The 211,665-nt window shown below is 69.6% G+C and carries 204 protein-coding genes, 4 tRNA genes, 1 other RNA gene and 2 pseudogenes; 102 read left to right on the plus strand and 109 right to left on the minus strand.

The window, feature by feature from the left end:
- Positions 1-114: 114 nt before the first annotated feature.
- Both ACYVF6_RS01245 and ACYVF6_RS01250 read right to left on the minus strand, forming a co-directional pair.
- Complete coding sequence (locus ACYVF6_RS01245) at positions 115-672, minus strand: LytR C-terminal domain-containing protein (RefSeq protein WP_460514791.1); 558 nt, start codon at positions 670-672, stop codon at positions 115-117.
- Positions 673-693: 21 nt separating this feature from the next.
- Positions 694-990, minus strand: coding sequence for a type II toxin-antitoxin system VapB family antitoxin (locus ACYVF6_RS01250; RefSeq protein WP_460514792.1), 297 nt, complete (start codon positions 988-990; stop codon positions 694-696).
- Positions 991-1,130: 140 nt separating this feature from the next.
- On the opposite strand from ACYVF6_RS01250, the gene dhaK reads away from it, so the two are divergent.
- From dhaK to dhaM, 3 genes are read left to right on the plus strand one after another with little or no spacing between them, the layout of a single operon-like run.
- Entirely contained in the window at positions 1,131-2,132 is a 1,002-nt protein-coding gene (gene dhaK, locus ACYVF6_RS01255) for a dihydroxyacetone kinase subunit DhaK (RefSeq protein ID WP_460514794.1), read from the plus strand.
- Between the two features lie 4 nt (positions 2,133-2,136).
- The gene (dhaL, locus tag ACYVF6_RS01260; RefSeq protein WP_460514796.1) at positions 2,137-2,763 is read left to right on the plus strand and encodes a dihydroxyacetone kinase subunit L; all 627 of its coding nucleotides are present in this window, start codon (positions 2,137-2,139) and stop codon (positions 2,761-2,763) included.
- On the plus strand, positions 2,760-5,168 hold the full coding sequence (gene dhaM / locus ACYVF6_RS01265; RefSeq protein ID WP_460514798.1) for a dihydroxyacetone kinase phosphoryl donor subunit DhaM: 2,409 nt from the start codon (positions 2,760-2,762) through the stop codon (positions 5,166-5,168). The genes dhaL and dhaM overlap by 4 nt, the downstream gene beginning before the upstream one ends.
- Before the next feature lie 6 nt (positions 5,169-5,174).
- Here dhaM and ACYVF6_RS01270 read toward each other — a convergent pair whose 3' ends face one another.
- The 3 genes from ACYVF6_RS01270 to ACYVF6_RS01280 are packed head-to-tail and all read right to left on the minus strand — an operon-like array spanning position 5,175 to position 6,837.
- Positions 5,175-5,633, minus strand: a complete 459-nt coding sequence (locus ACYVF6_RS01270) for a YbaB/EbfC family nucleoid-associated protein (RefSeq protein WP_460514800.1) — start codon at positions 5,631-5,633, stop codon at positions 5,175-5,177.
- A 29-nt stretch (positions 5,634-5,662) separates the two neighbouring features.
- The gene (locus ACYVF6_RS01275; protein ID WP_460514802.1) at positions 5,663-6,529 is read right to left on the minus strand and encodes a hypothetical protein; all 867 of its coding nucleotides are present in this window, start codon (positions 6,527-6,529) and stop codon (positions 5,663-5,665) included.
- Positions 6,526-6,837 (minus strand): hypothetical protein, encoded by a 312-nt coding sequence (locus ACYVF6_RS01280; protein WP_460514804.1) that lies wholly within the window; start codon positions 6,835-6,837, stop codon positions 6,526-6,528. The genes ACYVF6_RS01275 and ACYVF6_RS01280 overlap by 4 nt, the downstream gene beginning before the upstream one ends.
- Before the next feature lie 84 nt (positions 6,838-6,921).
- On the opposite strand from ACYVF6_RS01280, the gene ACYVF6_RS01285 reads away from it, so the two are divergent.
- Entirely contained in the window at positions 6,922-8,130 is a 1,209-nt protein-coding gene (locus tag ACYVF6_RS01285; protein ID WP_460514806.1) for a hypothetical protein, read from the plus strand.
- Positions 8,131-8,133: 3 nt separating this feature from the next.
- Here the strand turns inward: ACYVF6_RS01285 and ACYVF6_RS01290 are convergent, their stop codons facing one another.
- Positions 8,134-9,516: a PrsW family intramembrane metalloprotease gene (locus ACYVF6_RS01290; protein ID WP_460514808.1), complete on the minus strand. Its 1,383-nt coding sequence runs from the start codon at positions 9,514-9,516 to the stop codon at positions 8,134-8,136.
- A gap of 176 nt (positions 9,517-9,692) precedes the next feature.
- Between ACYVF6_RS01290 and ACYVF6_RS01295 the strand changes: the two genes are divergently transcribed.
- Positions 9,693-10,709, plus strand: coding sequence for a hypothetical protein (locus ACYVF6_RS01295; RefSeq protein ID WP_460514810.1), 1,017 nt, complete (start codon positions 9,693-9,695; stop codon positions 10,707-10,709).
- A 108-nt stretch (positions 10,710-10,817) separates the two neighbouring features.
- Here the strand turns inward: ACYVF6_RS01295 and ACYVF6_RS01300 are convergent.
- Positions 10,818-10,905: transfer RNA gene (locus ACYVF6_RS01300), tRNA-Ser, on the minus strand.
- A gap of 80 nt (positions 10,906-10,985) precedes the next feature.
- Here ACYVF6_RS01300 and ffs point away from each other — a divergent pair.
- The 7 genes from ffs to ACYVF6_RS01335 all read left to right on the plus strand — a co-directional run bounded on the left by ffs (position 10,986) and on the right by ACYVF6_RS01335 (position 16,924).
- Positions 10,986-11,082: signal recognition particle sRNA small type (gene ffs, locus ACYVF6_RS01305), an RNA gene on the plus strand.
- A gap of 18 nt (positions 11,083-11,100) precedes the next feature.
- Entirely contained in the window at positions 11,101-11,772 is a 672-nt protein-coding gene (locus tag ACYVF6_RS01310) for a TetR/AcrR family transcriptional regulator C-terminal domain-containing protein (RefSeq protein WP_460514812.1), read from the plus strand.
- Between the two features lie 10 nt (positions 11,773-11,782).
- Complete coding sequence (locus ACYVF6_RS01315) at positions 11,783-14,047, plus strand: DNA polymerase III subunit gamma and tau (protein WP_460514813.1); 2,265 nt, start codon at positions 11,783-11,785, stop codon at positions 14,045-14,047.
- 542 nt (positions 14,048-14,589) lie between these two features.
- Positions 14,590-15,192 (plus strand): polysaccharide deacetylase family protein, encoded by a 603-nt coding sequence (locus ACYVF6_RS01320; RefSeq protein ID WP_460514815.1) that lies wholly within the window; start codon positions 14,590-14,592, stop codon positions 15,190-15,192.
- Positions 15,193-15,351: 159 nt separating this feature from the next.
- On the plus strand, positions 15,352-15,708 hold the full coding sequence (locus ACYVF6_RS01325; protein WP_460514817.1) for a YbaB/EbfC family nucleoid-associated protein: 357 nt from the start codon (positions 15,352-15,354) through the stop codon (positions 15,706-15,708).
- Between the two features lie 18 nt (positions 15,709-15,726).
- Positions 15,727-16,326 carry a recombination mediator RecR gene (gene recR / locus ACYVF6_RS01330; protein ID WP_460514819.1) on the plus strand — a complete coding sequence of 200 codons (600 nt, stop codon included), beginning with the start codon at positions 15,727-15,729 and terminating at the stop codon, positions 16,324-16,326.
- Positions 16,319-16,924 (plus strand): DUF5063 domain-containing protein, encoded by a 606-nt coding sequence (locus ACYVF6_RS01335; protein WP_460514821.1) that lies wholly within the window; start codon positions 16,319-16,321, stop codon positions 16,922-16,924. Before recR ends, ACYVF6_RS01335 begins: the two co-directional genes overlap by 8 nt.
- 183 nt (positions 16,925-17,107) lie before the next feature.
- Here the strand turns inward: ACYVF6_RS01335 and ACYVF6_RS01340 are convergent, their stop codons facing one another.
- The 6 genes from ACYVF6_RS01340 to ACYVF6_RS01365 all read right to left on the minus strand — a co-directional run bounded on the left by ACYVF6_RS01340 (position 17,108) and on the right by ACYVF6_RS01365 (position 22,896).
- Entirely contained in the window at positions 17,108-17,668 is a 561-nt protein-coding gene (locus ACYVF6_RS01340) for a DUF5666 domain-containing protein (protein ID WP_460514823.1), read from the minus strand.
- Positions 17,669-17,725: 57 nt separating this feature from the next.
- A complete protein-coding gene (locus ACYVF6_RS01345) occupies positions 17,726-18,955 on the minus strand; it encodes an ABC transporter permease (protein ID WP_460514825.1) in 1,230 nt (409 codons plus the stop codon).
- The gene (locus ACYVF6_RS01350; RefSeq protein ID WP_460514827.1) at positions 18,952-19,692 is read right to left on the minus strand and encodes an ABC transporter ATP-binding protein; all 741 of its coding nucleotides are present in this window, start codon (positions 19,690-19,692) and stop codon (positions 18,952-18,954) included. Before ACYVF6_RS01350 ends, ACYVF6_RS01345 begins: the two co-directional genes overlap by 4 nt.
- The gene (locus tag ACYVF6_RS01355) at positions 19,689-21,140 is read right to left on the minus strand and encodes an efflux RND transporter periplasmic adaptor subunit (protein WP_460514829.1); all 1,452 of its coding nucleotides are present in this window, start codon (positions 21,138-21,140) and stop codon (positions 19,689-19,691) included. Before ACYVF6_RS01355 ends, ACYVF6_RS01350 begins: the two co-directional genes overlap by 4 nt.
- Before the next feature lie 72 nt (positions 21,141-21,212).
- Entirely contained in the window at positions 21,213-21,983 is a 771-nt protein-coding gene (locus tag ACYVF6_RS01360) for a class I SAM-dependent methyltransferase (RefSeq protein ID WP_460514831.1), read from the minus strand.
- Positions 21,940-22,896, minus strand: coding sequence for a LysR family transcriptional regulator (locus tag ACYVF6_RS01365; protein ID WP_460514833.1), 957 nt, complete (start codon positions 22,894-22,896; stop codon positions 21,940-21,942). Before ACYVF6_RS01365 ends, ACYVF6_RS01360 begins: the two co-directional genes overlap by 44 nt.
- Before the next feature lie 68 nt (positions 22,897-22,964).
- Between ACYVF6_RS01365 and ACYVF6_RS01370 the strand changes: the two genes are divergently transcribed.
- Genes ACYVF6_RS01370 through ACYVF6_RS01385 form a run of 4 tightly spaced genes read left to right on the plus strand, consistent with a single transcriptional unit; the run spans position 22,965 to position 25,786 of the window.
- Positions 22,965-23,777: an NAD(P)-dependent oxidoreductase gene (locus ACYVF6_RS01370; RefSeq protein ID WP_460514835.1), complete on the plus strand. Its 813-nt coding sequence runs from the start codon at positions 22,965-22,967 to the stop codon at positions 23,775-23,777.
- Positions 23,777-24,175 (plus strand): RidA family protein, encoded by a 399-nt coding sequence (locus ACYVF6_RS01375; RefSeq protein ID WP_460514837.1) that lies wholly within the window; start codon positions 23,777-23,779, stop codon positions 24,173-24,175. Before ACYVF6_RS01370 ends, ACYVF6_RS01375 begins: the two co-directional genes overlap by 1 nt.
- A gap of 34 nt (positions 24,176-24,209) precedes the next feature.
- Entirely contained in the window at positions 24,210-24,854 is a 645-nt protein-coding gene (locus ACYVF6_RS01380; protein ID WP_460514839.1) for an ArsR/SmtB family transcription factor, read from the plus strand.
- Complete coding sequence (locus tag ACYVF6_RS01385) at positions 24,854-25,786, plus strand: cation diffusion facilitator family transporter (RefSeq protein ID WP_460515176.1); 933 nt, start codon at positions 24,854-24,856, stop codon at positions 25,784-25,786. Before ACYVF6_RS01380 ends, ACYVF6_RS01385 begins: the two co-directional genes overlap by 1 nt.
- A 9-nt stretch (positions 25,787-25,795) precedes the next feature.
- Here the strand turns inward: ACYVF6_RS01385 and ACYVF6_RS01390 are convergent, their stop codons facing one another.
- The 4 genes from ACYVF6_RS01390 to ACYVF6_RS01405 form a co-directional block, all read right to left on the minus strand.
- Positions 25,796-26,341, minus strand: a complete 546-nt coding sequence (locus tag ACYVF6_RS01390) for a dihydrofolate reductase family protein (RefSeq protein ID WP_460514841.1) — start codon at positions 26,339-26,341, stop codon at positions 25,796-25,798.
- Positions 26,342-26,369: 28 nt separating this feature from the next.
- A complete protein-coding gene (locus ACYVF6_RS01395; RefSeq protein ID WP_460514843.1) occupies positions 26,370-27,377 on the minus strand; it encodes a sigma-70 family RNA polymerase sigma factor family protein in 1,008 nt (335 codons plus the stop codon).
- Positions 27,374-27,865: a GtrA family protein gene (locus ACYVF6_RS01400; RefSeq protein ID WP_460514846.1), complete on the minus strand. Its 492-nt coding sequence runs from the start codon at positions 27,863-27,865 to the stop codon at positions 27,374-27,376. The genes ACYVF6_RS01395 and ACYVF6_RS01400 overlap by 4 nt, the downstream gene beginning before the upstream one ends.
- A gap of 64 nt (positions 27,866-27,929) precedes the next feature.
- Positions 27,930-28,790, minus strand: coding sequence for an SDR family NAD(P)-dependent oxidoreductase (locus tag ACYVF6_RS01405; protein ID WP_460514848.1), 861 nt, complete (start codon positions 28,788-28,790; stop codon positions 27,930-27,932).
- A gap of 53 nt (positions 28,791-28,843) precedes the next feature.
- On the opposite strand from ACYVF6_RS01405, the gene ACYVF6_RS01410 reads away from it, so the two are divergent.
- Entirely contained in the window at positions 28,844-30,199 is a 1,356-nt protein-coding gene (locus tag ACYVF6_RS01410) for a carboxypeptidase-like regulatory domain-containing protein (protein WP_460514850.1), read from the plus strand.
- Between the two features lie 77 nt (positions 30,200-30,276).
- On the opposite strand, the gene ACYVF6_RS01415 is transcribed toward ACYVF6_RS01410, so the two are convergent.
- The 6 genes from ACYVF6_RS01415 to ACYVF6_RS01440 are packed head-to-tail and all read right to left on the minus strand — an operon-like array spanning position 30,277 to position 35,205.
- Positions 30,277-31,038: a Rossmann-fold NAD(P)-binding domain-containing protein gene (locus ACYVF6_RS01415; RefSeq protein ID WP_460514852.1), complete on the minus strand. Its 762-nt coding sequence runs from the start codon at positions 31,036-31,038 to the stop codon at positions 30,277-30,279.
- A gap of 9 nt (positions 31,039-31,047) precedes the next feature.
- Entirely contained in the window at positions 31,048-31,536 is a 489-nt protein-coding gene (locus ACYVF6_RS01420) for a pyridoxamine 5'-phosphate oxidase family protein (RefSeq protein WP_460514854.1), read from the minus strand.
- Between the two features lie 10 nt (positions 31,537-31,546).
- Positions 31,547-32,014 carry a 3'-5' exoribonuclease domain-containing protein gene (locus ACYVF6_RS01425; RefSeq protein ID WP_460514856.1) on the minus strand — a complete coding sequence of 156 codons (468 nt, stop codon included), beginning with the start codon at positions 32,012-32,014 and terminating at the stop codon, positions 31,547-31,549.
- Positions 32,015-32,019: 5 nt separating this feature from the next.
- Entirely contained in the window at positions 32,020-32,892 is an 873-nt protein-coding gene (locus ACYVF6_RS01430; RefSeq protein ID WP_460514858.1) for an SMP-30/gluconolactonase/LRE family protein, read from the minus strand.
- Positions 32,892-34,295, minus strand: coding sequence for an FAD-binding protein (locus ACYVF6_RS01435; protein WP_460514859.1), 1,404 nt, complete (start codon positions 34,293-34,295; stop codon positions 32,892-32,894). The genes ACYVF6_RS01430 and ACYVF6_RS01435 overlap by 1 nt, the downstream gene beginning before the upstream one ends.
- Complete coding sequence (locus ACYVF6_RS01440) at positions 34,285-35,205, minus strand: decaprenyl-phosphate phosphoribosyltransferase (protein WP_460514861.1); 921 nt, start codon at positions 35,203-35,205, stop codon at positions 34,285-34,287. The genes ACYVF6_RS01435 and ACYVF6_RS01440 overlap by 11 nt, the downstream gene beginning before the upstream one ends.
- A 221-nt stretch (positions 35,206-35,426) precedes the next feature.
- Here ACYVF6_RS01440 and ACYVF6_RS01445 point away from each other — a divergent pair, with 221 nt between their 5' ends.
- The 6 genes from ACYVF6_RS01445 to ACYVF6_RS01470 all read left to right on the plus strand — a co-directional run bounded on the left by ACYVF6_RS01445 (position 35,427) and on the right by ACYVF6_RS01470 (position 41,693).
- Positions 35,427-36,746 carry an aspartate kinase gene (locus ACYVF6_RS01445; RefSeq protein WP_460514863.1) on the plus strand — a complete coding sequence of 440 codons (1,320 nt, stop codon included), beginning with the start codon at positions 35,427-35,429 and terminating at the stop codon, positions 36,744-36,746.
- Positions 36,743-37,807 carry an aspartate-semialdehyde dehydrogenase gene (locus ACYVF6_RS01450; protein ID WP_460514865.1) on the plus strand — a complete coding sequence of 355 codons (1,065 nt, stop codon included), beginning with the start codon at positions 36,743-36,745 and terminating at the stop codon, positions 37,805-37,807. The genes ACYVF6_RS01445 and ACYVF6_RS01450 overlap by 4 nt, the downstream gene beginning before the upstream one ends.
- Before the next feature lie 177 nt (positions 37,808-37,984).
- Positions 37,985-38,485, plus strand: a complete 501-nt coding sequence (locus ACYVF6_RS01455; RefSeq protein WP_460514867.1) for a hypothetical protein — start codon at positions 37,985-37,987, stop codon at positions 38,483-38,485.
- Between the two features lie 129 nt (positions 38,486-38,614).
- Positions 38,615-39,943, plus strand: coding sequence for an ABC transporter substrate-binding protein (locus ACYVF6_RS01460; protein ID WP_460514868.1), 1,329 nt, complete (start codon positions 38,615-38,617; stop codon positions 39,941-39,943).
- Positions 39,943-40,833 carry a carbohydrate ABC transporter permease gene (locus ACYVF6_RS01465; protein ID WP_460514870.1) on the plus strand — a complete coding sequence of 297 codons (891 nt, stop codon included), beginning with the start codon at positions 39,943-39,945 and terminating at the stop codon, positions 40,831-40,833. Before ACYVF6_RS01460 ends, ACYVF6_RS01465 begins: the two co-directional genes overlap by 1 nt.
- Positions 40,830-41,693: a carbohydrate ABC transporter permease gene (locus ACYVF6_RS01470; RefSeq protein WP_460514872.1), complete on the plus strand. Its 864-nt coding sequence runs from the start codon at positions 40,830-40,832 to the stop codon at positions 41,691-41,693. The genes ACYVF6_RS01465 and ACYVF6_RS01470 overlap by 4 nt, the downstream gene beginning before the upstream one ends.
- A 4-nt stretch (positions 41,694-41,697) precedes the next feature.
- On the opposite strand, the gene ACYVF6_RS01475 is transcribed toward ACYVF6_RS01470, so the two are convergent.
- The 4 genes from ACYVF6_RS01475 to ACYVF6_RS01490 are packed head-to-tail and all read right to left on the minus strand — an operon-like array spanning position 41,698 to position 45,388.
- Positions 41,698-42,180: a hypothetical protein gene (locus tag ACYVF6_RS01475; RefSeq protein WP_460514873.1), complete on the minus strand. Its 483-nt coding sequence runs from the start codon at positions 42,178-42,180 to the stop codon at positions 41,698-41,700.
- Positions 42,177-43,121, minus strand: a complete 945-nt coding sequence (locus ACYVF6_RS01480; RefSeq protein ID WP_460514875.1) for a hypothetical protein — start codon at positions 43,119-43,121, stop codon at positions 42,177-42,179. Before ACYVF6_RS01480 ends, ACYVF6_RS01475 begins: the two co-directional genes overlap by 4 nt.
- Positions 43,122-43,158: 37 nt before the next feature.
- Positions 43,159-44,778 carry an efflux MFS transporter permease gene (locus tag ACYVF6_RS01485; protein WP_460514877.1) on the minus strand — a complete coding sequence of 540 codons (1,620 nt, stop codon included), beginning with the start codon at positions 44,776-44,778 and terminating at the stop codon, positions 43,159-43,161.
- A gap of 10 nt (positions 44,779-44,788) precedes the next feature.
- Entirely contained in the window at positions 44,789-45,388 is a 600-nt protein-coding gene (locus tag ACYVF6_RS01490) for a PadR family transcriptional regulator (protein ID WP_460514879.1), read from the minus strand.
- 123 nt (positions 45,389-45,511) lie between these two features.
- On the opposite strand from ACYVF6_RS01490, the gene ACYVF6_RS01495 reads away from it, so the two are divergent.
- Both ACYVF6_RS01495 and ACYVF6_RS01500 read left to right on the plus strand, forming a co-directional pair.
- The gene (locus ACYVF6_RS01495; RefSeq protein ID WP_460514881.1) at positions 45,512-46,495 is read left to right on the plus strand and encodes a GNAT family N-acetyltransferase; all 984 of its coding nucleotides are present in this window, start codon (positions 45,512-45,514) and stop codon (positions 46,493-46,495) included.
- On the plus strand, positions 46,483-47,466 hold the full coding sequence (locus ACYVF6_RS01500) for an LLM class flavin-dependent oxidoreductase (RefSeq protein WP_460514883.1): 984 nt from the start codon (positions 46,483-46,485) through the stop codon (positions 47,464-47,466). Before ACYVF6_RS01495 ends, ACYVF6_RS01500 begins: the two co-directional genes overlap by 13 nt.
- Before the next feature lie 4 nt (positions 47,467-47,470).
- On the opposite strand, the gene ACYVF6_RS01505 is transcribed toward ACYVF6_RS01500, so the two are convergent.
- Positions 47,471-48,649 (minus strand): threonine synthase, encoded by a 1,179-nt coding sequence (locus tag ACYVF6_RS01505; protein ID WP_460514885.1) that lies wholly within the window; start codon positions 48,647-48,649, stop codon positions 47,471-47,473.
- Positions 48,650-48,762: 113 nt separating this feature from the next.
- Between ACYVF6_RS01505 and ACYVF6_RS01510 the strand changes: the two genes are divergently transcribed.
- From ACYVF6_RS01510 to ACYVF6_RS01520, 3 genes are read left to right on the plus strand one after another with little or no spacing between them, the layout of a single operon-like run.
- Positions 48,763-48,927, plus strand: coding sequence for a hypothetical protein (locus ACYVF6_RS01510; protein WP_460514887.1), 165 nt, complete (start codon positions 48,763-48,765; stop codon positions 48,925-48,927).
- A gap of 52 nt (positions 48,928-48,979) precedes the next feature.
- Positions 48,980-51,961 carry a glycine--tRNA ligase gene (locus ACYVF6_RS01515; RefSeq protein ID WP_460515178.1) on the plus strand — a complete coding sequence of 994 codons (2,982 nt, stop codon included), beginning with the start codon at positions 48,980-48,982 and terminating at the stop codon, positions 51,959-51,961.
- Positions 51,962-52,018: 57 nt separating this feature from the next.
- Positions 52,019-52,462, plus strand: a complete 444-nt coding sequence (locus ACYVF6_RS01520; protein WP_460514889.1) for a DUF1707 SHOCT-like domain-containing protein — start codon at positions 52,019-52,021, stop codon at positions 52,460-52,462.
- Between the two features lie 87 nt (positions 52,463-52,549).
- On the opposite strand, the gene ACYVF6_RS01525 is transcribed toward ACYVF6_RS01520, so the two are convergent.
- A complete protein-coding gene (locus ACYVF6_RS01525) occupies positions 52,550-53,491 on the minus strand; it encodes a WD40/YVTN/BNR-like repeat-containing protein (protein WP_460514891.1) in 942 nt (313 codons plus the stop codon).
- Positions 53,492-53,552: 61 nt separating this feature from the next.
- Positions 53,553-54,092 carry a P-loop NTPase family protein gene (locus ACYVF6_RS01530; protein ID WP_460514893.1) on the minus strand — a complete coding sequence of 180 codons (540 nt, stop codon included), beginning with the start codon at positions 54,090-54,092 and terminating at the stop codon, positions 53,553-53,555.
- Between the two features lie 54 nt (positions 54,093-54,146).
- Here ACYVF6_RS01530 and ACYVF6_RS01535 point away from each other — a divergent pair, with 54 nt between their 5' ends.
- Positions 54,147-55,463, plus strand: coding sequence for a serpin family protein (locus tag ACYVF6_RS01535; protein WP_460514895.1), 1,317 nt, complete (start codon positions 54,147-54,149; stop codon positions 55,461-55,463).
- A gap of 222 nt (positions 55,464-55,685) precedes the next feature.
- Here ACYVF6_RS01535 and ACYVF6_RS01540 read toward each other — a convergent pair whose 3' ends face one another.
- From ACYVF6_RS01540 to ACYVF6_RS01550, 3 genes are read right to left on the minus strand one after another with little or no spacing between them, the layout of a single operon-like run.
- A complete protein-coding gene (locus tag ACYVF6_RS01540; RefSeq protein WP_460514896.1) occupies positions 55,686-56,180 on the minus strand; it encodes a P-loop nucleotide/nucleoside kinase family protein in 495 nt (164 codons plus the stop codon).
- Positions 56,181-56,188: 8 nt separating this feature from the next.
- Positions 56,189-56,812: a DUF1707 SHOCT-like domain-containing protein gene (locus tag ACYVF6_RS01545; protein WP_460514898.1), complete on the minus strand. Its 624-nt coding sequence runs from the start codon at positions 56,810-56,812 to the stop codon at positions 56,189-56,191.
- A gap of 41 nt (positions 56,813-56,853) precedes the next feature.
- A complete protein-coding gene (locus ACYVF6_RS01550; protein ID WP_460514900.1) occupies positions 56,854-57,258 on the minus strand; it encodes a GNAT family N-acetyltransferase in 405 nt (134 codons plus the stop codon).
- A gap of 42 nt (positions 57,259-57,300) precedes the next feature.
- On the opposite strand from ACYVF6_RS01550, the gene ACYVF6_RS01555 reads away from it, so the two are divergent.
- Complete coding sequence (locus ACYVF6_RS01555) at positions 57,301-58,239, plus strand: phosphotransferase family protein (protein WP_460514902.1); 939 nt, start codon at positions 57,301-57,303, stop codon at positions 58,237-58,239.
- 16 nt (positions 58,240-58,255) lie between these two features.
- Here the strand turns inward: ACYVF6_RS01555 and ACYVF6_RS01560 are convergent, their stop codons facing one another.
- The 4 genes from ACYVF6_RS01560 to ACYVF6_RS01575 are packed head-to-tail and all read right to left on the minus strand — an operon-like array spanning position 58,256 to position 60,760.
- Entirely contained in the window at positions 58,256-58,627 is a 372-nt protein-coding gene (locus tag ACYVF6_RS01560; protein ID WP_460514904.1) for a VOC family protein, read from the minus strand.
- A gap of 50 nt (positions 58,628-58,677) precedes the next feature.
- On the minus strand, positions 58,678-59,304 hold the full coding sequence (locus ACYVF6_RS01565) for a nucleoside/nucleotide kinase family protein (RefSeq protein WP_460514906.1): 627 nt from the start codon (positions 59,302-59,304) through the stop codon (positions 58,678-58,680).
- On the minus strand, positions 59,304-59,672 hold the full coding sequence (locus ACYVF6_RS01570; RefSeq protein WP_460514908.1) for a YciI family protein: 369 nt from the start codon (positions 59,670-59,672) through the stop codon (positions 59,304-59,306). The genes ACYVF6_RS01565 and ACYVF6_RS01570 overlap by 1 nt, the downstream gene beginning before the upstream one ends.
- Positions 59,669-60,760, minus strand: coding sequence for an epoxide hydrolase family protein (locus ACYVF6_RS01575; RefSeq protein ID WP_460514910.1), 1,092 nt, complete (start codon positions 60,758-60,760; stop codon positions 59,669-59,671). Before ACYVF6_RS01575 ends, ACYVF6_RS01570 begins: the two co-directional genes overlap by 4 nt.
- Positions 60,761-60,922: 162 nt before the next feature.
- On the opposite strand from ACYVF6_RS01575, the gene ACYVF6_RS01580 reads away from it, so the two are divergent.
- Positions 60,923-61,540 carry a thioredoxin domain-containing protein gene (locus ACYVF6_RS01580; protein ID WP_460514912.1) on the plus strand — a complete coding sequence of 206 codons (618 nt, stop codon included), beginning with the start codon at positions 60,923-60,925 and terminating at the stop codon, positions 61,538-61,540.
- Here the strand turns inward: ACYVF6_RS01580 and ACYVF6_RS01585 are convergent.
- Entirely contained in the window at positions 61,521-62,360 is an 840-nt protein-coding gene (locus ACYVF6_RS01585) for an SDR family oxidoreductase (protein WP_460514914.1), read from the minus strand. The two genes, ACYVF6_RS01580 and ACYVF6_RS01585, sit on opposite strands and share 20 nt — an antisense overlap.
- Positions 62,357-62,845: a cupin domain-containing protein gene (locus ACYVF6_RS01590; protein ID WP_460514916.1), complete on the minus strand. Its 489-nt coding sequence runs from the start codon at positions 62,843-62,845 to the stop codon at positions 62,357-62,359. Before ACYVF6_RS01590 ends, ACYVF6_RS01585 begins: the two co-directional genes overlap by 4 nt.
- Before the next feature lie 98 nt (positions 62,846-62,943).
- Here ACYVF6_RS01590 and ACYVF6_RS01595 point away from each other — a divergent pair, with 98 nt between their 5' ends.
- A complete protein-coding gene (locus ACYVF6_RS01595; RefSeq protein WP_460514918.1) occupies positions 62,944-63,516 on the plus strand; it encodes a TetR/AcrR family transcriptional regulator in 573 nt (190 codons plus the stop codon).
- A 513-nt stretch (positions 63,517-64,029) separates the two neighbouring features.
- On the opposite strand, the gene ACYVF6_RS01600 is transcribed toward ACYVF6_RS01595, so the two are convergent.
- Complete coding sequence (locus ACYVF6_RS01600) at positions 64,030-65,052, minus strand: aldo/keto reductase (RefSeq protein WP_460514920.1); 1,023 nt, start codon at positions 65,050-65,052, stop codon at positions 64,030-64,032.
- A gap of 36 nt (positions 65,053-65,088) precedes the next feature.
- Positions 65,089-66,063 carry an MDR/zinc-dependent alcohol dehydrogenase-like family protein gene (locus ACYVF6_RS01605; protein ID WP_460514921.1) on the minus strand — a complete coding sequence of 325 codons (975 nt, stop codon included), beginning with the start codon at positions 66,061-66,063 and terminating at the stop codon, positions 65,089-65,091.
- A gap of 38 nt (positions 66,064-66,101) precedes the next feature.
- Here ACYVF6_RS01605 and ACYVF6_RS01610 point away from each other — a divergent pair, with 38 nt between their 5' ends.
- Positions 66,102-66,662 carry a P-loop nucleotide/nucleoside kinase family protein gene (locus tag ACYVF6_RS01610; protein WP_460514924.1) on the plus strand — a complete coding sequence of 187 codons (561 nt, stop codon included), beginning with the start codon at positions 66,102-66,104 and terminating at the stop codon, positions 66,660-66,662.
- Complete coding sequence (locus ACYVF6_RS01615) at positions 66,659-67,381, plus strand: class I SAM-dependent methyltransferase (protein WP_460514926.1); 723 nt, start codon at positions 66,659-66,661, stop codon at positions 67,379-67,381. The genes ACYVF6_RS01610 and ACYVF6_RS01615 overlap by 4 nt, the downstream gene beginning before the upstream one ends.
- Before the next feature lie 428 nt (positions 67,382-67,809).
- Here the strand turns inward: ACYVF6_RS01615 and ACYVF6_RS01620 are convergent, their stop codons facing one another.
- The 5 genes from ACYVF6_RS01620 to ACYVF6_RS01640 form a co-directional block, all read right to left on the minus strand.
- Positions 67,810-70,203 carry an ATP-binding protein gene (locus ACYVF6_RS01620; RefSeq protein ID WP_460514928.1) on the minus strand — a complete coding sequence of 798 codons (2,394 nt, stop codon included), beginning with the start codon at positions 70,201-70,203 and terminating at the stop codon, positions 67,810-67,812.
- Positions 70,204-70,325: 122 nt separating this feature from the next.
- The gene (locus ACYVF6_RS01625) at positions 70,326-70,865 is read right to left on the minus strand and encodes a histidine phosphatase family protein (protein ID WP_460514930.1); all 540 of its coding nucleotides are present in this window, start codon (positions 70,863-70,865) and stop codon (positions 70,326-70,328) included.
- A gap of 99 nt (positions 70,866-70,964) precedes the next feature.
- Positions 70,965-71,038: transfer RNA gene (locus tag ACYVF6_RS01630), tRNA-Pro, on the minus strand.
- Between the two features lie 49 nt (positions 71,039-71,087).
- The gene (locus ACYVF6_RS01635) at positions 71,088-71,633 is read right to left on the minus strand and encodes a GNAT family N-acetyltransferase (protein ID WP_460514932.1); all 546 of its coding nucleotides are present in this window, start codon (positions 71,631-71,633) and stop codon (positions 71,088-71,090) included.
- The gene (locus tag ACYVF6_RS01640) at positions 71,630-72,532 is read right to left on the minus strand and encodes a metallophosphoesterase (protein ID WP_460514934.1); all 903 of its coding nucleotides are present in this window, start codon (positions 72,530-72,532) and stop codon (positions 71,630-71,632) included. The genes ACYVF6_RS01635 and ACYVF6_RS01640 overlap by 4 nt, the downstream gene beginning before the upstream one ends.
- 150 nt (positions 72,533-72,682) lie before the next feature.
- Between ACYVF6_RS01640 and ACYVF6_RS01645 the strand changes: the two genes are divergently transcribed.
- On the plus strand, positions 72,683-73,135 hold the full coding sequence (locus ACYVF6_RS01645; RefSeq protein WP_460514936.1) for a GatB/YqeY domain-containing protein: 453 nt from the start codon (positions 72,683-72,685) through the stop codon (positions 73,133-73,135).
- Positions 73,136-73,213: 78 nt separating this feature from the next.
- Here the strand turns inward: ACYVF6_RS01645 and ACYVF6_RS01650 are convergent, their stop codons facing one another.
- Positions 73,214-75,691 carry a penicillin-binding protein gene (locus tag ACYVF6_RS01650; RefSeq protein WP_460514938.1) on the minus strand — a complete coding sequence of 826 codons (2,478 nt, stop codon included), beginning with the start codon at positions 75,689-75,691 and terminating at the stop codon, positions 73,214-73,216.
- Between the two features lie 264 nt (positions 75,692-75,955).
- On the opposite strand from ACYVF6_RS01650, the gene ACYVF6_RS01655 reads away from it, so the two are divergent.
- On the plus strand, positions 75,956-76,285 hold the full coding sequence (locus ACYVF6_RS01655; RefSeq protein WP_460514940.1) for a WhiB family transcriptional regulator: 330 nt from the start codon (positions 75,956-75,958) through the stop codon (positions 76,283-76,285).
- A gap of 366 nt (positions 76,286-76,651) precedes the next feature.
- Here ACYVF6_RS01655 and ACYVF6_RS01660 read toward each other — a convergent pair whose 3' ends face one another.
- Genes ACYVF6_RS01660 through ACYVF6_RS01670 form a run of 3 tightly spaced genes read right to left on the minus strand, consistent with a single transcriptional unit; the run spans position 76,652 to position 80,144 of the window.
- The gene (locus tag ACYVF6_RS01660; RefSeq protein WP_460514941.1) at positions 76,652-77,803 is read right to left on the minus strand and encodes an ArsA family ATPase; all 1,152 of its coding nucleotides are present in this window, start codon (positions 77,801-77,803) and stop codon (positions 76,652-76,654) included.
- Positions 77,804-77,812: 9 nt separating this feature from the next.
- Positions 77,813-78,817, minus strand: a complete 1,005-nt coding sequence (locus tag ACYVF6_RS01665) for a P-loop NTPase family protein (RefSeq protein WP_460514943.1) — start codon at positions 78,815-78,817, stop codon at positions 77,813-77,815.
- Between the two features lie 10 nt (positions 78,818-78,827).
- Entirely contained in the window at positions 78,828-80,144 is a 1,317-nt protein-coding gene (locus ACYVF6_RS01670) for an alpha/beta hydrolase (protein ID WP_460514946.1), read from the minus strand.
- Between the two features lie 96 nt (positions 80,145-80,240).
- Between ACYVF6_RS01670 and ACYVF6_RS01675 the strand changes: the two genes are divergently transcribed.
- Genes ACYVF6_RS01675 through ACYVF6_RS01690 form a run of 4 tightly spaced genes read left to right on the plus strand, consistent with a single transcriptional unit; the run spans position 80,241 to position 82,375 of the window.
- The gene (locus ACYVF6_RS01675) at positions 80,241-80,396 is read left to right on the plus strand and encodes a DUF4177 domain-containing protein (protein ID WP_460514948.1); all 156 of its coding nucleotides are present in this window, start codon (positions 80,241-80,243) and stop codon (positions 80,394-80,396) included.
- Complete coding sequence (locus ACYVF6_RS01680) at positions 80,393-80,854, plus strand: RidA family protein (protein ID WP_460514950.1); 462 nt, start codon at positions 80,393-80,395, stop codon at positions 80,852-80,854. Before ACYVF6_RS01675 ends, ACYVF6_RS01680 begins: the two co-directional genes overlap by 4 nt.
- Entirely contained in the window at positions 80,851-81,624 is a 774-nt protein-coding gene (locus ACYVF6_RS01685; RefSeq protein ID WP_460514952.1) for an NUDIX hydrolase, read from the plus strand. The genes ACYVF6_RS01680 and ACYVF6_RS01685 overlap by 4 nt, the downstream gene beginning before the upstream one ends.
- Positions 81,625-81,640: 16 nt before the next feature.
- Positions 81,641-82,375, plus strand: a complete 735-nt coding sequence (locus ACYVF6_RS01690) for an MBL fold metallo-hydrolase (RefSeq protein WP_460514954.1) — start codon at positions 81,641-81,643, stop codon at positions 82,373-82,375.
- Here the strand turns inward: ACYVF6_RS01690 and ACYVF6_RS01695 are convergent.
- Positions 82,356-83,048, minus strand: coding sequence for a Crp/Fnr family transcriptional regulator (locus ACYVF6_RS01695; protein WP_460514955.1), 693 nt, complete (start codon positions 83,046-83,048; stop codon positions 82,356-82,358). The two genes, ACYVF6_RS01690 and ACYVF6_RS01695, sit on opposite strands and share 20 nt — an antisense overlap.
- Positions 83,049-83,242: 194 nt before the next feature.
- On the opposite strand from ACYVF6_RS01695, the gene nth reads away from it, so the two are divergent.
- From nth to ACYVF6_RS01710, 3 genes are read left to right on the plus strand one after another with little or no spacing between them, the layout of a single operon-like run.
- Entirely contained in the window at positions 83,243-83,959 is a 717-nt protein-coding gene (gene nth / locus ACYVF6_RS01700; RefSeq protein ID WP_460515180.1) for an endonuclease III, read from the plus strand.
- A 37-nt stretch (positions 83,960-83,996) separates the two neighbouring features.
- Positions 83,997-84,644, plus strand: coding sequence for an NUDIX hydrolase (locus ACYVF6_RS01705; RefSeq protein WP_460514957.1), 648 nt, complete (start codon positions 83,997-83,999; stop codon positions 84,642-84,644).
- Positions 84,641-85,819, plus strand: a complete 1,179-nt coding sequence (locus tag ACYVF6_RS01710; protein ID WP_460514959.1) for a MarP family serine protease — start codon at positions 84,641-84,643, stop codon at positions 85,817-85,819. The genes ACYVF6_RS01705 and ACYVF6_RS01710 overlap by 4 nt, the downstream gene beginning before the upstream one ends.
- 111 nt (positions 85,820-85,930) lie before the next feature.
- Here the strand turns inward: ACYVF6_RS01710 and ACYVF6_RS01715 are convergent, their stop codons facing one another.
- A complete protein-coding gene (locus ACYVF6_RS01715) occupies positions 85,931-86,881 on the minus strand; it encodes an alpha/beta fold hydrolase (protein ID WP_460514961.1) in 951 nt (316 codons plus the stop codon).
- 42 nt (positions 86,882-86,923) lie between these two features.
- Positions 86,924-87,451, minus strand: coding sequence for a phage holin family protein (locus ACYVF6_RS01720; protein ID WP_460514963.1), 528 nt, complete (start codon positions 87,449-87,451; stop codon positions 86,924-86,926).
- Positions 87,452-87,703: 252 nt separating this feature from the next.
- Between ACYVF6_RS01720 and ACYVF6_RS01725 the strand changes: the two genes are divergently transcribed.
- Positions 87,704-90,394, plus strand: coding sequence for a hypothetical protein (locus ACYVF6_RS01725; RefSeq protein ID WP_460514964.1), 2,691 nt, complete (start codon positions 87,704-87,706; stop codon positions 90,392-90,394).
- A 118-nt stretch (positions 90,395-90,512) separates the two neighbouring features.
- On the opposite strand, the gene ACYVF6_RS01730 is transcribed toward ACYVF6_RS01725, so the two are convergent.
- Entirely contained in the window at positions 90,513-91,361 is an 849-nt protein-coding gene (locus ACYVF6_RS01730) for a TrmH family RNA methyltransferase (RefSeq protein WP_460514966.1), read from the minus strand.
- Between the two features lie 503 nt (positions 91,362-91,864).
- On the opposite strand from ACYVF6_RS01730, the gene ACYVF6_RS01735 reads away from it, so the two are divergent.
- A complete protein-coding gene (locus ACYVF6_RS01735; protein ID WP_460514968.1) occupies positions 91,865-92,785 on the plus strand; it encodes a coiled-coil domain-containing protein in 921 nt (306 codons plus the stop codon).
- 6 nt (positions 92,786-92,791) lie between these two features.
- Here the strand turns inward: ACYVF6_RS01735 and ACYVF6_RS01740 are convergent, their stop codons facing one another.
- The gene (locus tag ACYVF6_RS01740) at positions 92,792-93,256 is read right to left on the minus strand and encodes a hypothetical protein (RefSeq protein WP_460514970.1); all 465 of its coding nucleotides are present in this window, start codon (positions 93,254-93,256) and stop codon (positions 92,792-92,794) included.
- Between the two features lie 88 nt (positions 93,257-93,344).
- Between ACYVF6_RS01740 and ACYVF6_RS01745 the strand changes: the two genes are divergently transcribed.
- Positions 93,345-94,013 carry an MOSC domain-containing protein gene (locus tag ACYVF6_RS01745; protein ID WP_460514972.1) on the plus strand — a complete coding sequence of 223 codons (669 nt, stop codon included), beginning with the start codon at positions 93,345-93,347 and terminating at the stop codon, positions 94,011-94,013.
- Between the two features lie 41 nt (positions 94,014-94,054).
- Here the strand turns inward: ACYVF6_RS01745 and ACYVF6_RS01750 are convergent, their stop codons facing one another.
- Both ACYVF6_RS01750 and ACYVF6_RS01755 read right to left on the minus strand, forming a co-directional pair.
- The gene (locus ACYVF6_RS01750; RefSeq protein ID WP_460514974.1) at positions 94,055-94,492 is read right to left on the minus strand and encodes a nitroreductase family deazaflavin-dependent oxidoreductase; all 438 of its coding nucleotides are present in this window, start codon (positions 94,490-94,492) and stop codon (positions 94,055-94,057) included.
- Between the two features lie 11 nt (positions 94,493-94,503).
- Entirely contained in the window at positions 94,504-95,463 is a 960-nt protein-coding gene (locus ACYVF6_RS01755; protein WP_460514976.1) for a penicillin-insensitive murein endopeptidase, read from the minus strand.
- Positions 95,464-95,842: 379 nt separating this feature from the next.
- On the opposite strand from ACYVF6_RS01755, the gene ACYVF6_RS01760 reads away from it, so the two are divergent.
- Positions 95,843-96,466, plus strand: a complete 624-nt coding sequence (locus tag ACYVF6_RS01760; protein WP_460514978.1) for an ArsR/SmtB family transcription factor — start codon at positions 95,843-95,845, stop codon at positions 96,464-96,466.
- Positions 96,463-97,215, plus strand: a complete 753-nt coding sequence (locus tag ACYVF6_RS01765; RefSeq protein WP_460514980.1) for an SRPBCC family protein — start codon at positions 96,463-96,465, stop codon at positions 97,213-97,215. Before ACYVF6_RS01760 ends, ACYVF6_RS01765 begins: the two co-directional genes overlap by 4 nt.
- A gap of 156 nt (positions 97,216-97,371) precedes the next feature.
- Here the strand turns inward: ACYVF6_RS01765 and ACYVF6_RS01770 are convergent, their stop codons facing one another.
- From ACYVF6_RS01770 to ACYVF6_RS01785, 4 genes are all read right to left on the minus strand, one after another.
- Positions 97,372-98,280, minus strand: coding sequence for a zinc-binding dehydrogenase (locus tag ACYVF6_RS01770; RefSeq protein WP_460514981.1), 909 nt, complete (start codon positions 98,278-98,280; stop codon positions 97,372-97,374).
- 265 nt (positions 98,281-98,545) lie between these two features.
- Positions 98,546-100,507, minus strand: a complete 1,962-nt coding sequence (gene acs, locus ACYVF6_RS01775) for an acetate--CoA ligase (RefSeq protein ID WP_460514983.1) — start codon at positions 100,505-100,507, stop codon at positions 98,546-98,548.
- 293 nt (positions 100,508-100,800) lie between these two features.
- Entirely contained in the window at positions 100,801-102,441 is a 1,641-nt protein-coding gene (locus ACYVF6_RS01780; protein WP_460514985.1) for a solute symporter family protein, read from the minus strand.
- Entirely contained in the window at positions 102,438-102,773 is a 336-nt protein-coding gene (locus ACYVF6_RS01785) for a DUF485 domain-containing protein (RefSeq protein ID WP_460514986.1), read from the minus strand. Before ACYVF6_RS01785 ends, ACYVF6_RS01780 begins: the two co-directional genes overlap by 4 nt.
- Before the next feature lie 305 nt (positions 102,774-103,078).
- Between ACYVF6_RS01785 and ACYVF6_RS01790 the strand changes: the two genes are divergently transcribed.
- From ACYVF6_RS01790 to ACYVF6_RS01805, 4 genes are read left to right on the plus strand one after another with little or no spacing between them, the layout of a single operon-like run.
- Positions 103,079-103,891: a LytR/AlgR family response regulator transcription factor gene (locus ACYVF6_RS01790; protein ID WP_460514988.1), complete on the plus strand. Its 813-nt coding sequence runs from the start codon at positions 103,079-103,081 to the stop codon at positions 103,889-103,891.
- Positions 103,888-104,277, plus strand: coding sequence for a DUF485 domain-containing protein (locus ACYVF6_RS01795; RefSeq protein WP_460514990.1), 390 nt, complete (start codon positions 103,888-103,890; stop codon positions 104,275-104,277). The genes ACYVF6_RS01790 and ACYVF6_RS01795 overlap by 4 nt, the downstream gene beginning before the upstream one ends.
- A gap of 13 nt (positions 104,278-104,290) precedes the next feature.
- A complete protein-coding gene (locus ACYVF6_RS01800; RefSeq protein WP_460514992.1) occupies positions 104,291-106,036 on the plus strand; it encodes a sodium/solute symporter in 1,746 nt (581 codons plus the stop codon).
- Between the two features lie 54 nt (positions 106,037-106,090).
- Positions 106,091-106,660 (plus strand): DinB family protein, encoded by a 570-nt coding sequence (locus ACYVF6_RS01805; protein WP_460514994.1) that lies wholly within the window; start codon positions 106,091-106,093, stop codon positions 106,658-106,660.
- Between the two features lie 26 nt (positions 106,661-106,686).
- Here ACYVF6_RS01805 and ACYVF6_RS01810 read toward each other — a convergent pair whose 3' ends face one another.
- Positions 106,687-107,439, minus strand: a complete 753-nt coding sequence (locus ACYVF6_RS01810; RefSeq protein WP_460514996.1) for an SDR family NAD(P)-dependent oxidoreductase — start codon at positions 107,437-107,439, stop codon at positions 106,687-106,689.
- Between the two features lie 63 nt (positions 107,440-107,502).
- On the opposite strand from ACYVF6_RS01810, the gene ACYVF6_RS01815 reads away from it, so the two are divergent.
- Genes ACYVF6_RS01815 through ACYVF6_RS01835 form a run of 5 tightly spaced genes read left to right on the plus strand, consistent with a single transcriptional unit; the run spans position 107,503 to position 111,322 of the window.
- Positions 107,503-108,441, plus strand: coding sequence for a cupin domain-containing protein (locus tag ACYVF6_RS01815; protein ID WP_460514998.1), 939 nt, complete (start codon positions 107,503-107,505; stop codon positions 108,439-108,441).
- Between the two features lie 48 nt (positions 108,442-108,489).
- Positions 108,490-108,906 carry a hypothetical protein gene (locus ACYVF6_RS01820; RefSeq protein ID WP_460515000.1) on the plus strand — a complete coding sequence of 139 codons (417 nt, stop codon included), beginning with the start codon at positions 108,490-108,492 and terminating at the stop codon, positions 108,904-108,906.
- A complete protein-coding gene (locus ACYVF6_RS01825) occupies positions 108,884-109,429 on the plus strand; it encodes a SigE family RNA polymerase sigma factor (RefSeq protein ID WP_460515002.1) in 546 nt (181 codons plus the stop codon). The genes ACYVF6_RS01820 and ACYVF6_RS01825 overlap by 23 nt, the downstream gene beginning before the upstream one ends.
- A complete protein-coding gene (locus ACYVF6_RS01830; RefSeq protein ID WP_460515004.1) occupies positions 109,426-110,109 on the plus strand; it encodes a hypothetical protein in 684 nt (227 codons plus the stop codon). The genes ACYVF6_RS01825 and ACYVF6_RS01830 overlap by 4 nt, the downstream gene beginning before the upstream one ends.
- Before the next feature lie 16 nt (positions 110,110-110,125).
- Positions 110,126-111,322 carry a histidine kinase gene (locus ACYVF6_RS01835; RefSeq protein ID WP_460515005.1) on the plus strand — a complete coding sequence of 399 codons (1,197 nt, stop codon included), beginning with the start codon at positions 110,126-110,128 and terminating at the stop codon, positions 111,320-111,322.
- 160 nt (positions 111,323-111,482) lie between these two features.
- Here the strand turns inward: ACYVF6_RS01835 and ACYVF6_RS01840 are convergent, their stop codons facing one another.
- From ACYVF6_RS01840 to ACYVF6_RS01865, 6 genes are all read right to left on the minus strand, one after another.
- On the minus strand, positions 111,483-112,355 hold the full coding sequence (locus ACYVF6_RS01840; protein ID WP_460515008.1) for a PhzF family phenazine biosynthesis protein: 873 nt from the start codon (positions 112,353-112,355) through the stop codon (positions 111,483-111,485).
- Between the two features lie 4 nt (positions 112,356-112,359).
- Positions 112,360-113,160, minus strand: a complete 801-nt coding sequence (locus ACYVF6_RS01845; protein ID WP_460515010.1) for a Rid family detoxifying hydrolase — start codon at positions 113,158-113,160, stop codon at positions 112,360-112,362.
- Between the two features lie 13 nt (positions 113,161-113,173).
- Positions 113,174-113,614 (minus strand): MarR family winged helix-turn-helix transcriptional regulator, encoded by a 441-nt coding sequence (locus ACYVF6_RS01850; RefSeq protein ID WP_460515012.1) that lies wholly within the window; start codon positions 113,612-113,614, stop codon positions 113,174-113,176.
- 80 nt (positions 113,615-113,694) lie between these two features.
- Complete coding sequence (locus ACYVF6_RS01855) at positions 113,695-114,339, minus strand: NUDIX hydrolase (RefSeq protein WP_460515014.1); 645 nt, start codon at positions 114,337-114,339, stop codon at positions 113,695-113,697.
- Positions 114,340-114,408: 69 nt separating this feature from the next.
- Positions 114,409-115,203 carry a class I SAM-dependent methyltransferase gene (locus ACYVF6_RS01860; protein WP_460515016.1) on the minus strand — a complete coding sequence of 265 codons (795 nt, stop codon included), beginning with the start codon at positions 115,201-115,203 and terminating at the stop codon, positions 114,409-114,411.
- Positions 115,204-115,656: 453 nt separating this feature from the next.
- On the minus strand, positions 115,657-116,481 hold the full coding sequence (locus ACYVF6_RS01865) for an HAD family hydrolase (protein WP_460515017.1): 825 nt from the start codon (positions 116,479-116,481) through the stop codon (positions 115,657-115,659).
- A 582-nt stretch (positions 116,482-117,063) separates the two neighbouring features.
- Between ACYVF6_RS01865 and ssd the strand changes: the two genes are divergently transcribed.
- The 7 genes from ssd to ACYVF6_RS01900 all read left to right on the plus strand — a co-directional run bounded on the left by ssd (position 117,064) and on the right by ACYVF6_RS01900 (position 123,344).
- On the plus strand, positions 117,064-118,167 hold the full coding sequence (gene ssd, locus ACYVF6_RS01870) for a CpaE-like family protein (RefSeq protein ID WP_460515019.1): 1,104 nt from the start codon (positions 117,064-117,066) through the stop codon (positions 118,165-118,167).
- A gap of 304 nt (positions 118,168-118,471) precedes the next feature.
- Entirely contained in the window at positions 118,472-119,671 is a 1,200-nt protein-coding gene (locus ACYVF6_RS01875; protein WP_460515021.1) for a TadA family conjugal transfer-associated ATPase, read from the plus strand.
- A complete protein-coding gene (locus ACYVF6_RS01880) occupies positions 119,668-120,462 on the plus strand; it encodes a type II secretion system F family protein (RefSeq protein ID WP_460515023.1) in 795 nt (264 codons plus the stop codon). The genes ACYVF6_RS01875 and ACYVF6_RS01880 overlap by 4 nt, the downstream gene beginning before the upstream one ends.
- The gene (locus ACYVF6_RS01885) at positions 120,459-121,193 is read left to right on the plus strand and encodes a type II secretion system F family protein (protein WP_460515025.1); all 735 of its coding nucleotides are present in this window, start codon (positions 120,459-120,461) and stop codon (positions 121,191-121,193) included. Before ACYVF6_RS01880 ends, ACYVF6_RS01885 begins: the two co-directional genes overlap by 4 nt.
- A gap of 1,101 nt (positions 121,194-122,294) precedes the next feature.
- A complete protein-coding gene (locus ACYVF6_RS01890; protein WP_460515027.1) occupies positions 122,295-122,522 on the plus strand; it encodes a DUF4244 domain-containing protein in 228 nt (75 codons plus the stop codon).
- A 76-nt stretch (positions 122,523-122,598) separates the two neighbouring features.
- A complete protein-coding gene (locus ACYVF6_RS01895) occupies positions 122,599-122,976 on the plus strand; it encodes a TadE family type IV pilus minor pilin (RefSeq protein ID WP_460515029.1) in 378 nt (125 codons plus the stop codon).
- Positions 122,973-123,344, plus strand: a complete 372-nt coding sequence (locus ACYVF6_RS01900) for a flp pilus-assembly TadE/G-like family protein (protein ID WP_460515031.1) — start codon at positions 122,973-122,975, stop codon at positions 123,342-123,344. The genes ACYVF6_RS01895 and ACYVF6_RS01900 overlap by 4 nt, the downstream gene beginning before the upstream one ends.
- Before the next feature lie 106 nt (positions 123,345-123,450).
- On the opposite strand, the gene ACYVF6_RS01905 is transcribed toward ACYVF6_RS01900, so the two are convergent.
- Positions 123,451-123,933: a hypothetical protein gene (locus ACYVF6_RS01905; RefSeq protein ID WP_460515033.1), complete on the minus strand. Its 483-nt coding sequence runs from the start codon at positions 123,931-123,933 to the stop codon at positions 123,451-123,453.
- Between the two features lie 475 nt (positions 123,934-124,408).
- The gene (locus ACYVF6_RS01910; RefSeq protein ID WP_460515182.1) at positions 124,409-126,751 is read right to left on the minus strand and encodes a DEAD/DEAH box helicase; all 2,343 of its coding nucleotides are present in this window, start codon (positions 126,749-126,751) and stop codon (positions 124,409-124,411) included.
- A 253-nt stretch (positions 126,752-127,004) separates the two neighbouring features.
- Between ACYVF6_RS01910 and ACYVF6_RS01915 the strand changes: the two genes are divergently transcribed.
- The 4 genes from ACYVF6_RS01915 (at position 127,005) to ACYVF6_RS01930 (ending at position 133,687) form a co-directional block, all read left to right on the plus strand.
- A complete protein-coding gene (locus ACYVF6_RS01915; protein WP_460515035.1) occupies positions 127,005-127,340 on the plus strand; it encodes an STAS domain-containing protein in 336 nt (111 codons plus the stop codon).
- A gap of 1,094 nt (positions 127,341-128,434) precedes the next feature.
- Complete coding sequence (locus ACYVF6_RS01920; RefSeq protein WP_460515036.1) at positions 128,435-130,810, plus strand: proton/sodium-translocating pyrophosphatase; 2,376 nt, start codon at positions 128,435-128,437, stop codon at positions 130,808-130,810.
- 294 nt (positions 130,811-131,104) lie between these two features.
- Complete coding sequence (locus ACYVF6_RS01925; protein ID WP_460515038.1) at positions 131,105-132,643, plus strand: class I SAM-dependent methyltransferase; 1,539 nt, start codon at positions 131,105-131,107, stop codon at positions 132,641-132,643.
- 231 nt (positions 132,644-132,874) lie between these two features.
- The gene (locus tag ACYVF6_RS01930) at positions 132,875-133,687 is read left to right on the plus strand and encodes a M28 family metallopeptidase (RefSeq protein WP_460515040.1); all 813 of its coding nucleotides are present in this window, start codon (positions 132,875-132,877) and stop codon (positions 133,685-133,687) included.
- Here the strand turns inward: ACYVF6_RS01930 and ACYVF6_RS01935 are convergent.
- The gene (locus tag ACYVF6_RS01935; protein WP_460515043.1) at positions 133,668-134,741 is read right to left on the minus strand and encodes a CapA family protein; all 1,074 of its coding nucleotides are present in this window, start codon (positions 134,739-134,741) and stop codon (positions 133,668-133,670) included. The genes ACYVF6_RS01930 and ACYVF6_RS01935 overlap by 20 nt on opposite strands.
- A gap of 122 nt (positions 134,742-134,863) precedes the next feature.
- Between ACYVF6_RS01935 and ACYVF6_RS01940 the strand changes: the two genes are divergently transcribed.
- Positions 134,864-135,367, plus strand: a complete 504-nt coding sequence (locus ACYVF6_RS01940; RefSeq protein WP_460515045.1) for a pentapeptide repeat-containing protein — start codon at positions 134,864-134,866, stop codon at positions 135,365-135,367.
- A 3-nt stretch (positions 135,368-135,370) separates the two neighbouring features.
- On the opposite strand, the gene ACYVF6_RS01945 is transcribed toward ACYVF6_RS01940, so the two are convergent.
- Positions 135,371-138,382 (minus strand): AfsR/SARP family transcriptional regulator, encoded by a 3,012-nt coding sequence (locus ACYVF6_RS01945; RefSeq protein ID WP_460515047.1) that lies wholly within the window; start codon positions 138,380-138,382, stop codon positions 135,371-135,373.
- 211 nt (positions 138,383-138,593) lie between these two features.
- Between ACYVF6_RS01945 and topA the strand changes: the two genes are divergently transcribed.
- The 7 genes from topA to ACYVF6_RS01980 all read left to right on the plus strand — a co-directional run bounded on the left by topA (position 138,594) and on the right by ACYVF6_RS01980 (position 149,002).
- Positions 138,594-141,359, plus strand: a complete 2,766-nt coding sequence (topA, locus tag ACYVF6_RS01950) for a type I DNA topoisomerase (protein ID WP_460515049.1) — start codon at positions 138,594-138,596, stop codon at positions 141,357-141,359.
- Between the two features lie 46 nt (positions 141,360-141,405).
- Positions 141,406-142,539, plus strand: coding sequence for a right-handed parallel beta-helix repeat-containing protein (locus ACYVF6_RS01955; protein WP_460515051.1), 1,134 nt, complete (start codon positions 141,406-141,408; stop codon positions 142,537-142,539).
- Positions 142,540-142,572: 33 nt separating this feature from the next.
- On the plus strand, positions 142,573-143,730 hold the full coding sequence (locus ACYVF6_RS01960; RefSeq protein WP_460515052.1) for a right-handed parallel beta-helix repeat-containing protein: 1,158 nt from the start codon (positions 142,573-142,575) through the stop codon (positions 143,728-143,730).
- Positions 143,731-143,845: 115 nt separating this feature from the next.
- Positions 143,846-145,930, plus strand: coding sequence for a bifunctional MFS transporter/dTMP kinase (tmk, locus tag ACYVF6_RS01965; protein ID WP_460515054.1), 2,085 nt, complete (start codon positions 143,846-143,848; stop codon positions 145,928-145,930).
- Positions 145,927-147,138 (plus strand): DNA polymerase III subunit delta', encoded by a 1,212-nt coding sequence (locus tag ACYVF6_RS01970; protein WP_460515056.1) that lies wholly within the window; start codon positions 145,927-145,929, stop codon positions 147,136-147,138. Before tmk ends, ACYVF6_RS01970 begins: the two co-directional genes overlap by 4 nt.
- Before the next feature lie 91 nt (positions 147,139-147,229).
- Positions 147,230-148,864: an alpha/beta hydrolase gene (locus ACYVF6_RS01975; RefSeq protein ID WP_460515058.1), complete on the plus strand. Its 1,635-nt coding sequence runs from the start codon at positions 147,230-147,232 to the stop codon at positions 148,862-148,864.
- Positions 148,865-148,926: 62 nt separating this feature from the next.
- Positions 148,927-149,002: transfer RNA gene (locus tag ACYVF6_RS01980), tRNA-Thr, on the plus strand.
- A 714-nt stretch (positions 149,003-149,716) separates the two neighbouring features.
- Here ACYVF6_RS01980 and ACYVF6_RS01985 read toward each other — a convergent pair.
- The 5 genes from ACYVF6_RS01985 to ACYVF6_RS02005 all read right to left on the minus strand — a co-directional run bounded on the left by ACYVF6_RS01985 (position 149,717) and on the right by ACYVF6_RS02005 (position 154,291).
- Entirely contained in the window at positions 149,717-151,957 is a 2,241-nt protein-coding gene (locus tag ACYVF6_RS01985; protein ID WP_460515060.1) for an AfsR/SARP family transcriptional regulator, read from the minus strand.
- Positions 151,958-152,145: 188 nt separating this feature from the next.
- Entirely contained in the window at positions 152,146-153,063 is a 918-nt protein-coding gene (locus ACYVF6_RS01990; protein ID WP_460515062.1) for a hypothetical protein, read from the minus strand.
- A gap of 246 nt (positions 153,064-153,309) precedes the next feature.
- The gene (locus tag ACYVF6_RS01995; RefSeq protein WP_460515184.1) at positions 153,310-153,591 is read right to left on the minus strand and encodes a CocE/NonD family hydrolase; all 282 of its coding nucleotides are present in this window, start codon (positions 153,589-153,591) and stop codon (positions 153,310-153,312) included.
- Positions 153,588-153,746 (minus strand): hypothetical protein, encoded by a 159-nt coding sequence (locus ACYVF6_RS02000; protein WP_460515064.1) that lies wholly within the window; start codon positions 153,744-153,746, stop codon positions 153,588-153,590. The genes ACYVF6_RS01995 and ACYVF6_RS02000 overlap by 4 nt, the downstream gene beginning before the upstream one ends.
- 131 nt (positions 153,747-153,877) lie before the next feature.
- Positions 153,878-154,291, minus strand: coding sequence for a MerR family transcriptional regulator (locus tag ACYVF6_RS02005; protein ID WP_460515066.1), 414 nt, complete (start codon positions 154,289-154,291; stop codon positions 153,878-153,880).
- Positions 154,292-154,319: 28 nt separating this feature from the next.
- Here ACYVF6_RS02005 and ACYVF6_RS02010 point away from each other — a divergent pair, with 28 nt between their 5' ends.
- From ACYVF6_RS02010 to ACYVF6_RS02020, 3 genes are all read left to right on the plus strand, one after another.
- Positions 154,320-155,015, plus strand: a complete 696-nt coding sequence (locus tag ACYVF6_RS02010) for a methyltransferase domain-containing protein (RefSeq protein WP_460515068.1) — start codon at positions 154,320-154,322, stop codon at positions 155,013-155,015.
- Positions 155,016-155,102: 87 nt separating this feature from the next.
- Positions 155,103-156,557, plus strand: coding sequence for an MFS transporter (locus ACYVF6_RS02015; RefSeq protein ID WP_460515070.1), 1,455 nt, complete (start codon positions 155,103-155,105; stop codon positions 156,555-156,557).
- A 125-nt stretch (positions 156,558-156,682) separates the two neighbouring features.
- A complete protein-coding gene (locus ACYVF6_RS02020) occupies positions 156,683-157,039 on the plus strand; it encodes an MmyB family transcriptional regulator (RefSeq protein WP_460515072.1) in 357 nt (118 codons plus the stop codon).
- On the opposite strand, the gene ACYVF6_RS02025 is transcribed toward ACYVF6_RS02020, so the two are convergent.
- Genes ACYVF6_RS02025 through ACYVF6_RS02055 form a run of 7 tightly spaced genes read right to left on the minus strand, consistent with a single transcriptional unit; the run spans position 157,008 to position 164,577 of the window.
- Entirely contained in the window at positions 157,008-158,528 is a 1,521-nt protein-coding gene (locus ACYVF6_RS02025; protein ID WP_460515074.1) for a hydrogenase large subunit, read from the minus strand. The genes ACYVF6_RS02020 and ACYVF6_RS02025 overlap by 32 nt on opposite strands.
- Entirely contained in the window at positions 158,525-160,060 is a 1,536-nt protein-coding gene (locus ACYVF6_RS02030; protein WP_460515076.1) for a proton-conducting transporter transmembrane domain-containing protein, read from the minus strand. Before ACYVF6_RS02030 ends, ACYVF6_RS02025 begins: the two co-directional genes overlap by 4 nt.
- Complete coding sequence (locus ACYVF6_RS02035) at positions 160,057-160,719, minus strand: hypothetical protein (RefSeq protein WP_460515078.1); 663 nt, start codon at positions 160,717-160,719, stop codon at positions 160,057-160,059. Before ACYVF6_RS02035 ends, ACYVF6_RS02030 begins: the two co-directional genes overlap by 4 nt.
- Entirely contained in the window at positions 160,716-161,678 is a 963-nt protein-coding gene (locus ACYVF6_RS02040; RefSeq protein WP_460515080.1) for a respiratory chain complex I subunit 1 family protein, read from the minus strand. Before ACYVF6_RS02040 ends, ACYVF6_RS02035 begins: the two co-directional genes overlap by 4 nt.
- On the minus strand, positions 161,675-163,696 hold the full coding sequence (locus tag ACYVF6_RS02045) for a proton-conducting transporter transmembrane domain-containing protein (RefSeq protein ID WP_460515082.1): 2,022 nt from the start codon (positions 163,694-163,696) through the stop codon (positions 161,675-161,677). Before ACYVF6_RS02045 ends, ACYVF6_RS02040 begins: the two co-directional genes overlap by 4 nt.
- Positions 163,693-164,181 carry an NADH-quinone oxidoreductase subunit B family protein gene (locus ACYVF6_RS02050; protein WP_460515084.1) on the minus strand — a complete coding sequence of 163 codons (489 nt, stop codon included), beginning with the start codon at positions 164,179-164,181 and terminating at the stop codon, positions 163,693-163,695. Before ACYVF6_RS02050 ends, ACYVF6_RS02045 begins: the two co-directional genes overlap by 4 nt.
- A gap of 12 nt (positions 164,182-164,193) precedes the next feature.
- Positions 164,194-164,577, minus strand: a complete 384-nt coding sequence (locus ACYVF6_RS02055) for an ArsR/SmtB family transcription factor (protein ID WP_460515086.1) — start codon at positions 164,575-164,577, stop codon at positions 164,194-164,196.
- 460 nt (positions 164,578-165,037) lie between these two features.
- Here ACYVF6_RS02055 and ACYVF6_RS02060 point away from each other — a divergent pair.
- Positions 165,038-165,136, plus strand: a pseudogene (locus ACYVF6_RS02060) (transposase); the annotation flags it as partial.
- Here ACYVF6_RS02060 and ACYVF6_RS02065 read toward each other — a convergent pair.
- Together ACYVF6_RS02065 and ACYVF6_RS02070 are read right to left on the minus strand one after the other, a co-directional pair.
- On the minus strand, positions 165,123-165,776 hold the full coding sequence (locus ACYVF6_RS02065; RefSeq protein WP_460515088.1) for a TetR/AcrR family transcriptional regulator: 654 nt from the start codon (positions 165,774-165,776) through the stop codon (positions 165,123-165,125). The pseudogene ACYVF6_RS02060 and the gene ACYVF6_RS02065 sit on opposite strands and share 14 nt — an antisense overlap.
- Before the next feature lie 406 nt (positions 165,777-166,182).
- The gene (locus tag ACYVF6_RS02070) at positions 166,183-167,532 is read right to left on the minus strand and encodes a hypothetical protein (RefSeq protein WP_460515090.1); all 1,350 of its coding nucleotides are present in this window, start codon (positions 167,530-167,532) and stop codon (positions 166,183-166,185) included.
- Between the two features lie 397 nt (positions 167,533-167,929).
- Here ACYVF6_RS02070 and ACYVF6_RS02075 point away from each other — a divergent pair.
- Positions 167,930-168,287 (plus strand): annotated as a pseudogene (locus ACYVF6_RS02075) (dihydrofolate reductase family protein).
- 198 nt (positions 168,288-168,485) lie between these two features.
- On the plus strand, positions 168,486-169,244 hold the full coding sequence (locus ACYVF6_RS02080; protein ID WP_460515092.1) for an LLM class flavin-dependent oxidoreductase: 759 nt from the start codon (positions 168,486-168,488) through the stop codon (positions 169,242-169,244).
- 301 nt (positions 169,245-169,545) lie between these two features.
- Here ACYVF6_RS02080 and ACYVF6_RS02085 read toward each other — a convergent pair whose 3' ends face one another.
- Entirely contained in the window at positions 169,546-169,974 is a 429-nt protein-coding gene (locus tag ACYVF6_RS02085) for an Hsp20/alpha crystallin family protein (RefSeq protein WP_460515094.1), read from the minus strand.
- A 177-nt stretch (positions 169,975-170,151) separates the two neighbouring features.
- On the opposite strand from ACYVF6_RS02085, the gene ACYVF6_RS02090 reads away from it, so the two are divergent.
- A complete protein-coding gene (locus tag ACYVF6_RS02090; protein WP_460515096.1) occupies positions 170,152-170,520 on the plus strand; it encodes a MerR family transcriptional regulator in 369 nt (122 codons plus the stop codon).
- Between the two features lie 62 nt (positions 170,521-170,582).
- Here the strand turns inward: ACYVF6_RS02090 and ACYVF6_RS02095 are convergent, their stop codons facing one another.
- The 9 genes from ACYVF6_RS02095 to ACYVF6_RS02135 all read right to left on the minus strand — a co-directional run bounded on the left by ACYVF6_RS02095 (position 170,583) and on the right by ACYVF6_RS02135 (position 180,289).
- Positions 170,583-171,587: a LacI family DNA-binding transcriptional regulator gene (locus ACYVF6_RS02095; protein WP_460515098.1), complete on the minus strand. Its 1,005-nt coding sequence runs from the start codon at positions 171,585-171,587 to the stop codon at positions 170,583-170,585.
- Between the two features lie 138 nt (positions 171,588-171,725).
- A complete protein-coding gene (locus ACYVF6_RS02100) occupies positions 171,726-173,984 on the minus strand; it encodes an alpha-L-rhamnosidase (protein ID WP_460515100.1) in 2,259 nt (752 codons plus the stop codon).
- Between the two features lie 9 nt (positions 173,985-173,993).
- Complete coding sequence (locus ACYVF6_RS02105; protein ID WP_460515102.1) at positions 173,994-174,836, minus strand: carbohydrate ABC transporter permease; 843 nt, start codon at positions 174,834-174,836, stop codon at positions 173,994-173,996.
- Complete coding sequence (locus ACYVF6_RS02110; RefSeq protein ID WP_460515104.1) at positions 174,833-175,753, minus strand: carbohydrate ABC transporter permease; 921 nt, start codon at positions 175,751-175,753, stop codon at positions 174,833-174,835. Before ACYVF6_RS02110 ends, ACYVF6_RS02105 begins: the two co-directional genes overlap by 4 nt.
- Before the next feature lie 8 nt (positions 175,754-175,761).
- On the minus strand, positions 175,762-177,087 hold the full coding sequence (locus ACYVF6_RS02115; RefSeq protein WP_460515106.1) for an ABC transporter substrate-binding protein: 1,326 nt from the start codon (positions 177,085-177,087) through the stop codon (positions 175,762-175,764).
- A 288-nt stretch (positions 177,088-177,375) separates the two neighbouring features.
- Entirely contained in the window at positions 177,376-177,753 is a 378-nt protein-coding gene (locus ACYVF6_RS02120) for a hypothetical protein (RefSeq protein ID WP_460515108.1), read from the minus strand.
- Between the two features lie 10 nt (positions 177,754-177,763).
- Entirely contained in the window at positions 177,764-178,156 is a 393-nt protein-coding gene (locus ACYVF6_RS02125) for a VOC family protein (protein ID WP_460515110.1), read from the minus strand.
- A 23-nt stretch (positions 178,157-178,179) separates the two neighbouring features.
- The gene (locus ACYVF6_RS02130; RefSeq protein ID WP_460515112.1) at positions 178,180-178,968 is read right to left on the minus strand and encodes a helix-turn-helix transcriptional regulator; all 789 of its coding nucleotides are present in this window, start codon (positions 178,966-178,968) and stop codon (positions 178,180-178,182) included.
- Positions 178,969-179,320: 352 nt separating this feature from the next.
- Positions 179,321-180,289, minus strand: a complete 969-nt coding sequence (locus tag ACYVF6_RS02135; RefSeq protein WP_460515113.1) for an ArsR/SmtB family transcription factor — start codon at positions 180,287-180,289, stop codon at positions 179,321-179,323.
- A gap of 120 nt (positions 180,290-180,409) precedes the next feature.
- Here ACYVF6_RS02135 and ACYVF6_RS02140 point away from each other — a divergent pair, with 120 nt between their 5' ends.
- Positions 180,410-180,910: a YybH family protein gene (locus tag ACYVF6_RS02140; protein ID WP_460515115.1), complete on the plus strand. Its 501-nt coding sequence runs from the start codon at positions 180,410-180,412 to the stop codon at positions 180,908-180,910.
- A 59-nt stretch (positions 180,911-180,969) separates the two neighbouring features.
- The gene (locus ACYVF6_RS02145) at positions 180,970-181,848 is read left to right on the plus strand and encodes an aminoglycoside phosphotransferase family protein (protein WP_460515116.1); all 879 of its coding nucleotides are present in this window, start codon (positions 180,970-180,972) and stop codon (positions 181,846-181,848) included.
- Positions 181,849-181,911: 63 nt separating this feature from the next.
- Here ACYVF6_RS02145 and ACYVF6_RS02150 read toward each other — a convergent pair whose 3' ends face one another.
- Positions 181,912-182,586, minus strand: a complete 675-nt coding sequence (locus tag ACYVF6_RS02150; RefSeq protein WP_460515117.1) for a TetR/AcrR family transcriptional regulator — start codon at positions 182,584-182,586, stop codon at positions 181,912-181,914.
- A gap of 84 nt (positions 182,587-182,670) precedes the next feature.
- Here ACYVF6_RS02150 and ACYVF6_RS02155 point away from each other — a divergent pair, with 84 nt between their 5' ends.
- Complete coding sequence (locus ACYVF6_RS02155; protein WP_460515119.1) at positions 182,671-183,090, plus strand: DoxX family protein; 420 nt, start codon at positions 182,671-182,673, stop codon at positions 183,088-183,090.
- Here ACYVF6_RS02155 and ACYVF6_RS02160 read toward each other — a convergent pair.
- Positions 183,025-183,594 carry a P-loop NTPase family protein gene (locus tag ACYVF6_RS02160; RefSeq protein ID WP_460515121.1) on the minus strand — a complete coding sequence of 190 codons (570 nt, stop codon included), beginning with the start codon at positions 183,592-183,594 and terminating at the stop codon, positions 183,025-183,027. The genes ACYVF6_RS02155 and ACYVF6_RS02160 overlap by 66 nt on opposite strands.
- A gap of 581 nt (positions 183,595-184,175) precedes the next feature.
- On the opposite strand from ACYVF6_RS02160, the gene ACYVF6_RS02165 reads away from it, so the two are divergent.
- Positions 184,176-186,236 (plus strand): DUF6807 family protein, encoded by a 2,061-nt coding sequence (locus ACYVF6_RS02165; protein WP_460515123.1) that lies wholly within the window; start codon positions 184,176-184,178, stop codon positions 186,234-186,236.
- Between the two features lie 1,215 nt (positions 186,237-187,451).
- Positions 187,452-189,440, plus strand: coding sequence for a pectinesterase family protein (locus ACYVF6_RS02170; RefSeq protein ID WP_460515125.1), 1,989 nt, complete (start codon positions 187,452-187,454; stop codon positions 189,438-189,440).
- Between the two features lie 394 nt (positions 189,441-189,834).
- Here ACYVF6_RS02170 and ACYVF6_RS02175 read toward each other — a convergent pair whose 3' ends face one another.
- Positions 189,835-190,674, minus strand: coding sequence for a hypothetical protein (locus tag ACYVF6_RS02175; RefSeq protein WP_460515127.1), 840 nt, complete (start codon positions 190,672-190,674; stop codon positions 189,835-189,837).
- A 26-nt stretch (positions 190,675-190,700) separates the two neighbouring features.
- A complete protein-coding gene (locus ACYVF6_RS02180; protein WP_460515128.1) occupies positions 190,701-192,416 on the minus strand; it encodes an alkaline phosphatase D family protein in 1,716 nt (571 codons plus the stop codon).
- 416 nt (positions 192,417-192,832) lie between these two features.
- On the opposite strand from ACYVF6_RS02180, the gene ACYVF6_RS02185 reads away from it, so the two are divergent.
- From ACYVF6_RS02185 to ACYVF6_RS02225, 9 genes are all read left to right on the plus strand, one after another.
- Complete coding sequence (locus tag ACYVF6_RS02185) at positions 192,833-193,555, plus strand: hypothetical protein (protein WP_460515130.1); 723 nt, start codon at positions 192,833-192,835, stop codon at positions 193,553-193,555.
- A 3-nt stretch (positions 193,556-193,558) separates the two neighbouring features.
- Positions 193,559-194,920, plus strand: coding sequence for a PQQ-binding-like beta-propeller repeat protein (locus ACYVF6_RS02190; RefSeq protein WP_460515132.1), 1,362 nt, complete (start codon positions 193,559-193,561; stop codon positions 194,918-194,920).
- 246 nt (positions 194,921-195,166) lie between these two features.
- Positions 195,167-195,532: a YciI family protein gene (locus ACYVF6_RS02195; protein ID WP_460515134.1), complete on the plus strand. Its 366-nt coding sequence runs from the start codon at positions 195,167-195,169 to the stop codon at positions 195,530-195,532.
- Complete coding sequence (locus ACYVF6_RS02200; RefSeq protein ID WP_460515136.1) at positions 195,529-196,791, plus strand: RNA polymerase sigma factor; 1,263 nt, start codon at positions 195,529-195,531, stop codon at positions 196,789-196,791. Before ACYVF6_RS02195 ends, ACYVF6_RS02200 begins: the two co-directional genes overlap by 4 nt.
- A gap of 27 nt (positions 196,792-196,818) precedes the next feature.
- Positions 196,819-197,853, plus strand: coding sequence for a CGNR zinc finger domain-containing protein (locus ACYVF6_RS02205; RefSeq protein WP_460515138.1), 1,035 nt, complete (start codon positions 196,819-196,821; stop codon positions 197,851-197,853).
- A 13-nt stretch (positions 197,854-197,866) separates the two neighbouring features.
- A complete protein-coding gene (locus ACYVF6_RS02210; RefSeq protein WP_460515140.1) occupies positions 197,867-199,081 on the plus strand; it encodes an MFS transporter in 1,215 nt (404 codons plus the stop codon).
- A gap of 37 nt (positions 199,082-199,118) precedes the next feature.
- Positions 199,119-199,613, plus strand: a complete 495-nt coding sequence (locus ACYVF6_RS02215; RefSeq protein WP_460515143.1) for a nucleoside-diphosphate kinase — start codon at positions 199,119-199,121, stop codon at positions 199,611-199,613.
- A gap of 68 nt (positions 199,614-199,681) precedes the next feature.
- Positions 199,682-200,284: a nucleotide-binding protein gene (locus ACYVF6_RS02220; protein WP_460515146.1), complete on the plus strand. Its 603-nt coding sequence runs from the start codon at positions 199,682-199,684 to the stop codon at positions 200,282-200,284.
- A 13-nt stretch (positions 200,285-200,297) separates the two neighbouring features.
- The gene (locus ACYVF6_RS02225; protein WP_460515148.1) at positions 200,298-200,801 is read left to right on the plus strand and encodes a metallophosphoesterase family protein; all 504 of its coding nucleotides are present in this window, start codon (positions 200,298-200,300) and stop codon (positions 200,799-200,801) included.
- 459 nt (positions 200,802-201,260) lie between these two features.
- On the opposite strand, the gene ACYVF6_RS02230 is transcribed toward ACYVF6_RS02225, so the two are convergent.
- The 5 genes from ACYVF6_RS02230 to ACYVF6_RS02250 all read right to left on the minus strand — a co-directional run bounded on the left by ACYVF6_RS02230 (position 201,261) and on the right by ACYVF6_RS02250 (position 204,101).
- Positions 201,261-201,680, minus strand: a complete 420-nt coding sequence (locus ACYVF6_RS02230; RefSeq protein ID WP_460515150.1) for an HNH endonuclease — start codon at positions 201,678-201,680, stop codon at positions 201,261-201,263.
- A gap of 106 nt (positions 201,681-201,786) precedes the next feature.
- A tRNA-Gly gene (locus tag ACYVF6_RS02235) sits at positions 201,787-201,857 on the minus strand.
- A gap of 412 nt (positions 201,858-202,269) precedes the next feature.
- Positions 202,270-202,488: a hypothetical protein gene (locus ACYVF6_RS02240; protein WP_460515152.1), complete on the minus strand. Its 219-nt coding sequence runs from the start codon at positions 202,486-202,488 to the stop codon at positions 202,270-202,272.
- Between the two features lie 35 nt (positions 202,489-202,523).
- Positions 202,524-203,459, minus strand: a complete 936-nt coding sequence (locus ACYVF6_RS02245; protein ID WP_460515153.1) for a nucleoside hydrolase — start codon at positions 203,457-203,459, stop codon at positions 202,524-202,526.
- Between the two features lie 126 nt (positions 203,460-203,585).
- Positions 203,586-204,101, minus strand: a complete 516-nt coding sequence (locus ACYVF6_RS02250) for a hypothetical protein (RefSeq protein WP_460515155.1) — start codon at positions 204,099-204,101, stop codon at positions 203,586-203,588.
- Positions 204,102-204,230: 129 nt separating this feature from the next.
- On the opposite strand from ACYVF6_RS02250, the gene ACYVF6_RS02255 reads away from it, so the two are divergent.
- Positions 204,231-205,367, plus strand: a complete 1,137-nt coding sequence (locus ACYVF6_RS02255) for an ROK family protein (RefSeq protein WP_460515157.1) — start codon at positions 204,231-204,233, stop codon at positions 205,365-205,367.
- Here ACYVF6_RS02255 and ACYVF6_RS02260 read toward each other — a convergent pair.
- Both ACYVF6_RS02260 and ACYVF6_RS02265 read right to left on the minus strand, forming a co-directional pair.
- Positions 205,364-205,645, minus strand: coding sequence for a hypothetical protein (locus ACYVF6_RS02260; RefSeq protein WP_460515159.1), 282 nt, complete (start codon positions 205,643-205,645; stop codon positions 205,364-205,366). The genes ACYVF6_RS02255 and ACYVF6_RS02260 overlap by 4 nt on opposite strands.
- 114 nt (positions 205,646-205,759) lie before the next feature.
- Positions 205,760-206,353: an O-methyltransferase gene (locus tag ACYVF6_RS02265; RefSeq protein ID WP_460515161.1), complete on the minus strand. Its 594-nt coding sequence runs from the start codon at positions 206,351-206,353 to the stop codon at positions 205,760-205,762.
- 35 nt (positions 206,354-206,388) lie between these two features.
- On the opposite strand from ACYVF6_RS02265, the gene ACYVF6_RS02270 reads away from it, so the two are divergent.
- The gene (locus tag ACYVF6_RS02270) at positions 206,389-207,165 is read left to right on the plus strand and encodes a GNAT family N-acetyltransferase (protein WP_460515163.1); all 777 of its coding nucleotides are present in this window, start codon (positions 206,389-206,391) and stop codon (positions 207,163-207,165) included.
- On the opposite strand, the gene ACYVF6_RS02275 is transcribed toward ACYVF6_RS02270, so the two are convergent.
- Together ACYVF6_RS02275 and ACYVF6_RS02280 are read right to left on the minus strand one after the other, a co-directional pair.
- Positions 207,146-208,531, minus strand: coding sequence for a tryptophanase (locus ACYVF6_RS02275; RefSeq protein WP_460515165.1), 1,386 nt, complete (start codon positions 208,529-208,531; stop codon positions 207,146-207,148). The two genes, ACYVF6_RS02270 and ACYVF6_RS02275, sit on opposite strands and share 20 nt — an antisense overlap.
- 242 nt (positions 208,532-208,773) lie before the next feature.
- A complete protein-coding gene (locus ACYVF6_RS02280; protein ID WP_460515167.1) occupies positions 208,774-209,313 on the minus strand; it encodes a hypothetical protein in 540 nt (179 codons plus the stop codon).
- A gap of 131 nt (positions 209,314-209,444) precedes the next feature.
- Between ACYVF6_RS02280 and ACYVF6_RS02285 the strand changes: the two genes are divergently transcribed.
- The 3 genes from ACYVF6_RS02285 to ACYVF6_RS02295 all read left to right on the plus strand — a co-directional run.
- Entirely contained in the window at positions 209,445-210,101 is a 657-nt protein-coding gene (locus ACYVF6_RS02285) for a response regulator transcription factor (RefSeq protein WP_460515169.1), read from the plus strand.
- Positions 210,098-211,288: a sensor histidine kinase gene (locus tag ACYVF6_RS02290; protein ID WP_460515171.1), complete on the plus strand. Its 1,191-nt coding sequence runs from the start codon at positions 210,098-210,100 to the stop codon at positions 211,286-211,288. Before ACYVF6_RS02285 ends, ACYVF6_RS02290 begins: the two co-directional genes overlap by 4 nt.
- 81 nt (positions 211,289-211,369) lie before the next feature.
- Positions 211,370-211,665, plus strand: a 296-nt coding sequence (locus ACYVF6_RS02295) for a sigma factor (protein ID WP_460515174.1), incomplete at its 3' end; no start/stop codon positions are given.

Here is a 211,665-nt window from a genome sequence, read left to right on the forward strand (position 1 = left end):
GATACGACAAACTCGCCGTCCGTTACCTGGCCACCGTCTACATCGCCGCCATCAACATCTGGCTCCGCGAACTCGAACGACACTTATGAGACACGGCCTAGCCGGTTGCGGCGGCTACGACGCGGTGGGGCTGGGTGTCGACGTCACGCAGACGGGGACGCGGCTGCGTACGGTCATGCTTGACGGTCCCTTGGCGTAGAGGCCCTTGAAGCCGTCACCCACCACGATGTCGACGCTGGAGTCCGTGCGGTTGTCGGCCACCGGGCGTTCGCCCTCGAGTTGCGCGAGCACGAGCTGGACCTCCGGCGCCTCGAGCGCCCGGCCACGCACCAGCACCTTGTCGACCCGGACTTCGCTCTCCTCGGTGGCGACCTTGCCGATCCGGAAGCCGCGCTTGCGGAGCTGATCGGCCGTCTGGCCGGCCAGGCCCTGGACCTTGCCGGCGTTGAAGACGTTCACGACGACCTGGTTGGACGCGATCCGCTGCCGTCCGTCGGCGGACGGCGTGTTGCAGACCTGCGTCGCCTCGTCCTGCCGGCCCTCGACGACGGCGTTCCAGCCGAAGTACGCCGCTCCGGAGAGGAGCCCGAGCAACAGGAGCAGGGTGATAGGACCGCGGATCCGGCGTCGTTTGCGGACCTGCGGCGCCCGGTACTCGGTGTCCCACGCCATCAGTTGAGCTTTCCAGTACGGCTACTTCTCGAGCCGTAGCACGCGGGCGTGCACGACCATGCGCTGATGGAGGGCCGCCCGGAGAGCGCGATGCAGCCCGTCCTCCAGATAGAGCTCGTTCTCCCATTCGACGACGTGGGCGAACAGGTCGCCGTAGTAGGTCGAGTCCTCAGCGAGCAGCGCTTCGAGGTCCAGGGTGCGCTTGGTGGTGACAAGTTGGTCGAGCCGGATCGGGCGTGGAGCCAGCTTGGCCCAGTCGCGTTGCGCCGCGCCATGCTCTGGGTAGGGCCGATGGTCTCCGACTCGTTTGAAGATCACAGGACCGCAGTGTAATGCCGCATTCCAGAACGTGTCCGGTCAGCTGCGGAACGGGCACTGTGTCAGTACCGATGACGGACCGGATGACGGACCGATCTCGGACCTGTGACGGCGGAGCCTGGCGTAGTAGGAAGGCAGTTATGAAGAAGCTGATCAACGATCCGGCCAACGTGGTTCCGGAGGCGCTGGCAGGCATGGCGGCCGCCCACGCCGACCTGATCGAGGTGCACACAGACCCCGACTACATCGTGCGCGCCGGCGGGCCGCGCCAGGGCAAGGTCGGCATCGTCTCGGGTGGAGGCAGCGGGCACGAGCCGATGCACGGCGGCTTCGTCGGGCTCGGCATGCTCGACGCCGCGTGCCCCGGTGCGGTGTTCACCTCGCCGACGCCCGACCCGATCGCCGACGCCACGAAGGCTGTGGACGGCGGTGCCGGCGTTCTCCACATCGTGAAGAACTACACGGGTGACGTGTTGAACTTCGAGACCGCGGCCGAGCTCGCCGCCGCCGAGGGGATCAGCGTGGAGGCCGTCGTGATCGACGACGACGTGGCCGTACGCGACAGTCTCTACACCGCCGGCCGGCGCGGGGTCGGAGCGACCGTGCTCGCCGAGAAGATCGTCGGTGCCGCCGCCGAACGCGGCGACGACCTGGCCGCGGTCAAGGCGCTCTGCGAGAAGGTCAACGCCCAGGCCCGTTCGATGGGCATGGCGCTGACGTCCTGCACCGTGCCGCACGCCGGCAAGCCGACGTTCGAGCTCGGCGAGCAGGAGATGGAGATCGGCATCGGCATCCACGGCGAGCCCGGGCGCGAGCGGCTGGCGCTGGAGCCCGCCAATCAGATCGTCGAACGTCTGCTGGCGCCGATCCTGGAGGACCTGCCGTTCGGCTCGGGTGACCGCACGCTGCTGTTCGTCAACGGCATGGGCGGGACGCCGCTGATCGAGCTCTACATCGCCTACGCCCACGCCGAGCAGGTGCTGGCCCGCCGCGGCATCACGGTCGAGCGCCGGCTGGTCGGCAACTACATCACCTCGCTCGAGATGCAGGGCATGTCGATCACGCTGCTGAAGGTCGACGACGAGCTGCTCGAGCTCTGGGACGCTCCCGTGCACACTCCCGCGCTGCGTTGGGGAGTATGACCACATGGGTGTGAGCAAGCAGGATTTCGTTGGCTGGATCCAGCGGTACGCCGAGGTGATCGCCGAAAACAAGGCCTATCTCGTCGAGCTCGACTCGGCGATCGGCGACGCCGACCACGGTGAAAACCTCGATCGCGGCATGCGGGCAGCGGTCGAGGCGCTCGCCGAGGTCGATCCTGGGACCCCCTCCGGCGTACTGAAGACCGTCGCGAGGCAGCTGATCTCCAAGGTCGGAGGTGCGGCCGGACCGTTGTACGGCACGGCGTTCCTGCGGGCCGGCGCGATCGCGGTCGACAAGCCGGAGCTCTCGCCCGCCGAGCTGTTCGAGGCGCTGCGCGCAGGCCTCGGCGGTGTGGTCGCCCGCGGCAAGGCCGAGCTCGGCGACAAGACGATGGTCGACGCCTGGACGCCGGCGGTGGAGGCGGGCGAGGCCGCGCTGGCCTCCGGCAAGGACCTTCCCGCGGCACTGTCGGCCGCGGCCGACGCGGCCGAGGAGGGCATGCGTGCGACGACTCCGCTGGTCGCGCGCAAGGGGCGGGCCAGCTACCTCGGCGAACGCAGCGCCGGGCACCAGGACCCCGGCGCGACGTCAACGGCACTGCTGTTCCGCGCGCTGGCCGACACGGTATGACCGTCGGGCTCGTCCTCGTCTCGCACGTGGCGCAGCTCGCTGAGGGAGTGCGGGAGCTGGCCGCGCAGATGGCGCCGGGGCTGGCGATCGAACCTGCCGGCGGCACCGACGAAGGCGGGATCGGCACGAGCTTCGAGAAGGTGCAGGCCGCGGTGTCGGCGGCCGACAGCGGCGATGGCGTCGTGCTGCTCTACGACCTGGGGTCGGCGCTGATGACCGCCGATCTGGTGCTCGAGCTGCTGGAGGAGGAGCAGCGGGAGCGGGTACGGATCGTCGACGCGCCGCTGGTCGAGGGCGCGCTCGCGGCGGCCGCGGTGGCGCAGCACGGAAGCCTGGACGAGGTGGTGGCGGCTGCTTCCGCTGCTGGCGGCCCTCCGGCGGGTGCGCCTGGCGCTGGTGGTGAGGAGCGGTTCACTCGGACTGCGGTGCTCCGGAACGCGGCGGGCTTGCACGCCCGCCCGGCGGCCGCTGTCGCGCGGCTGGCGGGTGAGCTGAACGCTTCGGTGACGATCGACGGCGTACCTGCCGTGAGCGTGCTCGGCGTTGTGGCGCTCGCCCTCCACGGCGGCGACGAGGTGGAGATCGGCGCGAGCTCCGAGGCAGCGCTGGAGCAGGTAACCGCGCTGGTCGAGAGCGGGTTCGGCGAACCCGCCGAGCCGCCGGCCGCCGCCGAGCGGCCCGCCGACGGCGGAGGTACGCCGGCGTCGCCCGGGCTCGCGGCCGGTCCCGCCGATGGTCCGGCTTCCGGCTCCGCCGCCGAACGTAAACGGCCGGCTGTAGATGCGTTGCCCGGGGTCGCGGGTGGTGCCGCCGGTCGTTCGGCGACCGGTCGTGGCGCCGGTGCGGGTACGCCGGCGTCGCCGGGGGTCGCGGTCGGTCCGGCCGTACAGCTGAGGCGGTCCGAGCCGGAGATACCGGAGCGTCCGGCGGCCGACCCTGCGGCCGAACGTGACCGGCTCGCCACCGCGCTCGGCCGCGCCGACGCGGACCTGGCTTCCCGCCCGGACGAGATCGCGGCCGCGCACCGGGCACTGCTGGCCGACCCCGCGCTGCGTGGGCAGGCCGAGGAGCGGATCGCCGCCGGCGCGAGCGCGGAGGCCGCCTGGTGGGCCGTCGTCCAGGCCGGGCGTGAGCTGCTGGCCGCCGCCGATCGCGCGGCCGACATCGAGGACGTCGGGCTGGCTGTGCTGGCCGCGCTGGGCGTTCCGACGTCCCGCGGCGTCGACCCCGGCCGCCTGCGCGGTGCGGTGGTCCTCGCCGGCGACCTGGTGCCGTCGGACGTACCCGCTCTGGCCGCGGCTGGCGTGGCGGGCATCGCGCTCGAGCGCGGCGGCCCGACAGCTCATGTGGCGATCCTGGCCAGAGGCCTGGACGTGCCGATGGTCGTACGCCTGGGCGAGCTCGACGTACCCGACGGCACCACCGTGATCGTCGACGGCACTACCGGCTCGCTGACCGCCGATCCGTCACCTGCCGAGCAGACAGCGGCCGAGAGCCGCGTCCGCGAACTGGCCGAGCAACGCGAGGAGGCGCTGGCCGCCGCCCGCGGCCCCGTGTCGGTCGGTGGCCGCCGGATCCTGGTCGCCGCGAACATCGCCGGCGTCGCCGAGGCCCGGGCGGCGGTCGATGCCGGCGCTGACGGCGTGGGCCTGCTGCGTACCGAGCTGCTCTACGTCGACCGCCCCGAACTGCCACGCGAGGACGAGCAGGCGGCCGAGCTCGCCGAGATCCTCACCGTCCTCGGGGACCGGCCCGTGACCATCCGCACCCTGGACGTCGGAGGCGACAAGCTGCTGCCGGCCCTGCACCTCGACCCGTGGCGGCACGGACCGCTGGGAGTGCGCGGGCTGCGGTACGGCCTGAGCCATCCGGAGCTGCTGCGCACCCAGCTCCGCGCGATCCTCCGCGCGTCGCACGGCCTGCCCGCGCAGGTTTCGGTGATGGCGCCGATGGTGACCGTGCCGGAGGAAGCCGTGGCCTTCAGACAGCTGGTGGCCGCAGCGGCCGCGAGCCTGGCCGCAGACGGAGTCGCCTACGCGGAACCGGCCGAGGTCGGCGTGATGGTGGAGGTGCCCGCGGCGGCGCTGCTGGCCGCCGAGCTCGGCGCGGTCGTCGATTTCGTGAGCGTGGGCAGCAACGACCTCACGCAGTACGTCCTGGCCGCCGACCGTACGAACGACGAGGTCGCCTTCACCGACGACCGTGCCGTCTGGCGGGCGATCGAGCTGGTCGCGCAGGGAGCGGCCAAGGCCGGTTGCCGGGTCGCGCTGTGTGGTGAGCTGGCCGCTATCCCCGCGGCGGCCGCCCGCCTGGTCGGCCTCGGCGTCGGTGAGCTGTCGATGGCGCCGGCGTCCATCCCCGCGGTGAAAGCCGCCCTCCGCGATCAGCCCGCTCGGCCCAGCTGACCGCCTCTACTGCGTGTCGATCTGGCGCTGCATGCGTTCGACGATGTCGGTGATGTCGATGCCCATCTGCTCGGTGTCGCGGAGAATTTCGGCCATCGACTCCTCGAACGCAGGCAGTTGCCCGAGGAGCTGCTCGGGATCCGGGGCACCGCCGCCGATCATCTCGGCCACGAGCTGCTGGGTCTGCGCCTGGGCGTCCTCACGGGCCACGTTGACCAGCCGGATGATCTCGGCGGACAGGTCGTCCGACGCGAGCCGCATCGCGCGGGGGTCGAGGTCGAGCTTCTGCAGGCCGTTCGCCTCGGAGAAGGCCACGGAGATCCGTTCGTCCTCACTGACGGCGGAACCGACGATCTCGGCCATCCGGCGCTGCATGTCCTCGACCTGGGCCATCCGCCCCTGCGCCGAACGCAGCATGTCGTCGGCGTCTCGAGTGAGATCGCCGAACACGTACTCTTCCGACACGACGTTCCTTCTCTCCTGCGAAGCAGCACTCACCAACCGGTCAGGAAGGCGAGCTTCTTGTCCTTGAGCTTGTCCCAGACGTCCCCGAGCGTCTGCTTCAGCGCGTTGCCCGCGTCGCCCATGGCGTCGTCGCCGAGGCGGTAGGCATCGCTCAGCACGGCCTGGGCCGACCGGGCGGCGACGAGCGACGCGCCCACGAGGCCGACCTTGACCATGATCTCGTCCATCAACTGCACGGTCTTACGCAGGATCTTCGCCAGCGTGGTTCCGATGTTGCGGATCGCGGTCGCCACGCCCTGACCGAACGGGATGGCCATAGCGACCCAGAACGCCGCCGCCATCACGGCCATCGCGGTGGCCAGCGCGGCGCAGATGGCGTGCTGGACGAACCGGAGCGTGCCGATCACCGAGGTGATCATGGCGATCTCCTCGCACAGGCAGCAGGTGTTGACCACGCTGTCGCGGTATTTGCGGAGCCGCTCGGAGAACGCCTTCTGGTCGTTGGCCTGCCACACATCGGGAGTGATGCTGTAGTAGGACTTGTTGAGCGCATCGAGGTAGTCGCGGGCGGTCTGGCCGGACTCGTGGATGCGCCCGCAGGCGTGCAGCATCGCGCCGGTGTCGGTGACGACCAGCTTGAGCCGCATCGGAACGCTGAGCAGCATGCCGCCGAGCGCCGTCGACTGCCCGGCGATCGAGACCGACTTCTGCAGGCGTTCCAGGTTGGCGATCCTGCCGAGCACCTGCTTCATGAAGATGCCGCTCTTGTCGGCGGGGATCGGCAGCAGCAGCTCGGGCCAGACCGAGCACGCCACGAGTGAGGAGACGAACGCGGTCGTGCCCAGCGTCTTGCCCGAGCTGAAGGCGCCCGCCATCGAGTCGTAGTTGTTGCTCATGGTGTGTATCCCCCCTGCTGACCGGAAGCGGTGTCCTCGATCTCCTGCCACTTCTGGGCGATCCGCTGCAGCGCGCTGTTGAGCTCGCCTGCTTCTTCCTGCTTGGTGTCCCACGCCTGCTCGGCGTATTCGGATCCGAAGAAGAACGCCATGACGACCGGGAAGCCACCGCCCTGTCCGGCCTGCTTCATCTGCTCCTGCGCTTCGACGGCCATGCTCTTGGCCTGCGGCAGGGTGCCGTCGGCTTCTTTCTGGATGTCCTTGCCGAGTTTCTCGATGAAGTCTCGGTCGATGACCCGTTCTCCCATGCCGGAAGCATAGGACGCGGTGCACCTGTGGATAGCTGTTCTGTCCACTGCTGTGGATAACCGTTCGCCACTATGGTGAGGCCCGTGGGCTACACGCTGCTCCAGGCCAATACACATCCGGACGACTTGGACGACGCCATCCGCCTGCTCGATCCGGGTTGGACCGGCGGCCAGGCGATCGACCACTCCGACTTCTGGGTCACGGCGCCGATGCCGGAGAGCGCAGCGACCGTGCTCGCGCCACAGCTCGCGCCAATGCTCGGAAAGCGGGTCGTCGTGGTGTCCGTCGCCGATGCCGGCGCCGAAACGGACGACAGCTGCCGCCTCTGGCTGGCCCAGCCGGGCAGCAGCCCGGACGATCCGCCGGTCGGCCCGATCGACGGCCGCGACCCTGCACTCGTCAGTACGTTGGCGTCGGCGTTCTTCAAGCGCGACGGCGACGAGCTGACCGCGGCGCTGACCGCGCGGAAGCCTCCGGCCGAAAGGCACCGCGACGTCGCCAAGCTGCTCGGCCTGCCCCGGCCGGACCTCGAGTCGCTGCATCGCCAGCCGGGCGTCGTCGTGGTCTGGGCGCCGCCGAACGACGTGCGGAGCCGGCTGGTCGTCGACGGTCATGGCGCCTGGCTGCTGCCGTGGGACCGGGACATCACGCTGGTCGTGCCGGACGGTACGGGCTGGGCGCCCAGGGCCGGCACGTTCGCCGGCGCTGTCGAACGCGCCGGAGATCGTACGGTGCCGTGGGTCGCGGTCGGCTGGGGAGAGCAGGCCAGGCTCTGGGGCCGCGGCAAGTCCGGAAAGGTCGAGCTGAAGCTCGACGAGCAGGAGCCGAAGCGCGGCGAGTCGGCCGCGGCCGCTCTTGCCAAGCTGCTGGGACGTCCCGAGCTGGAGGCCCCGGCCAGGCAGGCGCTCTCGCCGGGTCAGCCGGCCCGCCGCGGCAGCCAGGTGCTGCACAGCCTCGGAATCGAGGGCGTACCCGAGGGCGCGACCGTCGAGCAGCTCGCCGCCTGGGCGGCGGAGCAGGACGGCGCCGTACAGCTGCCGGCCAGACCGGGTACGTCGCTGGCTGCCCGCCGGCCCGACGTGGCCGAGGTCATCACGCGGTTCCGCCGCCGGAGGACGATCCGGCGGGTGCGGCTGGCCTGCGGTGTGGTCGAGTTCGCCGCGTGGTGGGGCTTGGTGTGGGTGGTGCTGGACGGCCCGTGGATCCTGGCCGTACCGGTAGGCGTGCTGATCGCGGGCATGATCCTGGCCCGGATGGGGCTCAAGCGGATGCTTCCGCAGCCCCGGAAGTGACATTCAGCGCGGGTACGGCCCCTGCGGCCCCTGCGGAGGACCGTACGGGTTCGGCGCTCCCTGGGGACCGGGGCCGGGTGGCTGCGCGTACGGGTTGGGCGGCCACGGCGACGACCAGACCTGGGCCAGCGCCTGCGGATGACCGTGTGCCCGGGCACGGGCGTCGGTGAGAGCCTGGACGAGCTCGTGCTGCCAGCGCTCGCTGTCGCGGCCGGCGACGCCGCGGGCGATGCGGTCGCGTAGGAACGCGAGCTCGGTGACGGCCGTTTGGTAGTCGCGGATGGCCTTCGCGGCCTCCTTGCCGGCCTGCCGCTCGACCGCGGCCCGCCAGCTGCGCCGGCCCGCGAGGCTGGTCAGCGGCTGCACCTCGTCCGGAGCGATCCAGCCGGCTGCCACCATGCCCGCCAGTTGCGTCGCGACGATGCGCTGCTCGCGCCGGCGCTGCCAGATCACGATCACGACCATCGCGACGAAGACCGGCACCATGATCAGGACGTAGACGTAGATGAAGCCGGCGCCCTCGAAGATCAGCGTCGAACCGTTCCAGAGCCCGTGCAGGATCATCGCGCCGATGTAGCCGAGCACCGGGGCGATGAACCGCACCGCCGGGTTGGCCGTCCGGGCGGCGATGCCGATCCCGATGCCGGTCATCGAGGTGAAGATCGGGTGGGCGAACGGGCCGAGCACGCAGCGCATGAAGAACAGGAACAGGCCGCCGCCCAGGCCGGACTCGCCGAACGCCGATCCGAGGTAGCCGATGTTCTCGACGAACGCGAATCCGAGCCCGACGAACCCGGCGTAGACGATGCCGTCGAGGATCCCGTCGAACTCCTTCCGGCGCCGCCAGAACACCAGCAGGATGAACAGGCCCTTGCAGAACTCCTCCACCACCGGCGCCGTGACTGCGAGGCCGAGGGCGTCGGCGTTCTCGGGTCCGAGCGTCGCCTCCCAGGCGTGATCGAGCAGCAGGCTCCCGATCAGCGCCGTGATCACCGAGATCGTCGCGCCCCACAGGAACGCGGCGAGCAGCAGCCGCCCCGGCTCCGGCTCCCAGCGGTCGATCCACAGGTAGACCCCGACCACCGGCAGGACCGGCACGAACGCGAACAAGGTCGCGATCACGCCGGGCACGATGCCGATGCCCAGGACGAGTACGCCGACGATGATGACGCCGAGCACGGCCATGATGACCAGCAGTGCGACGGGTACGAAGACCTGCTTGCGCTGCTGCCGCATCCAGGGCTGGTGGACGAAGCCGGGAGCAGGTTCGTAGCCAGGGCCAGGATTCTGGTACGGCCCAGGGCCGCTCGGGAAGGTCACGAGATCGCCCTTTCGGCCGGGTACGACGGTGGCGAAGCAGAGGAAGAATGAGACTACCGCGTGCATGCCCGCCCACCGGAGAAGACACGATGACCGCGAGTTCTGGGCTGCGTGTTCGCACCTTTCGTGACACAAACGTGCGCTCCGTGGGCGTCGTAGGCAAAGAGACCTGCTCATGAGATGAATGTGAGGAAACCTCCTTGCCTGCCCCGCTCCTGATATCCGCACTCACTGTCACGGCCTTGGGCCTGACCTCGATCACACCGGCGCCGGTGTGGACAGAATCGCCGACCGGACAGGCATCGGCGATTCTCTATCGCGTCGAAGCCACCGGCGGCTCGATGTGGACGGTCGGCATCGAGTTGAACGGCGGCTTCGCGCCGCTCGCACTCCGCCGAGACGGCACACGATGGACGAAGCCGGAACAGCCGTTCGCGAGCGGCCGGCTCGACGACCTCGCGGTGACGGCGCGGGACGACGTTTGGGCCGTGGGCTCGACGCCGGACGCCGTCGAGTCGAAGCCCGTGCTAGAGCACTGGGACGGCTCTGCCTGGACGATCGTGCAGGCACCCGAGCTGCCGCCCGGCGAGTACGGCGGCTTCAGCGCAGTCGCCACGGCCGGACCCGATCAGGACGTCTGGGTGTACGGCTCGAGCGCCCCGGTCGGCGAGGACTGGCGGCAGTTGCTCTACCGCTATCGGGATGGTCGCTGGACCCCGGTCGATCTCGCAGGCACCGAGCACATCCTGGCCGCGTGGGACCTGAACCCCATCACGCCCGACAACGTCTGGCTGTGGGGTGTCGGCGGCATCGCGCACTTCGACGGCACGTCCTGGAAGCAGGCCGAGCTGCCAGGTGATACGGGCGAGCGCCATATCAACATCCAGGATGTCGTGGTCCGCGCGGACGACGACATCTGGGCGGTCGGGCATCGTCCCGACGACGAACTGTGGAGGCGACCGCTCGTCCTGCACTTCGACGGCAGGAGCTGGACCGAGATCCCCTCACCCGCCATCACCGGCCAGCTGCACGGGATCGAGTTCCTGCGCGGCCGGCCGATCGCTGTCGGCGAGAATCCGCAGACGACCGAGACCCTGGTCCTCGGGCTGGACTGCGACAGGTTCGTGCGTACCTCGGAACCGCCGAACGCCGGCTCGCTCTACGGCTCGGTCATCGACGGAGGCCGGCTGTGGGCGGTCGGGACCGGCGCCCCGGAGCCCGGCACGGTGCCCCGCGCCTACGTGGCCAGCGCGAAGTAGAAGGAGAAATCAGCCGCTGAGGCCGATCGGCGACAGCGCGGAGCAACAACGGTGTGGATGAGATCTACCGGTTTCGTCCACACCGATCGCGTCCCGCCTTGAGAGAGATGGCGGAGGATAGGGGATTCGAACCCCTGAGAGGTCTCCCTCAACCCGCTTTCCAAGCGAGCGCCCTAGGCCACTAGGCGAATCCTCCGCGCGGAAGACTACCTGGTCGCACGCGTGCGTGCGAATCGCGGGCTGCGTCGCACGCGTGCGACCGATCGCATAGACTGGCGCAGCCTCCTGCGCGGCGGCATCTCGCCCAACTCCCCCAGGGCCGGAAGGCAGCAAGGGTAAGCGAGCTCTACCGGGTGCGCAGGGGGTTTTCTTGTATCCTCTCTCGTCTCCGATGGAAAACCCGACGCGTGACGAGATGATCACGGTGGCGCTCGGTCTGGTTCGAGACCGAGGCGTCGCCGGAGTTTCTGTCCGCCGGCTGGCGACCGCGCTGGACTGCCCGGCGTCTGCTCTGTACCAGTTCGTCGCCAACAAGGACGAGCTGCTCACGCTCCTCTGGGACGAGGTCATCGGCACCGTCGGGCTGCCGCAGCCCAGCCAGGAGCACTGGCGGCAGACGATCGTCGACGCCGCGCAGGCGATCAGACGATCTCTGCTGCCGTACGTCTCGCTCTACGACGTGATGCGCGAGCGGCCGATGGCCGGCACCCACACGGTCCGCTTCTACGAGCGCGGGCTCGGCATCTTCACCGAGGCCGGCTTCGACCTCGACGACATCCAGCCGCTGTGGGACATGCTGATCGACCTGGTGCTGGCGTTCGTGTCGTACGAGCGGGCCTGGATCGAGCACCGTTCCGACGTCCAGGTCGACGACCGGGAGATCGCGGAGTTCTACAAGGGCCTGTTCGAGGACCTGCCGCCCGAGGAGTACCCCTACTTCCGCGCGCTCGGCGGCCGGTTCAAGCTGAAGTCGCGCGACATGGACGGCTGGTTCGACCGTGCGATCGTGCTCCTGGTCGACGGGATCGCCGCCCAGCATCCGACTGTCCGTGCCTCCGGCTAGGGTCGGTCCCGTGAACGCGCCGCTTGCTCTTTACCGCAGATACCGGCCGGACAACTACGCCGACGTGATCGGCCAGGAACACGTCACCGAGCCGCTGCAGCGTGCGCTGCGCAACAACCGCGTCAACCACGCCTACCTCTTCTCCGGCCCGCGTGGTTGCGGCAAGACGACCAGCGCCCGCATCCTGGCCCGCTGCCTCAACTGCGAGCAGGGGCCCACCCCGACGCCGTGTGGTGAGTGCCGCAGCTGCACCGACCTGGCCCGTGGCGGGCCCGGCTCGATCGACGTGATCGAGATCGACGCCGCGAGCCACGGTGGTGTCGACGATGCCCGCGACCTGCGCGAGCGGGCGTTCTTCGCGCCCGTCTCCTCGCACTACAAGATCTACATCGTCGACGAGGCTCACATGGTCACCACGCAGGGCTTCAACGCCCTGCTGAAGCTCGTCGAGGAGCCGCCCGAGCACCTCAAGTTCATCTTCGCCACCACCGAGCCCGACAAGGTCATCGGCACGATCCGGTCGCGCACCCACCACTATCCGTTCCGGCTGGTGCCGCCGAGGGTGCTGTCCGACTACCTCGCCTACCTCTGCAAGCAGGAGGGCGTGTCGATCGATCCGGCCGTGTTGCCGCTGGTCGTACGCGCCGGCGGCGGTTCCGTGCGCGACACGCTGTCGGTCCTCGACCAGCTGATGGGCGGCGCCGGCGACGACGGCGTGACCTATGCGCACGCTGTCGGGCTGCTCGGCTACACCCACGATTCGCTGCTCGACGAGATCGTCGACGCGCTGGCGGCCCACGACGGCGCGGCCGTGTTCGCCAGCGTCGACAAGGTGATCGAGTCCGGGCAGGATCCGAAGCGGTTCGCCGAAGACCTGCTGCACCGGCTGCGCGACCTGGTGATCCTCTCCGCGGTGCCCGACGCCGCGACCAGCGGACTGCTCGAAGGGCCCGCCGACCAGGCCGAACGACTGGCCGGGCAGGCGGCCCGGTTCGGCACGGCCGCGCTCACCAGGGCGGCGTCGGAGATCAACGACGCCCTGATCGAGATGCGCGGTGCGACCGCGCCGCGGCTCCACCTCGAGCTGCTGTGCGCCAGGGTCCTGCTGCCGGCGGCCGACGACAGCGCGCTCGGGCTGGGCGCGCGGCTCGACCGGCTGGAACGCCGGCTGTCGATCGGCGGTGGGGCGCCTGACCCAGGTGGTGCGGCGCCCGCGCCCGTACCGGCGCCCGCTGCGCAAGCTCCGTCTGTCTCCGCGCCGGCGGCCGAGGCTCCGGCGGCGCGGGCGAGTCAGGCTCCGCCCCAGGCACCGGCCGAACGGCCGGCACAGCAGCGGCCAGCGGCCCAGCAGCCCTCGGCGCCCGCCGCCGACAGCGGTGGTGGTGGTGGCTGGGACAGCCAGCCCGCGGCATCCGCGCCGGCCGCCGCCGGATCCGGTGTAGCCGCTTGGGACGACGCACCGTCAGCCCCGGCGCAGCAGCAACCCCCGGCCCAGCAGCCCTCGGCACCTGCCGCCGACAGCGGTGGTGGTGGATGGGACAACCAGCCCGCGCCGGCCGCCCAGCCGCAGCCGGCGCAGCAAACCCCAGCCGGCGGCCCGCCGTCCGGTGAGGCGGGCTCGCTGTCGATCGCCGACGTACGCCGGGTCTGGCCCGAGATACTCGAGGACGTCAAGGGTCGTCGCCGCTTCACCTGGAGCCTGCTGAGCTCCAACGCCCAGGTCAACGGCCTCCACGGCGACACCCTCACCATCGCCCTGGTCAATGCCGGCGCCCGCGACTCGTTCGCCCGTAGCGGCAGCGAAGACATCCTGCGCGAGGCATTACGCAGCGTGCTCGGCGTCAACTGGCGAATCGACGCGATCGTGGACCCTAGCGCCGGCGCCGGCCGCACAGGCGGATCACCGGCGCCGGCCCCGGCACAGTCCCAGGCTCCAGCCCAACCACAAGGCCCGCCCGCGCAGCCGGCCGCAAACCCCCCGGGCTGGGACGACCAGCCGGCGGCGCCGGCACCCCAGCCCAGCCCGTCCGAGCCCCCGACCGCTCCACCCGGCGCACCCCAGGCAGCCGGCCGGCCGCAGGCGCAACCGCAGTCCGCGCAGCGCCCACCCGCCGAGGCAGCTCGCCCCGCGGCCGCGCCGCCGCCGGACGAACCCCCACCCCCACCCGACCCCGAGGAATACATCGACCGCGACACCGACCTGCCGATCTCCGAAGCACCCTCGACCCACACCGAGCTCCTCACCCGCGAACTCGGCGCCGAAATCATCGACTAGCCAGCGGTGCTTCAGGTGGCAGGCGCCTGAGACGGCACCCCCCGACTGGCCGGCTGCCGCTCCTCGCGCCGCGTGTCCTGGCTGATGCCGGCGGCACTGCGCTCACCTGTTGCCGCCGCGGTGCTCGCGTGTCACGCGGGCGCGATCGGCGAGGGCTGGTGCGCCCCCATGTTCTGGCGGCGCGGCCGCGGCCCTCGTGCGGGCTTCGTCTCCCGCCATCTTCGGCGGCTGTGTCGCGCCGTGTTCACCACCGCCTTGCCAAGCGAGCGGCCTGATGCACGCTCGGCTGCGTGCGGGCGTGACCGGGCTCCGAAAGCTCTCCCAGCAGGTCAGGCAGATCGGCGGGGCAGGAGGAGCACGACGCCTCTCGCCACGGGGGCGGGACGCGGCAAGACTGAGAAGTGTCCAACCCGTTGCCTGGTTGGCTGTCTCTGGAGGAACTGATGTTCCGGAGATCGCGTCCTCACAGCCGCCCCCGCCGGACCGGCGCTGCCCTGCTCGCGTCGATCGCGGTTGTGGTCGCGGCTGTTCTGCTCGCGACGATGAGTAACATCGTTGCCGCTCCGCAGGCCGCTGCGGCGACGAAGTACGTCTATCTGTCGTTCGACGACGGTCCGAACACGACCTATACCCCGCAGATCGTGCAGATCCTGCATGACTACGGTGTGCGGGCCACGTTCTTCGAGGTGGGGCAGAACGTCGCTGCCCATCCGACCGTTACGCTGCGGGTTCACACGAACGGTAACAGCGTTCAGAACCACACCTGGTCGCACGTCGACCTGACGAAGGTCACGTGGACGACGTTCAAGTCGCAGGTCGTCAACACCGATGCCGCGATCAAGAAGCAGACCGGCTACACACCTCGCTGCCTGCGACCGCCGTACGGCGCCGTCAACAGCACGGTCCGCTCGCGGGCGGCGGCGCTCGGAAAGACGATCCGGCTGTGGACCGTCGACCCGCGCGACTGGTCGCGGCCTGGGACCTCGGTGATCGTCAGCCGGGTTCTCGACAATGTACGCAGCGGATCCATCGTGCTGCTGCACGACGGCGGCGGGAACCGGAGCCAGACCGTCGCCGCGCTTCCGACCATCCTGAAGACGCTCAAAGCGCGCGGCTACGTCTTCTACCGGTTGTGGTGCAGCTGACCGGCGAGCTTCTGGTCGCCCGTCGAGCCGTCCACGAACACCGAGCCGGCGAGGGTCCAAGCCCTCGTCGGCCCTGTGTCGGTCGCACACCTTAAGCTCTTCGTACGGCTCGCTCCCGACGACCAGGAGGCCATCGTGTTCCCCGGCGGAACGCCAGACATGTCCGAGCTGCTCCAGCAGGCGCAGCAGATGCAGCAGCAGCTGATGTCCGCCCAGGCCGAGCTCGCCGAGTCCGAGGTCAAGGGCACCTCCGGCGGCGGCCTGGTCGTCGCGACCGTGAGCGGCACCGGTGAGCTGCGCTCCCTCGACATCAAGCCCGAGGCCGTCGACCCCGACGACGTCGAGACGCTGTCCGACCTGATCGTCGCCGCGGTGCACGATGCGACCGCCAACGCCCAGGCACTGCAGGCCAGCAAGCTGGGTCCGATGGCCAACATGTTCGGCGGCGGCGCGGGTGGCCCCGGCGGCCCTGGTGGTCTCCCCGGCATGCCAGGCACGCCCGGCCTGCCGGGCTGACGAAAGGGGCGGAGGGGGATGTACGAAGGCGTCGTTCAGGACCTCATCGACGAGCTCGCGCGGCTGCCCGGCATCGGGCCGAAAGGCGCGCAGCGGATCGCCTTCTACGTCCTCGCCGCTGACGGAGACGACGTACGCAAGCTCGCCGACGCGCTCGTCCAGGTCAAGGAGAAGGTCCGCTTCTGCGCCACCTGCGGCAACGTCGCGGAAGAGGAGCAGTGCCGGATCTGCCGCGACCCGCGTCGCGATCCGGCGTTCCTCTGTGTGGTCGAGGAGCCGAAGGACGTCGTGGCGATCGAGAAGACGCGCGAATACCGCGGCCGCTATCACGTGCTCGGCGGTGCGATCAGCCCGATCGACGGTATCGGGCCGGACCAGTTGCGTGTCAAAGAGCTGTTGGGACGGCTGGCTGACGGTACTGTCCGCGAGGTGATCCTGGCGACCGACCCCAACCTCGAGGGTGAGGCGACCGCCACCTATCTCGCCCGGATGCTGGCACCGATCGGTTTACGCGTGACCCGGCTGGCCAGCGGGCTGCCTGTGGGCGGTGACCTGGAATACGCCGACGAGGTGACGTTGGGACGCGCATTCGAAGGACGGAGGTTGCTCGATGTCTGACGTGCACGAGCACGAGCTGAAGAGCGAGGTCGAGGACTTCGCGCAGGAGATCGCCGACCAGGTGGAGAGCTTCCTGATCGCGCTGCGAGAGATCGCCCGCGCGGAGGACTACTCCACGGCTGTGCCGATGCTGCTGCTGGAGGTGAGCCAGCTGATCCTGGCCGGCGGCCGGCTGGGCGCGATCTCCGACGTCGTACCCGTCGAACGCTTCGAAGTCGACGCCGGGCCAGATCCCGATCTCGACGAGCTGCGCGAACGGCTCGGCTACCTCCTGTCGGAGATCGACAGCTACTCCGAGGTGTTCGACCCCTACGCCGAGCCGCCCGAGCTGCTCCACTCCAGCCTCTCCGACGACCTCGCCACGATCGCGTCGGCGCTGGTGCACGGCCTGAAGCACCACAAGGCAGGCCGGATCGACGAGGCGCTGTGGTGGTGGCAGTTCTCCTACCTCTCCAGCTGGGGCGCCGAAGCCGGCGCCGTCCTGCGCGCCCTGCACTCCGTCGTCGCCCACGCCCGCCTCGACGCCTCCCTCCACGACTCCGCCATTCGCGCCGAAGACCGCGCGGCCCAGGAAGTCATCGACGCCGTAGTCGAGTAGCCGGCTGCGAATGACCACGTTAACCACGCAATTGGCGGGTTAACCACGGCCCGGGGCGTGGCGAAGCACCTACTGGCGTGGCGAACAACCTAATGACCACGTTAACCAGCCAAATGCGTGGTTAACGTGGTCATTCGCGACCCCGCGGTCGGCGGTCGGTTGTTGGGCTGGCGCTGGCGGCGGTCAGTTGTTGGGCTGGCGCTGGCCGCTGCGGGCCAAGCCGGTTTCGCCCTCGGCGATCGACTGCGCCGTCACCGTTCCGTCGTCCGCAGCCTCGCCACGGACAGCAACCTGGTCGCCGGCCTTGAGGTCACCGAGCGCGCCCTTCTGACTCAGTGTCACGATCGTCGATCCCGAGGTCTTCACCTGCTTGGTCGAGCCGTCGGCCTGCTTGACGGCCACGGTGTTGCCGGACACGGCTGTGATCGTGCCCGTGACGAACCCGCCGTTCTGGCCGAAGCCACCCGGCGGAAGGGTCTGGCCGTTGGCGCCCGGCGTCTGGTTGCCGGTGCCCTGCCCCGGCCCGAACTGGCCTGGTCCGAACTGCCTCTGCTGCCCGCCGGCGCCGTTGTCGGTTCCGGCGGAGGCCGTCGCCTTGTTGAACACGACGCCACCGGCGAAGCCACCGACCACCAGCACCAGGCCCACGAGTACGAGCGTCAGCTTCCCGACGCTACGGCCGCCCGAGCGCGCGGCCAGCTCCTTCGCCAGGTCCTGCTCCGGCTCGCTCTCCGTACCTGCCATTACGTCCACACCTTTCTGTTTCGTCATGGTTCGTCCATGATTCGTGCCAGGTTCGTGTCACTCGTGCCGAAGCGCGTCGATCGGCCGCAACTTCGCCGCTTGGTTGGCCGGGAAACTCCCGAAGAACAGTCCGATCAGGGCCGACACCCCGAACGCGAGCAGGATCGAGCTCGGCGACACGACGGGATCGACTCCGGCGACCGTGAACTGGCTGCCCAGCACCCCAGCCGCCACGCCGAGCAATCCCCCCACCAGCGACAGCAGCGTCGCCTCGATCAGGAACTGCCCGAGGATCGCGCCTCGCGGTGCGCCGATCGCCTTGCGGATCCCGATCTCCCGGGTCCGTTCGGTCACCGTCACGAGCATGATGTTGGTGATCCCGATGCCGCCGACGAGCAGGCTGATCGCCGCAACCGCCGCAAGCAGCACAGTGAACGTCTGCGTCGCCTGGGTCCGCGTCTCCAGCAGCGACTCCTGGTTCAGCACGTTGAAGCTGCCCTGCGAGCTGTCGGTCACGTCGTGCCGCTGGTTCAGCACCGCCAGCACCTCGGCCTCCGCGGTGTCGATCGCGGACGCCGACGCCGCCTGGATGACGAGCTGGCTGAGATCTCCGTAGCCTGTAAGGCTTTGCTGCACGGCCGTGATCGGCGCGATCGCCACGTCGTCCTGGTTCTGTACGCCGGAGCTGCCCTTGCTCGAAAGGACGCCGACCACCTGGAACGGCACGCCCGACAGGTTGACGCTCTGCCCGACCGGATCCGCGCCGCCGAACAGCTCCTCCGACGTCGTGGCGCCGAGCAGCACCACCTTGCGCGCGTTCTCCACGTCCTGCGTGGTGAACGCCGACCCGTTGGCGACCGTCCGTCCGAGCGTCCCGAGGTACTCCGGCGTCGTGCCGACGGTCTGCTGGATGTCGTACGAGGTTCCCTGGTAGGTCGCCGTGACCGAGCCGTTGACCACCGGCGACACCGACTTCACGTCCGGCACCAGATCCTTGTCCCGCAAGGCGGTCACGTCGTCGGTCGTCAGCGACAGCTGCCGGGTCTGGGTGCTCGGCCCGCCGCCTCCGCCGAACCGCGCGCCCGGCCCGCCCGCCGACACCGTGAGCACGTTGGTGCCGAGCCCTTCGATCTGCGCCTCGATCGCCTTCTGCGAGCCGTTTCCGACCGCGACCAGCAGGATCACCGCACCCACGCCGATCAGTACGCCGAGGATCGTCAGTGCCGAGCGCAGCTTGTTCGCGGTCAGCCCGTGCGCCGCCAACCGCGCCACGTCCAGGACGTTCATCGCACCACCCGAGCGTCGTGCAGCGCGGCGTGCCGTCGCCGGCCGTTGCGTACGTCCTCGACGATCTGCCCGTCGACGAGCCGGATCACGCGGCTCGTGTGCTCGGCGACGTCGTACTCGTGGGTGATCAGGATGATCGTGCGCCCACTGGCGTTGAGTTGGTCGAACATCGCGAGGACCTCGCCGGTCGAGTGCGAGTCGAGGTTGCCGGTCGGCTCGTCGGCCAGGACGAGCGCGGGCCGGGTGACCAGCGCCCGCGCCACCGCGACCCGCTGTTGCTGACCGCCGGACAGCTGGTTCGGCGCGTGGTGCTGGCGGTCGGAAAGCCCCACCAGCGTGAGTGCTTCGACGGCTCGCTCCCGCCGGCGCCGCCGCGACTCACCGGCGTACGTCAACGGCAGCTCGACGTTCGCCAGCGCGGACGTCCGCGGGATCAGGTTGAACGACTGGAACACGAACCCGATCTTGCGGTTGCGTACGATCGCGAGCTGGTGCTCGTCGAGCCCGCCGACGTCGATGCCGTCGAGCCGGTAGCGCCCGCCGCTCGGAACGTCCAGGCAGCCGAGGATGTTCATCAGCGTGGACTTGCCCGAGCCCGACGCGCCCATGATGGCGACGTACTCACCGGCCTCGATGCTGACGCTGACCTCGCGCAGCGCGTGCACAGCGGCCTCGCCGCTGCCGTACTGCTTGGAGATCCGCTCCAGCTCGATGACGGGAGAAGGCGTGGCGGTCACCGGACGCCACCGCCGCTGGGGAACTGCGCGCCACCCTGCCGGCCGGTGCCCGGCAGCTGCCCACCGAACTGGCCACCCGGACCCGTTCCGCCTTGTTGGGAGGAGTTTCCGGTCACCGCCGCGAGGACGACCTGGTCGCCGGCCGACAGGCCCGACGTGATCTCGAGGTACTGGTCGCCGCGCAGCCCGACGCCGACAGTGACGGTCTGCTGGATGCCGGACTTCACGAGCGTGACGGTGCCGCGCTCGCCGGTGCCGCGGACCGCGCTGGCCGGGAGGCGCAGCACGTTGTCGGCCTGGTCGACCAGTACCTTGGCGCTCACCGTCTGGCCGTCGCGCAAGCCGGTGCCGGTGTCGTCGAGCGCGAGCGTGACGGGGTAGGTCACCACGTTGCTGGTCACGGTCGCGGTGGGGGAGATCGAGGTGACCTTGGCCGCGAACGTCCGGTCCGACTGGGCGTTCGGCGTCACGGTGGCGGTCTGGCCGACCTTCAGGTCCACGACGTCGGCCTCGGTGTAGTTCGCGGTGACGCCGAGCTTGTCGAGGTTGGCGATCACGACGAACGCCGTCCCCGTGCCGCTGTTGCTGCTGTCGCTACTGGTCGAGTCGCTGGTGCTTCCGGAGTCGGCGTTCGGCTGGGTCCCACCGGCCGAGGAGCTGTTCGAGCTGGAGCTGGACGAGCTCGACGAGCTGGATGAGCTGGACGAGCTGCTGGAGCTGCCCGTCATCGAGTCGCCCACAGCGCCGTTGACCTCGACCACCGTGCCGGCGACCGGTGCCTTCAACGTGGTCTCCGAGACGGCCTGCTTCGCGTCCGCGACGTCCTGCTTGGCGTCGGCGACGTCGCGTTCGGCGCTCTTCACCTGGACTTCGGCGCTGGTGACGTCGGCCTCGGCCTTGTCGATCGCCGCGTCGAGCGACTCCTCGCTCTGAGCCTGTGTCTGCGTCTGGCTCTGCGACTGGTCCCCGGTGTTCCCGGCGGTCTCCGTACTCGTCGAGCTGTCGTCGTCCTCCCAGTCCTCCTTGGCGGTTTCGGCGTCGGTGACCGACGCCTCCGCGACCGTCAAGCTGGCCTTGGCGGACTCCAGGTCCGCCTCCGCCTGCTCCTCGGCGTACTCCGCGTCCTCCAGCGCCTCCTTGGCGTCCTTGGGGTCGATCGTGCCGAGTACCTGCCCCTTCTTCAGCTTGGTACCGACCTGGACCGAGACCTTGGTGAGCGTTCCGGACGTCGTGAAGGAGGCGTCGGTCTGGCTGGCCGCCTCGAGGTTGCCCGCGGCCGAGACGGTCTTGTCGACCACGCCGGACCCGACGGCCGTGGTACGCGCGGATGCTTCCGCGTTGCTCTGCTGGCCGCCTCGCAGGACGAACCAGGTCACTCCGCCGGCGATCGCCAGCAGGAGTACGAGGCCGACGTTCAGCATCCAGCCCCGACGACGCAGTCTTGTCATGGCGCCGGATCCTGGCGGGCCTAGCTGGAGCCGTCCTGTGGCTTACCTGGGCGTGAGCTGTGAAACCTGTGCTCAGCGTTTGCGCAGTCGCCAGATGCACTCGCCCGGCCAGCGGCGCGCCCAGGCCCGCTCCGACTCACTCCGGTACGAGCTGGTCGCGTCGGCTGCCGGCCGGGGTTCGATCAGGTCGAGCACGTCGAGCTCGTTGGCGTTGAACAGCCGGATCCACCCGCCGTACGGCAGGTTGAACGACACCTCGTCGTCGTATTCGAGCTTGTACATGCTGAAGTAGTCGCGGCTCAGGGACTCGGTCGGCTCGTCGGCGTCGGCCGGCCAGCAGAGCTCAATCAGCGGCGAGGTGTGGGAGAACGCCAGCAGTCCGCCTGGCCGCAGCAGCCGGGTCGCTTCCGGAATGCTGCGGTAGGGATCGGTGAAGCTCAGGGCGCCGTGGTCGCAGAACACGACGTCGAACGACTCGTCCGGCAGCGGCACGTCCTCGGCACTGGCGTGGACGAGCGGGAAGTCCAGCCCGGCCGCGGTCATCGCGTTCCGGGCGTGCGCGAGCTGGCGTTCGGAGAGATCGAGCCCGGTGACTCGCGCGCCCTTGCCCGCAAGGCCGATCGACCACTGCGCGGCGCCGCAGCCGAACTCCAGTACGTCGAGCCCGCGGACGTCGCCGAGCACGTCGAGCTCCGTTTCGGGGATCTGCCACACGCCCCAGGCCAGCCCGTTGTGCACGGCCAGCTGAGGCCCGTGCGCGGCTTGGTAGCCGTCCGACCGGGCGTCCCAGTCGGCCTGGTTACGAGCCGCGTGCTCGCTGATGCCGTCGACCTGCTCGCTCATGGTCGGCAGCATATTCCAGGGCGTACTCGCGGGCTGCGTCGCGCAGCATCCGCAGGAACGTCTGGACGGTCGCGGATGGCGCGATCCCTTCCGGCGTTGCGATGTAGACCGTACGCAGGGGCGTGTCGTCCTTGTGCAGCGCGACCAGCGCGACGTCGGCGCGTACGGCTGCGGCGGCGAGCGACGACACCAGCGTGATGCCGACGCCGGCGGCGACCATGCCGAGCTTGGCCATCCACTCGGCGACGACGAAGTCGATCCGCGGCTGGAATCCGCTGCGGAGGCAGGCGGCGAGCAACGTGTCGGAGACCTCCCGGCTCCCGGCGACCCAGCTCTCGGCGGCCAGGTCCGCGAGCCGGACCCGCTTGCGGCCGGCCAGCCAGTGGTCGCGGGGAACCGCCACCAGCAGCGGATCGTCGAGCAGCGGGGCGAACTCGATGCCGTTGTCGTCCATCGGCCGGCCGGGGTAGTTCGTGGTCAGTGCGAGGTCGAGGTCGCCCGCGCGCAGCCGGTCCAGGTGGGTCGGAGTGAGGCCTTCGACCAGCGAGACGGTGACGTCGGGATGCGCCGCGGCGAACTGGGTGAGGGCGCTGGGCACGAGCGCGGCGTTCGCGGTCGGGAACGCGCCGATCCGCAGGCGCCCGGCATCGAGGTCGTGCAGCGCGCGGAGGTCGGACCGGACGGCCGCGAGGCGTTCGACGATCACGTCGACGTGCCGGAGCGTGGCGCGGCCTTCGTCTGTGAGGCGGACGCCGCGCGGCAGGCGATCGAACAGCTTCGCGCCGAGCTCGGCCTCGAGCGTGCCGATCTGGCGGGAGATCGCGGACTGCGTGTAGCCGAGTGTCTGAGCGGCAGCGGTAACCGATCCGAGGCCGGCGACGACGCGGAAGACTTCGAGCTGCGAGACATGCACAAATCGCATCGTACCTATGCCGAACATTCGTTGGTGGAATGTCGGATCGCTCCCTACGGTGGGACGCCGTGACGAGAATCGCCTTTCTGGGCTTGGGAAAGATGGGTAGGCCGATGGCGCGGCGGCTGCTCGAGACCGCCGGTGACGATCAGGTTGTGGTCTGGAACCGGAGCACTTCGCGGGCCGACGCGCTGGCCGCCGCGGGGGCTCTGGTGGCCGCGACGCCGGCTGAGGCGGTCTCGACGGCGGATGTGGTGATCACGATGCTCGCCGACGGGCCGGCGGTGGAGGCCGTGCTGTTCGGGCCGGACGGCGTGGCCGGCGCGATCCGGCCGGACGCGTGCCTGGTGGAGATGTCGACGGTCGGGCCGACGGCCCTGCTCGACGTGGCCAAGCGGCTGGGTGCCGGCGTCGTCGACGCACCCGTACTGGGGAGTGTCGACAAGGCCGCGGCGGGGGAGCTCACGATCCTCGCCGGCGGTGAGGTCTCCACCTCGGTGGAGGCCGTGCTCGCGCGACTTGGCACCGTCCGGCGCTGTGGGCCGCTGGGGTCCGGCGCCGCGCTGAAGCTGGTCGTGAACGCGGGCATGATCGCTTCGCTCGCCGTCCTCGACGAGACGTTGCGGCTGGCCGGGGCGCTGAACCTGCCGGCCGAGCTCGTCCGGGCCGCGCTCGCCGAGGGACCGCTGGCGCGGGCGTACCAGCGGGCGCAGAGCTCGACCGGCCAGTTCGCGGTCACCTCGGCCGCCAAGGACCTCGATCTCGCGCTCGCGGCGTACCCGACCGCGGCGCTGCTCGCCGCCGCCCGGCGGCGGCTCGGCCTGGCCGTCGAACACGGCTTGGCCCGGGTGGACGTAAGAGCGATTGTGGAGGAGAACTGATGCGTACAAGTCTCGAGAACCCGCCGGACGCCGCGCAGCCGGTCGGGCCGTACTCCCAGGTCGCGCGGATCGACCTGGGCGCCGGCGCCCTGCTGATCCTGTCCGGCCAGATCGGCGTCGGTGACGACGGGGAGCTGGTCGCCGGTGGCGTGCAGGAGCAGTCGGAGCGGATCTTCGAGATCCTGGAGGGCTTGCTGGCGCACTATGGCGCGAGCTTCGCCGATGTGGTCAACATCCGCACGTTCCTGGTGGACCTGGACCAGCTGGGGGAGTACGGCGCGGTCCGGCGGAAATACTTCGACGGTAATCCGCCGACCAGTACGACTGTCGAGGTCAGCCGCCTGTTCCGGCCGGGCGCGTTGCTGGAGGTCGAGGTGGTCGCGGCCGTGGGCGGTTGACACTGGATGTGGACGCCGCTCTACAATTCGACATGTGAAGAGGTCTTCAGATGAGCAGGTAGCGACCATCGACGGTTGCCTGTTCCGCGTCGTCGACGCCGAGCGGGTCGAGGCCGTCTGCGAGCGGATGCCGGCCGAGGAGGACCTGGTCGACACCGCCGACGTGTTCGGGCTGCTGTCCGACCCTCGCCGGCTGCGGCTGCTGCTCGCCCTGCTCGACGGGGAGCTCTGCGTGTGCGACCTGGCCGCCGTAACGGGGATGAGCGAGTCGGCCACGTCGCACGCGCTGCGGCTGCTGCGAGCCCACCGCGTTGTGACCACCCGCCGGGACGGTCGGATGGTCTACTACCGCCTCGACGACGCGCACGTCCGCATGCTGCTCGACCTCGCGGTGGCCCACACCGAACACACCGACGCCATCCATCCCGAACGCGGCCAAGCCGTGCGAGCGCCGTCGGCCCGCGCCGTCCAAGCCGCGGTCGACGGCTCGGCCGACAGCGTGCCCGATGCCCCAGCCGCCGATGCCGACGCCCAGGAGGACGCCGGCTCGACTCGTTCGGATCGTGTGGCTGGGCGTGGGCGCGTTGCTCAGGCCGCGACTGGCGGCGCAAGCGATGGCCATGCCACCGGGGCTGGGCGTGGCCGCGCTTCGGGTGAGTCCAGGCGGAGGGCACGCTGATCGGTCACGGTCACGCGCACAGCCACGTTCCGAGCGCCGGCAGCGGCGCCGGGCACGCGGGCGCCCGGCACCGCTGGCGGCTCGGTGTCGCGTTCGGGTTGATCGCGGCGTTCTTCGTCGTCGAGTTGGTCTACGGGCTGTTGTCCGGTTCGCTCGCTCTGCTGTCGGACGCCGGTCACATGGCGGCCGATGTCGTGACGCTGGCTGCCGCGTTGCTCGCCACCCGGATCGCCGCCCGGCCGGATACGACCGGGCGGCGCAGCTACGGCTCGTACCGTGCTGAGGTCTTCGCCTCCGGCTTCGCCGTGCTGGTCATGCTCGGCGTCGCCGTCTACATCGTGATCGAGGCGATCGGCCGGATCGACGGCCACGACGCCGAGGTCTCGACCACGCCGATGCTGGTCGTCGGCGGGCTCGGGCTGGTCGTCAACATCGCGGCGATGGTGCTGCTGCGAGCCGGCGCGACGGAGAGCCTGAACGTCAAGGGCGCCTACCTCGAGGTGGTCGCCGACACCGCCGGCTCGGTCGGCGTGATCGTCGCCGGCATCCTGGTCGCGGCCACCGGGCGCACGGCGTTCGACACGCTGGTCGCCGTCGCGATCGGGGTGTTCGTGGTGGTCCGGGCGATCTCGCTGGGCCGCCAGGTCTTCGCGGTGCTGGCCCAGCACGTCCCCGAGGGCATGGACGCCGAGGCCGTCGCCGGTGATCTGAACGCGATCGACGGCGTGCAGGATGTCCACGACCTGCACCTGTGGACGCTGACGTCCGGCATGCACGTCGCGACCGCCCACCTCGTGACGTGTGACGAGGGCAAGGCCCACGCCGTGCTCGACCAGGCTCGCGAGGTGCTGCGCGAACGCCACGGCGTCGCGCACGCGACGTTGCAGGTCGAGCCGCGCGAGCATCGGGGCTGCAACGAGGTCGGCTGGTGAGGCCTCCGCTCACCGCACCACCCTCCACCAGAGGTTCGTCGCGGTCGGCACGTCGCTGACGCTGAGCCGCTCCAGCCGTACGTTCGTGCCGCCCGGGTGGTCGAACAGCCGCGTGCCGTCACCGAGCAGCACCGGCGCGATCAGCGTCAGGACCTCGTCCAGCTCGCCGGCCTCCAGGCACTGCCGCGCGATCGAGGCGCCCATGACGTTGACGTACTTCCCACCGGCCGCGGCCTTCGCCGCCGAGATCGCCGAACCCAGGTCGGTCACGAACGTCACACCCGGCACCGCCCGTGACGGCGGCCGATGGGTCAGCACGAACTGCGGCCCTTCCCACCCGCCGCCGAACGCCTGACCGGCCCGCTCCGGATCGTCGCGGTAGGGATCGTCGCCGCCGTGCGTGCGGTTGCCGACCAGCAGCGACCCGATCTGCGGGATCAGCTCGTCGACCAGCGGGTTCGGCCCGAGGAGGCCGGTCATCCACGACATGTCGCCGGCTGGCCCGGCGATGAAGCCGTCCAGGGACATCGTGACGGAGTACAGGAGTTTGCTCATGCTCCTGTGACGGTTACCCGCCGGAAAACTAATCGACCAGTTCCGCCGGCACCCCGAACGCCGGGAACAACTGCACCTCGTGGAACGCCGTCAGCTCGGCGATCCGCCCGTCCGCCGCCAGCCACAGCACGGTGATCGCGAACGGCCGGTACACCGAGTCGCCCGGCGCCTGCCGGTACGTCGTCACCGCCGGCCGCCCGTTCGCCCGGGTCGGCAGCATCCGGAACCGCCCGATGTACGACGGCGAGCTCTCGTCCCAGCTCTCCCGCAGCGACTGGAGTACGTCCGTACGGCCCTCGAACCACATCGGCCACGGCGGCATCGCTGCCCGCACATCCTCGGCCAGCAACTCGGCGAGCGCGGCCAGGTCGGCGCGTTCCATCGCAAGCATGTAGCGGCGCAGGATCGCGCGTTCCTGCTCACTCGGCGCAGCCGCCCGCCCACCCGCGGCCGCCCAGTCGAGCCGCCGGGCCGGCAGGTGCAGGCGCATCGTCTCGCGGGCCCGCTGCAACGCGGAGTTGACCGACGCCACGCTGCCGTCCAGCAGCGAAGCGGTCTGCCGGGCCGGCCAGCCGAGTACGTCCCGCAGGATCAGCACGGCCCGCTGCCGCGCCGGCAGGTGCTGGATCGCCGCGAGGAACGCCAGCTCGATCGTCTCCTTCGCCACCACTTGTTCGCCCGGCTCCTCGTCGGCCGGTGCGACTAGCAGCGCGTCGGGGAACGGCTGCAGCCAGACCGGGTCGTACCGTGCCGGCAGGCTCACCTCGGGACCCGAAGGCGCGCTGATGTCCTGCGGCAGCGCGCGCCGGGCCTTGCCGTCGAGTACGTCCAGGCAGGCGTTGGTCGCGATCTTGTACAGCCACGCCCGCAGCGTCGAGCGGCCCTCGAAGCCGTCGAGGTTCTTCCAGGCGCGCAGGAACGTCTCCTGTACGAGGTCCTCGGCCTCGTCGAACGAGCCGAGCATGCGGTAGCAGTGCACGCGCAGCTCACCACGGTAGCGCTCGGCGAGCGTCGCGAAGTCTGCCTCGCCGGTCATGCCGCGCCGTCCTCACGTTGCGGCAGCCCGGTGTGCGGATCGACGGGCGGCACGTCCGAGGGCAGGAACACCCATCTCTTGTACGACCAGAACCGGAACAGGCTGCCGAGGCCGAGCCCGACCACGTTCGCGGAGAGGTTGTAGGCCAGCGGGCCGTCGAACCCCAGGATGTAGACGGTGAAGCCGACGACGAGCAGCGCGATCAGCAGGCCGACGGCGTTCAGCACGAAGTAGAGGAAGTACTCCTTGCCGAGGCCCTGGCTCGCGCGGTGCCGCCAGGTCCAGAACCGGTTGCCGGCGAACGCGATCGTGGCCGCGATGGCGACCGAGATCGTCTTCGACGTCAGCGGCCCCCAGTCGAGGCCGAACCGGAGCAGGTTGGACAGCCCGATGTCGACGACGGCGGCGATGCCACCGACCGTTCCGAACTTCACGAGCTCGAGGACGAGGTGCTCGAGCTGCTCCCACAACCGTCGCAGCAGCTTCACCTCAGTCAGCTTAACTGCGAGCGGGCTGCGGTCTCTACAGCATCGTCCGCTTGCTCTGGCCGGCTCAGAACAGCGTGAAGCCGCCGTCGATCACGACGACGGATCCGGTCATGAAGCTGGAGGCCTCGCTGGCGAGGAACACGATGGCCGGCCCGAGCTCGTCGGGGAGGCCGTAGCGCTGCATGGGAGCGGGATCGACGCACCACGGCTTGAACTCCGGCTGGTCGACGGGGGACTGTTCGGTGAGGAAGTAGCCGGGCGCGAGCGCGTTCACCCGTACCCCATGGGGAGCCCACTCGGCGGCCAGCGCCTTGGTCAGCTGGTGCACCGCCGCCTTCGACGCGAGGTAGGCCGGCTGCCAGCGCGGCCGGTTGACGATCATCCCGGACATCGAACCCACGTTGACGATCGAGCCGGTGCCGCGCTCGACCATCTGGGCGCCGACCTCGCGGCTGCACCGCCAAACGCCGTCCAGGTTGACATCCAGCACCCGCCGCCACGAGTCGTCGTCGACCTCGAGCGCGGGCGAGCCTTCGCTGATGCCGGCGTTGTTGACGAGTACGTCGATCGGGCCGAGCTCGCCGGTGACCTGCTCCACGAGCGCGCGCACCTGCTCGGTCGACGTCACGTCCGCATCGACCGCGAGCGCGCGAGCGCCGAGCGCCCGCAGCTCGTCGAGCTTGCGGGCGGCCAGCCCGGAATCCCTTGCGGTGAAAGCGACAGCGGCCCCGGCCTCCGCGAGCGCCCGCGTGTGCGCCGCGCCCAGCCCCCGCGCGCCACCCGTGACCAGCGCGACCTTGCCGTCCAACCGGAACGTGTCCAGAACTGTGATGATGACTCTCCTTGTGCGACCGCGGACGGAGCTCGTTCGTGCTCGTCCGGCTGTAAGGGCTTCGTAAGGCACTTCCCACTGTTGGTGTCGCATTCTCCTCCGTACGGTTCGGGCGTTGGTTACCGAGGAGTCCAAGGGAGGGATCGATGCGAGCAATCCGAATCCAGGCTTTGGCCACTGCCGGCCTGACTGTCGCTCTGGCAACGCTGCCCGCCAGCGCCCAGGCGGCCGAGATCACCACACTGCCCGCGTGGGGGACGGTGGCGAGCCCAACCGTCGGTGAGTTCACGAACGGCCTCACCGGCGTGTACGCCGCATCGCCGACGCAGGCCTGGGCAGTGGGTTCGGCGGTCGGCCGGGCCGATGGAGGCGGCCAGGAAACCCGAACGATGCTGCAGCGCTGGAACGGCACCACCTGGAGCCAGGTCACGGCGCCAACGCTGCCGGACGGCCGGGTCGCTGCGTTGAACGCCGTCGACGGCACCGGCCCGAACGACGTCTGGGCCGTCGGCGCGGCGTCGACCCGGGACGACTTCGGCGCCGACAAGACTGTGACGATGCACTGGGACGGCCAGTCCTGGACGGTAGTACCCAGCCCGGACCTCGGCTTCCTCGACGACGTCAACCGCCTGCACGGCGTCGTCGCGATCGCCCCCAACGACGTCTGGGCGGTCGGTGAGTACGCGCAGGCACCGTACTTCACCCAGCGCCAGTCGATCCTGCTGCACTGGAACGGAACCGCGTGGCGGGCGGTCGATCACCCGTGCGCAGCCGGCCTGCGGTCCCTGGACGCGGCCTCGGCCGGCGCCGTCTGGGCGATCGGCGGATCGGCTGCCTGTTACTTCAACGGCTCGGCCTGGACAGCCGCGCGGCCGGCTCCGCCACCGGTGCCCGACCGCACGCTGCTCCTCTCCGACGTCGCCGTCCTGAGCCCGACGGAGGCCTGGGCGGTCGGCCGGATCTCCATCCCGTGCGGCGAAAACGTTTGCTCCGCAGGGGAAATCCAGCGTTGGAACGGCGCGCAGTGGACTCGTTTCACCACGTTCGGACTCGACGTGTCGAGCGTGCACGCCATTGCCGCGAACGACATCTGGGCGAGTACGGACGACGGCATGCTGCACTTCGACGGCCAGACGTGGACCCGGGTCCCCGCACCCGCGGGGGTACGAGCAGCCGTCGCGGCCAGCGGGCCGGGCGACATCTGGGCGGTTGGTTCGACCAACGGTGGCAGCCCGTCGAAGGGTCTGATCCAGCACGCGCCGGCGTTCGGGACGGGGACGGTCGTCGGTGAGACCAACCACGCGGACGCGCTGATCTCGTGGACCGGTGAGACCAGCGGATCCGTTCGGATGCGCAACAGCTTCGGCGAGTACGAGATCGTCACCCTGCCCGCGGGGACGTACCAGCTGTTCGCGACCGCACCCGGGTGCTCACCGCTGGCTCGCCCGGTGGTGGTCGGTCCCGGGCAGATCCTGCGGGAGGACTTCACGTTGTCCTGTTAGCCAGCCATCCGGCATCCAACTTGTGGACGGCATCGCCCGGCCGGGACGCGCCACTCGGCCGGGTGGTGTCTTGTCCCTCAGCGCGGCATGCGCCGCCAGATCGGGCGGGGGAGGAGGCGCATCACCGCGACCATCGGGCCGAGTTTGGCCGGGGCGTAGACCGTCTCCTTGCCGAGCCGCAGGCCGTCGACCACTGCGGCGGCCACTTCGTCAGGGCCGATCGGGAACGGGCCGTCCGGCATGCCGGACGTCATCTGCGTACGGATGAAGCCCGGCCGCACCACCATCACGCGCGCGCCTGTGCCCGCGAGCGCGTCACCCAGTCCCTGGGCGAAGCCGTCGAGCCCGGCCTTGGTGGCGCCGTAGACGTAGTTGGCCTTGCGTACCCGCACGCCCGCGACCGACGACAGCACGATGAACGTGCCGTGGCCCTGCCGCTTCAGCAACTCCGCCACGACGAGGCCGGCGGTCAGGTGGCCGGAGAAGTTGGCCACGCCTGCCGCGGCCGCCGCCTCCGGATCGTTCTCGAACTCCGCCGACGAGCCCAGCACTCCTGCCGCGTCGATCACGACGTCGAGGTCGCCGAAGCGCTCGGCGACGGACTCGATTGCCGGACGGTGGGTTTCGGGCTTGGTCATGTCGAACTCGACCGCCTCCACCACGGCCGCGCCGAGCGCCTTCAGCCCGTCGACCGTCTTCGCATCGACCTCGCCTCCGCGCACGGCGAGCACGACGGTACGCGCTCCGCCCTGCACGAGGCGCTGGGCGATCGCCAGCCCGATCTCGCTGCGCCCGCCGAGCACGAGCACGGAACCTACGGTGCCAACGGCGTTCTTCATACGCATACGCTACTGCTGCCAGGTGAGGAGGTTCCCGGCACCGGTGCGGGCGTACTCCCCGTCCATCACGCGCAGCCGCCACGGCGAGAGCCGCAGCACCGACCAGGCTGGGGAGTCCGGCCCGTCCTTCCAGACCGGGATGATCGCCGGGTCGTAGCCGAGCGGCGGTGGCGTCGCCTTGATGCGTTCCCAGCCTTCGCGCCGGCCCTGCTCGTCGGTCAGCAGCTCGGCGACGCACTCGGCGTTGCAGGTGTCGTAGGCCTCCACGCCGTCCCAGTAGTTGAACGAGGCGTACGGGCTGCGGCTCAGATGTGCTTGTTTCATTGGCGTCAGCATGTTGCCGACCCAGCCGGTGAGCGCCTCGCCGTCCCACTCCCAGATCGTGTGCACGATCCGCGACCGCGGCCGTCCGAGCCGGTCGACGGTGCACATCGTGGCGTAGATGATGCGGTTCGCCATCGTGGCGAACGCCGGTGCGACGGTACGCAGGTCATCCATCGGGTTCCCCTCAGGTGTCGTGGTCGCGGCAGAGCTGCCAGGCGGCGCGGGTCCAGTGTGCGTCGGCCAGCGCGTTGTGCTGGCCGACGGGTTGCGCCAGCCGCGTCAGGTCCACGCCAAGGTGCTCGGCGTATTGCTGGACGTCGCGGCAGAACCACGGCCAGCCGGGCGGATGGTCCTCCAGCGGACCGTAGAGCTGGCAGAGCAGAACCCAGTCGTACGCGCCGAAGCTCGCCCACCATTCGGGTGCTGGACCGGCGAACTCCCTTACCTGCTTGGCGATCTCGGCCCGCGGCAGCACCGGACCCGTGAGCAACGGCAGCACGTGCGCCCGCACCCAGGGGTTCGAGGCCGACCGGTCGGCCTCGGCCGGCTCGGCGTAGTAGGCAGCGTCGTCGTCACGTACGACGCCGATCGACAGCAGCGAGACGGTCCGCCCGTCGTCGATGAACTCGGTGTCGAACCACAGCCGGCTCACGCGGCTCACCACTCCGGCAGGTCGAGCGCCACGATCTCGAACGGCAGCTCGGGAGCGGTGCCGAAATGCCGCGCCTTCAACTGCGAGCACACCACGAGCAGCTTCCCGTCCACGAGCGCGAGCGTCGTCGGCGAGTTCCAGGCAGGCTCGGCCAGCTCGCCGAGCAGCTCACCCGACCGCCAGTCAACCGCCAGCCGGAACGCCGGTACAGCGAACGTCACGTCCTCCCACGAGTCGCCGCGGTTGGTCACGCCGTAGAGCACGTCGCCGGAAAGCAGCATGCCGTCGGCGTTGAAGTCGTAGCCGTCGAGCTCTACCTGCTCGACCTTCGAACCGTCGGTCGGAATCCTCCAGAGCTGGCCCGTGCCCTGGGAGGCCACCAGCAGCAGCGAGCCGTCGGGCGAGGCCACGATCCCGTTCAGATAAAGGCCTTCGGGGTACGCCGGTCCGCTCAGGTCGGCCAGCATCTCGGGCGCTCCGACGCCGTCCGCGCCGGCCGGCACCCGCCATACCAGCGAAAGCCGGGTGTCGGTGACGTAGGCGGCATCGCCACTCACCACCACGTCGTTCGGCTGCGATCCCTCGGCGGGGAAGCGCTGCCGCGCCACCAGTGCGGTGCTCGACAGGTCGTAGGCGTACAGCTCGCCGGTGTCGATCGCGCACGCCAGCAGGCGGCCGTGCCCGTCGACGTCGAGCCCGGCGATCGCCGTTCGCTCGTCGTCGTTCGGGCCGAGCCACACCGGCACGTCGCCGGCCTCAGCCAGGTCGCCGCGGAAGATGGTGCCGTCGCCCAGGCTGCCGACGAAGAAGGAGGTGCCCGGCCCTTCGGTGATGCCCTCGGGGTACACCGAACCACCGGGCAGCGTGAACCTCTCCACTACAGCTCCAGCCTGCGCGCCAGATCGGAACGCAGCACGCCGTCAGGGTCGACCCGCGCGCGGACCTTCCGGAACTCCTCCAGCCGGGGGTACATGCGTTCCAGCGCGGCCGGATCGAGCGTCGCGTCCTTGGCGAGGTAGACCCTGCCACCGACCGACGCGACCGCCGCGTCGAACGAGCGCAGCATCGCCGCGAGCCGCCGGTCGCCGTTGGGCATGTCGAGCGCGAGGGTCCAGCCCGGCGCCGGGAACGACAGCAGCCCGCTGTTGCCCGGCCCGAACCGCTTGATCACCGCGAGGAACGACGCCACTCGCGCCGACGACAGCTCGGAAACGATGCCGCGCAAGGTGTCCTCCTCACCGAACGGCACCACGAACTGGTACTGCACGAACCCGCGCGCGCCGTAGAGCCGGTTCCACCCAGCCACCGCGTCGAGCGGATGGAAGAACGCCGACAGCGACTGCACCTCGGCGTACCGGGACACTGGTGCCTTGCGATAGACCAGCTCGTTGAACGCCCGAATGGAGAAGCGGTTCAGCAACCCCGACGGCGCCCACGGCGGAGCCGCCAGGAGCACCTTGGGATCGAAGGCCAGCGGGTCGTGCGCGGCCCGCCCGCGGAGCGTGCGCAGCGGTGCGTGGTCGCCGCGAGTCAGCACGCTGCGCCCCATCGAGGCGCCCTGTGCCACCAGGTCGATCCACGCCACGGTGTAGCGATAGCGCGAGTCGGTCTCGGTCATCACCGCGAACGTCTCGTCGAGGTTGGCCGTGCGCTGGGTGTCGACGAGCATCCGCGACGTCTCGACCGGTATGCACCGGAATGTCGCCTCGGTCACCACGCCGGTCAGCCCGATGCCGCCGACCGTCGCCCAGAACAGCTCCGGATCGTCTTCGGGCGACACCGTGACGATCGCCCCGCCCGGCAGCACCAGCGTCAGCGACAGCAGCGCGTTGCCGAACGATCCGTCGGCATGGTGGTTCTTGCCGTGGACGTCGGCCGCGATCGCGCCGCCCACCGTGATGTGGCGCGTCCCCGGCGTCACGGGTACGAACCAGCCCAGTGGCAGCAGGTCGCGCATCAGCCGGTCGAGGCTCATGCCCGCCGAGCAGGTGACCGTGCCGGCCTCCGGATCGATCCGCAGCGACGGCGCCAGCGCGGTGCAGTCGAGGACCAGCCCACCGGCATCCTGGGCGGCGTCGCCGTACGACCGGCCGAGCCCGCGCGCGATCAGGCCCCGAGGCGGCGCCGCCGCCAGTAAGGCGGCGACCTCACCCGGCGTCCGCGGTCGCGCCACCCGGGCGGCCGTCGGCGCGGTCCGACCCCAGCCGGTCAGCAGCCGGACGTCAGAGGGAGCAACAGCGGAGACGTCGGACGAGACATCAGAGGACACATCAGAAGACATAGACCCCCACCATCAGACAGGCCGCGACCACCAGGCCGGAGGCGAGCAGCATTCGGTCGGTGAGCACGAGCTCCTCGGGCGTCTCACCCTCACCGCGGTCGACCAGCATGGCGTACCGCAGGATGCCCACGGCTACCGGCAGGATCGACAGCCCGAAAGCGATCTGCGCGGGCCCGGTGTGTTTCTCCAGCGCCCACAGGCAGTACGACACCAGCAGTGCGCCCGAGGTCGTCGCGCGGATGTAGCGGAGGTATTCCGGCGTGTAGAGCGCCAGCGTCGCTCGCAGTGAGGTGCCGCCGCTGTTGCGCAGCTCGGCCTCGCGCTTGCCGGCCACGATCAGCAACGAGCCGAGCGTCGCCACGATCAGGAACCAACTCGACACCGCGACCTGCACCGCCGCCGCACCGGCGACCGCGCGCAGCACGAAGCCGGCCGCGACGCCGATCAGGTCGAGGATCACGATGTGCTTCAGCCAGAGGGAGTACGCCGTGGTCAGCGCGACGTACGCCAGCACGACGACCGGCAGCTGCCACCCGCCCGCGAGCAGCGTCAGCCCGATGGCGGCCAGCAGGCAGATCACGCCGACGACCAGCGCGAACCGGACGCCGATCACGCCCGCGGCGATCGGGCGGTTGCGCTTGCGCGGGTGGGCGCGGTCGGCCTCGACGTCGTGGGCGTCGTTGATCAGGTAGGTGCCGCTGGCCGCCAGGCAGAACGCCACGAAGGCCAGCGCCGTGGTCAGCAGCGCCCGCGGCTGGTCGAGCACGCCGGCGAACGCCGGAGCGGCCAGCACGAGGACGTTCTTCAGCCACTGCCGCGGCCGGGCCGCCCGGAGGAGACCACGCAGCGTGCGCAGCGGACCACGGCCGGGCGGCGCGGACCGGCTCTGTGAGGGCGCTACCGCTGTCACACCGTCACCTTTCGTCCGCGATCGAGGCGTCTCCAGGCTAACGCCGATGACCTCTGCCTTCCTGACCGCGCGGGCCAAAGGCAGGGTTACCCCCTCATCCGGAGATAACGAATCGATAGACTGTCGCGGGCAACGGCGCCTGCGGGGCGTCAGGGCCTCCATCACATCGCCAAGTCGCAGAAGTCGCAGAACCCCATGTCCGATCCAGGGAGCGTTCACCCGTGAGCCTTGTTGTGCAGAAGTACGGAGGCTCGTCGGTCGCGGATGCACACAGCATCAAACGCGTCGCGCAACGTATCGTCGCGACGAAGAAGGCCGGCAACGATGTGGTCGTCGTCGTCTCCGCGATGGGCGACACCACCGATGACCTGCGTGATCTGGCACAGCAGGTCAGCCCGCTCCCGCCGCCGCGTGAGCTCGACATGCTGCTGACCGCCGGCGAGCGCATCTCGATGGCGCTGCTGGCGATGGCGATCGCCAACCTCGGCCAGGTCGCCAAGTCCTACACCGGGAGCCAGGCGGGCGTGCTCACCACGTCCCACCACGGCAAGGCCAAGATCATCGACATCACGCCCGGCCGGATCAGGCAGGCGCTCGACGAGGGTGCGATCGCGATCGTCGCCGGCTTCCAGGGCATCTCGCAGGACACCAAGGAGATCACCACGCTCGGCCGCGGCGCGTCCGACACGACAGCCGTCGCGCTGGCCGCGGCCCTGGGTGCCGACGTCTGCGAGATCTACACCGACGTCGACGGCGTCTTCACCGCCGATCCCCGGATCGTGCCGACCGCACGGCGCCTGCCGTACATCTCCTACGAAGAGATGCTGGAGCTCGCCGCCTGCGGCACCAAGGTGCTTCACCTCAGATGCGTCGAGTACGCCCGCCGGTATGGCGTACCAATTCACGTTCGTTCGTCCTTCAGTACGAAACCGGGCACGTGGGTGGCCGATTCGGACGTTCTCAAGACAGTGAACGCGACGGAGGCGGCCGACGGGCCTGCCGCGTCGCAGGAGGGCACGATGGAACAACCCATCATTTCCGGTGTCGCGTCGGACCGCGGCGAGGCCAAGATCACGGTCGTCGGTGTGCCGGACAAGGTTGGTGAGGCCGCGCGGATCTTCACCACGCTCGCCGCCGCCGAGGTCAACATCGACATGATCGTGCAGAACGTCTCCGGCATCGCGACCGGTCGCACCGACATCTCGTTCAGCCTGCCGCGCTCCGACGGGCAGGCCGCCATGAACACTCTGGCCAAGATCAAGGAGCAGATCGGCTTCGACCAGCTGCTCTACGACGACAGGATCGGCAAGGTTTCGCTCGTCGGCGCCGGGATGCGGACCAACCCCGGCGTCGCCGCGAAGTTCTTCCAAGCCGTCGCCGACGCCGGGATCAACATCGAGATGATCTCGACGTCGGAGATCCGCGTCTCGCTCGTCGTCGACGAGGACGACGTGGATGGAGCCGTCACGGCGGCTCACCGCGCCTTCGACCTGGACGCCTCCGAAGCCGAGGCCGTCGTCTACGGAGGTACCGGCCGATGAGCTCCGGCAAGCCGACGCTGGCGGTCGTTGGAGCCACCGGTGCGGTCGGCGCTGTGATGCTGCAGCTGCTGTCGACCCGGCGCGACGTGTGGGGCGAGATCCGGCTGATCGCGTCCTCGCGGTCGGCGGGGCGGAAACTCAGCGTACGCGGCGAGCAGGTCGAGGTCGTGGCGCTGTCGGAGAAGGCGTTCAAGAACGTCGATGTGGCGGTCTTCGACGTACCCGACGAGGTGTCGGCGCAGTGGGCGCCGGTGGCGGCCGCGCGCGGGGTCGTTGTGGTCGACAACTCCGGTGCGTTCCGGATGGATCCCGAGGTGCCGCTGGTGGTGCCGGAGATCAACGCTTCGGCGGCCCGGCAGCGGCCGAAGGGGATCATCGCGAACCCCAACTGCACAACGCTGTCGATGATCGTCGCGGTCGGGGCGCTGCACCACACGTACTCCCTGGAGTCGCTGGTCGTGGCCTCGTACCAAGCCGCGTCCGGTGCCGGGCAGGTCGGCATCGACACGCTGTACGACCAGGTGGCCAAGGTCGGCGGACACCGCGAGATCGGCACCCGCGCGGGCGACGTCCGCCGCATCGTCGGCGACGACCTGGGGCCGTTCCCGGCGCCGCTGGCCTACAACGTCGTGCCGTGGGCAGGATCGCTGGCGGCTGACGGCTGGACGTCGGAGGAGATGAAGGTCCGCAACGAGTCGCGGAAGATCCTGGGCCTGCCCTCACTCGCCGTCTCGGCGACGTGTGTGCGCGTGCCTGTGGTGACGACGCACTCGTTGGCGGTGCACGCCCGCTTCGCCCGGCCGGTGGAGCTCGAGCGAGTACGCCAGATCCTGCGCGAAGCGCCAGGACTCCTGCTGTACGACGAGCCCGAGCGACTCGAGTTCCCGACCCCGGCAGACGTCGTCGGCACCGACCCGACGTGGGTGGGCCGGCTGCGGGTGGCACTGGACGATCCGCAGGCCCTGGACCTCTTCCTGTGCGGCGACAACCTCCGCAAGGGCGCGGCGTTGAACACCGCGCAAATCGCCGAGCTGGTCGCCGAGGAGCCGACCGCCAGCTGACCCGGCGGCCCGGGACGGTGCCGCGGAGCCGAGCAGCAGCGGCGGTACGGCGTGCCGGGCTGCTACCGATGGTGCGGTCGAGCGCGCCGGCCAGGCTTGTGCGCCGTCACAGCGACACGTCCACCGCATCGTGCGGTCTTGCCGCCTGGGCCGCTATCTGTCGAGCACAATGGGCGGGTGACTGAGTCCTCCGGAGCTACCGAGTCGGCGTCCGAGCAGCTGAACCGGCTCCAGAAGCGGGTCGGCGCCCTGGAGCGGCAGGTGAGTGCGACCCCCGCGCTCAGCGCGCTGGGCTCCGTGCTGGTCGGCGGGGCGACGCTCCTGCTGATCGGGCTGGCCCTGCCGTGGATGGGCGAGAAGGGAAGCAGCGCGTTCGGTTCGTCGGCGCAGACCGGATGGGAGGCCTACACCTCCGAGCCGCTCGCCGTCGTGCTGCTCCTGCTTCTGCTCACCCTGCTCGGCCTGGCGGTGGCCACCGCCGCCGGGCGGTCGCCGGTGCTGCACCTGATCACCCACGTCGTCGCCGATGTGACCGGGCTGTTCCCGCTCGCGCTGGTCGTGGCCTCGTTACGGGAAGGCTCGACCGTCGCACCGGGAACCGGTTGCTACACGATGCTCATCGGGGCGCTCGCGATCGCCGTCGCGGCCTTGGTGCGCCGCAGCCGCCTCGAAAGCTGAGGCCCGACGCACCTGCTCGTTTCTGCGCGATTCCGAAGGTTTCCGCGTAGTAAAGGACTGCTTCAAGCGGTTGACGGTCCTCCAAGCCTGTGCAAACCTGCCAAAAGACGGCAGGACGGGAGGTCCGGTATGGGTCTGGATCGTCGGCGGTTCCTCCAGTTGGGCGGCGCGCTGGCGCTCGGCACCCCGCTCGCCACCTCACTCGCCGGTTGTGGGCGTGGAGGTGCGGGCGGCGGCGACGCGGTTCGCTTCCAGGGTTGGGATTTCGAGTCAGCCCTCGTACAACAAAATGTCGACCGCTTTCAGAAGCTGCACAAAGACATCAAGGTGGAGTACACCCCCATCACCAGCGCGCAGTACGTGCAGAAGACCGTCGCGCAGTTCACCGGGGGCACAGAGCCTGACGCGCTCTACGTCTACGACGACTCGCTCGCGGCGTGGGTCGGCGCCGAATACCTGCAGCCGCTGGACGGCCTGCCCAACCTCGACAAGGTCTACGACGCCATCTATCCCGGCAACGCGCAGACGATGTCGTTCCAGGGCAAGAAGTACGGCCTGCCCTACTACACCGACTCCAACTGCCTGCTCTACAACGCCGAGATCCTCGAGAAGGCCGGCATCAAGGAGGCGCCGAAGAGCCTCGAAGAGCTCACCGATCAGGCCAGAACCATTCAGGACAAGGGAATCCTCGAATATCCCATCGGCCTGCCGGCGCAGCTGTCCGACACCTGGTGGTCCTGGTGGTGGGCGCTGATCTTCGCCAGCGGCGGCGAGATGTTCGACGACGCGCTGAAGCCGACGATGGCGACGTCCGATCCGGTGGTGCGCGACATCTTCGGCTGGCTGCAGGACGCCACGCGCAAGGACAAGGTGATCGACCCGGCATCCACACAGCTGTTGCCGATTCCGCTGGACAACGCTTTCATGGCCGGCACGTACGCCTACACGATCGGTGCGCGTTACGCCGCTCGGAAGTACAACGACGAAAAGGTTTCCAAGGTCGCGGGCAAGGTCAAGCTGGGGTTCGTCCCGAGCCTCGACGGGAAGGTCTTGGGAACGGTCAGCAACACCCGCATGTACTGCCTGTCGGCGACGACGGAGAAGAAGGAGCAGGCCTACGACCTGCTCTACTACCTCGGCGGCTACGACGAGAAGGGCGAGGCCTACACCGCGAAGTTCTGGTTCGAGAAGCAGGGCTTGGGTTTCGCGTTCAAGGAGCTCGCGAACGATCCCGACATCAAGAAGGCGCTCGGCACGTTCGCCGACCCGGCCGACGTCTACTCCAGGCTGGCCGAGATCGCGAAGCCGCGCCGGGTGATCGCCAAGCCGTGGTACACCGAGTTCGAGACCGAGAGCCAGAAAACCTTGCAGGGCTTGCTGTCCGGCTCGAAGTCGCCGTCGGACGCCGTGCAGGCGATGGACAGCAACGCCAAGACGCTCGAGAAGAAGTTCTCCTAGTGCCGTCGGAGCGACGCGTCACCCGGGTCGCGTACCTCATGAACGTGCCGGCGCTGGTGGTGATCGCCTGCCTGGTGGCGTATCCGATCGGGTACTCGTTCTGGCTGAGCCTGCACAAGTACAACCTCAAGCTGCCGGGCGCGCGGCGGTTCATCGGGTTCGACAACTACCTCTCGCTGGTCCACGACCCGGTGTTCCTGCGTTCGATCACGGTGTCGGCGGCGTTCGTCCTCGTCGTGGTGGTGTCGACCGTGGTGCTGTCGATGACGCTGGCGCTCGTGCTGAACGAGGCGTTCGTCGGCCGCGGCGTCCTGCGTAGCCTGGTGCTGTTGCCGTGGGCGATGCCGGGTGTCGTGAACGGGCTGATGTGGCGCTGGATCTTCGACGCCAAGGTCGGCGCGCTGAACGGGTTGCTCACCGACCTGGGGCTGATCTCGTCCTACCAGGCGTGGCTGACGTCCCCGGTCGCCGCCTTCTTCGTCGCGACGACGGCGGAGGTGTGGAACCTCCTGCCGCTGGCGGTCATCATCCTGCTGGCCGGCCTGTCGACGATCCCGACGGAGCTGTACGACGCGGCGCGTGTCGACCGGGCAGGGGTGGTGCAGCGGTTCCGGCACGTGACGCTGCCGTGGCTGCTGCATCCGCTGCTGATCGTGCTGATTCTCGAGACCATGAACGCCATCCGGGCCTTCGACGTCATCTACGTCCTGACGGGCGGCGGCCCGGGCGACGCGACCAACGTCATCGCGCTGGCGACGGTGCGTACGGCGTTCACGTTCACCGACTTCGGGCTCGGGAACACCTATGCGTACGTCATCACGCTGATCACGTTGGTGATTTCGGTGGTCTACCTCGGGCTGCTCTACCGTCGAGGGCGGGTGGAGGTATGAGGCGGCCGTTGCTGCAGCGGATCCTGGTGTACGTGCTCGCGATCGGTTTCGCGCTGTACATCCTGCTGCCGTTCTACTGGATCTTCGCCACCAGCTTCATGCACGAGGCGGACGCCTTGTCGGTGCCGCCGGAGTGGATCCCGTCCCGGCCGACGCTCGCCAACTACCTGGCGTTCGTGGATCCCTCGGGCTCGGGTGCGCTGGCGGGGTCGCGGGCGGCCTCGTCGATCGCGCCGGCGTTGCTGAACAGTGCGGTGGTGGCGTCGGCGACGGCGTTGCTGAACTTGGTACTGGGCGTGTCGGCGGCGTACTCGTTCGCCCGCCTCCGCTTCCGCGGCAGCCAGGTGCTGCTGGTCTTCTACCTCGCGACGCGCATGGTGCCGGGTGTGGCGATCATCATCCCGTTCTACCTGGTGATGCGGGAGCTGCGGCTGCTGGACACCTACGGCGCGCTGATCCTGTCGTACACCACGTTCGCGCTCCCGTTCACGATCTGGATCCTGAAGGACTACTTCCGTTCCATCCCGACCGACATCGAGGACGCCGCCCGGGTGGACGGGTGTGGGTGGTTCCGGATGATGCGCTCGGTCTTCCTGCCGATCGCGGCGCCTGGGCTGGTGGCGGCTGGGATCTTCTCGTTCATGACGGCGTGGAACGAGTTCCTGTTCGCGCTGTTCCTGACCTCGACGACGGCGTCGCAGACCATCCCCGTGATCGCGGCCAACTTCGCCACCGACCTCAACGTCCAGTTCACGTCGATGGCCGCGGCCGGCGTTGTGGCTGTCCTGCCGCCGCTGGTGATCGTGCTGATCTTCCAACGCCTGATCGTCACCGGCCTGACCTCGGGTTCGACCCGCTGAGCGCCTACGGAAGCGGCTCGTCCGGATAGAAGCGCTGCCAGATCCGCCTGCCCAGCTCCTGCAGTTCCTCGACCGTCGCCGGCTTACCCCAGCTGTCGTCATACTCGATCACGGTCGTTGGTAGCGGCCGGTGTTCGACCTCACCCGAGATCAGCTTGCGCAGGTCTTCGCGAAACTCGTCGTCACCGCCCGGCACCGGCTCGCCCGGATAGAGATCGCGCCACAACCGGCGGAGATACCTGACCTGGTTGCCGTCGTCGTAGCTCGCGGCCCAGTAGATCGCGCCATCGGGCAGTTGGCTGGGGTCGAGCAGGGCAGCACGATGCTGGTCCTTGAACTGTCTGGTCCATTCGCTACGTGACTGCAGGTCATCCACCAGCTGGTCAAAGTCATAGACCTCGGGTTCGAGGTAGGTCCGGAGGGTGCTGATCAACCAGTAGAACGGCGCCTCGGTGTTCTCGTTGCGGTAGTCGTCCTTGTAGCTCACGGCTGGGGCTCGTTCCTGTCTCGCGGCTTTGGATACATGGTTGTGATCTCCCAGTGGCTGCGGTCGGCCGTCACACCGAAAGCGAAGACGATCGTCCCACCGCGGAATTCCTCATTCGTGATAGCTTCCGTTGCCGGCCGCGTCATCCCGGCGCGCTGCTCTGGCTCCGCATTGACCCACCGGAGGCGGTACCGCTTGGCGGCCTCTATATCGCCGTCGATGGGGAGCAGCCGATGCCCCTCGCAGTGGTTGGCGCCATCCTCACCGAGCAACTCCTCGATGGGGATCTCGACGGCTCTCGGCGTCCGCACTTCCTCCGGCGAGCGTGGCCGCCCCAGCGTTGCCTGAATGTCTGGGTGGGCGGCTCCGCGAGCGAAAGCAGCTGCGAACGCCTCAGGGTTGTTGATAGCGGTGGCGGTGTCGCCACACCTGTGACGTCGTTCTGGGGACATGGCGTCCTTGCCTTCCGCACGGAGGTCGGGGTCGAGTTGGGCGGGATCTTCGAGTCCATCGACGCGACGCTCGTTGCGTTCGCCGGCAGTGAAGCCCTCATGTCGCTCGGCGGCGTGGCCACCGCCCTGGTCGACGGAGGCTACGACGTGCTGGATCTCCGGTGCTGCCCGCTCCGCCGTTCTGAGCCAGGGGCGGGTCTCACCGGTGTCACGGATGTAGGCGCCGGCTTCCTCGCGGGTCAGCTCGGGCAGGTTGGCTTGGCGGGGCTCGAAGCGCTCGATCGCAGCCTGGCTCTCGCGCGGTAGGTCGCCGACCTCAGACGTCAGGTCTTTCCAGTCGTAGCCCATCGCCTGGAGGAGCTTCTCGGTGCTCGCCGCTTCCAGATTGGGCCACGATGCCGACGGGCGGTCGGTGGACGGCTGGCTGGATTGCTCGATGCGTTCGCCGGGATCATCCGCCCCGCGGGTCTCACGCCAGTAACCGCCCATGCCGTAATCGTGACATGGGCGGCTTCTGGCGCGCGGATCAGGCGTCGACCGTGACCGAGGGCGCGGACTGGGTCGGTGCCGGTGCGGCCGGCCGCTTCCGGGTCATCACCATGCACGCGAGGACGCCCACGAACAGGACCGCCACCGGCAGCAGTAGCGAGAACTTGGTCGCCGAGGTGAAGCCGTGCGCGAAGACGGTCTGTCCGAGGGCCTCCAGCTGCCGCGCCACCTGGCCCGGCACGCCAGGCGGCGGCGACGCCTGGGCCGCACCGGTGAACTCGCCGGAGCTGTTGGCGGCCTCGGTCATCGCGTCGATGAAGGGTTGCCGGTACTGCGGCGGCAAAGCCGCGGCATCCGTGCGGGCCGCGGCCGGCAGCTCGACCGTCATCCGGGCCTGTAGGAGTACGCCGATCGCCGCGCTGCCGAAGACGGAGCCGACCTGGCGCGAGGTGTTGAAGATGCCGGCACCCGCGCCGATCAGGCGGGGTTCGAGACCGAACGTCGCCAGGTTGGCCAGCGGTGAGAACAGGCATCCCACACCGACGCCGCAGACGAGCAACGCCGGGATCAGTGAGGTCGGGCTGGTGGTGGCCGAGACCTGCCACGCGATGACGGCGATTCCCGTTGCGTACAAGGTGAATCCCGCCGCGGCCACCCACTTGCCGTTGATCCGGTCGGACAGCCGGCCGGCGAACGGCGCCACGATCCCGGACAGCAGCGACATCGGCGCCGTCAGCAGCCCGGCCCGGATCGGCGTCAGGCCCAGTACGTCCTGCAGGTAGATCGTCAGCGGCAGGAAGCTCCCGACCATCGCGAAGCCGACGCAGAGGCCTGCGATGTTCGACAGCGAGAAGTTCCAGTGCCGGAAGATCTGCAACGGCAGCAGCGGCTCCGCGCGGTTCACCCGCTGCCACAGTACGAACAGAACCAGCAGCACGGCCCCACCGCCGATCAGCATGGGGATCGTCACCGGCCCCCACACGGAACCCCAGTCGAAGCGCTGCCCTTCCTGCAGGCCGAACACCAGCGCGCACAAACCCACGCAGAACAAGAAGATTCCGAGTGGATCGAACTTGTGCGCGTGTGCCGGCCGCCAGTTGGGTACGAGCGCCAGCGTCATCACGACCGCGATCACGCCGACCGGCACGTTGACGAAGAAGATCCATTCCCAGCCGAGCCCGTCGACCAGCACACCGCCGAGCAGCGGTCCGGTGATCGTCGCCACGCCGGCGACCGCGCCCCACATGCCCATCGGCGCGCCCCGCTTGCTGGGTGGGAAGAGATGGGTGATGAACGCCATCGTCTGCGGCGTCATCGCCGCCGCGCCGAGCCCTTGGACGGCCCGCGCGGCGATCAGCGCCTCGACGGAGTTCGACAGGCCACACGCCAGCGACGAAAGCGTGAACAGCACCAGACCCAGCAGGAATATCCGCCGCGGGCCGAACCGGTCGCCCAGCCGTCCGGACACCAGCAGCGGCGTCGCGTACGTCAGGAGGTAGACGCTGTTCACCCAGATGATGTCGGAAAGGCTTGCCTGCAAGTCCTCGATCATGCGTGGAATCGCGACGTTGACGATCGTCGTGTCCAACAAGATCATGAAGAAGCCGAGGCACAGCGCCGACAGCGCCAGCCAGGATCTCCTCGAGTTGTCAGTCATCAATCGGTCCTTATTTGACAGAGGTTTTGTCGATCGGGTCGTTCGGCCACGTGAGCCGTTCGCTGCGCAGGTCGTCCAGCAGGGCCTCGGTCCAAGCGAGCTCGGCCTTGCGCATGGCCTGCTGGTAAACGACGTCGAGCCAGTACGCCCGGGGGAGGTCCATCCGTTCGAGCCGGCCGACGGACAGGTCGTCGAGCTCGTTGGCCCGGCGGAGCTCGCCGCACCGCCGTTCCAGTTCGATGATCACGGTCTCGACCGGAACGTCGTTGGCCAGCGTGAGTGCGAGTGGATACTCGGGGAACTCGTCTGCCGGGCTGCTCAGCATGGTGAGGGTCTGCTCGGTGAACAGGTCGCGTCCGACGTCGGTAATGGTGTAGACCGTGCGTTCGGGTCGCCGCCCGGTGCGGCTGGTCTCGGTCGGAGCGATCAGTCCTTGGCGCGCCAGCCGCTCGACGGTGTGGTAGAGCGTCCCGGCCTTCAACTTCACGACCCGGTCGGTGTGCCTGATGCGCAGGGTCTGGTGCATCTCGTACGGATGCATCGGCTCCTCGTGCAGGAGGGACAGGACGACCAGGGCGATGGGCGTCAGCCGGGTACCGGCGGCGGGCATGTTTTCACTCCAGGTGAACTAGACCATCCGAATTAGTCCACGTGGACTATACCGGCAGGGCTATCCGATTGACAACCGCCGAATTCGATGGCCTGGCGGTCGCCGTCGGCATACCGTCGGCGCATGGCACCAGAAGGGGACTGGCCGGACGGGATCGCTGCCCGTCCGATCGAGCGGGCCGACGTCGAGGCGTGGGTCCGCCTGCTGAACGACATCGAGGCGGTCGAGCGGGCTGACCTGCACCACGACGCCGAGGGTCTGGCGGAGGTGCTCGCCAACCCGAGACTGGATCCGGCGCGCGACACACTCGGCCTGTGGCACGGCGACCGGCTCGTGGGCTACGGCCACGTCCGCCCGCCGGTCGTCGCCGAGGCCGCGACGTTCCGGGCCGCCGGCGGAGTCCATCCGGACTGGCGGCGGCGTGGGCTCGGGCTCGGGCTGGTGGCGTGGATGCGCGCTCGTTCGACCGCGATCCGAGCCGAGCGCCATCCGGACAAGCTGGCCAACCTCGATATCGGCGGCCCGACGGAGAACGCCGCGCTCCAGGCCCTGGCCGAGCAAGCGGGCTTCGAGGCCGTCCGCTGGTTTCGCGCGATGGCCTTCGACCTCACCGATGATCCGATCCCGCCGGCGCGGACGCCGGTTGGTGGCCGGATCACCGTGTTCGAGCCGGCTCTGGACGAAGCCACGCTCGAGGCGCACAACGAGGCGTTCCTCGACCACTGGGGTTTCGTCCCGCGCGACCAGGAGTTCTGGCACCGGCACGCCACCAGGTCGCAGACGTTCCGAGCGGGGCTGAGCAGCCTGCTGCTGGACGAGCGCGAGCGCGTGGTCGCGTACGTACTCGGCTACGAGAATGAGGCGCGCGAACGGGCGACCGGGCAACGCGACTGCTACCTCGGGCAGATCGGCACGCGGCGAGAGTGGCGGGGCCGCGGCGCCGCCCAGGCGCTGATCGCGAACTCGCTGGCGAACGCCAAAGCGGCTGGGTACGACATCGCCTCGCTCGCCGTCGACGCCGACAACCTCACGGGCGCGCTCGGCCTGTACGAACGGATCGGCTTCCGTACGACCCGGTGCCGGACCGACTACCGGTGCGAGCTGTGATGCCGTCGTTCGGGGTGATGCACAGCTTCTGGCAGCCCTCGCCGTGGCGGGCGAGCGCCGCCGAGCACTACGCAGGGTGCCTCGAGCTGATCGAAGCGGCTGAGCAACTCGGCTACGAGACAGTGTGGCTGCCGGAGCACCACGGCTCGGCGGACGGTTTCGTGGCGTCACCGCTGGTGCTGGCAGCCGCGATCGCCGCGCGGACTCGGCGGATCACCATCGGGACGAACGTCCTGTTGCTGCCGCTGCACCACCCGCTTCGCGTCGCCGAGGACGGCGCGGCGGTGCACGCGATCTCCGGTGGGCGGCTGATCCTCGGAGTCGGCCAAGGATACGTACGGCACGAGTTCGCACTGTTCGGCGTGGAACGCTCGCACCGGCCTTCCCGGTTGGAGGAAGGGCTCTCGATCATCCGGCGAGCGTGGCAGGAGGGCCGGACGGGGTTTTCCGGCCGGCGGTTCACGGTGCCGGACGGCCCGTTCGCTCCGCGCCCGGACGGTGCCGCCCCGATCTACGTCGGCGCGACCGGCGGCCCGGCACTGGACCGCGCGGTCCGCCTCGCCGACGGCCTGCTGACCTACGTCGCCGAGCCGAGGCACGCGCTCGAGCGCTACACCGCCTACGCCGAGGCGCTCGAACGACACGGCCGCGCGCGAGAGACGTTCCCGTTCGTCCTGACAGGCGTCTGCCACGTCGCCGAGGACGCGGAGCAGGTCTGGCAGCAGGCAGCACCCGGCATCGCGTACCTCGAGTCCGCGCTGCGGCCAGAGCCGCTGCGCCCGGAGGACCTCGACCGCGAGGACTACCTCGTCGGCACACCCGGCGACGTCGCCGACCGGCTGGCCGCGCTCCACAACGACGTCCCGTTCGACCAGTTCGCGTTCTGGGCCAGGCTTCCCGGCCTCAGCCAGGAACAGGCGGCCACCTCCCAGCGGCTGTTCGCCGAAGCCGTCATCCCCCGCCTCACCTGAGTAACTAAGCAAGCGGCAACGTCTCCGGGTACTTCAGTCCGGTGCCGGTGTTGAGCACCACCACGTTGTCGTTCTCGCCGATCCAGTCCGACGCCCGTAGCCGGCGGACGGCGGCCAGTGTCGCGGCGCCTTCGGGGCAGATCACGTTGCCCTCGAGCCGGGCGCACGCGGCCTGCTCCGCCAGCGCCTCCTCGTCGGACACCGCGATCGCGCAGCCGCCGGTCTCGTAGATCGCCCGCAGGATGAGGAAGTCGCCGAGCGGCTTGGGCACGTTGATGCCGAACGCCACGGTGTACGGCGACTCCCACGCCGTACTCTCGGCGTCCCCTCGCTCGTACGCGGCGACGATCGGCGCGCAGCCTGTCGACTGCACCGCCACCAGCCGCGGCAGCTCGCCTTCGACCAGGCCGAGCTCGCGCAGCTCGAGGAGCGCCTTGTGGATCCCGATGATGCCGACGCCGCCGCCGGTGGGATAGAGGATGACGTCGGGCATCCGCCAGCCCAGCTGCTCGGCGATCTCGAGGCCCATCGTCTTCTTGCCCTCGATGCGGTACGGCTCCTTCAGCGTCGACGTGTCGAGGTAGCCGGTCCGCTTCGCCAGCTCGGACGCGATCAGCGCCCCCGCGTCCCCGATGTGCCCGTCGACGATGTGCAGCTCCGCCCCGGCGATCGTGCACTCGCGGCGCGTGATCTCCGGCGCGTTCGCCGGCATCGCGATCAGGCTGGCCATCCCGGCCCGCGCGGAGTAGAGCGCCCAGGCCGCGCCGGCGTTGCCGTTGGTCGGCATCGCGATCCCGGTGGCGCCGAGCTCCAGCGCCCGCGACACGCCGGCGGCCGCGCCGCGGGTCTTGAACGAGCCGCCGGGCAGCACGCCTTCGTCCTTCATCAGCAACCCGGGTACGCCGAGCTCCTTGCCGAGCCGCGGCGTGGCGACGAGCGGCGTCATCCCCTCCCCGAGGCTGACGACGTATCGCGGGTCACGGACCGGCAGCAGCTCGTGGTAGCGCCACATCGTCGGCCCTCGCGACGCGATCGCCTCCGCCGTGAACGCCGCCGCCGCGCCGCCGAGGTCGTACCGGACCAGTAACGGCGACCCGCAGGAGCACAGGTTCGTGAGCCGGTCGGCCTCGTGCGTCAGGCCGCAACGCGGACATTCCAGGTGACTGAGGAACGAATACGTCATCCCTCGATCATGCCCGCTGTCCGGTGTCCGGTTGCTGCCGCTGGGGACCGCTCCCGGACCAGTTGACCGACGCTGACCCCATAACGCAACCACCAGTCGGCATGCCACCACCGATGCCTCTCAGCCGGCCGGCCACCCCCAACGTGCTGCAGACCGCGACCACCCTGCTCCTGGTCAGCGGCGTGGCCTGGCTGCTCTTCCGGCCGGAGGCCAAGGACTACTTCCTCCGGTCGCGGGCGTACCCGACAGCGGCCACGTCCGCTCGCCGGCGCAGGTGACGCTGGCCAAACCCGCCGGCGGCGGTTCTCGTATCGTTGCGTCGTGCTGACGATGCAGGATGCGCTGCTGGCGCTGACGAAGTACTGGACCGACCGGGGCTGCATGATCGTGCAGCCGTTCAACACCGAGGTCGGCGCGGGTACCTACAACCCGGCGACGATCCTGCGCGTGCTCGGTCCGGAGCCGTGGCGCGTGTCGTACGTCGAGCCGTCCGTCCGGCCCGACGACGCCCGATACGGCGAGAACCCCAACCGCCTGCAGACCCACACGCAGTTCCAGGTGATCCTGAAGCCCGACCCCGGCGACCCACAGGAGGTCTACCTCGGCAGCCTGGAAGCGCTCGGCATCGACATCCACGCCCACGACATCCGCTTCGTCGAGGACAACTGGGCGTCGCCCGCGCTCGGCGCCTGGGGCCTCGGCTGGGAGGTCTGGCTGGACGGGATGGAGATCACCCAGTTCACCTACTTCCAGCAGGCCGGCGGCAAGAACCTCGACCCCGTGTCGGTCGAGATCACCTACGGCATCGAGCGCATCCTGATGGCGCTGCAGAACGTCAGCCACTTCAAGGACATCGCCTACGCCCCCGGCATCTCTTACGGCGAGGCATTCGGCCAGGCCGAGTACGAAATGAGCCGCTACTACCTGGACGACGCCGACGTGGAGGCCAACCGGCGGCTGTTCGACGAGTACGCCTCGGAGGCCCAGCGCTGCGTCGACGAGCGCCTGCCGGTGCCGGCGCACACCTACGTCCTGAAGTGCTCGCACGCGTTCAACGTGCTCGACTCGCGCGGTGCGATCAGCACCACCGAGCGTGCAGCGGCGTTCGCCACCATGCGTAAGCTCGCCAGGCAGGTTTCCGAGCTGTGGGACGAGCGCCGCAAGGAGCTCAACTACCCCCTCGGCGTCGTCGAGCCTCCGCCGGACGCCACGCTTCCAGCCGAGTTCCCCGACATCGAGAGCCCGTCCACGCTGCTGTTCGAGGTCGGCACCGAGGAGCTGCCGCACGCCGAGGTACGCCGTCAGTCCGAAGCCGTCAAGCAGGCCCTGACGGCCAAGCTGGCCGAGACCCGGCTGGTCCACGGCGACATCGACGTCTACTCCACGCCCCGCCGCCTGATCGCGATCGTCGAGGCCGTGCAGCCGCGTGAGCCCGACGCCGAGCGCACCGTACGCGGACCGCGCGTCCAAGCCGCCTTCGACGCCGACGGTCAGCCGACCAAGGCCGCGCAGGGCTTCGCGCGCGGGCAGGGGATCGACCCGGCTGACCTCACCCGGATCGAGCAGGGCGGGGTCGAGTACGTCGCCGCCGTACGCACCGACGAGGGGCGCAAGGCCACCGGGGTGCTCTCGCAGGTGCTCGGCTCGCTGGTCGCCGAGCTGCGTGCCGACAAGAACATGCGCTGGAACGACCCGAAGCTCGACTTCACCCGCCCGATCCGCTGGCTGGTCGCGCTGCTCGGCGAGACGCCGGTGCCGGTCGCGGTGTCGACGCTGCAGGCGAGCGCGACGACCCGGGTCCGCCGGACCGCCGCGCAGCCGAAGGTCACGGTCGCGAAGGCCGACGGCTACCTCGACTTCCTCAAGGGCCACGACATCCTCGCCGACGCCGACGAGCGGCGCGCGCTGATCGTCGAACGAGCGGTCGAGCTGGCAGCCGGCGTCGGCGGCCGGATCGACGTCGACGGCGAGGCCGCGTTGCTCGACGAGATCACCAACCTGGTCGAGCGACCCGAGCCGGTACTCGGAGGTTTCGAGCAGCGCTACCTCGAGTTGCCCGCCGACGTACTGATGACCGTGATGCGCAAACACCAGCGCTACCTACCCGTTCGCGCCCAGGACGGCACGCTGCTGCCGCACTTCGTCGCCGTCGCCGACGGCGAATGCGACCACGACGTCGTACGCAACGGATACGAAGCCGTGCTGCGCGCGCGGTACGAAGACGCCGCGTTCTTCTGGCGCGCCGACCTTTCCGTGCCGCCCGTCGAGCTCAAGCGCAACCTCGTCAACCTCGCGTTCGAGCGCACGCTGGGCTCGGTCGCCGACCGCGCGCACCGGATCGCGGGCGTCGCCGAACACCTTGCCGGCAAGGCGAATCTCGCTCCGGAGGAGCAGGCGACGCTGCACCGGGCCGGCGAGCTGGCGAAGTTCGACCTGGCCTCGCAGATGGTGGTCGAGCTGACCAGCCTGGCCGGCGTGATGGCCCGCGAGTACGCCTCGCACGCCGGCGAGACGCCGGCCGTCGCGCAGGCGCTCTACGACATGGAGCTGCCGCGCGGCGCGGGTGGCCGGCTGCCGGAGTCGACGCCCGGAGCCCTGCTGGCGCTGGCGGATCGCTTCGACCTGCTGGCCGGGCTGTTCGCGGTCGGCGCCAACCCGACCGGCAGCTCCGACCCGTTCGCGTTGCGCCGGGCGGCGCTCGGCGTGGTCAGCATCCTGCGTGGCCGGCCGGAACTGGAGCACATCACGGTGCGGACCGGCCTGGCCGCCGCGGCCGAACGGATCCGCGCGCAGGGTGTCGAGGTGCCGGACACCGCGCTGGAACAGGCCGCGGAGTTCGTGATCGGGCGTTACGAGCAGCAGCTGCTGGACGCGGGCTACGAGCACACGTTCGTCCGGGCGGTGCTGCCGCTGGCCGACGCCCCGGCCGTCGCCGACGGGACGCTGCTGGAGCTGGGCCGCCGGGCAGGGGATCAGAGCTTCGCTGATCTGACCGCTGCGCTGCAGCGCGTCCGCCGGATCGTTCCGGACGACCAGCCGGCGGAGTTCGAGCCGGAGGCGCTGAGCGACGCCGAGGAGATCGCGTTGATGCAGGTACTGGAGAAGGTACGCGCAGGGCTCGGCACGTCGTTCCGGCTCGCGGAGTTCGCAGACGGTGCCCAGGAGCTGGTCGCGCCGATCAACACGTTCTTCGACGCGGTGCTCGTGATGGCCGAGGATCCGGCGGTACGCGCGGCCCGGCTCGGCCTGCTCGCGTCGATCCGCGACCTGGCGGCACCGGTCCTCGACTGGCAGGAGCTTGGCACTTTCTGACGAAATCCTGATCTCGGATGTCAGCCCCTTATCCTTTACGTTGAGGAGGATCCGGGCATGAGCTGGGAGAGCTACACCAGGAAACTGGTGAGTCGGATCGGGGATGAGGAACGGCACAAGGTCGCCGAGCTCCTGGGCGACCACCTCGCGCACGGACGGCTGACGCAGGAAGAGTTCGAGGAACGCCTGGCCGCCGCGTTCGAGGCGCGTACCGCCGGCGAGCTCGGCAAGCTGCTCGCCGACCTGCCCGCGGTTCGCCGCGACCAGAACCAACGCCAACCGGTCCCGCGCAAGCGCGACGACGACCGGCCGTGGGTGCTGCAGGTCGACATCCGTAAACCGCTGGTCGTGGGCGGTGCGTTCGGCGCGCTCTTCATCATCGCCTACGTCGTGGGCGAGCTGCTGTTCGACGGCGGCGGGGTTGCCGCATGGATTACGGGACTGATCGGCCTCGGCCTCGGCTGGCTGGTGGCCTACCTGCTCCCGAAACTCGACGACTGAGGCAAGAGACGCGACTGCCCGCCCTTGGCCGAGCACGGCCGGGGCGGGCAGTCGCGGTGTTGCTGTGAAGTTGTGCGGCCTGGCTTCCTACTTCACGAGGATCGAACGCACCGGCGGCAGGCCGGTGGCCTCCTCGTGCCAGGAGTAGCCCTCGTCGTGGGAGGCGTAGACCGTGCCGTCGCTCGTACCGAACGCCGCGGTGTCGGCGGTCGCGGACAGGCAGTGGGTGTCGATGTTGGAGTCGAAGAACTCCGGAAGGCCGCGCGAGCACCGGGTGAGCTGGCTGCCGGTCAGCTTGCAGGAGTAGATGCCCGCTCGCTCACCGCCCGGGCCCTTGGAGCCCGACACCAGCACCGTCCCACCGGACAGCGCGATCGCCCGGCAGTAGTGGGTGTCGCCGAGGCCGCGGTCGCGGGTGGTCCAGGTCAGGCCGCGGTCCTCCGAGACCTCCAGACCGCGCGCCGAAGCCGCCAACACCTTGTCGGTGTCGGGTACGGCCAGCACCTGGTGGACATCGGCTTCGATCTCGATCGTCGGCGACCAGGTCTCACCGTCGTCGCTCGACTTGGCGATGCCGCCGACGTGCACGTTGACGTACAAGGTGCCCCGGCCGTCGCCGCTGATCGAGCGGACGTCAGGCGGCGCGCCCCACGGTGTGTGCCACTTCTCCCGGCCAGGCGTCTCGTCGAAGCCATAGACGCGTTCGATCAACGAGCCGGTGGCGATCCGGGCGAGGTGGGCTCCGACCGTGCCGGCCAGCATGCCGTCCTTGGTGAGGTGGAGCGCGGTGGCCTGGGTGATCTCTGGGCCGTTGCGGCGGGGTAGCCGGCTCGCCTTCGGGAGCCGGCTCGACATCCGCCAGATCTTGCTCGGGCCGTAGGTGAAGATCTGGTTGCCGCCGGCGAGCGCCCAAACCTTTTCACCCTCGGTCACAAGTGCCGTGACCCGATGGCCGGGTAGTTCCTTGCGCTCTTCGTCGCCGAGGATGTACAACCCGTCATCAGTACCCACGTAGATAGCCGAAGCCATCGCGAAGCTCCCTTCCTCCCGCGGGTGATTCTCCCGTGGATAGCCCCCTGTTGCGCAAGATCTAGCCCAAATGTTCTGGCCAACTTCGTGAGCGAAGCCGGTCGAGCACCTCAGCGGTTGTCTCCTGCACGGTCTGACCGTCTGTTACGACGACGAAGTCGGCCGGAACGCTCCGCCAATCCGTACTCATCAGATGCATTCGGGCCCATGTGTCCGGCACAGGACCGCCTCTGTCTCGCAGGCGTTGCTCGTGGGCGTGCGGTGTGCAGGTGAGCACCACGCGCATGACCGGTGTCCCCGCGAAGATCTCCACCAGGCATCGCTGCCGGTAGTCGTCGGCGAGGTCGATCTCAATGATCGCATCAAAGCCTGAGGAGACGTACGCGTGGGCGGCGGCCAGGATCGCCCGCGACATCCGGCGTTCGGCGTCCTCGATGTCGAAGCCTGACGGCTCTTTCGGTGACGTACGCGGCTGGCAGCGGTCGACCTCGTAGAAGATCCAGGGGTCGTCGAACGTCTCCTGCAGCCGGAGCGCGACCGCGGTCTTGCCCACTCCGGACGGGCCGGTCAGGAACAGGGCCCGGCCAGGTCTTGCGTACACGAGCGCCAAGGTTACTGCGGGCAACCCTGTGTGCTCGCAGGACGTCGAAAGGGCATGAGGCGTAGGGAACTACTGACGGCCGGCGGGCTGGCGGCGTTGCTCGCTGCTTGCGGCGGCGAGCCGGCACCGGGCCCGCACGACCAGCCGAGCGGAAAGGCGAAAGCAGAGATGTTGACCGCATCCGGCGTCACCCGTGAGCGGCCGCAGGCATCCGCCGCGGTCGAGCCAGTCGTCGACGGATTGTCCGCTTTTGGCCATGCCCTGATCGGTACGCTCGACTCCAGGACCAGGAACGTGGTCGTCTCACCGTTGAGCATCGCGTACGCGTTCGGCATGGTGCGGGCGGGCGCGCTCGGCCAGACCGCCGCGCAGATCGATCGGGTTTTCGGATTCCCCAAGCAGGGCTTGCATCCCGCGCTGAACGCGATCACCCAGGACGCCGTGACCGTCGACGGGCCGCCGCCGCGGACAGCTGCCGGCGCGAAGCGGTCGCCCGACAAGCCGCCTTCGCCTCCGATCGTGGCGGTCGCGAACGGGCTGTTCGTACGCGCGAGCTTCGAGGTGCGGCAGGAGTTCCTGCGGGTGCTGGCCGCGCAGTACGGCGCCGGCGTCCGGACGGTCGACTTCAGCACCGACCAGGCGGCCGAGGTGGTCAACGCCTGGGCGGCCAAGCAGACGGCGGACCGGATCAAGCAGGTCTTCGAGCAGCTCGACCCCGACACCGCGCTGGTGCTGGCGAACGCCGTTTACCTCAAGGCCGACTGGCAGGCGCCGTTCGAGTCCGGCCTGACCCGCGACGAGGCGTTCACCAAGGCCGACGGCTCGAAGGCCAACGTGCCGATGATGCACAACGCCACGCTGCGGGCCGCATTCGCCGAGGGCGAAGGCTGGCAGGCGGTCGAGCTGCCGTACGCCGGCGGCGAGCTCGCGATGCGGGTGATCGTGCCGGCGTCAGTGTCAGCGCTGCCGGACCTGCTCGCGCCCGCGTCGCTGGCGGCCGTCGGCAGCGCGCTGCGGCCGGGCCTGGTCGACTTCGCGATGCCGAAGTTCGACTTCGCGACGGACGTGCAGCTGGTGCCGTCGCTGCAGCGACTCGGCATGACCGTGCCGTTCGACGCGGATGCCGCGGACTTCAACGGGATCGGAGTGAGGGAGAACCTCTACATCACGCAGGCCGTGCACAAGGCCAACATCACCGTCGACGAGTGGGGCACCGAGGCCGCCGCGGTAACGGCGATCGGCATGCGCACGACGGCGATGCCCGTGGTCGACACCCGAATCCGAGCCGACCGGGCGTTCGCGTTCTCGATCGTCCACAAGCCGACGGGCGCGCAGCTGTTCGTCGGCCAGGTCGCCGACCCGTCGGTCTAGGGGGTGTCCTGCAAGTGTCGCCGGGCTGCGGCGGCCCTGGCCCCACGCTGGCTGCGTTGGACGAAGGTCGCCCGTATGACCTTGTGCGATCGACTCCGCCCGCCTTGCCAGCATGGCACCCTTCCGCATCACCACCGTGGTGCCAGCCCGGCGCCACTCTGCTCATTTGGCGGCTACGCCGCCGGGCGTCCTCGCTATCCGCCGACACTTGCAGGACACCCCCTAGTCGCCAGAGCCAGAGCCGTCGGTACGCAGGACCGTGTGCGGCTCGTCGATGCCGAGCGGCTCGAGCCGCGTCCTGAGCACCTCGAAGGTGTTGCGGCTCATCCGGATGCTGCCGCCCAGGTCGGCGTTGCGCGCCTCGACGCGGCTCCAGGCTAGCTCGTCGTCGCAGACGACATGGTGGAGCCGGCTCTCCGCGCCGCACGCGGCGACCAGCGCACGCACCCGATCCCGCTTGGAGCGAGCCCAGAATCCCTGGTCGAGCACCACGTCGATGCCGTGCCGCAGGCACTGCGTCCAGACCGGCTCCATGACCCGCTCCACGCGATCGACCAGCACGCCGAAGTCGGCGATCTCGGTCTCGTCGTCGCTGTAGAGGCGGCCGATCCACTCATCGGTGCTGAACCGGATCGCCGGCAGCTCCCGCTCCAGCCGGGCGGCGAACGTGGACTTGCCCGCGCCGATGTAGCCGTAGATCAGATGAGCTGTCGCCACGCGGTCGGTCAGCGGTCGACTTCCTTGGAACGGCGGCGTACGGTCTTGAAGCTGCCGCCGCCGAAGATGCCGACCCCGCGCACGGTGACGATCGGTGCGCCGGGAATGGGATCGTCGTCAGTGCGGACCTCGAAGCCGCCGAAGACTCCGCCGGTGTTGTCGCGCAGCTCCACGCCGTCGGGCACCTTGACGTCGCAGCCGCCGAAGAGCGCGAACACCTGGATCTCGACCTCACGCGCCTCGAACGTCGCCTCGGTCATGTCGATGTCGAAGCCGCCGAAGACACAGATCATGCGCGTCTTGCGCCGGACCCGCCAGCGGCCCTTCCGGGAGCCGCCGCCGAAGATGCCGATCAGCTGGTCGGTGTCGCCCGAGGCGTTACGGGTGTCGATCATCCCCGACATCGAGCCGGCCGGCGCGGGGTGCGCCCGTTCGTGGAGTGCGGGCAGGTCGTACGTGATCGGTTCCAGCTCGCCCATCGTCTTGGCCTGGTAGACCAGATCGAGCCGCTCGGAGTGTTCCGCCGCGTCGAGCCGGCCGTCGGCCAGCGCCTGGCCGAGCAGCTCCACCACGTGTTCCCGTTCGGCGTCGGACGCGCGGATGTCCCGGCTGCGCTCCGGAAGATTCTCCATGCGCAAACGATAGCCCTGGCATCTGTTGACAGCGCGTCAGATCAGCCAACGTTTGCCAGCTTGTGGTGCAGCATCACCTGGCGTGTCGCGCGGTAACCGCACGCTTCGTAGAACCCGGCGGCGTCGTGGTGGCAGAACAACGAGACCAGCGGCACGGGATCCAGCGCGGCCTCCAGCCTGGCCACCAACTGGCGGCCCGCGCCGGTGCCACGCTCGGACGGGGCGACGACCACGTCTTCCAGGTACGCGTGGAACTTCCCGTCGGTGATCGCCCTTGCGAAGCCGACCAGCCGGCCGTCCCGCCAGGCGCCGACCGCCGGGAAAGCCTCGACCACGGCGTCGACGTCCTCGGCCGTACGTTCCGGCCACCAGTTCTCCACCTTGTACAGCTCGACCACCGCGGCCCCGGGGATCGGCCGCTCGCCGGCTGTCAGTACTTCGATCAAACCCACAAGACAGCGACCCTACGCGCTCCATAGGGTGACCGAGTGGCAGACAACGGCACCGCGAACGATCCCGCCCCGAGCGTGCTCGCGGCCATCGCCGAGCAGCGCGGCCTGCGCCCGGACCAGGTGGTGCCGATCCCGGCGGGCGTGGCCAACCACGTCTATCTGCTGGGCGACGAGCTCGTGCTGCGGATCCCGCGCTCAGCCGAGTTCGCGCGGGATCTGCGCAAGGAGGCGCTGGTGATCCCGGCGGCCCGCCGCGCGGGAGTACGGACGCCCGCGGTCGTGTCCTACGACAACACGCACGCCCTGCTCGACGTGCCGTACATGATCTGCGAGCGCGCCCACGGCACCGATCTCGACCAGCTCGGCCTCTCGCCGGGCCGGACGCCGGGAGTGATGCGGCGGCTCGGGCGTGAGCTGGCGAAGCTGCATCGAGTACGCCGCGGAACGTTGCGAGCACCGGAGCTGCCGACCGACGTGGGCGGCTGGGACGCGCGGGTACGTGTCGCCGAGCTGGCCAAGCAGGGCTGGCTCGACGCGGAGGCGGGGCGCTGGCTGGACGGCTGGTTCGACCGGCTCGCGAAGTACCGGCCCGAGCCGGCGCCACTGGTCCTGCTGCACGGCGACGTCGCGCCGCAGAACCTGCTGGTCGACGCCGGCGGCCGCGAGCTGCGAGCGCTGCTCGACTGGGGTGACGCTGCCTGGGCGGACCCGGCGATGGAGTTCGCGAAGCTGCCGCTGTTCGACCTGACCGACCTGCTGGCCGGCTACCGCGACGAGCTCGACGACCCCGGCGAGGCGGGAGAGTGGGAGGCGCGGGCGCTTTGGTACCACCTCGACTGGGGCCTGGCCGGCCTCGCGGCCGCCGAGCCGAAGCCGGGCCAGCGCCACTGGACCGCCCCACCTCCGAGCCGCCTGCTCGGCGTGATGCGCTTCTTCACCGGCAACGTCCCCGAGCCGTGGCGGTCACTGCGCTAGACGCGCACCCACCGCTTCAGTCGACGATGCAGAACTCGTTGCCTTCAGGGTCGAGCAGCGTCGTGTGGCCTTCGTACGTCTTGAAGACGCTCGCACCCAGCGCGACCAGCCGTTCGACCTCGGTGGCCCGATCGGGCGCGGACAGGTCGAGGTGCAGGCGGTTCTTGCCCAGCTTGGGCTCGGGCACCTCCTGGAAGAACCACGTCGGTCCAGGCCCGTCGACCGCGACCGTGGGATCGGTCTCGGGCGTGTAGCCGAGGCCGGCCAGCCGCGCGATCTCCTCCTCGTCGTACGGCCGGACGTCGTAACCGTCCAGGGCCGCCGCCCAGAACCGCGCCAGCGGCGCCGCGTGCGCACAGTCGACGACGATGTCCCGCAACGCAGCCATCGACCCACCTCCTTGACCCAAGCTTGACCCGGGCCTGACCCAGGCTCGAGTCAGTCTTCGACGAGCGCCGGCCGCTCGGGATGGTCCCACAACACGACGGCATCGGCCGTCTCAGCCGGCAGGACCTCTGAGGTATAACGCGCGTACGCCGGCAGCGTCCACCGATTATCCGGCTCGGTCTGCCGCTCCAACGCTGCCGGCGACATCGACAGGTGTACGGCGAAGTCGATCGGCAGCCCGTTGCCCAGCAGCAACGCGCCGTCCAGCACCACCACACCGTTCGGAGGCACCGTGACGTACGAGGCCCGCGTCGCTCGCTCGGCCTCCACGTCCCACAGCGCCGGCAGCACGCGTCCCGACTCTCCGGGCTCAACCGGGTCGAGCAGCTCCCGCCGCAGCCCGCCCCAGTCGAGCCAGTCCTCGTAGAAGGCGTCCGGATCGTCCTTGCCCCGTTCGAACCTGAGCGACGCGGCGCGCAGGAAGTCCCAGGCCGACGCGCGCAGGACCTCCCGCCCGCGCAGGCGCAACGGCGCCACCAGCGCGTCCGCGAGGGTCTCGGGACGCCCGGCCGGCGGACCGTCGACGACGACCCGGATGCGTTGCTCCGGCTCGACACGAGCGATCCGCTCGGCCAGCTCGTCCACCAGCGCGTCGAACGTGATCGGGCGGACGCGCATCAACCTGTGTAGTAAGGCCGCAGCTCGACCGCGCCGAACCGCCAGTCGGGAAAGCGGGAGGCGATCTCCTGCGCGCGTTCGGGAGTGGCACAGTCGAGGATGAAGAAGCCCGCGAGCTGCTCCTTGACCTCCGCGAATGGCCCGTCCGTCATCGACAGGGCGCCCTCACGCACCTTGAACGTCTTGGTCTGTCCCGGTTCGGCCAGCGGTGCCGCGTCGACCAGCTCACCCGAAGCCCTGATCTCGCCCAGCAGCGCCTCGAACTCCTTGTCCATCTGCTCGCGCAGCTCGTCCGGCACGTCCTGGAACTGGTGCGTCGGGTGCGCCCAGGTCGGAGGGTTCGTGTAGATCAACAAGAGGTACTTCACGGCACCAGCCTTTCAAAGAACGCGCGAATGTCGGCGACCAGGAGGTCGGTCGCGTCGTGAGACGCCCAGTGGCCGCCGGTGTCGTAGACGTTCCACGACACGATGTTCTTGTGGTCGCGCTCGGCGAACGTCCGCACCGTACGCCAGTCGTTCGCGAACTGCGCGACTCCCACTGGCACCGTGGTTGGTGCTGTCGGCTCCGGCGCGTGGCGGTCCTCGTAGTACATCCGCATACCCGACGCGATCGTGCCCGTGAGCCAGAACGTCATCACGGTGTCGAGTGTGAAGTCCTTGCCCACGCCGAGGCAGAGCTGGCCGATCCACGCGGCCAGCCCGGCGGGCGAGTCGCACAGTGCGTGCGCGAGCGTCTGCGGCACCTGCTCCTGCACGACGTGGTACGCGCCGCCGTTCTGGTCGAACCAGGCGTTCATCTCCCACGCCTGCCGCTCGTCCTCCGCCAGCCCGGCGAGCTCCGCCGGGTCGCCGGACGGCTCGGCGAAGATCTGCGTGACGTGTACGCCGGCGACAGCTTCGGGTGCGTGCCGGCCCAGCTCGAGCGAGACGTGCGTTCCCCAGTCGTTGCCGACCACGCCGTACCTGTCGTACCCGAGCCGGCGCATCAGCACCGCCCACGCCGCGCCGACCCGGGCCGGTCCCCAGCCGCGATCGCTCGTCGGACCGGAGAAGCCGAAGCCGGGCAGCGACGGGATCACCAGGTGGTAGTCGGCCCGCAGCGGCTCGATGATCGGCAGGAACTCGGCCACCGTGCCCGGCCAGCCGTGCGTGACGATCAGCGGCAACGCGTCTTCGTTGGTCGAGCGGACGTGCAGGAAGTGGACGTTCTGCCCGTCGATCGTCGTCGTGAACTGCGGGTAACTGTTGAGCTTCGCCTCCAGCCGCCGCCAGTCGTAGCTCGTCCGCCAGTAGTCGACCAGCTCGCGTACCCGCTGTACGGGCACGCCGTAGTCGCCGCCGGCGTCGGGCAGTTCCTCGGTGAAGCGCGTACGGGCCAGCCGGGCCCGTACCTCGTCCAGCTCGGCCTGCGGGATCTCGATCGTGAACGGGCGGATCTCGGTGTTCTCAGTCATGTCAGTTCTCCTTTCAACACCGAGGTCGGGCCGGCTCGACAGGCTTCGACATTTCGTCGCGAGAAAAATGTTCGCCGAATTTCGCGAACGAAATGTCGAAGCGTCCCGACACCCGCCGACGTACCGGCGAGAGTGCCGAAGAGCGGCCGGAAGGAGAGAACGATGAGTCTGACGTTTCCTGGTGAGTCCGTGGAGTACCGCACCGCGCGGAACCTGCTCGCCGAGCGGGAGGCCGAGCTGGCGCGGCTGACCGAGGAGGTCGCCGCGGCCAGGCGGAAGCTGCCGCCCGGCGGTGAGATCCCGCAGGACTACGTGTTCCAGGGCATCGGGCGCGACGGCAACGAGACCGACATCAAGCTGTCGGAGCTGTTCGACGCCCCTTCTGGGAGCCGGGACACGCTGGTGATCTGCAACTTCATGTACGGGCCGGAGATGAAGCGGGCCTGCCCGTGGTGCACCCAGCTGTACGGTCCGCTGGATCGCGCGGTCGAGGACATCGAGCGCGAGGTCGCGTTCGTCGTCGTCGCGAAGTCACCGCTGCCGCGGATCCTCGCCTACGCGCGGGAGCGCGACTGGCGCAACCTGCGGCTGCTGTCCTCGGGCCGGACGACCTACAACCGCGACTACAACGCGGAGTCGGCGGAGGGCGCGCAGATCTCGATGCTCAACGTCTTCCAGCGCGACAGCTCCGGCGTGATCCGGCACTTCTGGGGTGCGGAGACGCAGGAGCTGGGCTGGATCGGACCGCACGTGCTGGACGTCACGCCGCACGGGCAGTGAACGCGGAGGCGTGATCGGCGGCCCACTGGGCGTAGGTCCGGGCTGGGCGGCCGGTCACGTTCTCGACGGTCGGCAACGTCGGTGCGGTGCTGCCGACGCTGCCGGCCCAGTAGTCGAACGTCGCCTCGATCACCGGGAGGGGCATGTATGCGCTCAGTGCCTGGATGCCCTGCTCCCTGGTCAGTTCGTCGAAGCGCAGCTCGCGACCGAGCGCGTCGCCGAGGATGCGTACCCGGTCGACGGTCGTGAGCGACTCGGGGCCGGTCAGGTCGTACACCTTGCCCTCGTGCCCGTCCTCGCGCAGCGCGGCGACCGCGACGGCGGCGATGTCGCGCTCGTCGACCGGTGCCGTCGCGGCCTGGCCGTACGCGGCGCGGATCGTGCCGTCGGCGTTGATCATGCCGGCCCACATCAGGTCGTTGGACATGAACTGGCCCGGCCGTAGGTAGGTCCAGGTCGCGCCGGACTCGGCGACGATCCGTTCGGCGGCGGCGTGCCACTGCTCGACGGGGTTGGGCTTGCCGAAGCTCACCATCATCGCCGAGAGCAGCACGACGTGTCGTACGCCGGCGAGCTTCGCGGCCTCGGCGAAGCCGTCCAGGCCGCCGGGAGCGGGGAACAGGAACAGCTTGTCGACGCCCTCGAGCGCCGGGCCGAGGGTCTCGGGCTGCGCGAGGTCGGCACGTACCACCTCGACGCCGGCGGGGAACGTGGCGCGTCCGGGGTCGCGCGAGGTCGCGCGGACCTGCTCGCCGGCGTCCAGGAGTTGGGCGACCACGTTGCGGCCGACGTTGCCGGTGGCTCCGGTGACCAGGATCATGACTGCTCCTCGTTCGTGTCGTAGGTGATGTCGTACTTGGCTGCGATCGGGTTGATCTTGTGCGGGTCGAGCCGGCCGTCCTCGGTCTGGACGGTGGTGCCGGCTTCGAAGAGGTCCTCGAGGTAGTGCTCCCAACCGCCGGGCGACGAGATCTGGATGACGCGCGGCGGCGGGTCGGAGGCGGGGCTCAGCGCGTGCGGGACGCCATGGGGGAGCAGGGTGAACGCGCCCTTGCCGGCGACGTGGTGGGTGCCGTCGACGTCGATGCCGAGATCGCCTTCGAGAACGTAGATCGCCTCGTCGGCCTGGTGATGGACGTGCCGGGGGATCGGTCGGGCGATGGTGACCTCGAGCAGGGAGAACCTGCCCTCGGCGTCACCGGTCGTCGCCTTGACGGCGAAGCTCGGCGGCAGTGGCGTACGGCCGCCCGCGCTCGGCGGGCGTGCTTGGCCCGGGTCGAGCAGGATGAAACGATCGTGGGACATCTTGGTGGTGGGTTCCTTCCGCCTTGCACTAGAATTGATCCGGAAGTGGAGTCGGATTCCACTTCCGGATTGGAAGCATAGCCAGAAGGGTGCCGCTGTTGTCAACCACTCCGACGCCTGCGGGCCGCCGGCCACGCGCCGACGCCGAACGCAACCGCGCGCGCGTCCTGGAAGCCGCCCGCGCCCTCTTCACCGAACGCGGCGACGACGTACAGCTCCCCGAAGTTGCCCGGGCGGCGGGCGTGGGTGTGGGCACCGTCTACCGCAACTTCCCGACGCGGGAGGCATTGGTCGAGGCGGCGGCGCAGGAACGCTTCGCCGAGATCGCGCAGTTCGCGCGCCGGGAATGCGTGGGCTCGCCGGACCCGGCCGGCGCCTTGGACCGCTACCTGCGCCATGTGGGTGGGGCCCTCGCGGGTGATCGCGGGCTGACTACGTCGATCGCGGGGTCGTTCGGAACAGCCGAGCCGAAGGGGGAGGCGCGAGAGGTGCTGACCGAGGTGGTGAGCGACATCCTGGCGGAGGCCAAAGCTGCGGGCGGGCTCTCGCCAGATGTCTCGGTGACGGACGTGATGATGATCTGCTGCGGCTTGGCGGCGGTGGTGCGTACGGGCTCGGGCGAGTGGGGCCGTTACGTGGAGCTGGTGCTCAGCGGTCTCCGCGCCCAGTGATGCCGGCTGTACTCGGTCGGCGGCCTTTGGTTGCCTGGGCGTGTCCCAGTGGCTGGGGTTCCTGTGCCGCCGTGAGACAGCATCTTGACTTTGGAGCCTCTGCCGCCCACCACGGCACGCTTTCGTCGGATGGTGGACCGGTCGGGGTTGTTCGACGCGTGCCTGGCCTGTGCGCCAGCACAGTCTGATTCCTGGCTTCCCGGAACCTCACCCGTCGGACGCGACATGCTTGCATTTGGCCGGCGATGCCCAGGGGCGCAAGGCCAAAACCCAGGCAAAACCGAAGAGCCGAAGCCTTGCGGCCCTGGGCAGCGTCGGCTAAACCTTCGGTGGCGCGTCCGACGGGTGAGGGGCCGGGAAGCCCCCCGGTTCCGAGCCCTGAGTGTCCGGCCCGCCGGAGGCAACCCACAACGGCAAAGCCGCCGCGAAACAACCCAAGCCCCGAACAACCAACCGCCAAACCACAAGAACCACAGCCAGAAAAGGAGCCGAGCCACCAGACCTGGAACGACCTCAGCCGTCGCCCGGATGGCTCGGACCACTGCCCGCCCCCGTACGTTCGATAGCAGCCGCGATCTCCGCGAGATCCTCCTCCGTCAGAGCGAGCCTCCCAGCCGCTAGCCACCCATCGATCTGATCGGGCCTGCGGGCGCCCACGATCGCGCCGGTGACGGCGGGCCAGGACAGGACCCAGGCCACCGCCACAGCCGCCACCGACACGTCGTGGCGTTCGGCAACCGGCTCGAGCGCCGCCGCCAGCGCGAAGTTCGCCGCCGCGGCCTCACCCGTGAAGTTCGGGTCGCGGGAGCGCCAGTCGTCGGCCGGGAGGGCGGCTGCCCGTGCGGCATCGAAGCGGCCGGTCAACAGGCCTGCCTGCATGGGGCTGTAGACGATCACGCCGGTCTGGTTGCTCGCGCACCACGGCAGGAGCTCCGCCGCCACGTCCCGTTTGATCGCGGAGAACGGGGGCTGCAAGGTGTTGACGTGCCCCAGCTTCTCGGCCGCGGCCAACTGCTCGGCGTTGTGGTTCGACAGCCCGACAGCGCCGACCTTGCCGGACGCCTGGATGTCGAGCAGCGTCTGCCAGTACTCCTCGATCGGCGTGCCGTCCTCCGCGGGCCAGTGCAGCTGCATCAGGTCGATCCGCTCCACGCCGAGCCGGCGCAGCGAGTCGTCGACGCCCTTGTGCAGGCTCGCGGCATCGCCGACGCGGCGGGCGCGTTCCTGCCGGTCGGCGTCGTTCCAGACCAGGCCGCACTTGGTGAAGACGTACGGCCGGTCGTCGCCGCTGAAGGGCGCCAGCGCACGTCCGACGACCTCCTCGGAGTGCCCGAGCCCGTACACCGCGGCGGTGTCGATCCAGTTGACGCCGCGTTCGACGGCATGCCGGATCGCGGCGACGGACTCCGAGTCGTCCTGCTCGCCCCAGGCGAACGACCAGCCCGAGCCTCCGATCGCCCAGGCGCCGAAGCCCACGCGCGTGATGTCCATTCCGGTACGACCGAACGGTACGGTCGGCAAGTCAGTTGTCGGCATGCCCACCATTCTTGCGGGCGGCGGCCGGTGCCCGATCTACGCGAGCAGCAGCGTCTTGCCCACGACCTGCCGGTTCTCGATGGCCGCGTGCGCCTCACCTGCGCGTTCCAGCGGATACGTCCGTCCGACGAAGGGCCGGATCCGGCCGTCGGCGGCTGCGGCCAGCGCGCGGGCGGTCGTCTGCCGGAGCTCGCCGGGTGCGAGCTGCACCTGCTCGATCCTCGTCAGCGTGATGCCGGCCGCCGTCGCGTCCGGCTGGTCGAGGCCGGTGAACGAGCCGCTCGGCATCCCGTGCGCCGAGAACCGCCCGCCGGGCGTGACGAGTCCGAACGCCGCCCGTCCCAGCTCGCCGCCCACGCCGTCGAACACCACCTCGACGCCGGAGTCGCCCACCAGGGAACGGACCTCCGCCACCCACTCCGGCGCGGAGTAGTCGACGGCCTCGGCACCCAGCGACCGTACGGCTGCCAGCTTCTCCGCGCCTCGCGCCGCACCGACCACCCGCGCACCGGCGCCGGCCAGCAGCTGCACGAGCACCAGCCCCATGCCGCCGGCCGCGCCCAGCACCAGCGCCCACCCGCCCTGACGAGGCGCGCCCACCTTGTCCAGCAACGCGAGCGCCGTCGGCCCGTCGTGCAGCAACGCCGCGGCATCGGTCAGCTCGAGCCCGGACGGTACGTCGACCAGCGCGTCGGCATCGACCACCGCCCGCGACGCGTACGCACCCCGCGCTCCACCCGTGTGCGCGGCCACCGCCCGCCCCGCCCACGCCGGATCGACCCCGGCGCCGACGGCGGACACCCGCCCGGCGACGCCGTTCCCCGGAACGTACGGCGGCTCGATGCCCCAGTACTCCGAGCCGATCCCGGCCCGGATCTGCGTCTCCACGAACAACGTGTCCGCCGCGGCCACCTCGATGACCACCTGCCCGGCACCGGCAACCGCGTCCGGGACTTCGCGCGTCCGCAGGACGTCCGGACCGCCAAACTTGACTGCTTCCACAACTCGCATGCCAACCACCCTGCAACCTCAACCAAGGTCGAGGTCAAATGAACGAGGCCCCAGCGCTGATCGCGATCGGCGGGCTGCCCGGTGCCGGCAAGACCACAGCCGCACGTCGCCTGTCGGCGCACCGCGGGATGCCGCAGCTCTCCTCGGACTTCATCGGCTCCACGCTCCGCCGCTCGCTCGCCGGCCAGGTCGCCGGCAGCGATGCGTTCCGCGCCGGCTACGACCTGCTGTTCGAGCTCGCCGCCGAGTTCCTCGACAGCGGCGGCTCGGTGATCGTCGACATCACCCTGGGCTGGGCGTTCCAGTGGGAACGCCTCGACGCGATCCACCGGAGCCGTCCGCAGGTGCGTTTCGTTCCGCTGCTGCTGCGCTGCCCGCGCGAGGTCTGCGTCGAGCGCATCGACCGCCGGCACGAGGCGAGCGGCGGCACGCAGGCGCCGGCGCGTCAGCTGATGGCTGAACGGCCCCAGGTCTGGAACTTCGTCGAAAACCTCCAGCGTTCAGATCTGCGCATGGTGGATGCCTCCGGCGAGCCCGATCAGGTCTTCCGGCACGTACTCGACCAGCTCGACCAAGCTCTGAAGGGAGACCTGCGATGACCGCGGCTTATGACGAGGTGGCCGACGCCTACGACGTGTGGGTCGGCGCCAGCGCACCGATGGACGATCCGACACTGACCGAGCTGGTCGGCGACGTCCGCGGCCTTCACGTGTCCGCGATCGCGTGCGGCCAGGGTCGCGAGGCCCGCTTCCTCGCCGAGCGGGGCGCGGTCGTGACCGGCGTCGAGCTGTCGGAGCAGCAGCTGGCCAAGGCCCGTGCGTACGAGGCCGAGCACCCGCTGGGCATCACCTACCTCCAGGGCGACGCCCAGTCGCTCACCGCCCTGGAGGACTCCGCGTACGACGGCGTGGTCTGCCACATGGCGCTGATGGACATCCCCGAGCTCGCGCCCACGTTGCGCTCGGTCGCGCGCGTGCTGCGTCCCGGCGGCTGGTTCGTCTTCTCGATCACCCACCCGTGCTTCAAGGCCCCGGCCACCGGCGAGCTGGTCGACCACGTGACCGGCACCGTCCGCCGTACGGTCGGCCGCTACTTCGTCGAGGGCAGGTGGGAAGGCCCCGGCAAGTTCAGCGACCGCCTGCCCGCGGTGGCGTACCACCGCACGCTCAGCACGTACGTCAACGAGCTGACCGCCGCCGGCCTGCCGATCGTCCAGCTCCGCGAGCCGGCGCTCGACACCCCGATCTGGCGCGAGGTGCCCTGCCTCCTCTACGCCCGCTGCCTCAAGCCCGCCCCATCAACCGCGACGACGGGATAGCCTGCCGCACGACTGCTCCGTCCCGGTCGAGGGCGATGGCTGAGCGGTGACACCGCTCCCCGGGCCGTCAAATTCGGTATACCGAACCGATCCGCCGCCTACCGTCTGGCGGCCGTTCGCGTTTTTAGGTACCCGAGATCGGTGCTCTGCCGGATGCTGTCGTAGCGGATCGGCGACAGTATGTGAACGGTACGGCAGGAGCCGTAGCCGCGGATGAGTTGGTGCGCACGACGGCCCGGCGGGCGGGCTCGTCGAGTGCGGGGCGACCGGCACGAAGTCGACCGCGGGATGCGCTGGGTGCGATCCGCGCTCCCGGCCGCCTGACCACGCCCCTGGACCCCTCGCGCGTGGTCGGGTGGCCGGGTTCACACCCGCCGCCACCCGGCCGGATTCGCGCTCCAGGGCTCCGGATCCCCCTTGTGGCGTGGTCAGGTGGCCGGGTTCACGCTGGACGCGGGCGTTGCAGGCGCGCCGGACGGCGGCTCTGCTGACTCCGGTCCCTGCGCGACGGCGAGGCTGGCGATCTGGGCCCGCGAGGAGTATGTGAGCTTCCCCAGGATGTGCTCGATGTGCGAGTCGATCGTCCGCTTCGAGACGACCAGTCGCTCGGCGATCTGCCGGTTCGACATCCCGTCAGCCACCAGCACGGCGACCTCCTGCTCGCGCCGGGTGAGCGCCGCCCATCCGGTGAGCTGCTGCCCCGACGCCCGCCGCCGGCGTTCGCCCTGCTCGATCGCCTGCGCCACCGCGACGCGGAGCGGCAGTGCCGCGCCCTTGGCGAACTGCGCCTGGAACCGGGTGCCGCCGAGCCGCGCCTTCGCCATGGCCACCGCGTCGTCGTGCGCCTGGTGCATGGTCGCGATGTTCAGCCGCGGCTCGCTGAACTTCTCCCACACCTTCGCCGCTGTGCCGAGATGCGCAGCCGCCTGGTCGTACTGTCCCTGCGCCGAAGCGATCCAGCCCATCGTCTCGAACGAGAACCCCAGCGCCTGCAGGTGGTTGATCTCGAAGCTGATCACCATCGCCGTACGCAGATCGGCCTCGGACTCGTCGAAGCGACCGAGCCCCCACAGCGCGCAGGCCCGGATCCAGGTGAACCACCCGAGCGTCCAGCGGTCGCCGTTCGCGCGCAGCAGGGCGTCGGCGTGCTCACTCGCGGCCAGCATCTCGTCGTACTTCGCCGACACCGACAGCGCACCGCAGATCGTGGCTTCGGCCCAGGCCTCGCCACCGAGGTCGCCGATCGCGGCGAACTGGCGGCTGGCGTCGCCGAGCTGATCGACGGCCTGGCCTGGCTCGCTGGTCAGGGTGTAGCGCAGCCCGCGCACGAACGTGATGTAGGCCAACGCCGACCGGTCGCCGTACTCCTCGGCGAGCTCGGCGGCCTCCTCGTTGAGCGCCGTCCCCAGGTCGTGTTGCCCCGACATCAGGTGCAGGTGCCCGCAGGCGTACAGCGCCCGCATCCGCGCGGAGCTGGGCTGGTGGCACAGCTCCAGCAACCGGTCCAGCCAGTAGTGCCCCTCCACGACCCGGCCCATGCCCAGCCAGAGCCCCCACAGGCAGGCCGCCATCTCCATGCCGAGCGGCGCCTCGCCGTCGGAGGTGGAGCAGAACTCCAGGGCGCTTCGCACGCTGGCCAGCTCGCGGCTCAGCCGCCGCAGCCAGGCGAGCTGCTTCCGCGACAGCCATTCGGGCGCGAACGCCCGGGCCAGCGCGAGGTAGTAGTCGCGGTGGCGGGCACGGAACGTGTGGACCTCGCCGTGCTGCTCCAGCAGCTCCAGGCCGTACTCGCGGATCGTGTCGAGCATCCGGTAACACGCGCCGGTCTCGTCGTCGACCCGCAGCACGATCGCCTTGTCGACCAGGCCGATCAGGTGCTCGAGGATCTCGTCGGCCGGCAGGTCGTCGCTGGAGCAGATCTCCTCGGCCGCGGTCAGCTCGAACTCGCCGGCGAACACCGAGAGGCGGGTCCACAGCAGCTGTTCGGCCGGCGCGCACAGCTGGTAGCTCCAGTCGATGGCCGTACGCAGGGTGTGGTGCCGCGGCGCGGCGGTCCGGCTGCCACCGGTCAGCAGCCGGAAGCGGTTGTCGAGCCGTTCGAGCAGGCCGCTCAACGGCAGCGCGCGCAGGCGTACGACAGCGAGCTCGATCGCCAGCGGGATGCCGTCGAGCCGATGGCAGAGCCGGGCCACGTCGGCGCGGTTGGCGTCGGTGAGCCGGAAGCCGGATACGACCGCCTCCGCGCGTTCGGCGAACAGCACCATCGCGTCGGTGGGCTCGCTGGCCGGGCCGGGGTCCTCGTCGGGGTCGGCGACGGCCAGCGGCAGGATCTGCAGCAGTTGCTCACCTGGCGCGCCGAGCGGCTGCCGGCTGGTGGCGAGGATGCGTACGTCCGGGCAGTGCTCGAGCACCGTCTGGGCGAATCGCGCGCAGGCGTCGATCAGGTGCTCGCAGGTGTCGAGCACGATCAGGATCCGTTTGCCGTTGAGGTAGGACAGCATCGCCTTGAGCTGCGAGGCGCCGGTCTGGTCGGAGCTCTCCGGAAGCTCGAGGGCCGCGGAGACGGCGTTCGGCAGCAGGTCGGGGTCGCGGAGCGCGGACAGCCCCACGAAGCAGACGCCATCGGGGAACTCGTGCATGCGTTCGCGGGCGGTACGCATGGCGACGCGGGTCTTGCCGACACCGCCGATCCCGATCAGCGTGACCAGCCGGCTGGTGGAGAGGGCGGCCCCGACTTCGGTCAGTTCGGCTGCCCGGCCGACGAGACGGGTGAGCTCGGCCGGCAGTCCGCCGGTACCCCGGACTTGCTCGAGGTCGCTCATGCTGCTCCCTTGGATAGGTATACCGATACTAGGCGCAGCCGACCATGATCGGTCTAGGTATGGACGTAGGGCCGTGGCGCAGGTCGGGCGAATGCGTGCGAACGACGACGTACGCACGCTGCTCAGCCCAGGCGGATGAGCTCTGCGGTGGTGAACCTGCCCTGTTCGAAGGTCAGACGAGCACCTTCGCAGTGCCCGAACGGCCCGCCCCAGCTCGCGCGGTCGGCTCTCGGCAGCGCGGCGACGAGCCCGGCTTCCAGGCTGCCGCTGTGCCCGATCACCAGTGCGGTGGCGTCCTCGCCGAGCGGAGTGAGCAGGTCGCGCCAGAGCTCGGCCACGGCGTGGGCGTAGTGGTGGTAGTCCTGGTCACCGGCGATCACCCTGGCCAGTTCGGCGAACGGGTGCTCGGCCAGCCACCACCGCGAGTCCTCGGTGGCGGTGTAGACACCTTCGCCCGCGGTCAGCGTGAGCAACTCGTGGTCGACCGCGAACCCCATCGCGATGGCAGTCTCGCGGCTGCGCGGCGACACCGACGCGGCGACGACGTCGTACGGCCCCATCTCCGAACCGAGCCGGCGAGCGAGCTCGACGCCCTCCTTCGACAGCTGCGAGCCGCCACCGTTCTTGCGCACGCTGTGCCGGCGGATCTCCAGTACGGACACGGTTCCCTCCTCCTGCGCCGGGCCACCTGGCTGTCGCCGCTCTCGGGGCCGGACATGCAGAAGGGGCACCACCTGCTGGCGGTACCCCTTGCATTTGGGTCGGGGTGGCGGGATTTGAACCCACGACTTCTTCGTCCCGAACGAAGCGCGCTACCAAGCTGCGCTACACCCCGGTGTGGCACGACTCGGCCAGGGGTTCCTGGCTGGAATCGCTTGGCGAGTCTACCGGGCGTCGGTCGCGGCTCGCGACGGGGTATCCGCCATTCGCCGGTAGACCCGCGCCGTCGGTTGGTTGTCGCGCGGCAACGACTGCCAGTACTCGAAGCCGAGCTTGTCCATCACGCGGATCGAGCGGGCGTTCAGCTCGACCGTGATCGAGACCAGCTGCCGGAGGCCGAGCCGCTGGTACGCCAGGTCGCGAACCGCTTGGGCGCCTTCGGTGGCCAGGCCCCGGCCCCACGCCGAGCGGTCGAGCCGCCAGCCGAGCTCGACCTCGTCGGGGAGGATGCGTTGCCGGCTGAGCCCGATGAAGCCGGCGAACGCTCCGGACGACCTGAGCTCGACGGCGTACAGGCCGAAGCCGTGGGTCTGCCAGCCGGCCTCGATCCGGTCGGCGAAGCTCGAGCTCTGCTCCGGGGTCAGCAGGCCTCCGACGTGCTCCATCACCGCGGGGTCGGCGTTCATTCGTGCGAAGGGTTCGCGGTCGTGCGGTTGCCACGTACGCAGGACGAGACGTTCGGTCTCGATTCGGTGCGGAAGTCCGCTCAACTCGCGGCCCGCAGGGTGAGCAGCGTGGCCTCGGGGTAGCAGGCGAACCGGATCGGCGCGTACGGCGAGGTGCCCAGCCCGGCGGAGACGTGCAGCCAGGACGCGCCCCAGCGCGACAGTCCTTTCACCCGGCGGGTGTCGAGGTCGCAGTTGGTGACCAGTGCGCCCCACAACGGCACGCAGAGCTGGCCGCCGTGGGTGTGACCGGCCAGCAGCAGGCGATATCCGTCGGCCGACATGGCGTCCAGCACCCGCCGGTAAGGCGCGTGCGCGACGCCGATGGTCAGGTCGGCGGTGTCGTCGGCCGGGCCTTCGACCTCTTCGTAGAGATCGCGCTTGATGTGCGGGTCGTCGACACCGGCGAACGCGAGCCGGCGGTCGTCGACCTTCAGCTCGCCCTTGGCGTTGTTGAGGTCGAGCCAGCCCGCCTCGGCGAACGCGTGGCGCAGGTCGTCGATCGGCAACCGCGGCGCGGTGAGCTTGTCGGGGCCGCCCCTCTTGTAGAGGTATTTCGCGGGATTGCGCGGCACCGGCGCGTAGTAGTCGTTGGAGCCGAAGACGAACACGCCGGGCAGGTCGAGCAGCGGCTCGTACGCCTCGATCGCCGGCAGGATCGACAGCCGGTGGGAGATGTTGTCGCCGGTGTTGACGACCAGGTCGGGCTCGAGCGCGGCGAGGCCGCGTACCCACTCGATCTTGCGCCGCTGGTCAGGCATCAGGTGCAGGTCGGACAGGTGGAGTACGCGCAACGGACGCGAGCCCGGGGCGAGGACCGGCACGTCGAATCGCCTGAGCCGGTAGGCGTTGACCTCGTATGCCGCCCCGTACGCCACGCAAGCAGCGCCGGTCACGGCCGTGGCGGCCAGCGCCCGCAACGTAAACTTCGCGAATGGGTGCACCCAGCCAGGTTGCCACACTGTGCTTATCCAGCCCCCGCGACCATCACATTTGCGGCTCCGCCGCGTGGCGCCCGCCCGGGCCCACCCCACTCCTCCCCTGAGACGTGGTGTGACCCGGGCGTACGGTGTCGGCGTGCCAGACTAAGCCGCATGAGCGAGCTCAAGGAGCGGTTGCGCGCCGACATGACGGCGGCGATGAAGGCCCGTGAGGCCGGTAAGGTGTCGACACTGCGAATGGTCCTCACCGAGGTGACCAACGCCGAGGTGTCGGGCAAGTCCGCCCGCGAGCTGACCGACGACGAGGTGCTGGCGGTCCTGGAGAAGGAAGCCAAGAAACGCCGCGAGTCGGCCGAGACGTACACCGAGGCCGGGCGCTCGGAGCTCGCGGACAAGGAACGCGCGGAGGAGGAGATCATCGCGGCCTACCTCCCCGCCCAGCTGTCCGACGGCGAGTTGACAGACATCGTCCAGTCCGCGATCGCCGAGGCCGGCGCCTCGGGCATGAAGGACATGGGCAAAGTGATGAAGCTCGTCCAACCCCAGACCAAAGGCCGCGCCGACGGCAGCCGCGTGGCGGCGGAGGTACGTTCGCAGCTCGGCTGAGCACAGTCGCCGGCCAGCGTGAAAGGACCCGGCTCCGCGGGATCGCGGGGCCGGGTCCTTGTCGTTTGCTGCTGTCCGTCAGTCGTCCTCGACCCTCGGGAAGGGCGGGAACGTCGGCGTGGGCTCGGTCGGGTTGGGATTCGGCGGGGTGGTGATCTTGCACCGCGGCGGCGGGTTGGGCTTGTTGCAGTCTTGCCGCGGATCCTCCGGCAGCTTCGGCTCCGGGCGGTGCTGGCCGTTGGAGAGCGTCAGGGTGATGACGCTGCCCGAGCCCGCCCGCTTGCTCGGCCACTGCTTGATCACTGTGCCGCGAGGCTCGTCGGAGTAGTCGGAGCCGCCGATCGAGACCTGGAAATCGGCGCCTTCCAGGACGCGGGTGGCCTTGGACTGGCCCATCCCGACGACCCACGGCACGTCGACCTTCACACCGCGGATGGTCTTGGGGTCAGGCTCGACGAAGTTGGGGCTCTCGGTGCCCTTCAACGCGCCCCGCATCGCGGCCAGCCAGATCGGGCCGGACAGCCGGCCACCCCAGACCTCGTCGCCGTTGACCTTCCGGCCACCCAGGGTCTGGTTGAGCAGCGTGCGCTTGGTCGGGTGAGCGTCGGCGATGATCGCGAAGCCGGCGAGGTTGGTGGTGTAGCCGGCGAAGGCGACGTTGACGCGCTTGTCGTTGGTACCGGTCTTGCCGGCCGCCTCGCGGCCTTCCTTCAGCATGCTCATCCGCTTGGCCGTACGCGACGGGTCGTCGCCGTCGACCACCTGGCGGAGGACGTAGTTGACACCGTCGGCCACATCCTGCGGGATCGCCTGCTTGCAGTTGGCGCCGGTGATCGGCAGCTTGGTGCCCTTGCGGTCGAGCACGTCGATCAGCGGTGTCGCCGTGCAGTGCTTACCGCGAGCCGCGAACGTGGCATAGGCCTCGGCCATCGACAGCGGTGTGACGTCGTTGACGCCGAGCACGAACGGCTTGTACTGCTCGAGCCGCTTGCCGTCACCTCGCTTCACGCCGGCAGCCTCTGCGATCTTGGCCGGCTCACAGATGCCCGTGCGCTTCTCGAGGTTGGCGAAGAACGTGTTGACCGAGCGGGACGCACCGGTCACCATGTCGATCCGGCTGGCACCGGCCTTCGTCGAGTTGGACACCTTCCACGGCGTGCTGACCTGGCCGGGCTTGCCGTTCGGGCAGGTCTTCACCGGGCCGGTGATCGTCGTCCCCGACGGCGAGGGGAACTGGTCGCTGAGACCGACCCCCTGCTTGATCGCCGCGGCCGCCACGAACGGCTTGAACGTCGAACCCGGCTGGAAGCCCAGCCCGCCGTTGTGCTTCTGGTCGACGTTGTAGTTGATGTAGGTGTCGCCCTTCTTGGCGTCGTTGCCCATCGGCCGCGACTGCGCCATCGCCTTGATGTGTCCGGTGCCCGGTTCGACCAGCGAGACCGCGCCGACCACCTTGTCGGTGGGATACAGCCGCGACCTGAGTGCCGCCTCGGCGGCGTTCTGTGCCTGCACGTCGAGCGTGGTGCGGATCGTCAGACCACCCTCGTTGATCAGCTTGCTGCGCTCCTCACGCGAGTTGCCGAGCGCGTCGTCGTTGAGCAGCAGGCTGCGGGCGTAGTCACAGAAGAAGGGATAGTCGCTGTTGGCGCAGCCGTTGCGGGTGTCGGTGACCTTCAGGCCGAGCGGAGCCTCCATCGCCTTGCGCGCCTCGGCTTGGGAGACCGCCTTCGTTTCGTACATCCGGGACAGTACGAGGTTGCGCCTGCTCAACATGGCCTTCTGCGTCTCTTCGCTGAGCGACGCCGGCGGGTTGCGGACCAGGCCGGCCAACGTGGCCGACTGAGCGAGGCTGAGCTTGTCGGCCGAAACGCTGAAGTAGTGCCGGGCAGCGGACTCGATGCCGTAGGCCAGGTCACCGAAGTAGACGATGTTGAGGTAGTTGAGCAGGATGTCGTTCTTCGACATCGCCTTCTCGACCTCGACGGCGTAGCGCAGCTCCTGCAGCTTGCGGCCGTAGCTCTCTTCGAGCGCCTTCTGCCGCTGTTCAGGCGTGTTGGCGCTTTCGGCGAGCACCTGCTTGACGTACTGCTGGGTGATACTCGAACCACCCTGCGAGACCCCGCCGGACTGGCTGTTGCGGACCATCGCACGCATCGCGCCCTGCGCGTCCATCGGCCCGTGCTCGTAGAACCGCCAGTCCTCGATCGAGATGATCGCCTTCTGCATCAGGGGCGAGATCTTGTCGAGGGTCGCGAGGTTTTCGCGGTTCTGGTCGTAGAACGTCGCGAGGAGGTTTCCGTCGGCGTCGAGCATCCGGCTGCGCTCAGGTGGGTTGAGCTTCGGCAGGTCGGACGGCATGTTCTGGAACGAGTCGGTCATCGACCGCGCGCCGAGGCCCATCATGCCGGCGAACGGGATCGCGAGCCCAGCCACGAGAACGCCGGTCAGGGCGCTTACGACCAGGAACAAGAACAGGTGCGTGACGAACCCGCGCTCGCGGATCGGCCGTCCGAGCGCTCGGTTCGTGGAATGAGGTCTGCCGCCTCTTCTAGGCATGGCGCTAGAGTACGCAAACCTCCTGACATTCGCAGCGCGCGCTTCACCGCTCCGCTCCGGATCAGTCACTGTGAGTACCTATCTGGCCGCGAAGTGTTGACAAACGGGGCATTGAACACACTTACTTTCCAAATTGGTCACCTTGGGGACTGTTGCTTTCGGCTGCCACGCTCTAACGTTCTGCCAGGGCGTTGTGGGGAGCGCTCACATGAAAAGGGGTCACACACTGGCGGTGTGACCCTCGGTCAGGGGAGGGACCCCGGTATGGCATGGAGTGGTGACTGGGTTCGACTAGCCGCCTGTCGGAAGCTGGACGAGCCCGATCGACTGTTTGTGCAAGGTGCTGCACAACATGACGCCAAGACTGTGTGCCGAGGTTGCCCGGTTCGGCTGGAATGCCTAGCCGAGGCGCTTGACGCGCGGATCGAATGGGGCGTTTGGGGCGGAATGACAGAACGCGAGCGGCGTGCGGTGCTGCGCCGCCGGCCCGCGGTGACCTCGTGGCGCAAGCTGCTTGAAACGGCGCGCACGAGATACGAACAACCGGACGATGTCATGGCGGTCACGCAGTTACAGATACGCGCGGCCGGCTGAAGCGGGTTTGGGAGGACCCGCTTTCGCCACGGTTCTCCGGGGGGAGATAGATACAGCCTGGACCCTGCACCTTCTCCGGTGAGGCGTGCCACGGCGCGCCCAGCCTGGTGCGAATGACCACGTTAACCACGGCTTTGGCTGGTTAACGTGGTCATTGGCCCACGCGGCTGGGCCGCACGTCCGGCATTGGGCCACGCGGTCCGGCCTGCGCAGGCGGGCCGCGTGTTCGGTATTGCGCCGCGCGGTCCGGCCAGCGCGGGCGGACTGCGAGTTCGGCACTCCGCCACGCCAACAGGTGCTTCGCCACGCCCCGGGCCGTGGTTAACCCGCCAATTACGTGGTTAACGTGGTCATTCGCGGAGCGGGCTACTTGCCGGCGAGGTGGTCGCCGATCGCGCGCAGGCCGTCGAGATCGTGTACGTCGGTCGCCAGCGCGGGCACTGCCATCGTCGGTACGCCGCTGTGTGCGGCCTCGAAGCGTTCCGCCATGCGCAGCTCACGCTGACGTCCGATCAGCTGATCAGCATGCAACCTCAGCAGTGCCGCGATTGCGGCGTGCTCGCCATCGGATGATCGGTCCAATGCATCGGCGGCGACCCGGCTGCGTTCGGCGGACAGTCCGTCGGCGTGATCGGGCGTCACGCGGTTGAGCACCATCCCGGCCAGCGGCATCCGGTCGTCCCGCAGCCGTTGCACGAAGTACGACGCCTCGCGCAGGGCGTCCTCCTCGGGCGCCGCGACCACCAGGAACGACGTCCCCGACGCCTGCAGCAGCCGGTACGTCCGTTCGGCACGCTCCCGGAACCCGCCGAACATCGAGTCCAGCGCGGCCACGAACGTCTGCGCGTCCCGCAGCACCTGCGCGCCGATCAGCTTCGTCATCACGCCGGTCACCGCACCGAAGCCCGCCGAGAACACCTTCATCGGCCCGCGAGCCGGCGTGCCGAGAAACCGCAGGAACTTCCCGTCCAGGAACGACGACAGGCGCACCGGTGCGTCCAGGAAGTCCAGCGCCGACCGCGACGGCGGAGTGTCGACGACGATCAGGTCGTGGCTGCCGGTCTGCAGGGCCTCGGTGTGCAGCTGCCCCAGCCGTTCCATCGCCATGTACTCCTGCGTGCCGGCGAACGACGACGAAAGCGCCTGGTAGAAGGGGTTGGCCAGGATTTGCTGGGCCTTCTCCGGCGAGGCGTGGTTCACCACCACCTCGTCGAAGGTGCGCTTCATGTCGAGCATCATCGCGTCGAGCACGCCGCCCTCGCCGCCCTCGCCGGCGGCGTCACCTCCGGCGACACCCTCGATCCGGCGTGGTGTGTTGTCCAGTTCCTCCAGGCCCAGCGCCTGTGCCAGCCGGCGCGCCGGGTCGATCGTGAGGACGACGACCCGCCGGCCCTGCTCGGCCGCGCGCAGCCCGATCGCGGCGGCCGTCGTGGTCTTGCCGACGCCACCGGAGCCGCAGCACACGACGATCCGGGTGTCGGGCGAAGCGAGGATCGCGTCGATGTCCAGTCGTGCCATCCGTGCGCCTCAGCCCATGCCTTGCTTGGTGAGCTCGTCGGCGAGCTGGAACAGCGCACCGCGGTCCAGGCCGTTCGACAGCCTCGGCAGCTCGTACGTCGGGCGGGCCAGCCCGGCGATCCGCTCCCGCTGCGCGTCCTCCAGTGCGACCCGGGTGGCCCGGTCACGCGCCTCCAGCTGCAGCCCGCGTACGAGGTCGGCCGATGGCTCGATGCCCGCGGCCGAGAGCCCTGCCGTGATCGCGGTCTTGGCCGGCTTGCCGATCGGAGCGCCTTCGGTACGCCGCACCATGTTGATCACGACTCCGCCGATCGGGATCTGCGCCTCGCGCAGCTCGGCGATGCCGTCCGCCGTCTCCTGCACGGGCATCTCCTCCAGCAACGTGACGAGGTGCACGACGGTCTGCGGTGACCGCAGCAAGCTCATGATCGAGTCCGCCTGGTTACGGATCGGCCCGACCCGGGCGATGTCGGCGACGCCGGCGTTGACACCGAGGAAGCGGGCGATCCGCCCGGTCGGCGGCGCGTCCAGCACCACCACGTCGTAGGTCTGGCGGCCCCGGACCCGGCGTGCGTCCTTGTCCTTGCGCCGGACGGCCTCGTAGACCTTGCCGGTCAGCAGCACGTCGCGTACGCCGGGAGCGATGGTCGTCGCGAAGTCGATGGCCCCGACCTTCTCCAGCAGGCGGCCGGCCCGGCCGAGGCGGTAGTACATCTCGAGGTACTCCATCAGCGCGGCCTCGGGATCGATCGCCAGCCCGTAGACCTCGCCGCGGCGTTCACCGTCGCCGCGCCCCTTGGCGACGGCCAGCCGCTGCTCGTCGTACGGCAGCTGCGGCACGTCGAAGAGACGCGCCAGCCCCTGCCGGCCCTCGACCTCGCACAGCAGGACGGACTGGCCCGCGCACGCCAGCGCGAGCGACAGCGCGGCCGCGACCGTCGTCTTGCCCGTGCCACCTTTGCCGGTGACGATGTGCAGGCGTACGCCTTCCCAGTCCCGGCCGTCACTCATCATCGCTGGGAGCCTAATCGGCGCCTCGCGGGCGATCGCGCACCGGTCCAGGCTCTGCCCGCCTGCCCCAGACGGGCTGCCTCCTGGCTCCTTCTCCGCCTTGCAACCCCGACACACGAGCGCGGCGCCGCCCTGTTGGATATGCGGCTCCGCCGCCTGGCGCCCTCGCTTCCGCCTGGGACGGGCGGGCCGACCTCAGAAATCCGCTGATCTCCGCTCGGGTGATCTGGCTGGCGATGCCGCCCCAGTTGAGGTCGAAGCCGTGGTCGGCGTATTCGATCTCGACCCGGCGGACGCGGTTGCCGTCCCTGGTCAGCGCGTCCGCCAGCCGGCGAGCCGGCGCCGGCGGCGCGAGCAGGTCGGACCCGCCCTGGACGAGCAGCGTGGGCGGCAGGCCGGGGTGGACGTGCCGGATCGGCTCGGCGGCACGGTAAGCCTCGGGCACCTGCTCGGGTGTCCCGCCGGTGAGCGCCACCGCGCCGGCGGCACGGGAGTCCCACAGCCGGCGTTGGTACCACCACGGGCGGTGGTCGGTGAACCACGGCGTCAGCTCCAGCGGCGCGTACACGGCGACGACGGCCGCGACCGGTGCGGGATCCGGCTCGGTGTACGTCGCCAGCAGTGCGAGGTGGCCGCCCGCCGACGTGCCCAGCAGCACGATCCGCTCCGGGTCGACGGCGTACTGCGTGGCGTTCTGCCGGACCCAGCCGACCGCGTGCTTCACGTCGGCGGGCGCGGTCCGCGCGGTGGCCGGGGGAGCGAGGCGGTAGTCGATGTCGAACACCGTGAAGCCCTGGTCGGCCAGCCAGGCGTTCCAGCGCGGTGTCCAGCCGCGGCCGCCGGACGTCCAGTTGCCGCCGTGGACGAGGACGACCGCGGGGCCTGCCTCCCGTTGGCCGGGCGGCCGCCAGACGTCCAGCTTCAGCCCGGCCGCGTAGTCGTAGGTCGCGGTGTCGTCAGGCCCGCGCACGCTGTCGCGGACCGTGCCCGCGAAGTACTCCAGCGGGTTCAGCCGAACGCCGGCCTGGCTCGCCGCCAGTGCGCCCCTGGCCGGCGGCAGGAGGGCGAGCGCGAGCGCGATCACCGCCAGCGCGGCGATCACGCCGGACAGCCGGCGCCACCCCGACCAGCGGGCCGCGGCGGCGAGCAGCAGCGAGAGCACGGCAGGGAGGACGAGCAGCAGGCTCCACTCGTTGAGTACGAGACGTACCTGCCAGCCACTGCCTCCGTACATGGGAGGCAGCAGGATGAGTACGGCGGCGAGGACGGTCGGCACGGCCACGCAGAGCATGAGCATCCCGAGCCCGCTGCGGCCCAGCCAGCGGAGCATGGACCCACCCTAGGTGGTTGACGGCCTGCGAGCAGGCCACGACGGCAGCCGCTGCGGCGCGCGGGCGGTTCCGGCGTGCGCATTAGGCTTTCGGCCATGACGAAGTGGGAATACCTAACGGCTCCGCTGCTGGTGCACAACACCAAGCAGATCCTCGACACGTTCGGCGAGGACGGCTGGGAACTCGTCCAGGTCGTGCCCGGACTCAACCCCGAGCAGCTGGTCGCGTACTTCAAGAGGGAGCGCGCATGAGCACTCCCGAGTCCCGGCTGAACGAGCTCGGCCTGCAGCTGCCCCCGGTCGCCGCGCCCGCGGCCGCGTACGTTCCGACGGTCCGGACGGGGAACCACGTCTACTGCTCCGGCCAGGTGCCGTTCGTCGACGGCAAGCTGCCCGCGACCGGCAAGGTGGGCGCCGAGGTGACGCCGGAGGAGGCCTACGACCTGGCGCGGATCTGCGCGCTGAACGCCCTGGCCGCGATCAAGGCCGAGCTCGGTGACCTGTCGCGGGTGACGCGGGTCGTGAAGCTGCTGGTGTTCGTCGCGAGCGCGCCCGACTTCAGCGGGCAGCCGCAGGTCGGCAACGGCGCGTCCGAGCTGCTGGCCGAGGTCTTCGGCGACGCCGGGAAGCATGCGCGGAGCGCCGTCGGCGTCGCCGTGCTGCCGCTGGACGCACCCGTCGAGGTCGAAATGATCGTCGAAGTCGCGTGAGACTGCCAGAGATCCTGGCCGAGATTCCGGTCTCGGAGGCGTTGGCGGAGCGGGCCCGGCAGTTGGCGGCAGGCCGCCTGACGCCGGTGCCCGCCCGGCCCGCCTCGACGGTGGTGTTGCTGCGGGACGGCTCGACGGGGTTGGAGCTCTACGTTCTGCGGCGGCACACCACGATGGCGTTCGCAGCCGGGATGTACGCGTTCCCGGGCGGTGCCGTCGACCCGCGCGACCGCGATTCCGGGGTGCCGGAGTGGGAGTGCGCGGCGGCCCGGGAGCTGTTCGAGGAGACCGGAGTCCTGCTGGCGGGAGCGTCGGCGGACGAGCTGGTCGCCGATGCCACCGGCGACGACTACGAAGCCGACCGGATGGCGCTGGTCGGCAAGGAGCTGCCGTTCAGCGAGTTCCTCACGCGGCGCGGGCTGGTCCTGCGTACCGACCTGCTCGTCCGGTGCGCCCACTGGGTGACGCCGGACGCCGAGGAACGCCGCTACGACACGCGGTTCTACCTGGCGGCGATGCCGGAGGGCCAGCGCACCCGCGACGTCTCCAGTGAGGCTGACCGGGTGGCCTGGGTACGCCCGGCCGACGCACTGGCCGCGGTCGAACGCGGCGAGATGCGCATGCTCCCTCCCACCGCGGCGACGCTCGTCTCCCTGCTGGACGCCGGCACGGTCGCGGAAGCGCTCGAAGCCGCCCGTGCCCGGCCGGCCGACGTGACCCGTCCCCAGGTCGCCTTCACCGACGGCAAGGCGCGCTGGTCGCTCGGTTGAGCCGTAGCCTGGGCGAGTGATCTCGCGTGTGCTGGCACCGAATCCCGGGCCGATGACCCTCGATGGCACGAACACCTGGGTACTTCCCGGCGGCATCGTGGTAGACCCCGGACCGCTTGACGAGAAGCATGTGCAGGCTGTGCTTGCCGCCGCGGGCGGCGAGGTGAGCCTCATCCTGCTGACCCATTGGCACACCGACCACTCCGAAGGCGCCAACCGCCTGAGGGAGGTCACCGGAAGCCCGGTCCGCGCCTTCGACCTGGGGTTCTGTAACGACGAAAAGGGCGGCACCACGTTGCGGGATCGCGAGAAGATCGACGGCTGGCGGGTGCTGCACGTACCCGGTCACACCTACGACTCGGTGGGGTTTCTGCACGAGGAGACCGGCGTGCTGCTGAGCGGCGACACGATCCTGGGCCGCGGGACCGCCGTGATCATGCACCCGGACGGCAGGCTCGACTGGTATCTCCGCTCGTTGCGCGAGCTGGAGACGCTGGCGGAGGAAGGCGCGATCCGGCGGATCCTGCCCGGGCACGGTCCGGAGATCGATGATCCGCTCCCGGTGCTGACCTACTACATCCAGCACCGGGAAGAACGGCTCGAGCAGGTACGCGCCGCGAGGGCCGCAGGCGCGGAAACGCCACGCGAGGTCGTCGAGCGGGTCTACGCCGGCGTCGACCGGAGCGTGTGGCCCGCGGCAGAGCTGAGCGTGCGGGCTCAGCTGGAGTATCTCAACGAGAACGGTGGTTGAGCCGCTCCACGTCGAGGATGACGACGGCTCGCTGTTCCAGCCGGATCCAGCCGCGGTGCGCGAAGTCGGCCAGCGCCTTGTTGACGGTCTCGCGGGACGCGCCGACCAGTTGCGCCAGCTCTTCCTGCGTCAAGTCGTGGTGGACGTCGATGCCGCCGTCGGTCGGCTTGCCGAAGCGGCGAGCCAGATCGAGCAGCTGCTTGGCGACCCGGCCGGGTACGTCGGAGAACACCAGGTCGGCGACCGCCTCGTTGAGGTGGCGCAGCCGCGACGCCAGCTGTAACAGCAGCCCGCGCGCGACCTCCGGCCGGCCGGACAGCCAGGTCATCAGCTGCTCCTGGCCGAGCGCCAGCATCACGGTGTCGGTGATCCCCGTCGCCGTGGACGAACGCGGGCCCGGATCGAACAGCGACAGCTCGCCGAACATCTGGCCGGGTCCGAGCACGGAAAGGAGGTTCTCGCGGCCGTCGGCGGAGGTGCGGCCGAGCTTGACCTTGCCTTCGATCACGACGTAGAGCTCGTCACCCTGGTCGCCTTCATGGAAGAGGACCTCACCACGACGCAGCCGTACTTCGTGCATGGCGGAACGCAGCGCCGCCACGGCCTCGTCATCGAGGCCCGCGAACATCGGCGCCTGCCGCAATACATCGTCGAGCAACTGGCCCTCCTGCATGACTTCATCCCAGCCCTAGTAGCCGCGTCATACGACAGTGTGTCGTGTCACAGTCTGCCGCTTACTGGAAACGTACAACCTCGTAGGCTGGCGCAGTGACGTCGCGCGCCGCGAAACCCACCAAAGCCACCTCCAAGCCGAGGGCCAACGCCAAAGCACAACCCAAGGCCGAGCCCAAGGCGCCCAAACCCAAGATCAACACGGCGACCGAGACTCCGCTGGGTCTTACCCGCCGGGCCCGCAAGATCAACCGCATCCTGGCCGAGACCTACCCGGACGCGCACTGCGAGCTCGACTTCACCAGCCCGTTCCAGCTGCTGGTCGCGACCATCATGTCCGCGCAGACCACTGACGTACGCGTGAACATGGTGACGCCCGAGCTGTTCGCCAAGTACCCCACCGCCGCCGATCTGGCCGTCGCCAACCCCGAGGACGTCGAGCAGATCATCGCCTCGACGGGCTTCTACCGGAACAAGACGAAGTCGATCATCGGCATGTCCCAGGCGGTGGTCGAGCGCTTCGAGGGCGAGGTCCCAGGCAAGCTGAAGGGCCTGGTCACGCTCCCAGGCGTCGGGCGCAAGACCGCCAACGTCGTGCTCGGCAACGCGTTCGGGGTGCCCGGCATCACCGTCGACACCCACTTCCAGCGCCTCACGCGCAGATTCGGCTGGACAAAGCAGACCGATCCGGACAAGATCGAGGCCGAGGTCGGCGCGCTGATCCCGAAGTCCGAGTGGACGATGCTCTCGCATCGGCTGATCTGGCACGGGCGCCGCCGCTGTCACGCCCGGAAACCCGCGTGCGGCGCTTGCCCGCTGGCTGCGCTCTGCCCGGCTTACGGTGAGGGCCCGACCGACCCAGAGGTTGCCGCGAAGCTGGTCAAAACCCCTGCCAGCGTTGTGGTTGACTAGCGCGCCTCGACGTTGGCTGGAGAGGGATGGGCCGCTTGTGAGTACGTCCCGCGACGGGCTGCCGGACTGGCTTCACCCCGTCGCCGACCTCGCCGCGCGCATCACTCCCGAAGAGCTCGCGTGGCCCGTGCCCCCGAACGACTCCGACCGCGAGTCGGCGATCCTGCTGCTGTTCGGCGAGGCCGAGCAGGGCCCTGACCTGCTGCTCATCGAGCGTTCACACTCGATGCGGTCGCACGCCGGCCAGCCCGCGTTCCCCGGCGGTGCCGTCGACCCCACCGACGAAGGTCCGGTGGCGGCGGCGTTGCGTGAGGCGGAGGAGGAGACCGGCCTCGACCCGTCGGGCGTCGAGGTCTTCGGGCAGCTGCCCGTCATCCACATCCTGCCGTCACGGTACGCCGTCACGCCCGTACTCGGCTGGTGGCGCAAGCCCTCGCCGGTGGGCGTGGTCGACCCGGCCGAGGTGGCCTCGGTGCACCGGGTACCCCTGGCGGACCTCACCGACCCGGCCAACCGGTTCCGCGTACGGCACCGCTCGGGCTACGTCGGCCCGGCGTTCGGCGTGGCCGGCCTGGTGGTGTGGGGCTTCACCGGCATCCTGATCGACCGCGTGCTCGGCCTGCTCGGCTGGGAACAGCCCTGGGACCGTTCGATCGTTCGCGACCTTCCGGAGACGCTCTCGTGAACCCTCTCGACATCGTCCTGATCCTGGTGGCGATCGCCTACGCCGTCGCGGGGTTCAAGCAGGGCTTCCTGGTCGGGGCGCTCGGTGTGGTCGGGCTGATCACCGGCGGGCTGCTCGGTGCCTTCCTCGGCCCGGTCGTACTCCAGCATTTCGACCCGAGCACCACGATCGCGCTGGCGGCGCTCGGCGCCGTGATCGTCTGCGCGCTGGCCGGGCAGACGGCGGGCGCCGCGATCGGCGACCGGCTGCGGTCGCGGGTGACCTGGCGGCCGGCCTCCGCGGTCGACGCCGGCGCCGGGTCGCTGCTGAGCGTCGTGGCGGTGCTCCTGGTCACCTGGAGCCTGGGTGCCGCCGTCGCGGGCGCGCACCTGGGCTCGTTCACCAAGATCGTGCGCGACTCCGAGATCCTGGCCGGCATCAACAAGCTGATGCCGACCGGCGCCGAGCGTGGCCTGCTGGCGTTCAGCCGGGTGGTCGATCCGGGGCTGTTCCCGCGTTACCTCGAGCCGTTCGCGCAGGAGTCGATCACGCCGGTCGCACCTCCCGACCTCGAGGTGCTGCGCGACGCCGACATCAAGCAGTCGGCGGCCTCCGTCGTACGCGTGGTGGGGCTGGCCAACAGCTGCTCGCGTTCGCTGGAGGGCTCCGGCTTCGTCTACGCGCCGGGCCGGGTGATGACCAACGCGCACGTCGTGGCCGGCGTACGCAAGCCGCAGGTCGAGGACCAGCGCGGGCGCAGCTACGACGCCGAGGTCGTGCTCTACGACGCCGACCGCGACGTCGCCGTGCTGGCGGCCCCGGACCTCGAGCTCGGGCCGTTGACGTTCGACAAGTCCGGCAAGGAAGGCGACGGCGGCGCAGTGCTGGGCTTCCCGGAGAACGGCCCGTTCAGCGGTGGGCCGGCCCGAGTGCGTTCGCAGCAGCGGCTCCGCGGCCCGAACATCTACGGCGACCGCGACGTCATCCGCGACGTGTACGCGCTCTACGCCACCGTCCGCCCCGGCAACTCCGGTGGACCCCTGCTGTCCGACGACGGCAAGGTGCTCGGTGTGATCTTCGCCGCCTCGGTCGAGGACTCCTCGACGGGTTACGCACTCACCGCCGACGAGGTGTCCGGTGACGCGAAGGCCGGCATCCGGGCCACCAACCCCGTGTCGACGGGCGGCTGCGCCTAGCCACCGCCGATCTGCGAATGACCACGTTAACCACGTCTTTAGCGGGTTAACCACGCCCCGGGGCGTGGCGAGGCACCTACTGGCGTGGTTAACGTGGTCATTCGCGCCGAGTCAGATGGCGTCGTCGAGCCAGGCGAGCAGTTCCTTGGTGACGCCGTCCGGCGTTTCCTCGTGCGGGAAGTGCCCGGCGCCGTCGAGCAGCCGCCAGCGGTACTTGCCGGACACGTGCTCGGCCGATCCCTCGGCCGTCGAACGCAGCACCGTGGGGTCGAGCGAGCCGTGAATCTGCAACACCGGCTGAGAGACCAGTGCCTTCATCTGCTCGACGAACCGGCGGCCGTCGGTGCGGTAGGTCGCGCGGACCAGCCAGCGGTAGTACTCCAGTGCGCAGTGCGGTGCCGGCCACAGCAACATCGCGCTGCGGTAGCGCGATGCGGCTTCCTGGTCGGGGAACGCCGAGCCGGGTGCGCTCCACTTGCGCAGCAACGTCTCGACGTACGCGCCGTTGTCGGCGACGAGCCGGCGCTCCGGCAGGATCGGCGTCTGGAACGACAGCACGTGCCACGCCGACTGGGCCTGCCTGCGGTCGCGGAACGCCTGGTGCCGCAGCCGCAGCGGATGCGGAGCGCTGACGACCGCGAGCCCGTGCACCTGCGCCGGATGCAGGGCGGCGGTGGCCCAGCCGACGTACCCGCCCCAGCCGTGTCCGACGACGACCGCCGAGGAATGGCCGAGCGAACGGATCACGCCGGCGACATCGGCCGACAGCGTCATCGGGTCGTAGCCGCGGGGCGTCTTGTCGCTGCCGCCGTACCCACGCAGGTCCATCGCGATCGCGCGGTAGCCGAGCCGCGAGAGCACGGGCAGCTGGTGCCGCCAGGCCCACCAGAACTCCGGGAACCCGTGCAGGAACAGCACGGCCGGCCGTTCCCGGCCGGTGCCGGGGTCGGGAGCGGAGTCGGAGGGCTCGCAGATCGCGACATGGAAACGCGCACCGTTGGCGGCCACCCAACGGTGCGTCCACGGGCCGTCGATGTCGACGACTCCACCGGTCACGTTCATGGAGTCCAGGGTCGCACGCCTACGTCTGAGCCACGGCCTGGGTCAGCCGAGGTCGCCCGCGGCGCGGCGCGCGCGCCGGTCGGGGCGGCTCGGACGGTCGGGGTCGTCGTCGTCCAGATCGTTGTCGAGGTCGTCAGCCGCATCGGAGCTGTCGGAACGCGTGACCAGCTCCTTGGCCTCCTGTACCGACTCGATCGTGAGCGTCGGCGGGCCGATCTTCTTCAGGCTGCGCAGGCCGAGCCACGCGATCAGCGCGGCGACCAGCAGGAAGACCACCGCCACGATCAGGAACGCGAGCCACTCCGGCAGCCCGGCCGCGACCAGGCCGTAGGCCGCCGCGAAGCACAGCATGAAGAACGCCATGCCGACCAGCAGCGCGGCGACGATGAACAGCGCCGAGCCCTTCACGGCCGCGATCGCCGAGGACTGGAGCTCGGCCTTGGCCAGCTGGATCTCGCCGCGGACCAGCGCGCCGAGGTCCTGCGTCGCGCTCGCCACGAGCTGGCCGAGAGACTGCCGGTCGGTCGTCGTCGTGCCGGGGCCGTTCCCGTTGAACTTGCGCTGCGCCATCGGTGTACCTGTTTCTCAACTCGTGGAGTCCGGGGTGTATACCCACCGCGATCTTCGTGCATTCGGAACCCGCTCGGCAACGTGACTTGATTGTGCGAGCTCGTACCGAAAAGATGCGTGCTGCATCCGTAGCCAGTGGAGGGACTCGATGACGCTCGTCCCCAAGTCGGCCGCCCGCGCACAAGAAGGCGCGGGACGGTGACCGCAAGAGCGGCGAACCGCGCTGAAACTGAGCACGGGCGGCCGCGACAGATGAGCAGGTGGGCTGTTTGGCTCATCGCCGCGTTCGTGGTGGCGATCCTTGGTATCAAGGTGCTGCACATCGACCCGAGCGTGTGGACCGTAGTCGCTACCGGCTTGGCGCTCGCCGTGGCCTATCTCGTCGTGCACGAGCTCCCGCTGGGCGGGATCCTCGACGTAGTGACAACGAGCCGGCGGCAGCGCAGGGTACGCCGGCACGAGCTGCGACAGGTCGGGTTCGGTGGCAGCCTGCCCAAGGCGGCGCGCTACTCCGACTCACGTGACCTGGACGCGCGCGGGCCGGTCGAGCGCCGGCTCGCCGCCGACGAGCCCGAGCCGTCCGGCGGACGCGAGCTGCCCGGCTATGTGCCGCGCGACATCGATCCGCTGATCGACGAATACCTCGCGAACAGCGGGCTGGTGATCCTGGAGGGCCCGCAGGCGAGCGGCAAGACCCGCACGGCGTATGCCGCGCTGGGACGAGCGGACGGGCATCGCCGGCTGATCGTTCCGTCCGACCCGCTGGCGTTGCGGCACCTGGCCGACGTACACGACAACGCGCGCGACGCGATCGTCTGGCTCGACGACCTCGAGCTCTACCTCCGCGAGGGCGGGCTCGACGCACACGTACTGGAGAAGCTGTCGGGTCTCACGCTGCTCGCGACGTTGCGCAGCGAGGAACGCAGTGCGCTCGAGGCGCTCGACGGCAAGCTCGGCCGCGACATCGCCCAGGTGCTCGGCCGCGCGACCGTGATCGCGATCCCGTCGGCCTGGACGGCGGAGGAGTTCCGGCGCGCCGACGAGACCGACGACCCGCTGCTGGCCGCGGCGATGAGCAACCGGCACGGTCTGCAGATCACGGAATACCTCGCCGCCGCCCCGCAGCTCTACGCACGCTGGCGTGGCGCGCGCGACGGGCGGCAGGCGCTCGGCGGCGCGATCGTGACGGCCGCTCTGGACGCACGCCGTTGCGGCTTCTCCGGCCCGGTGCCGCGGGCGTTGCTGACCGCGCTGGCACCGCACTACCTCGCGCCGCACGAGCTGCGCTGGGGCACCGCCGACGCGTTCGACGACGCGTTCGCGTGGGCGGTGACGCCCGTACGCGGGCTCGCGGGCTGCCTGCTGCCGGCGTACGACGACTGCTTCGAGCCGTTCGATCATCTGACTACCGTCCGGTCGGCGACCGCCGGCCTGGAGAGCGTGCCCGATCCCGTCTGGGAGGTGCTCGCGGACCGCATGCCGGTCGCCGACGTCCTCCAGTTCGTCCGCGACGCGCAGGGCGAGGGACGGCACGGCACGGCCGAACGCGTGCTGGTGACCTCGCTCATCTCCAACCCCGACGACGCCGAGCTGTCGGCCGCGCTCGGCTCGGTGCTGAGCATCGACGCCACCCGGCACGACGAGGCCGAGGACTGGCTGCGCCGGGCCGCCGACGCCGGGCATCCGGGCGCGATGGCGAACCTCGGCCGGCTGCTGGCCGCCGATCCGAAGCGGCACGAGGAGTCCGAACGCTGGTACCGCAAGGCGTCGGGCGAGACCCGGCAGCGAGTGGCCGCCGAAGCCGAGGCCGAGGACCAGCAGGCCGCGGTCGTGGTCGAGACCTCTGTCGAGGAAGGGCCCGCGCCGGTCGCCGAGGCCGGCTGGCTCGACGCCGTGCTCGCCAGCGAGCGCGGGCCGCTGGTGAAGTTGCTCGACCGTGTGCTCGGCCGGTCCAGCGCGGCGGCGGCCGAGCGGTTCGGCGAGCGCGTACAGAAAACCCTTGAATGGTTGGCGGATCGGCTGCGGCGGCGGCACGTCTCCGTACTCGACCCCGACGAGCTCGGGCCCGAGTGGCTGCCCGCTCCACGGCTGTCGTGGGTGCTCGGCAGGGGAGTGCGGCTGGGTGCGGGCTTGCTCGAGACGGCGGTCGCGATGACGCTCGCGGTGGCCTTCACGGCTGTGGTCGTGACCCGCTTCTCCGCGACGCTGGAGATGCCGCCCTGGCAGGCCGCGACGGCGTGGCTGCTGCTGGCGGCGGCTGTCGTGGCCGGGAGCGTACGGGCGGCCGGGCGTTCGCAGGCCGTGACGCGGCAGCCGGCGGACCGGCGGTTCAAGACGTGGGGTCCGCTGGAGGCGGGATGGCGCTGGTGGGCCGGCGCGCTCGGCTGGATCGTCGCCGGGCTGTACGGCTGGGCCGCTGCCTATCTCGTCGCAGTGCTGGTGTCCGGCTCGCGGTCGTGGTTGCTGCCGGTGGGCGGGTTGCTGGTGCTGGCGGTCAGCGCGCCGTTCGTGATCGACCGCGCCGGGCGGCGGGCGCTGCGGTGGTGGCAGCCGGTGACGGTGAAGACCGAGCCGTACGCGCCGTTGTACGCCGGCGTCGGCGGCGCCGCGGTCATCGCCATGGTGTCGGCGGCGTCGACGATCGTCGCGGCGGGTGCGCTGGCGTTCGGTGCGGTACGTGTCTTCGAGCTCGGCGTCGGACCTGCCGTGTGGGCGGGGCTCGCGGTGGCCGCGGCCGTCGGCGCCTTCCTGCACGACGGCGGGCTGGTGTGGATGCGGCACCTGGGCACGCGGATGGGCGCGTGGCAGCGCGGCATGTCGCTGAGCCGGCGCTTCTTCGACGTCGCGACCGAACGGGAAGTGCTGGTACGCGTGCCGGCCGGCTTCTCGTTCACCGACGAGGAAGAGAGCCGCGACCTCGCCCGCGCCTTCCGCGCCCGCTGACCATTTCCGCCCGGTCTCGCGCCCGGCCGAATGACCACGTTAACCACGCAATTGGCGGGTTAACCACGCCCCGGGCCGTGGCGAAGCACCTACTAGCGTGGCGAAGCGCGAATTCGGCCTACGTGGCCGGCGTGGTTGCGCGGGTGCCGCGGCGCTGGCGGGCGGTCTCGTACAGCACGACGCCCGCTGTCGTCGGGGCACCGATCGATCCGACCGGGCCGGCCGAGCCGCCTAACGGCACGCGCACGATCTCGTCGCACACCTCGCGCCAGCCGGCCGTCATTCCCCTTGTCTCGTTGCCGATCACGAGCAGGGTCGGCCCGGTGAGGTCATAGCCGTCGACGTCGACCGTGCCCGCCGGATCGACACCGACGATGCGTAGTCCCTGCTCGCGCGCCCACCCCACGACCTCCTTGTGCGACACCTGCCGCACCACCGGCACGGCGAACAGCGAGCCCGTGCTCGCCTGAATCGTCTGAGGGTCATACACGTCGACCGAGTGCCCGGTCACGATCACACCGCTGGCCTCAAAAGCGTCGGCTGATCTGATGACGGTGCCGACGTTGACGGCAGAGGACGGCTGGTCGAACACGACCACCAGCCCGTTCGACTCCGGCAGGTCGATCTGGCTCAGCTCGTCCGGCAGGATCTTGGCGACCGCGACCAGGTCGAGCGATCCCGGTGTGTGCTCGGAGGCGGTGCCGAGCTCCCGGAGCAGTTCCGGTGCGACCTGCACGACGCGCACGTCCACCCGGTCCAGGAGGTCCTTGGCCCACGCCGACAGCTTCTCGTCCAGCGGGGCCAGCCAGGTGCGGATCGGCCAGTCGTACTCCACAGCGAGCGTCAGCGGGCGGATGCCCGTGACGATGAACTCTCCGGTCTGGTTGCGTTTCCTCCGGTTGGTCAGCAGTGCCTGCCACTGCTGGAAGCGCGCGTTGCGATTCGTGACCATCAGCACGACGGGCATGATCGCATAAGAACAACGCACAGTCACGTTCGCAGATCAGACGCTGTGTGGGAGCGTATTCACCCTGCCATCCGACGTCTGATCGAACGGCCGGGCGCGCCCTCGGAGGTCTCCACGAGAGGTCGTGGAACGTGCTAAAGGGAGACCCCGTAACGAGCGGGAAATCGCACGGGTCTAACGTCGCGTTCTGCGGGAGGGTGGAAGCACTTGTGCAAAAGGGCTTTGGCCGTGCCTTCCAACTTCCCGCAGTGCGAGCAACTCCTGTCCCAAATGGTGAAGAGAAGGCAAAACCCACAGATTCATCGGAGGTTCTGGCCGTAACTGGTCGGCCACCCCTGGTGGTGATGAGGGTTTACTGGCTAGGATCTCGTGCACGTCGCCGTGAAGCCTTAGGGTGTTCGCGTGCGAGGGGTCCCGGGGCACCAAACGCAGGGGCGGGTCAGGCTGCTTGCGATGGACCCTTGTGCCCGTAGTCTCCGCCGTACCACTAAGGACTAGAGCCCATGAGCGAGACAACCACTACAAGCGCCAGCGGATTCCGCACGGTACGCCGAGGCGGATACGACCCGGCGCAAGTCGACCACCGTGTGCGGCAGCTCACCGAGGCTGTCGATGCCGCCCGGCGCCAGTCAGTGGAGCTGGCCCGACGTGTCGAGGACCTCGAGTCCTCTCTTACATCCGCGAAGAGCGACACCCGGAAGTCCGAGCCGACGTTCGCCGAGTTCGGTGAGCGGGTGGGCCGGATTCTCGCACTGGCCGAGGAAGAGGCTGCCGACCTGCGGGCCGACGCCGCGGCAGAGGTTGAGAAGACCCGGCAGGAAGCGCAGCGCGCGGCCAACGAGATCCGCAAGGAAGCCGAGCGTTACGCCACCGACAAGCGCGGTTCGGCCAACATCGAAGCCGACCAGATCATCAGCGACGCCAAGCGCCAGGCCACGGAGATCCGTGAGGAGGCCGAACGCGACGCCACCGCGCGGCGCGAAGAGGCCGAGGCGGTCTTCGAGCAGCAGCGTGCGAAGGCGGCGCAGGCGGCGGCCGACCTGGAGAAGACCCTCGCCCAGCGGCGCGATCAGGCCGAGCAGGACCTGGTCGAGCGCACCGCGGCTGCCGAGCAGCACCTGGCGGCCGTGCTGGAGCGGGCCGAGCAGACTCAGGCCGACGCCGAGCGCACGCACGCCGAGGCCACGCAGAAGGCCGAGCGCCTGGTCGACGACGCGCAGCGCAAGGCACACGACATCGTCTCCGAGGCGAAGTCGCGCGCCGAGCGGATCCGCGCCGAGTCCGACCGTGAGCTGGCCGCTGCGACGCAGCGCCGCGACAGCATCAACGCGCAGCTGTCCAACGTCCGTCAGATGCTGGCAACGCTCTCCGGCACTGACCCGTCGGCACTGCTCGGTCTGACTGGCGACGACAAGAAGAAGTAGGCGCCCCTACCGCAACTGGGCGGCCGCGACGCCGAGCGCGAACGCGGCACCCACCAATGCGGTCAGGGCGTAGGCGGCATGGCGGAGCGTGGCCCGAAGCGCCGTTCGTTCTCCTGACAGAGCGAACAGGCGCTTCGGCCACACTCGCCAAGAGACGTACCCGAACACGCCGAGCGCGGCCAGCAGCAGACCGCCCTTCACGGCGTGCAGTGCGAACGCCTCCGGAGCCGCCGGTGCGAGGGCATATGCCCCGACACCAGTCGCCGCGAGCAGTCCGGCCAAGCCGATCACCGGCCACCTGTTCCGCGCGGCGAGTGTGGTGAGGAAGTCTTCGTGCGCGTCGTCGTCCTCGGCGAAGAATCGTGCCGCCCTCGGTTGTACGACGCGCAGGCTGTAGACCATCGCGCCCAGCCACACCGCGCCCGCCAGCGCGTGCACGACCAGAATCCCGATCCGTAGTGTCGTCTGCACGCTGCCAAGTCTGTCAGTGCGGGCAGCCTTTCTCGGCGCGGACAAATCCGCTGGTCAGACGTTGCCCAGCCTGGATACCGTCGACTGCATGCACAAGGTGCTCTCGGTCAACGTCGGCAAGGCGATCCCCAACCCCCACAAAGACACCGGTCACACCGGGATCAACAAGCGCCCGGCCGGCGGCCCGGTGGAGGTGCGCGCTCCCGGCCCCAAGCACGGCGGACTCGGGTCCGGGCTGGTCGGCGACTTCATCGGCGACACCGCCAACCACGGCGGCGACGAGCAGGCGGTCTATGCCTACGCTCGCGAGGACCTCGACTTCTGGGCCGCCAGGCTCGGCCGGGAACTCGACAACGGCGGCTTCGGCGAGAACCTCACCACCGCCGGCTTCGACGTCACCAACGCGCTGATCGGCGAGCGCTGGCAGATCGGCGACGAGGTGGTCCTGCAGGTCACTGTGCCGCGGATCCCGTGCTCGACGTTCCAGGGCTGGCTGGCCGAGCAGCGCTGGACGCGGACGTTCACGCAGGAGGCCCGCCCCGGCGCGTACCTTCGTGTCGTCCAGCCCGGCGCCATCCGCACCGGCGACCCGATCAGGGTCGTACACAAGCCGGATCACGGCGTCACGCTGGGCCTGACGTTCCGGGCGCTCACGCTCGAGGCCGAGCACCTTCCCGACCTGCTCTCCGCCGCCGACGACCTCCCTGACGACGTGATCGATCGGGTGCACCGTCGGCTGCCGTTCCAGCTCGACTGAGATCGCAGGTGTGCGGGACGGCCTCGTGATCGGGCGAAGCCTCAGGTGATGCGGTCCAGCGCGACCACGGGGATCTCGCGCGAAGTCTTCCGTACGTAGTCGTCGTACGCCGGCCAGAACGCCACCATCGCCTGCCAGGCCTGCTCCCGCTCGTCGCCCTCCAGGAGGGCCGGCCGGACGTCGAACGTCTCGCCGTCCAGCTCGACCCTGCCCTGGCCGGCCTCCCGGAGGTTGAGCCACCACGCCGGGTGCACGTCCGCTCCGCCGTACGACGCGATCACGACCAGCCGCTCACCGAGCCGCGCGTAGAACAACGGGGCGGTGCGTTCCCTGCCGGACTTTCGCCCGGTCGTCGTCAGCAACAGCTGCGGATGACCGCCCATGCCGGGCGTCGTGCCGCCGAAGCGGCGGTAGCGCCAGCTCTCGAGCCGGCCGAACGCCCGCCTGAGTGCGCGGTCGAGCTTTCCCGGTTTCGCCATGCTCGAGGACGTTAACAGTCGTACAGGCTGTTCGGGTGCACCTTCTCGCAGTACCGCACGTGCAGGTGGTTGTCGTGGTTCGCGTACTGACTCGTGAGGCCCTCGCTGATCAGCGTCGGGTCGTTGAAGAAGATCAGCGCCACGTGCCCCGGCGCCGCGGCCCGGATCGCCTGCACCAGTTGGCGAGTCGCCGCCCGGTCGTACGTCGAGGACTGCCAGGTGATCCGGCCGGCGGTGCACTGCGCGTTGTCGGTACGGATCGGCCAGATGTCGATGTCCAGGCCCACCGCGTGGCTGCTGTGCCCCGGAATGTCGCCGCCGTGCTCGAAGCCGGCGTCGCCCAGCGGCACGTTGCCCTGCCCGGTCGTCACGAACGACCGGACGCCCTGCTCCAGTTGGGCGATCGCCGCGCCGGTCGCCCAGTTCGCGGCGGTGCCGTTGCCGTCCGGGTCCTGGTCGCAGATGCCGGCGCCGAAGTCGGGATAGTCGTAGTGCCAGACGAGGTTCCGCCAGGTGATCGGCCCGGCCACGCCGTCGACGCCGATGCCCGCGTGGCTCTGGAACGTCGATACCGCGCTCTCGGTCGCCGCGTCGAACGTGCCGGACACCGAGAGGCTGAGCCGCCGCTTGGCGTTCAGCTCCACCTGCAGCGCGCGTACGGCGTCACCGGTCGCGCCCGAGCGAAGGGTCACGGCCAGCGCGCCCCACGTCTGCGGGCCCACGATGCCGTCCACGCCAAGCCCTTTGGCGGTCTGGAACGCGCGTACGGCCGTCGTCGTCGACGAGCCGAACACGCCGTCGGCCGCCACGCTCTGGCCCGCGGCGCGCAGCAGATACTGGATCGCCAGGACGTCGACACCCCGGTTGCCGCTGCTCTGTGTGTGGAAGAACGCGTTCGCGTACGCCTGCGACGGCACCGCCGCGGCGACTCCGGCGCCCATCGCCAGCACGAGAGTGAACAAGAAGCTCAAGACCCTGAAGCGACGCATCATCCCGACCCTTTCGGCGGAGAGTGCTGTGGATTTCTTCCGGAGATTGGCCCGCGGGCGTAAACGGGTCAAGCGACTGGCCACTACTGACCAACCGTTCGCGGGGTGCCCAGCGTTTGGGAAGTGACAGGGGAGGTGGACAAAGATCGCGCAGCGCTGGCGGCGGCAGGCCGGCAACCCTGAGGGGTACGCGCGGTCGAACACCGGGTCGTGCTGGCCCGGGCGATGGCGAAGCTCCCCGCCCGCCAGCGGGCGGAGTCCGGCGACAGCATGACGTTCACCAGCCTGCACGCGACTTCCACCCGCGCGACAAGGTATGTGTCCTTGACAAAAGAAATTGTCGGTGGGATCGTACGGGGGCATGGACGAGGTAGCGGTGATCGACGACCCGGCGGCGGCCGGTGTCACGCTGGACCCAGTACGTTCCCGCCTGCTGGCCGAGCTGGCTGAGCCGGCCTCGGCGAGCACGCTGTCCGGCCGGCTCGACATTCCACGGCAGAAGCTCAACTACCACCTGCACGCACTCGAGCGGCACGGCCTGGTCGAGCTGGTGGAGGAACGCCGCAAGGGCAACATGACCGAACGCGTACTCCAGGCGACCGCCGCGTCGTTCGTGATCTCGCCGGGAGTGCTGGCGGCGGTCGCGCCGGATCCCGGCAAGTCGCCGGACAAGCTGTCGGCCCGGTGGTTACTCGCGCTCGCCACCCGGCTGGTACGCGAGATCGGCGAGTTGATCGTCGGCGCCGCCAAGGCCCGCAAGCGGCTCGCGACCTACGCCATCGACGGCGAGATCCGGTTCGCGACAGCCGCCGACCGGGCGGCGTTCGCCGAGGAGCTGACGCAGGCGATCACGGCGCTGGTCTCGAGGTACCACGCCGAGTCCGCGACGGACGGGCGCGACCACCGCATCCTCGTCGCCGTTCATCCGATCGTCCCGAAACCCGATGCGAAGTCCGACCTGAACGAGGAAGCGAGCAAGCGATGACTGAAGGCCGGCGGCTCGAGAAGGTTCTCGAGTTCAACGCGACACCCGAGCAGGTCTGGGAGGCGGTCTCGACCGGCCCGGGCTTCGCGGTCTGGTTCGTACCGCACGAGATCGAGGCCGGCGAGGGCGGCAAGGCTCGCGCCGACTTCGGATCCGGCAATGTGGCCGACGGCCGGGTGCTGGAGTGGGAGGAAGGCAGGCGCGTCGTCTACGGCGGCGCCGAGAGCGACCCCGGCGAGACGCTGGAGTTCCTGATCGAGGGTCGCGACGGTGGCACCACCGTGCTGCGTTTCGTCCAGGCCGGCTTCACGGCCGAGGACTGGGAGGCGGAATACCACAGCAAGGGCTGGGACCTGTTCTTCCACAACCTGGAGCTCTACTTCGACCACTTCGCCGGCAAGCCGGTCGCCAACGCGCTGGCGATGAGCTTCACCGACCTCGACCGCGACGCGGTGTGGGAGAAGTTCGGCGCGGCACTCGGCCTCGACCCAGACGTGAAGCAGGGCGACGAGATCACCCTGCGGCCGGACGGCATGGAGCCGATCACCGGCGTCGTCGACCTGCGTTATCAGGGCGGGCTCGGCATCCGGGGCGCCGACGGCCTCTACCGCTTCGCCGGTGAGGGCGCGGACGCCTGGGGCATGGTGACCGTCTCGCACTACCTCTACGGCACCGGCCGTACCACCGAGGAAGCCACCGCGAGCTGGCGCGCCTGGCTCGAGCGCCTGTTCCCGATGCCCACCCCCTAGCTACCCTCGCCCGCCGCGAATGACCACGTTAACCACGTAATTGGCGGGTTAACCACGCCCCGGGGCGTGGCGAAGCACCTATTAGCGTGGCGGAGCGCGCGAGTCACGTGGCGCTGTGCTGATCTTGCGGCTCCGCCGCGTGGGTCATTCGCGGGCTCAGGCGATCTCGAGTACGGCCTTGCCCGGCAGCTTGCGCGCGAACAGCAGCTCGACCGCCTCGCCCACGCGGCTCCAGTCGCCCCGCCAGCCGATCTGCGGGTCGAGCTTGCCGTCGGCCAGCCAGCGCAGGAGGTACGCCAGGTGCCGGCCGAGGTCGCCGAGCGTGTTGTCGAACGCCTCGATCGTGCGACGCAGTCCCACGGTGCCGTACGGCGGGAACACCGCCGGCTCGCCCGACGTACCGCCGATCGACTGGATCCTGCCGCCCTCACCCAGCAGCTCGAACGCCTGCACCAGCTGCGGCCCGCCCACGTTGTCGATCACGCCGAACAACGGCTCGCCGATGCCCTCCAGCCCGACGACGACCTCGGCGGCGCCGAGCTCCTGCAGCCCTTCGCCGCGAGCCGCGCTGCCGACGCTCGCGATCACGTGCGCGCCGGCGATCGCGGCGATCTGAACGGCGAACCGCCCGACGCCACCGGACGCGCCGGTCACCAGCACCCGTTCGCCCGCGACGAAGCCGAGCCGCCGCAACGCGCGCAACGCCGTGCCGCCCGCGACCGGCAGCGCCGCGGCGGCACCGAAGTCGACCGAGTCGGGTACGACCGCCACGTCGGCGGCCGCGATCGCCCGCCGCTCCGCCCAGCCGCCCGACCCCGCGAACCCGACCACCCGGGTGCCGGCCGCCGGGCCGGATCCGTCGGCCGCCGCCTGGACCACCACGCCCGCCGTGTCCCAGCCGAGCACCGTGCCCTCCTCGGCCGAGCGGGCGTAGCTGAGCTCGCCGTAGTTCAGCGACGCCGCCCGCACCTCCATCACGACCTCCGCGGGGCCTGGTGTGGGCTCGGACGCCTCACCGAGGCGTACGTGCCCGGGAGCGGAGTGGTCGACGACAAGTGCGCGCATGACAAGGCCTTCCTCGCAGGAGACGGATGACGTTCCACCCGGCTCAATCCATACCCGGCAGCTCGCATTCCCGCGACTTTCCCTGCCATGCGTTGAACCGGCCGTCCGCAACACCGTCTCCTCGGTCGCGGGGACGATCGACGCGGAGCCAGGGCAGGTCGAGTCCGCGCCGGGCACCGGACTGGTGCCGGTCCGGCCGGAACGGAGCTGGCCACGGACGAGTCACTCGTCCGTGGCCAGCTTTCGCTTGTCTGCGAAGGGAAGCTCAGTCCTCGTCGCCCTTGCCGGAGCTCAGGCCCGACTTGATCAGGTCCATCACCGACGAGTCCTGCAGCGTCGTCACGTCGCCCATCTCTCGGTTCTCCGCGACGTCGCGCAGCAGCCGCCGCATGATCTTCCCCGACCGCGTCTTCGGCAGTTCCTCCACGACCAGGATCTGCCGCGGCTTCGCGATCGGACCGATCTCGGACGCCACGTGGTCGCGCAGCTCCTTGGCGATCGTGTCGCCCTCGGAGGCGGCGGACCCGCGCAGGATCACGAACGCCACGACGGCCTGACCGGTCGTCGCGTCGGTCGCTCCGACGACGGCGGCCTCGGCGACCTTCGCGTGCGACACCAGCGCCGACTCGATCTCCGTGGTCGACAGGCGGTGCCCGGACACGTTCATCACGTCGTCGACGCGGCCGAGCAGCCAGATGTCGCCGTCGTCGTCCTTCTTCGCACCGTCGCCGGCGAAGTAGCGACCCTCGAAGCGCGACCAGTACGTGTCGACATAACGCTCGTCGTCGCCCCACAGAGTGCGCAGCATCGACGGCCACGGCTCGGTCAGGATGAGGTAGCCGCCGTGCCCGTCGCCGACCGGCGTCCCGGCGTCGTCGACGACCTCGGCACTGATGCCCGGCAACGGAGTCATCGCCGCACCCGGCTTGCCGTGCGTGACGCCCGGCAGCGGCGAGATCATGATCGCCCCGGTCTCGGTCTGCCACCACGTGTCGACGACCGGAGTGCGGTCGCCGCCGATGTGCTTGCGGTACCAGACGTACGCCTCCGGGTTGATCGGCTCACCCACCGAGCCGAGCAGCCGCAGCGACGACATGTCGAACTTCGCGGGGATGTCCTCGCCCCACTTCATGAACGTACGGATCGCGGTCGGCGCGCAGTAGAGGATCGTGACGCCGTACTTGTTGACGATCTCCCACCAGCGCCCGCGGTGCGGCGTGTCCGGCGTGCCTTCGTACATCACACTCGTCACGCCGTTGGCCAGCGGGCCGTAGACGATGTAGGAGTGCCCGGTGACCCAGCCGATGTCGGCCGCGGTCCAGAAGATGTCGGTCTCGGGCTTGATGTCGAACACCGACCAGTGCGTCCACGCGACCTGCGTGAGGTAGCCGCCGGTGGTGTGCAGGATGCCCTTCGGCTTGCCGGTCGTGCCGGAGGTGTACATGACGTACAGCGGGTGCTCGGCGTCGAAGAACTCCGGCGTGTGGTCGGTGCTCTGCCCGTCGACGAACTCCTCCCACCACAGGTCGCGGCCCTCGACCCAGTCGACCTGGACGAACGTGCGCTTCACCACGAGCACGTTGCGTACGTTCGGGCACTCGCGTAGCGCCTCGTCGACCGCGGGCTTGAGCGGGCTCTCGCCGCCGCGCCGGTATCCACCCGACGCGGTGATCACGACCCGGGCGTCGCAGTCCTGGATCCGGTCACGCAGCGCGGTCGCGGAGAAGCCTCCGAACACCACGGTGTGCGGTGCACCGATCCGAGCGCAGGCCAGCATCGCGACGACAGTCTCGACCAGCATCGGCATGTAGATCGCCACGCGGTCGCCGGCCTGGACGCCGAGCTCGGTCAGCGCGTTGGCGGCCTTGCAGACCTCGTCCTTGAGCTTGGCGTAGGTGACGGTCTTGGTGTCGCCGGGCTCGCCCTCCCAGTGGAAGGCCACCTTGTCGCCGTTGCCGGCCTCGACGTGCCGGTCTACGCAGTTGTAGGCCGCGTTCAGCTTGCCACCGACGAACCACTTCGCGAACGGTGCGTTGCTCCAGTCGAGCGCCTGAGTCCACTCCGTGTCCCACGACAGCCGTCGCGCCTGCTTCTCCCAGAACGCGATCCGGTCCGCACTCGCTTCGGTGTACGTGGCCTCGGTCGCGTTGGCTTGCGCCGCGAGCTGCTCCGGCGGTGGGAATCGGCGGTCCTCGTGGAGGAGGTTCGACAGTGCTTCTTCGCTCACGGGACGGTGCCCCTCTCTGGCCTGGTTACGCACGTGTTACTGGATCTGCCCCATCTGACCTTAGTCTGCCGCCAAACGCTGGATCCACTCTCGCGGACCACACAGGCCAATACTTTCGGTCCGTACACAAATGACCACGTTGACCGGCGAGGATCTGAAGGTCAACGTGGTCATTTGCTCTGGGCTGCTGTGGTTCTCAGTGGGGTTTGGAGCCCGGCCGGGCGGGGGTCTGCAGGGAAGCGATCGCGCAAGGGGGTGTGCGCTCCGCCACCCGGCCGGGAGCCTCGGTGTCGCTAGTGCGGGGTTGCTCCTTCCGCGCCGGAACCGGTCAGCGCGCGTACCTCGAGCTCGTCGTACCGGTCCTGCGAGGTGGTGTCCTTCGACAGCACCGTCCCGAGCCAACCGCACAGGAAGCCGATCGGGATCGAGATGATGCCGGGGTTGTTCAGCGGGAAGATCGACCAGTCGGCGTTGGGGAGCAGCGACTTCTCACCACCTGAGACAACGGGGGAGAAGAACACCAGCACCACCACGGAGATCAGGCCGCCGTAGATGCTCCATACGGCGCCCGAGGTGCTGAACCGCCGCCAGAACAGGTTGTAGATCAGGGCCGGCAGGTTGGCCGACGCCGCCACGGCGAACGCCAGCGCCACCAGGAACGCGATGTTGAGTCGCTGCGCGCCGATCGCGAGCAGGATGGCCACGGCGCCGATGACCAGAGCCGCCCAGCGGGCCACGTTGACTTCCTGCTTCTCGGTGGTCTGCCCGCGCTTGATGACGTTGGCGTAGAGGTCGTGCGCGAACGACGACGAGGAGGCGAGCGTCAGCCCGGCGACCACGGCGAGGATCGTGGCGAACGCGACCGCCGCGATCAGCGCCAGCAGGATCGCGCCGCCGAGTGAGCCCTCGCCTCCGCCGACGGCCTCCGCCACCTTCACCGAGGCCAGGTTGCCTGCGGACTTGGCGACGTCGCTGTTCTCGCCGGTGTCGAGCAGCGCAGCCGCGCCGAAGCCGAGGGCGAGCGTCATGAGGTAGAACGCGCCGATCAGGCCGATCGCCCAGAGCACCGACTTGCGCGCGGCCTTGGCCGTCGGGACGGTGTAGAAGCGGATCAGGATGTGCGGCAGGCCTGCGGTGCCCAGCACGAGGGCCAGCGCCAGCGAGATGAAGTCGATCTCACCGACCAGGCTCGTGCCGTAGAGCAGGCCAGGGTTGAGGAACGCGTCGCCCTTGCCGGTGTTCTCGGCCGCGCTGCCAAGCAGGCTCGACAGGTTGAAGTTGAACTTCAGCATCACCAGGAACGTGATGATGATGGTGCCGGTCATCAGCAGGACGGCCTTGACGATCTGCACCCAGGTCGTGCCGCGCATGCCGCCGACGACGACGTAGACGATCATCAGCAGGCCGACGAAGACGATGACGCCGTTCTGCAGGAACGCGTTGCCGCTGACGCCTAGCAGGAAGCCGACGAGCGTGCCGGCGCCGACCATCTGAGCCAGCAGGTAGAAGATCGAGACGACGACGGTCGAGGTCGCGGCGGCCGTGCGGACGGGCCGCTGGTTCATGCGGTACGCCAGCTGGTCGGCCATCGTGAACCGGCCGGAGTTGCGCAGCAGCTCGGCGATCAGCATCAGCGCGACCAGCCACGCGACCAGGAAGCCAATGGAGTAAAGGAATCCGTCGTAGCCGTTCAGCGCGATCGAGCCGGAGATGCCGAGGAACGACGCGGCCGACATGTAGTCGCCGGAGATCGCGAGGCCGTTCTGTACGCCGGAGAACGACCGGCCGGCGGCGTAGTACTCCGCGGCGGTCTTGTTCTGCCGGCTCGCCCACCACGTGATGTAGAGCGTGACGGCGACGACGACCAGGAACAGCGAGATCGTCAGCGTCTGGTTGCCCTGCTCGGTCTGGGCGAGGATCGTCGACGCGCTCATGCCTTGACCTCCTTGTGGTACCTGTCGCTGAGGTTGTCGGCGAGCGGGTCGAGCTTGGAGTTGGCGTGACGCGCGTACAGCCAGGCGATGAGGAACGTCGAGACGAACTGCAGGAGGCCGAACACCAATGCGATGTTGATGTTTCCGACGAGCTTCGTGCTCATGAAGCCGGGAGCCCAGTTAGCGCAGATGACGAACAGGAGGTACCAGACCATGAACGCCACGGTCCACGGAAACGCGAAGTTGCGATATCGCTTGCGTAGCTCTTTGAAGTCATCACTGGCGGCGAGTGTCGCGTACGATTGCTTCTGGACTGAGTTTGGCTCGCTCACACTCCACCTCCGTGGTCCTGCGGACATGCCAGACGTGTGACGAAATCCTCACCGTCTTTTGCGTCACGTTAGGGACATGTCGCCACCCACGGAACCCGACTGGCCGCTCAACCGGCCGAAAGGCCAGCTCGATCGGCGTACGGCAGCCAGCGTTTCGGTAAGCGGTCGATCTTGAGCGACGAACGGTTAACGGCCCGGTGATCAACTAGCTGAACCATTCGCCTACCGATGGCCGGAACAACCGGCCACTCCGAGCTACCCCGTAGAGCCACGGGACAGGCCGAATCGCCACTAAGCTCTCATAGATGTTACGCGTGCTCGTTGTGGACGACGAGATCCCCGCCCTCGAGGAGCTCGCGTACCTCCTGCGCCATGACGGGCGTATCCGCCATGTCCTGACGGCCGGCAGCGGCGCCGAAGCCCTGCGCGTGCTGCAGCAACAGCCCGTCGACGCGATCTTCCTCGACATCCGCATGCCCGGCCTGACCGGGCTGGAGCTGGCGCGCGTACTGGCCCGGTTCGTGCAGGCGCCGCCGGTGGTCTTCGTCACGGCATACGACGACCACGCGGTCGACGCGTTCGAGCTCGATGTCGTCGACTACCTCCTGAAGCCCGTCCGGCCGGCGCGGCTGGCTGAGACCCTGCGGCGGATCGTCGAGCGCGGCGCGGGCGGTGCGGCTGGTGCGGCTGGCGCGGCCGCTGCGGCTTCCGAGTCGACGGCCGTCGGCGGCAACTCCGCCGGCAACTCCGGTGGCAATGCATACGGCCAGCCGGAGCCCGCCGACGAGACGATCCCGGTCGAGCTCGGCGGCGTGATCCGTTTCATCCAGCGCAGCGACGTGCTCTACGTCGAGGCGCACGGCGACTACGCCCGTCTCCACGTCGAGGCCGGCCGCTCGCATCTGGTGCGTACATCCCTTGCCACGTTGGAGGAACGCTGGCGGGACGCCGGCTTCGTCCGGATCCACCGCAGCCTGCTGGTAGCTCTCGCGCATGTGACCGAGGTGCGGTTCGAGTCAGGCCGCTGCACCGTGCAGGTGGGCGGCGCCGAGCTCCAGGTCAGCCGCCGTCACACCGCCGAGCTGCGCGACCTGCTGATCCGGCAGGCCCGGTCATGAGCCCCGATCCGGGCGCGAGCCAGCCGCCTCGCCGGGTCACGGTCACCAGTCCGCGGATGCGTACGTCGCGCCGCGCGCGGCAGCACCTCCGCGGCGAGATCGACGCGCAGACCCGGCTCGGGCAGGTCTACATGACCACGCTGATCCGCGCCCAGCTGCGGCTCGGCCTGCTGGTGCTGGTGATCGTCGGCATCCTGCTGCTCGGCCTGCCGCTGGTGTTCGCGCTCGTGCCGGAGGTGCGTACGGTCGACACGCTCGGCATTCCGCTGCCGTGGTTGCTGCTCGGGGTGCTCGTCCACCCGGCACTGATCGGCGCCGCGTGGTTCTACGTCCGGCAGGCCGAGCGCAACGAACGAGAGTTCGCCGACCTGGTCGACCGAGGCTGAAGGCAGGGAGCACATGGGAGCTGCGCCAGGCGTCCTCGCCGTCGTCCTGGTGACGCTACTGACGCTCGGCATCGGGGCGTACGGACTGCGGCTGTCGCGTACGACCTCCGACTTCTACGTCGCGTCGCGAACGGTCTCGCCAACGTGGAACGCCTCGGCGATCGGTGGGGAGTATCTGTCGGCCGCCTCCTTTCTCGGTGCCGCCGGACTCATCCTTGCCTACGGCGCCGACATGCTCTGGTATCCCGTCGGCTGGACGGCCGGCTACCTCGTCCTGCTCGTCCTGGTGGCCGGCCCGCTGCGCCGCTCGGGCGCCTACACGCTGCCCGACTTCGCCGAGGTGCGCCTGCAGTCCGACGCCGCTCGCAGGGTGGCCAGCGTCCTCGTGGTGGCGATCGGGTGGCTCTACCTGATGCCGCAGTTCCGCGGCGCCGGCCTGACGCTGCAGACCGCGACCGGGGCACCGGACTGGGCCGGCGGGCTGGTGGTCGGCGGCGTCGTGCTGGCGAACGTCCTGTCGGGCGGCATGCGCAGCATCACGCTGGTGCAGGCGTTCCAGTACTGGCTGAAGCTCACCGCGATCGCGTTGCCGGTGCTCTTCCTGTTCCTGGCCTGGCGTTCGGACGGCGCGCCGGTGGCGGGCGTGGAGCAGCCGGTCTTCCGCGAGATGACGACCGTACGCGTGGACACCTCGGTCTCCATCCAGGTCGACCGTCCCGTCGTGGTCACCGTGAACGGCGTCGTCGACGGAACCCGGCGCGCCGACGTACGCCTGCGGCTCGGTTCCGGCTCGCACTCGGTGCTGGCCGGCACGACGATCGTGTTCCCGCGCGGTGCCGCCGTACCGGTCGCCGAGGGCCTGCCCGAGCTCGACAACCGGTCCTGGGCGATGCCGCTCGGCGGCGGGCAGGACCATCCGCTGTACGCCACGTACTCGCTGATCATCGCGACGTTCCTCGGCACGATGGGCCTGCCGCATGTGCTCGTGCGCTTCTACACCAACCCCGACGGACGGGCCGCGCGCCGGACGGCACTCGCGGTGATCGCGCTGCTCGGCGCGTTCTACCTGTTCCCGGCGGCCTACGGCGCGCTCGGCCGGATCTACACGCCCGAGCTGCTGTTCACCGGACGTACGGACGCGGTGGTGCTGGAGCTGCCCCAGCGGCTGCTGCCCGGACTGGGCGGAACCCTGCTCGGGATGCTGGTCACCTCGGGCGCGTTCGCCGCGTTCCTGTCCACGTCGTCGGGGCTCGCGGTGTCGGTGACCGGCGTGCTGTCGCAGGACCTGCTGCGCGGCCGCGCGCCGTCGGGCGTCACGGGGTTCCGGCTGGCCGCGGTCGGTGCGGTCGCCGTACCCGTCCTGCTGGCCCTGATCGCCGAACGGTTGTCGGTGGCCGGCGTGGTGGGGCTGGCGTTCGCGGTGGCGGCCTCGACGTTCTGCCCGCTGCTGATCCTCGGGATCTGGTGGCGGCGGCTGACCTCGATCGGTGCGGTCGCGGGCCTGGTGGTCGGCGGGCTGCTGGCCGGGGGAGCGGTGGTGGCGGCGCTGGTCTCGGAGCACTCGGGGTGGGCGGCCGCACTGCTCGAGCAGCCGGCCGCGTGGTCGGTGCCGGCCGCGTTCCTGGTCATGGTGGTCGTGTCGCTCCTGACACCACGTTGGACCGCGACCGACGTCGGCCGCACGATGGTGCGCCTGCACGCGCCCGAGCAGATCGACGTCGACCGCGGTGAGTGGCGGCCCTCGGCCGAGCAGAAATGAGCGCGCGCGAGTTCCGGAAGTAGATCGTCCGGAACCGCCGTTAGCGTGCTCGCCATGACGGAAACCACCACCGAAACTGTCCTGCTCGAGCCGCCGGTCGCCGGCAACGAGGTCGACTCGCTGCTCGGCGAGCTCGAGCGCGGCCGCCGCCTGATCGCGTGGAAGTGCGGAGGCCTTTCCGCCGAGGGCCTGCGTACCACCGTCGGCGCCTCGTCGATCACGCTCGGCGGGCTGCTCAAGCACCTGGCGCTGGTCGAGTGGGACTGGTTCGCGTACAAGCTGCTCGGCCAGGCACCGCCACCGCCGTGGGACCAGGTCGACTGGGAGAACGCCGAGCCCGGCTTCGACTGGCAGCTGAGCGAGGACGAGACGCCGGAGCTGCTGATGGCGTTGTGGAAGGACGCCGTGGCTCGCTCGCGGGCGAACATCCACCAGGTGCTGGCCGACGGCGGACTGGACTCTCCGGGGAAGTGGACCTGGCCCGACGGCCGGCAGCCGAGCCTGCGCCGGATGATCGTCGACATGATCGAGGAGTACGCCCGGCACGCCGGCCACGCCGACCTGATCCGCGAGTTCGTCGACGGACTGGTCGGCGAAGACGCACCGGCCGACGTCCAGGTGTGAGCCCGGTGCCGACAAGTCGGCGGCAGTTACCGGCGGTCGGCTAGTTCCGGCGGGAAGACCACCTCGAGCCGGTCTCTCACGGCGTGCATGGTCCACAGCAGGTCGGCCAGCTGCCCGGAGTCGGTGGCCGGCCAGTCCGGCACCGGCTCCCCAGCGGCCTCGGCTGCCTGAAAGGCCGCATCGGCTGCGCTGCCGCGGATCAGCGCCCCGATGTACAGCATGCCGACATACACGCCCTTGCCGCTGACCTCGGCCGACAGCGACTGGAGGTAGTGGCGCTGCGCCGCCAGCGCGACCGGCCAGCCGCTCATTTCCGCCCAGCCGCGGATCGCGCTCGCGCCTTGGGCGCTGACGATCGCGCCGTCTCCTCGTTCGAGCATGGCCGGAAGGAACTCCCGGACCAGTTCCACGAGCGTGTAGACCGTCCGCGGCATGCCGTTGCTCACCTGCTCTGCCCTGAGCCCGGCTGCCGGAGCGAAGCCGGTGCCGGTGGCGGCGGGCGCGTAGTAGAGCGCGGTGAGGTCGCCGACGCACGCACGGATCTGCTCGGCATACGACGGCACGAGATCGGTCCGTTCCAGGTCGGCGGCGACGACGTGGGCGGTGACTCCCTCGGCCGACAGTTCCTTGGCGAGTTGGTCGAGCCGGTCCCGGCCGCGGGCGACGAGGACGACCTCGTAACCCTCGCGTCCGTACCGGCGGGCGACGGCCTGGCCGAGACCTGGGCCGACTCCGAAGACAGCGATGGATTTGAGCATGAGGTCAGCCAACCGTCCCATGCTCGGATGATCCATGGGAGAACGTCCTCGATGCCTTTGCGATCGTCTGGCACTCTGTGAAGCGTGGACGTCCTGACCGATCTCCTGCACCGCGCCCGGGCCACGAACGCGCTCGTCCGGCAGCTGATCTCACGGCCGCCGTGGGCGGTGACCTACGCCGAGGCCCGCCCGCTCACCGTCGTCGCCACGCTCGGCGGCAGCGCGTCCGTACGGCTCGACGGCGGTGTTGTGCGGTTGACCGCCGGCGACATCGCCCTCGTGACCTCGACCGGGCCCTACACGATCGCCGACGACCCCACCACGCCGGCGCAGTTCGTGATCCGTGGCGAGCAGAAGTACACCGTCGACGGCCGGGAAGTGACCGGCCCACATCACACCTCGGCTCCGCGCACGTACGGCGACGACCTCCCCGGCGCGACCGTGATGCTGCGCGGCGCGTACGAGCTGCGAGGTGACGCGGCCGCCCGCCTGCTCGACCTGCTACCTCCGCTGGCCGTCGTGCCCTCCGGCCCGCGAACCCAGGCGGCGCTGGACCTGCTGTCCGCCGAGATCGCCCGTGACGAGCCGGGCCAGGATGCCGTCCTGGCCCGGCTGCTGGATCTCGTCCTGGTGCTCGCGTTGAGGGCCTGGTGCGCGCGGCCGGGTGCGGAGCTCCCCGCGTGGTACCGCGCGCTGTCCGATCCCGCCACCGGCCAGGCGCTGCGCCTGCTGCACGAGGATCCCGCCCGCCGCTGGACGGTCGCGGCGCTCGCCGAGCAGGTCGGGCTGTCCCGCGCCACGTTCGCCGCGCGCTTCACCGGCCAGGTCGGCCGGCCGCCGCTGGCCTACCTCACCGGCTGGCGGATGTCGCTGGCCGCCGACCTGCTCCGCGACACCGAGGACACCGTCGCGGTGGTGGCCCGCAAGGTCGGGTACGCCGATCCGTTCGCGTTCAGCGTCGCGTTCAAACGAATCCACGGCGAAAGCCCGTCGGTCTGGCGGCAACCTTCGGCACCGGGCTGAGGATCAACGCGTCAGAGCATTCCCCACACACGACGAAGGGTTCCAGCGATGCGTGTGCTTTCCGGCGTGGCCGCGGCCGTTCTCGCGCTTGCCGCGGTGCCAGGTTTGCTCGCGGGCTCGGTGCCGGCGAACGCCGCACCTGAAAGCCGGCAGATCGCCACCGGCACGGCCGGCGACTTCAAGGTCGTCGTCACCGCGACCAAGGGTGCCGAGAATCCGCCCACGGCAGCGGTCACCGTCGAGGGCTTCGAGCGTTCGGGCGACAGCTGGAAGTCGGTCGGCAGCCAGCCGGTGGGCGACGAGTGGTTCTGGTTCGTCGTGACTGACAAGGGCGGGATCTGCGACTTCTCCGTCGCCGACACACCCGAGGCGACCACCTCGATCAAGGTGAACGTGTCGTCGTCGGTCGAGTGTGCGCCAGCCGAGACGTTCCATGTCGACAATGGCCGCCTCGTTCACGGGTGACGGGATGATGTTCACCATGGCCGTACGCGCGGATTCCGCTGCCGAAGAGGCGACCCTCGCCGAGTTGTTCGCCGAGCGCTACGCCGAGCTGGTCAGGCTCGCGTACGTCCTCACCGGCGACAACGAGCTCTCCGAAGACCTGACCCAGGACGCTTTCGTCAAGGCCTGGCCGAAACTGCGCGGCCTGCGCGACCAGAGCAAGGCTCCGGCCTACCTCCGCCAGACCGTCGTCAACCTCGTACGCCAGCGCTATCGCCGCGTGCTGGTCGAGCGCAAGCACCTGCCCAAACCACCGGAACCCGTGCCAGGCGTCGACGTGAGCGACGCCATCGACCTGGCCGCGCTGGTCCGCACGCTGCCGATCCGTAAACGGGCGTGCGTTGTGCTGCGTTACTACGCCGACCTTTCGGAAGAGGAGACCGCCGCGGTGCTGGGGATCTCGGTCGGCACCGTGAAGAGCCAAACCCACCGTGCGCTTCGTCAGCTGGCGCAGCTGGTCGAGAAACCTGAGAGCCGAGGATGAGCGAGCACAACGACTTCGAAGGCCGGCTCCGCGACGCCCTGCGGACCGAAGGCGACAGCGCGCGAGTCAGCCCGGACGCCCTGGGCAAGATCCGCGGCCGGATCGAGCAGCCGCGCCGCAAGCACTCGCCCAAACGAGTGATCGCGTTCGGCGCGATCGCCGCCGCGGCGGCCTGCACCACCGCGGTCATCGTCGTGCCGCAGCTCACCGGAGGCCCGGACCTGCGGTCCGCCTCGGCGCCGGAGTCCGCCGCCAAGGACTCCGCGGCGCAGCAGGACAACGACACCAGCGCGGCGAAGCCGTCCGAGACGGAGGCGTCCGGAGAGTCCCGGATGCGGCAGGAGTCGGCGGCGGTTCCGGTGCTCGGCGAGCTGGTCGTCGGCGAGGACGTGAACGTCCTCCTGACGGCCGACATCTCCGGTGACACCGCCACCGCTCGCCTGTCGGCCTCGAAGTGGGACGGCGCCAAGTGGGGTTCGCGGCAAGGACCCGTGCAGGTCGGAGCGGCGGGAGGGCTGGCGTTCGACGGCCGCCTGAGCGGGCACGTCTGCGAGTTCCGCGTGGTCCAGGCGCCCGGCAAGCCGGCGACGGTGCGGGTACGGCTGGCACAGCAGAGCGGTGGTGCGTGCTCCGACGCGTACGTCTACGAGCTGGATGGCACGACGCTGAGGCCGAAATAGTCGTAGATTCGCGCATGTGACGGACCTGCTTCCGACAGTCGCGATCGGCGTCGGCCTGGTGCTGGCCGCCGTGGTGACCGCGGTGGTGCTGATCCGCCTGGACCGCCGGCGCCATTTCGGTACCCCCGCGGACCAGGCGACGTTCCGTACGCTCCACACCGCGTCGCTGGCCTCGCCGCCGCTTCGGACCGGCCTCAACACCGCCAGTGCCGAACGCGCGGTCAGGCACCTCCACACCCTGCTCGGCACCTCCGCCGTCGCGCTGACCGACCTCGACACGCTGCTGGCCTGGGACGGTGAGGGCCAGCACCAGCACGAACGCAAGGTCGTCGCGATCGCCGAGTCGGCGCTGACCCAGGGGCGTACGGACGTGCTCGGCAGCGAGGTCGTGCGCTGCAACAAGCCCGACTGCCCGCTGCGTACGGCGGTGATCACGCCGCTGACCGTCGAGGAGCATGTGGTCGGCACGCTGCAGGCGTACGCCTCGCAGACCTCCGCCGGACTGGTCCGGGCCGTGTCGGAGGTGGCTCGCTGGGTTTCGGGGCAGCTGGAGCTCGCCGAGCTCGACCAGTCGCGTACCCGGGCGATGGAGGCCGAGGTGCGCGCGCTGCGAGCCCAGATCTCGCCGCACTTCGTCTACAACTCGCTGACCGCGATCGCCTCGTTCGTACGCACCGACCCCGCGCGGGCGCGCGACCTGCTGATCGAGTTCGCCGACTTCACGCGTTACTCCTTCCGGCGGCACGGTGAGTTCACGACGCTGGCGGAGGAGCTGCGCTCGATCGACCGCTACCTCCTGCTGGAGAAGGCCCGATTCGGCGACCGGCTGCACGTCACGCTGCAGGTCGCGCCCGAGGTGCTGCCGGTGGCGATCCCGTTCCTCTGCCTGCAGCCGCTGGTCGAGAACGCCGTCCGGCACGGCCTGGAAGGCAAGCCCGGCAAGGGGCACGTCTCGATCGTCGCGGCCGACGCCGGGAACGAGTGCGTGATCGCGGTCGAGGACGACGGGGTGGGCATGGACCCGGAGCTCGTCCGCGCGACGCTGGCCGGCCAGCCCGGCTCCGACTCCGTGGGCCTGGGCAACGTCGACGAGCGGCTGCGCGCGGTCTTCGGCGAGCCGTACGGTCTCGTGGTCGAGACCGCGAAGGGCGCGGGAACCAAGGTCAGCATGCGGATCCCGAAGTTCCACCCAGGCGTACGGGCGACCCCCTAGGGGGTGTCCTGCAAGTGTCGCCGGGCTGCGGCGGCCCTGGCCCCACGCTGGCTGCGTTGGACGAAGATCGCCCGTATGACCGATACGAACGACTCCGCCCGCCTTGCCAGCCCGGCGCCATGACCGTCCTCGCTATCCGCCGACACTTACAGGACACCCCCTAGCCCCGAGGCCAGGGCAGTCGCAGGGACCCGCTGCCGAGGATGGCTGTCCGGCCGCCGACGACGACCTCGGTGACTCGCTCGTTTCGTTTGGTGGCGGCGCCTTCCAGGACGCTCGGGCGACCCATCGCCACGCCCTGGGTGATCCGGACGGTGTACGTGCCGTCCGGCTCAGGCGCTCGCCCGGCGCGGCTCGCGAGCAACGTCGCGCAGCCCGAACCCGTCGCAGGGTCCTCGTCGATGCCGAACGCGGGCGCGAAGAACCGTGCGTGCACGTCGTTCTGGGCGCCGGCGTACACGTACAGGTGCGGCGACCAGCAGTCGGCGACGCCGGCCTCCCACGCGGTCTTGTCCAGCGTCGCGCGGTCGACCAGCTCCTTCGAGTGCAGGCGGACGAGGCAGAAACGGAAGCCGACGCCGGCGTACCAGCTTTCGGCGATCGCGTCTGCCGGCAGGCCGAGCGCCTTGGCGATCGCACTGTCCGGCGGCGTCTCGGCGGCGAGCTCGCAGGCCGGCTCCTCGAGACAGAGCCGGATCGCCGGACCGTCCGCCTCGACGCGTACCGGCCCGATGCCTTCCTCGAACACGAACCGCTGCTGTGTTGTGAGCTGCGTGAGTACGGCGGCCGTTCCGATCGTCGGATGGCCGGCGAACGGGAGCTCCTGTTGTGGCGTGAAGATCCGCACTCTGTGCGTATACGTGCCCGGGTCGCTCGGCGGCAGCACGAACGTCGTCTCGGAGAAGTTGAACTCTCTGGCGAGCCGCTGCATCGTCGGTTCGTCGATGCCGGTCGCGTCCGGGAACACCGCGAGCTGGTTGCCGCCGAACGGCCGCTCGCTGAACACGTCGATCAGGGTGAAGTCGTAGCTCATCGGATCAGCCCACCAATACGTCCATCTCGACGGTCGCGCCGAGGGGGAGCGCGGCCACACCGATCGCGGTCCGCGCCGGATGCGGTGCCGTGAAGTACCTTGCGTAGACCTCGTTCAGCTCGCCGAAGTCGTCCATGTCGGCGAGGTAGACACCGACCCGGATCACGTCGTCGAACGTCTTGCCCGCCGCGGCCAGCGCGGTGCCGACGTTGCGCAGGATCTGGTCGGCCTGGACGGCGACGTCGCCTTCGACCAGCTTGCCGGTCGCGGGATCCTGGGCGACCTGGCCGCTGAGGTAGAGCACACCCGTGGGGCCGCGCACACCGAGCGAGAACGGACCGACCGGTGGCGCGAGCTGGTCGCTGCTGATCGCGTCACGGGGTGTCGGCTCTGTCGGCTTTGGCTTGGCGAGGTGCGGAGGTACGCGATCGGCGTACTGCGCCCTGCCGTCGCCGAAGGAGAAGTTCTCCATGGCGGTCTCCGCCAGCGTGACGAAGATGTCGCCCGGCCGGACTCCGCACTCGCTCGAGAGCAACTCGGCGATCCGCGCGTACAGTGCCTTCTTCTGCTCGACGGTCCGGCCGGCGGCGAGCGTGATCTCGATGAAGACGATCCCGTCGCTGCGCTGGACGCCGAGGAACGCCGGGTCGTAGATGATCTCGTCCGCGGCATGTCGGCTGATCACCTGGAAGTGGTCGTCCGCCGGGATGCCGAGGGCTTCCACGAGGGCGCGGTGAACGTTGTCGCCAATGGCGCGGGGATCGCTGGCGTTCGCCTGGTTCAGCGAGATGCGAACGAACGGCATGGTGCTCTCCTTGTCAGGCGTTGAGCAACTGGTCGGTGCCTTCGCGGAGCCGATGTACGCGGGCGAGCAGGTCGGTGAGCTCCTCGTCGCCGAGCTCGGCCGCGACTTGCTCCTGTACGCGCTTCCAGTGCGGCAGCGCGGCCTGTCGCTTGCGGAGGCCTGCCGCGGTCAGCTGGAGCTGGCGGCGCCGCCGGTCGCCAGAGCCGACCGTCAGCTCGACCAGGCCCGCGTCGACCAGCGGGGTGACCTCGCGCGTGCAGGTCGTGCGCTCCATCGCCAGCCGGGCGGCGAGCTCGCTGATCGACAGCGGGCCCTCCTCGGCCAGGCGGGACAGGATGCTGTACGCGGTCTGCCGCAGGCCGACGGGCGCGAGCGCGCGGTCGTACAGGCGGTTGACGGCGCGGGTCGCCATCCGCAGAGTCGTGCAGACGCACTTGCTGTTCACCGGTTCCACGGCAATGAGTGTATATACACGTATTGCTGATCGGCAAGCCGTCGTTCGGGCGCGATGAGGTCAGTCGAACTCAGTCGAACTCAGTCGAACTCGGTCGGCAGCGTGGGCTCGCGGTGGTGTCGTAGCAACGCTCGCAGTTGCTCCTCCGTGCAGCGGCCGGTCGAAAGCTCCGGCAGGTCGTCCAGCGAGAAGTAGCCGACGTCGGTCGTCTCGCCGTCCAGTCCGGCGGTGGGCTCGGCGTCGTCCTGGGCCTGGAGCAGGAAGAGGTGCTTGTAGACGTGCCACGGTGATCCGGCGTGGCCGTTGTGCTTCGAGCCGTCGTGGACGAGCGCGAGCTTGACGACCTCGACGTTCAGGCCGGCCTCCTCACGTACCTCTCTGGCCGCGGCCTCCGAAGGAGCGTCGAGCGCGTCGGCCCAGCCGCCGGGCAGGGTCCAGCGCCCGTCGCGGGCCTCGCGGACCAGCAGTACGCGCTCCTGGTCGTCGAACAGCGCGCCGCGGACGTCGACCTTGGGCGTGGCATGACCCCGCTCGGCGCTCATCGCCTCGGTGTACTCCACCGGATCGCCGCCGCCGAGGATCGTGAGGATCTCCGCGGAGATCTCACGCATCCGCTGGTAGCGATCGAGGTCGTAGTGATCGGTGGAGTACGTCAGGCCGTTCTGTGCCATCGCCGCGAGCTCCACACCGATCGCGTGCAGCCGCTTGCCCGAGTCCGAAGTCATGCGACCGAGTCTTGCAGCCGAAGGTTGCCGGCGGGTCAACGCGCTCTGGCGTCCACCTGCTCGTGGGCGTCAGGCTCTGCGTACGCGGTAGCAGATGCTGGAGTAGGGCATGATCAGCCCGTCCGGCTGGGTCGCGGTCGCGTCGTACAGCCAGCCGACCCGCTCCAGGACGCCCTTGCGCTCCTCGGCCGAGAGCGTCGCGACGTACGGCCGCGAGGCCACCAGGTGGAGCAGCGCCGCCCGGTCGAGCCGCTGCCACATGCGGAAACGCTGGTACTCGACGTCGAGGTACGCCCGGGACAGCTCGAGCCCGTCGATCAGCTCCTGAATCCACAGCTCGTCGAACTGATCATCAGCCGACAACAGGGACGACAGGTGGCGTACCCACGGCACCGACTCGTCACGGCGGTTCCAGACCAGGCCGAGCACGCCACCCCGGCGCAGGACCCGGGCGATCTCACGTAACGCGCGCTCGATGTCGAACCAGTGGAAGGCCTGCGCGACGACCACGGCGTCGGCGGCACCCGTACCCAGCGGGATCGCCTCGGCTTCGGCCTGCACCGGCATGGCCGCGCGGACGTAGCGCGCCAGCTTCGCGACCAGCGGACGGGACGGCTCGAGCGCGACCACCCAGTGGCCGTCGTCGACCAGCAGCCGGGTGAGCCGGCCCGTGCCGGCAGCGAGCTCGACGACGGTGGAAGGCTCGGCACGCGGTGCGTCCTCGCCTGAGATCTCGGGTGGCGCAAGCTCGGCGCCCAGCATCCAGCGCACGGCGTCGAGCGGGTAACCCGGCCGGTTGCTGTCGTTGACGTCGGCAACGGACCCGAAGGACCGGCCCCGCGCCCGTCGTACCGCGTCGTCCATGTGTGGCCTGATGCTACGCGACTGCGTCCGCAAGCCAGCTAACGACGTGCCGAGATGCCGGAAACGGGCACCCGGAGAAAGAGGACGGCGCCCCCCAACCGCTGAGAGCGCCGTCTCCTCTGCACGTCAGATCCGGGTTACCAGGCGTGCACCTCGGTGAATGTCGGCCTAGGTCAAGCCTGGGTCCGACTGCCCTCAAGGATGGGCTGGTCGCCGCGTGGGTGCCCGGCTGCCGTGCACGTCTGCGGAGGTCCGAAGCTGCGCCTTTCGACGGGTGAAAATCTGTGAGATCTCCGCAGGACGCACTTCCTTTCTACGCCGCCGAGTCGGCCTCTGTGAAGACCTCGGCCGAGGTTTTTACTCACTAATTCGGCAGGCCCTTTGGCCAGGTCAAAGGGCCTTGCAAACAAGGTATTGTCGCGGGTTTTGGTGCAGGTGAGATGGGTAGATACTTCATCCCTGTCTGCGCGCTCTGCGCCGTCCTGCCCACACCAGGCCCGCGACGACGACGCCCGCGACCGCAAGGCTCGCGCCCGAACGTGAGGCGTGCACCATTTCCTTCAGCAGTGGGCCGTTTCCGATGCGGTTGTTCCGGCGGAACTCCAGAACCGGCCAGGCTTGCTCGGCGGCGATTCGCCGCAGTGCACGATCCGGGTTGACGACGTGCGGGCGCCCGACCGCCTTCAGCAGGGGAAGGTCGGTGATCGAGTCGGAGTATCCGTAAGCCTGGTTGAGGTCGTAGCCGCGTTCGGCCGCGAGTTCCTCGATCGCCGTGACCTTGTGGTCGGCGTAGGCGTAGAACTCGATCTCGCCGGTGTAGCAGCCGTCCTCTATGAGCATTCGCGTCGAGATGACCCGATCGAAGCCGAGGAACCGGCCGACCGGCTCGGCGACGTCGGCCCCGGCGGAGGAGACCAGCACGATGTCGTGGCCCTGGTCGCGATGCCAGGTGATCAACTCGCGCGCCTCGCCGTAGATCAGCGGCTCGACGACCCTGTGCAGCGACTCGGCGACGATGTCGCGGACCGTCTGGACGTGCCAGCCTGTGACCAGCGCGGACAGCTCCGCACGCAGGCGTTCCATCCGGGCGTGGTCCGCACCGGAGAGGAGGTAGATGCCGCGCGCGTACGCCGAACGGAGCACATCGGCCCGGCAGAGCAGGCCGGCGTTGTAGAACTGCCGGCTGAACGCGAGCATGCTCGAGCTCGCGATCACGGTCTTGTCGAGGTCGAAGAAGGCGGCGGTGCGCGAGCCTGCGACATCGGAGGTGCGGTCCATCGTTACGAGCATAGAGGCACGTGCCGCACATCTGCCGTCGCAAGCCATGTTTCTGGCCACTCCCGGCGGTTGGTAGTGGTGTCAATACCGAGTTGTGGGCGGATTTCGGGCGGGGCGACGCGGGCCGGCCGGGTGTGGCTGTGGATCTGCTGTGCTTTGGCGGGTGAATGGGCGCTTTGCGAACGCTCGCAAGCCGGCTGCCGGTCGGCGCCTTTGGCGAATGGTGGAACTGTGGGTAACACTTGATTCAGCGGTTCTCCGAGGTTGTTTGAGCGTGTCCTCGAAGGGAACTTGGTGGTAAGCGGCATCCCCCGCCGCTGGTGCCGGTCCGGTGCTAGCACGTACCGAGACCAGGAACAGCCCCCGCTCTCCCCCCGGCGGGGGCTGTTGCCTGTCCTGCCTCTGCCGGCTCGTCGCTGTTCCTGGCGGTCACTTTTCTTCCACAGGTCGGCGTTTTCCACAGAAATCAAGGCATTTCCCTGGATTCTCCGTAGATCCGTCATCGTTTGATTCGACCGGATCTCATTCGGGTGGCGTTTCCCGCGCATCCGATGCCTTTTGCCTTTCCCTGCTGGAGGAACCATGGCCGCCACGCCAACGCCGACACCGGCGCAGGAAGTCGGGCGTCCACTTCTCGTCACCGCCGACGACCGCGTGCTCGACGACGTGATCCGCCTGGCGGCCGCCTGCGGCATGGCACTCGACGTCGCGGCCGATGTCGGTGGTGCGCGGCCTGCCTGGCCGCGAGCGCCGCTGGTGCTGGTGGGCGCCGACGTCACGGCGTCGATGCTGCGATCGGCTCCGCCCAGGCGCCGCGGCGTGGTTCTGGTCGGCCACAACGACGGTGCCGCGTTCGACTGGCCCGGCGCCGTACGCCTCGGTGTCGACGAGGTCGTGTTGCTGCCCGAGCAGGAACCCCACCTGTCCGAGCTCATCGCCGCCTCCGCGGCCGGCGGCGGCCGCGCCGAAGCTCTCGTCATAGGAGTCGTCGGCGGCCGCGGGGGAGCGGGCGCGTCGGTGCTGGCGGTCGCCCTCGCACTGGCGGCGGTGAAGCTCCGCCTGCGCTGCACCCTGATCGACGCCGACCGCCTCGGCGGCGGCCTCGACGCCTTGCTGGGCGCCGAAGACTGCGAAGGCGTCCGCTGGCCCGACCTCGCCACCGCCGACGGCCGAGTGTCGGCATCCGCCCTCGGTTCCGCACTCCCCGTCGTGAGCGGCCTCCACCTCCTCTCCTGCCCCCGCGGCGACCCTCACCCCCTCCCACCGCCCGCGATGCGCGCCGTCCTGGGAGCGGCCTGCCGCCTGGGCGACCTCGTAGTCGTCGACCTCCCCCGCCACCTCGACGAGGCGGCCGAGGCCGCGCTCGACCTCTGCACCCTCGCTCTCCTCGTCGTCCCCGCCGAAGTCCGCGCCGTCACAGCCGCCGCCGGCGTCGCCGCCACCCTCACCCCTCGCGTCCCCGACCTCCGCCTCCTCGTCCGCGGCCCCGCCCCAGCCGGCCTCACCGCCCTGTCGATCGCCGAAACCCTCGCCCTTCCCCTGGCGGGTTCCCTCCCACCCGAACGCCACCTCGCCCAAACCTTGGACCGCGGGCGCCTCCCGGCCCACAGTCCCCGTAGCCCGCTGGCCCGCTGGTGCCGCCAGTTCCTGACCGACCTCAACCTCCCCACCCACCAAGCCGCCTGACTCCCGTCCGCCGTCGCCTCCACCACCGGCGAGCCCGCCCGAGCCGGCCTCACCCTCCTGTCGAATCGCCAAGACCTTCGCCCTTTCCTGGCCGGCTCCCTCCCACCCGAACGCCACCTCGCCCAAACCTCGGACCGCGGCCGCCCCCAGCCCTCGCAGCCCGCTGGTCCCGCCAGTTCCCGACCGACCTCAACCTCCCCACCCACCAAGCCGCATGAAGCCCGACTGTTCCGCCGCGCCCATCCACCGTCGCCGGCCTTCAGCCATCGCCATCGACCAGCCACACCTCGCCCCAGGAGTCACCATGGCCATCCCTGATGCCCTCGCCGACCGCGTTCGCCTGGCGCTCGCCAACGAACACGTCCGCGCCCACCAACCCTCAGCCCGTACCGCCCTCGCTCTCGTCCCCAGCGAACCCACCACCGCCCAGGTCGCCGCCGCCATCCACGCCGAGTCCGGCCTGCTCGGCGACACCGCCGTCCTCAACGCCGCCGACACCATCCACCGCGAGCTCGTCGGCGCCGGCCCACTCGAGCCTTACCTCGCCCTCCCCGGCGTCACCGACGTACTCGTCCACGGCCCCAACCAGGTCTGGATCGACCGCGGCAACGGCCTCGAACGCGTCGACGCCCGCTTCCCCGACGACCACAGCGTCCGCCGCCTCGCCCAACGCCTCGCCACCTCCGCCGGCCGCCGCCTCGACGACGCCACTCCGTACGTCGACGCCCGCCTGCCCGCCGGCACCCGCCTCCACGCGGTCCTCGCGCCGGTCTCCACCCGCGGCACCTGCATCTCGCTGCGCCTTTCCGCCCGCCGCGTCTTCACCCTCGCTGAGCTCGTCGCCGCCGACTCCCTGCCAAGCGAAGGCGCCGACCTGATCGCCAGGATGATCCGCGCCCGCCTCGCGTTCCTCGTCACCGGCGGCACCGGCAGCGGCAAGACCACCTTGCTCACCGCGCTCCTCTCCCTTGTCCCAGTGGACGAACGCATCGTCATCGTCGAGGACGCCAGCGAGCTCGCACCCGCTCACCCGCACGTCGTCCATCTCGAAGCCCGTCCGCCCAACCTCGAAGGCGCCGGCGAGATCACCCTCCACACGCTCGTACGCCACGCGCTCCGCATGCGCCCCGACCGGCTCGTGGTCGGTGAGGTCCGAGGCGCCGAAGTCGTAGGCCTCCTGGCCGCCCTGAACACAGGCCACGAAGGCGGCTGCGGCACCCTCCACGCCAACTCCGCAACAGAAGTACCCGCCCGCATCGAAGCCCTCGGCGTCGCCGCCGGCCTCAACCGCCCAGCCGTACACAGTCAGCTCGCCGCCGCCGTCGACGCCGTGATCCATCTCGCGCGCGGCCGCGACGGTCGCCGTCGCCTCGCCCAGATCTGCGTACTCCAGCAGTGCCCCGACGGCCTGGTCACCGCCGTCGAGGCCGTCCGCTTTCCGAACGAGGAGGGCCCCGGCATGCCGCGACTACGACAGCTGCTGGAACGAGCTGAGCGCCAGTGAGCCCGTACGTCCCACTCGCAGCTGCCCTCCTCGCCGCCTGCGTGTTCGTCTACCTGCCCGACCCACCGGCCGTCCTGCTGGCCAGGCGTCTGGGCGGGCCGGCCGCGATGTCCCGCGCCCAGCGTGCGATCGCTGGGGCGTTTGCCGGTTTGCTGGCCGGAGCCTGGCTCGGCCCAGCCGCGCTTCTGCTGCTCGTGGGTTGGCTGGCCGGTGTGCTCCTGCACAAACGCATCGCCCAGGCCCGAACCCGCCGCGCCCACGAATCCGGTGCGCGTACGGCGGTGTGCGAAGCCTGCGAACTGATGGCCGCCGAGCTCCGCGCCGGCCGCTCGCCGAGCCAGGCGCTGGACTCCGGAGCGGCCGTCTTCGCCGGCCTGGCCCCAGCCGCGGTCGCCGCCACCCTCGGCGGCGACGTTCCGCGCGCCCTACGTACGTTCAGCGGGCCTGGCCAGGAAGCCCTACGTCCGCTCGCCGCGGCCTGGCTGGTCGCCGAACGCAGCGGGGCGAGCCTCGCCACCCTGCTCGACCGAACCGTCGCAACGCTCCGCGAGTCCCAGTCCGTCCGCGACGAGGTGTCCGCGCAACTCTCCGCGCCGCGGGCAACCTCCCGCGTACTCGCCGCCCTCCCGCTCGCCGGCGTAGGCCTCGGCTTCGGCATGGACGCCAACCCACTCGGGTTCCTGCTCGGCACACCGGCCGGCATGGCCTGCCTGGCTGCCGGAACCGCCCTCGCCGTAACCGGCCTGCTCTGGGTCGAACGCCTGGCCCGATCCGCGGAGGACACCGGATGAACGAAGCCGGCGCGGCGTTCCTCGTCATCCTCTCCATCGCGGTCTGGACCTCCACCGGCGGCGCCGTGGGCCGCGCGCGCCGCCTCAGCCGGCGTCCTCCAGCCGCCCCGAAGCCTCCCGAGACCGAAGCCGCCCGCCGCCGGAAGGTGCTCCTGGTCAGTGCCTTCGCCGGCGTTGCCGTCGCCACCACCCTGGGCGGCGCCATCGGCATCATCGGTGGATCCGCAGCCGCCATCGGGACGGCGTACGCCCTGCTCCGCATGGAGCCCCGCCTGGTCCGAATCCGCAGGGAACGTCTGGTCGAAGAACTCCCGCTCGCCGCAGGTCTCCTCGCGGCCTGCCTCCGCGCCGGCCGCTCACCAGAACGAGCAGTCGAACTGATCGGCCAAGCCCTCCCCGGCCCCCTCGGCGTAGAGCTGGCGCTGGTGGCAGAAGCCCTCCGCCTTGGCGCGCGCCCCGAGATCGCCTGGTCCCGCCTCCTCGACGAGCCGGCCCTCGCCCCGTTCGCCCGCGCCCTCATCCGCACGTGGGACTCCGGCGCGCCACTCGCCGACACCCTCGACCACCTCGCCAACGATGCCCGCCGCACCATCCGCTCCCACGCCGACCGCCGCGCCCGCGCCGTCGGCGTCAAGGCAGCCCTGCCCCTCGGCCTCTGCTTCCTCCCCGCCTTCCTCCTCATCGGCGTCGTCCCCGTGGTAGCAGGCTCCATCGTCAGCCTCCTCCCATGACACCAGTCCTTTCGCCGACGCCGCGCCGCCCCTGAACCCCGTCGCCCCTTGCCCCTGACACCCCAACTCGCCCAGATTTCGTGTTGCCTGGTGCTCGGCCTGTCTGGTGCCCGGCCTGCCCGGCCCGGCGTGCCGCACGCCACCCCGCCCCGCTAGTCGGTCGTGCGCCGGCGCCCGCGTCCGGCCAACCGGTCTTCGTTGCCGTCACGGCACCCACGTTGCCCTCTGTCTGTTGTGCCGGCCTGGCGGGCAGATCGGCCAGCACGCCGCCTCGCCCGCCCGCATTCACTGGCGATCCGATGTGCTCGTCGTGGGTCCTCGGACCTCTCGCCGCCGTGTTGGCCTTGCTAGCTCAGCTCTGCCGCCTGTCGGCTCGGCTTAGCTGTCTGCTGGCTTGTCAGCTTGGCCCGGCTCAGCCGCCGTGGCGAGCTCGCTACTCCTTCCTCCCTCTTTCCCTCCTCATCTTCTTCGCCCTGTGCGGCCGTCGATGCGGCATCGCTCCCGCGGTCGCGTCTGAGCGTGGGCCGGGATACTGGTCCGCCGCCGCATGTTGGCTTTGTGGGCTTGGCCTGGCTCGGCTGTCTGCCAGCTCTATCGGTTCGGCTCGATCGTCTTTCGGCTCTGTCAGCTCAGCCGCCGTGCCAAACCCACTTCTCCCCTCACCTCCATCGCGTCATCTGGCTGTCGATGCGTCATCGCCAGCCGTCGCGCGAAGCGCGCGGCGGATCGCTGGCTAGTCAACTCCTGGCCAGCCCGACCGGTCGGCCGTCGCAGCCTTTGTAGACGCCGCCTCTGCATGACGCCGGTGGGGAGCGTCCGGCGTATCGGCCGGCTGTCCCTGCTTCACCCGTCCGCCGCGGCTGCCGCACACTCTCCTTCTTGTCGATTCAGCGACCGGTTGTCCCCAGTTCGGCCATCTCATCGATCGACCAGCGCGCCACCGAGATGACCATTCTTTGTCCACAGTTCGGCGCAAATCGGGGTTATCCACAAACAGAAATCACGCCCGCCAATCCCGGCAATTCGGTGGAACTCTTTCCGTGCGCCTGAAGCGGTCAGGCGCACGCCCGGCCGGCAGCCGGTGCCTCCGAAGGAGACGTCATGCCAACAGACACAGAAGATGCGCGCCAACAAGTCCTCCAACAGACCCGCAAGCGCCGGTTCAAGTCGGCGCTTTCCGGCGAGGAGGGGATGGCCACTGCCGAGTACGCCATCGGCACCATCGCGGCGGCAAGCCTCGGCATGGTGCTGATGAAAGTCGTCACGAGCGACGACATTCACAAGATGATCCTCAGCATCATCAAGTCGGCGCTCAATCTGGCAAGTTAGAAAGGGGTGGGCAAATCAGATGTTCAGCAGTCGCCTGAAGCGCCGCCGTGCTCCGCCCGCCACCGCGCAACGCGGAATGGTCACCGCCGAGACAGCGATCTCGATGACTTCTCTCGTCGTCGTACTGCTCGCCATGTTGTGGGTGGTCACGCTCGTCGGTTGGCAAGCCCGTTGCATGGACGCCGCGCGAGACGCAGCACGCGCAATGGCGCGCGGCGAGTCGGCGGCATCCAGCAGATCCGAAGCGAGCCGAAGCGCACCTCCCGGTGCACGCATCCAGATCGACGTCGTTGGGGATCTCGCTATCGCGACCGTCGGCCTTCAAGCCCGTCCGCCCTGGCCGATCCTCTCCGCTCTGCCCGCCGTGTCACTCGAGAGCAGAGCCGTCGTCGTGGTCGAGCCGCCGACAGACGAGGAGCCCGCGCCTCCGCCCCGACCGCCGGCGCCGCCATGAAGGACTCCGAACGTGGGAGCGGCACCATCTGGACGATCGCCATTGCCTGCATACTCGTCATCGCCACCTGCCTGATCGCGAACCTGACCCTCGTGATGTCCGCCGAACGTCGCGCAGGCGTCGCCGCCGACCTGGCCGCGCTGTCCGCTGTCGCATCCGACTGCGGACGTGCGGCAACGATCGCGACCGCCCACCGAGCGCGGCTCGTCAGCTGCCGGACGCTTGACCAACCCGGCTACGGCACCACAGTCGAGGTGACGGCAGAGGTACGCACGAAGCCGATCTTCGGCCACGTCTTCGTACTCAAGTCGCGTGCACGCGCGGGCAGAAGCAGCCCGCCGGCGGTCGAGTACGACCTCCCACTCTGATCAGAGCCACAGAAATCCAGGTGAACAAGCCTCCCGCATGCTTCCTGACCAGCCGGCCCGCGTCATCGAGACGGGTCGAGCGGGCCGGCGGCCGCCGGATGAGGGTCTAGCGCTGATCCTCATCCGGCACGGCCGGCGGCGTCGTCCCCACCTGCGCGGGAGCAGTAGCCGCACGCCCGGACTCCGGCTCGCCCTGGTCGCGGGCGGCCCGTCCACCTTCGATCGCCGGAGGCTCACCAGCCGCACCGGGCGATGGCTCCACCTCGGCGGCATGCTCGGAGCCGGACGGCTCGGCGACGGCCGCGGGCTCCGGCTGAGTGGCGGGCGGCGCGCTCGTCGGCTGCGCCTTGCTCCGCAACGTCTCGAGCTCCTGTCGCCGGCGCCGCCAGTGCTTGAACCCGACAACGACGAGCTGCAATCCGCCTATCAGCGCGATCGCAAGCCCGAACCCGAACAGGAAGAACCCGGAGGTGGTCGTCTCCACCCGCAAGCTACCGATCTCGACCGCCGTCTGCTGGCCGCCGCCGATCACCATGCCCGCGGTCGCCGCCGCGGCGAGGCCGACGAGAACCAAACCGAGGATGATCATGGCAAGCCTCATTTCTTCCGCTGTACGCCCGGCTAGCGGATCGTCGTCACCATGTACTCATTCCCCGCCCGCTGGGCGCACTCCAAATGATGTTCAGCAAACTGTGCCGCGATCCGGGTGTTCTGTCTGCCGATCCGGCTTTGTGGCCAGCCCGCACAACACGCCTTCGCGGACGGCGCGCCCGCGCCGCGCCGGGTCGGCAGAGCCACTCACGTCGTTCCGATGCTCCCGCCCTACGACCCGTCCGTCGACCCAGCGCGCCGGCCCGCAGGCGTCCGTACCGCCGGCGCCCAATCCATCACGGATCCACCTACGCGAACGGCTCGGCCTCGGCATTGAGCACCCACGCCCCAACCCCTCAAACCCCGGTATGACTTCCAACGTCAAACCCTGGGCCGATGCCTCCCCACCCCCACCGAGACAGAGTTGCCCCATGACCACCCCAACGCCCTTGACCACAACCGAGAAGCCCCGCTCAGGCCTCCACGCCGGCACTCTGATCGGGCGCGCCCGCCAGCAGCACGTCCAGCAGGCGGATCGCGCCATCCTTGTCGAGCGGGTTGTTCCCGTTGCCGCACTTCGGCGACTGCACACACGACGGGCACCCATCGACACACTCGCAGGCCGCGATCGCAGCCCGCGTGGCCCGTAACCACTCAGCTGCCCGCGCATAGCCTCGCTCGGCGAAGCCCGCGCCACCGGGATGCCCGTCGTAGACAAAGACCGTCACCCGGCCGGTGTCGGCGTGCCGAGCCGTCGATACACCACCGATGTCCCAGCGGTCGCATGTCGCGAACAACGGCAAGAGTCCGATCGACGCATGCTCGGCCGCGTGAGCCGCTCCTGGAACCGAGGCCTCGTCCAGGCCGGCTGCCGCGACCTGCGCGTCGTCGACGGTCCACCACACCGCCTTCGTTTCCAGCGAACGAGAAGGGAGGTCCAACGGAACCTCGTCCATCACCTTGCCAGTGGCCACCGCGCGCCGAAGGTAGCCCACCACCTGCCCGGTCACCCCGACCGTGCCGAAAGAGAGGGTCGCATCGCCCCAGTCCTGAGTACGGTCCACCTCGAGCACCCGGATCGAGGTGACCTCACGAGCGGTCGTCGTGAAATCGGGCGTCGCCGACTGTACGAACGCCACGCAAACGTCCAGGTCGAGCCGGTCGACGATGTACGTCCTGCCCTGGTGCAGATAGACAGCGCCGTCGTGCACCGCCGTGTGCGACGCAGAGGGGTCGACCGTGCCGAGGAGCCGGCCCGTACCGACCTCGACCACGCGCACCTGGCGCCCACCTATCGAGCGGATGTCGGCCAGTTCGGTGGCCCGGTCGCGCCGGGTCCAGAACCAGCCGTGTGCCCGCCTGCGTAACAGCCCGCGTTTGGTGAGCGCCTCGACCGCGGCGGGCGCAGCCGGTCCGAACAGCTCGACGTCGGCGTCGGACAACGGCAGCTCGGCGGCGGCCGCGGCCACGTGCGGCTCGAGGACGTACGGGTTGTCCGGGTCGAGCACGGTCGACTCGACCGGCGGCCCGAACAGCGCTTCGGGGTGCCGTACGAGATAGGTGTCGAGCGGGTCGTCGCGCGCGACGAAGACGGCGAGGGCGCCCTTGCCGTCACGCCCGGCGCGGCCGGCCTGCTGCCAGAGCGAGGCGCGTGTACCCGGATAGCCGGCGATCACGACGGCGTCGAGCCCGGCGATGTCGACGCCGAGCTCGAGGGCGTTCGTAGCGGCAACGGCGAGCAGCCGGCCACGTTGCAGGTCCTGTTCGAGGGCGCGGCGTTCCTCGGCCAGGTAGCCGCCGCGGTAGGTCGCCACCCGATCCGTCAGTTCGGGCGCGGCGGCTGCCAGGTGGTCGCGGGCCTGCAGCGACACGGTCTCGGCGCCCCGCCGTGACCGGATGAACGCGACGGTTCGCGCGCCGTCGGCAACCAGGTCGGCCAGGAGGTCGGCGGTCTCGGACATCGCGCTGCGACGTACCGGCGCGCCGTTCTCACCAGTCCAGTTCGTGAAAGGAGGTTCCCATAGCGCGAAGTCAAGGCCGCCGTGCGGCGAACGGTCCTGGGTGACCGCGGTCATCGGCAGCCCGACCAGCCGCTGCGCCGACACTTCGGGGTCGGAGACCGTTGCCGAGGCGAGTACGAAGACAGGATCGGCGTCGTAGTGCGCGAGGATCCGTCGCAGCCGTCGCAGCACCTGGGCGACGTGCGAGCCGAACACGCCGCGGTAGTGGTGGCACTCGTCGATCACGACGTAGGAGAGTCGTTGGAGGAAGTGCTTCCAGCGCCGATGCCCGGGTAGCAGCGTGCGGTGCAGCATGTCGGGGTTGGTGAGGAGGTACGACGCCTGGGCGCGAGCCCAGTCGCGCTCCTCCCACGTGCTGTCGCCGTCGTAGGTCGTCGCGCGGACGCCGGGGATGTCGAACTCGTGTAACGCGCGCAGCTGGTCGGCGGCGAGTGCCTTGGTCGGCGCGAGATAGAGCGCCGTCGGACTGCCGCGCTTGGTCGCTCGGCCGGTCACGGAGCGGTGTGAGGCGAGCTGGCTGAACAGCGGCAGGAGGTAGCCGAGCGACTTGCCGGACGCCGTGCCCGTCGAGATCACCACGTGCTGCCCGGCGCGTACCAGCTCCGCGGCCGCGACCTGGTGAGACCACGGCGAGCCGATACCGCATGCGGCCAGCCGTTGGACGACGGTGCCGGGAACCCACGCCGGCCAGTCGCAGGTCTCGCCGGTCCGGACGGGGACGTGCTCCACATGCGTGATGCGTTCCGCGCGGCGTCCGGTAGCGGTCAGTCGGCTCAGCAGATCGGACGGCGCCAGGCGTGGACTCGCGGGAGAAGCGACGTCGGTTGCAGCGTTCTGTGACAATGTCGATACAGTGCGCTCACGGGGAACCCGGGCCGCACTGGAGGACATGGCCACAGTGTCCCACTGGGCACCCCCATCGGCGTTCCAATGGCGGGACGTCCGAGGAGTGACCTAGTTAGGGGTCGCACGTGCATCGATTCGCCGACTCGATGATGATGGGATCGGCAAGCCGATGTTCGGTCGGCCTGACATGCTGGAGGAATCAGTGGACCTTTCGCTCTCGAACCGTTCCGAAGGCAACCACATGGTCGTCGAAGTGGGTGGTGAGATCGACGTCTATACCGCGCCAAGGTTGCGGGAGAAGATGGTCGAGCTCGTCAACGCCGGCCACTACAACCTGGTCGTCGACATGGAAGCCGTCGACTTCCTCGACTCCACCGGCCTCGGCGTGCTGGTCGGTGGCCTGAAACGCGTGCGATCGCACGACGGCAGCCTGCAGATCGTGTGTACGCAGGAACGGTTGCTCAAGATCTTTCGGATCACCGGCCTGACCAAGGTGTTCCCGATCCACGACAGCGTTCAGGACGCCGTGGCCGCCTGACGGCCCCGCGACCTGCGCCTGCGCCACACAGCTGCGGGTGGCTCGCCCCAGCTCCCGAGTGGAGCTGCGGGCCGCCCTGCCGCTTGAGCGCTCGCTCCGACGTCTACTTCGCGTGCACCCGCATGCCCACATTCACCGGCGCTGCTGACCAGCGCTGCTTGCTGTCGCCCACACCGCACACGGGCGTTGACTGCCGGTGCGCCGGCGTCGACCGGTGCGCAAGCAGGGCGGTTGGCGTGGGCACGGATCTCGCCGGTGTTGGGCACGGTCGTCGGCCCCACCGCGCGAACGTTGTTCGGCGCTGTCTGCTGGAGGCGGAGGCGCCGCAAGCCAGAGCGTTGGGCACGGTCCTCGACCGCGGTTCGCATGGACCTCTACTGCGCTGCGCTTCCGGGTCTGCTCCCGTGCGGTCGCGCTGTCTCGTCGATGTGCGGTGGCTGGAGCGTCATGCCCCGCCTTGGGACTATCTGGCGTCTCCAGCCTTCGCGGAGTGCCCAACGGCTCATCGGCAAACGGCTGTGGCTGTCTGTGGCCATCAACCGGCGACCCAGGCGGCGTCCCCTCCGCGCTAACGACGGCGGTTGCCAATACTTAATGGGCCGCACGGTCCGGTCTGGTCCGTACCGGTTTGGCTGACGTTTCATGCCCTCCCACCACCAAACGGCTCGTTCTCGGCTCGATCGCCCACTTCCGGCAGCCCGCCAGCCGGGCGGACGCCCGCCGCCGTCCGCCAACCCACCCTCCACAGCCCGGGCAGGAGCGCTCCCACTCACCCAAAACCAGACGAAACCAGCCATCTTCGAGCCCTTCGCGAGCCACTCGCCACCTGCGGTTTGTTAGCGCGCTGTTTCCCCAACAGCACTGTCGCGTTCGGGTGGGTGCACTCGTACCTGCGGCGACGCGCTAGACTCCGGCCCGCCACCGGTTTCCCGCCGGTGGCGTCGTTGTTAGCGTGCTTTCGAGGGGCGGGCCCGCAGACCTACCCAGGCTGTGCCATGGCCGCGCCTCCATGTCGAGGGCTGCTTACGAGGCTCACACAAAGCTCATAAGCCAACCGCGGGGCCACCCAACCGATGCCCCGCCAAGGAGGACGAATGTCCGGGTACGCACTCGCCGCGGCGGGTGACCTAGTCACACTCACCGGTGCCAACATCGGTTACGTCGCGGCGGTGGCGGCTATCGGCGTCGCCGCGCTGGTCATGGCCATCGTCTATCGGGGCGAGGTGCTCGCTGCGCCTCAGGGCACCGACAACATGCAGGAGATCGCCCGCGGCGTGCAGGAAGGTGCCTCGGCGTACCTCAGCCGGCAGTTCCGCACCCTCGGCATCTTCGCCATCGGTGTCTTCGTGCTGCTGTTCGCCCTTCCAGGCGACACCGAGATCCGGATCGGCCGTTCGATCTTCTTCCTCGTCGGTGCGTGCTTCTCCGCGCTGATCGGATACCTCGGCATGTGGCTCGCCGTCCGCGCGAACGTACGCGTGGCCGCCGCCGCTCGCGATACTGGCCGTGACCCGGCCATGAAGATCGCGTTCCGGACGGGTGGCACGGTCGGCATGGCGACGGTCGGTCTCGGCCTGCTGGGTGCCGGCGTCGTGGTGCTGATCTACCGCGGCGACGCCCCCGGCGTGCTGGAGGGCTTCGGCTTCGGTGCCGCTCTGCTGGCCATGTTCATGCGGGTCGGCGGCGGTATCTTCACCAAGGCCGCCGACGTTGGCGCCGACCTCGTGGGCAAGGTCGAGCAGAACATCCCTGAGGACGACCCCCGCAACGCCGCGACGATCGCCGACAACGTGGGCGACAACGTTGGCGACTGCGCCGGCATGGCGGCCGACCTGTTCGAGTCCTACGCCGTGACCCTGGTCGCGGCCCTGATCCTCGGCAAGGCGGCCTTCGGCTCGTTCGGCCTGGTCTTCCCGCTGATCGTCCCGGCGATCGGCGCGCTCACCGCCGTCCTCGGTGTCTACATCACGCGTCCGCGCGCCGGCGAGGGTGGCCTGCGTACGATCAACCGCGCGTTCTACATCTCAGCGGTCTTCTCAGCGGTCCTCTGTGTGGCAGCGGCCTATCTCTACCTGCCCGACAACTTCCAGGGCCTCACCGGCGCGTCCGCCGAGATCGTCGGTGGCGCGGGCGAGCCTGGCCTGCAGGGTGACCCGCGTCTGATCGCTTCGCTCGCCGTGATCCTCGGCATCGTGCTGGCCGCGATCATCCTGACGATGACCGGCTACTTCACCGGTACGGAGCACCGCCCGGTCAAGGACGTCGGCAAGACCAGCCTGACGGGGCCGGCGACGGTCATCCTGTCCGGTTTCGCGATCGGTCTGGAGTCGGCGGTCTACACCGCGCTGGTGATCGGTGGCGCGGTCTACGCCGCGTTCCTGCTCGGCGGCGGTTCGACGGTGCTGGCGCTGTTCTGCATCGCGCTCGCGGGTTGCGGCCTGCTGACCACGGTCGGCGTCATCGTCGCCATGGACACCTTCGGTCCGGTCTCCGACAACGCGCAGGGCATCGCCGAGATGTCCGGCGACGTCGAGGGCGAGTCGGCGCAGATCCTGACCGAGCTCGACGCGGTGGGCAACACCACCAAGGCCGTCACCAAGGGCATCGCGATCGCGACGGCCGTACTCGCCGCGACGGCGCTGTTCGGCTCGTTCACCGACGCGGTGAGCTCGACGCTCAGCGAGCAGGTCCAGAAGCTGCAGGCCGCGGGCGCCGAGGCGCCGAGCAAGCTGGTCCAGCTCTCGTTCGACTACCAGATCATCAGCCCGAACACTCTGGTCGGCCTGCTGATCGGTGCGGCGGTCGTGTTCCTGTTCTCCGGCCTCGCGGTCAACGCCGTCGGCCGGGCAGCGGGCGCGGTCGTCTTCGAGGTCCGCCGCCAGTTCCGCGAGATCCCCGGGATCATGGACGGCAGCGGCAAGCCGGAGTACGGCAAGGTCGTCGACATCTGCACCAGGGACTCGCTCAGTGAGCTGGCTACGCCGGGTCTGCTGGCGGCACTCGCGCCGATCGCGGTCGGCTTCGGCCTGGGCACCGGCGCGCTCGCCGGCTACCTCGCCGGCGCGATCGCGGCAGGCACGCTGATGGCGATCCTGCTGGCGAACTCCGGTGGTGCGTGGGACAACGCCAAGAAGCTCGTCGAGGACGGCAACCACGGCGGCAAGGGCTCCGACGCCCACGAGGCGACGATCATCGGTGACACGGTCGGTGACCCGTTCAAGGACACCGCGGGCCCGGCCATCAACCCGCTGATCAAGGTGATGAACCTCGTCTCGCTGCTGATCGCTCCGGCGGTCGTGCAGATGACGATCACCGAGTCGCCGTGGCGCTACGTCATCGCCGCGGTTGCGGCGGCGGTCATCGTGATCGCGGTCGCGATCTCCAAGCGCCGCTCCATCGTCATCGGCGACGACGCCGACGGCGGTACTCCGGCCGAGACTCCGGACCCGGAGCCGGCCAAGGTTGGCTGAGCCCAGCACGCTATAGCAACGACCGCCGAGGTCCCGGCCAACCGGCCGGGACCTCGGCGTTTCTGCGAGAAGGACTCCGGCGTCCACAGGCTGTGGATCATCAACGCGCCCAGGCCACTGGTTCTCTCTACGATGGTCGCCCGGTGCAAACGAGTTCAGCAGACCCAGCGCGTCAGCGAGCAGCAGAAAAGGAACACATGCGAAGCATTCGCCGAGTCCTACCAGCCGGCCGCCAGGGCCGCAACGCTGACCCGTCGGCGTTCGACGTGAGCTTCGAAAAGTAACGTGGCTCCGGTGTTCGAGCTTTCCGACGGCGAGGTGAAGTTGCTCCGCGAGCGCCTGCTCGCGGCCACGTTCACGGTCGACGGTGTGCGGAAGCGGCTCGGTCCGCTCGCTCACGCCGCACTGCACCGGAACGAGACGTTCCTCGGCCTGCGTGCCACCGACGACAACAGCGCGCTGTCCACGATGATCCGCCTCTGGCTGCTGCAAGCGCCGGTCGACGTCCACAGCGTCGAGGACGCGTTCGGCCGCGACCTGCTGGAGGCGCTGGTCGACCACAAGATCCTGCACCGGTACGGCAACGAAGTGATCGCCCTCGTCGACGTCCGCCCCTACGGCAGCAGCGGCAGCAGCGGCACCGAAAACGCCGACCAGGACCTCTGGCTGATCGCCGACCTCACGCCCGGTATGGACGGCGGCGAGGCCACGGTCCCGGCCGACCACGTACTCGGTCTCAACAGCGCCGCCACCACCCTCGCCCAGCTCACGGTGCGCGACAAGGTCGGCAAGGCGCTCGACCTCGGCACCGGCTGCGGCGTCCAGGCCGTCCACCTCGCCGCGCATGCCGAGACCGTCGTCGGCACTGACATCAACGACCGCGCGCTGGCGATGGCCGCCCTCACCGCGCGGCTCAACAACGTCAAGGTCGAGCTGCGCAACGGCCATCTGTTCGAGCCGGTACGCGACGAGACGTTCGACCTGATCGTCTCCAATCCGCCGTTCGTCATCTCGCCGCGCAGCGAGCTGATCTACCGCGACGGCGGCATGGGCGGCGACGAGCTGGTCCGCCGGTTCGTCACGGAGGCGCCGCGGCATCTCGCCGACAACGGCGTCTGCCAGCTGCTGGCCAACTGGATGCACGTACGCGGTGAGCAGTGGCAGGACCGCCTGCGCGGCTGGCTGCTGCGTTCCGGCTGCGACGCGTGGATCGTGCAGCGCGAGGTGTCCGACCCCGGCGAGTACATCGAGCTGTGGCTGAAGGATGCCGGCCTGCACGGCTCGCCGGTCTACCGCGAGCGCTACGAGGAGTGGCTCGAGTGGTTCGACATGCAGCTCGTCGAGCAGATCGGGTTCGGCTGGATCACCCTGCGCAAGACGTCGGGCAAGCCGGTCGTACGCATCGAGGACTGGCCGCACGCGATCGAGCAGCCGCTCGGCCCCGCGATCGCGCAGTGGTTCGCAGACGTCGACTGGCTGCGAGCCCACGGCGACGACGCGCTGTGGGAGACCAAGCTGGTCGTCGGCGAGAGCATCGAGCAGGAGATGATCGGCGAGCCGGGTGCGCGGCATCCGTCCCGGATCGTGCTGCGGCAGTACCGCGGCCTGCGCCGCGCCGCCACGATGGACACCGCCGAGGCGGGTTTCGTCGGCGCCTGCGACGGCGAGATGACCGTCGGGCAGATCGTGGGTGCGGTGTCCGACCTGCTGACGGAGGACGCCGGCGAGCTGCGCGAACGGCTGCTGCCGCGGGTACGCGAGCTGATCCTGGAGGGCTACCTCCGGGTACCCGATCCCGGCGAGGGCTCGATGGAGCGTCTCCTGCAGGGCTGACCGGCTTTTGTCACACTGAGTTCCATGGAGCGACGCAGGCTGCTGATCGCAGGTACGATCGCCGGGCTCGCCGCGGTGACGGCCTGCCAGCCCGACCCCGATCCGAAAGCGACACCCACGCCGGCGCCCAAATGACCCTCGCGCTCTGCTGGTCCCACGCACACCTACAAGCCGCCGGGCAGGCGGCGCAGCCCGGCCCGGCCACGTCCGGCGTTCGATCCGGCCCGGGCCATGCGGCACGTCGAGCTGCTGGCCGGCGAGATCGGACCCAGAGAGGCCACCTCACCAGCCTTCGGACGGGCCGGCACGTACGTCGAGCAGCGGTTTCGCGAAGCGGGGTTGACGGTTCGGCGGCAGGTGTTCGACCTGCCGGCAGGCGACTCCTGGGGCGTTCGAGTACCGAGCGGCAGGTCGTTCAACGTGATCGCGGTGACGCCGGGGTTCGGCGCGCGGCTTCCGCACGTCGTGGTCGGCGCGCATCTCGACACCGTCCCGCAGGCGCCGGGTGCCGAGGACAACGCCTCGGGTGTCGCTGTCCTGCTGGAGCTGGCCCGGCTGATCGGCCTCACCGAGGACGACCAGCTCCGGGCCGCGCTGATCGCGTTCGGTGCCGAGGAGCCGCGCGGCCAGGGCGACGACCGGCACCACTACGGCTCCAGGGCATACGTCGCGAGGATGAGCAGACGCGAGCGCGCGGCCTGCCGCGAGATGGTCTCGATGGATCGCGTCGGCACCGGAACGAACCCACGCGTCCGGTTCGGCGGAAAGACCAGCTCGATCGGGGTGTCCGGCGAGCCGGTCGCCACCTGGCTGGTCTCGGCCGGCCACGAGGTCGGCGTCGACGTCGCCTTCGAGCCGTCCGACACCAACCGGAGCAGCGACCACTGGTCGTTCCACAAGGGCGGCATCCCGGCCGCGCGGCTCGGCGGCAACCCGTACTCCGCCTACCACAGCGCGGCGGACAAGCCGGCGGTCGTCGACAGCGGCATGCTCGGCGCGACCGGAGCCGTCATGTGGGAGTGGCTCAACGACGCGCCCCACTGACGAAGACCGGCGCGTAGTTCGTCAGCTCGATCCGGTACGGCAGCAGCTCCAGCCGGTCGAGCCGCTCGCCGGTGAACGTGAGCTCGGCGACGTTCCCCTGGTGTACCTGAGGCTCCCAGTCCATGTCGAACACGAAGTTGCCGAGCGAGTGCACGATCGGCCGCCCGCGATGCCGCTCGACCGGCTGCGTCCAGTGCGGATGCCCGCCGACCACGGCGTCCGCGCCCGCGTCGACCAGCGCCCGTCCGACCGTACGCTGGTCGGCCACCGGCCGGTGCGTGTACTGCGCGCCCCAGTGCGGCAGCACGATCGTCACATCGACCTGCGCGGCGAGCGCTCGCACGGCCCGCTGCGCCCGCCGCAGGTCGGCACCCGACAGCGGCCCGGTCCGCGGCGGCATCCGGATCGTCGCGGCTCCCGGCGACCTCGCTCCCGCGGCAGGCGTCTCGCCGATCGCGTTGAACGCGAGGAACCCGAACCGGACGCCGTTCCGCTCCACGATCGCCGGAGTCCAGGCCTGGCCGAGGTTCGCACCGGCACCGACCGGGAGGATGCCCGACTCGCGGACCAGCCGGACGGTCGTGAGCAACGACCGCTCGCCGAAGTCACCGGTGTGGTTGTTGGCGAGCGACAGCACGTCGAATCCGCCGACTTTCGTCAACCCTGTCAGGACTTTCGGGTCGGCGGAGAACGCGTCGTCCTGGGTCGGCCCGCCGAGCCGCGCCAGCGTCGACTCCAGGTTCCCGACGGTGATGTCGGCGCCTGCCAGCTGGCTCGCGGTCGGACGCAGCGGCAGCGCGTAGTCGCCGGTTCGCGCCATCCGCGTACCGACCCGTCGTCCGAACATCAGGTCTCCGACGATGCTGACCGTGACCGTAGGCGGCGGGGGAGTGGTACGAGGCGTGGCCGAGGCAGTCGGGGAGCCAGAGGCAGTCCGGCGGGCTGTCTCACGGCCGGTCTCAACAGAACCAGGCGAGGGCGGCTCCTGGCCGGTGCACCCGGCCAGGAGCGCGGCGAGTGCGGCGACACAAGCCGTACGTACCGCCTGACCCATACCGCCAACCTACGCACCTGCCGCCTGACTTCAAACGGCCGAAAACCCGTTGTCGCGAAATTGCGCCCGCCGGGCCCTAGGTTTCGCCTACCCAACCAGGAACTCGAGTACAGGAGCGTGCGATGAGGCGCCGGCCCCGACGTGAGGACCTGCTCAACCTGCTCTGGCAGGGCAGCGCTGCGTTCAACGCCTGGCGGTTCGACCATCCCAGGGCAGACGTCGACCTGGCCGAAGCCGACCTGTCCGCGTTCGAACTCGACGAGGTACTGCTCGCCGGAGCAGACCTGTCGTTCGTGGACTTCTCCGGTGCGTTCCTGCGGTCCGCGATCTTCTCCGGAGCGAATCTGGCCGACGCGAAGTTCACCGGTGCGGACCTCACCGACGCGAACTTCGGCTACACCGAGCTCATCGACGGCAGGATCGCGTTCACGCCGCTGGGCAAGCGGCTCGTGCACCGCGCGGAAGTGCCTCGGACGGTCTTCACCGGCGCGATCCTCGACCGCACGTCGTTCCGCGAGTGCGACCTCGCCGGCGTCGACTTCCGGGGCTGCGACGTGTCGACGCTCGACCTGCGCCGGAGCAGTCTGGACGGCGCGCTGACCGGCCCGCTCCCCGCGGATCGATAGCGCTCAGGTCCCGAGCAGTTCGTCCGCCGTCAGCCGGACGGCGCGCAGCCGGGCTTCGTACTGCGTCGTCCCCATGTCGGAGTATTCCTGCAGCGCCTGCTCCACCAGCTCGACCGCCTCCGCCGTGCGCCCGGCGGCGAGGTAGGCCTCCGCCAGCGAAGCCGCGGCCCCGGCCGCGCCGAAGCGGTCGCCCAGCCGGTCGAAGCGCTGCTTGGCCTCCCGGGCGAGCTGCACGGCCCGCCTGTAGTCCTTGCGCGCCACCGCCACCCGCGACGCCAGGCTGGTCACGAACGCCGCGCCGCGGTGGTCGCCCCGGTCGTCGACCAGGGCGAGGCACTCGTCGGACGCGGCGCCGGCTCGCGCCAGGTCGCCGTGGTCCAGCGCCTGTTCAGCCAGATAGTGCAGCACCTGCACCTTGTCGACGACCTGCCCGAGCCGCCGCGCGATCTCGAGCGTCTCCTCGAACAGCGTCAGCGCCCGGGCGTAGTCGCCGTTCATCGACAGCATCTTCGCCAGCTCGCGCAGCGTCGAGGCGTACGTCGGCTCGTACCCGCTCTCGTGTGCGGCCGCGACCGCACGTTCGGCGAGCCCCAAGGCGACGTCGGTCGCACCCCGCTGGCCGCGGAAATGGGCCAGCGCGGCCAGTGCGTGCGCCAGGTCGCAGGCAGCGCCGAGCTTCTCGAACGCCGCGACGCACGACTCCTGCAGCTCGAGGTCGGTGTCGGTGAGCCCGCGCGTGGCCAGCTGCATCGCGCGACCCCACTCGGCCCGCCACGAAAGGCGTTCGTCGCCACCGAGCCGGCACGCGTCGCGCACCAGCTCGTGCAGCTCCAGCACGCGCTCGTGTACGAGGTAGGTGTCGAGGTAGCTCATCGAGCGGTCCAGCAGCTGCGACGCCTCGACGCACCAGCCTTCCCGTACACACACGTGAATCGCCCAGTCGAGCTGCGCCTGCTCGGCCAGGAACCACGCGGCGCCCTCCCGGGTGAGCCGGTCCGCCTCGTCGTCCGGCATGCCCGCCACGACGGGCGGCAGTGGGTCCATGGGGATCTCGTCGAACGTCAGCTCCACGAGGTTGTCGTAGGCCCGATCCGTCAACACCAGCAGGGTTTCGACATACCGCCGGACCGCGGCCCGGTTGTCGGCCACGGAGTCGGACGCGGCCAGCTCGGCGGCGTAGACCACCAGCAGGTCGTGCAGGCGGTACCGCGGCTCGCCGGTCGGGTCGAGCCCTGTCTCCGACAGCAGCGACGCCTCCATCAGTTGCTCCACCAGGCGTTCGCCGTCGGACTCGTCAGCCAGGACGCCGACCGCCCACGCGGGCACGTCGATCGGGCCCAGCAACCCGAGCCGGCGGAACGCCAGTGCCGCACCGGGCGGCAGGCCCTGATAGCTCAACGCCAGGCTGGAGCGGACCTCCAGGTCGCCGCTGCGCAGCTCGTCGAGCCGGCGCTTCTCGTCGGAGAGGCGCGCAGCCAGTCCGTCGAGCCCAGCGGACGGCCGGGTCGCGAGCCGCGCGCCGATGATGCGCAACGCCAGCGGAAGCCCGCCACACGCGTCGGCGATCTCGCGTGCGGCCAGCGCCTCGGCCGCGACGCGTTGCGGGCCGAGCATCCGCGTGAGCAGGTCCAGCGCGTCGCCGGTGCCGAACGCACCCGGGCGTACGGACCACGCGCCGGGCAGGTCGGCGAGCCGCCGCCGCGACGTCACGAGCACCGCGCAACTGGAGGTGCCGGGCAGCAACGGCAGCACATGGCTGGTGCCGGCCGCGTCGTCGAGCACGACGAGCACCTGCCGGTCGGCCAGCCGGGCTCGCAGGACGGCCGCTCGCGCGTCGACGCCTTCGGGCAGGTCGTCGGGAGGCAGCCCGGACCCGATCAGCAGCTCGGCGAGTACGTCGGAGGGATCGCGAGGCGCCGGCCCGGCACCGTCGAGCCGGACGAACAGCTGTCCGTCGGGATAGCGCTGCCGCAGCCGGTGGGCGACCCGGATCGCGAGCGTGCTCTTGCCGCTGCCCGGCGTTCCACTGATCACGACGATCGGCGGCGAGGCGGCTCCGGCCGCATCGTCGGCCGTCCCCGGAGAAGCACTGCCCAGCCGGGTGAGGACTTCCTCCATGAGCGTCGCCCGTCCGACGAAGTCGCCGATCGCCGGCGGCAGCTGGCACCGCGGCACCCAGCTGGCCGGACGTTCCGGCTCCGGCTCGGTGGCGGTCACCGCGGGCGCGGGCGACGTCAGGTCGAGCGCGGGATCGCCCGCCAGGATCTGTTCCTGCAGACGTCTGATCTCCGAGCCCGGCTCCAGCCCCAGATCCTCGACGTACCAGGAACGCAGCCGCGCGAACGCCTCCAGCGCGTCGGCCTGCCGCCCGCAGCGGTACAGCGCGATCATCAGCTGGCACCACGTACGCTCGCGCAGCCGGTGCTCAGCCGTCAGCGCGGTCAGCTCACCGACCAGCTCGGCGTGCAGTCCGTCGGCGAGCTCGAGGTCGATCCGGCGCTCGATCGTGCGCAGCCGCTGTTCCTCCAGCCGCGGCACGACATCACGCTGCAGGGACTCCGACGGCGCGTCGACCAGCGCGGGTCCGCGCCACAACGCCAGTGCTTCGTACAACAGCGCGAGCTCGGTCGCCGGCTGGTCGGCGTACCGGCGCGCGTCGGCGAGCAGCCGGGTGAAGCGCAGCAGGTCGAGCCGATCCGCCTCGACCTCGAGGAGGTATCCCTCCGGGCGGGTCTGGATCGGGTCGGCGGCCGGCTCGGCGACCTGCGCGGTCAGCTCCCTGCGCAGCCGCATGACGTACGTCGCGAGCGTCGCGCGCGCCGTCGCCGGCGGGTTGCTGCCCCACAGACGTTCGATCAGTTCGGTCGCGGGTACGAGCCGATTTGCGGATATGAGTAAGGTGGCCAGCACGACCCGGAGCTTGCCGGCGCTGATGGGGATCACGACGTCGCCTGCACGCACCTCGAGTGGGCCGAGCACACCGAAGGACAACCCAAAGGACGGGTTTGTACCCATTTGGCCTGACCCCCTCTTGACGTGCCCCGCTGTACAAGTCAATAAGACTAGTGCGCCACGACGTACGCTCGGAATATGATCTCTGCCCCGTGACGGGTCTTGGAAGGAATGTGGTACCTGTACGGTTACGGTCTTGCTGGTTTTGTACGTTCGAAGTGACCAGCAGTAGTGGCGTGATCCAAACCTCCCGCTAACGCCAGAAAGGAGCAGCGTGCCCGCCAAGAAGACGGCCGCGTCCGCCGAGGACGCCAACCGGCTCGTGATCGTGGAGTCGCCGACCAAGGCGAAGAAGATCGCGGACTACCTCGGCCGTGGGTACGTTGTGGAGTCCTCAGTCGGACACATCCGCGACCTGCCCAACGGCGCGTCCGAAGTGCCCGCCAAGTACAAGGGCGAGGCCTGGGCGCGGCTCGGCGTCAACGTCGACCACGGCTTCGAGCCGATCTACGTCGTGCCCAGAGAGAAGCGGCCGACGTTGAAGCGGCTGAAGGAGCTGGTGTCCGACGCGGGTGCTGTCTACCTGGCGACAGACGAGGACCGCGAGGGCGAGGCGATCGCGTGGCACCTCCTGGAGGAGTTGAAGCCGCGCGTTCCCGTCCACCGCATGGTCTTCCACGAGATCACTCCCGACGCGATCCGCAACGCCGTCGAAAACCCCCGCTCGATCGACGAGGACCTCGTCGACGCGCAGGAGACCCGCCGCATCCTCGACCGGCTCTACGGCTACGAAGTCAGTCCCGTGCTGTGGAAGAAGGTCATGCCGAGGCTGTCGGCCGGCCGGGTCCAGAGCGTGGCGACGCGGCTCGTCGTCGACCGTGAGCGCGAGCGGATCGCGTTCCGCGCTGCTTACTACTGGGACATCATCGCCGACCTCGACGCCGGCGAAGGCCGTGACCCGCGGGCGTTCTCCGCGCGGCTGGTCAACGTCGACGGCAAGCGCGTCGCGCAGGGCCGCGACTTCGAACCCACCGGCGAGCTGAAGGCCGCGGTCCGCGAGACCGTCGTCCACTACGACGAACAACGCGCCCGCGCCCTGGCCGAAGGGCTCCGCGAGTCCGACTTCCACGTCCGCAGCGTCGAGTCCAAGCCCTACCGCCGCTCGCCGTACGCGCCGTTCCGCACCACCACGTTGCAGCAGGAGGCCGCGCGCAAGCTGGGCTACGGCGCCGCGCGCACCATGCAGGTCGCGCAGCGGCTGTACGAAAACGGCTACATCACCTATATGCGTACCGACTCGGTAACACTGTCGGGCACCGCGATCAACGCCGCGCGCACCCAGGTGCGCCAGCTGTTCGGCGACAGCTACCTCCCCGACAAGCCGCGCGTCTACAACAGCAAGGTGAAGAACGCCCAGGAGGCGCACGAGGCGATCCGCCCGTCCGGCGACACGTTCCAGACGCCGGCCGAGACCGGCCTGCGGGGCGACGAGTTCCGGCTCTACGAGCTGATCTGGATGCGCACGATCGCTTCCCAGATGCGCGACGCCGAAGGCCGCACGGTCACCGTCCGGATCGGCGCGCAGGCCCGCACGGGTGAGAACACCGAGTTCTCCACGTCCGGCAAGGTCATCACGTTCCACGGCTTCCTGAAGGCCTACGTCGAGGGTGTCGACGACGCCAGCACCGAGACCGACTCCGCCGAGCGCCGGCTGCCCGACGTGGTCGAGGGCGACGTGCTGTCGGCGACCAGGGTCGCGGCCGAGGGCCACGAGACCCGCCCGCCGGCGCGTTACACCGAAGCCACGCTGGTGCGTGAGCTCGAAGAGCGCGAGATCGGCCGGCCGTCGACCTACGCCTCGATCATGGGCACGATCATCGGCCGCGGCTACATCTACAAGAAGGGCCAGGCGCTGATCCCGACCTGGCTGGCGTTCGCGGTGATCCGCCTGCTGGAGCAGCACTTCTCGCACCTCGTCGACTACAACTTCACCGCCGGCATGGAGGACGCGCTCGACGAGATCGCCCGCGGCGAAGGCGACATGGAGACCTGGCTGGCCCGCTTTTACTTCGGCGGCCAGAACGGCGACGCCGACCGCGAGGGCCTGAAGCGGCTCGTCACCGAGCTCGGCGAGATCGACGCACGCGGCATCTCGACGTTCCCGGTCGGGGGTCCCGACGCCGGAATCGACCTGCGGGTCGGGCGCTACGGGCCGTACGTCGAGGACGGCGACGGCAACCGCGCCAACGTTCCCGAAGACCTGCCGCCCGACGAGCTGACGCTGGAGAAGGCTCGCGAGCTGCTGTCGCAGCCGGCAGGAGCGGAGCAGGAGCTCGGCACCGATCCGGAGTCCGGACGGCCGGTCGTGGCCAAGGCAGGCCGCTTCGGGCCGTACGTCACCGAGGTGCTGCCCGAAGACGCGCCGAAGGGTGTGAAGCCGCGCACGGCCTCGCTGTTCAAGGACATGAGCCTCGACACCGTCACGCTCGAAGACGCGCTGCGGCTGCTGTCGTTGCCGCGGACGCTGGGCAAGGACCCCGACGGCGGCGAGGAGATCACCGCGCAGAACGGCCGGTACGGCCCGTACGTCAAGAAGGGCACCGACTCGCGCTCGCTGACGGCCGAGGAGGAGCTGTTCACGGTGACGCTGGAGCAGGCGCTCGAGCTGTTCAAGCAGCCGAAGGGCCGCGGCCGGCGGGCCGCGTCGGCGCCGTTGCGCGAGCTCGGCAACGACCCCGAGACCGACAAGCCCGTCGTGCTGAAGGACGGCCGGTTCGGCCCGTACGTCACTGACGGCGAGAACAACGCGACGCTGCGTCGTGCCGACGACCCCGCCACGGTGACGTTGGAGCGGGCAGCCGAGCTGCTGGCCGAGAAGCGCGCCAAGGGCCCGAGCCCGCGTCGTACGGCGAAGAAGACGACCGCGAAGAAGACCACGGCCAAGAAGACGACGGCCAAGGCGACGGCCGCCAAGAAGTCGACGGCGAAGAAGACGACGGCCAAGAAGACCGCGAAGAAGTCGGCCAAGAAGTCCGGCTGAGGCTCGCTCGCAGGCCAAAGGCGTGAACCGCCCATAAGCTTGCGGGGTGTGGGGCGTCCTGGTCGTGCTGATCTCTGTGTTGGTTTCGAATGCCGCTGTACCCGCGGCTACGTACCAACCACCGTTCGTCGTCTATCTCGCGCCGGCTGACGCGGGCGGCTCCGACCTCAACGACGGCCTCACAGCCGAGCGCCCGATCAACACGCTGATGCGGGCGCAGGGGATCATCGCGCTGGCCCAGCCTCCGACCGACGTCGAGGTGCGCATCAAGGCCGGCGTCTACATCTCCCAGCCGTTGTGGGAGTGGCGCACGTACCTCCCCGGGCGCACGATCTCGTTCATGCCCGACGACTACCAGCCGGGCGACAGCGCCGCCGGGATCAGGGCGCGGCCGATCTTCCGTAACGCCAAGTGCGGCGGAAAGTACTGCGAGGGCTACTGGTTCCAGCTGCGGCTGCCGATCGCGCCGAGCGAGGACCTGTATGACGGAGGCACCAGCGGGCTGCGGTTCTACTACCTGCAGGTCGAGAACTACTCCGCAGGCGGCGTCTCCGTCTACGGCGAGTCCGAACGCGAGCACAGGGACAAGCGGTACAAGCCGGCCGTGTGGCGGAAGGCGAGCAAGGGGCTCAACGGCAACACGTTCGTCGGCATGAACTTCCGGCGGCTCGGCAACAAGTGGACGCGCGGCAAGTTCGGCTACGGCGCGATCACGCTGACGAACTCGTCCGGCAACCGCATCGTCAACAACTCGTTCAACGAGATCGAGAACGCCGGAGCGCGCGGGCCGTACATCCACGGCGTGTACGTCACCCACTTCAGCTCCGACAACCGCGTCGAGCGCAACACGTTCAACCGCAACAGCGGTGACCCGGTGAAGGTGCGCGACCAGAGCAATCGCAACGTCTTTCAGGGCAACGTCTTCGTGCGTTCGGGCGAGCAGTCTTTCTACCGCGACGAATACTGCGACCGCCGGTGCGCGCTGGCCTACCACGTGGTGCGGCAGTGCGCGTCGTACGGCAACCGGTTCGTGCGGAACCGGCTGGTCAGCGGGTATCGCGGTGGGCGGATCACCCCCTGGACGCTCGGCCCCGGCGGCATGACGAACGCGGGCAGCGCACCGTGCAAGCTCCCGAAAGGCGAGCCGCGGCTGCGTACCGGCCACAACTCCTGGGGTTGACCGCGGAGTCCGGCCCGCCTACCTTCTGCAGGCATGAGACGGTGGGGAAGAGTTACGGCGACATTGCTCGGTGCGGTTACTTTGTTCCTCGGCGGCAGCGCCTCGGCCTCTCCGGCGCCCGAGGCAGAGCCGCAGGCGGCATTCACGGTCTACCTGGCACCCACGAGCGCCGGTGGATCCGATGCCAACGACGGCCTGACGCCCGCCACGGCGGTCAACACGCTGGTACGTGTCCAGGGGGTGCTGCGCCAGCACCGTCCCGCGACCGACGTCGAGGTGCGAATCAGGCAGGGCACGTACGTCGCGCCGCCGTTCCACGACTGGCGCTTCTACGTTCCGGGCCACTCGATCTCGTTTCTGCCGATCGACTACGTGCCAGGCGCCGGGTTCCCGGCCGGCGGATTGCCGGTGTTCCGGAACGCCAAGTGCGGCTCGATCTACTGCAACGGGTTCTGGCTGCAGCCCCGGCTGCCGAGGGAGACCACGGATCCCTTGTACGACGGCGGAAACAGCGGCCTGCGCTTCTACTACCTGCAGGTGGAGTACTACTCCGCGGGCGGGATCTCGATCTACGGCGACTCCGAGCGCGACGTGGAGGACGAGCGGTACGACCCGCCGTTGCAGGTGCGGGGGAGCCAGGGCCTGAACGGCAACACGATCTTCGGCGTGCAGTTCCGCAACCTCGGCAACAAGTGGAGCCTCGGCACGTACGGCTACGGTGCGATCGTGCTGACGAACTCCTCGAACAACCGGATCGAGAACAACCACTTCGTCAACATCGAGAACGCCGCGGCGTCGGCAGGGCTCATCCACGGCGCGTACATCACGCACTTCAGCTCGTCCAACACGATCACGCGGAACAAGTTCTCCTACATCAGCGGTGACCCGATCAAGTCGCGGAACCTGAGCAACTACAACGCCGTGGAGAACAACACGTTCTCGCGTACCGGCCGGATCTCCTACTATCGCGGCGAGTTCTGCGACCGCCAGTGCGCGATCGACAACGCCATCCCGCGGCAGTGCGCATCGTACGGTGACCGCTTCTTCAACAACGTGGTGCAGAGTGCGTACGACGGCGGCCGGATCTCGAACTGGTCGCTCAGCCCCGAAGGTCTGACGTACGCCGGAACCGCGCCATGTTCGATCCCGGCCGGCACCGCGCGGATCGCGACAGGCGGCAACACGTCGTAGAGGGGCAGGCGGAGCCTGCCCACTTGGAGCCCGCCGCCTCCCCGCCCGCCGCGTCCTGGTGCGCGGCTGCGGCGGCTGCTGCGGGACTGTCGGTCCGACCTCCTAGGCTGGCCCAATGGCAGAGCCCACCGCCAACAGCAGCGTGCCCGCTGACCGGGCCGACGACGCACCCGCGCACGACCTGCGCGCCGTGCTGCGGATCGCGCCGTTCCGCAAGCTGTGGATCTGCCTCGGCCTGTCCAGCCTGGGCGACTGGCTCGGCCTGCTCGCGCTCACCGCCATGGCCAGCCAGCTGGCCGGCGGCTCGTACGCCTCCGCCAACTTCGCGATCGCCGGCGTGCTGCTGCTGCGGCTCCTGCCCGCCGTCGTCATCGGCCCGCTCGGCGGGTTCATCGCCGATCGCCTCGACCGCCGCTGGACGCTGGTCGTCGGCGACGTGCTCCGGTTCGCGCTGTTCGCCTCGATCCCGCTCGCCGGCAACCTCGTCTGGCTCTACGTCGCGACCCTGCTGATCGAGGCTGTCAGCCTGGTCTGGCTCCCGGCCAAGGACGCCGCCGTCCCCAACCTCGTCCCGCGAGAGCGCCTCGCCGCCGCCAACCAGATCTCGCTGGCCACCACCTACGGCTCCGCGCTCCCGGCCGCCGCCCTGTTCACCCTGCTCAGCCTGCTCAACAAGACCATCGAGCGGCTGCTCGGCGGCCTCGGCTCCACCGTCGACCTGGCGCTCTACTTCAACGCACTCACGTTCCTGATCGGCGCGCTCGTGGTCGCGGGCCTGCGCGAGGTCTCCGGCCGCCCCTTGCCCCACACGCCCGGCGAGGACGGCCAGAGCAACATGCTGCGCTCGATCCTCGACGGCTGGAAGTACGTCGGCAGCAACCGCCTGGTCCGCGGCCTCGTGATCGGGATCGTCGGCGCGTTCGCCACCGGCGGCGTCGTGATCGGCCTCGGACGCACGTTCGTCGCCGACCTGAAGGGAGGCGACGCCGGCTACGGCGTGCTGTTCGGCGGCGTGTTCCTCGGCCTGGCGATCGGGATGGGCGTCGGGCCGCGGCTGCTCGGCGGGTTCTCCCGCAAGCGCCTGTTCGGCCTGTCTCTGATCGGCGCGGGCGTGATGCTGACGGCGATGGCGCTGATCCAGAACCTCGTCATCGTGTCCGGCCTGGTCGTGGCGCTCGGCTTCTTCGCGGGCGTCTCCTGGATCACCGGCTACACCATGCTCGGCACGGAGGTCGACGACAGCATCCGCGGGCGTACGTTCGCGTTCGTCCAGTCGATGACTCGGGTCGCGCTGGCCGCCGTACTCGCCGTGGCGCCTGCGCTGGCCGGCACGATCGGCACCCACCGGCTGCCGTTCCCCGAAGACGTCCAGCTCAGCTACAACGGCGCCTCGATCACGATCTTCGTGTCGGCGATCGCGATCATCGCGGTCGGCTACGTGTCGTACCGCCAGATGGACGACCGTCGCGGTGTGCCGCTCGCCCGCGACCTCCGGGCGGCGATCAGGGGACACGACCGCGGAGTGTTCTCCGACCACGGGCTGTTCGTCGCGATCGAGGGCGGTGAAGGAGCGGGCAAGTCCACGCAGCTGCGGCTGCTGGCCGACTGGCTGCGGCAGGCCGGCTACTCCGTGACCGTCACCCACCAGCCGGGCGCCACGCCGATCGGTCTGCGGCTCCGAGAGCTCGTGCTGGGCGACACCACCGGGCCGCTGTCGCCGCGTACCGAGGCGCTGCTGTTCGCAGCCGACAAGGCCGAGCACGTCACGACCATGATCCGGCCCGACCTCGAAGGTGGCAACGTCGTGATCACCGACCGCTACATCGACTCCGCGCTGGCTTACCAGGGCGGTGGCCGCGAGCTCAGCCAGTCCGACGTGCTGAAGCTCAACCGCTGGGCGACCGGCGGCTTACGCCCGCACGTGACGATCCTGCTCGACCTGCCGCCGGAGGTGGGGGTGGAGCAGCGCACCACCGAGCCGGCCGACCGGCTGGAGCGGGAGCCGCTGGAGTTCCATGAGCGGGTACGCCAGGGCTTCCTCGACCTCGCGGCGCTCGACCCCGACCGCTATGCCGTGATCGACGCGACCCGCTCGCCGGAAGAGATCGCCGAACGGATCCGAGAGCAGGTCGAGCCGTTGCTGGGGCAGGTACACATTCGTAGGGTTGGGGAGCAGCAGACGGAGCAGGGCGCGCTATGACGACAGAGACGACCGAAACCGCCGGGGTCTGGACCGATCTCGTCGGGCAGGAGCCCACGGTGGCGGTGCTGCGGGCTGCCGCGGCCGGAGCGGCCGACCGGCTGAAGGGCGGCGCCGGCACGGGCATGACGCACGCCTGGTTGCTCACCGGGCCGCCGGGCTCCGGCCGCAGCAACGCGGCCCGGGCGTTCGCGGCGGCGCTGCAGTGTGATCGCGGCGGCTGCGGCGAGTGCTCAGCCTGCCGCACGTCCCAGGCCGGCACCCACCCCGACGTCACGCTCGTACGCACCGAGCAGCTGTCGCTGCGCGTCGACGAGATCCGGGAGCTCGTACGCAAGTCGGCGATGTCGCCGGTCGGGCAGCGCTACCAAGTGCTGGTCGTCGAGGACGCCGACCGGCTCACCGAGCAGGCCGCCGACGCGCTGTTGAAAAGCCTCGAGGAGCCGGCCGAGCGCACTGTCTGGCTGCTGTGCGCGCCGACGGTCGCCGACGTGGTGCCGACGATCCGGTCGCGCTGCCGGCTGCTGGTGCTGCGTACCCCTCCGACCGGCGCGATCGCTGAGATGCTGCAGCGGCGCGACGGCGTGAGCCCCGAGCTGGCGCTGTTCGCCGCCCGTGCCGCGCAAGGCCACATCGGCCGGGCGCGGGCGCTGGCGCTCAAACCCGACGTCCGCGAACGCCGCGAGCGCGTGCTGGCCGTGCCCAGCCGGATCGGCGAGCTGGCCGGCTGCGTCACGGTGGCCGGTGAGCTGGTCGAGGTGGCGGCCGAGGAGGCCAAGCAGGCCACCACGGAGCTCGACGCGGCCGAGCTGGAGGAGCTGGAGCGCACGTACGAGCTCACCAGCGGCGGCAAGGGCGCGCGCGGGCGTTCCCGGGCGATCGACGCGGCCAAGAAGGAGCTGCAGGACCAGCAGAAGGTCCGGGCCAAACGGCTGCAGCGCGACGCGCTCGACCGCACTCTCCTCGACCTGCTGGCCTACTACCGCGACGTGCTCACGGTCGCGATCGGAGCCGAGGCGGAGCTGGTCAACGACGACATCGGCGCCGACATCCGGCGCCGGGCGGCGAGCATGCGGCCCGAAGAGGTGCTGCGCGACGTCGACGCGATCCTCGCCTGCCGCGACGCGATCGCCGCCAACGTCGCGCCGCTGCTGGCAGTGGAGGCGATGCTGATCACTCTGTGGAAGGGCCACGGCGGCGATCGCTGAGCGTCGCGCGACGCTCCGTTGGCTGCCTGTGGAAGAAGGCGCAGGGCTTTGAGGTGAATCTCGTAGGGTGATCCCCGTGGATTGTGATGGGATGCGCTCCGGACGCAGGACGAAACCGGTTGCGCTGCGGCTCGCGGCTGGGCTGGCGGCGCTGTCGGCACTGGCCGTAGTCGCGTCTGGGTGCGGACTCGCGCCCAACGCGGCCGATGCTGCCGGCGACAAGTCCTCGCCGGCGTGGCAGCAGTCCGGCGCCCCCACGTCCAAGCCGACCGGGCCCTCCACACCTGGCGACGACCCCGCCGACATGCCCTCCGATGTGGCCAAGGGCCTGCAGCCGTTCTACGAGCAGCGGCTGGAGTGGCGAGACTGTGGAGCGGTGTCCGGACAGCAGTGCACCACGCTCGAGGTGCCGCTCGACTACAACCAGCCGACCGAGAAGAAGATCGAGCTGGCCGTGCTGCGCGTGCGAGCCGGCGACCAGAGCAAGCGGATCGGCTCGCTGGTGATCAACCCGGGCGGCCCGGGCGGCTCCGGCGTGGAGTACGCCCAAGCGTCCTCGCTGTTCATGGGCGCGGAGGTGCGCGAGCGCTACGACATCGTGGGCTTCGACCCGCGCGGTGTCGGGCAGAGCTCGCCGGTCGACTGCCTCACCGACCCCCAGCTCGACACCTACCTCGCCGCCGACGGCTCGCCCGACACGCCGCAGGAGATCCAGCGGCTGTCGACTCTGTCGAAGCAGTTCGCCAAGGGCTGCTCCGAGCGCAGCGGCGACCTCCTCAAGCACGTCGGCACCCCCGACGCTGCCCGCGACATGGACGTGCTGCGCTCGGCCCTCGGTGACCAGGAGCTCAACTACTTCGGCGCGTCGTACGGCACCTACCTCGGCACCACGTACGCCGAACTCTTCCCCAAGCGCGTCGGCCGCGCGGTGCTCGACGGCGCGGTGCCGCCGGAGCTGAGCGGCAAGGAGATCGGCGTCGGCCAGGCAAAGGGCTTCGAACGCGCGTTCAAGGCCTTCATCGACGACTGCATCGCCCGCGACGGCTGCCCCCTGGGTGACACCGAATCGGCGGCGTACGACCGGTTCGACCAGTTCCTCGACGACCTCGACTCCCACCCACTGCCCGGCGACGGGCCGCGCAAGCTGACCCAGGCGCTCGGCGTCAGCGGGATCCTCGGCTCGCTCTACCGCAAGGACTCCTGGGGAGCGCTGCGTACGGGCCTGTCAGCGGGCCTCAACGGCGACGGCTCGTACCTCCTGAGCTACGCCGACCAGTACGCCCAGCGCACCCGCGACGGCTACCACGGCAACGGCAACGAGGCGATCCTCGCCGTCAACTGCCTCGACCGCCCCGACGTCAAGTCCGTCGCCGACGCCGAGAAGGAGCTGCCCGCGTACGAAAAGGCCTCGCCCCGCTTCGGCAAGTTCATCATGTGGGGCGCGCTGGCCTGCGCCTACTGGCCGGTGGCGGTGCAGAACCAGCCCCACCAAGTGACCGCGGCGGGCACACCCCCCATCCTCGTCGTCGGCACCTCCCGCGACCCAGCCACCATCGTCGAGTGGTCCCGCGACCTCGCCTCCCAACTCTCCTCCGGCGTCCTCCTCACCCGCGACGGTGACGGCCACACGGCATACGGTGAGAACAAATGCATCGACTCCGCGGTCGACGCGTACCTGGTGGAAGGCAAGACCCCGAGGGACGGCCTGAACTGCCCCGAGGAATAGTCCCCTTCCTGCAGCCCGCGCGTGGGGCACGGTATGCTCTACGCTCGTGCCTTAGCGCACAGGCCGCCTTAGCTCAGCCGGCAGAGCAACGCATTCGTAATGCGTAGGTCTGGGGTTCGATTCCCCAAGGCGGCTCCACACCTGACCAGCGCAAATGCGCCGGGCGGATCTTTGTCCGGTCCGGCCATGGAATCAAACATGGTGCGAAGCACGCCGCATGTGGCGTGCTTCGTTGCTGTTTGATCAACATCGAGCCGGCCCTTCCGTGTGGCCGCCTCGACATTGAGTCCGGCTCATCTAAGTCGGCGGCAGGCGCGCTTAAGTGAAGGAGATTCGAGTACTTTCGTCCCAAAGTCGCAGGTCAACAAGTGTGCTCCCCGCACTCGCGGGGTGATCCGGTTAACCGGTCCACAAAGGCCGGAGTCGCGTAGTGCTCCCCGCGCCCCTGGTGGCGGTTCCGGACGTGCGGGTCTCGGTTCCTTCGTCGCCCAAGCGGGCAAGGAGCTTTCCCGTGGTGGATCAGCCGATGCCGGCCTTCGCGGCCAGCTCGGCGGTCGTGCTGTGGGGGTTGGCGCGCAGCGCGGCCCTTGGTGGTGCCGCGCGTCTTCCAGCATCTGACACGAGGTCTTCGGCCCACACTTCAGCGCAAACCAGGCTTCCTGAGCTACAAATGCACCGGGCCATCTCGCCGGATGCGCGTTTCCGCTTCGTCGACATCACCCTCTGGGAATCGGCCGCCCACATCAAGGCCGCCAACATCAAGGCCGCCAACATCAAGGCCGCCCACGACGAGCACTTCGGAGAACTCCTATCCCGTCCCGAGTTGGAGGGAGTCACGGCACAACCCGGAATCTACGAAGTCATCTCGGAAGGCTGGGGGCAACCCGACCGGCTGCCCTGTCCCCTAACTACCAGCCGCGCAAGGTCGGGCGCGGCGCCTAGTTCCCGGAAAACCTGGCAGGCGGCGTCCCACTCCAGGCTCGCACCGTCGGCGTCACCCAACCGCGCGCACGCCAGCCCGATCAGCATCCGGGTCCGGGCGGCTTCATAGGGCGCCGCGAGCTCTTGCCAGGAAGCCAGCGCCCGGCGCAGCGCCGCACAACCGGCTGCGGCTTCGTCACCGGCAAGCAGGACGGAGCCGCGCGCATGGCCGGCAACCGCCCGCAGATAGACCGACCCGAAGGCGGCGGCGATCCGTTCCAACTCGTCGGTCGCGGACGCCGCCGACGGCACCTGGCCTCCGGCCAGGGAGATCTCGGCGTATGCGCCGAGCACCCGGGCCCGTTCCACCGCCAGGGCTGCTTCGTCGAGCGCCCGCCGGATCGCGGCTGCCGCGCTCTCGACCTGACCTTGTGCCAACCGCAGCAACGCCAGTCCCGGCTGCACCGCGTGACCGTAGCCGCTGGCCTGGCGATACGCCTCCTCCGCCCGGTCGTAGGCCCCGCGCAGCCGGAGCAGCTCGGCCTGCTGGTACATCGCCATGCCCATGGCCGGGTTGCCAGGTGAGTCGGACAGTTGCTCGCGAGCCTGGCGTACTTCCGTCATTGCCTCGGCCCAGTCGCCCCGCAACTGCGCGATCTCCGAGCGGTGCACCAGGCACTGTCCGCGGTACGGCTTGAGGTCCGGCTGGGCCGCGCACCAGCGGCTCAGCGCCGCGGTCCACTCCTGTGCGCGGCGCAGATCGAAGACCGCCCGGCAGGCGATGAGCACTGCACAGTAGATGATGCCCGCGGGGATCGGAGACACCTCGCCGGTCGTGACCGCGACCATTGTCTCGTCCAGCACGGCGATGCCGGGGCCGAGCTCGTCCTGAGCGATCAGCGCCTGAGCCACGCTCAGCCGGGCCAGCGCCAGCAGATCGGGGTCGCCGAACCGCTCGGCTGTTGCCGCGATCTCGCTCGAAATCCGGTGTGCGGTCGCGGGATCGCCCGCGCTGATTGCCTGCAGCGACGCCGGTATCAGCAGGTAACCGTGCTCGACGCAGTCTGGCGTCGCTTCGAGCAGCCGCCCGGCCCGCGCAAGCCAGCCGCCGCCACGGGCTTGCTCGCCTCCCATGGTCAGCGTCAGGCCCAACCAGAACGCTGACCGCGCGGCGCGGGCGGGCTGACCGTTCCGCCGCCAGGCGCGGTGTGCCTGTTCCCAGGCCGCCGCACAGGCGTCCAGCCGACCGGTCAGGTACGCCGCGACCGCGAGCCGGTCGAGGTCGTCGGCGCTCGGCGTGGCAGCGCGGGCCAGTCGGTGATAGGCCGCGCCCCACGCGCGGCGCTCGTACGCCTGGCGTCCCGCAGCGATCGCCGCACCGGCTCCGGCATCGGCTGCGTTATCGGCTGGGGGTCCTGGCGGGGCAGGCGGTGCCACGGCTGGGTCCGCGGTGAGGATCTGCTGGAGCAGGCGTTGCAGCGGCGGGCTGGGGTCGATGCCCAGTTCCTCCATGAGCCGGGCACGCACCTGCTGGAAGTGCGCGAGCGCGTCGGGCTGTCGGCCGCACCGGTACAGCGCGAGCATGAGCTGGGCGGCCAGCCGCTCGTCCAGCGGATGCGCGGCGGCGTTGGCCTTCAGGTCAGCCAGCAGCACGCTGTGCAGCCCGGCAGAGAGGGCGGCGTCGTTACGGTCCAGTTGTGCGGCGAACTTCGCGGTGTCGAGGCCGGCGCGTACGGAGTTCAACCAGGGGGTGTCCAACGTGGCGAACGCCTCGCCGCGCCACAGGCCCAGCGCCTGCTCGTAAAGGTCAACCGCCTGCTTCGGCTTCTCGCACGCCCTGGCGTCAGCGACGAGACTGTGAAACCGATGCACATCCAGTGCCGCGGAATCCACCGAAAGCACATAGCCCCCCGGCCCGTGCACGATCCGCACATCCTGCGCGGCGGCCAGGATCTGCCGTAACCGCGACAGGTAGCCCCGCAACACGGCACGGGCACGCTGCGGAATCTGATCGGCCCACACTCGGTCGATCACCACATCGGCTGGCACTGTGCGGTTGGCATCCAGCAACAGCGCCAGCAACACACACCGCTGCCGCGCATGACCGATCTTCACCGGGCGACCGTCGACAAGGGCGGTAACGTCGCCGAGCAACCGGAACTCCACCGCCATGGCAAATCCCCCCGAAGCTCCTCATATCCAAAAGCAGGATACCGGGCACGGCTCGACCAGGCGATTCAACGATCGCCGAAGTCCCACCGAACGGGCGGCATCATCACCATGGCGAGCCACTGGAGGCGAATGGGCTGACCGGGCTCGACTAGCGCTCGGCTAGTGGAGCCCGGTCAATTTGGCCGCAGCTACTGCGTGGCGCAGATCGCGTACGCGGTGACCGTCCAGTTGCCCGGGAAGTCCGGGTCCGCTTCGAATGCGTCGATGAAAAGCGAGTTCGGTGGCGTGCTGGCGTTACCGTTGGGCGCGAGGTCGTCAATCACGACCTCACCGGTCGCACCCGTCAGCTCGTGCCCGGTACCGGTCAGCACTTTGCCAGCTGGGCAGACCGCGGTTTCGTCCTTGGAGTTTTCGGAGCCGCTCGGGCTCGTTTCCGGGACTCTGACCAGCCCGGGCACCGGGAAGGCGCAGATCGCGTACGCGGTGATCGTCCAGTTGCCTGGGAAGTTCGGGTCTGCCTCGTAGGCTCCGACGGTGACCGCGGTCGGCGCCGTGGTGGTGCTGCCGTTGGGCCGGAAGTCGTCCACCACCACCTCTCCGAGTGCGCCGTTGAGCTCGTACCCGGTGCCCAGCATCACTTTGCCGGCTGGGCAGGCCGCGGTCGCGTTGTCGAAGTCGGACGAGTTGCTCACGCTGGTTGCCGGAATCCTGACCAGGCCGGACACCGGGTTGGCGCAGACCGCGAACGCGAGAACTTGCCAAGGAGTGCCGACAGGGTCCTCCTCGTACGCCCCGACGGTGACCGCGGTCGGCGCCGTAGTGGTGCTGCCGTTGGGCAGGAGGTCGTCCACCACGACCTCGCCGGTCGCGAAGTCCACCCGATATCCGGTGCCCACCAGCACCTTGCCAGCCGGGCAGGTCGCGGTCGCGAACTTGGGAGAGAGGTCGTCGAGGGCGCTGACGCCCGTTATTCTCACCAGGCCGGGAACCGCGGCGGAAGCCTGGCTCGCGCCGGCGACCGCGAGCACCGAGCCGGCAAAGGCGAGCGCGAGCGCCACGCCCGCCGCCAGGGCCCGCCGCCGTCTATGAATCAATCGACTGTTCAAGGCAATGTCCTTCCTGTGTTAGTTCGCCTTTCGTAGCCACTGTCGACGGGCGGGATTCGGCGAACATTCGACAGTCGTTGAATCGCCTGGCAGGAGCGGTGTCGTACGGCGCGAGGACGGAGCCATGGTGGTACATCCCTTCTGAAGTCGTGGGATGGCCGCCTGTCGTCCGGGCAGGAAGATGTCGTACCAGCCGCCGATCGAACTGACCGGATGCCCCAGTTGAAGGGCGTCTCCAGGGAGAAGCTATCCGGACGGAGGAACCCGAGCTCGAGTGACGATTCGGTCACCGCCGGGATCATCGCCTTCACCTGTGGCGGCACGGCGTCCGCGACCCGCCCACTGGACGTACCCGAGATAGCTCATCCCGATCAGGATCATCGAGTCGCCGAACCAGGGCTGCCTGGTCATCCAGTCGATGGTGTCCAGGCCGTCCTCACGCTCGCGTCGCATCGGGTCGAACGGACCGTCGGAGCCGAATGTGCCACGGGTGCTCTGGACGAAGACCTGGAATCCGCGCTCTGTCAGCGGCCGGCCGTCAGCGAGGCGATGATGCCGTTGCGGCCGTACGGGAGACGGATCAGCGCGGTCGGCAACCCGTCACCGCCGGACTTGGGTGCCCAGCGGTTGGCCAGCGGGACCGCCCCGTCCCGCATCGGTGTCTTCAGGGCTCGCTCGATCACGACGTTCCTGGTCGGCGGTGGGGGAAGGTGTTACAGGCGCTGGGTGAAGTGACTCATCAGGTTCACTGGACACGACCTCCGTGGGTGGGGGTGAGACGGTCGGCCAGATCGTACGGATCGAGCCGGGAACCTCACACCTCTGTGGCGGGTTGAGCGTCGACCAGTTCGGTGAGTTGGGCCTGGTAGTTCGGGCAGGTGGCGATGTCTGCGTGTGAGCAGTTCAGTCCGGCTTCGAGGAGGTCGAGCGCCGACTGCAGGGCTGCCATTCTGGTCTGCAGCGTGCGGTGGTTGCGGCGAAGTACGTCCTTGCGGGTGGCCGGGTCGTGTGCGGCGAGGAACGCGCGGATGTCCGGGAGCGAAAGGCCGGCCGTCTTCGCGCACATGATCGATGCCACCCGGAACAGGTCGTCGCGGCTGTAGCGGCGGCGGTCGCCTTCGACGCGGGCGGGATAGAGCAGGCCTACCGACTCCCAGTGCCGCAGGACGTGCGTCGGCAGCCCGAAGTGGTCGGCGACCTCGCCGATCGTCATCAGACTTGACTTCATGTCGACATTAAGTCGCACCATGGCGGGCATGTCCAGCCTTCTTGATGTCCTCGATGCCATGGACACGCAGCCCATGACCGTCGAACTACGTACACGGTCCTATCAGCTGCTCGGCGACCTCACCGACCAGACCGTGGTCGACGTCGGCTGCGGCGCCGGCCGGGCGGTCGCCGAGATGGCCGAACGCGGAGCCCGCGCGGTCGGCGTCGACCTCGACCCCGAGATGATCACCGCCGCCCGGCAGCGCTGGCCGGCGGGCGCCTTCCACGTCGGCGACGCCTACGAGCTGCCACTGGAGACCGGGTCGGCGTCCTACTACCGCGCCGACAAGGTACTGCACACCCTCGACGACCCGCCGCGAGCCGTGGCCGAGGCCAGCCGGGTACTCGCGCCCGGCGGCCGGGCCGTGCTGCTCGGCCAGGACTGGGACACCATCGCCATCGACTCCCACGACCCGGAGACCACCCGCCGACTCGTCCACGCGAAGGCAGACGCGCTCCCCTCCCCACGCGTCGCCCGCAGCTACCGCAACCTCCTGCTCGACGCCGGGTTCACCGATCCGGTTGTCGAGGTGCACACCGGGGTGTTCACCGACGACACCGCGCTCATGCTGCTGCACCGAGTCACAGACGAGCAGAGCTGGCTCGCCGAGCAGGCCGAACGCGCACGCACGGACCGGATCTTCGTCGCGGTGCCGTTCTTCCTCGTCGCCGCGCAGCGATAGGGCCGAGCCTGCGTCGCCGCGCGACGCGCAGCTGACCAGCCGGGATATGACGACGAACACCACGACGACTGCGTTAGGAGACCCCTGATGGCGCACTCGCGAGACACCTTGCATGACACGGACGAGTCACGTGAGCGGCGAGGGCTCGCGGACCCCCGCCGCCGCTGGAGGATGCTCGCGGCGATCTGCACGGCGCAGTTCATGCTGATGCTCGACCTCACCGTGATCAACATCGCCTTACCCGACATCGGCGCCGATCTCGGCCTGAGCCGCGTCGCGTTCACCTGGGCCGTCAGCGTCTACGTACTGTTCTTTGGTGGGTTGCTCCTGCTGGGCGGCCGGCTTGCCGACGTCTTCGGCGCACGTTCGATGATCCTGACCGGCCTGGCGGTCTTCATCGCCGCCTCGCTGGCCAGCGGCCTGGCCCAAGACGAGAACCTGCTGATCGGTGGCCGCCTCTGTCAGGGCGTCGGGGCCGCGCTGCTCTCCCCGGCCGCACTGCGGGCACTCACCGGCCTGTTCCACGGTCCCGAACGCAACAAAGCGCTGGGCGTGTGGTCATCGCTCGGCGGCATCGGCTTCGCGGCGGGGCTACTCGTCGGTGGACTCCTCACCAGCGGTCCGGGCTGGCGCTGGGTCTTCTTCATCAACGTCCCTATCGGCGTCGGCCTACTGGTTGCCATCCGCGCCGTCGCGCCAGAGCGTCGGACGGCCGGCGCCGACAGGCGCGTCGATGTGGTGGGCGCGGCGACCGTCACAGCCGCCACCGGCTCGTTCATCTACGGCATGATCAACGCCGGTGACCACGGCTGGGCAGATCCCGGCACGCTGGTTCCCGTCGCGGTCGCCGTCGTCCTGTACGGCGTGTTCACGGCCGTCGAATACATCGTGCGGACTCCCCTGATGCACCCGGGCATGCTGGTGCGCCGTCCGGTCGCGACCGGCGCCTTTCTCATGCTCATCGCCGCCGGCGTAACCGTCGCGGACTTGTTCATCACCTCGCAGTACCTGCAGCACCTTCGCGGCTACAGCGCGCTCGCGACCGGCCTGTTCTTCCTGCCCCCGGCTCTGGCCACCATCGTCGGCGCCACCCTGGGCGGACGCCTGGTCGGCACCCTCGGAACCCGGCCTGTCGCCTTCGCCGGCCTGGCCCTGGTCGCCATCGGCAACGCGCTTCTCATCGGCCTGTCGCCAGAGGGCAATGTGTACGCACAAGCGCTCCCGGGCGCCGTCCTGTTCGCACTCGGCGGCGGTCCTGTCTTCGTCGCCGCGACCACCGCCGCCCTCGGCCGAGTCGCTCGACACGAGGCCGGGCTGGTCTCGGCCATCATCTACACCTTCAACCCCACCGGCTCCGCCATCTTCATCGGAATCGCCTCCACCGTCGCCGCCGCCGGGCTCACTCGCACGCCCGCGATCGAGGGCTTCACACACGCCTACGCCATGTTCACCGCTGTCGCCGCCGCAGCCGCAGCGATCACACTCGTCCTCGCATCGTCCAGCAGGCCACACGACACCTCCGCCACCCGGGATTCGTCCTGACGCGCCCCGGAAAAGTCAGAGCCCTACCGGTCAAGGTGCCGTGGTCGGGCAAGCGCGGGGAACGTCGACTGGTACATCCGGCTCGAGCAGGGCAGGGGTCGGTGTGCCCAGCGCCGCAGTACTTGATGCCCCTGGCGGACGCGCTGCTGCTATCGGAGCCGGAGCGGCAGCACCTGCACCTGGTAGCCCGGTGCGAGTCGCCGGCACCGCGGCACCGGCCGGTGCCGGCGCGCGCCTCGTTGCGGGTGATGCTGGCCGGGCTGTCGCAACTGCCGGCCTATGTCGTGGGCTTCCGGCTCGACGTGCTGGCCCACAACCAGGCTGCGGCGGCGCTGTTCGGAACGGGCTTCGGCACCGGCTGGCGGCCAATCTCGCACGGCTGGAGACCCGGCAACCCGCCGCACGCAGCTGGACTGGCGTCAGGCGAGGCTGGGAGAGTCCCTGCGAGGGCTAGAGGTCGTTGCCGGCGTAGGAGAGATTGAAGCTCTTGTTGGTCAGCGGGAAGTCGGGAACGATGGTGTCGGTGAGGGCAACGGGGAGTGCCGGCCAGTTGAAGAAGGAGGGGTCGACGATCTTGACGCGGGTGAGCCGGCCGTGGTCGTCGAGTTCGATGCGGTGGGTGAGGGTGCCGCGCCAGCCTTCGACGATGCCGGCTCCGCTGCTCGCGTGGGCCCGCCGGGGTGGTTGGGCGGTGGAGGTGAACGCCAGTCCTGGTTTGAGTTCGAGCTGCTCTGCCAGCTGGGTGATGATGTTCAGGGAGGTCTGGATCTCGTTCGCTCGTAGGTTGAAGCGGGCCAGGACATCGCCGTCGGTGCTGGTGTGGACGGTGAGCGCCGGCGTCAGTTCGACGAAGGGGTGGTCTCTGCGGGCGTCGATGTCGACCCCGCTGGCGCGGGCGACGTAGCCGAGTGTGGCGAGGTCGCCGGCCTGCTGGCGGGACAGGACGGCCGTGCCGGTGAAGCGTTCCCGCACGATGCTGTTGCCGAGCGCGAGTTGGACGATCTCGGCGATGTCGGCCGCGATGCCCGTCAGAACGGTGGGATCGGGGAGCTGCTGGATCTCGGTGTGGCCGGGGCGGATGGCGCCACGCAGCAACCGGTGCCCGGTGGTGTCGGCGTTGAGCCGCAGCAGTTGCTCGCGGACTCGTTGGGCGTGCGCGGAAAGGATGCCGTAGCCGACGTCGTTGCAGAGTGCGCCGATGTCGGTGATGTGGTTGTAGATGCGTTCCAGCTCCAGGAGCAGCGCGCGGACGCGTTGTGCGCTGGGAGAAACTGGGATGCCGAGGGCTTCTTCGACGGCGAGGCTGTAGGCGAGACAGTGGCCGACGGCGGTGTCGCCGCTGATCCGTTCGGCGAGCTCGACACCGTCTTGTGGCGTGCGGCCCTGGAAGAGCTTCTCGATGCCCTTGTAGACGAACCACAAGCGGGGCTTGAGTTTCAGGATCGTCTCGCCGACGACCGAGAACCGGAAGTGGCCGGGTTCGATGAGTCCGGCGTGGACCGGGCCGACGGGGATTTCGTAGACGCCTGGCCCTTCGACCGTACGGAACGGGTAGGGCCCTTCGGGGTCGCCGAATGCCGGCGGCTCGCCGGCGTCGGCGCGCATCGGGTGCCAGCCCTTGGGCCAGTGGAAGTGCCGTACGAGGCGTCGCGGTAATGGATGGTCGACTGGTGTGATGCCGAACAGGTCGTGCAGCTCTCGTTCGAACCGTCCGCCGGGAAAGGAGATCCCGGCGATCGTGGGCAGATAGGGCTCGGCCCGGTCCAGGTGCACCGACAGCTCTGTGCGCCGGTCGGGGTTGGTTGCCAGGAACAGATAGACGACCCGGAAGGTGTCACCGTCGTCGTGGCCGGCGACCAGGGCGAGCCGGAAGCCTTCGGTCAGCAGGCCGGCGCTGCGCTCGACGAGCTCGGACCGCGAGAGATGGAAGGTGGATCTGGTGCTCGTGGCGATTGGTCCCGGGGTTGTCATGGTGTTCCTACCGTTGCCGCGGCGTCGAGGAGCAAGTGGTTGAGCGGGCCGAGCGTGACTCCGAGGACGGCGCAGGCGAGCAGCCCGGCCACCATCGGCAGGTTGGCTGTGAGTGACCCTGTGAGCGACCCTGGGAACTGGCCGGCTGCGGGCTTGGTCTCTGCCGGGCCGGGGTCTCCGGGTGTGCCGAGGAGTATCCGGCTGGTGTGGGACAGCAGCGCGGCCCCGATGGTCAGTGTGAGGACGAGCGCGGCGGAGGTGGCCCAGCCCAGGCCCGTGGCGAAACCGGCGGTGGCGATGCCGAGCGTGCTGGCGAACAGGCTGAACGGAGGGAAGCCCAGCAGGGCGAGGATCCCGAGGCCGAAGCACGCGGCCAGCACCGGCTGCCGGACCAGCAGGCCGCGGACGCCCGCGATCGTGCTTGTCCCCGTGCTCTGCAGGATTCGGCCGGACCCGATGAACAGGACGGACTTACCCAGCCCATGCCCGAGCACGTGCAGCAGCACGGCAGCGATCGCGCCACGTGTCCCGGCGGCCGCACCGAGGGCGAGCAGGCTCATGTGCTCGATGCTGGAGTAGGCGAGCATCCGCTTGTAGTCGCGTTGCGCCAAGATCAGCGAGGCGGCCACCAGTAGGGAGGCGATCGCGATGACGATCAGCAGCGTACGGGTGAAACCGGGGCCAAGGGCGGGGTCCGCGACGGCCTTGACCCGCAGGATCGCGTAGAACGCGACAGACAGCAGGACTCCGGACATCAGCGCCGAGACCGGTGCGGGTGCTTGCCCGTGCGCGTCGGGAAGCCAGGCGTGCAGCGGCGCCAGACCGGCCTTGGTGCCGAACCCGATGATCAGCAGCGCGACCGCGATCCGGGTGACGCCGTGGTCGAGGTCCGGCGCGTGCGCCACCAGCGTGGTCCAGTCCAGCCCGCCGGTATGCGACGCAGTGCTGGATCCTGGTCCGGCGTCAGGTCCAGCGTGCAGTGCGGCGTAGTTCAGCAGAACCGTGCCCAGGAATGCCAGCGCGATTCCGACCGAGCAGATCACGACGTACTTCCAGGCCGCCTCGATCGCGGTGCGGGTACGGCGTTGACCGACCAGGAACGCGGTGGCGATGGTGGTGGCCTCGACCGCGGCCCAGAGCACGCCGAGGTTCGCCGCGAGGACGGCGGTGGCCATCGCGGCCAGGAACGCTTGCACCAGGAGGCTGTGCCGGCGTGCCGTCCTGGGCGTCGCCCGGCCGGCGTCGATCTCACCGGCCATCCAGGCAGGGGTGGCCGAGGTGGCGATCAGCGCGACCGCACCGATCGCGATCACCAGGTACGCGCTGAGCGCGTCGACCCGCAACAGCCCGGCGACGGCGGCACGGGACTGGTGGACGGAGACAGCTACGGCGACCGTGACACCGGCCACGAGCATCCCGGCCGCGCAGGCCGCGGCTACCCACCTGGTGCCCGAACGCCAGCCGAACAAGGCGTACACGACCGCCCCGAGCACCGGTACCAGGATCGGTGCGGCCACCAGCAGGCTGGTCATGAGTCGCGCAACTCCTTCAGCTCGTCCAGATCCGTGTCACCAAACGTCGACCGGATCCGCCCGGCCAGCAGTTGCAGCACGAGCACGATGAACAACACATCCAGTGAGACCGCGAGCTCGACCACCAGGGGAACTCCGGCCGTCGTCAGGAACGCCGTGGTGGTGATGCCGTTGTCGATCAGTAGGAATCCGACGATCTGGGAGACCGCGCGCCTTCGCGTGACCAGGACGAAGAAACCGATCAGAACGACGGTTATCCCGGTCGGGATGGCCTGGGCCGCAGGCCCTGGCGCCAACGCCACCAGGGGCGCGGACACCGCGTAGGCGAGCAGCGTCAGGCCGGCGCCGACGAGCAGGGACACCGCCACGTTGACCAGGGGCCTGGTCTCGCGTGCCTGGGTGCCGCTGCCGAGCGCCCTGTGCACGATGACCGGCAGCACGACGGCTCGCAGCGCGAGGATGCCGGCCGCCAGCACACCCAGCTCCACCGACCCGTCGTGCACCGCGACGATTGCCACGATTCCGGCCAGGAACGCACCCTGCAACGCGAACAGCCGGATGATATGGACGAGGTCGCGGCGCCACAGGACGAGGACGGCCGTGAGCAGGAACGCGCCCGCGGCCAGGTTCAGCAGCTGAACGTACGTCGCTTGGTTCATCCGCTCACCGATCCGCTGTAGAACGATGCGACGACGGCGAGCAGTGCCAGCAGGAACGACCCGGCCAGCAGCTCGGGCACCCTGAACAACCGCAGCTTCGCCATGAACACCTCACCCGCCGCGAGGACGACGGCCAGAACGGCGGCCTTGGTGGCGAACGCGGCCACGGCGACCAGCAACGCCAGGGGTGCCACACCGATGGCGATCCCCCATGGTGCGAGGAAGCTCGCCAGCAGCCCGAGGAACACCGTCAGCCGCATCGCCGAGGCCCACTCGACGATGGCCAGGTCGGGTCCGGAGTACTCCAGGATCATCGCCTCGTGCACCATCGTCAGCTCCAGGTGCGTGGACGGGTTGTCGACGGGCAGCCGTCCGGTCTCGGCGATGATCGCCACCGCGACGGCCACGCCGGCCAGGATCGCGGCGGGTGTGACCACGCGGCCGGGCTCCTCGGCGGTAGCGGCCACGATCGCGGCCAGGTTGGTCGAGCCGACCGGCACTGCCAGCGCGAGGATCGCGACCAGCAGCGTGGGCTCCACCAGTGCGACTATCGTCATCTCGCGGCTGGAACCCATACCACCGAAGGCGGTTCCGGTGTCGATACCGGCCAGCGCGGTCGCGACGGTACCGAGGGTCAGCAACGCGACGACCGCGAACAGGTCCGCCGCCGGGTCCAGCGGCGACCGTGTGGTCAGGAACGGCGCCACCGCGCAGACAACCAGGGTGGTGGCGGCCAGCACCAACGGCGCGATGCGGAAGACCTCACTCGTCCCCTGCGGTGTCAAAGGTTCCTTGCGTAGGAGCTTGCGCAGGTCCCGCCACGGCTGCAGAATGCCGGCTCCGGCGCGGCCTTCCAGCCGGGCGCGTACCTGCCGCATCACGCCGACCAGCAGCGGCGAGCCGAGCGCGATCAGAACGACCTGGGCGAGCGCGCCGGTCACACCGATGAGGGTGTTCACCGCGTCACCGCCAGCAGGATCAGGACGCCGGTCAGCGTGACGAACCCGTAGCCGAGGTAGCGGTGCACGCTGCCGTTGGCCAGCTGGCGGCCGGCCTTCCCCCAGCGTCTGGCCAGGGTGATGACGGGATGGTAGAGCCGCCGCTCGATCCGATCGGGGACACGTCGCCGGTACTCGATGCTGTCGACGAGGTAGCGGGACTCGGTGACATGAGTGACGTTCACATCCTGCTCCGGTGCCAGGACGTCGTCGAAGACCCGCTGCAACGGTTCGGCGAACGACGTCGCGGTGTACTCCATCCGCGCGGTCAACGGCCCCGCACCGCAGTCCCACAGCCGCGCCGCCCGGCGTTGCCGCCGCGCGAGCACGACTCGTAGCGCGAGCACCAGCAGCAGGCCGGCCACGGTCAGGGCGACGGCGACGATCAGCGGAGAGATGGAGCCCGCGAAATCGTCCAGTCGAAGCGTCAGGAGCCCTTGTGTAGCAGCTATCGCGCGGTGCGACGTCATCGTCGAGGCCACGCCGCCCAGCAGCGGGAGCAGCAGTCCTGGGAACATCGCCAAGACGAGGATGGCACCGGACATCAGCCCGGCCGCGGCAAGCATGCTGGTCGGGCTCTCAGTCGCCCGTGCCGCGGCTTGGCTACGAGGCTTGGCCAGAAAACCGATCCCGAACGCCTTCACCAACGTCGCCACACCCACACCGGCAGTGAGCGCGATCGCCGCCACCGCGATGGTCATCGTGACAGCCGTCCCAACGCCGTTCGACCTCAGCCCGTGGACCAAGCTCTGCAGCAGTAACCACTCGCTGACGAACGCGTTGCCAGGCGGCAGGGCGGAAGCGGCCAGCGCACCGACACCGAAGAACGCCGTCGTGGCGGGCATGCCGATCCTCAACCCACCAAGCGAATCCAGGTCACGAGTCCCGGTGGCGTGCAGCACCGAGCCGGCCGACAGGAACAGCACGGTCTTGAACGTGGCGTGGTTGAGGATGTGCAGCAACGCGGCGGTGATCGCCAGCCCGGCAACGACCGGCTCGCCAGTGGCGGCGAACATGCCGCCCGCACCTACGCCGACCAACACCAGGCCGAGGTTCTCCGTCGTCGACCAGCCGAGCATCCGCTTCAGGTCGGTGGCCATCGCCGCCTGCAGGATGCCGTACACCGCCGACACGCTGCCCAGCACGAGCACCACCAGCCACCACCACGCGGGCCCGCCACCCAGCAGGTCGAAACCCACCCGCAGGATGCCGTACACACCGAGGTTCACCATCGCCGCCGACATCAGCGCCGACACCTGACTCGGTGCCTCCGGATGAGCGCGCGGCAGCCAGGCGTGCAACGGCACGATCCCGGCCTTCGACGCGAATCCCACCAGCGTCAACCCGAACACCAGCGACCTCAACGCCGGCGACAACCCTTCCGCACCTTCCCGCAACTGCTCGAACCGGCCATCCTGCGTACCAACCTGGGTGGCGAACAACACCAGCCCGACCAGAATGGTCACCAGCCCCAGATGGGTGAGCACCGCGTACCACACACCCGCCTCGGTCACCGAGGCCCGCTTGCGATGCTCCGACAGCACCAGCAGCAGCGACGCCAGCGCCATCAACTCCCAGCACAGCAGGAACGTCGCAACGCTGGCCGCCAGCGGCACCAGCATCAACGCGGCCACGAAAACCGCGAGCACCACATGCGTCACGCGGCCGGCACGCCGGCCGTACCCGACGTGATAGACCCCGACAACCGACGCCACCGCGCCGGTGACCGCGACGAAGAACCCGCCGAGCTGGTCCAGGACCACATGGACGCCGAACAACGGAAGCACCGCTGGGAGATCGACCACCAGCCGCTCGCCGGCAGTCCCGGCAACCCCGGCGACCACGGCCGCACCACCCGACACCGCGAGGGCGCAGCCGACCACCGCCGACCGAAGCCGTACCGGAACCAGCAATCCGGCAAGCGCGGACAGCCCTGCCATGGCCAGGCACACCGCCAGGCCAATCTGTGCCACGCTCACCGGCCGGTCACACCGCGCAACGCCGCGACGATCGCCTCGGGAGGTGGCGGACAGCCCGCAACCTCGACATCGACCGGCACAAAGTCTCCGACCGCACCGGCGACACCCGGTCCACCGGAGAAGACACCACAGTCACGGGCACAGTCACCGACCGCGATGACCACCTTGGGCCCAGGCACGGCCTGATACGTACGCCGCAACGGCTCCGCCATGTTGTGAGTCACCGGCCCGGTCACCAGCAGGCCGTCGGCATGCCGCGGCGAAGCGACCAACCGCGCGCCGTACCGCTCAACGTCATACACGGGCCCGAACGCCCCACCGATCTCGATCTCGCAGCCGTTGCACGACCCCGCGTCCACGTGCCGAAGCTGCATCGATCCGCCCAACGACTCCGCGACCTCCGGGCTCACTCGGCCGCCCTCCTCGAGGCCCGGCGCCGGCTCGGCCACCCGGCCGGTCCGCAGGATCTTCCGCAACAAACCCACAACGACATTCCCTCAACTTCTCGACGAGCGGCGCTTGGACGAGGACTTCCTACCGGCTCCGCTGACGCCGCCGGTACCGCGCAGGTCCTCCAGCAGCTCGGCCTGACCAGAAAGCACATTGGTCAAAATGGTCCGAGCCACCGCCAAGAGCTCGGCGACATACGGGCTGACCAGCGAGTAGAACACCGTGGACCCCTCGCGGCGGGTGGTCACCAAACCCGCCCGCCGCAGCACGGCCAGCTGTTGCGACAGATGCGCCGCTTCGATACCAACCTCCGGCAGCATCTCTCCCACCGAATGCTCACGCTCACTGAGCAACTCCAGGACCCGGATCCGCGCCGGATGGCCGAGCGTCTTGAAGAACTCCGCCTTCAGCTGATAAAGCGGCGTACTCACCCGCACCGACCCGTCCGCTCGAAACGGCGAGCCGACTGCCCACGCCTGTAGATCTTCATTACTTGCCAACTTTAGCAACTACGAAAACCAACACACCTGGGCCGGGTGCCGCGGCGCGCGACTTCCCTTCCGGGCTTGGTCTCTCGCGGGGGTGCCTCGTTGATCACCCTGGGCCTGTTCAGTATTGGCGAGGCGCGCGGCCCTCTGGAGCTTCGATCAGGCACGGACTGGGTGGCTGCCGAGCTCAGTGCTCGGCAGCGTGAGCTCGTACTCGAGCCGCAGTTCCTTCGACAGCGGGCCATCCTCGCTGCCTAGGCCTTTCGCAGCCGCCAACGCCGACCTGGCCGCTGCCGGCCGGCTGTTTCGCCGCGCGTGCGGGGAGGGCGAGTAGCGTGCCGACGCCGAGTGGGACGCCGACCAGATAGACCGCGAACGCCGCATGCCACGAGATCCCGCCTACCGCGCGTGGAGCGAGTTCGTGCCCTACCTCGACTACGACGTGGAGATCCGCCGCGTCATCTACTCCACCAGCGCCGTCGAGTCACTCAACGCCCGCTTCGGATTCCCACAGCGCCCGAGTCCAGCTGCTGGATGAGTGCTGGTTGGTATCCCATGGTGTGCATGACGGCGCGGGCGTGGGCGCGGTAGAGCTGGTCGGTGTCGTGGATGAGGTGGGTGAGGCTGCCGAAGATCTCGGTTCGGCCGGGGTCGGCGGCGCCGGATCGGACAGCATCGTGGTAGGTGGTGAGGGCGACTGTGGTGAGCCGGCCCCCGGCGGGCGTGGTGACGTCGCCGGAGGCTTGGTAACCGGGGACGGGTGTACCGAAGATCAGCGCGAAGTCGGCCCGGTGGGCCAGGGACCAGTCGCGGTAGGCCTGGCAGATCGCCCACCAGCGGTCCGCGTGGTCGTCGGCGGAACGGGTGTCGCGAGCGGCGGCCACGGCGTCGGCGAGGGAGTCGAAGGCCTCGGCGCAGAGGGTGCTGATCAGATCGTCGTGGCTGGCGAAGTAGCGATAGAGCGCCGAGGGTGAGGTGCGCATCTGCCGGGCGATCGAACGTAGCGACATCCCGCCCGGGCCCTGTTCGGCGAGCTGTTGCCGGGCGAGGTTCTTGATCTCGTCGATGGTGGCCTGCCGGTATGCCTCGCGCGCGCAAACCGTTGACTTCACGTGGACTTGAAGCAGGAAGCTGACCGGCATGACGACTCCAGTGATCGCCGCCCTTGACCGCGCGGAGCGCCAGCCGCAGGCCGCTCGGCCGCGCGAGCGCTCCGACGATCTGCTGACCCCCACGCCGGGAGCGCGCGTTCTCGACGTCGGCTGCGGCACCGGGGGCCATGCTTGGGCCCGACTCGACACGCCCCACCCACAGGTCACAGGTGTGAACGCCGGCGGCCGGGACGAACTCGAGGGCCACCGTGACGTCGGCAGGTTGATGCTCTGGTTGCAGTTCGCTCCTGTTTCTGGCCGTGCGGAAACGTGCGAACCCGATGAAACAAAGGGATTCGGACTACTGCGTACGCGGTGCGAGACGATCGCTGGATCGAGTCTCGACTTCAGCCGTCGGCGATACCAGGTCGCGATGGATAACGCGAATCAGTGCTGGTCAGTACCAGTCGCGTTGGACCAGGTTGCTGCCGTAGACGTCCCCGGGTTCGGCGTTGGGTAGCGTCCATTGGTTCCATCTGAGCGGCCGGTCACCTGGTGGGTGGATGCCGTGTACGACGGTGCCGGCGAGTTTGCCCTGGCCGCCGGGTGCGCCGATGAACAGTTCGGTCGCTTTGCCGGTGTTGCCGGCCCCGCAGGAGAGTTGGGCGCCGAAGTGTGCACTGGCGGTCACCTGGCCTCCTGTTGTCCTGGCGGTGAGGTTGGGTGCGTCGGGCATCCCGATGACCGCGCCGGCGTCGGTGACACCGTCGACGTCCTTGCCGGGCGCACCGGCCAGTAGCAGCGCGGTTGGATCGCGGTCGTACTGGATGTATGCACAGAGTGCGGCACCGAACCGGTCGCCCTGCTCTGCCCGGGTACCGTCGGCGTCGTTCTCGGTGTATGCCGGTCCGCCTCGGAACCTCCACTGGCCCGCAACGCGTTCCAGGCCGACCACCATGCCGGCGTCCCGGACGCCGTCGACGTCGCGGCCGGGTACACCGATCCAGATGCCACCGTCCCGGCCCGGCGCGAACGACGAGCCGAACGCGTCGCCGGCCGCCGGCTTTCCGGGCACACCGTCCTTGCCAAGGTGGTGGATGCGGTACGTCAACCCGGCGACCGCCAGCCCGGCGCCCGGCTGCCCATCGACTGTGGCTCCGGGCGCGCCCCACCAGTCCGTTGTGAGCGTCGTGCCGAGCCGGTCGCCGGACTGCGGTGGGCGGGGGGAGCCGCGGTTGTCCAGCGTGTGCAGCACACCCTGCACGTCTGGCAGCTTGCCGCTGTAGTCGAGTTCGATGTACTTGGTGAGGTCCAGGACGGCCACGCCACCGGCGGCCCTGGCGTCGCCGACGTCCAGGCCGGGCACGCCCACGTACACCTGGGTCGCGCCGTAGTCCTCGGTGGCATGGGCGTCCATCGCGGCGCCGAACTCGGCGCCGGCTTGAGCGTGCCAGCGCGTGGCGGTGGACTGCTTGGTCTGTGAGCGGCGGACCAGGACGTCGTTCTGGGTGATCAGGTCGAGGTATCGGAACGTCTTACCCGTGCGTTCGAACACGAAGATGCCGCCGGCGTCCGGTTTGCCGTCGACAGTCAGTCCGGGTGCTCCGACCAGCAGGAAGTTGGGGCTGCGGTGTTCGATCTCGATCAGTTGGCCGGAGAACACGGCGGCGCCGAACCGCAAACCTGGTTGCGGCTTCGGTGGGGCAACCACCTGGCGTTCCCCCGTCGTGGCGCGGAATTCCACGACACCGGAGCCGTCCTGCCCGGGCGCGCCGACATAGCTGTCTGTGAGGGGCGGATCCTTCACGCTGCCGAGGTTCTGGTTCGCAGCCGAATCCGAAGGCGAGGCGGTCGGCTGGCCCTGTGTGCACCCGGCGGCCAGGAGCACCGCGGCGCAGGCCGCTAACGTGGGAATCAGTGACACATCGTGTCCTTGCAGTTCAGCCGACGTTACACAAGTACCGACTCGGCAAGACCACGGAAGGTTGCCCCATGAGTGGGTAGGGGCTGGTGTGCGAGTGCGCGCATGACGTCGCGGAGGCGTTCTTGAGAGCGACGGCCGGGCGGCCGTCGCTTCGTTTGTTTTGTTGCCAGGCGGCGGAAAATCGTGGCGCGGTGTCGGATCGGGCGGTCGCCGTTCGTGGGGAAGGTGCAGGGAGGTCGCAGTGGCCACCTCGGCAAGGAGAAGACATGAGGTTGACGCCATGCGCAAACTGACCTTCGCCATGAACGTGAGCCTGGACGGCTACATCGCCGCGCCCGGCGGCGACCTCAGCTGGGGCGTACCGAGCCACGAGCTGTTCCAATGGTGGTCCGACCGGGTGGGGGCGACGAGCCTGGCGCTGTACGGGCGGCTCCATGGACATCGGCGGTGTCACGCTCGCCGCGGCGGCCATGCGGGCCGGGCTGATCGACGAGTACGCGATCGTCACCCATCCGGTCCTGGTGGGCGGCGGCACGCCGTTCTTCACAGCCCTGGACAACTGGGTGAACCTGAGCCTGCTGGAGACCCGGACGTTTCCCGACGGTGTGGTCCTGGCCAGGTACGAGACCAGGCGCTGAGTGCCCGACGTCGGATCAGCGCGGGCTTCGGGTACCGGTCGGGCGATTACTGATTCAGATACGGATTCGGGCGCCGGTTGGTCTCCCTAGCATCGAAGGAGCACGGGTGGAACGGGAACTGATCGACGTTGACTGGAGCAGATCGTGACTACAACTGGCCGAACCAGACCTTTCCGATTCGGGGTCGTCGCCCCGATCATGACGGACCTGCCGGCATGGCGGGACCAGGTGCGCCGGATCGCCGACAGCGGGTACTCCACGTTGCTGATGCCGGACGTCCCACCTTGGCAGCCGGCGCCTGGACCCACGCTGGCCGTCGCGGCGACAGTGGCTGACCTGCGAGTCGGTACTTGGGTGTACGCCTCCGCGCTGCGGCAGGCTCCGAACACCGCTTGGGAAGCGCACTCGCTGTCAGTGCTCACCGAGGGTCGCTTCGAGATGGGCATCGGCATCGGCAGGCCTGGCATCGAATCCGAGCTGGGACTGCCCGTTCTGCCGCCGGGCGAGCGGCTGGCCCAGGTACGGAAAACCGTGACGACGCTGCGAGATCTCGACGGCCCCGACCTGCACACGCCGGTAGTGATGGCCGTACGCGGACCGAAGGCCCGGGCCCTGGCGGCCGACCAAGCGGACACAGCCACCTTCGCGCTGATGCCGGGAGACGATCGGGCCGAGATCACGCGGGTGGTACGCGAGTTCCGCCCCACCCGCGACGTCGAGCTCTCGCAGCATGTCGCGGTGGTCGGTGACGCCCGCGCGCCGTTCATGGCGCCGCCCGACATCGACCCGACAGCCCTGCGCGCGACGAACTCGCTGGCGATTCTTCCGGCCGACCCCGCGGCCGCCGCCGAGGAGATCCAGCGGCGACGGGAGGAGATCGGCTTCTCCTACTTCGTCTTCGGCGCCAACTCCGCCGACACGCTCGCCCCGGTCGTTGCCAAGCTGGCCGGACACTAGGCGGTCTGTTCCAAGGGGTCGCCGGTCAAGCGCGCGGCGCATGGCGTCGCGCGTCAGGCGACCCCTGGAACAGATCGTCTAGGGGGTGGTCCGGCAGCCGGGCCGGCTCGGTGCAGGCCGGGTGGCGGTGGGGATGGGGTTGTACGGAGCGCTGGGACTACGCCGGACTCGTCCTGCCCGTCGCCGGTGCGGGCGAGGCAGAGGAGCCGGCGGCTGCAACGTGGATGCCATCAAAGCTCACCTCGCTCTGGGCGGCCGGTTGGGGCCCGGCTCAGCCGGTGTCCGGGCCCCAAGTCCTGGTTCAGGCGTTGAGTTGCTGGCGTTGGCTGGTGCTGGACACTTCGACGCGGCGTGGCTTGGCGTGTTCGGCGACGGGGAGCCGGATGGTCAGGACGCCGGCGTCGTAGTCGGCCTCGAGCTTGTCGGTGTCGAGGGTGTCGCCGAGGAAGAGTTGCCGGCTGAAGGAGCCCTGGGGACGCTCGGAGGCCACGAGCTCGATGCCTTCGCCGTCCTGGGTGGCGCCGCGACGCTGTGCCCTGACACTCAGCACGTTGCGTTCCACCGTGAGCTCGATGTCGTCCGGTTTGACGCCGGGAAGGTCGAAGTGGACGTAGAACCAGTCGTCCTTGCGGTAGGCGTCGATCGGCATGGCCGCCGGACGCGCTGTTGTGCCGAACACCTGCTGGGTCAGCCGGTCCAGCTCGCGGAACGGATCGGTCCGCATCAACATCGTCACCACTCCTGTTGCTCTGCTTTCGTCTCGGTTGTGGTTGTGAAGAGGTTCGACGTTGTCGGAAGCTTGCCGCTTCCGATGTACTTACCTCTGATTATCGGCCTGATAATCTGATTGTCAAGCGCAGATTTTGGACCGGCTGACCGCAGATGCAGCCCCGAGACGTGGAGGGCGATGGCAGGCCGTACGCAGCACCCCGTCAGCACCCCGACCGGCGCGTCGGCCGACCTGGTGCCAGGAACAGAACCAGGGCCGAGCGGGGATCGTGGTGTCTACGCGATCTCGGTGGCAGCCGAGCTGACCGGCATCGAGCCGCACATGCTGCGCACCTGGGAACGCGCCGGCCTGCTCGCTCCCGGCCGCTCCGAGGGCGGCACCCGCCGCTACAGCGCGGACGACCTCGACACCGCACGGCACATCAACGAACTGGCCACCGCGGGCATCAACCTGCCCGGCATCGCCCGCGTGCTGGACCTGGAACGCCAACTCCACGACGCCCACCGTGAGATCGACCGGCTCACCAAGAAGCCACCTCACCGCTGACGCCCCCGGGCCCCGGCCCTGCCGCCGCGCAAACCAGGTGAACAAAACCCCGGGCCGCCGGTTTACGCCGCAGGCGGCGGAGCCGTCGTGGTGCGCCGGACAACGAGGGTGGGGGAGAGGATGACGTGCGTCGACGGCTTGTGGGGATCGGTGATGCGGTCCAGGAGCAGCCGGGCCGCGTTGGCGCCCAGCTGCGGGCCGGCCTGGTCGACGCTGGTGAGGGAGATGGGCGCGAAGGCGGCGTAGGACGTGTTGTCGTACCCCGCGACGGAGATGTCGCCGGGTACGGAGAGGCCGGCTTCGGCGAGGGCCTCGAACACCCCGATCGCCACGATGTCGGCGCCGGCGAAGATGGCGGTCGGGCGGGGGGAGCGGGCAAGCAACTCCTTGGTGCCGAGGTAGCCGCCTTCCTGGGTGTAGCTGGTGGAGGCGATTGCGATCTCGTCGGCCAGGCCGTGGGCCGCCATCGCCTCCCGGTAGCCGGCGGCCCGGATGGCGTTGGGCATCTCGGCCAGGCGTACCCGGTTCTTCTCCTGGTGCTCGACGTGCCCGATCCGCCGGTGCCCCAGCGCGGCGAGGTGGTCGACGACGAGAGCGGCGCCCGCGAAGTCGTCGTCGGCAACAGTGTCGTACGGGGTGGAGCGGCCGTGCCGGCCCACCACGACAGTCGGCACGTCACCAGCCATCCGTTCGAGGCGGGTACGGCTGGACTGCGGGGCGACCAGGATCAGCCCGTCCATCCCGCGGTCGATCATCGACTCGGTGACCGCGGTCTCCTCGCGCTCACCGCAGGCCGGTCCCAGCAGCACTTGGTAGTCGGTGTCGCCGAGGCGGTCGGTGATCCCGTCCAGGATGTCGGCGAAGAAGGGGTTGCGGATGTCGGGCACCAGCACGCCGACGGTGTACGTACGACCGCGCATCCCCCGCGCCGCGGCCTTCGGCCGGTAGCCGAGCTCGGCGATGGCCTGCCGCACCTTCGCCTGCATCGCCGGGCTCACGCCATAGGCATCGCGCAGCACCTTGGAGACTGCCGTGACGGACACCTTGGCGTGCTGTGCGACATCCACGATGGTGACTCGCCGCGGTGACGCGGGTGGCTTCACACGGTTCCTCCGAGGCGACCGAAAAATCGTTTCGTCTCGAAGTGTACGGAGGGTCCGGCTGGGCCGCCCGCGCAATCCCAGGTCAGACGGCTGCGAAAGAGGTCACCGAACCTCCGCGGTGTGCGAGCCCGCACCGAGCTCCGTGTCCGGCCGCCCCGCCAGCGACAGCACGCCGGTGACTCCGTCCGGGAGTTCGGTGTCGACCGTGAGAACGCCGTCCTCGCTACGCCAGCCAACCTCGACCCGGCCGTGTGGTGTGTCAAGACCGGCTTTCGCCCAGGTGAGGCCCCCGCCCGGCCGCGGTGCGATCAGCACCCGCGAGTAGCCCGGCTCCAGTGGTGCGATCCCGCCGACGACCCGGTGCATCCAGTCGGCCACCGCGCCCAGGGCATAGTGGTTGAAGCTCGTCATCTCGCCGGGGTTGATGCTCCCGTCGGGCAGCATGGAGTCCCAGCGTTCCCAGACCGTGGTGGCGCCCATCGTCACGGGGTACAGCCACGACGGACACTCCTGCTGCATCAAGAGCGCGTAGGCAGCGTCGAGGTGGCCGGTCCTGGTCAACGCGTCGGTGATGAACGGAGTGCCGGCGAAGCCGGTCGAGATGTGGTAGCCGCTCTTGGCGACCAGCTCGGCCAGCCGCGAGCCCGCGACCTGTTCGACCTCCGAGTCGAGGAGCCCGAACGTGATCGCCAGCGTGTAGACCGTCGTGCAGTCGGAGAACACAACGCCGTCAGCCGAGACGTAGTGCTCGTTGAACGCAGAACGCGTACGCGCCGCCAGTGCCTCGAACTCCGCGGCATCGTCCGGCCGCCCCACCAGCGTGGCGGTCTCGGCCACGATCCGGGCGGAGCGGTAGAGGCACGCGGTGGCGACCACACCCTTGTCGGCCTTGGCGTTCGCCGGCTCGTGCGGGGACGCGTCGGGGTCGAGCCAGTCGCCGAACTGGAAGCCGGTGTCCCACAGCCCGTTCGGCGACGTGAGCGTGCCGACCCGGCGTACGTGCGCCGCCATCGAGTCGTACTGCCGCTCGAGCACGCCGCGATCGCCGTAGGCCTGGTAGAGCGTCCACGGCACCCAGACCGCGGCATCGCTCCAGACCGCCGTGCTGTCCGGCGCGGGGAATCCGCCCGGGCGGGGCAGCAGTTTGAGCACGTCGGGGATCACGAACGGCACCATGCCGTCGTGGTGACGCTGCTCCAGCGCCAGGTCGGCCAGCCAGTCGGACAGGAACGCGTTGACGTCGAAGAGGTACGCCGCCGACGGTGCGAAGGCGGCGATGTCGCCGGTCCAGCCGAGCCGCTCGTTGCGCTGCGGGCAGTCGGTCGGCAGGTCGAGGAAGTTGCCCTTGGTGCCCCAGACGACGTTGCGATGCAGCTGGTTGAGCAGCGGATCCGAGCACTCGAACGACCCGATCCGCCGCAGCGCGGAGTGCACGACGACGGCCGAGATGGAATCGGACGTCAGCTCGCCGGGCCAGCCGCTGATCTCGGCGTACCGGAAACCGTGGAACGTCTTCGTGGGCTCGAAGAAGTCGTCCTCGCCGCTCAGGATGAAGCGGTCGGTCGCCTGCGCGTCTCGCAGCGGCCGCACACCGAGCTCGCCGTCCTCCAGCACCTCCGCGTGCCGGATCCGGATCTCGCTGCCGCGCGGGCCGCGGACGGTGAAGCGCAGCCAGCCGACGAGGTTCTGACCGAAGTCGGCCAGCGTACGCCCCGACGGCGAGGTCCAGATCTTCACCGGCGCGAGCGTTTCCTGCCGCAGCACAGGCGGACCGACATACGGCGTCAGCCGCGCCTTGTCGAAGTCGAGCAGGCGGGCGTTGACGACCCACCGCTGCTTCGCGCCGAACGTGTGCCAGTCCGGGTTGCGCCGGCGGGCGTCGATGGTCTGCCCGTCGTAGATGTCGTCGGCCAGCACGTCGGAGCCGACGGCGGTCCAGGTCTCGTCGGTGCCGACGACCTGCCGGTGCCCGTCGGAGAAGCCGATCTCCAGCTGGGCGATCAGGCCGAGCCGGTCGCCGTACAACTCGCGCATCCCGGCGAACGCCAGCCGGCCGCGGTACCAGCCGTTGCCGACCGAGACGGTGAGCACGCTGCGCTCGCCGAGGAACGAGGCTACGTCGTAGGAGCGGTACCGCAGCCGCCACTCATAACTGCTCCAGCCCGGGCTGAGCACGTCGTCGCCGACCGCGCGGCCGTCGATCGCGGCCTCGAAGACGCCGAGGCTGCTGACGTGCAGCACCGCGGTCTCGACGGCGCCGTGACCGGCGTCGAGCTCGATCTCCTTGCGGAACAGGGGAGCCGAGCCCAGGTCGGCGTACGGGGTGATCATCGAGGCGGACCAGGAAACGGTGTCGGACATGTTCACCTTTCAACCCTTGACGGATCCGGCGGTCAGGCCGGCGACGATGTGCCGCTGGAAGAACAGGAACAGCAACAGGGGCGGGACGGTAATCAAGACAATATCGGCGAACAGCAGGTTGTACGAGGTGTCGTACTGACTCTGGAAGTTGAACAGCGTCAGTTGAACGGTGGCGTTCTTCTCACCGGGCAGGAAGTAGAGCGGGTTGGTGAAGTTGCTCCAGACGAACACCGACTGCGCCACGACGACCGTGACGATCACCGGCCGCAGCAGCGGGAGGACGATCCGGAAGAACAGTCCGAGCGGGCTCGCCCCGTCCATGATCGCGGCCTCGTCGAGCTCGCGTGGAATCGTTGCCATGAACGCCTGGAAGAGCAGGACGCAGAACGACAGGCCGAACGCGATCTCGACCAGGATGAGACCTGGCAGCGTTTTGAAGATGCCGAGCAGCTGCATCACCCAGATGGTCGGCACCACCGCCGGCGGGACGATCAGCCCGGAGAGCATCAGCAGGTTGATCGGCCCCTTCCAGCGGCTGCGCCGCCGCTGCAGCACGAACGCCGCGGCCGAGGCGAGCACCACCATCGCCGTGACGCTCACGACGGTGAGGATCGTGCTGTTGATGAACGCGATGATCAGGATGTAGTCGCGGGTCCGCAGCACCTCCCTGACGTTCTCGAACAGCTGCCAGTGCTGCGGCCACGAGAAGTGCAGCGCGGCGGCGTCCTGCTGGTCCTTGGCCGCGGTCAGCAGGATGAACGCGAACGGCAGCAGGAACACGATCGTGAACAGGACCAGTGCCAGCGCGCTCAGCGGATAGTTGTAACGGCGGGTCTTCACGGCTGCGCTCATTCCTGGGCTCCCTTCCGGTTGAACCACCAGAACAGCGGTACGACGATGCCGGTCACGAGCAGGAACAGGATCACGTTGCCCGCGGTCGACAAGCCATAGAAGCCGGCTTGGTACTGCTTGTAGATCACCGACGCGATGACGTCGGACGTGAACCCAGGGCCGCCCCTGGTCATCGCCCAGATCAGGTCGAACGACCGCAGCCCGCCGATCAGCGAAAGGATCAGCACCGACACGGTCGCCGGTCTGGCCAGCGGCAGCGTCACGTGCCAGAAGTTCTGCATCGAGCCGGCGCCGTCCACCTTGGACGCCTCGTAGTACTCCCTCGGTATCGCCAGGATGCCGGCCATGTAGATGACGGTCGCCAGCCCGACGCCCTTCCAGACATCGACGAGCGCGACCGACAGCAGCGCCAGCTGTGGATCGGTGAGCCACCCGGGCCCGCTGATGCCGACCGCGCCGAGCGCGCCGTTGATGGCGCCCCGCTCGGGGTTCATCAGCACGGTGAACGTGATGCCGACCCCGATCGTGCTGACCAGTACCGGAAAGAAAGCGACCGAGCGCATGAACGCCCGTCCGAGGATCCGCGAGGTCAGCAGCAACGCCAGCCCCATCCCGAGGACGACCTTCAGCCCGCAGGTCACGACGGCGTAGATCAGGGTGTGCATCAGACCGGACGCCAGCGCGGGCTCCTGGAAGAACTGGACGAAGTTGTCCAGGCCGATGAACTCCGTCTCGAACAACGTCCACCGGGTCAGGCTGAAGTAGAACGAGGCGAACGCCGGCACGAGGAACAGAGTCGTGTAGACGATCCCGGCCGGCAGGACGAACCAGAAGGGGTACGGACTCTTGCGCCGACGCGGTTTCGCGGCGTCCTCGCGTAGCTTGGTCGCGGGCGCTGCCGGTCTGGTCTGCAACATGTGGCGCTCTACCAGCCTTCGAGTCCCAGTTGCTGGGCCTGCTTCTCGACGTCCTGGTCGTAGCGGACCGCGCCGTCCTTGGCGGACCTGATGCCGGAGCCGACCTCCACGGTCACCTGCTCCAGCGCGGGGCCCTTGACCGGCGACTGGAACTCCAGAGCCGTCGTCACCGCGCCCTTCTCGACGTAGGCGTTGAGGTCCTTCACCGCCGTGGTCACGTTGCTCGGCAGCGCACAGCCCTCGACGACGAACGGCCCGCCGACGGGCGCGGGCCGTGCCTGCGCCTGGCAGCCCTTCGGGGACGCCATGAACGCCTGGAGCTTCTTGGCGGCTTCGAGGTTGGCGCCCTCGGTCGTCTTCGGGATGAAGATGCCGTTCGGCTCCCAGATGGTGGCGCCGGCCTTGGCCGCGTCCGTACCGGGCAGGGCGAAGAAGCCGACGTCGTCGACGTGCTTCGGTGCCACGCCGAACATCGGCGCGACGGCGACGGTGAGCATGGGGTAGTGCGCCGCCTTGCCGGTCGCGACCGCGGTCAGGCCGTCCTCGTACTTCGCCGAGGCGAAGTCCTGATTGAGATAGCCGGACTTGAACACGTCCTCGAGGTGTTGGAAGCCGGCGAGGGCGGCCGGGGTGGTGGCGTACTTCGCCTTGTTGGCGGTGTAGTCGCTCGCGAACGACGGATCGGCCGCGGCGACGTTGTGATAGTCGGCGAGCACGAAAATCTGCGACGTCCAGGTGTCGCCGAAGGTCTGCTCGACCGGGGTGAGACCGGCGGCCTTGACCTTCTGGTTGTTCGCCATGAACTGGTCCCAGGTCGCCGGGATCGAGAGACCGAGCCGGTCGTAGACCTTGGTGTTGTAGAACACGCCGCCACCGGTGCTCGGGCCCCATGGCGAGCCGTAGACGTTGCCGTTCGCGCTCACGACCTCCTTGAAGGCGCCGTCGAGCTTGCCCACCCAGCTCTCGCTCGTCACCGGGACGAGGTTCTTCTCCGGGCTGATCGCCTGGAACAGGGAGCCGGAGTTGTACTGGAAGACGTCGGCCATCTCGTCCGTGGACAGCCGGGTCTTGATCAGGTTGTCGCCCTCACTGCCACCGGGTCGGGTGTCCAGGCGGACATCGATACCGGGGTTGTCGGACTCGAACGCCTTGATCACGGCGTTCGCGATCTTCACGTTGGCCGGATCGTTGCCGACGAGGAACGTGATCTGGGTCTTGCCTTCCGGGCTGTCGCTGGCGCCCAGGGAGCCCGCGCCGCACGCGGACAGGGCGAGTGCTCCGGTGGCCAGCACGGCAACAGCCAGGTGGCGGCGGTATGAGGAGTCGGGCCTCATGCGTACCTCCGATCAATGGACCGCCAAGGCGATCGAGGCCGGATGACGTCGGGAAACGTTCTTTCGCGTAGTACCAGTTAGAGTACGTATTGAAACGTTTCACTCAACGATCAGTGGGTAACGTTTTCCACGAAGGTTGCGCCCGACTTTAGGTTGTGACCCAGGCGACGTCAAGAGGTTGCCGCGGTCGGCCAGAGCCTGCTGTTCTGCGTGGTCGTCCTCACCCAGTACGCGTGAGTCAGCGCATCGTCCGCTGTGCGGCCGGCGGCGGACGGGGGTGGCCGCGGCCTACCCGTCCGCCGCCAGCTGCTTCCTGGCGAAGTCGACAGCCTCGGCCAGGAGGGTGCGCCACAGGTCACGGTCGACCGTGGGGACGGCCACCCACTCGCGGAAGACCTTGCCGGACGGGGCGAACGGCTCGCCGGTGCCGGCCTCGACGAGGGCCGTGACCCGTTCGCGGGGGAGCTTCAGGACCAGGCAGCCGGACTTGTCGTCGTAGGAGGCGAGGAACTTGCCGGCCAGTCGTACGCATGGGTAGCCCATCATCGTGGCCCGGCCGATGGCCGGGTCGTACAACAGGTCGTCGGTGAGCTCGTCGTAGAGGTCGCGGGCGTCGTCCCCGCCGGAGTGCTCCGCCGGGGACGTTCCCTTCGTACGTCGCGCCATCAGGTCGCCGTCAGCTCGTCGGTGGGGTGAAGACGCCGAACAGGTTACCGGCCGGGTCACGGAGGTAGGCGAACGTCGGTGCGCCGGGGCCGGGGTCGAGGTGCTTGCTCACGACCGAGCCGCCGAGCTGTTCGGCGTCGGCGCAGGTGGCGTCGACGTCGGCGACCAGGATGTAGAACACGGCGTGGTTCGGCACCTGCCCGCCGGTGCCGAAGATGCCGCCCATCGGGCCGTCGGCACCGGAGGCCTTGATGTTGCGGTAGTCCATGCCGCCGGAGGCCGACGGGCCGTCGGTCTCGAAGGTCCAGTCGAAGAGGCTGCCGTAGAACTTCGCGGCGCCGTCGGGATCGCTGGTGGCGACTTCGAACCAGGCCAGGGCGCCGGGTGCGGGGACGGTGCTCATGCGGGTCTCCTTCAGAGTGCGGATCACCTGCCGAAGCGGCAGGTCGCACCTACGGTCTCGGGCGCAGGCGACAGCCCTATGTCGGTGTTCGGCAGAAGATCTTCGCCGTTCAGCGCCGAGGCCGGCAGCTTGGTCTCGTAGCCGTCGACGATCAGGTCGGGTATGTCGCGTCGCGGGCGCGGCGGAGACGGTGTGGGCTCGGCCCGGGTGATGCGGTCCATGCGGAACACCCGGTCCTCGGTTCGCAGGTGGCACCAGGCGCTGAGGTAGGAACCATTGGGGCCGACGACCACGTGCTGCGGCTCGACCTCCCTGGTGGTATCGATACCGCCGGCATCGGTGTAGCGGATGCGCAGCACCTGGTTGTCGCGTACGGCCCGCCAGACCGTCTCGGCGATCTCGGCGTCGGGGTCGGGCACGGGCTGGACGAGCAGCCGTACCTTCCCGGCGGCGGTACGTGCCTCGGCCAGCGCCCGCTCCGGCATGGCAGCGACGATCTTCTGCAGGGCGCTACGGGCGTCGCGCTTGAACAGCACGTGCTCGTTCCTGCTCAACGCCACGGCGACGGCGGCCGCCTCGCGAGGGGTGAAGTTGAGGGGAGGCAGGCTCATCGAGCGGTCGAGCGTGTAGCCGCCGCCTCGCCCCTGCTTGGTGGCGAGCGGCACGCCGGCCTGCCCGAGCGCGCTCAGGTCACGCTCGACGGTGCGTACGCTCACCTCGAAGTGCGTTGCGAGCTGCCGCGCTGTCCTGCCCCGCGCCCCGGCGGCACGCAGCTCCTCCACCAAGGCGTACAGACGATCGATGCGGTTCACGGCATGAGAGTAAGCGAGCCAACCGACATTGCTCGTCGCCGTTTGCAGCCGTGGAGCGTGGCTCGGGGCAGAGGAGCCCTGCCAGCGGCGGGTTTCAGGCCTCGGTGCCTCTCCGCAGAGGCTTCGGCGGTAGTAGACGACGCGTCAGTTGCGGTCGCGGTGGACCAGGCCGGCGGGCAGCATCACGCTGCAGTGCTCGCCGCCGTTTCGGTCACCAATGCGCCTCGGCGGAGGCCGCGGCGGTAGACGACGCGTCCGTTGTGGTCGCGGTCGATCGGGCCTGGGCGCCGCGTCACGCCGAGAGTGCCTACCGCTGTTCCGGCTGCGGAGCGTGGCTCGGCCAATTCCAGCCTCAACTCACCAGTGCGTCCCCGCGGAGGCTGCGGCGGTAGTAGACGACGCGTCCACTGCGGTCGCGGTGGACGAGGCCGGCGCGCAGCATCACGCCAAGATGGTGCGAGACCGTGGCGGGGGCGAGTACGTGGCGGCGGCTCAGGTCGCCGGTCGAGCGGGGTTCGTCGAGATCGCGCAGGAGGGCGGCACGGCTGGCGCCGAGCAGGTCCGCGACCGCGGCGGCCTGGTTGCGGTCGGCTGCCGGCGCGCCGACGCCGCCGGCCGGGTAGCAGAACACCGCGGCCCGGGCGTCGTGCAACTGGACGCCGAGTCCGGGCCAGCGGATGGCGCTCGGCGCCAGCACCAGGTCGGCCTGACCTACCGCATGGTGCTCGTCGTACGCCGACGTGATCTCCAGCCGGCCGCCCGTCCAGCGCAGGTCCGGGTGGAGGCCTCCGAGCACCGCGCCGACACCGGCCTGGGCGAGCTCGGTGCCACGCCGGCGGATGTCGGCGTCGAGCGTGGCGCGTAGCGCGGACCAGCTGTCGGCGAAGGCGGCCCGCCAGAACGCGTACAACCCCGCGGCCACCCGGCCGGCCAGCGTCCCGGCCTGCACTGCCTCGCGTACCCGGGCCGACAGCTGCCCTTCGGCCGCGAACCATCCGATCTCCCGCTCGACCGCATCGGCGGGCGTCGCAGCGACGAGCTCCAGTTGGACGCCGAACGTCCGGGCCGGCCGAGCGACGGGCGGCGGGGCGGGCGTGAGGAAGTCCGGGGTGTACCCGCGACCGGACCGCGGGAACAGCTCCGCCACGAGTTGGGTGTCGGCGCGCCGCAGCGCCGCCCGCGCGGCCGGCCCGGGATCGCCGTAGACCGGATGCCGGCGGCCCTGCGCGGCGAGCAGCAACCAGCCGGCCAGCTCGTAGGCAGGCGACGGCGCGAGCCGCAGGCGCGCCAGGCTCGCACTGTCAACGTCGACCACGATCACGCGCTCCATGCTAAGCCGCGCGACCGTTCGAGCTGGGTCGAATCATTACCGCCGGGACGGCCGCCGGCGTTTCACTCCTCTCACGTAGTCGCCTGATACATCCTTCGAGGAGCCGAAACCGTGAGAACCCTGCTACGTACCGCCATCTCCCTGGTCGCCGTGACCGCCGCTGCCGTACCGGCGGTGGCGATGGGCGCCGAAGCGAACGGCGAGCCCCAGACCCAGACCCAGCATGCCTGTGCGGCGGACTTCGACCGCGCCGTGCGTACGTATGTCGACTCCACCGCCGAACGCGACGCGAAGCGGTTCGCGTCCGTCCTCCACCCCGACGTGACCGCGATCTTCGCCGACGGCGAGGTGCTCTACGGCAAGGAGCGGACGATGGGCTTCATCGGGCCGTTCTTCGCCACGTCCGGCTGGACGCAGACGTTCGACGAGCGCACGCGAGAGGTGCGCGGCTGCCGTACCGCGTTCGTCCTCTTCGACTCGGTGTTCACGCCGTCGCCCGGCGCCGAGCCGATCGACTTCGTGATCGGCGTGACGTTCACCTACGAGAACGGACGCTGGCTCGCCCTGCAGAACCAGGACAGCAACGGCCCTTCGTACACGACCGGGTCGTGAAGGCCGGCCGGAACAAAGGACTTGCCTTGGATCCGTTGGCTGTGTGAGCCTCGGCTGCGATGACGGAGCTGATGCCCGCGGCGCAGGCGGAGCTGATCGTCGCCTATCACGGCGAGGTCGCCCGGACGTGGCTGCGCGAGCTGCCCGCGCTGGTGGACCGTTGTGTGGATCGCTGGAAGCTCACGCTGTTGCCGGCGTTCACCGGTGGCGAGGCCGGCTGGGCGGCTCCGGTCGTACGCGAGGACGGGAGCCCTGCCGTCCTCAAGCTCGCGATTCCCCTTGTGGACATGGACGATCAGTGCCGGGCGCTGCGTTCCTGGAACGGTCGTGGAGCGATCCGGCTGCTGGGCTACGAGCCGGACGACCGCGCCTGCCTGCTGGAACGTTGCCTGCCCGGCACCGATGCCGCAGGCTTGCCTTCGGCGGAGGCCGACGCCGTCGCGGCGGAGGTGCTGCTCGGGCTCTGGTCGGCGGACCCTTCGCTGCATCCGGGGATGTCCCTGGCGGACTGGTGCGAGCACCTGGCGGAGCTGATGGACAGCCGTGCCGATGAGTTCCGTACGGTGGCTGACGTCGGGCCGTTCTACGAGGCCGCCCGGCTCTACCGTTCGTTGCCGGCCTCGGCCGAACGGAAAGCCTTGCTGCACGGCGATTTCCACCGCCGGAACCTGCTGCGTTCGGGCCGCGGCTGGCTGGCGATCGACCCGATGCCGCGGATCGGCGACCCGGCGTTCGACGTCGGACAGTTCCTGCGGATCGACCTCGGCCCGGACTCCGCGAAGCGGGCGGACGCGTTCGCCGATCGGCTCGGGCTCGACCGGAAACGCCAGCGGGCTTGGCTTTTCGCGGTGGGTACGCAGGCCGCGTCCTGGCACCTGTCGATCGGCGATCGATCGACCTACCAGGCGTTCATCGACGTTCTCGCGAAGCTGATGTGACCGCTTGGTCGTGAGGACACGACCGGCGAGCTCGGCCGGCGTGGTTCGTGACTCGGCGGACCCTCAAGCGGGGTTGGGCTTCGCGGTCGTTCCACCTTGGCCGACGTCCAGCCGCTGGCCGTACGCCCGCATCGCCTGGTCGACCGACTTGCGCGTCTTCGCGGGGTCGTCGCCGTAGCCGACGAACAGCCGGCGGTTCATGTCGGCGAAGTGCAGCACCAGATGCTCGCGCGGCATGAGCTCCGCGATCGCGAGGCTCACCATGCCGTGCCGCATCGTCCACAGTTGTACGGACCAGCCGAGCGCGTCCATCGGGCCGGCCGCCTCGAACCGGCCTGCGTCCACGCAGCGGCGTACGGCCTGGACGAGGCGTTCGAACGTGTCGTTGCCCGCTTCGGGGTTCCCGTGGCGCTCGAGGAACATCGCGCGGTAGAGGTTCGGGTTGGCGAGCCCGTTCGCCAGGTACGCCACGCCCGCGGCGGTCAGGTCGGTGACCGGATCGTCGGTCTTCGGTACGGCGTCGAGGTCGGCCGCCAGCCGCGCGAAGCCCTCCCGACGGACCGCCCGGTGTACCTCGTCCATGCTGCCGAAATGCGTGTAGACCGCCATCGTCGACGCGCCCACCTCGGTGGCGAGCCGGCGCGCCGTCAGGCCGTTCGGGCCCGCCTCGGCCAGGACGCGGGCGGCAGCCTCGACCAGTTCGGCTCGGACCGAGGGATCGGTGGATCTCGGGCTCATGGGTTGACTGTATTGCCATAACTAAGTTACATAACCTTGTTATGGCTGTTGCAGGCCTTCGAGACCGAGAGGAAGGGGAGGTCCATGTACGTGACGACAGAGCGAGCCGCGGCCAGCGTGCCCGGTTTCGGGAGCCGGCTGGCCAACGTCGGGCTGTGGGTGCTGCAGGTCCTGACCGCGCTGTTCTTCCTGATGGTCGGCATCGGGAAGCTGACCGGCTCACCCGAGATCGCGGCGACGTTCGACCAGCTCGGGTTCGGCGACTGGTTCCGTTACCTGATCGGCGTACTCGAGATCGCGGGAGCCGTCGCACTCTTCGTGCCGCGACTCGTCGGGTTGGCGGCGCTGGCGCTGGTCGCGCTGATGATCGGAGCGGCGGTGACGCAGCAACTCGTGACCGGCGGCGGCGTCGTGCTCCCGCTGGCGCTCCTCCTCCCCTCAGCGATCATCGCCTGGGGCCGCCGGCGCAGCCTCGGGCGGCTGTTGGCCGTGCTCCGGCGATAACCGCTCGACGAACCGCCGTACCTCGGCCCGCGTCCCCAACCGATACACCGCGACGCCCGGTCCGAGGCCGGCCAGGAGCGCGAGTACGTTCGGCCGGTCGGTCCGGCGGTAGTTCCAGATCCACCGCAACCCGGCCGGATCGAACGACTCGTCCGCGCCGTCCGGAAGGTCGGGCCTGCGCCGCCGGCGGTCGCGCAGCATCCGTTTGGTGACGCGCCACAGGCACAGCCAGCGCGACAGGTCCAGGAACACGATCGTGTCGGCCCGCCGCAACCGGCCGTCGACATCGACATCCCGCAGGAAGTTGCCGTCGAGCACCCATTCGTCGCCGTCGACGGCTTCGCTCAGACGGGCCAGCGCCTGCTCCCGCGGAACCGCGCTCCATCCCGGACCCCAGAACAGTACGTCCAGATGGACAACCGGCAGCCCCGTCCGGCGGCTGATGGCCCACGCAAGCTCGCTCTTGCCGGCGCCGCCCGGGCCAAGGATGAGCACGCGTTTCACAGTCCGGCAGCGTAGGCGCCCGCAGCCGCCGTCCGCCAAGCCATTTCGCCCTGCGCTCGGCGGGCTTCCGCGGTCCTCGAGAAACCGGTTCCCGGCCAGCCCGCCGCCGACGGTCGGCTGTCGAGCCGTCTCGGGCCGAAGCCGACATCGCTGCGCTGCTTCGAGAAACCGGTTCCCGGGCAGGTCGACCGCAATTGCGCCCGAAGTCATCGCAGACGTGAGTCGCCCTGTGCCGGTGCAGCTCCCACAGCCTCGAGAAACCGGTTCCCGGCCTGTCGTCGTCGGCAGTTGTCACCGGGTTGGCCCTCCCGTCGTTCGAGAAACCGGTTCCCCGATGCGCCCTTCTCATGGAGGTGGTCTGCCGGGCTGTTTTGGCCCGCGAGTTCCGTCTGGCTCTGCTTATTCGAGAAACCGGTTCCCGCGTGAATCAGAGCCGCGACCGCGGTCCCGAGAAACCGGTTTCTGAGCGCACTTTGGCGGCCGGGAACCGGTTTCTCATCCGGTAATCTGACCGCAAGTGGAGGTACCTTGTACTCCGCGTAGGGCCGGCGTCGGCCCCTTTGAGTAACTGGGAGGGTCCGATGGCGAAGCCGGCCAAGACCGGGGTGACGATCGGCGAGGTGGCCCGGGCAGCCGGCGTCTCGAGAGCGACGGTGTCGCGGGTGATGAACGGCCGTTCCACGGTCGCGCAGGACATCGCCGAGCACGTACGTGAGGTCGCCGAACGCCTCAGCTACCGCCCGAGCAACGTCGCCCGCAGCCTCTCGATCGGCCGGACGAACTCCGTCGCGCTGGTCGTACCCGACCTCGGAAACCCCCTGTTCCAGCAGATCCTGCGCGGCCTGATGGCCGCCGCCGACGAGGACGGCTGCCGCGTACTCGTCGCCGAAAGCGCTGAGGACGCGCTCGCCGAACCCGAGATCGCGCACGAGGCCCGAATGCGTTGCGACGCGTTGATCCTGGCGTCGCCGCGGATGGCGGACGACCAGCTGCTCGAGCTGCTGCCCCTGGTGAAGCCGGCAGTACTGATCAACCGCCAGCTCGACGACGGCGACGTCCCCGGCTTCTGGGTCGACTACGCCGACGGCATGCGCTCGATCGTCGCCCACCTGGTGGAGCTGGGGCACCGCCAGATCGTCTACGTCGAGGGCCCGGCGGGCAGCTCGTCGGGCGTGGCGAAAGCAGCGGCGCTGAAGGCCTCGGTGGAGCAGTACTCCGGCCTCGACGTCAGCACCCTGCCCGGCGGCTCGACCGTCGCCCACGGATACGCCATCGCCGACCAGGTGCTGGCCACCCGCGCCACGGCCGCGATCACTTTCAACGACCTGGTGGCGTTCGGGCTGCTCGCCCGGCTGAACGAGAGCGGCGTCGCGGTGCCAGGCGACATCTCGATCGCCGGCTTCGACGACATCGAGCTGGCCCGCTACGCCACGCCTTCCCTCACCACCGCGGCCGTGCCGCAGGCCGAGCTCGGCCGGGCCGCCTGGCAATCCCTGCGCGACGTACTCCGCACCGAGCCGGACGACGAGTACCCATCAGCCGCGGATGGTGCCGTGGTGCCGAAGGACGGCGCGGCGGCTGTGCGTACGGATGGCGGCAGGTTCGAAAGCTCACAGGAGAGCACGGGCACCAGGTTCGTCCCGAAGCTCGAGGTGCGGGCCAGCACCGGCCCGGTGCCGCCGGCGCGCCGCTTCTCCGCTCCGTCGTCCGACACGGCCGGCCTCTCCCGGAGTACGTCCGGGCCGGGGGCCTCGGCCGCTTGGCGTTCGGACGCGACCGGCCTGGTGCTCGAGGGGCTGGGGACGCCGCTGGCCCGCTACCAGCCCGGCGACGATCTGCCCGACGTACACAGCCCACGTCCGTACCTCGATCCGATCCACTCACTCGCCGGCGTACCCGTCACCGAGCGGAGCCCCGTCGACCACCGCCACCACTACGGCCTGTCGCTGGCGATCGCCGACGTGAACGGGACGACTTACTGGGGCGGACGTACCTTCGTCCGCGGGCAGGGGCCGACGCTGCTGCCCAATCATGGCCGGCAGATCGGCGGTTCGGCCCGCGTCTCGGACGACGGTACGACGCTGACGCAGGAGGTCGAGTGGGTCGACCAGGCTGGAGTGCATCAGCTCGCGGAGGACCGGACGCTGCGCGGTGTGCTGGTACCCGAGGTCGAGGGCTGGGCGCTGCGGTGGCGCAGCCGCCTGATCGCCGACCGGGAGGAGCTGACCTTCTCCAGCCCGGCGATCAACGGGCGTCCGGGCGCGGGGTACGGCGGACTCTTCTGGCGCCTGCCGAACGCCGACGAGACGCTCGTGCTGGCGGCCGGCGCGGCGGGGGAGACATCGGCGCACGGTTCGCGTTCGACCTGGATCGCGTTCGCCCAACGCCGCGGCGAAAGCTGGGTGTCGGTGGTGCTGGCCCAGCCCACCCAGGCCGACTACCCGTGGTTCGTCCGAGTCGCCGACTACGTGGGCGCGGGCCCGGCGGTGGCCTGGGACTCCCAGACCGTCATCGAGGAAGACGACCACCTCGACCTCTACCTCGACGCGATCATCGTCGACCGCCAGCTGGACCGGCAGGACGCCGCCGACCTGGCCGAACTCGCGATGGCCCGCCTGAGCGTCGGTTTCCCCTCGGCCTAGCCCGGTTCTGCTGCCGCTGGCGGCGGCGAGCCGTTCGCTTCGCGGCTGGCCCGGCCAACGCCCAGCCGTCGCGGCGGCGGGTCGGCGGGTCGGTTGTCGCTGTGCCCTGGCCCGGTCGCCGTGCTCTGGCCCGGTCGATGCCGCGAGCCGGCATCGGTCGTCGAGGCGCCCTCTGCGGCGGACCGCACGTCGCGTTGTGCTCGGCATGTGTGGCGCCGGCTACGCGGGCCGTCGTGTCCGCTTGCGCACTCCCGTCCCTGGTCCACCCCCCTGCAGCACTCTGGCTCGGCCGGTGCGACTTGCCGCACTCGTTTGGATGCCGTCACGCTCTTCGAGCGATCGCCGGTGCTCACTGCGGGCGCGTCGCATCCGCGCTGGGGCGCTGCGCTGCTGGGCGGAGGTGCTACGTCGGGCGTGCCGCGGGTACGGCTTGCTGTGCGATCTGCGTCGCTGTCGCCGCGTTGTTCGAGGAGGGCGGATGCTGGCTGCGAGCTCGTCGCCCGCGCGTCGCATCCGTGCTGGGGCACCGTGCTGCTGGGCGGAGGTGCTACGTCGGGCGTGCCGCGGCGCGCGGCTTGCTGTGCGATCTGCGTCGCTGTCGCCGCGTTGTTCGAGGAAGGCTGATGCCGGCTACGAGCTCAGCAGCCCGCGCATCCGTGCTGGCACCGGATCGTGCTGTGCTGGGAGGCGCTCCCGCATCGGCAGGTTGGTCGGTTGCTTCCGGCGCTGCGCCTTACTCCGCGCGGTTGGAGTCGTCTCCGTGCTCGGGATGGGGCGACGCCTTGGCCTCAGTCCTTGTGTCATTGGGGCGTGCTTGACGCGCTGTGAGAGCGAGACTACGTTCCCAAGAAACCGGTTTCTCGGACCTGTCATAGTGCGGGAGGAAGCCCGATGTCGCAGCTCAGAAGGCTTTTTGCGCGAACCGGTACATCAGTGACGCTTGCCGCCGTGATCGCGGTTTCGGCGGCGTTCGGGCCGCCGGCTCAGGCCCGACCCTTAGCGCATGGGTCCAGCTCGATTCCGGGCGAGACCGGGGTTGATCACGCGGGTGACAGCGGCCCAGTTCGCGGGCGCGAGAAACCGGTTTCTGAGGGGGTCCAAGGCAGCAGCCAGCGGTCCAGCCAGGCGCATCCCGAGAAACCGCTCTCCGCGACGGTCTCCGGCAGCGCCGGCCAGCGTCGTACGATCCAGCCCGCGCCCGCAGCCCGTACGACGGTGGCCGCCTGGGCCGGCGCCGGCCGGCTGGATCGCAGCCTCGGCAACCCGACCGATCCCGCCGTCGCCGGGAACCGGTTTCTCCGAGCGGTAGGCGCCCCGCACACCGAGACCGCGGACGGGCCGGTGTGGTCGCCGCGAGCAACCGGTTTCGCGTCCACACCCTCTGATGATCTGCCGGAGGGAACGATCGGCGGCACCGGCGGGCGTACCGTCATCGCATCGGATGCGGCCTCGCTCGCCCGCCACGCCGCCAGCACCGAGCCGCTGACCATCGTCGTACGCGGAGAGATCCAGGTAGAGCCGTTCGGCTCGATGATCCGCGTCGCCTCCAACAAGACGATCGTGGGGCTCGGGCCGCGAGCCGCGCTGGTCGGCGGCGGCCTGTTCCTCGACGGCGTCCACAACGTCATCGTGCGAAACCTGACCTTCCGCGACTCGTACGTGCCCGCCGACTGGGACGGCAAGAGCGCCGACAACGACAACGACGGCATCCGGCTGGACACGTCGTCGCACGTATGGATCGACCACAACGAGTTCGCCCGGCTCGGCGACGGCCTGGTCGACGTACGTCAGGACTCGACTGCCGTCACGCTTTCGTGGAACCGGTTTCTCGATCACAACAAGGCAATCGGTGTCGGCTGGACGACAAACGTGATCACCACGATCACGTTGCACCACAATTGGTTCGCCAACACCTACCAGCGCAACGCGAGCGTCGACAACGTGGCCGCCGGGCACCTGTACAACAACTATCTCGACGGATTCGGGCAGTACGGCACGATGTCGCGGGGCGCGGCGCAGCTGGTGGTGGAGGCCAGCTACTACGTCAACGGCGAGGACCCGATCGTCGCGAAGGACGCGGACTCGAAGGTCGACTCGCGGGGGAACCGGTTTCTCGCGATCCGCGGTCGCCGGGACCAGACTGGTTCGACTTTCGAACCGTCACAGTTCTACGCCTATCAGGTCGATCCGGTCGACGACGTACCGGCGATCGTCACAGCCGGCGCCGGTCCGGTCGGCCCGATCCGGGAGATCGGCCGCCGGGTACGCGTCGCGCTCGACGGGTCGGGCGACTTCGCCAGCATCGGCGCTGCTGTGGGCGCGGCAGCGCGGGCCACCCATCCGGTGGAGATCGTCGTGGCGCCGGGCACATACCGTGAGGTGGTCCGGGTCTTTCCCGACGCTGATCACCTGACGATCCGAGGCACGACGCGCGATCCGGCTGATGTCGTGCTGACGTACGACATCGCGGCTGGGCAGCAGAAGTTCTACGGCGGCACGTTCGGTAGCAGCGGCTCGGCGACACTCGCCGTGTTCGCGAACGACGTGACGCTGCGGAACCTCACCGTGCGCAACGACTACGACGAGGCAGCTAACGGACCGAGTCAGTCGCTGGCGCTGCGTACGATCGGTGACCGCATCGTGCTCGACGGCGTGCGGCTGATCGGCAACCAGGACACCTATCTGGCCGAGTCGCCTTCGCGCGACGTCCAGTCGCGGGTGTACGCGACGCGCTCGTACGTCGAGGGCGACGTCGACTTCATCTACGGCCGGGCGACGGCAGTGTTCGCGAACAGCACGATCCGCTCGCTCGACCGGCACGCGACGGTGAACGGGTACGTCACGGCGGCGTCGACCGTCACGGGGAACCCACACGGTTTCCTCTTCACCGGCTGCCGCTTCGTTTCCGACGCCGCGGCGGGCTCGGTGTTCCTCGGCCGGCCGTGGCATCCGAGCAGCGATCCGAACACCGACCCGGCAGTCGTCGTGCGCGACTCCTGGCTGGGCGCCCACATCGGAACGCCGGCCTGGACCGACATGAGCGGCTGGTCCTGGCGGGACGCGGAGTTCTTCGAGTATCGCAACACCGGACCCGGCGCCGCCACCGGCGACGGCCGGCCGCAACTCACGGAAGAGCAAGCAGCCTCCGCAACGGTTGCCTCCTACCTCGCCGGCCCCGACGGCTGGTCACCCTGGCGCCGCTGAACTGGAGTCGACCATGGCAGCGGCCGTGGCGAGCGCAACGCCGCGCCGGCGAGCGCTCGACGAAGCGGGGTGAGGCAGATGTGCCGAGCAGGGGCAGCGGTCGACGAGGTACGCAGTGAGTACGCGAGGAGGAGCAATGTGTCAGTCGCAGCTTGGCGGGAGGGATGTGGGGTGGTGTCGGCGTTCGGGCGCGCAGGGCGGCGGCGTGCGTGTGCCGGAAAGGACGGGCGGGTTGCGGAGACCACAACAGCGGCGAGCATGCCTACGCGCGAGGCATCGGCGGTGACGAAGCAACGGCACGCGGGCGAGTCACGGCAAAGGGGCGGCTGCGGCCGCGCACTGACCTGCCGGCCGCAGAAACCGCCCCAGCAAACGCCCTGTCGTCAACCCCAGGCTACGAAGCCTGGTAGACCTCCAGCTCGACGATCCGCGAGTAGTCGTTGTTGTTCGACGCCAGCGCCACGATCCGCACGCCGGTCGTCAGCAGCGGCGAGTCGTACGTGAACTCCACCACCCCCGCCGTGTTGTCGCGCACGCTCGACACGTTCACCCACTTCCCACCTTCGTCCAGGACCTCGACGTCGAAGTCCTTCAGGCCGTAGCGGGCGGCCGGGAAGCGCACCGAGTTCAACGTGTAGACCACCACCCGGCCGATCGGCTGCGCCCCGCCCACCGTCGAGATCGCGTAGGTGTCGGGCCAGACTCGCGACGTACCGTCGTTCCAACCGGTCAGCGTGTCCCAGTCCTCGGAGCTGGTGTTGCCGTCGACCCCGCCGCAGACGGCGAAGTTGCCGTGCGTCGACGACGCCGAGACCGGGCCGCCCAACGCCAGGTTCGCGCCCGGCCCGGACGGCTTCGGCGTCACGACAGCCGACGACGACGCCGACGGCCCGCGCGATCCGACCTGCACCGAGACCCCGTACGTGCCCCCCGCGGACCCCAACGGCGCCGAGATCTGCGCGGTCACGACCACATCGTCCGAAGGCGGTACGTACGTCGAGATCACGTCGTGCGACGTGGTCAGCGGCCCTTCCGGCTCGATGAAGACGTCGACGTACGCCCCCGTCGAGCCGGTGTTCCCGATGTCGATCGGCAGCGGCTGCCCACCGCACGGCGCGGCGAGCACCGCCATCGGCCCAGGCGCGACGGACAACGTGATCGAGCCCCGCGCCGCGCCCGCGGGCCCGGCCGTACCGAACAGCACCGCACCCAGCAGCGCTGCGAGGGTGAACATGCTGAGACCCCTTGTCATGCGTGAGATCACTGCTCAGGCTCCTTCAACGGCTCGGGCGGCTCCACCTCGTCGGCGCTCGCGTACGCCAGGCCGCGTGCCGCGTTCTCGCTGACGTCCTGCAGTCCCGGCACACCGGCCTCGACGACCAGCGAAGCGCGCGTGAACACCTCAGCGCCCCGCTGCCGTACGTACGGCACGACGCGGTAGTCCGCGTTCCAGGTCTCCGGCGTCACGGAGAAGCGCACATAGCCGCGCTGCCCGTTGTAGAACTTGATGTGGTCGTTGGCGGCCAGGAACTGCGTCCCGAACTCGTCCATGTCGGCCCCGTCCATACCCGACGAGATCGACGTGCCGAGAAACTCCGTCGCGATCGTCGGCGAGGCCGGGTCGTCGAAGTTCTGCTTGACGTTGGCCGCCATGCTGCGGTGGAAGTCGCCCGACAGCACGATCGGGTTGCGCACCTGCCGCTCGACCAGTCCGGCCAGCACCCGGTCCCGAGCAGGCGTGTAGCCGTCCCACAAGTCCATCGACAGCGCCAGGCCGGCGTTGGTGTTGAAGTCGACCTGCGACAGCATGATCTGCTGCGCAAGTACGTTCCAGGTCGTACGCGACTGCGCCAGCCCGTCCATGAGCCAGGCCTCCTGCGGGTCGCCGAGCAGCGTGCGCGCCGGGTCGAGCCGGTCCACGCAGTCGGTCCGCAGCCCGTCGCCGCAGGCCTGGTCGCTGCGGTACTGCCGGGTGTCGAGCACGCTGAACTCCAGCAGCCGCCCGAACGTGAAGCGCCGGTAGATCGGCATGTCCGGCCCCACCGGCTCCAGCGGCCGCAACGGCATGTGCTCCCAGTACGCCCGGTACGCGTTCGCCCGGCGCACCAGGAAGTCCTCCGGCGTCGCCGACGGATGCGCGAGGTTGGCGTAGTTGTCGACCACCTCGTGGTCGTCCCAGGTCAGGATCCAGGGCGCGGCGGCGTGTGCGGCCTGCAGGTCGGGGTCGAGCTTGTAGAGCGCGTACCTGTCGCGATACTCCGACAGGTAGACGGTCGGACTGAAGTACTTGTCCGGCAGCGTGGCGTCCGGCCGGCCGCCGTTGGTCCCGACGCCGTACTCATAGAGGTAGTCGCCGAGGTGGAGGACCACATCGACGTCCTCCTCCGCCAGATGGCCGTAGGCCGTGTAGTAGCCGTCGAACCATGCCTGGCACGACACCATCGCGAACCTGAAGTCGTCCAGGACCTGCCACGTCGCCGGGGCGGTCTTGGTCCGCCCGACAGGCGAGATCTGGTTGCCGGCCTTGAAGCGGTAGTAGTACTCCCGGCCGGGCCGCAGCCCGCGCACGTCGACGTGCACCGAGTGGACGTACTCCGGTTTCGCCGTGGCCGTCCCGCTGCGAACCACCCGGCGGAACTGCGGGTCCTCCGCGACCTGCCAGGGCACGGGTACGCGTACCTGGTCCATGCCGCCGAGCGACGCCAGCGGCTCCGGCGCCAGCCGCGTCCACAGCACGACGGAGTCGGGCAGCGGATCGCCGGACGCCACTCCGAGACTGAACGGATAGTTGCTGAAGCTGGTGACCTCGCGAGTCCGGGTCGACGGCTGCGTCGCCAGTGGTCCGAGTGCGAGCGCCAGCGCGCCCAGCCCGAAGTACCCGACGAACTGCCGCCGGTCCTGTTGGCCGTACGGTCCGTACGGGCCGAGCTGGTCGATGCTGAGCGAGGCACGCTCAAGATCGTGGTTGCCCCTCAAGGTATGGCCCCTCCCGCCCATGGCCCGCCCGTGAAGCGGGCCAATCGCACCACGGTCGCCAGCCTGGTGAACGCCGTGGTGACGTGGAGGTGAAGGCCCTGCCCCCGGTCGGTGAAACGTCGATCTGTCCGGCTCCACCAGGTGGCCCCTCCACGCTGATCTCGTCCGGAGTCAACCTCACGGCATACACCTTGTCCAGTGGGCAAAACCGGCACCTAATGGCCTGTTCACGTGCGTGAACACACGCGACGTGTTGGTTTCGTTACCTTGGAAGGCGTTTGCCTGATGTGAGCCGCTGGGCACATTCCGGGGGAATGCCGGCAGCTCGTACCAAGTGACCTTGTTAGTGGCTTGTTAGAGCGGCCGGTTTCACTGTGCGCGGGCACCCCACACCACCCATACGGGGACGAGGAGACATGACCAACCACGTACGCCGCCTGCTGGTGGCGTCCATCATCATGCTCAGCACGGCCGTTGGGCTGGCCGCGTGCGGCGGCGATGGCTCGGGCAGCGCGGATCCCACGACATCGGCCGCGAGCGACGATTCGTCGGCGACGCCGACGCCGACCGAGCCGCCGGAGCCGACATCGTTCGACGACGTGCCGACCAAGGCGCTGACCTACCACTACTCGTCCAGCGATTTCGCCGTGATGCTGAAGCCGATGCAGGTCCAGTACTTCTCACAGTTCGCGGACACGCCGGCCGAGCCTGGCACGAAGTTCATGGTGGTGTTCACGGCGATGCGGCCGAAACTGGCCGACCGGGGCGTGAATCACCTGCAGATGAGGGAGCTGTACCTGCGCTTCCAGCCCGCCGGCACGGGCTGCTCCAGTCCCTCTCACGTCAACAACGTCGAGACCTGCTTCATCACCAACAAGACCTCGGTGATGCCCATAGCGATGGATGAGTCGGACTGGCAGTCGGAGACCTGGATGACGCTCGACCTGATGGGGATCGATCTGGACGCCGGCGTCGACTACCGAGAGCCGCTGGTCTTCCAGATCAAGGACGGGTCCGAAGCCAAGGACGGCTACCAGCTCTGCGGAAACGCCGACGGCAAGTTCCTCCTCGGGACCGACGACGAACTTGCCGAGCTCCCGTGTGTGCCGATTCCCACTCCTGACGCTACGGGGAACTGAAAGATGACGATGCGTAAGACGCTGACCGCTGTGCTGATCGCCGGAGTGGCTCTGGCGGCCGCCGCGGGCTGCGGGTCCAAGACCGACGACAGTCCGAACGCCGACGACAAGTCGTCCGCGTCCGCGTCGGCCAAGCCGACCAGGACCGCGACGCCGACGCCGACGTTGCCGCCCGCGAAGACCGCCGACCCGCCGCTGAAGTTCGACAAGGCGGCCGGGGTCGACCTGCCGTTCAAGCTGGGTCAGGGCAACCTCGCCGGCGACGTGACGACCAACTTCACCACGCTGTCCGGGCGGACGGCGTACATCGTCAGTGCGTACGACCTGTCGGCGGTCGACCTGATCAGCGCCAAGCAGCTGTGGAAGACGCCGATCGAAGGTGCGCCGGCCGACCCGAACGCCCAGGCCGGGCCGTTCGTGAACGACGCCGGGCCACGTCCGCCGCTGGTGTCGGAGGACGGCAAGACGGTCTACGGCGCGTTCCCGGTCACTGTGCCGGGCAAGGGCACCACGCCGTCGCACTTCGCGGTCGTGGTGATGGCCGTCGGCGCGGAGAAGGGCGACGTCGAGTGGTCGGCGCTGGTCGACGCACCCGACCCGGACACCAATGGCGACCGTGCGATCACGCGCGTGCTTGGTGTGACGGACCAGGCGGTCGTCGTCACGTACACCACCACCAACGCTGCTGAGACGTTCGCGATCGCGCCGAACACGAAGGAACCGCTGTGGGAGGCGCGTGGCTTGATCGCCCGCAGCCTGAACGGCGACGTCGTTGTCGGCATCAGTGACGCCGAGCCGGGGCTACCGTCGCAGACGCGGATCGTCGGGGTCGGGCTGACCGACGGCAAGGAGCGCTGGGTGGCCGCCGAGACGTGGAGCGGCGCGGTCGAGAACGCCGGTCCCGACACCGCGATGATCGCCTACGTCAACTCCACGGGTGACGAGACGATGGCGTTCGTCGACCCCGCCACCGGGAAGCCGAAGCAGTCCGCGCTGGCCAGGAACGGTGGCATCGAGGGACTGAGCGAGCTCGGCGAGTGCCAGTACGACCAGAAGTCGATCATGGTGTGTCAGGTCGGCGGGGAGATGTCGCAGATGATGGCGTTCGACGCGTCGACCGGCAAGCAGCTGTGGGCGCTGCCGAAGGACAAGAACGACCAGCGCCAAAGGCCGGGGTTGAGCGCCGTCTGGCACGGGGCGATCTACGGCACGACCTCCAACGGGCCGATCGTGCTGGACGGCCAGACCGGGGCCGACAAGGAGATCGCACCGGGGATCGCGCCGGACTGGGTGAGCGAGTACGGCGGCATCGCTTCGAGCGTCGATGGCGCCGACGGTCCGGTGGCGTATCCCGTGGCCGAGTAGCTGCCTCTGGGTTTGCGGGGCTGGGCCCGTTCCTGGCGCGGGGGGTGCGCCGGGAACGGGCCTGTTTGTTTGCCGGCACCGCGATGAGTTGACCGCGGTGTGGAGGTCCATCTCCTCGAAGAGATTTCGTAGGAAGATCTCGGCAGAAAGTTCGGGAAGGCTGTCCCGCGCGGGTCGGTGGCTCCGACGTAGCGGTCGACAGGCGCCCGGCACTGGCGAGGCGCCGCGAACATCGAGGAGCCGGACATGCAGTACATCCTGTTGGCCTACACGAACCCGCAGAGCTGGACCGACGCGACGGCCGAGGACGTCCAGAAGGCGTGCGACTTCTACGAGGAGCTCGGCAAGGAGCTCATGGAGTCGGGCGAGGCGGTCTACAACGCGGGGCTGGGCGAGCCGTCGCACACCGTGACGGTACGCAAGGGGGAGAGCGGGCCGGTCGCTACGGATGGTCCGTATGCCGAGCTCAAAGAGGTGCTGGTGAGCTTCGGCATCGTCGACTGCAAGAGCCACGACCGCGCGCTGGAGATCGCTGCTCGCGTCGTCGACGCGTTGGGTGACACGGTGGAGGTGCGGCCGCTCGGTGCTGGGGATCCCGGAGCGGAGCTTTGAGAGAAACCGGTTTCGAGGACCTGCTGCGCGAGCTGGCGCCGCAGGTCCTCGGTGCGGTCGTCCGGCGGTACGGGCACTTCGACGCGGCCGAGGATGCGGTGCAGGAAGCGCTCCTTGCCGCCAGTTTGCGGTGGCCGCAAACTGCGGTACCCGCAGATCCCCGTGCCTGGCTGATTCAGGTGGCCGCGAACAAGCTGACCGACCAGTTGCGGAGTGAGCAGGCCAGGCGGCGGCGCGAGGACACGATGGCGGTACGCGTGCCGTTGGACTCGTACCTGGCGCCCGCGGCTGACCTGCCGCGTACCGGCGACCAGGACGACACCCTCGTTCTGCTGCTGATGTGCTGTCATCCGGTGCTGGCCGAGCCGGTGCAGGTCGCGTTGACGTTGCGGGCGGTGGGTGGGCTCACGACGGAGGAGATCGCGCACGCGTTCCTCGTACCGGAGGAGACGATGCGGAAGCGGATCACACGGGCGAAGCAGCGGATCAAGGCGTCGGGGGTGCCGTTCCGGATGCCGCCGGCGGCGGAGCTGGACGCCCGGGTGCGGGCGGTGCTGCAGGTGCTCTATCTGATCTTCAACGAGGGGTACACGGCGACGGCGGGGCCTGCCTTGGTGCGGGCCGATCTGACCGCGGAGGCGATCCGGCTGGGGCGGATCCTGAGGAACCGGTTTCCCGCTGCTGGCGAGGTGGCTGGGCTGCTGGCTCTGATGCTGCTGACGGACGCCCGGCGGTCGGCGCGGCTCGGGGCGGACGGCTTGGCGGTGCCGCTGGCCGAGCAGGACCGGGGTTTGTGGGACCGCGCGGCGATCGCGGAGGGCGTCTCGCTGGTGACGTGGGCGATGTCGGAGAGCCGGCTCGGGCCGTACCAGGTGCAGGCGGCGATCGCGGCGGTGCATGACGAGGCTTCGCGTGCGGAGGAGACCGACTGGCGGCAGATCCTGGCGCTGTACGACCTGCTGGAACGGGTCGAGGGTGGGAGTTCGAACCCGGTGGTGCGGCTGAACCGCGCGGTCGCGGTGGCGATGGTGCACGGCCCGGCGGCGGGCTTGGCGGCTGTGGAGGAGTTGGCATCGGACTCGCGGCTCGGTGAGCAGCATCGGCTGAACGTGGCGCGGGCGCATCTGCTGGAGCTGGCGGGGGACCTGGCTGGGGCGATGGCGCACTATCGGGCCGCTGCTGGGCGGGCGGGGAGCTTGCCGGAACGGCGGTACTTGCTGACGCGGGCGAGCAGGCTCGAAGGAACGCTACCGGCTTAGCTTGTTTTGATGGTAGCGTTGGTTGTTGTGAACGTGGACGCTTCCAACCTGCCGCTGGTCGCTGGGCACCGTGCGCTCGACCTGGTGAACACGGTCGAGCCTCGGGTGGCCGGGCAACCGCCGGAACGCGACCACCTGGGGGCGCCGTCGGCGCTGCTGGTGTGGGCACGTCGAGCCGGCCTGGCCGACGAGGCCGAGCTGGCGGAGGTGGCGCGAGCCTGGGAACGCGACCCCGGCGCTGCGCGGGCCGCGCTGGCCGCGGTGACGGAGATTCGGGAGTCGCTGTACGCCGCCCTGGCCGCCACGATGGGCCTGACCCCGGCCGACGCGGCCGAGACAGGGGCGGCGCTGGAACGGCTGCACACCAGGTGGCATGCCGCAGTGGGTCGCTCCACCCTCCGCCTACAACCAACCCAGACCGACGCTGCCTCGCCCGCCGCCCACACCACTCGAGATGGCGGTGCCGGTGCGGTCGCGGAGGGGTTCGACGGCCAGTTCCGTGCTGCGGCTGATTCGGGAGCTGCCGTCCATGTCGACGATGCTGCTTCGGCCGCGGCCCACGCCTCTCGAGACGGCCCTGATGCGCAGGCGGATGGTTCCGGTGATGTCGGTACACCGGCCGATCCGCGCACTGCCCTCCGCGCCACTGGCGCTGCTTCGCCGGTTCACGCCGCTCGAGACGATTCCGGAGCGATCGTGGAGGGGTCCGATGGCGGCGTCGGTGCTCCGGTCGATCCAGGCGCTGATCTCTGGCCAACCGGGTCCGCGGCTTTCGCTCGTTCCACTCCCACGCTCGTTGTCGGGATGGCGCCGGCGTTGCTGTTGCCCGATCGCGCGGCTGCGGCCGCCTATGAGCTGCTGTTCAGCGCCGACCTCGGGCGGCTGGGGCGGTGCCCTACCGAGGACGGCGGTTGTGGCTGGCTCTTCCTCGACCACAGCCGTAACCGCTCGCGGCGGTGGTGCCGGATGGCCGACTGCGGCGCCGAGGTCAAGGCGCGCAGGCTCACCGAGCGCCGGCGCGCGGCGCGCACTCCCTCCGCCTCAAGCGACCTCTCGAGCTGAGGAAACCGTCAAAATGGCTTACGTAGGTAGCAACGCTCGCGCGATCGGCACGCTGCTCGCGCTCTCGGTGTCCACGTTCACCTACGTCACCACCGAGACCCTCCCGATCGGGCTGTTGCTGCTCATCGCCGGGGATCTGGACGTGTCGCCGTCGGCGGTCGGGCGGTTGGTGACCGGTTACGGGCTCGTGGTCGTCCTCGCGTCGATCCCGTTGACGATGGTGACGCGCAGGGTGCCGCGGCGCTACCTGCTGACCGGCCTGCTGGCGACGTTCGTGCTGGCCATGCTGCTGTCCCTGCTTGCCGACAGCTACTGGATCCTCCTCGCCACCCGCGTGGTCGTCGCGCTGACGCAGGCGTTGTTCTGGTCGGTGGCCACGCCGACCGCGGCCGGGCTGTTCCCTCCGCGCATCCGCGGCCGCGTGCTCGCCGTCCTGTTCGCGGGCCCGTCGGTTGCGTCGGTGTTCGGCATCCCCGCCGGAACCTGGCTCGGCCAGCTCGCCGGCTGGCAGACGCCGTTCGTCGCCCTCGCCGCGGTCGGCCTGGGAGCGATGGTGAGCCTCGCCGTCCTGCTGCCCACGTCGAAGCCGGAGCAGAGCCACGCCGCCCGCGGCACCGAGCCGGACGCGAGGCGCTACTGGCTACTGGTCGTCACCACCGCGCTCGCGATCACCGGCGCGTTCGCCGCATTCACCTACGTCAGCCCGTTCCTGATCCAAGTAACCGGTTTCTCGGCGGCTGCGATCGGCCCGATCCTGATGGTGCGCGGCGTCGTCGGCATCGCGGGCATCGGAATCGCCGGCGGCCTCGCCGATCGCAACGCCTGGCTCGCGATGGTCCTGCCGGTCGCGCTGCAGGCCGTGGCCCTGCTCGGCATGTACGCGTTCGGCCAGGTCAGAGCCGTAACCGTCGCCCTGATCGGACTGTCCGGCGTCGCGATGGCAGCCCTCGCCAGCGCGCTGTCCGTACGCGTCCTCCAGGTCGCGCCCGGCGACTCGTCGGTGGCCTCCGCGGGTACGTCGACCGCGTTCAACGTCGGCATCACCGCCGGCGCCCTGCTGGGCAGCGTGCTGCTCCCGGCGTTCGGCGCCCGCAGCACCGCCCTGGCCGGCGGCCTGCTGAGCCTCGCGGCCCTCGCCGTCGCGCTGCTCGAGCCGCTCGTCGCCAGGCGCCCAGGTCAGAGCATGATCACCAAGCCCGCACCTGCGTGTGCGCCGAGCGTTCCGTAAGGTCTGTGCGTACATCTCATTCACGAAAGGCAGGGCTGTGGCCACACTGGAGCGGACCCTGGTCGTCCTCAAGCCGGACGCCGTCGCGCGCGGGCTGGCCGGCCGGATCATCCAGCGGTTCGAGGACGCCGGGCTGAAGATCGTCGCGACGAAGATGCGGGAGCTGGACGCCGAGTTCACCCGCAAGCACTACTTCGACCTGGAAGAGCGCCACGGCAAGCAGGTCTACGACGCCACGGCGGCCTCGATGCAGGCTGGTCCCGTGATCGCGATGGTGCTGGAAGGCGTCGAGGCGGTCGCGAACGTACGCCGGCTCGTCGGCGGCACCTACCCCAACGAGGCCCCGCCCGGCACGATCCGCGGCGACTTCGCGCACCAGTCGAAGGCCTACTGCGTCGGGCTGGACAAGGCCGTCTCCAACCTCGTCCACGCGTCGGGTAACTCCGACGAGGCGAAGTACGAGGTCGAGCTGTGGTTCAGCGCCGATGAGCAGCACGACTACCGGACGCTCGCGGAGCCGTTTACGTTCTAGGCGCGTGTTACGGGCCAAGATCGGCGATATGTCGTTCAGTAAGCGTCTGTGACGGGTACGGTCGACATGTGATCGTGCTTGTAGCTGCACTCAAGGGCGGCGTTGGAAAGACGACCACCGCCGTGTATCTCGCTGCGCTGGCGACCTCCAACCGGCGGTCGGCGACCCTCGTGGACGCCGACCCGCAGGCGAGCGCGGCCGAATGGATCGAATATGCGGGCGATGAACGATTCAAGCGGATCGAGGTGGCCGAGGCACCGTCCGGCCGGCTGCTGACGAAGGCGCTGGACCGGATGGAAGCCGACGACATCGCTGTCATCGACCCGCCCCCGGGCAACGAGCGGTTGCTGAGCCAGGCGATGGAACGCGCCAACGCGGTGGTGGTCCCCACCCGTGTCGGCGGGATCGAGACATCGCGGGCCGAGGCCGTACTCGAGATGGTGCCCGATGGCGTACGCGCCGGGCTCGTGATCACCTCCGCGCGCACCTACACGCGCGACTACAAGGAGATCATGCAGGCCTGGTCCGAGGGCGGCGTGCCGGTCTGGGGCACGATCCCCGAACGCGTGGCGATCGCCGCCGGACCGAACGGGGCGCTGTGTCCGGAAGGTCTCGACGCCTATCGGAAGGTGTGGCGCCGGGTCCTCGCGGCCTCGCGGATGGCCGGCTGAGGACGGCCGCCCGGTGCGGTTGCTGCTGCTGGCCGACACGCACGTACCCGCGCGTGCCCGTGAGCTGCCGGCGCAGGTCTGGTACGCCGTCGCCGAGGCGGATGTCGTGGTGCACGCGGGCGACTGGGTGGACGTCGCCCTGCTCGACCAGCTGGAGGCTCGATCGGCCGCGTTGGTCGGCGTCTACGGCAACAATGACGGCCCAGCCCTGCGGGAGCGACTCCCCGAAATCGCCCGGGTCGAGCTGGCGGGCGTCCGGCTGGCCGTCATCCACGAGACCGGACCGGCCAAGGGCAGGGAGGCGCGCTGCGCCACCCAGTTCCCGGACGACGACGTACTGGTCTTCGGCCACAGCCACATCCCCTGGGGCACCGTGGCACCGAACGGCCTGCGCCTGCTGAACCCCGGCTCTCCGACCGACCGGCGCCGCCAACCCGTGGCGACCTACATGACCCTCGACCTCGCCGACGGCGAGATCGGAAAGGTCGAGCTGCACCCAGTGCCGAAGCCCGCCTGAGAGCGGAGCCGCTGCCCGAGAGCCGATCACGGAGAGCCCGACGGCGAGCGCCGACCGGCCGGTCGGCGCGGGGCCGGCGCCGATGAACGATGAGGGCTGGGTCTCCGGCGAGGGCGGGGCCAGATCGGGTGCGGACGGCTGCCAGGCGGTTTGCTTGTGGCGCGCCAGCGGCGGGTGGTCGGGGAGTGGCCGGGCGATCCTGTTGCTCGATGGGGAAGGGAGCGGCGGGGCGCAGCCGGGAGCACGGTCGTCGAGTCCGAGCCGGCGCTGGCCGAGCGAGGGTGGGCGGACGATCCGGGTACTGCCGTCGAGCGGCAGTGAGAGCCGGGCCGTGCCATGATCCGCGGCCGCAGCGGTGGGGAGGTCGCCGCTGCGGGGATCCGGGAGGCTAAGCCAACGTCGGCTCGTCTCGCGCTCGGAAATGTGGCGCAAGGTCGGGTTGACGTCAGCCGAAATCCGCTACGCCACTTGCGAATACCGCGCGGCCAGCGAGGCTCTACGCCCCGACCAGCGGCGGACCAACGAACCCCAGCTCGGCGCCGCTGGTACGGAGAGGAGGGTCATGTTCGCTTCGGAAGGCGTGCGGCTTCCCTTGCGCTGGTTGCATCCTCCGCAGGCCGCGATCGTGTTGATCCAGGTGTTGCCGCCGCCGCGAGAGCGCGGCAGGATGTGGTCGACCGTTGTCGCGGGGGCGCCGCAGTAGCCGCAGCGGTGGCCGTCCCTGGCCAGCACTCCCGCCCGAGACCAACCGGGCTGGCCGGAGCGGCGCCACCGAGTGTCGACGTACTGGATCAGGCGGAGCACCCGCGGCCGAGGATAGACGCCGAACGCACGGTCGGGTTCGGCTTCATGAACGACGGCGACTTCCCTGAAAAGCATGCAGATCGCGTGTTTGATGCTGACCCAGTGGAGTGGCCCAAGGTCTGCGTTTAGCACGAGTACCGTGTTCACCGGTCCAGCCTCCCTTCGCGGGGTCGAGGTTAGGAGCGGCTGCCAGGAATCGAACCCGGCTCTTCGCCTCGGCATGGCGATGCACTTCCGATGTGCTACAGCCGCGAAAGCAACGAGTGGTTTTGTTCATCTGGACGACGTGTTCTGGATACAAAAATGCCGCCCGTTCCCCATAAGGACAGGCGGCTAGGTGCATGTGGTGGTTACACCCTGGTTGTACCACGATGCCTGTCCCATGTGGTGGCGTGCTCGCTCTCGGCCAGAGCTCGCACACGGTCGGCTGCGGGCATGGCGCCTTCGCCGCGCGTCGCTGGCAGCGACGGCGTACACGAGGTTCGCCACACCATGTGATATCTCCTGACTCGGTTTGCTTACGCCTCAAGAATAGATCTTCCGCACCCGGACTGGCAACGGTGATTTCCGGCGTGGTGCGTCAAGAATTGCTTTGCGATTGGACGATATTGGCCATGGTCCGGCCCATTTCCGGCCACACCAAACCGCCCCCTGAACGCAAAGATCAGCCCTCGAGGACGCTGACCTCGGTGCCGTACTCGCGAGCCGCCTGGAACAGCGGGTCCAGCCGCGCGCCCGTGAGCGCCTCCGGACGGACGACGAGCCGCCAGTCCTGTGTCGCGCAGTCGTAGTCGGCGCCGCTGGCCTGAACCAGTTTCAGCTGCGCGTCGACCATAGCGCGGTCGTCGTGGTGCGCGGGAACGATGCGTAGCCGTACGAGCATGGCCGATCACCTCACCTGAGCCAAGTGTGCCCCGTTCAGGTCGCCGCTGCCCACAGCTTCCGGAACAGATCGCGGAAGATCGCGTCCCGATCGAGGTCGCGGATCTCGCGTACGAGATGCCGTGACGGGTCGTGACTCCACGCGTGGTTGTCGTTCAGGACGGGACTCGGCACCAGCACCGACGGTGCCCAGTCCGGATTCACCAACCAGGCAATGGCTCCGACGTCCCAGATCTCCTTGGACCGCCCGAAGTGATCGTCGGAGTGAGCTTCGTAGATCTCGGCGAGGTACGCACCCAGCGTGCCGTACGGACGCACGTGCCGGTCGATTTCCGGCAACGTGGTCTTCAGCTTCTCGGTGACGTTGACACACGGCACGTGCACCAGTGGCACTCCGCAGTCGAGCAGCACCCGGGACGCCCGCATGTCCTGGTAGACGTTGTATTCCGCGCCCGGATGCCAGTACGACGGATTGCCGCCCAGCCACACCACGACGATCTTCTCGGCGATCTCCGGTGCCTTCAGCAACGCCGAGGAGACGTTGGTCGGCGCGCCGATCGCCACGACGTACAGCGGCCGCTCGCCGTCCCGCGCTGCGGCGCGGGTGATCAGGTCGTCGGCGGCCGGGCTGTCGACGGCGGTCGCGTGGCCGGGCAGCCAGCTGCTGGAGCCCTCGAAGACGAAACCCTCGTGTGTCCGGCCGACCCGCTCGAGCACGCGCAGGATCTCCTCGTAGCTCAGCCGCATCCCCTCGGCCGGCCCTGACAGCAGAGGGTTGGCGAACGGCGCGGCGTAGACGGCCTCGAGCCGGATCCGCTCCGGCGACAGCAGGGCGTACGCCAGCGCGAACTGGTCGTCGATCTCGTTGTAGGTGTCGGTGTCGAGCACCATGTCGACCTGGCCGGCGGCAAGCTGCGGCTCCTCGAGCCGGCGAACCCGTTCAGCGTCACTGAGCGCGGAGAACTCGGTCATGCCAACAGGTCTAGCAGACTTCCCGTACCACGCGTCAGACGCCACTTTATGCGATCGGAGGTACGCCGGGATCTTGCCGGCCCCGCGCTCGCCGCTCGGATCCCTTGTCCTGAAGGCGGCGCGCGCTCACCTCTGGTCATCGTCCAGCGCGACGGCCGCGACCGGGCTGCAGCCGGGCGCGTCCTCCCGGCGTCCGGCGGCGGCGAGGATGTGCTCGGGAACTGGCCGCCGGCCTCCCGTAGAGCCAGGCCGAACCGCCGCTGTACGACGTCGGGGTGCTCCTCGGTGACGCTCTTGGCGTTCGGGGTCGTCGGTCTGGTCGATCGGGTGGAGCAGCGCACCCTTGCCGTTCGCCTTGATCGACAGCCACCACTCGTCGGTCGCGCCGGCGACGCCGTAGTTCCACGCCGTCACGACGTGATCGCGAACCTGTGGAGCGCCCGCGGTCACGGTCGGCAGTACCTCCGGGAACGCGCGGTCGAACCGGATGGCCTGCTCGGCGAACCGGTCGAGGTTGGGCGTCGGGATGGCCGGAAAGTCGTCGCCCCGGGGGTGGCCGGTCTCCGCAGCAGCCGACGGCGTCGCGCCGCAGCTGTCGAACACGATGAGGACCACGTTCGGGCGGTGTTCGTTCCGCGGCATCGCTTCGTCCTTCCTTCGGGGAGCCGGTAGGGGACTGGCGAGGAATTAGTCAATTTGGGTGACCCGTAAAACGAAAAAGCCGGTCATGAGGGTGTCAGTCGAGGGCCGGTCTCGGCCATGATGTGCGGCATGCGACCCGAGGCCGCCGACCTGCGCGCGATCCGCACGCACAACCTGCGTGCCGTCGCCGAGCTGGTGCGTAGCCGTGGCCAGGTCGCCCGGCGCGAGATCGCCGATACGCTCGCCATCAACAAGGTGACGGTGTCAAGTCTCGCGGCCGAGCTGATTTCGCTCGGCCTGCTGGAGCTGGGCGAGCGCCTCGAGACCAGCCGGCCCGGCCGGCCGTCGAGGGCGCTGCGGGTGGACCAGACGGTGCACGCGTCGATCGTGGCCGAGATCTTGCCGGATCAGGTCAGGCTGTCGGCGTGGTCGCTGTCCATCGACCAGCTCGAGCTCCCGTCCCTGGGACCGGACATCCACCCCGTGCGCGAGGGGCAGGAACGCACGGTGCCCGCTGTCGCCAAAGCCGTCGGCAAGGCCGCGACCTGGCTCTCGTGGAAAGGCCGCCGGGTGGTCGGTGTCATGGCCGCCGTACCCGGCCTGGTCGACGCAGCGGGCGGGCAGGTCGACGTCTCCGAGCCGCTGAGCTGGCACGATGCGCCGCTCGTCGATCTGTGGGGCCAGCGCGCGAACCTGCGGGACGTGCCGATCGTGCTCGGCCGGATCGCCAACCTGGCGACGATCGCCGAGTGGCGGCACCAACCTGAGGCCGGCGACCTGCTCTGCCTGCACGGCGGAGAAACCGGCATCGGAGCGGGCGTCGTCGTCAACGGCACCCTGCTCTCCGGCAGCCGGGGCCGGGCAGGGGAGCTGGCGTTCGGCGGGCCGCCGCACCTTGGGCTCTCCGAGCTGCTCGAGACGGCCAAGCTCCCCGCCGACGCCACGGTGGACGACCTGGTGGAGCGCCTCGACGCCGAGGACCGGCTCGCCTGGTGGGCCGTACGGGAGCTGGCGGAGCGACTGGCCAAGCGGCTGGCGGCACTGACCGCCCTGCTCGATCCGTCGGCTGTCGTGCTGGCCGGCTACTTCCCGCCGCTGGAGCCCTACCTGCGCCCGTTCCTCCTACGCGAGCTCGGCTTCGCGATCCGACCGCGGCCGGAGGCCGGTTACGAGCTCCGCTCCGGCGCCCCCGATGCTGCCCGCGTAGGCGGAGCCATCCTGCTCGCCGACCGTGCGTTCGAACGCCTCGACTCCCGCCTGCTCTAGCGAGAAGCGTCGGAGTCGCGAGCCGCGCCGGGCAAGCAGGTTGCCGGCATGGGGACCGCTCGGCTTCGCCGACGAGACAGGGCTCGGCAAGGTGCGTGGAAGGCCTCGAGCTCGACCGGATCGCCGCGCCGAGCCTCGGCATGGCGGCGTTTGCCGTGGGCGCCGTCGATCAGCTTGTACTTCGAGTGCACGCGGATGTGGATCTCCGGCGCCACCTTGAAGTCGCACGTCGTCGGCTGCGGTCCTTGCCGCTCGCGGCCGGGCTCGGGCTGATTCACGATGATCTTCAGCCGCGGCGCCCCGGTCGTAGGCCAGCGACCAGCCGGTCGGTCGGCAGGCCGCGTGTACGGCGAAACCCAGGCGGCGAATCCCCGTCTGGACAGGGACTCCCCTCAGCTTGCTGCCAGCACGGCCAGCAACAGCCCCTTGCCCACCGCGGCGACGGTCGAGGTGAACCCGCCGTCGGTCTCGACGATCTGCAGGAACCCCGCCACCTCGTCGGGGTGCGACAGTACGTTGTCGACGATCAGCAGGCCGCCGGGTCGCAGCACGCGTCGTGGATGTGGCCACCAGCCGGGGTACTCCGGCCGCTCGGAGTCGAGGAACAGCGCGTCGACGCTGCCGGCGGCGAGCCCGCTCAGCACCTCGCCTCCGTCGGCCTGGCGCAGCGTCACGTACTCGGTGAGGCCGGCCCGCGCGACGTTCCCGGCCGCCTCCTGCTGCACCTCGCCGTCGAGGTCGACGCTGAGCAGCGGTTGGCCGCCGTTGGCGCGCAGCACGTCGGCGAACCAGATCGTGGAGTAGCCGTTGGAGGTGCCGATCTCGACCATGGCCTGGGCACGCATCGCGCGCAGGACGACCGCGAGCAGCGCGGCGGAGTCGGGCTCGAGGTTGCGGCGGCGCAGCAACCGGTCGCTCTGGCTGGCGTCGTAGTCGACGCCCGCCTGGTGGAGAGACTCGAGCTGGTCGCGCAGGTTCGTATCCACGGCTTTCAGCCTAGATCTGCGCCATGCTTGGGACCGTGAGCGTGCTCAGTGAGATCGACCACGCGGTCGAGGTCTTCGTCCACGGTTTCGGCTTCGTCCGGAGCCGGAACCATCCGTACGTCGCCGAACGCGTCGGGCCTGCGTGGGTCATGCGGGACGCCGTACGGCGGGACCCGAAGAGGTACCGCCGCGAAGAGTGGGTGGCGTGCGGCGTGGAGCCGGCCGCGCTGGTCCAGCTGGCCGCCGAGCACGCGCGAAGCCGCTACTCCCTGTGCGTCGTACGTCCGGAAGCGGCCGATCCGGAGCCGATTCGGCAGGCCTACAAGGAGTTGGGCTTCCGGCTGAACGCCACCGAGCCCTTCCTCTGGCACCAGCTGGCCGACGTACCGCCGCCGCCCGACCAACGCGACGTCGCGATCGAGCAGGTCACCACACCGGAACAGGCCGAACTGCTGCGGTCGGCCGGCGGCCCGAAGCTGCCGCCGGACGCCTTCGATGCCGCCGGCCGGATGCGGCAGTACGCCGCACTGCTGGAGGACGTGCCGATCGGCTGGGTCGCGAGCATCGCGGTGCGCGACGGCCAGGACACGGCGTCGACCTGGTGCTCGGACCTCTACGTCGCGCCGGAACACAGACGGCGCGGGATCGGGCGCGCGCTGATGACCCGCATGCTGCGCGACGATCGTGACCGTGGCATGCGGAGCTCGGTGCTGAGCGCGAGCCACGCCGGTGCGCTGCTCTATCCCCGCGTGGGTTATGAGGCGCTGGGCGAGTTCCTGGTCTACACCCCGGTCAATCGGCCGCAGGAGTGAATGTCGCGGTGAAGTGCCGCAGTCGCGCCGGCTGCCGCACGATCCGCAGCCCCTGGATCTGCTCGGCCTGCTTGGCGACCAGCGTGACCACCTCGATCACGTAGTCCATGTGGCTCTGGGTGTACGTCCGCCGGGGAATGGCCAGCCGCACGAGGTCCATCGGCGCCACGCGTTCCACGCCGTCCGGCCCGAGACCGAACATCACCTGCCCGATCTCGCACGAGCGCAGGCCGCCCTCCACGTAGAGCGCACAGGTCAGCGCGTGTCCCGGATACGCCAGCGGATCAAGGTGCGGCAGCAGCGCCCGGGCGTCGACGAAGATCGCGTGGCCGCCGAACGGCACGACCACCGGCACGCCGGCCCGCTCCAGCGCCTCGCCCAGATAGCCCGTGGACCGAATGCGATAGCGCAGGTAGTCCTCGTCAATCGCCTCTTGCAGCCCGACCGCGATCGCGTCCAGGTCGCGCCCGGCCAGCCCGCCGTACGTCGGGAAGCCCTCGGTCAGGATCTGCAACGCGCGAAACTGCTCGGCCAGCCCGTCGTCGTTGAGTGCGAGCCAACCGCCGATGTTGGCGAGCGGGTCCTTCTTCGCCGACATCGTCATGCCGTCGGCGAGCGCGGCCATCTCCCGTACGATCTCGGCGACCGGCCTGTCGGCGTACCCCGGCTCGCGCGTCTTGATGAACCACGCGTTCTCGGCGAACCGGCACGCGTCGAGGAACAGCGGCTTGCCGAACCGGTCGCAGACCTGGCGTACCTCCCGAAGGTTCGACAGGCTCACCGGCTGACCGCCGCCGGAATTGTTGGTGACCGTCACCATCACCAGCGGCACGTCGTCGCCCCTGGACTCGAGCAGCCGCGTCAGGGCCGCGATGTCGACGTTCCCCTTGAACGGATGCCGCGACCGCGGCTGATTCCCTTCCGGAATCACCAGATCCACGGCCGCCGCGCCGCTGAACTCCACGTTCGCCCGCGTGGTGTCGAAGTGCGTGTTGTTCGGCACCACCTTGCCCTGCCCGCCGACGACGCTGAACAGGATCTTCTCGGCGGCGCGGCCCTGGTGCGTCGGCAGGATGTGGCGGAACGGGAACAGCTCGCGCACGGCTCGCTCGAAGCGGAACCACGACGGAGCACCGGCGTACGCCTCGTTGCCACGCTGGATCGCGGCCCACTGCTCGCTGGACATCGCGCCCGTTCCGGAGTCGGTGAGCAGGTCGATCAGTACGTCGTCGGCGTGGATGGCGAAGAGGTTCCATCCGGCGCCGGCCAGGATCGCCTGCCGCTCCTCACGGGTCGTCATCCGCATCGGTTCCACGCTGTGGATCCGGAACGGCTCGATGATCGTACGGAAGCGGTCGTCTCGCATGCTGAGAATCGTCGCATGCCGCAGCCGTTCCGACCGCGATTTCAGCCGCCGTTTCGGCCTGCGAATGACCACGTTAACCACGCTCTTGGCTGGTTAACGTGGTCATTCGCCCACGCGGCGGAGCCGGCGATCGGCACTTCGCCACGCCAGTAGGTGCTTCGCCACGCACCGGGGCGTAGTTAACCCGCCAATTACGTGGTTAACGTGGTCATTCGCGGCACCGCTCGGGCGGAGGTGACGGGTCAGTTGCCCGATCCGGGACCCACGCCCTGCATGATGTCGCCGCAGGCTTCCTGCGCGGCCTGGAGCTTGTCCGGGTCCTGGCCCTTGCCGTTGAGCTTGATCATGCCGGGGTTGTTCGGGTCCGGGTCGTCCATCTTGATGCCGTGCTCGCGCATGCACGTGGTGAACTCGCGGATCTTCTCGACCTGCTTGGGATCCATCTGCTGTCCACCGAGCTTGCTCGGCGCGTACTTCCGGCAGGCATCCTGGGCCTTCTCCATCTTCTTCATCTGGTCCGGGCCGGCCTTCTCGACCTTCATCTTGATCGTGCCGTCCGGGCCGGGGTCATCCATCTCGACGCCGTTCTTGCGCATGCACTCGACGAATTTCAGCGCCTGCTCTTCCCGGTCGAGCGTCGGCGAAGGCGACGCCTTCGCCGAGCTCTTCGGGTCGCCGTCAGCAGAGGCGACTTGTGTGCTTTCGGGCTTTTCGGCGCAGCCGGTGAGGAACAGGGTTCCGGCGGCGAGTAGCGCGACCATCGCGCTGAGTGTTCTCTTCATGGCGGTGCACTCCTTTCGCACCAGCCGATCTCAGCGGGCGGCACGTAAGACAGGCGTCAGCAAAGTCGGCCGACCCGGCCCACCCGGGTTTCCTTACGTTGTTCTTATGTCGAACCACCACGATGGCTTCCATGAGAGTGCTCGTTGTCGAGGACGAACGGCTGCTCGCCGACGCCATCGTGGAAGGGCTGCGCCGGGAGTCGATCGCGACCGACGTCGTCTACGACGGTGACGCCGCGCTGGAACGCCTCGGCGTCAACGACTACGACGTCGTGGTGCTGGATCGCGACCTGCCGGTCGTGCACGGCGACGACGTCTGCCGCGACCTCGTCGCCTCCGAGGCCGCTACGAGGGTCCTGATGCTCACCGCCTCCGGCGAGGTCGGAGACCGCGTGGACGGCCTCGCGCTCGGCGCCGACGACTACCTCGCCAAGCCGTTCGCGTTCGCCGAGCTGATCGCCCGCGTACGTGCGCTGAGCCGGCGCTCGCGGCCGGCACTGCCACCGCAGCTGGAGCGGGCCGGCCTGCGGCTGGACCCCAACCGGCACGAGGTGTTCCGCGGCGACGAGCAGATCGCCTTGTCCCGTAAGGAGTTCGCGGTACTCGAGGAGCTGATGCGGGCCGAGGGCGTGTACGTCTCTGCCGAGCAACTGCTCGAACGCGCCTGGGACGAGAACATCGACCCGTTCACCCACGTCGTCCGCGTGACGATCATGACGCTGCGCCGAAAGCTCGGCGATCCGCCGGTCGTCGAGACCGTGCCCGGCGTGGGGTACCGGATCCCATGAGCCGCCCGCGCGGACTGCCCCGCCCGACGATCCGGCTGAAGCTGACGCTGATCTACGCGAGCCTGTTCTTCGTCGCCGGCGCCGCCCTGATCGGCCTGACGTACTTCCTGGTCGCGCAGAGCCTGCCCGTCAAGACGGACCTCAGGGTGCTGATGACCGGGAAGAACCTGAGTCCTCCCTACCTCATCGACAAGGAAGACCTGATCAAGAGTCAGGCGTTCTTCGAGAAGAAGAGCGACGAGGCCGCGGCTCAGCTACGCCAGGACACGCTCGACTCGCTGCTCGCCCAGTCCGGGATCGCGCTCGGCCTGGTCGGGGTCGCGGCCGCGGGAGCCGGCTGGCTGATCGCGGGCAGGGCGCTGGCGCCGATCCACCAGATCACCGAGACCGCCCGCCGGGTGGCCGATCGCAGCCTGCACGAACGCATCGCGCTCGACGGGCCGCGGGACGAGCTCACCGAGCTGGCCAACACGTTCGACGACATGCTCGAACGGCTCGACCGCTCGTTCGACGGTCAGCGCCGGTTCGTCGGCAACGCCTCACACGAGCTGCGGACACCGCTCACCATCAACCGCACGCTGATCGAGGTCGCGCTGTCCAGACCGGGCGCGTCGGCCGACGTCCGGCAGCTGGGGGAGACGCTGCTCGTGGTCAACGAACGCCACGAACGGCTGATCGACGGCCTGCTGACGCTGGCGAAAAGTGATCGGGAGGTCACCGAACGCGTCGACGTCGACCTGGCCGAGCTGGTCGAGCACGTGGTCTCGCAAAGCCGGCCGGCGGCCGAGGCGGCCGGCGTCGAGGTGAGCACCGCCCTCTTCACCGCACCCGTGACCGGTGATCCGGTCCTGCTCGAGCGGCTCGCACACAACCTGCTCGACAACGCGATCGCCTACAACCGCCCGGGCGGCGAGGTCGTGGTGACCACCAGTTGCTCTCTTGGCCAGGCCCGGCTGGAGATCGGCAACACCGGCCGGACGCTGATGGAGTACGAGGTGCCGCGCCTGTTCGAGCCGTTCCGGCGCGGCGGCGCCGACCGTACGGAGTCGGCCAAGGGCGTGGGCCTCGGGCTCTCGATCGTGCGGACGGTGGTCCAGGCTCACGGCGGCGAGGTCTCGGCGATGCCGCGAACGGGCGGTGGGCTGGTCATCGAGGTGAAGCTCCCGGAAGCGAACGTGTTCTCATAGAGGTGTGACATGCGGGGAGTCTGGTGGCGTCGTACCGGATGAGAAGGGTTGGCAGCCACCAAGACACGAGGAGCACGCCGAGTGAGCCCGGAACCGCCAGACTTCGTGGAGTTCGCCTCCGGCCGCAGCACACAGTTGTTCCGCAGCGCCTACCTGCTGGCGGGCGACTGGCACCTGGCCGAGGACCTCGTACAGACGACGCTGGGCAAGCTCTATGCGTCGTGGCGGCGGGTACAGAACGCCGACAACCCCGTCGCGTACGCTCACACGGTTCTGTTCCGTACCTTCGTGTCACACCGGCGGCTGCGCAGCAACAGCGAGTTGCCATCCGAACAGCTTCCAGAAGGTGCGGCGCCGGTCGGCGACCCGGCACTGCG

This window comes from Flindersiella endophytica (assembly GCF_054779015.1).

What these genes read in the sequence shown, in the direction of transcription:
- ACYVF6_RS01525 (WP_460514891.1), bottom strand. Translation starts at nt 53,491, where the DNA reads ATGGCTTCGGCTATCTACGTGGGTACTGATGACGGGTTGTACATCCTC.
- ACYVF6_RS01320 (WP_460514815.1), top strand. Translation starts at nt 14,590, where the DNA reads ATGAGTAACATCGTTGCCGCTCCGCAGGCCGCTGCGGCGACGAAGTAC.
- ACYVF6_RS01660 (WP_460514941.1), bottom strand. Translation starts at nt 77,803, where the DNA reads ATGGCACGACTGGACATCGACGCGATCCTCGCTTCGCCCGACACCCGG.
- ACYVF6_RS01800 (WP_460514992.1), top strand. Translation starts at nt 104,291, where the DNA reads ATGGGAGCTGCGCCAGGCGTCCTCGCCGTCGTCCTGGTGACGCTACTG.
- ACYVF6_RS01750 (WP_460514974.1), bottom strand. Translation starts at nt 94,492, where the DNA reads ATGGCGAAACCGGGAAAGCTCGACCGCGCACTCAGGCGGGCGTTCGGC.
- ACYVF6_RS02100 (WP_460515100.1), bottom strand. Translation starts at nt 173,984, where the DNA reads ATGTCCGACACCGTTTCCTGGTCCGCCTCGATGATCACCCCGTACGCC.
- ACYVF6_RS01765 (WP_460514980.1), top strand. Translation starts at nt 96,463, where the DNA reads ATGACTGAAGGCCGGCGGCTCGAGAAGGTTCTCGAGTTCAACGCGACA.
- ACYVF6_RS02085 (WP_460515094.1), bottom strand. Translation starts at nt 169,974, where the DNA reads ATGTTGATGCGGACCGATCCGTTCCGCGAGCTGGACCGGCTGACCCAG.
- ACYVF6_RS02120 (WP_460515108.1), bottom strand. Translation starts at nt 177,753, where the DNA reads ATGGCGCGACGTACGAAGGGAACGTCCCCGGCGGAGCACTCCGGCGGG.
- ACYVF6_RS01615 (WP_460514926.1), top strand. Translation starts at nt 66,659, where the DNA reads ATGACCGCGGCTTATGACGAGGTGGCCGACGCCTACGACGTGTGGGTC.
- ACYVF6_RS01495 (WP_460514881.1), top strand. Translation starts at nt 45,512, where the DNA reads ATGGCACCAGAAGGGGACTGGCCGGACGGGATCGCTGCCCGTCCGATC.
- ACYVF6_RS01715 (WP_460514961.1), bottom strand. Translation starts at nt 86,881, where the DNA reads ATGAACGTGACCGGTGGAGTCGTCGACATCGACGGCCCGTGGACGCAC.
- ACYVF6_RS01770 (WP_460514981.1), bottom strand. Translation starts at nt 98,280, where the DNA reads ATGCGCGCACTTGTCGTCGACCACTCCGCTCCCGGGCACGTACGCCTC.
- ACYVF6_RS01535 (WP_460514895.1), top strand. Translation starts at nt 54,147, where the DNA reads ATGAGGCGTAGGGAACTACTGACGGCCGGCGGGCTGGCGGCGTTGCTC.
- ACYVF6_RS01565 (WP_460514906.1), bottom strand. Translation starts at nt 59,304, where the DNA reads ATGCGCGTCCGCCCGATCACGTTCGACGCGCTGGTGGACGAGCTGGCC.
- ACYVF6_RS02280 (WP_460515167.1), bottom strand. Translation starts at nt 209,313, where the DNA reads ATGAAGAGAACACTCAGCGCGATGGTCGCGCTACTCGCCGCCGGAACC.
- ACYVF6_RS02005 (WP_460515066.1), bottom strand. Translation starts at nt 154,291, where the DNA reads ATGAAGTCAAGTCTGATGACGATCGGCGAGGTCGCCGACCACTTCGGG.
- ACYVF6_RS02155 (WP_460515119.1), top strand. Translation starts at nt 182,671, where the DNA reads ATGTACGTGACGACAGAGCGAGCCGCGGCCAGCGTGCCCGGTTTCGGG.
- ACYVF6_RS01485 (WP_460514877.1), bottom strand. Translation starts at nt 44,778, where the DNA reads ATGACTGACAACTCGAGGAGATCCTGGCTGGCGCTGTCGGCGCTGTGC.
- ACYVF6_RS01405 (WP_460514848.1), bottom strand. Translation starts at nt 28,790, where the DNA reads ATGCGACACCAACAGTGGGAAGTGCCTTACGAAGCCCTTACAGCCGGA.
- ACYVF6_RS01935 (WP_460515043.1), bottom strand. Translation starts at nt 134,741, where the DNA reads ATGGGTCAGGCGGTACGTACGGCTTGTGTCGCCGCACTCGCCGCGCTC.
- ACYVF6_RS01590 (WP_460514916.1), bottom strand. Translation starts at nt 62,845, where the DNA reads ATGTCCCACGATCGTTTCATCCTGCTCGACCCGGGCCAAGCACGCCCG.
- ACYVF6_RS01875 (WP_460515021.1), top strand. Translation starts at nt 118,472, where the DNA reads ATGGCCATCCCTGATGCCCTCGCCGACCGCGTTCGCCTGGCGCTCGCC.
- ACYVF6_RS01865 (WP_460515017.1), bottom strand. Translation starts at nt 116,481, where the DNA reads ATGGACCGCACCTCCGATGTCGCAGGCTCGCGCACCGCCGCCTTCTTC.
- ACYVF6_RS01415 (WP_460514852.1), bottom strand. Translation starts at nt 31,038, where the DNA reads ATGAAGAACGCCGTTGGCACCGTAGGTTCCGTGCTCGTGCTCGGCGGG.
- ACYVF6_RS01605 (WP_460514921.1), bottom strand. Translation starts at nt 66,063, where the DNA reads ATGCGAGTTGTGGAAGCAGTCAAGTTTGGCGGTCCGGACGTCCTGCGG.
- ACYVF6_RS01310 (WP_460514812.1), top strand. Translation starts at nt 11,101, where the DNA reads ATGGAAAACCCGACGCGTGACGAGATGATCACGGTGGCGCTCGGTCTG.
- ACYVF6_RS01735 (WP_460514968.1), top strand. Translation starts at nt 91,865, where the DNA reads ATGAGCGAGACAACCACTACAAGCGCCAGCGGATTCCGCACGGTACGC.
- ACYVF6_RS01680 (WP_460514950.1), top strand. Translation starts at nt 80,393, where the DNA reads ATGAGCACTCCCGAGTCCCGGCTGAACGAGCTCGGCCTGCAGCTGCCC.
- ACYVF6_RS01470 (WP_460514872.1), top strand. Translation starts at nt 40,830, where the DNA reads ATGAGGCGGCCGTTGCTGCAGCGGATCCTGGTGTACGTGCTCGCGATC.
- ACYVF6_RS01335 (WP_460514821.1), top strand. Translation starts at nt 16,319, where the DNA reads ATGTCTGACGTGCACGAGCACGAGCTGAAGAGCGAGGTCGAGGACTTC.
- ACYVF6_RS01645 (WP_460514936.1), top strand. Translation starts at nt 72,683, where the DNA reads ATGAGCGAGCTCAAGGAGCGGTTGCGCGCCGACATGACGGCGGCGATG.
- ACYVF6_RS01450 (WP_460514865.1), top strand. Translation starts at nt 36,743, where the DNA reads ATGAGCTCCGGCAAGCCGACGCTGGCGGTCGTTGGAGCCACCGGTGCG.
- ACYVF6_RS01830 (WP_460515004.1), top strand. Translation starts at nt 109,426, where the DNA reads ATGAGCGAGCACAACGACTTCGAAGGCCGGCTCCGCGACGCCCTGCGG.
- ACYVF6_RS01890 (WP_460515027.1), top strand. Translation starts at nt 122,295, where the DNA reads ATGCCAACAGACACAGAAGATGCGCGCCAACAAGTCCTCCAACAGACC.
- ACYVF6_RS02115 (WP_460515106.1), bottom strand. Translation starts at nt 177,087, where the DNA reads ATGAGGCCCGACTCCTCATACCGCCGCCACCTGGCTGTTGCCGTGCTG.
- ACYVF6_RS01620 (WP_460514928.1), bottom strand. Translation starts at nt 70,203, where the DNA reads ATGAGCGACCTCGAGCAAGTCCGGGGTACCGGCGGACTGCCGGCCGAG.
- ACYVF6_RS01900 (WP_460515031.1), top strand. Translation starts at nt 122,973, where the DNA reads ATGAAGGACTCCGAACGTGGGAGCGGCACCATCTGGACGATCGCCATT.
- tmk (WP_460515054.1), top strand. Translation starts at nt 143,846, where the DNA reads ATGGCAGAGCCCACCGCCAACAGCAGCGTGCCCGCTGACCGGGCCGAC.
- ACYVF6_RS01290 (WP_460514808.1), bottom strand. Translation starts at nt 9,516, where the DNA reads ATGCACGCGGTAGTCTCATTCTTCCTCTGCTTCGCCACCGTCGTACCC.
- ACYVF6_RS02195 (WP_460515134.1), top strand. Translation starts at nt 195,167, where the DNA reads ATGCAGTACATCCTGTTGGCCTACACGAACCCGCAGAGCTGGACCGAC.
- ACYVF6_RS01510 (WP_460514887.1), top strand. Translation starts at nt 48,763, where the DNA reads ATGCCTCTCAGCCGGCCGGCCACCCCCAACGTGCTGCAGACCGCGACC.
- ACYVF6_RS01245 (WP_460514791.1), bottom strand. Translation starts at nt 672, where the DNA reads ATGGCGTGGGACACCGAGTACCGGGCGCCGCAGGTCCGCAAACGACGC.
- ACYVF6_RS01665 (WP_460514943.1), bottom strand. Translation starts at nt 78,817, where the DNA reads ATGATGAGTGACGGCCGGGACTGGGAAGGCGTACGCCTGCACATCGTC.
- ACYVF6_RS01985 (WP_460515060.1), bottom strand. Translation starts at nt 151,957, where the DNA reads ATGGCGGTGGAGTTCCGGTTGCTCGGCGACGTTACCGCCCTTGTCGAC.
- ACYVF6_RS01345 (WP_460514825.1), bottom strand. Translation starts at nt 18,955, where the DNA reads ATGAACGTCCTGGACGTGGCGCGGTTGGCGGCGCACGGGCTGACCGCG.
- ACYVF6_RS01610 (WP_460514924.1), top strand. Translation starts at nt 66,102, where the DNA reads ATGAACGAGGCCCCAGCGCTGATCGCGATCGGCGGGCTGCCCGGTGCC.
- ACYVF6_RS01820 (WP_460515000.1), top strand. Translation starts at nt 108,490, where the DNA reads ATGCGTGTGCTTTCCGGCGTGGCCGCGGCCGTTCTCGCGCTTGCCGCG.
- ACYVF6_RS01575 (WP_460514910.1), bottom strand. Translation starts at nt 60,760, where the DNA reads ATGACTGAGAACACCGAGATCCGCCCGTTCACGATCGAGATCCCGCAG.
- ACYVF6_RS02185 (WP_460515130.1), top strand. Translation starts at nt 192,833, where the DNA reads ATGACCAACCACGTACGCCGCCTGCTGGTGGCGTCCATCATCATGCTC.
- ACYVF6_RS01355 (WP_460514829.1), bottom strand. Translation starts at nt 21,140, where the DNA reads ATGACAAGACTGCGTCGTCGGGGCTGGATGCTGAACGTCGGCCTCGTA.
- ACYVF6_RS02010 (WP_460515068.1), top strand. Translation starts at nt 154,320, where the DNA reads ATGTCCAGCCTTCTTGATGTCCTCGATGCCATGGACACGCAGCCCATG.
- ACYVF6_RS01460 (WP_460514868.1), top strand. Translation starts at nt 38,615, where the DNA reads ATGGGTCTGGATCGTCGGCGGTTCCTCCAGTTGGGCGGCGCGCTGGCG.
- ACYVF6_RS02190 (WP_460515132.1), top strand. Translation starts at nt 193,559, where the DNA reads ATGACGATGCGTAAGACGCTGACCGCTGTGCTGATCGCCGGAGTGGCT.
- ACYVF6_RS01940 (WP_460515045.1), top strand. Translation starts at nt 134,864, where the DNA reads ATGAGGCGCCGGCCCCGACGTGAGGACCTGCTCAACCTGCTCTGGCAG.
- ACYVF6_RS01960 (WP_460515052.1), top strand. Translation starts at nt 142,573, where the DNA reads ATGAGACGGTGGGGAAGAGTTACGGCGACATTGCTCGGTGCGGTTACT.
- ACYVF6_RS01390 (WP_460514841.1), bottom strand. Translation starts at nt 26,341, where the DNA reads ATGAGCAAACTCCTGTACTCCGTCACGATGTCCCTGGACGGCTTCATC.
- ACYVF6_RS01650 (WP_460514938.1), bottom strand. Translation starts at nt 75,691, where the DNA reads ATGCCTAGAAGAGGCGGCAGACCTCATTCCACGAACCGAGCGCTCGGA.
- ACYVF6_RS01560 (WP_460514904.1), bottom strand. Translation starts at nt 58,627, where the DNA reads ATGGCTGCGTTGCGGGACATCGTCGTCGACTGTGCGCACGCGGCGCCG.
- ACYVF6_RS01580 (WP_460514912.1), top strand. Translation starts at nt 60,923, where the DNA reads ATGAGTCTGACGTTTCCTGGTGAGTCCGTGGAGTACCGCACCGCGCGG.
- ACYVF6_RS02285 (WP_460515169.1), top strand. Translation starts at nt 209,445, where the DNA reads ATGAGAGTGCTCGTTGTCGAGGACGAACGGCTGCTCGCCGACGCCATC.
- ACYVF6_RS02230 (WP_460515150.1), bottom strand. Translation starts at nt 201,680, where the DNA reads ATGCTTTTCAGGGAAGTCGCCGTCGTTCATGAAGCCGAACCCGACCGT.
- ACYVF6_RS01325 (WP_460514817.1), top strand. Translation starts at nt 15,352, where the DNA reads ATGTCCGAGCTGCTCCAGCAGGCGCAGCAGATGCAGCAGCAGCTGATG.
- ACYVF6_RS01760 (WP_460514978.1), top strand. Translation starts at nt 95,843, where the DNA reads ATGGACGAGGTAGCGGTGATCGACGACCCGGCGGCGGCCGGTGTCACG.
- dhaM (WP_460514798.1), top strand. Translation starts at nt 2,760, where the DNA reads ATGACCGTCGGGCTCGTCCTCGTCTCGCACGTGGCGCAGCTCGCTGAG.
- ACYVF6_RS01585 (WP_460514914.1), bottom strand. Translation starts at nt 62,360, where the DNA reads ATGATCCTGGTCACCGGAGCCACCGGCAACGTCGGCCGCAACGTGGTC.
- ACYVF6_RS01340 (WP_460514823.1), bottom strand. Translation starts at nt 17,668, where the DNA reads ATGGCAGGTACGGAGAGCGAGCCGGAGCAGGACCTGGCGAAGGAGCTG.
- ACYVF6_RS01720 (WP_460514963.1), bottom strand. Translation starts at nt 87,451, where the DNA reads ATGGCGCAGCGCAAGTTCAACGGGAACGGCCCCGGCACGACGACGACC.
- ACYVF6_RS02175 (WP_460515127.1), bottom strand. Translation starts at nt 190,674, where the DNA reads ATGTTCACCCTCGCAGCGCTGCTGGGTGCGGTGCTGTTCGGTACGGCC.
- ACYVF6_RS01920 (WP_460515036.1), top strand. Translation starts at nt 128,435, where the DNA reads ATGTCCGGGTACGCACTCGCCGCGGCGGGTGACCTAGTCACACTCACC.
- ACYVF6_RS01545 (WP_460514898.1), bottom strand. Translation starts at nt 56,812, where the DNA reads ATGGAGAATCTTCCGGAGCGCAGCCGGGACATCCGCGCGTCCGACGCC.
- ACYVF6_RS01675 (WP_460514948.1), top strand. Translation starts at nt 80,241, where the DNA reads ATGACGAAGTGGGAATACCTAACGGCTCCGCTGCTGGTGCACAACACC.
- ACYVF6_RS01825 (WP_460515002.1), top strand. Translation starts at nt 108,884, where the DNA reads ATGGCCGCCTCGTTCACGGGTGACGGGATGATGTTCACCATGGCCGTA.
- ACYVF6_RS01725 (WP_460514964.1), top strand. Translation starts at nt 87,704, where the DNA reads ATGAGCAGGTGGGCTGTTTGGCTCATCGCCGCGTTCGTGGTGGCGATC.
- recR (WP_460514819.1), top strand. Translation starts at nt 15,727, where the DNA reads ATGTACGAAGGCGTCGTTCAGGACCTCATCGACGAGCTCGCGCGGCTG.
- ACYVF6_RS02150 (WP_460515117.1), bottom strand. Translation starts at nt 182,586, where the DNA reads ATGAGCCCGAGATCCACCGATCCCTCGGTCCGAGCCGAACTGGTCGAG.
- ACYVF6_RS02110 (WP_460515104.1), bottom strand. Translation starts at nt 175,753, where the DNA reads ATGTTGCAGACCAGACCGGCAGCGCCCGCGACCAAGCTACGCGAGGAC.
- ACYVF6_RS01790 (WP_460514988.1), top strand. Translation starts at nt 103,079, where the DNA reads ATGTTACGCGTGCTCGTTGTGGACGACGAGATCCCCGCCCTCGAGGAG.
- ACYVF6_RS01420 (WP_460514854.1), bottom strand. Translation starts at nt 31,536, where the DNA reads ATGGATGACCTGCGTACCGTCGCACCGGCGTTCGCCACGATGGCGAAC.
- ACYVF6_RS01930 (WP_460515040.1), top strand. Translation starts at nt 132,875, where the DNA reads ATGCGGCACGTCGAGCTGCTGGCCGGCGAGATCGGACCCAGAGAGGCC.
- ACYVF6_RS02145 (WP_460515116.1), top strand. Translation starts at nt 180,970, where the DNA reads ATGACGGAGCTGATGCCCGCGGCGCAGGCGGAGCTGATCGTCGCCTAT.
- ACYVF6_RS02090 (WP_460515096.1), top strand. Translation starts at nt 170,152, where the DNA reads ATGGCAGGCCGTACGCAGCACCCCGTCAGCACCCCGACCGGCGCGTCG.
- dhaL (WP_460514796.1), top strand. Translation starts at nt 2,137, where the DNA reads ATGGGTGTGAGCAAGCAGGATTTCGTTGGCTGGATCCAGCGGTACGCC.
- ACYVF6_RS01395 (WP_460514843.1), bottom strand. Translation starts at nt 27,377, where the DNA reads ATGACCGGCGAGGCAGACTTCGCGACGCTCGCCGAGCGCTACCGTGGT.
- ACYVF6_RS01695 (WP_460514955.1), bottom strand. Translation starts at nt 83,048, where the DNA reads ATGCAGGAGGGCCAGTTGCTCGACGATGTATTGCGGCAGGCGCCGATG.
- ACYVF6_RS01280 (WP_460514804.1), bottom strand. Translation starts at nt 6,837, where the DNA reads ATGGGAGAACGGGTCATCGACCGAGACTTCATCGAGAAACTCGGCAAG.
- ACYVF6_RS01745 (WP_460514972.1), top strand. Translation starts at nt 93,345, where the DNA reads ATGCACAAGGTGCTCTCGGTCAACGTCGGCAAGGCGATCCCCAACCCC.
- ssd (WP_460515019.1), top strand. Translation starts at nt 117,064, where the DNA reads ATGGCCGCCACGCCAACGCCGACACCGGCGCAGGAAGTCGGGCGTCCA.
- ACYVF6_RS01275 (WP_460514802.1), bottom strand. Translation starts at nt 6,529, where the DNA reads ATGAGCAACAACTACGACTCGATGGCGGGCGCCTTCAGCTCGGGCAAG.
- ACYVF6_RS02245 (WP_460515153.1), bottom strand. Translation starts at nt 203,459, where the DNA reads ATGACCGAGTTCTCCGCGCTCAGTGACGCTGAACGGGTTCGCCGGCTC.
- ACYVF6_RS02275 (WP_460515165.1), bottom strand. Translation starts at nt 208,531, where the DNA reads ATGCGAGACGACCGCTTCCGTACGATCATCGAGCCGTTCCGGATCCAC.
- ACYVF6_RS01905 (WP_460515033.1), bottom strand. Translation starts at nt 123,933, where the DNA reads ATGATCATCCTCGGTTTGGTTCTCGTCGGCCTCGCCGCGGCGGCGACC.
- ACYVF6_RS02210 (WP_460515140.1), top strand. Translation starts at nt 197,867, where the DNA reads ATGGCTTACGTAGGTAGCAACGCTCGCGCGATCGGCACGCTGCTCGCG.
- ACYVF6_RS01515 (WP_460515178.1), top strand. Translation starts at nt 48,980, where the DNA reads ATGCAGGATGCGCTGCTGGCGCTGACGAAGTACTGGACCGACCGGGGC.
- ACYVF6_RS01810 (WP_460514996.1), bottom strand. Translation starts at nt 107,439, where the DNA reads ATGGGACGGTTGGCTGACCTCATGCTCAAATCCATCGCTGTCTTCGGA.
- ACYVF6_RS01375 (WP_460514837.1), top strand. Translation starts at nt 23,777, where the DNA reads ATGCGTACAAGTCTCGAGAACCCGCCGGACGCCGCGCAGCCGGTCGGG.
- ACYVF6_RS01970 (WP_460515056.1), top strand. Translation starts at nt 145,927, where the DNA reads ATGACGACAGAGACGACCGAAACCGCCGGGGTCTGGACCGATCTCGTC.
- ACYVF6_RS01805 (WP_460514994.1), top strand. Translation starts at nt 106,091, where the DNA reads ATGACGGAAACCACCACCGAAACTGTCCTGCTCGAGCCGCCGGTCGCC.
- dhaK (WP_460514794.1), top strand. Translation starts at nt 1,131, where the DNA reads ATGAAGAAGCTGATCAACGATCCGGCCAACGTGGTTCCGGAGGCGCTG.
- ACYVF6_RS01490 (WP_460514879.1), bottom strand. Translation starts at nt 45,388, where the DNA reads ATGCCCGCCGCCGGTACCCGGCTGACGCCCATCGCCCTGGTCGTCCTG.
- ACYVF6_RS02105 (WP_460515102.1), bottom strand. Translation starts at nt 174,836, where the DNA reads ATGAGCGCAGCCGTGAAGACCCGCCGTTACAACTATCCGCTGAGCGCG.
- ACYVF6_RS02255 (WP_460515157.1), top strand. Translation starts at nt 204,231, where the DNA reads ATGCGACCCGAGGCCGCCGACCTGCGCGCGATCCGCACGCACAACCTG.
- ACYVF6_RS01730 (WP_460514966.1), bottom strand. Translation starts at nt 91,361, where the DNA reads ATGCCCGTCGTGCTGATGGTCACGAATCGCAACGCGCGCTTCCAGCAG.
- ACYVF6_RS01885 (WP_460515025.1), top strand. Translation starts at nt 120,459, where the DNA reads ATGAACGAAGCCGGCGCGGCGTTCCTCGTCATCCTCTCCATCGCGGTC.
- ACYVF6_RS01435 (WP_460514859.1), bottom strand. Translation starts at nt 34,295, where the DNA reads ATGTCTTCTGATGTGTCCTCTGATGTCTCGTCCGACGTCTCCGCTGTT.
- ACYVF6_RS01505 (WP_460514885.1), bottom strand. Translation starts at nt 48,649, where the DNA reads ATGACGTATTCGTTCCTCAGTCACCTGGAATGTCCGCGTTGCGGCCTG.
- ACYVF6_RS01795 (WP_460514990.1), top strand. Translation starts at nt 103,888, where the DNA reads ATGAGCCCCGATCCGGGCGCGAGCCAGCCGCCTCGCCGGGTCACGGTC.
- ACYVF6_RS01655 (WP_460514940.1), top strand. Translation starts at nt 75,956, where the DNA reads ATGGCATGGAGTGGTGACTGGGTTCGACTAGCCGCCTGTCGGAAGCTG.
- ACYVF6_RS01845 (WP_460515010.1), bottom strand. Translation starts at nt 113,160, where the DNA reads ATGCCGTTCGTTCGCATCTCGCTGAACCAGGCGAACGCCAGCGATCCC.
- ACYVF6_RS01480 (WP_460514875.1), bottom strand. Translation starts at nt 43,121, where the DNA reads ATGGGCGGTTACTGGCGTGAGACCCGCGGGGCGGATGATCCCGGCGAA.
- ACYVF6_RS02240 (WP_460515152.1), bottom strand. Translation starts at nt 202,488, where the DNA reads ATGCTCGTACGGCTACGCATCGTTCCCGCGCACCACGACGACCGCGCT.
- ACYVF6_RS01860 (WP_460515016.1), bottom strand. Translation starts at nt 115,203, where the DNA reads ATGGACGACGCGGTACGACGGGCGCGGGGCCGGTCCTTCGGGTCCGTT.
- ACYVF6_RS02025 (WP_460515074.1), bottom strand. Translation starts at nt 158,528, where the DNA reads ATGACAACCCCGGGACCAATCGCCACGAGCACCAGATCCACCTTCCAT.
- ACYVF6_RS02065 (WP_460515088.1), bottom strand. Translation starts at nt 165,776, where the DNA reads ATGCCGGTCAGCTTCCTGCTTCAAGTCCACGTGAAGTCAACGGTTTGC.
- ACYVF6_RS01855 (WP_460515014.1), bottom strand. Translation starts at nt 114,339, where the DNA reads ATGACTTCGGACTCGGGCAAGCGGCTGCACGCGATCGGTGTGGAGCTC.
- ACYVF6_RS01840 (WP_460515008.1), bottom strand. Translation starts at nt 112,355, where the DNA reads ATGAGCTACGACTTCACCCTGATCGACGTGTTCAGCGAGCGGCCGTTC.
- ACYVF6_RS01600 (WP_460514920.1), bottom strand. Translation starts at nt 65,052, where the DNA reads ATGCCGACAACTGACTTGCCGACCGTACCGTTCGGTCGTACCGGAATG.
- ACYVF6_RS01895 (WP_460515029.1), top strand. Translation starts at nt 122,599, where the DNA reads ATGGTCACCGCCGAGACAGCGATCTCGATGACTTCTCTCGTCGTCGTA.
- ACYVF6_RS01670 (WP_460514946.1), bottom strand. Translation starts at nt 80,144, where the DNA reads ATGCTCCGCTGGCTGGGCCGCAGCGGGCTCGGGATGCTCATGCTCTGC.
- ACYVF6_RS02035 (WP_460515078.1), bottom strand. Translation starts at nt 160,719, where the DNA reads ATGAACCAAGCGACGTACGTTCAGCTGCTGAACCTGGCCGCGGGCGCG.
- ACYVF6_RS02030 (WP_460515076.1), bottom strand. Translation starts at nt 160,060, where the DNA reads ATGACCAGCCTGCTGGTGGCCGCACCGATCCTGGTACCGGTGCTCGGG.
- ACYVF6_RS01975 (WP_460515058.1), top strand. Translation starts at nt 147,230, where the DNA reads ATGCGCTCCGGACGCAGGACGAAACCGGTTGCGCTGCGGCTCGCGGCT.
- ACYVF6_RS01520 (WP_460514889.1), top strand. Translation starts at nt 52,019, where the DNA reads ATGAGCTGGGAGAGCTACACCAGGAAACTGGTGAGTCGGATCGGGGAT.
- ACYVF6_RS02290 (WP_460515171.1), top strand. Translation starts at nt 210,098, where the DNA reads ATGAGCCGCCCGCGCGGACTGCCCCGCCCGACGATCCGGCTGAAGCTG.
- ACYVF6_RS02165 (WP_460515123.1), top strand. Translation starts at nt 184,176, where the DNA reads ATGGCGAAGCCGGCCAAGACCGGGGTGACGATCGGCGAGGTGGCCCGG.
- ACYVF6_RS01780 (WP_460514985.1), bottom strand. Translation starts at nt 102,441, where the DNA reads ATGAGCGCGTCGACGATCCTCGCCCAGACCGAGCAGGGCAACCAGACG.
- ACYVF6_RS02015 (WP_460515070.1), top strand. Translation starts at nt 155,103, where the DNA reads ATGGCGCACTCGCGAGACACCTTGCATGACACGGACGAGTCACGTGAG.
- ACYVF6_RS02020 (WP_460515072.1), top strand. Translation starts at nt 156,683, where the DNA reads ATGCCCCTGGCGGACGCGCTGCTGCTATCGGAGCCGGAGCGGCAGCAC.
- ACYVF6_RS02125 (WP_460515110.1), bottom strand. Translation starts at nt 178,156, where the DNA reads ATGAGCACCGTCCCCGCACCCGGCGCCCTGGCCTGGTTCGAAGTCGCC.
- ACYVF6_RS01945 (WP_460515047.1), bottom strand. Translation starts at nt 138,382, where the DNA reads ATGGGTACAAACCCGTCCTTTGGGTTGTCCTTCGGTGTGCTCGGCCCA.
- ACYVF6_RS02250 (WP_460515155.1), bottom strand. Translation starts at nt 204,101, where the DNA reads ATGCCGCGGAACGAACACCGCCCGAACGTGGTCCTCATCGTGTTCGAC.
- ACYVF6_RS01410 (WP_460514850.1), top strand. Translation starts at nt 28,844, where the DNA reads ATGCGAGCAATCCGAATCCAGGCTTTGGCCACTGCCGGCCTGACTGTC.
- ACYVF6_RS01360 (WP_460514831.1), bottom strand. Translation starts at nt 21,983, where the DNA reads ATGAGCGAGCAGGTCGACGGCATCAGCGAGCACGCGGCTCGTAACCAG.
- ACYVF6_RS02080 (WP_460515092.1), top strand. Translation starts at nt 168,486, where the DNA reads ATGACGGACCTGCCGGCATGGCGGGACCAGGTGCGCCGGATCGCCGAC.